Annotated in this window: 200 protein-coding genes, 7 pseudogenes and 2 CRISPR repeat arrays (2 of these 209 running past the window's edge); of the genes and pseudogenes, 118 read left to right on the plus strand and 89 right to left on the minus strand. The window is 74.3% G+C overall.

Annotated features, from left to right (window positions below):
• Positions 1 to 501: the 5' portion of a VOC family protein gene (locus FH609_RS09415; RefSeq protein ID WP_405378890.1), read on the minus strand. Its footprint begins 234 nt before the window's first position; 501 of the gene's 735 nt are visible here — the first part of the coding sequence; its start codon is at positions 499 to 501; its stop codon lies beyond the left edge, outside the window.
• A 142-nt stretch (positions 502 to 643) separates the two neighbouring features.
• On the opposite strand from FH609_RS09415, the gene FH609_RS09420 reads away from it, so the two are divergent.
• Positions 644 to 1,483 (plus strand): sulfurtransferase, encoded by an 840-nt coding sequence (locus FH609_RS09420; RefSeq protein WP_193317834.1) that lies wholly within the window; start codon positions 644 to 646, stop codon positions 1,481 to 1,483.
• 31 nt (positions 1,484 to 1,514) lie between these two features.
• Here the strand turns inward: FH609_RS09420 and sepH are convergent, their stop codons facing one another.
• Positions 1,515 to 2,573: a septation protein SepH gene (gene sepH, locus FH609_RS09425; RefSeq protein WP_139666920.1), complete on the minus strand. Its 1,059-nt coding sequence runs from the start codon at positions 2,571 to 2,573 to the stop codon at positions 1,515 to 1,517.
• Between the two features lie 537 nt (positions 2,574 to 3,110).
• Between sepH and FH609_RS09430 the strand changes: the two genes are divergently transcribed.
• On the plus strand, positions 3,111 to 4,238 hold the full coding sequence (locus FH609_RS09430) for a ferrochelatase (RefSeq protein ID WP_139666919.1): 1,128 nt from the start codon (positions 3,111 to 3,113) through the stop codon (positions 4,236 to 4,238).
• Positions 4,239 to 4,281: 43 nt separating this feature from the next.
• Positions 4,282 to 5,130 (plus strand): inositol monophosphatase family protein, encoded by an 849-nt coding sequence (locus FH609_RS09435; RefSeq protein ID WP_139666918.1) that lies wholly within the window; start codon positions 4,282 to 4,284, stop codon positions 5,128 to 5,130.
• Between the two features lie 183 nt (positions 5,131 to 5,313).
• Here FH609_RS09435 and FH609_RS30990 read toward each other — a convergent pair whose 3' ends face one another.
• A complete protein-coding gene (locus FH609_RS30990; RefSeq protein WP_193317833.1) occupies positions 5,314 to 5,475 on the minus strand; it encodes a hypothetical protein in 162 nt (53 codons plus the stop codon).
• A 320-nt stretch (positions 5,476 to 5,795) separates the two neighbouring features.
• On the opposite strand from FH609_RS30990, the gene FH609_RS09440 reads away from it, so the two are divergent.
• The 3 genes from FH609_RS09440 (at position 5,796) to FH609_RS09450 (ending at position 8,382) form a co-directional block, all read left to right on the plus strand.
• Positions 5,796 to 6,449: a response regulator transcription factor gene (locus FH609_RS09440; RefSeq protein WP_122182857.1), complete on the plus strand. Its 654-nt coding sequence runs from the start codon at positions 5,796 to 5,798 to the stop codon at positions 6,447 to 6,449.
• 6 nt (positions 6,450 to 6,455) lie between these two features.
• Positions 6,456 to 7,763 (plus strand): sensor histidine kinase, encoded by a 1,308-nt coding sequence (locus tag FH609_RS09445; protein WP_139666917.1) that lies wholly within the window; start codon positions 6,456 to 6,458, stop codon positions 7,761 to 7,763.
• Positions 7,764 to 8,082: 319 nt separating this feature from the next.
• Positions 8,083 to 8,382 (plus strand): DUF4193 domain-containing protein, encoded by a 300-nt coding sequence (locus FH609_RS09450; protein ID WP_062214304.1) that lies wholly within the window; start codon positions 8,083 to 8,085, stop codon positions 8,380 to 8,382.
• A 20-nt stretch (positions 8,383 to 8,402) separates the two neighbouring features.
• Here the strand turns inward: FH609_RS09450 and FH609_RS09455 are convergent, their stop codons facing one another.
• Positions 8,403 to 8,855, minus strand: coding sequence for a DUF3093 domain-containing protein (locus tag FH609_RS09455; protein ID WP_139666916.1), 453 nt, complete (start codon positions 8,853 to 8,855; stop codon positions 8,403 to 8,405).
• A gap of 228 nt (positions 8,856 to 9,083) precedes the next feature.
• On the opposite strand from FH609_RS09455, the gene dut reads away from it, so the two are divergent.
• The 7 genes from dut to FH609_RS09490 all read left to right on the plus strand — a co-directional run bounded on the left by dut (position 9,084) and on the right by FH609_RS09490 (position 15,330).
• Positions 9,084 to 9,593 carry a dUTP diphosphatase gene (gene dut / locus FH609_RS09460; protein WP_139666915.1) on the plus strand — a complete coding sequence of 170 codons (510 nt, stop codon included), beginning with the start codon at positions 9,084 to 9,086 and terminating at the stop codon, positions 9,591 to 9,593.
• Between the two features lies 1 nt (position 9,594).
• Positions 9,595 to 10,359: a DUF3710 domain-containing protein gene (locus FH609_RS09465; protein WP_226961524.1), complete on the plus strand. Its 765-nt coding sequence runs from the start codon at positions 9,595 to 9,597 to the stop codon at positions 10,357 to 10,359.
• A gap of 146 nt (positions 10,360 to 10,505) precedes the next feature.
• Positions 10,506 to 10,796, plus strand: coding sequence for a DUF6343 family protein (locus FH609_RS09470; protein ID WP_139666913.1), 291 nt, complete (start codon positions 10,506 to 10,508; stop codon positions 10,794 to 10,796).
• 57 nt (positions 10,797 to 10,853) lie between these two features.
• Positions 10,854 to 13,427, plus strand: coding sequence for an ATP-binding protein (locus tag FH609_RS09475; RefSeq protein WP_139666912.1), 2,574 nt, complete (start codon positions 10,854 to 10,856; stop codon positions 13,425 to 13,427).
• The gene (locus FH609_RS09480; protein ID WP_139666911.1) at positions 13,405 to 14,085 is read left to right on the plus strand and encodes a response regulator; all 681 of its coding nucleotides are present in this window, start codon (positions 13,405 to 13,407) and stop codon (positions 14,083 to 14,085) included. Before FH609_RS09475 ends, FH609_RS09480 begins: the two co-directional genes overlap by 23 nt.
• Before the next feature lie 29 nt (positions 14,086 to 14,114).
• Complete coding sequence (locus tag FH609_RS09485; protein ID WP_139666910.1) at positions 14,115 to 14,513, plus strand: OB-fold nucleic acid binding domain-containing protein; 399 nt, start codon at positions 14,115 to 14,117, stop codon at positions 14,511 to 14,513.
• 4 nt (positions 14,514 to 14,517) lie between these two features.
• Entirely contained in the window at positions 14,518 to 15,330 is an 813-nt protein-coding gene (locus FH609_RS09490) for a DUF3159 domain-containing protein (protein WP_226961525.1), read from the plus strand.
• Between the two features lie 24 nt (positions 15,331 to 15,354).
• Here the strand turns inward: FH609_RS09490 and FH609_RS09495 are convergent, their stop codons facing one another.
• Together FH609_RS09495 and FH609_RS09500 are read right to left on the minus strand one after the other, a co-directional pair.
• Positions 15,355 to 16,041 (minus strand): potassium channel family protein, encoded by a 687-nt coding sequence (locus FH609_RS09495; RefSeq protein WP_139666909.1) that lies wholly within the window; start codon positions 16,039 to 16,041, stop codon positions 15,355 to 15,357.
• A gap of 49 nt (positions 16,042 to 16,090) precedes the next feature.
• On the minus strand, positions 16,091 to 16,753 hold the full coding sequence (locus tag FH609_RS09500; RefSeq protein ID WP_139666908.1) for a potassium channel family protein: 663 nt from the start codon (positions 16,751 to 16,753) through the stop codon (positions 16,091 to 16,093).
• 197 nt (positions 16,754 to 16,950) lie between these two features.
• Here FH609_RS09500 and FH609_RS09505 point away from each other — a divergent pair, with 197 nt between their 5' ends.
• The 24 genes from FH609_RS09505 to sigJ all read left to right on the plus strand — a co-directional run bounded on the left by FH609_RS09505 (position 16,951) and on the right by sigJ (position 52,091).
• The gene (locus FH609_RS09505) at positions 16,951 to 18,306 is read left to right on the plus strand and encodes a class I SAM-dependent RNA methyltransferase (RefSeq protein WP_139666907.1); all 1,356 of its coding nucleotides are present in this window, start codon (positions 16,951 to 16,953) and stop codon (positions 18,304 to 18,306) included.
• 63 nt (positions 18,307 to 18,369) lie between these two features.
• Positions 18,370 to 18,630, plus strand: a complete 261-nt coding sequence (locus FH609_RS09510; RefSeq protein WP_139666906.1) for a CopG family transcriptional regulator — start codon at positions 18,370 to 18,372, stop codon at positions 18,628 to 18,630.
• Positions 18,627 to 19,070 carry a PIN domain-containing protein gene (locus FH609_RS09515; RefSeq protein ID WP_139666905.1) on the plus strand — a complete coding sequence of 148 codons (444 nt, stop codon included), beginning with the start codon at positions 18,627 to 18,629 and terminating at the stop codon, positions 19,068 to 19,070. Before FH609_RS09510 ends, FH609_RS09515 begins: the two co-directional genes overlap by 4 nt.
• 156 nt (positions 19,071 to 19,226) lie before the next feature.
• Complete coding sequence (locus FH609_RS09520) at positions 19,227 to 20,759, plus strand: TIGR02677 family protein (protein ID WP_193317844.1); 1,533 nt, start codon at positions 19,227 to 19,229, stop codon at positions 20,757 to 20,759.
• Entirely contained in the window at positions 20,756 to 22,108 is a 1,353-nt protein-coding gene (locus tag FH609_RS09525; protein ID WP_139666903.1) for a TIGR02678 family protein, read from the plus strand. Before FH609_RS09520 ends, FH609_RS09525 begins: the two co-directional genes overlap by 4 nt.
• Positions 22,105 to 26,256 (plus strand): TIGR02680 family protein, encoded by a 4,152-nt coding sequence (locus tag FH609_RS09530; protein WP_139666902.1) that lies wholly within the window; start codon positions 22,105 to 22,107, stop codon positions 26,254 to 26,256. The genes FH609_RS09525 and FH609_RS09530 overlap by 4 nt, the downstream gene beginning before the upstream one ends.
• Positions 26,253 to 27,617, plus strand: coding sequence for a TIGR02679 family protein (locus FH609_RS09535; RefSeq protein ID WP_139666901.1), 1,365 nt, complete (start codon positions 26,253 to 26,255; stop codon positions 27,615 to 27,617). Before FH609_RS09530 ends, FH609_RS09535 begins: the two co-directional genes overlap by 4 nt.
• Positions 27,618 to 27,673: 56 nt before the next feature.
• Positions 27,674 to 30,400 (plus strand): NB-ARC domain-containing protein, encoded by a 2,727-nt coding sequence (locus FH609_RS09540; protein ID WP_139666900.1) that lies wholly within the window; start codon positions 27,674 to 27,676, stop codon positions 30,398 to 30,400.
• Between the two features lie 182 nt (positions 30,401 to 30,582).
• The gene (locus FH609_RS09545) at positions 30,583 to 30,924 is read left to right on the plus strand and encodes a WXG100 family type VII secretion target (RefSeq protein WP_139666899.1); all 342 of its coding nucleotides are present in this window, start codon (positions 30,583 to 30,585) and stop codon (positions 30,922 to 30,924) included.
• A gap of 96 nt (positions 30,925 to 31,020) precedes the next feature.
• Positions 31,021 to 31,335, plus strand: coding sequence for a hypothetical protein (locus tag FH609_RS09550; RefSeq protein ID WP_139666898.1), 315 nt, complete (start codon positions 31,021 to 31,023; stop codon positions 31,333 to 31,335).
• 82 nt (positions 31,336 to 31,417) lie between these two features.
• On the plus strand, positions 31,418 to 31,798 hold the full coding sequence (locus tag FH609_RS09555) for a hypothetical protein (protein ID WP_139666897.1): 381 nt from the start codon (positions 31,418 to 31,420) through the stop codon (positions 31,796 to 31,798).
• 2 nt (positions 31,799 to 31,800) lie between these two features.
• Positions 31,801 to 33,273, plus strand: a complete 1,473-nt coding sequence (locus FH609_RS09560) for a hypothetical protein (protein WP_139666896.1) — start codon at positions 31,801 to 31,803, stop codon at positions 33,271 to 33,273.
• A gap of 81 nt (positions 33,274 to 33,354) precedes the next feature.
• A complete protein-coding gene (locus FH609_RS09565; RefSeq protein ID WP_139666895.1) occupies positions 33,355 to 33,696 on the plus strand; it encodes a hypothetical protein in 342 nt (113 codons plus the stop codon).
• Between the two features lie 55 nt (positions 33,697 to 33,751).
• The gene (locus FH609_RS09570) at positions 33,752 to 36,301 is read left to right on the plus strand and encodes a hypothetical protein (RefSeq protein WP_139666894.1); all 2,550 of its coding nucleotides are present in this window, start codon (positions 33,752 to 33,754) and stop codon (positions 36,299 to 36,301) included.
• Positions 36,302 to 36,333: 32 nt separating this feature from the next.
• Positions 36,334 to 40,401 carry a type VII secretion protein EccCa gene (gene eccCa / locus FH609_RS09575; protein WP_193317832.1) on the plus strand — a complete coding sequence of 1,356 codons (4,068 nt, stop codon included), beginning with the start codon at positions 36,334 to 36,336 and terminating at the stop codon, positions 40,399 to 40,401.
• Between the two features lie 69 nt (positions 40,402 to 40,470).
• On the plus strand, positions 40,471 to 41,934 hold the full coding sequence (gene eccD, locus FH609_RS09580; RefSeq protein WP_139666893.1) for a type VII secretion integral membrane protein EccD: 1,464 nt from the start codon (positions 40,471 to 40,473) through the stop codon (positions 41,932 to 41,934).
• A gap of 4 nt (positions 41,935 to 41,938) precedes the next feature.
• Positions 41,939 to 43,426 carry a S8 family serine peptidase gene (locus FH609_RS09585; RefSeq protein ID WP_139666892.1) on the plus strand — a complete coding sequence of 496 codons (1,488 nt, stop codon included), beginning with the start codon at positions 41,939 to 41,941 and terminating at the stop codon, positions 43,424 to 43,426.
• Positions 43,427 to 46,042 carry a type VII secretion protein EccB gene (eccB, locus tag FH609_RS32100; protein ID WP_264372758.1) on the plus strand — a complete coding sequence of 872 codons (2,616 nt, stop codon included), beginning with the start codon at positions 43,427 to 43,429 and terminating at the stop codon, positions 46,040 to 46,042.
• On the plus strand, positions 46,039 to 47,214 hold the full coding sequence (locus FH609_RS09595) for a type VII secretion protein EccE (protein WP_139666891.1): 1,176 nt from the start codon (positions 46,039 to 46,041) through the stop codon (positions 47,212 to 47,214). Before eccB ends, FH609_RS09595 begins: the two co-directional genes overlap by 4 nt.
• Positions 47,215 to 47,275: 61 nt before the next feature.
• The gene (locus FH609_RS09600; RefSeq protein ID WP_139666890.1) at positions 47,276 to 48,022 is read left to right on the plus strand and encodes a hypothetical protein; all 747 of its coding nucleotides are present in this window, start codon (positions 47,276 to 47,278) and stop codon (positions 48,020 to 48,022) included.
• Positions 48,023 to 48,086: 64 nt separating this feature from the next.
• Complete coding sequence (locus FH609_RS09605; RefSeq protein ID WP_139666889.1) at positions 48,087 to 49,010, plus strand: LLM class F420-dependent oxidoreductase; 924 nt, start codon at positions 48,087 to 48,089, stop codon at positions 49,008 to 49,010.
• Positions 49,011 to 49,024: 14 nt separating this feature from the next.
• The gene (gene mmuM / locus FH609_RS09610; protein ID WP_139666888.1) at positions 49,025 to 49,945 is read left to right on the plus strand and encodes a homocysteine S-methyltransferase; all 921 of its coding nucleotides are present in this window, start codon (positions 49,025 to 49,027) and stop codon (positions 49,943 to 49,945) included.
• 362 nt (positions 49,946 to 50,307) lie between these two features.
• Positions 50,308 to 51,105: an SDR family oxidoreductase gene (locus FH609_RS09615; protein WP_139666887.1), complete on the plus strand. Its 798-nt coding sequence runs from the start codon at positions 50,308 to 50,310 to the stop codon at positions 51,103 to 51,105.
• A 98-nt stretch (positions 51,106 to 51,203) separates the two neighbouring features.
• On the plus strand, positions 51,204 to 52,091 hold the full coding sequence (gene sigJ, locus FH609_RS09620) for an RNA polymerase sigma factor SigJ (protein WP_226961556.1): 888 nt from the start codon (positions 51,204 to 51,206) through the stop codon (positions 52,089 to 52,091).
• Between the two features lie 599 nt (positions 52,092 to 52,690).
• Here the strand turns inward: sigJ and FH609_RS09625 are convergent.
• A complete protein-coding gene (locus FH609_RS09625) occupies positions 52,691 to 53,455 on the minus strand; it encodes an alpha/beta fold hydrolase (protein WP_226961526.1) in 765 nt (254 codons plus the stop codon).
• A gap of 293 nt (positions 53,456 to 53,748) precedes the next feature.
• Here FH609_RS09625 and FH609_RS09630 point away from each other — a divergent pair, with 293 nt between their 5' ends.
• Positions 53,749 to 54,156 (plus strand): PPOX class F420-dependent oxidoreductase, encoded by a 408-nt coding sequence (locus tag FH609_RS09630; protein WP_139666884.1) that lies wholly within the window; start codon positions 53,749 to 53,751, stop codon positions 54,154 to 54,156.
• On the opposite strand, the gene ilvY is transcribed toward FH609_RS09630, so the two are convergent.
• Complete coding sequence (ilvY, locus tag FH609_RS09635; protein ID WP_139666883.1) at positions 54,140 to 55,012, minus strand: HTH-type transcriptional activator IlvY; 873 nt, start codon at positions 55,010 to 55,012, stop codon at positions 54,140 to 54,142. The two genes, FH609_RS09630 and ilvY, sit on opposite strands and share 17 nt — an antisense overlap.
• A 91-nt stretch (positions 55,013 to 55,103) precedes the next feature.
• Between ilvY and FH609_RS09640 the strand changes: the two genes are divergently transcribed.
• Both FH609_RS09640 and FH609_RS09645 read left to right on the plus strand, forming a co-directional pair.
• Positions 55,104 to 56,618: a ketol-acid reductoisomerase gene (locus tag FH609_RS09640; protein WP_139666882.1), complete on the plus strand. Its 1,515-nt coding sequence runs from the start codon at positions 55,104 to 55,106 to the stop codon at positions 56,616 to 56,618.
• A gap of 227 nt (positions 56,619 to 56,845) precedes the next feature.
• On the plus strand, positions 56,846 to 57,028 hold the full coding sequence (locus FH609_RS09645; protein ID WP_319789584.1) for a DUF5708 family protein: 183 nt from the start codon (positions 56,846 to 56,848) through the stop codon (positions 57,026 to 57,028).
• 38 nt (positions 57,029 to 57,066) lie between these two features.
• Here FH609_RS09645 and FH609_RS09650 read toward each other — a convergent pair whose 3' ends face one another.
• From FH609_RS09650 to FH609_RS09675, 6 genes are all read right to left on the minus strand, one after another.
• Positions 57,067 to 57,630: a GNAT family N-acetyltransferase gene (locus FH609_RS09650; protein WP_226961527.1), complete on the minus strand. Its 564-nt coding sequence runs from the start codon at positions 57,628 to 57,630 to the stop codon at positions 57,067 to 57,069.
• A gap of 114 nt (positions 57,631 to 57,744) precedes the next feature.
• The gene (locus tag FH609_RS09655; RefSeq protein WP_139666880.1) at positions 57,745 to 58,917 is read right to left on the minus strand and encodes an RNA polymerase sigma factor; all 1,173 of its coding nucleotides are present in this window, start codon (positions 58,915 to 58,917) and stop codon (positions 57,745 to 57,747) included.
• Positions 58,918 to 58,926: 9 nt separating this feature from the next.
• Positions 58,927 to 59,334 (minus strand): YciI family protein, encoded by a 408-nt coding sequence (locus FH609_RS09660; protein WP_139667034.1) that lies wholly within the window; start codon positions 59,332 to 59,334, stop codon positions 58,927 to 58,929.
• 162 nt (positions 59,335 to 59,496) lie between these two features.
• On the minus strand, positions 59,497 to 60,495 hold the full coding sequence (gene argF, locus FH609_RS09665) for an ornithine carbamoyltransferase (protein WP_139666879.1): 999 nt from the start codon (positions 60,493 to 60,495) through the stop codon (positions 59,497 to 59,499).
• Between the two features lie 183 nt (positions 60,496 to 60,678).
• Positions 60,679 to 61,911, minus strand: coding sequence for an arginine deiminase (locus FH609_RS09670; protein WP_139666878.1), 1,233 nt, complete (start codon positions 61,909 to 61,911; stop codon positions 60,679 to 60,681).
• Positions 61,912 to 61,947: 36 nt separating this feature from the next.
• On the minus strand, positions 61,948 to 63,213 hold the full coding sequence (locus FH609_RS09675) for an Nramp family divalent metal transporter (protein WP_139666877.1): 1,266 nt from the start codon (positions 63,211 to 63,213) through the stop codon (positions 61,948 to 61,950).
• 111 nt (positions 63,214 to 63,324) lie between these two features.
• On the opposite strand from FH609_RS09675, the gene FH609_RS09680 reads away from it, so the two are divergent.
• Entirely contained in the window at positions 63,325 to 64,221 is an 897-nt protein-coding gene (locus FH609_RS09680) for an isocitrate lyase/PEP mutase family protein (protein ID WP_139666876.1), read from the plus strand.
• A gap of 152 nt (positions 64,222 to 64,373) precedes the next feature.
• Here FH609_RS09680 and FH609_RS09685 read toward each other — a convergent pair whose 3' ends face one another.
• From FH609_RS09685 to FH609_RS09700, 4 genes are all read right to left on the minus strand, one after another.
• Positions 64,374 to 64,907, minus strand: a complete 534-nt coding sequence (locus FH609_RS09685) for a hypothetical protein (RefSeq protein WP_139666875.1) — start codon at positions 64,905 to 64,907, stop codon at positions 64,374 to 64,376.
• Positions 64,908 to 65,011: 104 nt separating this feature from the next.
• A complete protein-coding gene (locus FH609_RS09690; RefSeq protein ID WP_226963059.1) occupies positions 65,012 to 65,221 on the minus strand; it encodes a DUF3099 domain-containing protein in 210 nt (69 codons plus the stop codon).
• A gap of 52 nt (positions 65,222 to 65,273) precedes the next feature.
• Positions 65,274 to 65,756, minus strand: coding sequence for a helix-turn-helix domain-containing protein (locus FH609_RS09695; RefSeq protein WP_319789585.1), 483 nt, complete (start codon positions 65,754 to 65,756; stop codon positions 65,274 to 65,276).
• Between the two features lie 122 nt (positions 65,757 to 65,878).
• Positions 65,879 to 66,151: a hypothetical protein gene (locus FH609_RS09700; RefSeq protein WP_139666874.1), complete on the minus strand. Its 273-nt coding sequence runs from the start codon at positions 66,149 to 66,151 to the stop codon at positions 65,879 to 65,881.
• Positions 66,152 to 66,744: 593 nt separating this feature from the next.
• On the opposite strand from FH609_RS09700, the gene FH609_RS09705 reads away from it, so the two are divergent.
• From FH609_RS09705 to FH609_RS09715, 3 genes are read left to right on the plus strand one after another with little or no spacing between them, the layout of a single operon-like run.
• Positions 66,745 to 67,170, plus strand: coding sequence for an RlpA-like double-psi beta-barrel domain-containing protein (locus tag FH609_RS09705; RefSeq protein WP_139666873.1), 426 nt, complete (start codon positions 66,745 to 66,747; stop codon positions 67,168 to 67,170).
• Positions 67,171 to 67,192: 22 nt separating this feature from the next.
• Entirely contained in the window at positions 67,193 to 67,801 is a 609-nt protein-coding gene (locus tag FH609_RS09710; protein ID WP_139666872.1) for a cell wall protein, read from the plus strand.
• Between the two features lie 22 nt (positions 67,802 to 67,823).
• Positions 67,824 to 68,687 carry a MauE/DoxX family redox-associated membrane protein gene (locus FH609_RS09715; RefSeq protein WP_226961529.1) on the plus strand — a complete coding sequence of 288 codons (864 nt, stop codon included), beginning with the start codon at positions 67,824 to 67,826 and terminating at the stop codon, positions 68,685 to 68,687.
• 37 nt (positions 68,688 to 68,724) lie between these two features.
• Here the strand turns inward: FH609_RS09715 and FH609_RS09720 are convergent.
• The 3 genes and pseudogenes from FH609_RS09720 to FH609_RS32105 form a co-directional block, all read right to left on the minus strand.
• A pseudogene (locus FH609_RS09720) lies at positions 68,725 to 69,164 on the minus strand (VOC family protein).
• 54 nt (positions 69,165 to 69,218) lie between these two features.
• Positions 69,219 to 69,599, minus strand: a complete 381-nt coding sequence (locus FH609_RS09725) for a hypothetical protein (RefSeq protein WP_139666871.1) — start codon at positions 69,597 to 69,599, stop codon at positions 69,219 to 69,221.
• A gap of 116 nt (positions 69,600 to 69,715) precedes the next feature.
• A CRISPR array of direct repeats spans positions 69,716 to 69,988; the repeat unit is 29 nt; unit sequence CGGACCACCCCCGCGCGTGCGGGGAAGAC.
• A 150-nt stretch (positions 69,989 to 70,138) separates the two neighbouring features.
• Complete coding sequence (locus FH609_RS32105; protein WP_139666870.1) at positions 70,139 to 73,384, minus strand: BTAD domain-containing putative transcriptional regulator; 3,246 nt, start codon at positions 73,382 to 73,384, stop codon at positions 70,139 to 70,141.
• A gap of 211 nt (positions 73,385 to 73,595) precedes the next feature.
• On the opposite strand from FH609_RS32105, the gene FH609_RS09735 reads away from it, so the two are divergent.
• Entirely contained in the window at positions 73,596 to 74,558 is a 963-nt protein-coding gene (locus tag FH609_RS09735) for an NAD(P)-dependent oxidoreductase (RefSeq protein WP_226961530.1), read from the plus strand.
• An 87-nt stretch (positions 74,559 to 74,645) separates the two neighbouring features.
• On the opposite strand, the gene FH609_RS09740 is transcribed toward FH609_RS09735, so the two are convergent.
• Positions 74,646 to 76,175, minus strand: a complete 1,530-nt coding sequence (locus FH609_RS09740) for a UDP-N-acetylglucosamine 1-carboxyvinyltransferase (protein WP_139666869.1) — start codon at positions 76,173 to 76,175, stop codon at positions 74,646 to 74,648.
• 156 nt (positions 76,176 to 76,331) lie between these two features.
• On the opposite strand from FH609_RS09740, the gene FH609_RS09745 reads away from it, so the two are divergent.
• Positions 76,332 to 77,300 (plus strand): DUF1648 domain-containing protein, encoded by a 969-nt coding sequence (locus tag FH609_RS09745; RefSeq protein WP_193317831.1) that lies wholly within the window; start codon positions 76,332 to 76,334, stop codon positions 77,298 to 77,300.
• A gap of 4 nt (positions 77,301 to 77,304) precedes the next feature.
• Positions 77,305 to 77,688: a GntR family transcriptional regulator gene (locus tag FH609_RS09750; protein WP_139666867.1), complete on the plus strand. Its 384-nt coding sequence runs from the start codon at positions 77,305 to 77,307 to the stop codon at positions 77,686 to 77,688.
• Positions 77,689 to 77,990: 302 nt separating this feature from the next.
• On the opposite strand, the gene FH609_RS09755 is transcribed toward FH609_RS09750, so the two are convergent.
• On the minus strand, positions 77,991 to 78,866 hold the full coding sequence (locus tag FH609_RS09755) for a phosphotransferase (RefSeq protein ID WP_139667029.1): 876 nt from the start codon (positions 78,864 to 78,866) through the stop codon (positions 77,991 to 77,993).
• Between the two features lie 844 nt (positions 78,867 to 79,710).
• Here FH609_RS09755 and acnA point away from each other — a divergent pair.
• From acnA to dxs, 9 genes are all read left to right on the plus strand, one after another.
• Complete coding sequence (gene acnA / locus FH609_RS09760) at positions 79,711 to 82,431, plus strand: aconitate hydratase AcnA (RefSeq protein WP_139666866.1); 2,721 nt, start codon at positions 79,711 to 79,713, stop codon at positions 82,429 to 82,431.
• A 304-nt stretch (positions 82,432 to 82,735) separates the two neighbouring features.
• Positions 82,736 to 84,148 carry an N-acetylglucosamine/diacetylchitobiose ABC transporter substrate-binding protein gene (gene ngcE, locus FH609_RS09765; protein WP_139666865.1) on the plus strand — a complete coding sequence of 471 codons (1,413 nt, stop codon included), beginning with the start codon at positions 82,736 to 82,738 and terminating at the stop codon, positions 84,146 to 84,148.
• A 28-nt stretch (positions 84,149 to 84,176) separates the two neighbouring features.
• The gene (locus FH609_RS09770) at positions 84,177 to 85,229 is read left to right on the plus strand and encodes a carbohydrate ABC transporter permease (protein WP_139666864.1); all 1,053 of its coding nucleotides are present in this window, start codon (positions 84,177 to 84,179) and stop codon (positions 85,227 to 85,229) included.
• 79 nt (positions 85,230 to 85,308) lie between these two features.
• Entirely contained in the window at positions 85,309 to 86,193 is an 885-nt protein-coding gene (locus FH609_RS09775) for a carbohydrate ABC transporter permease (RefSeq protein ID WP_139666863.1), read from the plus strand.
• A 180-nt stretch (positions 86,194 to 86,373) separates the two neighbouring features.
• Positions 86,374 to 87,555, plus strand: a complete 1,182-nt coding sequence (locus tag FH609_RS09780) for an ROK family transcriptional regulator (protein WP_139666862.1) — start codon at positions 86,374 to 86,376, stop codon at positions 87,553 to 87,555.
• Positions 87,556 to 87,852: 297 nt separating this feature from the next.
• Positions 87,853 to 88,959 (plus strand): substrate-binding domain-containing protein, encoded by a 1,107-nt coding sequence (locus tag FH609_RS09785; RefSeq protein WP_139666861.1) that lies wholly within the window; start codon positions 87,853 to 87,855, stop codon positions 88,957 to 88,959.
• 85 nt (positions 88,960 to 89,044) lie between these two features.
• Entirely contained in the window at positions 89,045 to 89,872 is an 828-nt protein-coding gene (locus FH609_RS09790; protein WP_139666860.1) for an ATP-binding cassette domain-containing protein, read from the plus strand.
• Positions 89,872 to 91,101, plus strand: a complete 1,230-nt coding sequence (locus FH609_RS09795; RefSeq protein ID WP_139666859.1) for a sugar ABC transporter permease — start codon at positions 89,872 to 89,874, stop codon at positions 91,099 to 91,101. The genes FH609_RS09790 and FH609_RS09795 overlap by 1 nt, the downstream gene beginning before the upstream one ends.
• A gap of 136 nt (positions 91,102 to 91,237) precedes the next feature.
• Positions 91,238 to 93,145 carry a 1-deoxy-D-xylulose-5-phosphate synthase gene (gene dxs, locus FH609_RS09800; RefSeq protein WP_193317830.1) on the plus strand — a complete coding sequence of 636 codons (1,908 nt, stop codon included), beginning with the start codon at positions 91,238 to 91,240 and terminating at the stop codon, positions 93,143 to 93,145.
• 76 nt (positions 93,146 to 93,221) lie between these two features.
• On the opposite strand, the gene FH609_RS09805 is transcribed toward dxs, so the two are convergent.
• From FH609_RS09805 to FH609_RS09835, 7 genes are all read right to left on the minus strand, one after another.
• Positions 93,222 to 93,626, minus strand: a complete 405-nt coding sequence (locus FH609_RS09805) for a VOC family protein (RefSeq protein WP_139666857.1) — start codon at positions 93,624 to 93,626, stop codon at positions 93,222 to 93,224.
• A gap of 76 nt (positions 93,627 to 93,702) precedes the next feature.
• Complete coding sequence (locus tag FH609_RS09810) at positions 93,703 to 94,122, minus strand: NTP pyrophosphohydrolase (protein ID WP_226961531.1); 420 nt, start codon at positions 94,120 to 94,122, stop codon at positions 93,703 to 93,705.
• 10 nt (positions 94,123 to 94,132) lie between these two features.
• Positions 94,133 to 96,259: a 3-hydroxyacyl-CoA dehydrogenase NAD-binding domain-containing protein gene (locus FH609_RS09815; RefSeq protein ID WP_139666856.1), complete on the minus strand. Its 2,127-nt coding sequence runs from the start codon at positions 96,257 to 96,259 to the stop codon at positions 94,133 to 94,135.
• Positions 96,260 to 96,305: 46 nt separating this feature from the next.
• Positions 96,306 to 97,517, minus strand: a complete 1,212-nt coding sequence (locus FH609_RS09820) for a thiolase family protein (RefSeq protein ID WP_139667027.1) — start codon at positions 97,515 to 97,517, stop codon at positions 96,306 to 96,308.
• Positions 97,518 to 97,644: 127 nt separating this feature from the next.
• The gene (locus FH609_RS09825) at positions 97,645 to 98,904 is read right to left on the minus strand and encodes an HRDC domain-containing protein (protein ID WP_139666855.1); all 1,260 of its coding nucleotides are present in this window, start codon (positions 98,902 to 98,904) and stop codon (positions 97,645 to 97,647) included.
• 86 nt (positions 98,905 to 98,990) lie between these two features.
• Positions 98,991 to 99,650, minus strand: coding sequence for a response regulator transcription factor (locus FH609_RS09830; RefSeq protein WP_122399705.1), 660 nt, complete (start codon positions 99,648 to 99,650; stop codon positions 98,991 to 98,993).
• A gap of 187 nt (positions 99,651 to 99,837) precedes the next feature.
• Complete coding sequence (locus tag FH609_RS09835) at positions 99,838 to 100,470, minus strand: DUF3000 domain-containing protein (protein ID WP_193317829.1); 633 nt, start codon at positions 100,468 to 100,470, stop codon at positions 99,838 to 99,840.
• Positions 100,471 to 100,560: 90 nt separating this feature from the next.
• On the opposite strand from FH609_RS09835, the gene hemE reads away from it, so the two are divergent.
• Complete coding sequence (gene hemE, locus FH609_RS09840; RefSeq protein ID WP_226961532.1) at positions 100,561 to 101,592, plus strand: uroporphyrinogen decarboxylase; 1,032 nt, start codon at positions 100,561 to 100,563, stop codon at positions 101,590 to 101,592.
• Between the two features lie 52 nt (positions 101,593 to 101,644).
• Here hemE and FH609_RS09845 read toward each other — a convergent pair whose 3' ends face one another.
• The gene (locus FH609_RS09845; protein WP_193317828.1) at positions 101,645 to 102,712 is read right to left on the minus strand and encodes a DUF4349 domain-containing protein; all 1,068 of its coding nucleotides are present in this window, start codon (positions 102,710 to 102,712) and stop codon (positions 101,645 to 101,647) included.
• Positions 102,713 to 102,900: 188 nt separating this feature from the next.
• Here FH609_RS09845 and hemG point away from each other — a divergent pair, with 188 nt between their 5' ends.
• Together hemG and hemQ are read left to right on the plus strand one after the other, a co-directional pair.
• Complete coding sequence (gene hemG, locus FH609_RS09850) at positions 102,901 to 104,304, plus strand: protoporphyrinogen oxidase (RefSeq protein ID WP_139666852.1); 1,404 nt, start codon at positions 102,901 to 102,903, stop codon at positions 104,302 to 104,304.
• 5 nt (positions 104,305 to 104,309) lie between these two features.
• Positions 104,310 to 105,020: a hydrogen peroxide-dependent heme synthase gene (gene hemQ / locus FH609_RS09855; protein WP_139666851.1), complete on the plus strand. Its 711-nt coding sequence runs from the start codon at positions 104,310 to 104,312 to the stop codon at positions 105,018 to 105,020.
• 125 nt (positions 105,021 to 105,145) lie between these two features.
• On the opposite strand, the gene FH609_RS09860 is transcribed toward hemQ, so the two are convergent.
• The 3 genes and pseudogenes from FH609_RS09860 to zapE all read right to left on the minus strand — a co-directional run bounded on the left by FH609_RS09860 (position 105,146) and on the right by zapE (position 108,747).
• Positions 105,146 to 106,054 carry a TIGR04222 domain-containing membrane protein gene (locus FH609_RS09860; RefSeq protein ID WP_226961559.1) on the minus strand — a complete coding sequence of 303 codons (909 nt, stop codon included), beginning with the start codon at positions 106,052 to 106,054 and terminating at the stop codon, positions 105,146 to 105,148.
• Positions 106,055 to 106,059: 5 nt separating this feature from the next.
• Positions 106,060 to 107,368, minus strand: a pseudogene (locus FH609_RS09865) (DUF692 family multinuclear iron-containing protein).
• 296 nt (positions 107,369 to 107,664) lie between these two features.
• On the minus strand, positions 107,665 to 108,747 hold the full coding sequence (gene zapE, locus FH609_RS09870; RefSeq protein WP_139666849.1) for a cell division protein ZapE: 1,083 nt from the start codon (positions 108,745 to 108,747) through the stop codon (positions 107,665 to 107,667).
• A gap of 66 nt (positions 108,748 to 108,813) precedes the next feature.
• Between zapE and FH609_RS09875 the strand changes: the two genes are divergently transcribed.
• The 4 genes from FH609_RS09875 to msrB all read left to right on the plus strand — a co-directional run bounded on the left by FH609_RS09875 (position 108,814) and on the right by msrB (position 112,271).
• Positions 108,814 to 109,629, plus strand: a complete 816-nt coding sequence (locus tag FH609_RS09875) for a dihydrofolate reductase family protein (RefSeq protein ID WP_139666848.1) — start codon at positions 108,814 to 108,816, stop codon at positions 109,627 to 109,629.
• A 183-nt stretch (positions 109,630 to 109,812) separates the two neighbouring features.
• A complete protein-coding gene (locus tag FH609_RS09880; protein WP_139666847.1) occupies positions 109,813 to 110,280 on the plus strand; it encodes an indole-3-glycerol phosphate synthase in 468 nt (155 codons plus the stop codon).
• A 126-nt stretch (positions 110,281 to 110,406) separates the two neighbouring features.
• A complete protein-coding gene (gene murC / locus FH609_RS09885) occupies positions 110,407 to 111,801 on the plus strand; it encodes a UDP-N-acetylmuramate--L-alanine ligase (protein ID WP_139666846.1) in 1,395 nt (464 codons plus the stop codon).
• A gap of 62 nt (positions 111,802 to 111,863) precedes the next feature.
• Positions 111,864 to 112,271, plus strand: a complete 408-nt coding sequence (gene msrB / locus FH609_RS09890) for a peptide-methionine (R)-S-oxide reductase MsrB (RefSeq protein WP_139666845.1) — start codon at positions 111,864 to 111,866, stop codon at positions 112,269 to 112,271.
• Here msrB and FH609_RS09895 read toward each other — a convergent pair.
• The gene (locus tag FH609_RS09895; protein ID WP_139666844.1) at positions 112,234 to 113,232 is read right to left on the minus strand and encodes a carbohydrate kinase family protein; all 999 of its coding nucleotides are present in this window, start codon (positions 113,230 to 113,232) and stop codon (positions 112,234 to 112,236) included. The genes msrB and FH609_RS09895 overlap by 38 nt on opposite strands.
• Before the next feature lie 83 nt (positions 113,233 to 113,315).
• Between FH609_RS09895 and FH609_RS09900 the strand changes: the two genes are divergently transcribed.
• Entirely contained in the window at positions 113,316 to 113,942 is a 627-nt protein-coding gene (locus tag FH609_RS09900; RefSeq protein ID WP_139666843.1) for a LysE family translocator, read from the plus strand.
• Positions 113,943 to 113,964: 22 nt separating this feature from the next.
• On the opposite strand, the gene treZ is transcribed toward FH609_RS09900, so the two are convergent.
• Positions 113,965 to 115,713, minus strand: coding sequence for a malto-oligosyltrehalose trehalohydrolase (gene treZ / locus FH609_RS09905; RefSeq protein ID WP_139666842.1), 1,749 nt, complete (start codon positions 115,711 to 115,713; stop codon positions 113,965 to 113,967).
• A gap of 62 nt (positions 115,714 to 115,775) precedes the next feature.
• The gene (locus FH609_RS09910) at positions 115,776 to 116,711 is read right to left on the minus strand and encodes a GNAT family N-acetyltransferase (RefSeq protein WP_139666841.1); all 936 of its coding nucleotides are present in this window, start codon (positions 116,709 to 116,711) and stop codon (positions 115,776 to 115,778) included.
• A gap of 227 nt (positions 116,712 to 116,938) precedes the next feature.
• Between FH609_RS09910 and FH609_RS09915 the strand changes: the two genes are divergently transcribed.
• Positions 116,939 to 117,508, plus strand: a complete 570-nt coding sequence (locus FH609_RS09915; RefSeq protein WP_139666840.1) for a DUF1707 and FHA domain-containing protein — start codon at positions 116,939 to 116,941, stop codon at positions 117,506 to 117,508.
• 544 nt (positions 117,509 to 118,052) lie between these two features.
• Here the strand turns inward: FH609_RS09915 and FH609_RS09920 are convergent.
• Both FH609_RS09920 and treY read right to left on the minus strand, forming a co-directional pair.
• On the minus strand, positions 118,053 to 118,949 hold the full coding sequence (locus FH609_RS09920; protein ID WP_139666839.1) for a lytic polysaccharide monooxygenase: 897 nt from the start codon (positions 118,947 to 118,949) through the stop codon (positions 118,053 to 118,055).
• 266 nt (positions 118,950 to 119,215) lie between these two features.
• On the minus strand, positions 119,216 to 121,627 hold the full coding sequence (gene treY / locus FH609_RS09925; protein WP_139666838.1) for a malto-oligosyltrehalose synthase: 2,412 nt from the start codon (positions 121,625 to 121,627) through the stop codon (positions 119,216 to 119,218).
• Positions 121,628 to 121,750: 123 nt separating this feature from the next.
• Between treY and FH609_RS09930 the strand changes: the two genes are divergently transcribed.
• Both FH609_RS09930 and FH609_RS09935 read left to right on the plus strand, forming a co-directional pair.
• The gene (locus FH609_RS09930) at positions 121,751 to 122,977 is read left to right on the plus strand and encodes an SAV2148 family HEPN domain-containing protein (RefSeq protein ID WP_139666837.1); all 1,227 of its coding nucleotides are present in this window, start codon (positions 121,751 to 121,753) and stop codon (positions 122,975 to 122,977) included.
• Between the two features lie 80 nt (positions 122,978 to 123,057).
• Positions 123,058 to 123,648: a DUF1697 domain-containing protein gene (locus FH609_RS09935; protein WP_139666836.1), complete on the plus strand. Its 591-nt coding sequence runs from the start codon at positions 123,058 to 123,060 to the stop codon at positions 123,646 to 123,648.
• 37 nt (positions 123,649 to 123,685) lie between these two features.
• On the opposite strand, the gene FH609_RS09940 is transcribed toward FH609_RS09935, so the two are convergent.
• Positions 123,686 to 124,234 carry a GNAT family N-acetyltransferase gene (locus FH609_RS09940; protein WP_226961533.1) on the minus strand — a complete coding sequence of 183 codons (549 nt, stop codon included), beginning with the start codon at positions 124,232 to 124,234 and terminating at the stop codon, positions 123,686 to 123,688.
• Between the two features lie 166 nt (positions 124,235 to 124,400).
• Here FH609_RS09940 and FH609_RS09945 point away from each other — a divergent pair, with 166 nt between their 5' ends.
• On the plus strand, positions 124,401 to 125,387 hold the full coding sequence (locus tag FH609_RS09945; protein WP_139666834.1) for an NAD-dependent epimerase/dehydratase family protein: 987 nt from the start codon (positions 124,401 to 124,403) through the stop codon (positions 125,385 to 125,387).
• 119 nt (positions 125,388 to 125,506) lie between these two features.
• Here the strand turns inward: FH609_RS09945 and FH609_RS09950 are convergent, their stop codons facing one another.
• On the minus strand, positions 125,507 to 125,944 hold the full coding sequence (locus FH609_RS09950; RefSeq protein WP_139666833.1) for a rhodanese-like domain-containing protein: 438 nt from the start codon (positions 125,942 to 125,944) through the stop codon (positions 125,507 to 125,509).
• 10 nt (positions 125,945 to 125,954) lie between these two features.
• Positions 125,955 to 126,509, minus strand: coding sequence for a cysteine dioxygenase (locus FH609_RS09955; RefSeq protein WP_139666832.1), 555 nt, complete (start codon positions 126,507 to 126,509; stop codon positions 125,955 to 125,957).
• A 477-nt stretch (positions 126,510 to 126,986) separates the two neighbouring features.
• Between FH609_RS09955 and FH609_RS32390 the strand changes: the two genes are divergently transcribed.
• The 4 genes and pseudogenes from FH609_RS32390 to FH609_RS09975 all read left to right on the plus strand — a co-directional run.
• The gene (locus FH609_RS32390; protein ID WP_405378896.1) at positions 126,987 to 127,070 is read left to right on the plus strand and encodes a putative leader peptide; all 84 of its coding nucleotides are present in this window, start codon (positions 126,987 to 126,989) and stop codon (positions 127,068 to 127,070) included.
• A gap of 337 nt (positions 127,071 to 127,407) precedes the next feature.
• Complete coding sequence (locus FH609_RS09965) at positions 127,408 to 128,304, plus strand: TauD/TfdA dioxygenase family protein (RefSeq protein WP_139666831.1); 897 nt, start codon at positions 127,408 to 127,410, stop codon at positions 128,302 to 128,304.
• Positions 128,305 to 128,338: 34 nt separating this feature from the next.
• Positions 128,339 to 128,854, plus strand: a complete 516-nt coding sequence (locus tag FH609_RS09970) for a winged helix-turn-helix domain-containing protein (RefSeq protein ID WP_139666830.1) — start codon at positions 128,339 to 128,341, stop codon at positions 128,852 to 128,854.
• Positions 128,855 to 128,971: 117 nt separating this feature from the next.
• Positions 128,972 to 129,674, plus strand: a pseudogene (locus FH609_RS09975) (Tn3 family transposase); the annotation flags it as partial.
• Between the two features lie 139 nt (positions 129,675 to 129,813).
• Here FH609_RS09975 and FH609_RS09980 read toward each other — a convergent pair.
• Positions 129,814 to 130,329: an Lrp/AsnC family transcriptional regulator gene (locus FH609_RS09980; RefSeq protein ID WP_139666829.1), complete on the minus strand. Its 516-nt coding sequence runs from the start codon at positions 130,327 to 130,329 to the stop codon at positions 129,814 to 129,816.
• Positions 130,330 to 130,433: 104 nt separating this feature from the next.
• Between FH609_RS09980 and FH609_RS32395 the strand changes: the two are divergent.
• From FH609_RS32395 to FH609_RS31580, 6 genes and pseudogenes are all read left to right on the plus strand, one after another.
• A pseudogene (locus tag FH609_RS32395) lies at positions 130,434 to 130,736 on the plus strand (pyridoxal-phosphate dependent enzyme); the annotation flags it as partial.
• Positions 130,737 to 130,797: 61 nt separating this feature from the next.
• On the plus strand, positions 130,798 to 131,055 hold the full coding sequence (locus FH609_RS31575; RefSeq protein WP_226961565.1) for a hypothetical protein: 258 nt from the start codon (positions 130,798 to 130,800) through the stop codon (positions 131,053 to 131,055).
• A 50-nt stretch (positions 131,056 to 131,105) separates the two neighbouring features.
• Positions 131,106 to 132,068, plus strand: coding sequence for an alpha/beta hydrolase (locus tag FH609_RS09995; RefSeq protein ID WP_139666828.1), 963 nt, complete (start codon positions 131,106 to 131,108; stop codon positions 132,066 to 132,068).
• 338 nt (positions 132,069 to 132,406) lie between these two features.
• The gene (locus tag FH609_RS31005) at positions 132,407 to 132,811 is read left to right on the plus strand and encodes a hypothetical protein (RefSeq protein ID WP_226961534.1); all 405 of its coding nucleotides are present in this window, start codon (positions 132,407 to 132,409) and stop codon (positions 132,809 to 132,811) included.
• Between the two features lie 94 nt (positions 132,812 to 132,905).
• On the plus strand, positions 132,906 to 133,685 hold the full coding sequence (locus tag FH609_RS10005) for an NAD(P)-binding domain-containing protein (protein ID WP_139666827.1): 780 nt from the start codon (positions 132,906 to 132,908) through the stop codon (positions 133,683 to 133,685).
• A gap of 173 nt (positions 133,686 to 133,858) precedes the next feature.
• Entirely contained in the window at positions 133,859 to 134,629 is a 771-nt protein-coding gene (locus FH609_RS31580) for a recombinase family protein (RefSeq protein WP_226961535.1), read from the plus strand.
• Here FH609_RS31580 and FH609_RS10015 read toward each other — a convergent pair.
• The 14 genes from FH609_RS10015 to FH609_RS10080 all read right to left on the minus strand — a co-directional run bounded on the left by FH609_RS10015 (position 134,578) and on the right by FH609_RS10080 (position 147,977).
• The gene (locus tag FH609_RS10015; protein ID WP_139666826.1) at positions 134,578 to 135,375 is read right to left on the minus strand and encodes a sirohydrochlorin chelatase; all 798 of its coding nucleotides are present in this window, start codon (positions 135,373 to 135,375) and stop codon (positions 134,578 to 134,580) included. The two genes, FH609_RS31580 and FH609_RS10015, sit on opposite strands and share 52 nt — an antisense overlap.
• The gene (locus FH609_RS10020) at positions 135,372 to 136,316 is read right to left on the minus strand and encodes an ABC transporter permease (protein ID WP_139666825.1); all 945 of its coding nucleotides are present in this window, start codon (positions 136,314 to 136,316) and stop codon (positions 135,372 to 135,374) included. Before FH609_RS10020 ends, FH609_RS10015 begins: the two co-directional genes overlap by 4 nt.
• Entirely contained in the window at positions 136,303 to 137,100 is a 798-nt protein-coding gene (locus FH609_RS10025) for an ABC transporter ATP-binding protein (RefSeq protein WP_139666824.1), read from the minus strand. The genes FH609_RS10020 and FH609_RS10025 overlap by 14 nt, the downstream gene beginning before the upstream one ends.
• Positions 137,101 to 137,194: 94 nt before the next feature.
• Complete coding sequence (locus tag FH609_RS10030; RefSeq protein ID WP_139666823.1) at positions 137,195 to 138,325, minus strand: ABC transporter substrate-binding protein; 1,131 nt, start codon at positions 138,323 to 138,325, stop codon at positions 137,195 to 137,197.
• 226 nt (positions 138,326 to 138,551) lie between these two features.
• Entirely contained in the window at positions 138,552 to 139,907 is a 1,356-nt protein-coding gene (locus tag FH609_RS10040; RefSeq protein WP_139666821.1) for a sulfate adenylyltransferase subunit 1, read from the minus strand.
• Positions 139,907 to 140,842, minus strand: coding sequence for a sulfate adenylyltransferase subunit CysD (gene cysD, locus FH609_RS10045; protein WP_139666820.1), 936 nt, complete (start codon positions 140,840 to 140,842; stop codon positions 139,907 to 139,909). The genes FH609_RS10040 and cysD overlap by 1 nt, the downstream gene beginning before the upstream one ends.
• Positions 140,843 to 140,916: 74 nt before the next feature.
• On the minus strand, positions 140,917 to 141,462 hold the full coding sequence (cysC, locus tag FH609_RS10050) for an adenylyl-sulfate kinase (protein ID WP_139667024.1): 546 nt from the start codon (positions 141,460 to 141,462) through the stop codon (positions 140,917 to 140,919).
• A gap of 92 nt (positions 141,463 to 141,554) precedes the next feature.
• Entirely contained in the window at positions 141,555 to 142,271 is a 717-nt protein-coding gene (locus FH609_RS10055) for a phosphoadenylyl-sulfate reductase (protein WP_139666819.1), read from the minus strand.
• Between the two features lie 12 nt (positions 142,272 to 142,283).
• On the minus strand, positions 142,284 to 142,490 hold the full coding sequence (locus FH609_RS10060; RefSeq protein ID WP_139666818.1) for a hypothetical protein: 207 nt from the start codon (positions 142,488 to 142,490) through the stop codon (positions 142,284 to 142,286).
• A complete protein-coding gene (locus FH609_RS10065; RefSeq protein ID WP_139666817.1) occupies positions 142,487 to 144,181 on the minus strand; it encodes a nitrite/sulfite reductase in 1,695 nt (564 codons plus the stop codon). Before FH609_RS10065 ends, FH609_RS10060 begins: the two co-directional genes overlap by 4 nt.
• Positions 144,182 to 144,362: 181 nt before the next feature.
• Entirely contained in the window at positions 144,363 to 144,479 is a 117-nt protein-coding gene (locus FH609_RS32400) for a putative leader peptide (protein ID WP_413743242.1), read from the minus strand.
• 320 nt (positions 144,480 to 144,799) lie between these two features.
• On the minus strand, positions 144,800 to 145,459 hold the full coding sequence (locus FH609_RS10070) for a hypothetical protein (protein ID WP_139666816.1): 660 nt from the start codon (positions 145,457 to 145,459) through the stop codon (positions 144,800 to 144,802).
• The gene (locus tag FH609_RS10075; protein ID WP_139666815.1) at positions 145,459 to 146,112 is read right to left on the minus strand and encodes a hypothetical protein; all 654 of its coding nucleotides are present in this window, start codon (positions 146,110 to 146,112) and stop codon (positions 145,459 to 145,461) included. Before FH609_RS10075 ends, FH609_RS10070 begins: the two co-directional genes overlap by 1 nt.
• A 209-nt stretch (positions 146,113 to 146,321) precedes the next feature.
• The gene (locus tag FH609_RS10080; RefSeq protein WP_139666814.1) at positions 146,322 to 147,977 is read right to left on the minus strand and encodes an acyl-CoA dehydrogenase family protein; all 1,656 of its coding nucleotides are present in this window, start codon (positions 147,975 to 147,977) and stop codon (positions 146,322 to 146,324) included.
• Between the two features lie 141 nt (positions 147,978 to 148,118).
• Here FH609_RS10080 and FH609_RS10085 point away from each other — a divergent pair, with 141 nt between their 5' ends.
• On the plus strand, positions 148,119 to 149,033 hold the full coding sequence (locus tag FH609_RS10085; protein ID WP_226961536.1) for a helix-turn-helix domain-containing protein: 915 nt from the start codon (positions 148,119 to 148,121) through the stop codon (positions 149,031 to 149,033).
• Positions 149,034 to 149,071: 38 nt separating this feature from the next.
• Here the strand turns inward: FH609_RS10085 and FH609_RS32110 are convergent.
• Positions 149,072 to 149,188: pseudogene (locus FH609_RS32110) on the minus strand (LPFR motif small protein); the annotation flags it as partial.
• Positions 149,189 to 149,201: 13 nt separating this feature from the next.
• Positions 149,202 to 149,534: a CRISPR direct-repeat array (repeat unit 29 nt; unit sequence GGGACCATCCCCGCGTGTGCGGGGAGCAG).
• Positions 149,535 to 150,005: 471 nt separating this feature from the next.
• On the opposite strand from FH609_RS32110, the gene lon reads away from it, so the two are divergent.
• The 4 genes from lon (at position 150,006) to FH609_RS10105 (ending at position 155,087) form a co-directional block, all read left to right on the plus strand.
• Positions 150,006 to 152,450: an endopeptidase La gene (gene lon, locus FH609_RS10090; RefSeq protein ID WP_139666813.1), complete on the plus strand. Its 2,445-nt coding sequence runs from the start codon at positions 150,006 to 150,008 to the stop codon at positions 152,448 to 152,450.
• 92 nt (positions 152,451 to 152,542) lie between these two features.
• Positions 152,543 to 153,010 (plus strand): PPOX class F420-dependent oxidoreductase, encoded by a 468-nt coding sequence (locus FH609_RS10095; RefSeq protein ID WP_139666812.1) that lies wholly within the window; start codon positions 152,543 to 152,545, stop codon positions 153,008 to 153,010.
• A 79-nt stretch (positions 153,011 to 153,089) separates the two neighbouring features.
• Positions 153,090 to 154,547: an AlkA N-terminal domain-containing protein gene (locus FH609_RS10100; RefSeq protein ID WP_139667022.1), complete on the plus strand. Its 1,458-nt coding sequence runs from the start codon at positions 153,090 to 153,092 to the stop codon at positions 154,545 to 154,547.
• Positions 154,548 to 154,604: 57 nt separating this feature from the next.
• A complete protein-coding gene (locus FH609_RS10105; RefSeq protein ID WP_139666811.1) occupies positions 154,605 to 155,087 on the plus strand; it encodes a methylated-DNA--[protein]-cysteine S-methyltransferase in 483 nt (160 codons plus the stop codon).
• 1,091 nt (positions 155,088 to 156,178) lie between these two features.
• Here FH609_RS10105 and FH609_RS10110 read toward each other — a convergent pair.
• Positions 156,179 to 157,120, minus strand: coding sequence for a DUF2637 domain-containing protein (locus tag FH609_RS10110; RefSeq protein WP_405378886.1), 942 nt, complete (start codon positions 157,118 to 157,120; stop codon positions 156,179 to 156,181).
• 250 nt (positions 157,121 to 157,370) lie between these two features.
• Positions 157,371 to 158,195 carry a (2Fe-2S)-binding protein gene (locus FH609_RS10115; RefSeq protein ID WP_139666809.1) on the minus strand — a complete coding sequence of 275 codons (825 nt, stop codon included), beginning with the start codon at positions 158,193 to 158,195 and terminating at the stop codon, positions 157,371 to 157,373.
• A 188-nt stretch (positions 158,196 to 158,383) separates the two neighbouring features.
• Between FH609_RS10115 and FH609_RS10120 the strand changes: the two genes are divergently transcribed.
• Positions 158,384 to 159,073, plus strand: coding sequence for a GntR family transcriptional regulator (locus FH609_RS10120; protein ID WP_226961537.1), 690 nt, complete (start codon positions 158,384 to 158,386; stop codon positions 159,071 to 159,073).
• Between the two features lie 118 nt (positions 159,074 to 159,191).
• Here the strand turns inward: FH609_RS10120 and FH609_RS10125 are convergent, their stop codons facing one another.
• Together FH609_RS10125 and FH609_RS10130 are read right to left on the minus strand one after the other, a co-directional pair.
• Entirely contained in the window at positions 159,192 to 160,067 is an 876-nt protein-coding gene (locus tag FH609_RS10125; protein WP_405378883.1) for a hypothetical protein, read from the minus strand.
• Positions 160,068 to 160,272: 205 nt separating this feature from the next.
• Entirely contained in the window at positions 160,273 to 161,934 is a 1,662-nt protein-coding gene (locus FH609_RS10130; protein ID WP_139666806.1) for a PucR family transcriptional regulator, read from the minus strand.
• Positions 161,935 to 162,181: 247 nt separating this feature from the next.
• Between FH609_RS10130 and FH609_RS10135 the strand changes: the two genes are divergently transcribed.
• The 5 genes from FH609_RS10135 to FH609_RS10155 all read left to right on the plus strand — a co-directional run bounded on the left by FH609_RS10135 (position 162,182) and on the right by FH609_RS10155 (position 168,440).
• Complete coding sequence (locus FH609_RS10135) at positions 162,182 to 163,069, plus strand: FAD binding domain-containing protein (protein WP_139666805.1); 888 nt, start codon at positions 162,182 to 162,184, stop codon at positions 163,067 to 163,069.
• Positions 163,066 to 163,599: a (2Fe-2S)-binding protein gene (locus FH609_RS10140; protein ID WP_139666804.1), complete on the plus strand. Its 534-nt coding sequence runs from the start codon at positions 163,066 to 163,068 to the stop codon at positions 163,597 to 163,599. The genes FH609_RS10135 and FH609_RS10140 overlap by 4 nt, the downstream gene beginning before the upstream one ends.
• Positions 163,589 to 166,069, plus strand: a complete 2,481-nt coding sequence (pucD, locus tag FH609_RS10145) for a xanthine dehydrogenase subunit D (RefSeq protein WP_139666803.1) — start codon at positions 163,589 to 163,591, stop codon at positions 166,067 to 166,069. Before FH609_RS10140 ends, pucD begins: the two co-directional genes overlap by 11 nt.
• A 99-nt stretch (positions 166,070 to 166,168) precedes the next feature.
• Positions 166,169 to 167,368: an XdhC family protein gene (locus tag FH609_RS10150; RefSeq protein ID WP_139666802.1), complete on the plus strand. Its 1,200-nt coding sequence runs from the start codon at positions 166,169 to 166,171 to the stop codon at positions 167,366 to 167,368.
• Positions 167,316 to 168,440 carry a winged helix DNA-binding domain-containing protein gene (locus FH609_RS10155; protein WP_139666801.1) on the plus strand — a complete coding sequence of 375 codons (1,125 nt, stop codon included), beginning with the start codon at positions 167,316 to 167,318 and terminating at the stop codon, positions 168,438 to 168,440. The genes FH609_RS10150 and FH609_RS10155 overlap by 53 nt, the downstream gene beginning before the upstream one ends.
• 7 nt (positions 168,441 to 168,447) lie before the next feature.
• On the opposite strand, the gene FH609_RS31010 is transcribed toward FH609_RS10155, so the two are convergent.
• A complete protein-coding gene (locus FH609_RS31010) occupies positions 168,448 to 169,581 on the minus strand; it encodes a hypothetical protein (protein ID WP_193317825.1) in 1,134 nt (377 codons plus the stop codon).
• A gap of 316 nt (positions 169,582 to 169,897) precedes the next feature.
• Between FH609_RS31010 and FH609_RS10165 the strand changes: the two genes are divergently transcribed.
• The 7 genes from FH609_RS10165 (at position 169,898) to FH609_RS10195 (ending at position 175,750) form a co-directional block, all read left to right on the plus strand.
• Positions 169,898 to 170,272: a DUF5955 family protein gene (locus tag FH609_RS10165; protein WP_319789587.1), complete on the plus strand. Its 375-nt coding sequence runs from the start codon at positions 169,898 to 169,900 to the stop codon at positions 170,270 to 170,272.
• 39 nt (positions 170,273 to 170,311) lie between these two features.
• Positions 170,312 to 170,614, plus strand: coding sequence for a hypothetical protein (locus FH609_RS10170; protein ID WP_139666800.1), 303 nt, complete (start codon positions 170,312 to 170,314; stop codon positions 170,612 to 170,614).
• A 134-nt stretch (positions 170,615 to 170,748) separates the two neighbouring features.
• Complete coding sequence (locus tag FH609_RS10175; RefSeq protein WP_139667020.1) at positions 170,749 to 171,090, plus strand: helix-turn-helix domain-containing protein; 342 nt, start codon at positions 170,749 to 170,751, stop codon at positions 171,088 to 171,090.
• A 93-nt stretch (positions 171,091 to 171,183) separates the two neighbouring features.
• Positions 171,184 to 172,035, plus strand: coding sequence for a 2-oxo-4-hydroxy-4-carboxy-5-ureidoimidazoline decarboxylase (gene uraD / locus FH609_RS10180; protein WP_139666799.1), 852 nt, complete (start codon positions 171,184 to 171,186; stop codon positions 172,033 to 172,035).
• Between the two features lie 3 nt (positions 172,036 to 172,038).
• Positions 172,039 to 172,929, plus strand: a complete 891-nt coding sequence (gene pucL / locus FH609_RS10185; protein ID WP_139666798.1) for a factor-independent urate hydroxylase — start codon at positions 172,039 to 172,041, stop codon at positions 172,927 to 172,929.
• Between the two features lie 42 nt (positions 172,930 to 172,971).
• Positions 172,972 to 174,375: an 8-oxoguanine deaminase gene (locus FH609_RS10190; protein ID WP_139666797.1), complete on the plus strand. Its 1,404-nt coding sequence runs from the start codon at positions 172,972 to 172,974 to the stop codon at positions 174,373 to 174,375.
• Between the two features lie 85 nt (positions 174,376 to 174,460).
• On the plus strand, positions 174,461 to 175,750 hold the full coding sequence (locus FH609_RS10195; protein WP_139666796.1) for a sulfite oxidase: 1,290 nt from the start codon (positions 174,461 to 174,463) through the stop codon (positions 175,748 to 175,750).
• Between the two features lie 7 nt (positions 175,751 to 175,757).
• Here the strand turns inward: FH609_RS10195 and FH609_RS10200 are convergent, their stop codons facing one another.
• Entirely contained in the window at positions 175,758 to 176,228 is a 471-nt protein-coding gene (locus FH609_RS10200) for an Lrp/AsnC family transcriptional regulator (RefSeq protein WP_139666795.1), read from the minus strand.
• A 119-nt stretch (positions 176,229 to 176,347) separates the two neighbouring features.
• On the opposite strand from FH609_RS10200, the gene FH609_RS10205 reads away from it, so the two are divergent.
• Complete coding sequence (locus FH609_RS10205; protein WP_139666794.1) at positions 176,348 to 177,139, plus strand: class I SAM-dependent methyltransferase; 792 nt, start codon at positions 176,348 to 176,350, stop codon at positions 177,137 to 177,139.
• A 39-nt stretch (positions 177,140 to 177,178) separates the two neighbouring features.
• Here FH609_RS10205 and aceB read toward each other — a convergent pair whose 3' ends face one another.
• From aceB to FH609_RS10220, 3 genes are all read right to left on the minus strand, one after another.
• Positions 177,179 to 178,774 carry a malate synthase A gene (gene aceB, locus FH609_RS10210; RefSeq protein WP_139666793.1) on the minus strand — a complete coding sequence of 532 codons (1,596 nt, stop codon included), beginning with the start codon at positions 178,772 to 178,774 and terminating at the stop codon, positions 177,179 to 177,181.
• 73 nt (positions 178,775 to 178,847) lie between these two features.
• Entirely contained in the window at positions 178,848 to 179,462 is a 615-nt protein-coding gene (locus FH609_RS10215) for an NTP transferase domain-containing protein (RefSeq protein WP_226961538.1), read from the minus strand.
• Between the two features lie 68 nt (positions 179,463 to 179,530).
• Positions 179,531 to 180,322: an IclR family transcriptional regulator gene (locus FH609_RS10220; protein WP_139666792.1), complete on the minus strand. Its 792-nt coding sequence runs from the start codon at positions 180,320 to 180,322 to the stop codon at positions 179,531 to 179,533.
• A gap of 242 nt (positions 180,323 to 180,564) precedes the next feature.
• Between FH609_RS10220 and allB the strand changes: the two genes are divergently transcribed.
• The 3 genes from allB to FH609_RS10235 all read left to right on the plus strand — a co-directional run bounded on the left by allB (position 180,565) and on the right by FH609_RS10235 (position 184,143).
• The gene (allB, locus tag FH609_RS10225; RefSeq protein WP_139667018.1) at positions 180,565 to 181,941 is read left to right on the plus strand and encodes an allantoinase AllB; all 1,377 of its coding nucleotides are present in this window, start codon (positions 180,565 to 180,567) and stop codon (positions 181,939 to 181,941) included.
• Between the two features lie 7 nt (positions 181,942 to 181,948).
• The gene (gene alc, locus FH609_RS10230) at positions 181,949 to 183,175 is read left to right on the plus strand and encodes an allantoicase (protein ID WP_139666791.1); all 1,227 of its coding nucleotides are present in this window, start codon (positions 181,949 to 181,951) and stop codon (positions 183,173 to 183,175) included.
• Positions 183,176 to 183,690: 515 nt separating this feature from the next.
• The gene (locus FH609_RS10235) at positions 183,691 to 184,143 is read left to right on the plus strand and encodes a ribonuclease (protein ID WP_226961539.1); all 453 of its coding nucleotides are present in this window, start codon (positions 183,691 to 183,693) and stop codon (positions 184,141 to 184,143) included.
• A 184-nt stretch (positions 184,144 to 184,327) separates the two neighbouring features.
• On the opposite strand, the gene FH609_RS10240 is transcribed toward FH609_RS10235, so the two are convergent.
• Positions 184,328 to 185,491 (minus strand): XRE family transcriptional regulator, encoded by a 1,164-nt coding sequence (locus tag FH609_RS10240; protein WP_226961540.1) that lies wholly within the window; start codon positions 185,489 to 185,491, stop codon positions 184,328 to 184,330.
• Between the two features lie 449 nt (positions 185,492 to 185,940).
• On the opposite strand from FH609_RS10240, the gene rfbB reads away from it, so the two are divergent.
• Genes rfbB through FH609_RS10255 form a run of 3 tightly spaced genes read left to right on the plus strand, consistent with a single transcriptional unit; the run spans position 185,941 to position 189,111 of the window.
• Complete coding sequence (gene rfbB, locus FH609_RS10245) at positions 185,941 to 186,972, plus strand: dTDP-glucose 4,6-dehydratase (protein ID WP_139666790.1); 1,032 nt, start codon at positions 185,941 to 185,943, stop codon at positions 186,970 to 186,972.
• Complete coding sequence (locus FH609_RS10250; protein ID WP_226961541.1) at positions 186,962 to 187,972, plus strand: ATP-grasp domain-containing protein; 1,011 nt, start codon at positions 186,962 to 186,964, stop codon at positions 187,970 to 187,972. Before rfbB ends, FH609_RS10250 begins: the two co-directional genes overlap by 11 nt.
• Entirely contained in the window at positions 187,969 to 189,111 is a 1,143-nt protein-coding gene (locus FH609_RS10255; protein WP_139666789.1) for a DegT/DnrJ/EryC1/StrS family aminotransferase, read from the plus strand. Before FH609_RS10250 ends, FH609_RS10255 begins: the two co-directional genes overlap by 4 nt.
• 157 nt (positions 189,112 to 189,268) lie before the next feature.
• Here the strand turns inward: FH609_RS10255 and FH609_RS10260 are convergent, their stop codons facing one another.
• Complete coding sequence (locus FH609_RS10260) at positions 189,269 to 190,474, minus strand: UDP-N-acetylglucosamine--N-acetylmuramyl-(pentapeptide) pyrophosphoryl-undecaprenol N-acetylglucosamine transferase (protein WP_139666788.1); 1,206 nt, start codon at positions 190,472 to 190,474, stop codon at positions 189,269 to 189,271.
• A gap of 287 nt (positions 190,475 to 190,761) precedes the next feature.
• Here FH609_RS10260 and FH609_RS10265 point away from each other — a divergent pair, with 287 nt between their 5' ends.
• Positions 190,762 to 191,967 (plus strand): non-reducing end alpha-L-arabinofuranosidase family hydrolase, encoded by a 1,206-nt coding sequence (locus FH609_RS10265; protein ID WP_226961542.1) that lies wholly within the window; start codon positions 190,762 to 190,764, stop codon positions 191,965 to 191,967.
• 14 nt (positions 191,968 to 191,981) lie between these two features.
• Here the strand turns inward: FH609_RS10265 and FH609_RS10270 are convergent, their stop codons facing one another.
• From FH609_RS10270 to FH609_RS32405, 4 genes and pseudogenes are all read right to left on the minus strand, one after another.
• Positions 191,982 to 193,181, minus strand: coding sequence for an amidase family protein (locus FH609_RS10270; protein WP_139666787.1), 1,200 nt, complete (start codon positions 193,179 to 193,181; stop codon positions 191,982 to 191,984).
• Complete coding sequence (locus FH609_RS10275; RefSeq protein WP_139666786.1) at positions 193,178 to 194,197, minus strand: LacI family DNA-binding transcriptional regulator; 1,020 nt, start codon at positions 194,195 to 194,197, stop codon at positions 193,178 to 193,180. Before FH609_RS10275 ends, FH609_RS10270 begins: the two co-directional genes overlap by 4 nt.
• An 83-nt stretch (positions 194,198 to 194,280) precedes the next feature.
• Positions 194,281 to 194,589, minus strand: a pseudogene (locus tag FH609_RS10280) (zinc ribbon domain-containing protein); the annotation flags it as partial.
• Entirely contained in the window at positions 194,538 to 194,696 is a 159-nt protein-coding gene (locus FH609_RS32405) for a helix-turn-helix domain-containing protein (protein WP_139666785.1), read from the minus strand. The pseudogene FH609_RS10280 and the gene FH609_RS32405, both read right to left, overlap by 52 nt.
• Positions 194,697 to 195,165: 469 nt before the next feature.
• Here FH609_RS32405 and FH609_RS10290 point away from each other — a divergent pair, with 469 nt between their 5' ends.
• From FH609_RS10290 to FH609_RS10300, 3 genes are all read left to right on the plus strand, one after another.
• A complete protein-coding gene (locus tag FH609_RS10290) occupies positions 195,166 to 196,314 on the plus strand; it encodes an ROK family glucokinase (protein ID WP_139666784.1) in 1,149 nt (382 codons plus the stop codon).
• A complete protein-coding gene (locus tag FH609_RS10295; RefSeq protein WP_139666783.1) occupies positions 196,311 to 196,883 on the plus strand; it encodes a hypothetical protein in 573 nt (190 codons plus the stop codon). The genes FH609_RS10290 and FH609_RS10295 overlap by 4 nt, the downstream gene beginning before the upstream one ends.
• A 131-nt stretch (positions 196,884 to 197,014) precedes the next feature.
• On the plus strand, positions 197,015 to 197,713 hold the full coding sequence (locus tag FH609_RS10300; protein ID WP_139666782.1) for a GNAT family N-acetyltransferase: 699 nt from the start codon (positions 197,015 to 197,017) through the stop codon (positions 197,711 to 197,713).
• A gap of 642 nt (positions 197,714 to 198,355) precedes the next feature.
• On the opposite strand, the gene FH609_RS10305 is transcribed toward FH609_RS10300, so the two are convergent.
• Positions 198,356 to 199,519: a glycerate kinase gene (locus FH609_RS10305; protein WP_139666781.1), complete on the minus strand. Its 1,164-nt coding sequence runs from the start codon at positions 199,517 to 199,519 to the stop codon at positions 198,356 to 198,358.
• A 156-nt stretch (positions 199,520 to 199,675) separates the two neighbouring features.
• A complete protein-coding gene (locus tag FH609_RS10310; protein ID WP_405378880.1) occupies positions 199,676 to 201,091 on the minus strand; it encodes a phytoene desaturase family protein in 1,416 nt (471 codons plus the stop codon).
• 153 nt (positions 201,092 to 201,244) lie between these two features.
• Here FH609_RS10310 and FH609_RS10315 point away from each other — a divergent pair, with 153 nt between their 5' ends.
• Positions 201,245 to 201,871, plus strand: coding sequence for a GNAT family N-acetyltransferase (locus FH609_RS10315; RefSeq protein WP_139666779.1), 627 nt, complete (start codon positions 201,245 to 201,247; stop codon positions 201,869 to 201,871).
• A 60-nt stretch (positions 201,872 to 201,931) separates the two neighbouring features.
• Here FH609_RS10315 and FH609_RS10320 read toward each other — a convergent pair whose 3' ends face one another.
• The 3 genes from FH609_RS10320 to FH609_RS10330 form a co-directional block, all read right to left on the minus strand.
• On the minus strand, positions 201,932 to 202,801 hold the full coding sequence (locus tag FH609_RS10320; protein ID WP_405378877.1) for an inositol monophosphatase family protein: 870 nt from the start codon (positions 202,799 to 202,801) through the stop codon (positions 201,932 to 201,934).
• A 70-nt stretch (positions 202,802 to 202,871) separates the two neighbouring features.
• Complete coding sequence (locus FH609_RS10325; protein WP_139666777.1) at positions 202,872 to 204,326, minus strand: hypothetical protein; 1,455 nt, start codon at positions 204,324 to 204,326, stop codon at positions 202,872 to 202,874.
• A 120-nt stretch (positions 204,327 to 204,446) separates the two neighbouring features.
• Positions 204,447 to 206,291 (minus strand): gamma-glutamyltransferase family protein, encoded by a 1,845-nt coding sequence (locus tag FH609_RS10330; RefSeq protein ID WP_139666776.1) that lies wholly within the window; start codon positions 206,289 to 206,291, stop codon positions 204,447 to 204,449.
• Between the two features lie 92 nt (positions 206,292 to 206,383).
• Here FH609_RS10330 and FH609_RS10335 point away from each other — a divergent pair, with 92 nt between their 5' ends.
• Complete coding sequence (locus FH609_RS10335) at positions 206,384 to 206,908, plus strand: DinB family protein (RefSeq protein WP_139666775.1); 525 nt, start codon at positions 206,384 to 206,386, stop codon at positions 206,906 to 206,908.
• A gap of 1 nt (position 206,909) precedes the next feature.
• Here FH609_RS10335 and FH609_RS10340 read toward each other — a convergent pair whose 3' ends face one another.
• A complete protein-coding gene (locus FH609_RS10340; RefSeq protein ID WP_139666774.1) occupies positions 206,910 to 207,209 on the minus strand; it encodes a hypothetical protein in 300 nt (99 codons plus the stop codon).
• A 128-nt stretch (positions 207,210 to 207,337) separates the two neighbouring features.
• The gene (locus FH609_RS10345; RefSeq protein ID WP_139666773.1) at positions 207,338 to 207,970 is read right to left on the minus strand and encodes a TetR/AcrR family transcriptional regulator; all 633 of its coding nucleotides are present in this window, start codon (positions 207,968 to 207,970) and stop codon (positions 207,338 to 207,340) included.
• Between the two features lie 120 nt (positions 207,971 to 208,090).
• On the opposite strand from FH609_RS10345, the gene FH609_RS10350 reads away from it, so the two are divergent.
• Positions 208,091 to 209,128, plus strand: a complete 1,038-nt coding sequence (locus FH609_RS10350; RefSeq protein ID WP_139666772.1) for an aldo/keto reductase — start codon at positions 208,091 to 208,093, stop codon at positions 209,126 to 209,128.
• Positions 209,129 to 209,309: 181 nt separating this feature from the next.
• The gene (locus FH609_RS10355) at positions 209,310 to 210,302 is read left to right on the plus strand and encodes an aldo/keto reductase (protein WP_139666771.1); all 993 of its coding nucleotides are present in this window, start codon (positions 209,310 to 209,312) and stop codon (positions 210,300 to 210,302) included.
• A gap of 36 nt (positions 210,303 to 210,338) precedes the next feature.
• Here FH609_RS10355 and FH609_RS10360 read toward each other — a convergent pair whose 3' ends face one another.
• On the minus strand, positions 210,339 to 211,205 hold the full coding sequence (locus FH609_RS10360) for an arylamine N-acetyltransferase family protein (RefSeq protein WP_139666770.1): 867 nt from the start codon (positions 211,203 to 211,205) through the stop codon (positions 210,339 to 210,341).
• Between the two features lie 420 nt (positions 211,206 to 211,625).
• Between FH609_RS10360 and FH609_RS10365 the strand changes: the two genes are divergently transcribed.
• Complete coding sequence (locus tag FH609_RS10365) at positions 211,626 to 212,504, plus strand: hydrolase (protein WP_193317824.1); 879 nt, start codon at positions 211,626 to 211,628, stop codon at positions 212,502 to 212,504.
• A 69-nt stretch (positions 212,505 to 212,573) separates the two neighbouring features.
• On the opposite strand, the gene FH609_RS10370 is transcribed toward FH609_RS10365, so the two are convergent.
• Entirely contained in the window at positions 212,574 to 214,235 is a 1,662-nt protein-coding gene (locus FH609_RS10370) for an ATP-binding cassette domain-containing protein (protein ID WP_139666769.1), read from the minus strand.
• Positions 214,232 to 215,992 (minus strand): ABC transporter ATP-binding protein, encoded by a 1,761-nt coding sequence (locus tag FH609_RS10375; RefSeq protein WP_193317823.1) that lies wholly within the window; start codon positions 215,990 to 215,992, stop codon positions 214,232 to 214,234. Before FH609_RS10375 ends, FH609_RS10370 begins: the two co-directional genes overlap by 4 nt.
• A gap of 303 nt (positions 215,993 to 216,295) precedes the next feature.
• Here FH609_RS10375 and FH609_RS10380 point away from each other — a divergent pair, with 303 nt between their 5' ends.
• Positions 216,296 to 216,964, plus strand: coding sequence for an AAA family ATPase (locus tag FH609_RS10380; protein WP_139666767.1), 669 nt, complete (start codon positions 216,296 to 216,298; stop codon positions 216,962 to 216,964).
• 177 nt (positions 216,965 to 217,141) lie between these two features.
• Here the strand turns inward: FH609_RS10380 and FH609_RS10385 are convergent, their stop codons facing one another.
• From FH609_RS10385 to FH609_RS10400, 4 genes and pseudogenes are all read right to left on the minus strand, one after another.
• Positions 217,142 to 217,924: a class I SAM-dependent methyltransferase gene (locus FH609_RS10385; RefSeq protein WP_139666766.1), complete on the minus strand. Its 783-nt coding sequence runs from the start codon at positions 217,922 to 217,924 to the stop codon at positions 217,142 to 217,144.
• A gap of 137 nt (positions 217,925 to 218,061) precedes the next feature.
• On the minus strand, positions 218,062 to 218,928 hold the full coding sequence (locus FH609_RS10390; protein ID WP_226961543.1) for an amidohydrolase family protein: 867 nt from the start codon (positions 218,926 to 218,928) through the stop codon (positions 218,062 to 218,064).
• Positions 218,925 to 219,959: an aldo/keto reductase gene (locus FH609_RS10395; RefSeq protein ID WP_226961544.1), complete on the minus strand. Its 1,035-nt coding sequence runs from the start codon at positions 219,957 to 219,959 to the stop codon at positions 218,925 to 218,927. The genes FH609_RS10390 and FH609_RS10395 overlap by 4 nt, the downstream gene beginning before the upstream one ends.
• Before the next feature lie 381 nt (positions 219,960 to 220,340).
• Positions 220,341 to 221,018: pseudogene (locus FH609_RS10400) on the minus strand (FadR/GntR family transcriptional regulator); the annotation flags it as partial.
• 253 nt (positions 221,019 to 221,271) lie between these two features.
• Here FH609_RS10400 and FH609_RS10405 point away from each other — a divergent pair.
• The 3 genes from FH609_RS10405 (at position 221,272) to FH609_RS10415 (ending at position 224,267) form a co-directional block, all read left to right on the plus strand.
• Positions 221,272 to 222,573 carry an enolase C-terminal domain-like protein gene (locus tag FH609_RS10405; protein WP_139666764.1) on the plus strand — a complete coding sequence of 434 codons (1,302 nt, stop codon included), beginning with the start codon at positions 221,272 to 221,274 and terminating at the stop codon, positions 222,571 to 222,573.
• On the plus strand, positions 222,570 to 223,349 hold the full coding sequence (locus FH609_RS10410; RefSeq protein ID WP_139666763.1) for an SDR family NAD(P)-dependent oxidoreductase: 780 nt from the start codon (positions 222,570 to 222,572) through the stop codon (positions 223,347 to 223,349). Before FH609_RS10405 ends, FH609_RS10410 begins: the two co-directional genes overlap by 4 nt.
• An 87-nt stretch (positions 223,350 to 223,436) precedes the next feature.
• A complete protein-coding gene (locus FH609_RS10415) occupies positions 223,437 to 224,267 on the plus strand; it encodes a class I SAM-dependent methyltransferase (protein WP_139666762.1) in 831 nt (276 codons plus the stop codon).
• Between the two features lie 61 nt (positions 224,268 to 224,328).
• Here FH609_RS10415 and FH609_RS10420 read toward each other — a convergent pair whose 3' ends face one another.
• Positions 224,329 to 224,835, minus strand: a complete 507-nt coding sequence (locus FH609_RS10420) for a general stress protein (protein ID WP_226961545.1) — start codon at positions 224,833 to 224,835, stop codon at positions 224,329 to 224,331.
• A gap of 100 nt (positions 224,836 to 224,935) precedes the next feature.
• A complete protein-coding gene (locus tag FH609_RS10425; protein ID WP_226961546.1) occupies positions 224,936 to 225,391 on the minus strand; it encodes a DUF3224 domain-containing protein in 456 nt (151 codons plus the stop codon).
• A gap of 135 nt (positions 225,392 to 225,526) precedes the next feature.
• Here FH609_RS10425 and FH609_RS10430 point away from each other — a divergent pair, with 135 nt between their 5' ends.
• Together FH609_RS10430 and FH609_RS10435 are read left to right on the plus strand one after the other, a co-directional pair.
• Positions 225,527 to 226,714 (plus strand): helix-turn-helix transcriptional regulator, encoded by a 1,188-nt coding sequence (locus tag FH609_RS10430; protein WP_193317822.1) that lies wholly within the window; start codon positions 225,527 to 225,529, stop codon positions 226,712 to 226,714.
• 117 nt (positions 226,715 to 226,831) lie between these two features.
• Positions 226,832 to 226,859: the beginning of a hypothetical protein gene (locus tag FH609_RS10435; RefSeq protein WP_139666760.1), read on the plus strand. Its footprint extends 713 nt past the window's final position; only the first 28 of its 741 coding nucleotides appear in the window; it begins with the start codon at positions 226,832 to 226,834; its stop codon lies beyond the right edge, outside the window.

The following is a 226,859-nucleotide window of genomic DNA, read 5'->3' on the forward strand; positions in this document are numbered from 1 at the left end:
GTTCAGCCTGAGCGTCAGATAGTCCATCTCCTCGGGCAGGGCCGGCTCGGGGACCGCCTCGTACCCGAGGACATTGCTGTAGAACTTGCTCACCACCGAGGTGTCGGCGGTGATCAGCTCGTTCCACTCCGGGGTGCCGGCCGGCCCGTAGAACGGCCGGCTCCGGCGGGGCCCGCCCTGCCACAGGCCGAACACCGCCCCGTTGACGTCCGAGGCGATGGCCAGGCGTCCCACCTGGTCCACCTCGATCGGACCCACCGCCACCGTCCCGCCACACTCGCGGATCGTGCCGGCCGTCGCGTCCACGTCCTCGGTGGCGATGTACGGCAGCCAGGAGACCGCCGTGCTCCGCACCCCGGACGCCAACTCCCCAAGACCGGCCACCGGGTGGCCGTCGCGCAGCGCCCTGACGTAGGGGCCCAGCTGGGCCGGCCCGGCGTCGAACTCCCAGCCGAACAGCTCACCGTAGAACCGTTGAGCGACCGACACGTCACGGACCATCAGACTCACCCAGCGGTGTGTCCCTGATGTCGGGGGACTCGCTGCTGCCTCGGTCATCCTGCTCCCTCCTCGATACCCATCCACACCCCTGCCCCTTCGCGCACCGAAAAAGTCTCCCCCGCACGCGGGGACAATGGGCGCCATGACAGCGATCATCCCGGCCGCGGACCTCGCCGCCCTCACCGCCCCCGGAACTTCACCGCCCGAACGGCCCGTGCTGCTCGACGTGCGCTGGCGCCTCGGCGGCCCACCGGGACACCCCGAGTATCTGACGGGCCATCTGCCGGGCGCCGTCTATGTGGACCTGGACCGCGAGTTGGCCGGCCCGCCGGGGGAAGCCGGGCGGCACCCGCTGCCCGACCCGGAGGTCTTCGGCGCGGCGATGCGCCGGGCCGGTGTGTCGCTGGGCCGCCCCGTGGTGGTCTACGACGCCGGCGACGGCTGGGCCGCCGCCCGCGCCTGGTGGCTGCTGCGCTGGGCCGGCCACGGGGACGTGCGGGTGCTGGACGGCGGCCTCGCGGCCTGGACCGGTCCTTTGACCACGGGAGAACCGGCGCCCGCCGAGGGCGACTTCGTGCCGGCGCCCGGCGGGCTGCCGGTGCTGGACGCCGACGGCGCCGCCGCGCTGGCCCGGCGCGGGGTGCTGCTGGACGCGCGGGCGGGGGAGCGCTACCGGGGCGAGGTGGAGCCGATCGACCCGGTGGCGGGCCACATCCCCGGCGCCCGCTCCGCGCCGACCACCGACAACGTCGGCCCCGACGGGCTGCTGCGCTCGCCGGCCGAACTGAACGACCGCTTCGCCGCGTTGGGCGTGACCCCCCAGGCCGAGGTCGGCGTCTACTGCGGCTCGGGGGTCTCGGCGGCGCACCAGGTGTGGGCGCTGGACGTGGCGGGCGTGACCGCCGCGCTCTACCCGGGCTCGTGGAGCGAGTGGACCGCCCGGCCGGGGCGCCCCGTCGCCAGGGGCCCGGAGCCGGGCTGAGCGGGCCGGCCCGCCCAGCCCGGAGGGGCCGTCAGTCCTTCTTCTTGCGGCGGGTGCCGAAGACGATCTCGTCCCAACTCGGCACCGCCGCGCGGCGGCCGGGGCGCACCCCGTCGGCCTCGGCCTGGCGGTCGGTGTTCCCCGTCAGCCGGTCCCGGTGGCCGCCCACCGAGCGCGGCATCAGCACGTCCGCGTACGTCGAGCCGGCGCTGCCGGCGGCGGCCGCCGGGCCCCTGGCCGGCGGCGCCTCCTCGACCGGCTCGTCGACCTCGGGCTCGTCCACGGCGCCGGCCGCCGGGGCCGGCGACTCCGGAACGACGAGGTCGCCTCGGAAGCTCGGCACCGCCTCCAGCAGGCTGGTCAGCGAGTCCGTGTCGTTGTCCACGCGGGGCGCCGAGTCGGAGGCGGCCCGGGGCGCGGGCCGCTCGTTCTCCCGGGGCAGCCGCGCGATCCTCGGCACGAACGGGGTGCTGGGCTCGGGCGTGTCGTCCGTCTCGCCCAGCAGCGACCTGGCCTCGTCGTCCACGGCCTGCACCAGCCGGCGCGGCGGGTCGTACATCCAGCTCGCCGAGTGCGTCTCGCCGGCGACCCGGTAGACCAGCAGCACCTCCCAGGTGCCGTCGTCCCGACGCCAGGAGTCCCAGCGCACCGCGTCCTTGTCGGCGCCGCGCAGCATCAGCCGCTCCGCGACGGCTTCGCCCAGCTGCGGCCCGGCCGTCTCGCCGGGCCGGCGCACCGCCGTCTTGCGGGCCCGCTCCGCCATGAACGCGCGCTCGGCCAGAACCGGGCCCTCGAACCGGCGCACCCGGTCGACGGGGATGCCGGCGAACTGGGCGACCTCCTCGGCCGTCGCGCCGGCTCGTATCCGCGCCTGGATGTCGCGGGGGCGGAGGTGGTTCTCCACCTCGATCTCGATCTGACCGAGCCGCGCGCGGTCGTTGCGCACGGCGGCGCGCAGCCGCTCGTCGATCGGAAGGGTGTATTCCGTGTTGTCGGCAGCCTTCAGCACCAGGCGTGTGCCGTCATTGCTCACGGCCACGACACGCAGTTCGGGCACGAGGACCTCCCGGGTGGTGCCTGCCGACGTCACGTACGTCGCTGCTCCTGCCAGACGAGTGTGACTTGCCCGGGCGCAGCCCGCCACAACCTTGCCGACCTGCCCGGCGTGTCGGGCCAGGGTCTGGCGCCGATGTTATGGCACAGTCGCGACTTTGCCACGTGCGGTGACCGGCGCGGGCGCACCTTCTCCGCATGGGGCAAACCGGGCCAAGGCCGGGTGTGGTCACACTACTCCATCGGGACCACGGGGTGGGCTGCCACGCGGTCGAACTTCTCCACCGGTAAGGGAGTTGACCCGACCATCCGGTGGAGGTTCAGGCAGCAAGCATCACAGAACTCCCCAAGGTTCCCCAATTCGGGGCGTTCTCGCCCGCCCGCCGGCGCCATCCGAAGGTCCGGTGTGAACAGTGTGCAGGTTGGGGCGAATGGTGGAAGTCGAGGTAAAGACTGCCCCGGGGGCGGAGCGGGCCCCGGCACCCGGGGGTGATCTGTTCGGTGGGGGACCGGCGGGTCAGACACCGGCGCCCGGCCCGCCGACCGGACTCGGTCTAGTGGCAGGATCGCTGCCATGGAAGGTGTGCTCGCTGCCCAGCCCTATGACGCCCTGCTCCTGCTCTCCTTCGGCGGCCCCGAGGGCCCCGACGACGTCCTGCCGTTCCTGGAGAACGTGACGCGCGGTCGGGGCATCCCCCGCGAACGGCTGGCCGAGGTCGGCGCCCACTACCACCTCTTCGGCGGGGTCAGCCCGATCAACGAACAGAACCGCACGCTGCTGACCGCCCTCGCCGACGACTTCGCCGCGCACGGCGTCGACCTCCCGCTCTACTGGGGCAACCGCAACTGGGCGCCCTATCTGACCGACACCCTGCGCCAGTTGGTGGCCGACGGCAGGCGTCGGGTGCTGGCGCTGGTGACCAGCGCCTACGCCTCCTACTCCGGCTGCCGCCAGTACCGCGAGGACCTGGCCGGCGCGCTCGCCACGCTGCGGGACGAGGGCCTGGAGCTGCCCCGGGTGGACAAGCTGCGGCTGTACTACAACCACCCCGGCTTCCTGGAGACGGTCGCCGAGGGCGTGCTGGAGTCGCTCCAGCGCCTCCCGTCCGGGGAACGCGCCGGCGCGCGGCTGGTGTTCACCACCCACTCGATCCCCGACTCGGCCGCCGACGTCTCGGGCCCGCCCGCCGGGCACGGCCCCGGCGGCGCCTATGTCGCCCAACACCTGGACGCCGCCCGGGTGGTGGCCGAACGCGTCGCGGAGGCCACCGGCGTGCCCCGCGAGTGGGAGCTGGTCTACCAGTCCCGCAGCGGCTCCCCCCGCATCCCCTGGCTGGAGCCCGACGTCAACGACCGGCTGCGGGAGCTGCACGCCAAGGGCGAACGGGCGGTGGTGCTCGTTCCGGTCGGCTTCGTCTCCGACCACATGGAGGTCCGCTTCGACCTGGACACCGAGGCGCTGGCCACCGCCGAGGAACTGGGCCTGCTGGCCGTCAGGTCGCCCACCGTGGGCGCCCACCCGCGCTTCGTCGCCGCGCTGCGCGAACTGGTCCTGGAGCGCGCCGCGACCGAGCGCGGCGAGCGGCCCGAGCGCAGGGCGCTGGGCGGACGCGGCCCCAGCCACGACGTCTGCCCCGTCGGCTGCTGCGCGGGCCGGGTGGCCAAGCCGGCGGCGGCCGGCGCCGACAGCCCCTTCGCGTGACCCCGCCCACCCGCCGTTGAGTTCGACCCTCCGAGGAGTCCCCGTGTCCGAGCACCCCGAACCCGCGTTGGCGGCCGCCCTGTTGGAGCTGGCCGCTGAGGCCGCGCGCCGGGCCGGCACCCTGCTGCGCGACGGCCGGCCGGCCGACCTGGGCGTGGCCGCGACCAAGTCCAGCCCGATCGACGTCGTCACCGAGATGGACGTGGCGGCCGAGCGGCTGATCATCGACTTCCTCACCGAGCGCCGCCCCGAGGACGGGGTGCTTGGCGAGGAGGGCGGCGAACGGGCCGGCACCAGCGGGGTGCGCTGGGTCATCGACCCGCTGGACGGCACCGTCAACTACCTCTACGGGCTGCCCCAGTGGGCCGTCTCCATCGCCGCCGAGGTCGAGGGCCGGGTGGTGGCCGCCGTCGTCGAGGCGCCGATGCGCGGCGAGAGCTACCAGGCCACGCTGGGTGGCGGCGCCCGGCGGATCACCGCGACCGGCCTGCCCCAGCCCATGACGACGCGTCCCAGCCCGCCGCTGGACCAGGCGCTGATCGCCACCGGCTTCAACTACGTGGCCACCGTGCGCACCGCCCAGGCGGCGCTCGCGACGCGGCTGATCCCCCGGGTGCGGGACATCCGCCGCTCGGGCTCGGCCGCCATCGACCTCGCCGACGTGGCCGGCGGCCGGCTGGACGGCTACTACGAACGCGGCCTGATGCCCTGGGACCTGGCCGCCGGCGACCTGATCGCCCGCGAGGCCGGCGCGCTGACCGGCGGCCGGGTCGGGCAGCGGCCCGACGGCGACCTCACGGTGGCCGCCAGCCCCGGCGTCTTCGCCGCCCTCCAACCGCTCCTCGACGAGTGGGGCGCCTGGCACGACGAGATGACTGACGCCGGGGGCTGAGCAGGGTCGCGGACGCGGCCCCGGAAGAAGCGGAAGCGGTCGGCGCGGCTTCCCGGCGGCGGCGATCACGTGGATCGCGAGACCGTTCCGGGCGCGTCCCGTCACCGCCCGGACATACGTGGGGGGCGTCAGGAGGCTTCCCTCCCGACGCCCCGCCGTGGTCGATGCGTGGTCGGTGGTCGGTCAACAGACCTGGACGCCGTGCTCCTCGGCCAGTCGTCGCAGGTCGTCCAGCTCGGCCTGCTCCACGTCCATGGTGAACAGGTCTCCCGCTTCACGAGCGCGGTGCAGATCGGACTGGGTGTTCTCGATGCGCTGAAGGATGTCAGCGGTGAACGCGTCCAAGGTGCGCCCCCTCGGCTCTCATGGCGGCACCGGGGAAGTGCCGCGGGTGGGTGCGACCACAGCGGTCCCACAGCGGGTCGGCAGCGCGGGGGGATGGCTTGCCGCCTTCGCGGGATGGTCACGGGGTGTGGAGGGCTACTCCCCGGCTGGCCCGACCGCAAAACCTTCCTCACCGGCCCAATCTCGCCGGCACGCCGCCCGAGGGGCGCGGCCGTCCCGTTTACCACCGGCTTACGCGGGTTGCGGGCAGGATGGTGGCACGCGGTCAGCCGACCCGGGTGATCGGGTGACCCCACAGCGACCCACAGAGAGGGACGGACGTGCGCGTACTCGTCGTCGAGGACGAGCGGTTGCTCGCGGACGCGGTGGCCACCGGGCTGCGGAGGCAGGCCATGGCCGTGGACGTGGTGTACGACGGCGAGGCGGCGCTGGAGCGCGTCGACATCAACGAGTACGACGTCGTGGTGCTCGACCGCGACCTGCCGCTGGTGCACGGGGACGACGTCTGCCGGCACATCGTGGCCGCCGGGCTGCCGACCCGGGTGCTGATGCTGACGGCCTCCGGCGATGTGAGCGACCGGGTCGAGGGGCTGGAGATCGGCGCCGACGACTACCTGCCCAAGCCGTTCGCCTTCACCGAGCTGATCGCCCGCGTCCGGGCCCTGGGCCGCCGCGCCACCGCGCCGCTGCCGCCGGTGCTGGAGCGGGCCGGCATCACGCTTGACCCCAACCGCCGCGAGGTCTTCCGCGCCGGGCGCCCGATCCAGCTGGCGCCCAAGGAGTTCGCCGTGCTGGAGGTGCTGATGCGGGGGGACGGCGCCGTGGTCTCCGCCGAGCAACTGCTGGAGAAGGCCTGGGACGAGAACACCGACCCGTTCACCAACGTCGTGCGGGTCACGGTGATGACGCTCCGCCGCAAGCTCGGCGAGCCGCCGGTGATCACCACCGTGCCGGGCGCCGGATACCGGATCTGAGGCGCCATGGTCTCCTTCCCGCCCAAGCCCCCCAGACCACCGAAGCCCGCCAGGCCGCCGGGCCCCCCGGGTGGCCGCCCGCCGTCCCGGGTGGCCGCCCCGCCCAAGCCCCAGTGGGACCCGGGCGACGCCGACCAGCACCGCAGCTGGTTCCGGCCCACCATCCGGATCAGGCTGACCCTGCTCTACGGCGGGATGTTCCTGATCGCCGGCGTGGTGCTGCTGACGATCATCTACCTGCTGGCCGCCCGCGCCCTGGACCGGGGCAGCCGGCCGCCGTTCGAGTTCACCAGCAGCACCGAGGTCACGATCAACTCGGACATCTGCCCGGGGATCACCGGCCGGGTCAGCGCCGCCGCGTTCGAGAGCTGGCTGTCCGAGTGCTACGGCGTGCAGCGCTCCATGGCGCTGGACCAGCTGCTGAGCAACTCGCTGCTGGCGCTGCTCGGGCTGGCCGTCGCGGCGTTCGCCTTCGGCTATGTGATGGCCGGCCGGGTGCTCTCGCCGCTGGGTCGGATCACCCGCACCGCCCGCCAGGTCGCCGGCTCCGACCTGCACCGCAGGATCGAACTCGACGGCCCCGACGACGAGTTCAAGGAGCTGGCCGACACCTTCGACGAGATGCTGGACCGGCTGGACCGCGCCTTCACCGCCCAGCAGCGCTTCGTCGCCAACGCCTCCCACGAGCTGCGCACCCCGCTGGCCATCAACCGCACCCTGCTGGAGGTGCAGCTCTCCGACCCGGAGGCATCGCCCGAGCTGACCCAGCTGGGCAAGACCCTGCTGGCCACCAACGAGCGCAGCGAGCAGCTCGTCGAGGGCCTGCTGCTGCTGGCCCGCAGCGAGAACGAGATCATCGACCACAAGCCCGTCGACCTGGCGGAGGTCGCCGGCCAGGCCGTCGAGCAGAGCCGGGGCGAGGCGGCGTCCCGGGGCGTCGCGCTGTCCGGCAACCGCGAGCAGGTCTGGGTTCAGGGGAACGGGGTACTCCTGGAGCGGATCGCCCTCAACCTGGTGCAGAACGCGATCCGGTACAACCTGCCATCGGACGGCTGGGTACGCGTCGATACGGAGGCCAGGTCGGGACAGGCCCTCCTCGTGGTGGAGAATACGGGGCCGGTGGTACCCGCCTACGAGATCGACAACATGTTTGAGCCTTTTCGGCGGCTACGCACCGAGCGCACCGGAAGCGACAAGGGCGTCGGGCTCGGCCTCTCCATCGTGCGGTCCGTGGCACGCGCTCACGGCGGCTATGTTCAGGCCGTTCCGCGCGAGGGCGGCGGACTCGTGATGCGGGTGACCGTTCCGGTGTGAGGTCCGGCCTGCGGTCCGGGCCGATGTGTGGTCCGCACAGCGGTCTGACAGGGCCCTGGGACGGGAAAGAAGGGGATGTGATCAATCGCATACGCACGCCGCGCTAGCGGCGCGGGCACCGGCCGGGACGGGCGTTGTGACCGGTCCACGGCCCGATCGGCAGCCGTAATGATCACCTCTTCAGGCGTTCGGTTGGGTGTCGATTGAGTAACAGCACTTGATGTGAGGCAAAATCTCCGCCTCGGGTCGGGCACAAATCCCGACCCCTCGCGCGTTACGTGCGCTGAGACATCACAGACACCCGGAGGGGGAGAACGAAATGGCAACCGACTACGACACTCCACGCAAGACCGACGACGATGTCAACGAGGACAGCATCGAGGAGCTGAAGGCCCGGCGGAACGACAAGTCCGCCTCGACGGTCGACGTCGACGAGTTCGAGCAGGCGGAGGGCCTGGAGCTGCCGGGCGCCGACCTGTCCAACGAGGAGCTGTCGGTCCGGGTGCTGCCCCGGCAGGCGGACGAGTTCACCTGCATGAGCTGCTTCCTGGTCCACCACAGGTCCCAGCTGGCCGACGAGAAGGACGGCCAGCCGATCTGCCGGGACTGCGCGGCCTGAGTCCCCGCCCGGACCGGCGGCTACACCGCGTCCGGGCGGGCGGCGGCCAGTGCGGCGGCGAGCCGCTCAGGACGACGGGTCGAGAGGTAGAGATAGGGCGTGGGGTCCTGGGGATCGGTCACCTCGACCCGCACCGCCGTGGGAATGTACGCCCGCAGCACCATATGAGCCCGGGCATCCGCACGATGGGTGCGCCAGGCGCGCGCCTCATCGGCGTTGAGCGCCCGGGCCTCGCCCAGCGCTTCGAGGGGGATGCGGGCGTCCCCCGCCACCAGGGAGCCGGCCGTCACCCGAATCCGGGCGCCGCCGTACGCGCTCAACGCCATGCCGACGAGGGCGCCACCGGCGGCCATCCCGCCCAGCAGGGGCACCGGCCCCAGCGGCACCAGCGCGACGCCGAGCAGCAGCACGCTCATCAGGGCCATCAGCCACCAGGTCGCGGGGACGGTCAGTCGCTCGTCATACGCCTTCATGGGCCCAAGCATCGCAGGCTCGCCTCCCGGCCCGCCCGGCGGCGGTAGGGTCTGCATCGTGAGTGCGGTCCTGACCCTTCCGAGGCCCACCGGGCCCGGCCCGAGGCCCAAGCCCCTCGCCGGTTCCGGCGCCGGCGTTCCCTCGGCTTCCTGCCCCCGTTTCCCCTTCTCCGCGCGGCGGTCGGCCCCCGCGCGGCGGTCGGCGCGCGCCCGTCGGGAGGTGGCCCGATGAGCCGCCCGCTGGACGTGCTGCTGCGCAGGCTCGACCCCGAGGTGCCCCTGCCATCCCGGGCGCATCCGGGGGACGCCGGGGTCGATCTGGTCACCACCGAGCCGGCCGAACTGGCGCCGGGGGAGCGGATCGTGCTGCCGACCGGGGTTTCCATCGCCCTGCCCGACGGGTACGCGGCGTTCGCACACCCCCGCTCCGGGCTCGCGGCCCGCTGCGGGGTTTCGATGGTGAACGCTCCCGGCACGATCGACGCCGGGTACCGTGGAGAGATCAAGGTCATTCTGATCAATCTGGACCCACGTCAGAGCGTGCGGTTCCAGCGATTCGACCGCATCGCCCAGCTTGTCGTCCAGCGGGTGGAGACGGTGCGGTTCCACGAGGTCGCGGAGCTGCCGGGATCGGCGCGGTCCACCGGGGGCTTCGGCTCCACCGGGGGGCACGCCGACGCCGGGAACTCCTATGCTGCGGTCGGTCCCGGCGGGGCCGCCGACCGGAAAGGACAGTGACGTGTTCGGACGTCGTCGCAAGCGAGACGCAAAGCCCGAGGACGCGGTCGAGGCGACCGCCGACGAGACTCCGGACGAGGACGAGGTGCGCCGGGTCAGGCTGGAGCCGGCACCGCGCCCCGACGGCCCCTGGGACGTGAGCGAGGTGTCCAAGCCGGCCGAGGGCCGGGTGGACCTCGGCGGGCTCTTCGTTCCCGGCGTCCAGGGCATGGAGCTTCGGGTCGAGGTGGCCGGCGACGCGATCGTCGCCGCCACCGTGGTGCTCAAGGACAGTGCGGTGCAGCTCCAGGCCTTCGCCGCGCCCCGGCGCGAGGGCATCTGGGCCGAGGTGCGCGAGGAGATCGCCAGCGGCATCACCGGGCAGGGCGGCGCGATCGAGGAGATCGAGGGCCCGCTCGGCTGGGAGCTGCGGGCCCGGGTGCCCGTCAAGCTGCCCGACGGCAAGCAGGGCACCCAGGTGGTGCGCTTCGTCGGCGTGGACGGCCCCCGCTGGTTCCTGCGCGGGGTGATCTCCGGGCAGGGCGCGGTGCAGCCGAAGACCGCCGGGCTGCTGGAGCAGATCTTCCAGGACACGGTCGTGGTGCGCGGCGAGGGACCGATGGCGCCCAGGGACCCGATCGTCCTGAAGCTCCCCGACGACGCCCAGATGGTGCCGGACGGCGTCAAGAAGGAGCAGGCCGCCTCGGGCGACGAGGCGCAGGTCTCCCGGTTCGCCGGCGGCCTGGACAAGCTGCGGCGCGGCCCGGAGATCTCCGAGGTCCGCTGAACCGCGGCTGAACCACCGCTGACACCACCGCATCGGCGCGGGCCCCGGCGTTCGGGGCCCGCGCCGTCGCCGTGGTCGGCGGCGCCGGTGTGACGGCCGGGCCGCGCGGGTACCCGGGCGCGGTCCGTCCGTTCCGGAGGCCGCCCATGAGCAGAGCACGGCACGCCCGCACCGGCACCGAGCCGATCACGGCGCTCAGCGCGCTGCGGCTGCGGCTGCTCCTGTCGGTCATCTTCACCCCGCTCTTCGTCGCCGGCGCCGTGGTGTTCGGCGTCTGGTGGGGGCGGGCCGAGCCGGGCGACGCCGTCGGCCCGGACGCCCTGCGGGTGATCACCCTGATCTGCGCGGTCGCCGCCGTTCTCGCGCTGATCGACCTGGTGGTCGTGGTGCGCCGCCGCCGGCGGGCGGCCCGGCGCCCCGCCGAACGCGACCGCTGACCGGGGCGGCGGACGGCGGGGGGACGGGGGCCCCGCGAAAGCGACGACAATGGGTCCATGTCACGCCGTGGTGAACTACGGATCTATCTCGGGGCGGCCCCCGGGGTCGGCAAGACCTACGCCATGCTCTCGGAGGCGCACCGAAGGGTCGAACGCGGCACCGACCTGGTGATCGGCCTGGTCGAGCACCACGGCCGGCCCCGAACGGTCGCCCTGCTCGAGGGACTTGAGCAGGTGCCCCGGCTGCGGCTGGCGGGCGGGGACGGGACGGCGGCGGTCACCGAGATGGACACCGAGGCCGTGCTGCGCCGCCGCCCGGCCGTGGCGCTGGTGGACGAGCTGGCCCACACCAACGCACCGGGCGCCCGGCACGAGAAGCGCTGGGAGGACATCGAGGAGCTGTTGGCCGCCGGGATCGACGTCATCTCCACGGTCAACATCCAGGACCTCGCCTCGCTCGGCGACGTGGTGGAGTCCATCACCGGCGTCGAACAGCGCGAGACCGTCCCGGACGAGGTGGTGCGCAGCGCCGAGCAGATCGAGCTGGTCGACATCACCCCCGAGGCGCTGCGGCGCCGGCTGGCGCACGGCAACATCTACGCCCCGGACACGATCGACGCCGCGCTCTCGCACTACTTCCGGCCGGGCAACCTCACCGCGCTCCGCGAGCTGGCGCTGCTGTGGACGGCCGACCGGGTGGACGACTACCTGCGGCGCTACCGCACCGAGCACGGCATACGGTCCACCTGGCACGCGCGGGAGCGGATCGTCGTCGGGCTCACCGGCGGCCCCGAGGGCAGCACCCTGCTGCGGCGGGCGGCCCGGATGGCGGCCAAGAGTTCGGGCGCCGAGATCCTCGCCGTTTACATCTCCCGTTCCGGGCGGCTCAGTTCGGCCTCGCCCAGGGAGCTGGCCGACCAGCGGACCCTGGTGGAGGAGCTGGGCGGCACGTTCCACCATGTGATCGGCGAGGACGTGCCCACGGCGCTGCTGGACTTCGCCAGGGCCGCCAACGCCAACCAGATCGTGCTGGGCTCCAGCCGCCGCAAGCCGTGGCAGTACGTCTTCGGCCCCGGCGTCGGCGCGACGGTCGCCAGGGAGGCGGGGCCTGACCTGGACGTGCACCTGGTGACCCACGACGAGGTCGCCAAGGGCCGGGGGCTGCCCGCCGCGCACGGCGCGCGGCTGGGCCGGGCCAGGGTGCTCACCGGCTGGCTGCTGGGCCTGGGCGGGCCCGTGCTGCTGGCGGCGCTGCTGGACGCGCCCGAGCCGGGCGCCGAGTTCTCCAGCGACGTGCTGCTGTGCCTGTCGTTCACGGTGCTGGCGGCGCTGACCGGCGGCTTCCTGCCGGGCCTGGTCTCGGCGGCCGTCGGCTCGCTGCTGTTGAACTACTACTTCGCCAACCCGGTCGGCCAGTGGACCATCGCGGAGGGGCACAGCATCGTCGCCATCGTGGTCTTCTTCGCCATAGCGACCTCCGTCGCCACCGTCGTGGACCGCTCGGCGCGGCGCACCCAGCAGGCCGCGCGGCTGCGCGCCGAGTCGGAGACGTTGACGCTGCTGGCCGGCAGCGTGCTGCGGGGCGAGGACACCCTGGCGGCGCTGCTGGAGCGGGCCAGGGAGACCTTCGGCATGGACGCCGCCGCGCTGCTCCAGCGCGGCGGCGAGGACCGCCGCTGGTCCTGCGTCGGCAGCGTCGCCGCCCGGGACGACGTGTGCCCGCCGCAGGTGCCCACGGACGCCGATGTGGACGTGCCGGTCGGCGACCACACCATGCTGGCGCTGACCGGGCGGGTGCTGCCGGCCGAGGACCGGCGGATGCTGGCCGCGTTCGCCGCGCAGGCCGCCGCGATCCTGGACCGGCAGCGCCTGAAGGAGGAGGCGGTGCGCGCCCACAAGCTGGCCGAGGGCAACCGCATCCGCACCGCGCTGCTGGCCGCCGTCTCGCACGACCTGCGCACCCCGCTGGCCGCGATCAAGGCCAGCGTCTCCTCGCTCCGCTCCGACGACGTGGCGTGGTCGCCCGAGGACGAGGCCGACCTGCTGGAGAGCATCGAGGAGGGCGCCGACCGCCTCGACCAGCTCGTCGGGAACCTGCTGGACATGTCGCGCCTCCAGACCGGCACCGTGGAGCCGCTGATCCGGGAGATCGACCTGGACGAGGTGGTGCCGGGCGCGCTCGGCGGCATCGCCGAGGACAGCGTGGTGCTGGACATACCGGAGTCGCTGCCGTTCGTCGCCGCCGACCCCGGGCTGCTGGAGCGGGCGGTGGCCAACGTGGTGGAGAACGCCGTCAAGTACAGCCCCGAGGACCAGCGGGTGCTGGTGCGGGCCAGCACCCTGGGCAACCGGGTCGAACTGCGCGTGGTGGACCGGGGGCCCGGCGTTCCCGCCAGCCACCGGGGGCGGATCTTCGAGCCGTTCCAGCGCCACGGCGACACCCCCAGGGGCAACGGGGTCGGCCTGGGCCTGGCCGTCGCCCGCGGATTCACCGAGGCCATGCACGGCACGCTGGACGCCGAGGACACCCCCGGCGGCGGGCTGACGATGGTGCTCACCCTGCCGACCGCGAGGGTCGCGGCGGCCGAACCGGAAGGAACGACAGCCCATGCACCGGGTGCTCGTGGTTGATGACGAGCCGCAGATTCTCCGCGCGTTGGTGATCAACCTCAAGGCGCGCGGCTACCAGGTGGACACGGCGGCCGACGGTTCGACCGCGCTGCGGGTGGCGGCCGCCAGTCACCCCGACGTGATCATCCTCGACCTCGGCCTGCCCGACATGGACGGGGTGCAGGTCATCACCCGCGTGCGGGGCTGGACCAGGACGCCGATCATCGTGCTCTCCGCGCGGCAGACGTCCGACGAGAAGGTGAAGGCGCTGGACGCCGGCGCCGACGACTACGTCACCAAGCCCTTCGGGATGGACGAGCTGCTGGCCCGGCTGCGGGCGGCCGTGCGCCGGCTCGACCCGGTGGCCGTCGAGCAGGAGCCGGTGGTGGAGACGGGCGGCTTCACCGTGGACCTCGCGGCGAGGAAGGTGCAGCGCGAGGGGCACGACGTGCGGCTGACGCCCACCGAGTGGCACCTGCTGGAGGTCCTCATCCGCAACAGCGGGAAGCTGGTCAGTCACAAGCAGCTGCTGCTGGAGGTCTGGGGCCCCACCCATCTGACGGAGACCAACTACCTGCGGGTCTACATGGCGCAGCTGCGCCGGAAGCTGGAGGCCGACCCGGCGCACCCGCGCCATCTGGTCACCGAGGCGGGGATGGGTTACCGCTTCGAGCCGTGAGTGTCGGGGGGCCACGTTACGCTGAAGGCATGACTGCGGATGGCCGCGCGGCAAAGCGCGGCGGGCGCCTGTGGCGCCTGCTGGGTCGCCCCGGGGCGGGCGAGCCCGGCGAGGACCTGGCGGCGGACCCCGCCGCCGCGCCCTGCACCAGGATCGGCGACTGCGCGAGGGCCGCCGGCCGCCCGGTGGTGCGGGTCACCGGCACCCTGCGGGAGGTGCGGGAGCGGAGCGTGGCCGGGATGCCGGCGCTGGAGGCCAGGCTGGACGACGGCAGCGCCTCGTTGCACGTGGTGTGGTTGGGCAGGCGGGCGATAGCCGGGGTGGAACCGGGCCGCGAGATGGTCGCCTCCGGGCGGATCGCCGTGACAGACGGCAAGGCGGTGCTGTTCAATCCCCGATACCAACTTCAGGCCCGTGGACAGGAGTAGCCGGGTGACCTCACCTGACAACCGCACCGCCGACCAGACGCCGGACGAGGCCGCCACCAGGGAGGCGTTCTTCGAAGCCTTCGGCGGGGTGCGCGGGATGGTGGAGACCACCGTGCCGGGGCTGGTCTTCGTGTTGATCTTCACCATCACCCGGGAGATCAACCCGTCGGCGATCGGCGCGGTAAGCCTCTCCGCCGCGATGGCCGTCGCCCGGCTGGTGCGGCGGGACAGCGTCAAGCACGCGCTCAGCGGGGTCTTCGGCGTCGCCTTCGGCGCGGCCTTCGCGATGATCTCGGGCGACGCGAAGAACTTCTACCTGCCCGGCATGGTCTACACGCTCTGCCTGAGCGTCGCCTACCTGCTGAGCGCTGCGGTCGGCTGGCCGCTGCTGGGGCTGCTGCTCGGCCCGATCTTCCGGGAGAACCTCTCCTGGCGCACCAGGAACCCGGGCCGCAAGCGGGCCTATGTGAAGTCCAGCTATGTCTGGGGCGGCATCCTGCTGGCCAAGTCCGCGATCACCTTCCCGATCTACTTCTGGGGCGACGCCACCCAACTGGGCTGGCTGCGCGTCGCGTTGGGCATCCCGCCGTTCCTGATCGCGGTCTACTTCACCTGGATCATCCTGGTGAAGGCGCCGGCGCCGATCGATGTGATCGCCGAGTGGGAGGCCCGCGAGGCGGCGAAGGAGGCCGCGAAGGACGGCGGCGGCGCCGCGTCGCCGGCCCCAGGGGACGAGGGCGAGCCGGACGGACGCTGCGAGCCGGCGGCCCGGCGCTCGGGGCAGGACCCGCTGCCCAGCGCCGGCACCGAGGGCTGAGCGCCCGCCGCCGCCGTTCCCCCCTCACGGCTTCCGCTGCGGCTTCTCCTGCGGCCGGACGGTCAACAGCCGCTCCAGCTCGGCCTCCTGGCTGCCGGCGGCGACGAACAGCAGCTCGTCCCCGGCGGCCAGCGCGTCGTCCGGGTCGGGGACCATCACCCGGCTGCCCCGGATGATGGTGACCAGCGCGGTGTCCTGCGGCCAGGCCACCTCGCCGACCCTGGTGCCGGCCAGGGCGGCGCCCTCGGGGAGGGTCAGCTCCACCAGGTTGGCCTCGCCCTGGCTGAACCGCATCAGCCGGACCAGGTCCCCGACGCTGACGGCCTCCTCCACCAGCGCCGACATCAGCCGGGGCGTGGAGACGGCGACGTCGACGCCCCAGGCGTCGTTGAAGAGCCATTCGTTGGCCGGGTGGTTGACCCGGGCGACCACCCGGGGGACGCCGTACTCCGTCTTGGCGAGGAGCGAGACCACCAGGTTGACCTTGTCGTCGCCGCTGGCGGCGATCACCACCTGGCAGCGCTCCAGCGCGGCCTCGTCGAGGCTGGTGATCTCGCAGGCGTCGGCCAGCAGCCACTCCGCCTCCGGCACCCGCTCGACGGAGACCTTGGTCGGGTCCTTGTCGATCAGCAGGACCTCGTGCCCGTTCTCCAGCAGCTCGGCGGCCACCGAGCGGCCCACCGCTCCCGCTCCCGCGATCACGACGCGCATCCGGCCGCCTCCCTCGTCGTCGCGCCCGGCGCCCCGGGCCTCCTCCCGTTCACCGGGGCTCGGGCCCGCGCACGCAGGCCGCCTCCACGTCGGCGACCTGGTCCCGGTACATCAACACCTGCACCAGGTCGCCCTCCTGGAGCACCATGCCGGCCGTCGGCAGGGCGGCCTCGCCCAGCCGGGTCAGGAACGCGACCCGCGCGCCCGTCGCCTCCTGGAAGCGGCTGACCCTGTGGCCCATCCAGGACGGCGCGAGGGTCACCTCCGACAGCAGCACCTCGCCGGTCGGGTCGCGCCACAGCGGCTCGGCGCCCGAGGGCAGCAGGCGGCGCACCATCTGGTCGGCGGTCCACCGGACGCTGGCGACGGTCGGGATGCCGAACCGCTCGTAGACCTCGGCCCGGCGCGAGTCGTAGATGCGGGCCGTGACATGGCGCACGCCGAACACCTCGCGGGCCACCCGGGCCGCGATGATGTTGGAGTTGTCGCCGCTGCTGACGGCGGCGAAGGCCCCCGCCTCCGGCAGGCCGGCCTCGACCAGGGTGTCCCGGTCGAAGCCGAGACCGGTCACGCGGCGGCCGGCGAACTGGGAGCCGAGGCGGCGGAAGGCCGTCGGGTCCTTGTCGATGACGGCGACCGAGTGCCCGCGCTCCTCCAGCTCGTGCGCCAGGGTCGCCCCGACCCGGCCACAGCCCAAGATCACGATGTGCATAGGTCTCCTTCGCGCTGGCCACGCTACCGGCTGGCGGCATCCGTCGCCGCGAGCGGCCCGGGCCCGGTGGGCGTAAGCCTGCCATGGGCGGCCGTAGACTTGACGGCCGCTGTCGCGTTTCCGATTCTCGCCGGCCGCGCAGCCCGTTTCCCGCCATCACGGCACCCGTTGTGCCAGACCCCTGGAGCCGCACCACCATGGCCACCGAACCAGCGTCCAGCAAGGCGGCCTCCCTGGTCGGCCAGGAGTACGAGGTCGAGGTGGGTCCCGTCGCACACGGGGGGCACTGCGTGGCCAGGACCGAGGAGGGGCGGGTGCTCTTCGTCCGGCACACCCTGCCGGGGGAGCGGGTCGTCGCCCGGGTGACCGAGGGCAGCCAGGACGCGCGCTATCTGCGGGCGGACGCGGTGCGGGTGCTGAGCGCGAGCCGGGACCGGGTGCCCGCGCCCTGCCCGTTCTCGGGGCCGGGGCGCTGTGGCGGCTGTGACTGGCAGCATGTGAAGCCGGGCGCCCAGCGGCGGTTGAAGGCCGAGGTGCTGACCGAGCAGCTGGCGCAGCTGGCCGGGCTGACCCCGGAGGAGGCCGGCTGGGACGGCACGGTGGAGCCGGCGCCCGGCGACAAGGTGGCGCCGGGTGAGGTGCCGGCCTGGCGGACCCGGGTGCAGTACGCGGTGGACGAGGAGGGGCGCGCGGGGCTGCGTCGGCACCGTTCCCACGAGGTGGAGCCGGTCGACCGCTGTCTGATCGCCGCCGATGGCGTCTCGGAGCTGGGCGTGGAACGCCGGGAGTGGCCGGGGATGGCCACGGTCGACGTGGCGGCCGCGACCGGCTCCCACGACCGGCTGGTGGTGCTCACGCCCCGGCCCGAACGGCGGCTGCCGCTGGTCGAGTTGGACCGGCCGGTGTCGGTGATGCGGGCCGAGCCGACGAAGGGGCGCGGCGGGGAGCCGCCGCTGCACCGGGTGCACGGGCGGGCGTTCGTGCGGGAGCGGGCCGACGAGCACACCTGGCGGGTGAGCGGCGGCGGCTTCTGGCAGGGGCACACCAAGGCCGCCGAGCTGCTGGTGGACGCGGTGATGCGCGGGCTGATCCCCCGGCGCGGCGAGACGGCGCTCGACCTCTACTGCGGGGTCGGCCTGTTCGCCGGCGCGCTGGCGAAGCGGCTGGGCGAGAAGGGCGCGGTGCTGGGCGTCGAGGCCTCGGGCCGGGCGGTGCGCGACGCGCGGCACAACCTCGCGGAGTATCCCCGGGTGCGGGTCGAGCAGGGGCCGGTGGCCCGGGTGCTGCCGGCGACCGGCATCACGGAGGCCGACCTGGTCGTCCTCGACCCGCCGAGGGCGGGCGCGGGCGGCGGGGTGGTCCGCCAGGTCGCGGCGCTGGGGCCGCGCCGGATCGCGTATGTCGCCTGCGACCCGGCGGCGCTCGCCCGCGACCTGCGCCACTTCGCCGGGGCCGGGTATGTGCCGCGCTTCATGCGGGCGTTCGACCTGTTCCCGGTGACCCACCACCTGGAGTGCGTGGCGATCCTCCAGCCGGTGGCGCGGCGGGACTGAGGGGGAACGGCCCCGGCCCGCTCGAAGCTGTGTCGGTCCTGGTACATGTGTTAGCTTCGGTACATGTCCATGAAGCGCACCAACGTCTATGCGGACCCGGAGGACCTCGCCATCATCAGGGAGGCGGCCCGGCGGCGGGGCGTTAGCGAGGCCGAGATCATCCGCGAGGGCATCCATCTGGCGGCCATGGCCAACCGGACCTGGGACGAGCCCCTCTTCTCCCGCACCTTCGAGGGGACCGGGCGCACGCCCACCAGAAGCGACGTGCGCGACGCCGTCGCCGACGCCGTGCGCCGCGAGGCCGGAGACGAGCCCACCAGGTGATCATCGTCGTCGCGGACACCTCGGGCCTTCTCGCGGCGCTCGACAGCGCCCATCCCGAACACCGGGCGGCCAACGAGGCGATCATGGTCGCCGGGCTCCTGGTGATGTCCCCCCTGCTGCTCTCCGAACTCGATCACGTCGCCACCCGCGAACTCGGCCGGGAGGCCGCCCTCAGCGCGGTCGACGACATCCGCCGCTGGCTGCGTGCGGGGCGCGTCACGATCCCCCAGGTCACGGACGAACACCTGGGCGCCGCGCAGTCCGTGCGGGCTCGCTACCGCGATCTTGACCTGGACCTCGCGGACGCCGTGAATGTCGCTCTCGCCACGGACTACGACACGGATGCCGTGCTCACCCTCGACCGGCGTGACTTCAGGGCCGTGCGCCCCCTGAGCCGTCACAAGGCGTTTCGCCTGTTGCCCGACGACCTTCCGGTGTGATGTCGGCGGCGGGCGGCCGCCGACCGCTCGTCTGGCATGTTCCGATGTCCTGGTTTCGCCCGCGATTGTCAGCGCTGTCCTCTACCGTGGTCTGCCAGATGACGTCGAGGCCGTTGGGGAGGAGGCCGACCGGGGGTGCGCAGGGTTCCGCCGGAGATGTTCCGGTTCGCCACGGTGGAGCGATCCGACCTGTACGGCGCGCTGCTTGAGGCGTTCGGGGTGGCCGGCGAGCATCTGGAGACGGCACTCGGATTCGACGCCGTGCGCGAACGGCTGCGTACCGTTGGCTGGTTGGCGGCGGTCGAGGACGAGGAGCTGTACGAGGCGCTGCGGCAGTTGGTGGCGTGGGAGCTGCTGGACGTCGTCCACAACCACGCGGAGAACTACCGGACGGCCGAGGAGTACGAGCGACGCAATCTCCAGTACTCGCTGACCCGACGTGGCGAGGCCGCCCTCGCCGGGGTGCGGCACGCCCTGGAGGTCCTGGCTTCCACGGGGGCCCTACAGACGGCGGTGCTGGAGGCGATCGCCGACCGCCTCGACGAGCTGTGTGTCCTGGCCGACGAGCCGGCCACGGCCGATCGCCGGATCTTCAGCACCCTGCGGGAGTTGGAGGGGCATCTGGAGGCCCTGGTGGAGAACACCAGGGCGTTCAACGGCGAGTTGCAGCGTCTGCTGCGGGCCGAGGGCGCGGACCTGGAGGTGTTTCGTGAGGTCAAGGCCGCGACCGTCGCCTATCTGAGGGAGTTCCTGGTCAACCTCGACCGTCGGGCGCAGGCGGTCGCTGATGCCGTGTCCCGGGTGGAGCGGTGCGGGATCGTCGGCCTGCGCGAGCGTGCCCTGCGCGGAGCCGAGTTGCCGCCGTCGGCCGGCGGCGACCCGGCGGCCGGCTGGCTGGAGAGCCGCCGGGCGCGCTGGGCCGGTCTGCGGGCGTGGTTCCTGCCGGAGGACGGGGCCCGGCCCCGGATCGACCAACTGCACGACATCGCCCGGCGAGCCATCGTCTCGCTGATGCGGGTGCTGGAGCGGATCAACGAGTCCCGTCGCCGTTCCTCAAGCGCCGTGCGGGACTTTCGGGAGCTGGCCCGCTGGTTCGCCGCCGCGCCCGGCGAGGAGGATCTCCACCGGCTGTGGTCGGCCGCGTTCGGGCTGGGCGCGGCGCGGCACGCGCATCTGGCCCACCCCGACCCCGAGTTGATACCGCCCTCGCTGCCCTGGGCGCAGGCGCCGCCGGTGGCGGTCTCGGCGCTGCTGCGGACCAGCGGCAGAACGGAGCGGTTCACCCGCACGGGCCGGGTGCGGGATGTCGCGGCGGTCAGGGCCGAACGGGCCGAGCGCGCCCGCGCGGAACGGGCGGCCCTCGCCCGAGCCTGGCGGGAGTTGGTGACGGAGGGCGCCGTCCGCCTGTCGTCCTTCGGCGCGCTGGACCCGGGGGTGTTCCAGCTGCTGCTCGACCTGTTGGGCCGGGCCCTGTCGGCGCGGCCGGACTCCGAGGGGCTGCGGCGCGCCGTGACGGGCGACGGGGAGGTGGAGATCGTCCTGTCCCCGCCGCCGGACGACCGCACCGCCGTGCTGCACACCACGGAGGGTTCGCTGGCCGGCCCCGACTATGTGGTCCGGATCGGCGTGGCGGGCGGAGCGGACGCCTTCCCCTCGCCGGGTTCGGGACGGCGGGGGGCCCTGGGATGAGCAAACTCACCAACCAACTCGCCGCCGCCGAGGCGGGCGAGGTCGCGCGCGGCATTCGGCTGCTGCTGGCGCGCCCGCTGCTCACCGCCGAGGCCGACCCGGCGGGCTTCGACCTGGTGCGCAGGCGTCATCCCACGATCGCCCGGTGGTTCGACTACGCCTGCGGCTGGAGCCTGCTGGTCGAGCCCCGGCGCGGGTACGCGCGCCTGGCCAAGGTCCGCGCGGGCGTGGATGGTTCGCGGCCGGCCCGCAGGACCCGCTCGGGCCGGGCGGCCTTCGACCGGAGGCGCTATGTGCTGCTGTGCGTGGTTTCGGCCGAGCTGCTGTCGATGCCCGTGACGACCATCGGTCTGCTCGCCGACCGTGTCGTGCGGGCCACGGCGACGGATCGGGCGCTGCCGTCCTTCGCGCCGGTCGACCGGCGCGAACGGATGGCTTTTGTCGACGTTCTGAAGCTGCTGGAGTCCTACGGCGTGGTGCGGGCCGTGGACGGGGCGACCGACGCGTATGTCGAGTCGGCGGAGGCCAAGGTGCTCTACCGGGTCGACACCACCCTGCTGATGCGGCTGCCCACCGCGCCGGTCGGCGCCTCCCGGCTGGCCGTGCCTCCCGAAGAGGTTCCCGCGCGGTTCGGCGAACTCCTGGCCGGACTGACCCGGGAGCCGCGCTACGGCGCCGCTCCCGAGCCGGCGGCCGGCGGCCCGGAGGAGGAGGTGCGGACCGAGACCGCCGTCACGGCCGCGCAGCGGAATCTGCGGCTGCGCCACTCGGTGCTGCGTCGCCTCTTCGACGAGCCCGTGCTGTACCGGGACGACCTCTCCGAGGAGGAGCTGGCGTATGTCACCTCCCCGAGCGGGCGCCAGCTCCTGCTGCGGATGGTGGGGCAGGCGGGCTTCCTGCTGGAGGAGCGCGCGGAGGGGTTTCTGCTGGTCGACCCGGAGGCGGTGGCCACCGATCAGCGCTTCCCCGACGACTCCTCCACGGCGCGGGTTGCCGCGCTGCTGCTGCTTGAGCCGCTGTGCGCGGCGCCCGCCGGGATGCTGCCCGAACAACTCAGGGCGTTCGGCACGGAGTTGCTGCGCCGTTTTCCGGGGTGGGCCAAGGCGTACCGGTCCGAGGAGGGCGCCGAACGGCTCATGCGTGACGCGGTGCGCGTCCTGCGGCACGCCGGGTTGCTCAGGGAGGCGGGCGATCGGGTCGTCGCGCGTCCGGCCGCCTTCCGCTACCGCGTTGCCGATCCGGCCGGCGGGGGCGTGGACGAGGAACGCGGCGGCGAACGCGCGCGCCCGGACGAGACAGCGGCCGACGGGACCTGGCCCGGCCCCACGCAGAAGGGAGACACGGCATGAGCGTGACGGAGCTTCCGCTGCCGCGCCGGCAGGGGGCGACCGGGCCGCAGCTCGCCCCGGCGGGACCCGGGGGCGCCGACGTGGGCCGCTGGCGTCCCCATCGCGCGGGCATCCTCAACGTCTGGCGTTACTACGACGAGGTCTTCACCTTTCACCGGGGGCGGCTGCTGCTCCGTGGCCAGAACGGCTCGGGCAAGTCGAAGGCGTTGGAGCTGCTGCTGCCGTTCCTCTTCGACGCGAGCCTGCGTCCGCATCGGCTGTCCACGTTCGGCGGCTCCGAGCGCACCATGCACTGGAACCTGATGGGCGAGGGCGCCACCGGCAAGACCCGCGTCGGCTATGTCTGGATCGAGTTCGGTCGCGTGGACGAGGACGGCGCCGAGCGGTGGTTCGGCTGCGGGGCGCGCCTCCAGGCGAGCACGCACACCAGCGGCGTGCACGTCGACTACTTCACCACCGAGGCCCGCATCGGCTGGCCCGGGGGCGTGTTCCTCGTCAACGAGACCGGGCAGCCCCTCACCCGTGCCGCGCTCGCGGCGGCGCTCGGCGACCGAGGGGAGATGCACCCGTCGGCCGCCGAACACCGCACGGCCGTGCGCCGGACGCTCTTCGCCGGCATGGGGGAGCAGCGCTACGAGTCGCTGCTGTCCGCCCTGCTCCAACTGCGCCAGCCGAAACTCTCCGAACGGCTCGATCCCTCCCTCCTCTCCACACTGCTCTCGCGGGCGCTGCCGCCGCTGGGGGAGGGCGAGATCGCGGAACTCGCCGAAGGCTTCGAGAGGTTGGACCGCCAGCGTGAGTACCTCACGCGTCTTGACGACGAGGTGAAGGCGGCCGGTTCGGTGGCATCCCGGCAGCGTGACTACGCGCGGCGGGTGCTGCGCGCCGGCGCTGCCGCGTTGATCTCGGCGACCACCGACATGGACAACCTCACCCGCGTCGCCCGCCTCAGCGCGGAGCATCTGGAACGCGCGGAGGCGGAGCGCACGTCGACCGTGGTGCGCCGCCGGGAGCTGGCGGAGCGCGCGCACACGCTGGAAGAGACCATCGAGGGCCTGCGGGAGAGCGAGGCCTACCAGCGTGGCGCGGAGCTGGACCGGCTGCGTGGCCGCGTCGAGGACGCGACGGCCGCCGCCCGCGCGCGGCGCGCCAGGGCGCGGGCCGCCGGGAGCCGCGCCCAGGACGGCCGGCTGAGCGCCGAGCGGGCCGCGCTCCAGGCGCGCTCCCTCGACGCCCACGCCCGACAGGCCGCCGACGAGGCCCGCGCCACGGCCAGGGCGGCCGGCCTGGAGTCCGTCCACCACGAGGTCCGGACACTCCTCGCTGGCCCGGGCGCCCTGGCCGGCGGCCGGGGCGAGGAGACGCCGCCCCCGACCGGCACCGAAGCGGGTGGCAGCGGCGTGCCGGGCGAGCAACGGGCCGGCCGGGCACGCCAGTTGGCGCGCGGTGCGGCGGAGGCGCGGCGGCACCAGATCACCCAGGTCGGCGAGGTGCTGGACGGCCACGAGACGGCCGTGCGGGACCGCGAGGCCGCCGAGGAGGCGCTGGAGGTTTCCCGCACCCGGCTCACGGAGGCGATGGGCCGGCGCGACGAGGCGGTCGGCGCCCGGGACGAGGCGCTGGCCTCGCAGGCGGAACGGCTGCTCACCTGGGCCGCGTCCTGTGCCGAGCTGCGCTTCGCCGACCCGGACCAACTGGCCGACCTGGCCGACGCCGAGCCCGAGGTGCTGGCGCTGACGGAGGCCGTCGCCCGCCCGTTGGAGCGGGAGATCGCCACCGCCGAGGCCACCGTGGAGGCCGAACGGCGGGCACGGGCGGACGAGTTGGGCCGTGCGGAGGAGGAGATGCTGCGGCTGCGCCGGGAGAAGGACCTGCCGCCCACGCCTCCGCTCACCCGCACCACCGACCGGACGACGGTGCCGGGCGCCCCGCTGTGGCGGCTGGTGGCCTTCCGTGACGATGTCCCCGCTGCCGCGCGGGCCGGCGTCGAGGCGGCGTTGGAGGCGTCGGGGCTGCTGGACGCCTGGGTCTCTCCCGACGAGGGGATCGCGCTGCCCGGCCATGACACCCGGGTCGACGCGGCCCTGGCCGTGCCCGCGCCGGGGCCGAGCCTGTCGCAGGTGCTGCGCCCCGAGGAGGACGCTCCCGTGCCGGCCGAGATCGTGGCCCGTCTCCTGGCCGGCATCGCCTACGGCCCGCCGGCCACCGGCGACCACCCGGTGGCGGTGTCCGCCGACGGGTCCTGGCGCCTGGCGCTCGCCACCGGAACCTGGGCCAAGCCGGAGCCCGCCCACATCGGTGCCCTGGCTCGGCAACGCGCTCGGCAGCGCCGGATCGACGAACTGGCCGGCCGCGTCGATGAGATGCGCTCCGCCCTCGCCGCGCTCGACGACCAGTCGCGCGCGCTGGCCGCCCGCAGGGCTCGGCTGGACGCCGATCGTGCCGCGCGTCCCGACCACCGGGAGACGCAGGCCAGGGCCGACGAGCTGGCGCGCGCCGAGGAGCGCGTGGCCGCCAGGGACGACGCGGTGCGGGACGCGGCCACGCGTCTGGGCCGGGCCGAGGACGAGGTCGAGGCCGCCCTGCGGGCGCTCACCCACCGGGCCGTGGAGCACGGGCTGCCCACGGACCGTGGCCGGCTGCGCCAACTGTCCGGCGCCATCGACCGGTTCCGGGACGCCACCGACGCCTGGGTGGACGCCCACCTGGCCGCGCGTGCCGCCGCCGACACGGCGCGTCAGCTGGCGGGGCACGCGGAGCGCGCGCGGGGCGAAGCCGAGGAACAGGAGCGGGACGCGGACGAGGCCGAGAGCACGGCCACCGGGCTGGGCGCGCGCCTGGCGGCCGTGGCCGCGACCGTCGGGGAGGACTATCGACAGGTCGTCGCCCGGGTCGGCGAGGCACGCGACGAGCTGCGCCGCTGCCGGGAGGAGGCCGCCGCGGCAGAGGGCCTCCTGCTCCGTCTCCAGCACCGCATCGGGGAGTTGACGGCCACCAGCAGAGGGGACACCGAACGGCGGGAGTCGGCGGTCGCCACCCGGGACGAGGCGGCGCGACGGTTCCGCCACCTGTGCGCGACCGGGCTGGCCGAGGACGCCGGGTTCGCGGAGCGGCCCGGCGCCGAGGGCGGGGCCAGGGCCACCCTGGAGGCCGCCCGCGCCCTCGCCGCGCGCTGGTCCGACCTGCCGCACGCCCCGCGTCACCTCGGCGACGCCGCGACCCGCCTCTCCGAGGCGGTCCACGAGGCCCGCCAACGCCTCGGCGCCCGCGCCGACCTGGAGCTGGAGCCCGACGAGGACATCCAGCTCCTGACCGCCTCCCTGGACGGGGTGCGCGTCGGCGCGACGGGTCTGCTCGGCGCGCTCACCCAGGAGCGCGACCGGGGCCGCGACGACATCACGGCGGCCGAGCGCGGTCTGTTCGACCAGATCCTCACCGGCGACATCCGCCGCCACCTCGCGGCACGCATCCGTCGAGCCCACGAGCTGGTCGACCGGATGAACGGGCATCTGGAGCGGGTCCGAACCGCCTCCCAGGTCGCCGTGCGGCTCGTGTGGGACGTTCGCCCTGACCTGCCCGACGGCACCCGCGCGGCCCGTGAGCTGCTGCTGAAGGACCCCAGCCGGGCGACGGCTGCCGACCGGGAGGCCCTGCACGACTTCTTCCGCGCTCGTATCGAGGAGGCCAAGGCCGCCGACACGGCGACGAGTTGGGAGGAGCAGCTGGGCGAGGTGCTCGACTACACGGCCTGGCACCGGTTCACCGTCCGCCTGGACCGGGCGAACGGGGCCGGCTGGCAGCCGCTGACGAAGAAACTGCACGGCGCGCTCTCCGGCGGGGAGAAGGCCATCGCCCTCCACCTGCCGCTGTTCGCCGCCGTCGCGGCCCACTACGAGGCGGTTCCGCTGGCGCCTCGCCCGATCCTGCTGGACGAGGTCTTCGTCGGGGTGGACACCGTCAACCGGGGACAGATCTTCGCGCTGCTCACGGCGCTCGACCTGGACCTCGTGCTCACCTCGGACCACGAGTGGGGCACCTATCGGGAACTGCCGGGGATCGCGGTGCACCAGCTGCTGACCGGCGCCGGTGACGACGCCGTCACCAGCGCCCGCTTCGTCTGGAGCGGCAGCGACTGGGAGGAGGGATGACCTCCCCCAGTCCTGGGCGGGGCCAGGAGGGCGTGCACCGCCCGGAGTTGGCGCCGCTGTGGCGGGCGGTCCACGACCGTCTCTCCTCCGGCCGCCCCGTCAGCCGCGTGCGCGTCGGGCCCCTCGACGAGGCCCAGCGCGAGGCGCTGGCCGACCTGCTCGGCATGGAACGCCTCCCGGCCGTGCGGCCGTTCGTGCCGCTGGCCCGCCTGGAGGAGGCCGTCGGCGAACTCTCCGGGCGCACCGTGCGCGAGACCGTCCACGCGCTCCTCGGTCCCCTGGACGACCGCGCCGAGACCAGGCGCCGCCGGGAGGCCGAGCGAGCTGAGCTGTGGGCGTGGCTCGACGACCATCCCACCGTCCGCGCACAACCCGCGCTCGCCGCCTGGGCGGCGTCGTGCCGGGCGGCTGGCCTGGTCGATGGTTCACCGACCCGCACCCGGTCGCTCCTCACCGACGCGCTCACCGTTCTCGACGCCCTCCCCGCGCCCGCCGAGCCGCTGCCCGCCTTCGCCGCGCGCGTGCTGCGGGGAGACTCCCACGCGCTCGACGACGGCACCCGCCTCTCCTCCCTGGTCCTGCGCGCCCTGGCCGCCCTCCACGACGGCGACCCGCCCCGGTCGGCGGCGGAGCGGCGGGCCCAGTGGGCCCGCGTGGGCATCGCGGACGACGAGCTGTCCACCACCGTTCTCGTCGCGGGGCTGCGACCGCTCGGCGGCGGCGCACTCGCCCGCCTGGTGCGCCTGTGCGCCGACGCCGGGCAGGCGGCCAGCGTGACCCTTGCCCAACTGCGAGCCCCGGGCGAGTTCGCCACCGATGCCCGGGCGAAACCGGTGGTGTCCATCGTGGAGAACCCGAGCGTCCTGGCCCTGGCCGTCCGGCGCTTCGGCCCGCGCTGTCCGCCGCTCGTCTGCACGTCGGGCTGGCCGAACAGCGCGGTCCTGCTGCTGCTTCGGCTGCTCGCCGAGGGCGGCGCCGCCCTCCGGTACCACGGCGACTTCGACGGGGAGGGCATTCGCATCGCCGCCCACGTCCTGGCCAGAACCTCGGCCCGCCCCTGGCGCATGGCGGCCGCCGACTACCGGGCGGCGGTGGCTCGTGCCCCGCATGGTCCGCCGCCCGGCCGTCTCACCGAGGCACCGTGGGACCCCGAGCTGACCGACGCCATCGCCGAGCACAACGTCTCCATCGTCGAGGAGTTGGTGGCCGACTCGCTGCTGGCGGATCTCGCCGCCGCGGCCAGCGGCGACGGCCGTGCTCCCGGCCTCGACCTCGACGGCGTGGGTGGTGAGAAAGTCGGGCGAGCCTTTTCTCCGTTGAGCGGTCGTGCGACGATCTCACCTCGAACAGTGACGGAATGACGGGGGATGGCGACGTCGGCCGGTCTGGTCGACGGCATGGCTCGTTGGGGGTACCCGTGGACATCCGCCTGCTCGGTCTGGTGCGGGTGCTCGGCGACGGCGGTCGGGTGCTGCCGTTGACCGCGCCGCTGACCTGCGCCACGCTGGCGGCGCTCGCGCTGTACCCGGGGGAACCGGTGCGCACGGGCGAGTTGGCGCGGCAGCTGTGGGGGCCGACGCCGCCCGAGGGCGCGGCCGGGCGGCTGCGCCGCCAGGTGGCGCGGCTGCGCGCGGTGCTGCCCAGGGGCGCGGTCCGCACGCTGCCCGGCGGCTATGTGCTGGACGTGCCGCCGGAGACCACGGACGTGGGCCGGTTCGCCGCGGCGCTGCGCCGCGCCGACGCGCTGGCGCCCAGCCGCCCCGAGGCGGCGCTGGCCGCGCTGGACGGGGTTCTTCCGCTGTGGACCGGCAACCCGCTGATGGGCCTGCCCGACTGCCCGCTGCGGGAGGTCGAGCGCGGACGGCTGCGCCTGCTGTGGTCGCGCGCGCTGCGGCTGCGCGCCGAGGTGGAGCTGCGCCTGGAGGAGGAGGCCCCGGCCGGCGGCTGGGCGCGGGGCGACTCCCCGGCGGCCGGGCCGGACGCCCGGGGTGAGGAGGAAACGCCCGGCGCCGCCGCGCGGCTTCCCGAGGACGGCGAGGCGGCCGCCTTCGCCGGGATCGTCGAACGCGCCACCGCCGGCGAGCCGCCGCCCGCGCCGGCCGGACTGCCCGCCGGGATCGGCACGTTCGTCGCCCGCGCCGTCGAACTCGGCCGGCTGCGCCGCCGGTTGACCGACGCCTCGGGCGCACCCGCCGTCTGCCTGATCGACGGCCCCGGCGGGGTCGGCAAGTCGACCCTGGCGGTCAGGGCGGCCCGCGAGCTGGCCGAACGGTTCCCCGACGGCCTGCTCTATGTGGACCTGCGCGGCGCCGACCCGCGCAACCAGCCGTTGACGGTGCCCGAGGCGCGCCGGCTGCTGCTGGCGGCGATGGGCACGCCCGGCAAGGAGATGCCGGACGAGGCCGGCTCGGCCGCCGTCTACCACGCCGAACTGGGCCAGCGCCGCGTGCTGTTGCTGCTGGACAACGCGGTGGACGGGGCCCAGGTCACCCCGCTGCTGCCGACCGAGGGCGGCTCGGCCGCGCTGGTCACCAGCCGCGCCCTGCTCGCCGGGGTGCCCGGCGCGCTGCGCCTGTGCCTGGGCACGCTCGCCCCGGACGAGGCGGTCGCGCTGGTCCGCTCGATCGCCGCCGCCGCCGGCGACGGCGGGGAGCGGGGCACCGCCGAGGAGTGGGCCGAACTGGTCGAACTCTGCGGCCGGTTGCCGCTGGCGCTGCGCATCATCGGCACCCGGATGGCGGCCAGGCCCGGCTGGCGGGTGGCGGACTTCCTCGGCCCGCTGCGCGACGAGCGGCGCCGGATGGACGAGTTGACCGGCGACGATCTGGACCTGCGGGCCAGCCTGATGGTGAGCATCGACCAACTCGCCGCGGGCCGGGGCGCGGACGAGCGGCTGGCCGCCGCGCTCTTCCCCGCGCTGGGCGCGGCGGCGGTGCGCTCCTACACGCCGGGCTCGGTGGCGGCGCTGATGGACGTGACCGCCAGGGAGGCCGGCGCGGCGCTGGACCGGCTGGCGGACGCGCGGATCGTGGACTGCCCACGGCCCGGCGTCTACACCCTGCACGACCTGCTGCGTTCGGCGGCCGCGTGGGCGGCGGCGCGGATGCCGGGGGAGTGGCACCGCGACCGACTGACGGCGCTGGCCAACTGGTACGCCGGCTCGCTCTACCGGCTGAACCTGCCGATGGCGCTGAGCAAGAACTACCGGAGCCGCTACCAGGACGGCGCGGCCCGGTTCCCCGCCGGCCGCCCGTTCACCTCGGTCGACGAGGCGCTGCCCTGGGCCGACGAGGTGTTGGACGACGTGCTGGCGCTGGCCGAGCAGCTCTCGGTGCCGGACTTCGACCGGGGTGGGCAGTTGGCCGGCGCGCCGCTGTCCCACTTCGCGGTGGAGAGCGCGCGGGCGCTGGAGACCTACTTCGGCACCCGGCTGGCCTGGAGCGCGCAGGCGCGGCTGTGCGAGCTGGCGTTGACGGTGGCGCGGCGGCGCGGGGACCGGTTCGCCGAGGCCGTGACGCTCGGCCAGTTGGGCAAGTTGTGGGGGCAGCGCGGTCAGGCGCTGCGTGGCGCCGCGCTGCTGCGCTACGCGATCACGGTGCTCCGTTCGATGGGCCGGACCGAGGAGGCGCTGCGCTCCACCCTCAACCTGGTGCCCTGCCTGGGCTCGGCCGGGCGCCTGGCGGAGGCGATCGGCCTGGCGGAGGAGACGCTGGCCGAGGTCGACGCCGGCGGCTACGACGAGTTCCGCATCCCGTTGACCAACAACCTGGCCCGCTGCCACCTCTACCTCGGTGACCACGACCGGGCCAGGGAACTGCTGTTGGCGAACTACGCGGCGGCCCAGCTGCCCTGGGAGCGGACCATGGCGGCCGGGGTGTTGACGGAGTACCACCTGGAGGTCGCCGAGTACGAGGAGGCGGTCCGCTGGAGCGAGCGGGGGATGGCCCACGCGGCGGAGCAGCCCTTCGACCCGTTCGTGGTGGCCCAACAGCGGACCTGGCGGGCCGAGGCGTTGCGCGGCCTCGGTGAGGAAGCGAGTGCACACGTCGAGGAGATGCACGCGAAGGCCGTGATCGAGGACCTCAACAGCCGCGAGAACAGCCACTTGCGAGTGCGAATAACGGATCGGTATCTCGCCGGCTGACCGCCCAACCTCCTGGACACCCGCGGTTCTTGCCGTTGCTACAGTTCTGATACACAGATGCGGGTGCAATTTTGCGCCGGCTGTTCCACCATGGTGCCACGACCGGACGCGGCGCGTTCCGCGCGGTCGTGCATTGCAACGGTGAACATCGGTGGCGAACACCAGTGACGGGAGGGAACGCCATGGGCGACGAGATCAAGCTCTCACCCGAGGAGGTCGACCGGGTGATGGCGATCATCAACCAGGCCTACACCGACATGGAGGAGGTCGCCACGGGCATCGGCGGGCACAGCGCCAACGTGTCCACGGCCTACAACGGTTCGGGCACCGGCCGCGCCATGGAGACCTACGACGACCTCGGGCGTGCCGGCCAGGCCCTGGCCGCCGCGCTCGACGGGCTCTCGCAGGACCTGGGCCTGACCGCGACCACCGGTCGGGAGACGGACGCGGACGCGCAGGGCGTGCTCAACGGCGTGCAGACGCCGGGGATCACCCCCGACGCGGGCATCGCCCAGGCCATCTGACGTCAACGGCCGTTCGGCGACACCAGCGGGCAGCGACGAAGCGGCGATGAAGCAGCGACGAAGCAGCGACCAGTCAGCGAGGAGAGAGCAGCACCCATGGGCTACGGCGAGGGCATGATCCGGTTCGGCAACGAGGGCCTGGAGGCCATCCAGTCGGCGACCACCGGCCAGCAGGAGCGCTACCAGGAGATCTGGGACGACGTGCACACCCAGCTGACGTCCCTGATCGAGCAGGGACAGGTGGACGCGTCCATCGGCTCGGTGCTCAGCGAGCGGGACGAGCAGTTCCGCCGCGAGGCCGGCGGCTTCGACGAGAGCGTCAGCGGCCAGAACCGCGCGATGCGGGACGTGCAGACGATCGGCAACGAGGGCGGCGCCGCGATGGTCAGGGCCGCCGGCGGCGGGCGCTAGACCCGTTCCGTTCCACGGGGGCCGGGCGGGGCCGGCCCCGAGGAAGCACAGGAATCCGTAGAGCAGGAGGGCGGGCCGGAGCATGTCAGGCGACGTCGAACTCAACCCGGACGCGATGCGGGACGCCGAGTCCGCCGCCGGGGGCAGCGGCGAACTCGCGGCGATGCGCGAGAAGTTCATCGACATCGCCAGCGCCAGAGGGCTGTTCGGCACCGTGCCGGGCGGCGCGGAGGCGGAGGCGGCGCTGGAGAGCGCGGCCCGCGCGATGCTGACCGAGGTGGAGGCCGCCGGGGTGACCGTGGCGGACATCCAGGCCAGCGCGGGGGAGGCCGCCGCGATCGCCGACGAGACGGACGCGTCGGCCGGGCAGCGGCTGAACGACGCCTCGGGGGCGGTCGACTACTTCGACGGCCTGATGAACAGCGGCTCGGGCGGCGGCGGTCACCGCCAGGAGGTGTACTGAGGATGAGCAGCGACAGCGCGTTCCACGGCATCGTCGACGACATCTACAGCGCCCGCCACATCCGGATGTACGCGGCGGCCGGCGCGTGGATCGCGCTCGCGGGCGCCGGTACCGGGGAGAACGACCGGCTGGCCGGCGCCGCCGAGAGCGCGGCGGCCGAGCCGGGCGTCGGCCTCATCGAGCTGTCCGACCGGATGGCGGAGACGGCCAGTTGGGCCTCGGGTGCCAGCGCGGTGGCGATGTCCATCGCCAACCAGCTCCAGACGGCGGGCGATTCCGCCGCCGGCGCCACCGAGGAGGCGCTGCTCCTGGAGGAGCAGTTCGCCGAGGCGTCCCAGACGCCGGCCGGCCAGGACGTCGGGATGGCCGCCGTCGGCGCGGCCGGGCGGCAGAGCGAGGAGAAGGAACGGCTGGTCGCCGAGGCACAGGGGGTGTTGGACCGGCTGGCCGCCAGCTTCGCGCAGGTGACCGGCGGCAACGCGCCGGCCGCCCCGGGCGGCGGCGCCGGCGGCGGGGGCGGCGCGCCCGAGCTGGCCGGCGGCGGCGTGGCGGGCGGTGGAGGCGTGGCGGGCATGGGCGGCGTCGGGGCGGCCGGGGTGGCGGGCGGCGCGATGGGCGGTGCCGCGATGGTCCGGGCGGCCAACGGCGGCCTGGTCGGCGTCGGCGACTACCCGCACGGCCGGCTGCTGGGGCCCGAACGGGGCGACTTCGCCGGCTGGTTGCACAGCCCCACCACCGGGTTCCTGGTGGACCCGGCCACCGGCCGCGAGTTCGACCCGACGGTGGGCCGGTGGATCGACCCGATCACCGGCCAGCCGTTCGGCGCGGTCACCGAGTACGCGGCCCGGCTCTCCGGGCTCAACGTCGGGCCCGGCGCCGTCGCGACCGCCGGCGGCCTGGCCGCGCTGGGCGGCGGCGCCGGCACCGCCTCGCTGGCCGGCCTCTACGGCGGGATCATGCCGCCGAGCATCGGCCACACCGGGCCTGCGCGCGCCCAGCTGACCCGCCAGGCGCTGCGCCATCTCAACCAACGCGCCCACGTGGCCAGCAGGTTCGCGCTCCACGAGGCGGCGCAGGGCGGCCGCCCGTTCACGCCGCCACCGGGCGCGGCCGCGCACCGCCCCGGCGCCGGGGCCGGCCGGCCCGCCAGGCCAGGGCTCGGCGGCGCGCACCCCGGGCGCCACGCGCCGGCGCCCCCACCGACCGCTTCGGGCTCCGCCGCTCGCCGCTCCCCCCTAGGCGCGCCCGGCGGGGCCCGGGGCACCACCACGGCCGAGCGGGGCGGCGCGTTCGCGGCCCGCCGCCAGGACGCGGCCGCCCGCCACCAGCTGGCGCCCCCGCCGGCCGGCGGGGGCCGCACCGGCCAGCGCCGCGCCGAGGAGTCCCGCCGGGACGCCAGGCCCGACGACCTGGCCGAGGACCCGTCGGTGTGGACGAGCCAACGCCGCGCCGTGCCGGGCGTGTTGGGCGAGTAGCCACCCGGCGGGCCCGCCGGGCCGAGGACGCCGCCGTGAACGAACGCCGGGACCCGAGGGGCCCGGCGAGAGAGGGACCCCATGTCCGAAGGACTCGAATACCTTCCGGAGTCGCTGCGCGCCGGCGGCCAGGGCAGCTACGCCGCCTCGGACGAGGCGGAGAGCGCGCACGCCTATCTGCGCACCGTCTCGGCCAGCGCCAGCTCCTACGGCGGCGCCGACGCGTTCGTCAACGCCGTCAACGAGACCCGCGACACCCAGGCGCGGGGCGTCAACCACGCCGTGGAAGGCCGCGACGACCTCGGCGACTCGGGCTACCAGGCGGCGGCCATCGGCGAGGACACCGACGCAGCGAGCCATGCCGCCGTGACGGCGGCCGGCACGACGGGCGAGCTGGGCCAGCGGATCGCCGACGGCATCTGAACCGCCCCGAAGGCCCGCCCCCACCCCGAGATTCCACGAACAGCGAGGACGATCCATGGCAGGCGTTGACTTCACCCGGGAGGACGTGGTCGAACAGGCCGGCGTCGACCCCTGGGAGACCGCTGACGACTTCGCCGAGGAGATCGACGTCGAGGAGATGGCGGAGGCGTCCCGGGGCTTCGCCGCCGCCGCAGGCGAGGCGGGCAGTGCCAGCGAGGTCGCCGCCCGCGCCTCCGAGGTGTCCCAGGAGGCGGCGACCACGGACGGGATCGGGCACCACAACGCCGAGGAACACATCACCATCACCGACCGCGACCTCCAGGGCAGTGGCCAGGACATCGAGGACGTCGCCGACATCATCAACTCGGCGACCGAACTCGCCGCCGACACCGAGGAACAGGTGAGCATCCTGCGCTCCGACGCGCAGGAGAAGTTCCACGAGCACCTCACCGACGCCAGGTCCACATACCAGAACAAGTTCGCCGAGCTGGTGGAGAGCGCCGAGCAGTCCGCGTTCTACGAGACCCCCTCGGTGACGGTGGCCGGCACCGTCTACAAGGCCGACGGCAGCCGGTTCACCGAGTGGCTGTTCCCGCAGGCCGCGCTGGACGCCATCCGCGAGCACTACCTCGGGAAGGCGGCCGAGGACATCACATCCCTCCACGGGGACATGGAGACCGAGATCGAGGACTACCGCTCCTGGATGGTCAGCCGGGCCGGGGAGTTGACCGACCTGGGCTACGACATCGGCGCCGGCCCGCACTCCATGTGGGGCACCGAGGGGATGGCCGAGTACTCCGCCGAGGGCATCGAGGAGGAGATGGCCAAGCCCGAGGGGGAGCGGAACCTGGACAGGTTGGAGGACTACACGGCGGGACTGGCCGCCATCGGGGCCGGCGTCTACGACCCGGACGACCCGACCACGCCCCGCCGCGACCTCACGCCCGAGGAACGCGAGTACCTGGACACCTTCTACGACACGATCGACGCCGACACCCTCGCCGCGCTGGGCCACCTCTCGCCGAACGCGCCGGCCGGCCAGGACGTGGGAGCCGCCCACGAGAACGCCATCGACAACCAGTGGGACCAGATCCACGGCATCCAGGCCGCCCTCGGCAACGGCATCAACATGCTGACCAACCCCGAGATCGGCGGCATCGACCTCGACGCCCACCCGTCCATCCAGGGCCCGGCCGACATCCCCGAGTCCATCAGGGCGTTCGTCTACGACGCCGACCAGGACCTGCGGGACGCCGAGAGCCTGGCGGACGCGCGCGGCGTGATGAGCGACTTCAACGGCTTCGGCGCGGTGATGGAACAGGCAACGGTCCCGCCGGGCGACACGTTCGCCCACCATCTGACGACGGCGGCCCTGGACGTCCAGCAGGCGGCGCACTCCATCAACGTCGGCGCCTATACGGACGCCGCCATCGAGGCCGACGGCGACCCGCCGCAGGACATCGTGATGCCGGACTTCCTGGAGAACACCGGCAGCAGCGGCCTGTTGAGCAATGTCGCCCTCAACACCGACGCCTCGTTCGAGATCCTCAGCAACGAGGGCGTCCGCGACGAGTTGTTCGGCGCCCAGTGGGCCGACAGCGACGGCGTCGGCGACCTGGTGCGCAGCGCGGTGCTGCCCAACGGCGGCGAGGACGACAGCGAGCGGCGGGCGTTGGCGGACACCGTGATCCAGCACTTCACGAACGACCCCTCGATGCTGATCGAGGACTGGAACGAGGCGAACCACCTCATGCGGGAGCACTACCCGTGGGACACCTCCGGTCTCCAGGGCGCCGTCTCCGACGCGACACTGTCCCGCCTCGACGCGATCGCCGGCCTGGAGGGCGCCGAGGGCATCTGGGAGACCGACGACCGCTACGCGGCCTTCAGCCTGATGGCCGCCACCGACGAGAGCGTCTACGAGCACTTCAAGTCCGGGGTCTTCGACGCCCAGCGGAACATGGCCTACGAGTACTACGCCAACGGCGACCCCCAGGACAGCGACGCGCTCAACACCCTCCAGTCCGTCGGCAGCCTGACCGGGCTGATGGAGTGGGGCGAACGGGACGTCATCAACTGGTACGAGGGCCGCGAGGACGCCCAACAGGCCCAGCAGCAGAAGGTGATCAAGTCCAGCATCGGCGCCGCGCTCAGCGTGGCGGGCACCCTGGCCCCCACCCAGTACGCCACCGGCGTCAACCTCGGCTCGACGGCCTACGGGCTGGTGGACCCGGTGCTCTTCCCCGACTACAAGCCACAGGAGCCGGGGGCGCAGGCGGACTACAGCCTGGACGGGCACGAGATCAACATGTTGATGGAGCAGCGGGCCCTCACGGCGGGCGCCATCGACGCGCACAACGAACAGGTCCCGCCGGAGGCCCAGTTGGACGTCATGTCCCCGGAGGAGGCGATGGCCTCCTGGAACGGTGCCGGAACGCCGCACACCGGGCTCAACGAGAGCGCGGACGGGATCACCTACCGCAGCGACAGCCATGTCTCCGTCGCCGAGGCCGTGCCGGACGTCAGGAGCTACGGCAGCGACGACTCCCTCGACTACGACAAGACCAGGGAGAGCCTGTCGTCGAGCAGCCGCTTCGGTAACTGACCCGGCCCCGCCCCGCGACGAAGGAGCCCCCGTTGTTCTCCCGCACCACCTCCGCCACCCCCACCACGCCCACCACCGTGCTGCGCCGGCCCGCGCGGGCGGCGCGGCCGGCCGTGCCGGGGCAGGAGGTGGTGCTCAAAGCGCCGCCCGAGCTGCCGAGGCCGGAGGACAACAACGTCTGGATGACGGCGCTGCCCGCGCTCAGCGGCCTCGGCTCGGTGCTGTACATGCTGACGATGGGCCGGGGCCCGATCGGCTACATCGTCGGCACCATGTTCCTGGTGTCCTGCCTGGCCATGGTCGTCGGCTCGGTGCTGCGGCAGCGCGGTTCGGCCAAGAGCCAGGCCCGCGAGGACCGCCGCCAGTACCTGCGCTATCTGGAGCGCACCAGGAGCGAGGTGCGGCGCACCGCCGGCGCCCAGCGGGCCGCGCTGCTGTGGGACGCTCCGCCGCCCGACACGCTGTGGGCCGTGGCCGAGAGCCGTCGGCTGTGGGAACGGCGGCCGGCGGACGAGGACTTCGGGGTGGTGCGGGTCGGGACCGGGCCGCGCTATCTGGCGACCGCGCTGGTGCCGGGCGAGTCGGCGCCCGTGGAGGACCTGGACCCGCTCTGCTCCGTGGCGTTGAAGCGCTTTGTCGACACCCACGCCGTGGTGTCCGACCTGCCGGTGCAGGTGGCGCTGCGCCGGTTCGCCGCGCTGTCGCTGGGCGACGGGACGGAGCCGGAGCGGGCCCGCGCGCTGGCGCGGGCGCTGCTGGCGCACGCCGTCACCTTCCACTCCCCGCGTGAGCTGCGGCTGGTGGTCTGCACCGGGAACGTGGAGGCGCCCGACTGGGCCTGGGTCAAGTGGCTGCCGCACGCCCACCACCCCGAGGAGCTGGACCATGTGGGCCCGCTGCGGATGGTCCACCCGAGCCTCGCGGTGCTGGAGGAGTGGCTGGGTGCCGAGCTGACCCGCCGCACCCGCTTCCAGCGCGACGCCGAACCCGACCCCGAACTCCCGCACCTGCTGGTGGTGTTGGACGGCGGACTGGTCACCGGCGGCGAGGCGCTGCTGGACCCGCACGGGATGATGGGCGTCACGGTGCTGGACCTGTCGGGGCGCGCGGGGGCGCTCGCGGAGGCGCACGGCGTGGCGCTGGCGATCGAGTCCGACGGCGCGCTGTTCGTGGCCGCCGGCGAGACCAGGGACCGGCTCGGGTCGGCCGACGCGCTGTCCACGGCGGAGGCGGAGGCGCTGGCCATGCGGGTGGCCAGGTTCCGGATGGACGCCGCGACGTCGGGCGCCGAGGGCGAGGACCTGACCACCGCCGTCAACACGCTGCCCGCGCTGCTGGGCATCGACGACCCCGGCCATCTGGACCTGGACGCCCTCTGGCGGCCACGGCCGATGCGCGACCGGCTCCAGGTGCCGGTGGGCGTGGCCGCCGACGGCGGGCTGCTGGAGCTGGACATCAAGGAGTCGGCGCAGAACGGCATGGGCCCGCACGGCCTGCTGGTCGGCGCGACCGGCTCCGGCAAGTCGGAGCTGCTGCGCACCCTGGTGCTGGGCATGGCCGTCACCCACTCGTCCGAGCAACTCAACCTGGTGCTGGTCGACTTCAAGGGCGGCGCGACGTTCGCCGGGATGGCGGAGCTGCCCCATGTGGCGGCGGTGATCACCAACCTGGAGGACGACCTGACCCTGGTCGACCGGATGCGGGAGGCGCTCTCCGGCGAGATGAACCGCCGCCAGGAGGTGCTGCGCGACGCGGGGAACCTGGTCTCGGTGCGGGACTACGAGCGGGCCAGGCAGCGCGGCGCGGCGCTGCCGCCGTTGCCCAGCCTGTTCATCGTGGTGGACGAGTTCTCCGAACTCCTCGCCCAGAAACCGGACTTCGCCGACCTCTTCGTGGGGATCGGCCGGCTGGGCCGCTCGCTGGGGCTGCATCTGCTGCTGGCCTCGCAGCGGCTCGACGAGGGCCGGCTGCGCGGCCTTGAGGCGCACCTGTCGTACCGGATCGGGCTGCGGACGTTCTCCGAGGCGGAGAGCCGCACCGCCATCGGCGTGCCGGACGCCAACCACCTGCCGTCCGCGCCCGGCCACGGCTATCTGAAGACGGACACGGCGAACCTGCGGCGGTTCCGCGCCGCCTATGTCTCAGGCCCCTACCGCACCGGCGGCGAGGGCGGCCCCGCCGCGTTGACGGGCGCGGCCACCGTGCGCCCGTTCCCCGCCGGGCTGGTGCCGGTGCCGGCGGAGCAGCGCGCGCCCGAGCCCGAACCGGAGCCGGCCGCCGACGAGTTCGACGAGACCGAGGAGCTGGGCGCCACCGTGCTCGGCGTGATGGTGGAGCAGCTCACCGGCCAGGGCCCGCAGGCGCACCAGGTGTGGCTGGAGCCGCTGGACCGCCCGGAGTCGCTCGACCAGCTCTACGGGGGGCTGGTCGAGCGGCCCGGGCGTGGGTTCGGCGCCGACCCGGCCGGCTCCGCGCCGCTGACCGCGCGGATCGGCGTGCTGGACCTGCCGTTCCACCAGCGGCGCGACCCGCTGGAGCTGGATCTGGCGGGCGCCGGCGGGCATGTGGCGATCGTCGGCGGGCCGCACAGCGGCAAGTCGACGGCGGTCCGGGCGCTCGTCGCCGCGCTGGCGCTGCGCCACACGCCGGCCGAGGTGCAGTTCTACTGCCTGGACTTCTCCGGCACGCTCTTCGCGCTGGCCGGGCTGCCCCATGTGGGCGGCGTGGCCGGGCGGTTGGACGCCGAGGTGGTCAACCGGACGGTCGCCGAGGTGCTGGAGGTGATGGAGGCCAGGGAGGCGCGCTTCCGCGAGCTGGGCGTGGAGTCCATGGCCGCCTACCGCGCGGCCCGGGCCGCCGGGCGGATCGCCGACGACCCCTTCGGCGACGTGTTCCTGGTGGTCGACGGCTGGGCCGTGCTGCGGCAGAGCTACCCGGAGCTGGAGGGCACCCTGATGGCGCTCGCCGGCCGGATGCTCACCTACGGCGTCCATCTGGTGGTCACCGGCAACCGCTGGCTGGACATGCGGATGGCGCTGCGCGATCTGCTGGGCACCAAGGTCGAGTTGAAGCTCGGCGACGCGCTGGACTCCGAGATGGACCGCAAGGCCCAGCGCACCGTCCCCGAGGGCCGCCCCGGGCGCGGCATCACCCGCGACAAGGAGCACTTCCTGATCGCGGTGCCCCGGGTGGACGCGGTCCGCTCCGACGCCGGGCTCGCCGAGGGCGTGGCCGACCTGGTGCGGCGGATCGACGCCGCCTGGACCGGCGCGCGGGCCCGCCCGGTGCGGCTGCTGCCTACCGCGTTCCCCGTCGAGGAGGTCACCGGGCGCGGCCCCGGCGTCACCGTCGCCGTGGAGGGCAACCGCCTGGAGCAGGTCGTCTTCACCCCGGGCGAGGAGGCCGGGCTGATCGCCATCGGCGACAGCGAGACCGGAAAGACCTCGCTGCTGCGCGCCGTTGGCCGCCAGGTGATCGCCAACTATTCGCCGGAACACGCCAAGTTGATCGTCCTGGACCATCGGATGACCATGCTGCGGGAGTTCGACGGGCCCTCGCTGCTCGGCTACTCCACCACCCACGAGCGTTCCATGGAGGTCGTCACCGGACTCGCCGAGGGCCTGAAGAAGCGGCTGCCCGGCACCGACGTGACGCCCGAGCAGCTGCGCGACCGCTCCTGGTGGACCGGGCCCGAGATCTACCTGCTGGTCGACGACTACGACCTGGTCGCCACCTCGCGCGGCAACCCGCTGCGCGCCCTGCTCGACTTCCTCCCGCAGGCCAGGGGCATCGGCCTGCACCTCTACGTCACCCGCCAGGCCGGCGGCGCCTCCCGCGCCGTGACCGAGCCGGTCATCGGCCGCCTCAAGGAACTCAACACGCCCGCCGTGCTGCTGAGCGTGCCCAAGGACGAGATGCCCATCTGGGGCGTCAAGTCGGCCCGCCGCGCCCGGGGCCGGGGCCTGCTGCTGCACCGCAGGCTCGGCAACGTCCCCGTCCAACTGGCCCGTGCCGACTCCCCGTTCGCCGCCGCCGGCGGCCCGACCCCGCCGCCGGCACCCGACGACACCGGCCGACGGGCCGCCCACCCCGGCCGATGAGCCGGACCCCACCCGACGAGCAGGACCCCACCCGACGAAGCAGGACCACCCGATGAGCGAGATCATCCGATGAGCGCCGCCCAGCCGACCCAGGCCACCCCGAACGCGCCCGCCGCCGCCCCCGGAGCCCCCGCGCCCCGCCCGGCCGGCGGCGCCGGCGAGTTCGTGCGGATCGGCCTGGCCGGACCCGCGGGCCGCGCCGACCTCGCCGTGCCCGCCGGGCTGCCGCTCGCCCGGCTGCTGCCCACCCTGCTCGCCCACGCCGGCGCCGAACCGGGCCCCGACGGCGGCGCGCGGCACGGCGGTTGGGTGCTGCGCCGCCTCGACGGCACCCGCCTGGACGCCGCCGCCTCCCTCGCCGCCCAGGGCGTCGTCGAGGGCGACGTGCTCTTCCTCGGCCACGGCGCCGAGGACGCCACCGAACCGCTCTACGACGACGTCGTCGAGGTCATCGGCGAGGACCGCGCCGAGGGCGGCTGGCCGCCGGCCGCCACCCGCCGGGTCAGCGGCGCGCTGGCCGCCGCCGCGACCCTCGCGGCCACCGGCGCGCTGGCCGTCGCACCCGGCCGGCTCCCCGGCTGGCTCGGCCTGGCCACCGCCCTCCTCGCCCTCGTCGTCGGCGTGCTGCTCTCCCGTGCCTTCGGCGACATCGCCGCCGGCACCTGCGCCGCCGCGCTCGCCGCGCCGCCCGCGCTGCTCGGCGCGGTGCGGCTGCTCGGCACCGAGGCCGGCACGGTCGACGGCTTCACCGCCGGCCATCTCCTGCTGGCCTGCGCCGTGTTGGCGGTCCTCGGCGCGCTCGGCCCGCTCCTGGTGGGCGGCGGCGACGGAACGTTCACCGCCCTGGTCGTCGCGGGACCGCTTGCCGCCACCGGCGCCCTGCTCTGCGCCGTCTGGGACGTCCCGCCCGCCAGGGCCGCCGCCGTGGTCGCCCCGCTGGCGCTGGCCCTGACCACCCTTTGGCCCACCCTGGCGCTGCGCGTCGGCCGGATGCCGGCGCCAGAGATCGCCTCCACCACCGAGGAGTTGGCCGCGCTGCCCAGCCAACTCGCCCACGGCCAGCTGCGCGCCCGGGTCGCCAGGGCGCGCCGGCTGCTGCTCGGGATGCTGGCCGGCGGCCACCTGGTGGCGCTCGGCGGCACCCTGGTCCTCTTCGCCGCCGGCGAGCTGTGGGCCGCCGTCCTGGCCGTGGTGCTCGTCGCGTTGACCCTGCTGCGCGCCCGCCTCTTCCGCGACCCGGCCCAGACCGCGATCCCGCTCCTCGGCGCGCTGCTGGCGGCGGCCGGCGGGGCCGCGTTCGCGCTGACCGACCTGGTCGGCCAGCGGCTGGCGCCGCTCGGCGTGGCGCTCCCGGCCGCGCTGCTGGTGGCGCTGGTCGCCGCCGCCGTCGGCCTGCTCGCCGGCCGCGCCCGCGCCAACCCCAGGACCTCCCGCGCCCTCGACCTGCTGGAGACCACCGCGCTGCTGTCCGTGGTCCCGCTGGCGCTGGCCGTGTGGGACGTCTACGCCGCGCTGCTCGACCTGCGGGCCTGAACCGATGGCCACCCCCCGCACCGCGGTCAGCACCGGGGTCAGCACCGGGCTTCGCCGCCGCCTGCTCTGGCCGCCGCTGCTCGCCCTCGGCCTGACCCTGGCCACCCCGCTGCCCGGCGCCCTGCCCGAGGCCGCCGCCCAGGACTGCTCCCAGCAGGCCACCGGCGAGGAACTCCCCGAGAACGCCGGCCCCTACCCGCTGATCGAACAGCTCGGGCTGCGGCAGGCGTGGGACCTGGCCACCGGCGAGGGCGTCACCGTCGCCGTGCTGGACTCCGGCGTGGACCGCGAACACCCCGACCTGGCCGGCGCGGTGGCGCGCGGCAGCGAGTTCACCGTCGTCCCCGAGGAGCGGGAGTTCGTCCGCACCACCCCCGAGCGGCAGCGCGACTGCCCCGGGCACGGCACCGCCGTCGCCGGCATGATCGCGGCGAACCGCGCCGAGGGCGACCGGATGGCCGGCGTCGCGCCCGGCTCGGTCGTCTACCCCGTCCGGATCGCCGACGGCGTGGACCGCGCCACCCCCAACACCCTGGCCGCCGCCGTCGACGACGCGGTCGCCGCCGACGTCGACATCCTCAACCTCTCCTTCGCCTACCCCGTCGACGCCGAGCCGCTGCGCGCCGCCGTGGCCCGCGCGGTGGACGCCGGCGTGCTGGTGGTGGCCGCAGCCGGCAACGAGGGCAACGAGGGCAACGAGGGCGGGAACGGCGACGGCGCCGGGAACGGGGAAGGGGACGGGGAAGGGGACGCCGTACCGATGTATCCGGCCGCCTACGAGGGGGTGTTGACGGTCGGCGCCGTCGGCGAGGACGGGCAGCCCCTGGAGACCTCCAACGCCGGCGACTGGGTGGACCTCGCCGGCTACGGCCAGGAGCTGGCCGTGGCCGCGCCCGGCGGCGGCTACCGCGTCGAGGCCGGCACCAGCTTCGCCACCGCCCAGGTCTCCGGCGCCGCCGCGCTGGTTCTCTCCCGCTTCCCCGACCTGACAGCGGCCCAACTGGCCGACCGGCTCACCGAGTCCGCCAACCCGGTCGGCGGCGGCCGGGGCGAACGCACCGGCGCCGGGATCGTCGACCCGTTCGCCGCGCTGACCCACCTCGACGGCGCGGGCGACGGCGCCACGGACGGCGCCACCGGGGACCAGGGCGAGGCCGCCGCGCGCCCCGGGCACATCCCGGTGCGCCCCATCCCCGAGGACCGGCCGCTGCTCAGCCCCACCGCCGCCACAGCGCTTGGCTGGACCGGCGGGCTGCTGCTGGCCGTCGCCCTCGGCCTGCTGGGCGCGCCCGCCGTGCGCCGCGCCGCGCGCCGTGGCTGGCACGCCGGCCCGACCCCCGAGGAACGCGCCCCCGCCGCCCGGGAACCCGCCCCGCCCCCGCCACCCCTCGACTGGCTGCGCGGCACGCCCGACGCCAACGACCGTTCCACCGCCGCCCGTTCCCCTGCCCGCCCTCCCGCCCGTCCCCACGCCCGGAACCGGACCCGATAGATGGCCACCACACGCGAACAGGCCGACGCCTACGCCTACGAGAACCGCCGCCGCACCACCACCCTGATCCGGGGCGCCGACGAGGCGCGCCAGGACCCGCGCCGCCGCCTCAACCGGGCGCTCGGCGGCGGCGTCGCCTTCGGCGTCCTGATCATGGCCGGCTTCGGCATCGCCGGCTGGCTCGGCGGCGGCCGGGGCCCCGACCTGCCCGACAACGGCGCCGTCGTCGTCGGCGACGGCGGCGACCGCTATGTGGTCAACGACGGGGTGGTGCACCCCGCGCTCAACCTCGCCTCCGCGCTGCTGGTCGCCGGCGGCGACCTCACCGAGGTCCGGCAGTCCACCCTCGACGAGGCGCCGCGCGGCCTGCCCGTCGGCATCCCCGGCGCCCCCGACGCGCTGCCCGACGCCGACGAACTCACCGAGGACGACTGGACGTTGTGCGCCATCCCCGCCGAGACCGGCGGCCCGCCCACCCATACCGCGCTCTACCTCGCGGTGCCCGGCGTTGCCGCCGAGCCGGAGACCGAGGGCGGGGCGACCGTGCTCGTCGAGGGCGAGGGCGGCGAACTGTGGCTGCTGGCCGAGGGCCGCCGCTTCGCCCTCGCGCCCGGCATCCGCGACCTGCTGGGGCTCCAGCAGGTCAACGCCGTCCCGCTGCCGCGCCAGATCATCGCCACCGTGCCCGAGGGCCCGGCCGTCGAGATACCCGAACCGGGCGCCGGCGCCGGTCAACCCCCGTCCGTGCCGCTGCCGTTCGACGCCCTCGTCGGCGACCTCGCGCACACCGAATCCGGCGGCGCGGCCCGGCAGTTCTACCTCGTGCGGCCCGAGGGGCTGGTCACGGTCTCGCCGCTGCTGCACACCCTGCTCAGCGCGGAGGCCGGCGCCGACCACGCGATCAGCCTCACCGACGCGGCCCGCGCCCCCCGCGCCGACGAGCCGGCGCCCGGCGACCGGGCCTGGCCCGACGCCCTGCCGCGCGCCGAGGAACCGGGCCGCGACCAGCCGGTCTGCGTCTCCACCCCGCCCGGCGGCCAACCCGGCGACGCGCCCTGGCAGGCCGTGGTCCACCTCCCCGACGCGCTGCCGGAACCCGCCGACCTCACGCCGGTGACCAGCGCCGACGGCGAACGGCTCGGCCTCCTCGACGCGGTGTGGCTGCCGCCGGGCTCAGGGGCCGTGGTGCGCGCCACGACGTCGGCCGGGACCGGCGGCACGTTCACGCTGGTCACGGACAGCGGAACGGCGTATCCGTTCGCGTCGCCCGACGCGGTGGAACGGCTCGGCTACCGGCCGGACGACGCGCCGTCCGTCCCCCAGAGCTATGTCGGCCTCCTGCCGACGGGTCCCGTCCTCGACCCCCAGGCCGCGGCGAGAGAACAACGGGGTGCCTCCGGCGGGGTGGCCTCCGGCGGTGGGGTGGATGGCGGCGGTGCGTTGGGGTTGGGCGTCGTTGCCGGCTTGGGGCCGGTGGGTGGTGTTGCCTCCGGCGGTGGGGTGGATGGCGGCGGTGCGTTGGGGTTGGGCGGGGTTGCCTCCGGCGGTGGGGTGGACGGCGATGGTGTGTTGGGGTTGGGCCTGGTTGCCGGCTTCGGGCCGGTGGGTGGTGTTGCCTCCGGTGGGTTTGCCTCCGGCGGTGGGGTGGACGGTGTTGCTGGCCTTGCGCCGGGGTGGGGTGGTGGTGAGGGCGCCGCGTCCGGCGGGGCGGCCTTCGGTGCTGAGTCGTTTGGCGAGGGCGTTGTCGCCGGCCGGTTCGCCTTCGGCGGTGGGGTGGACGTCGTTGCCGGCCTCGGGCCGTCCGGCGAAGTCGCTTCCGGCGCTGCGGTGTTTGGCGAGGGTGTTGCTGGCGTGGCGCAAGTTCGTGATCGTGCGACCGGCGAAGTCGGGTTCGGCGGGCGTGGGTTCGCGGGTGTCCTCGGCGGACGGGCCGACGGCGACGCCCGCTCCGGCGACGTCGCCGGGGCGACGGCACCCGGCGGTGAGGTGTTCGGCGGCGGCGCGTTGGGGGCGGGGGCTGTCCCCGGGCTTGGGCCGGTGGGCGGCACCGGCGCGGTGGGGTCAGCTGTCTCCGGCGAAGTGGCTTCCGGCGCTGAGGTGTTGGTCGGCGATGGTGCCGCTGGTGTGCCGGGGGCGGGGGTGGTGGCAGCCTGTGATAGTGCGGCCGGCGAAGTCGCGTCCGGCGGGCGTGGGTTCGCGGGCGTCCACGGCGGACGGGCCGACGGCGGCGCCTCCTGCGGCGGCGTCGCCGCAGCGGCGGCACCCGGCGAAGGCACCTCGCCCGGCGCTGAGGTGTCCGGCGACGGCGGATCGCGGACGGGTGCCGGTGCCGCGTGGCCGCCAGGCCTGGCCCGCGCCGGTGCTGCCGCCGTCTCTGGCAGCCTCGGCGTTCTCGGTGAAGGGGCTGCCGCCGGTGCGCCGTTCCCCGGCCCGGCCTCGGCCGGCGCCGCCGTATCTGGCGGCGCCGCCGCCCATGGTCGGCCACCCGGCGCAGGCGTCGTCGCCGGACCGGCGACCGAGGCCGCCCCCGTCGCCGAAGTCGGCCCTGCCGGCGAGGCGTTCGCGTGCACCGTCCGCGCAGGGCTCGTTCGGAAGATGGAGGGACCGCGCGCATGAGGGAACGTCAACCGTGGCGGGGGCGTGCCGTCGCCGTTCAGGCGGCGGCCGGCTGCGTGGCCACGGGCGTGGCCATCGCCAGCCCGTGGGGGTACGCGTTGGCCGGCGGGGGCGTCGCGTTGGCCGCCGGGGCGCTGCTCCGCGTCGGCGGCGGCTGGGCCGACCGGTGGGTGTTGGCCGCGCTGCGCCGGGGCGCCCTGGCCTCGGCGGCCGAACCGCCGCCGCCCGCCGACCCGTTGGGCCTGGCCCACACCGTGCTGCCGGCGTTGGACGTCGTCGAGGTCGCCGACCGCAACGGCCCGCCGCTCGGCGTGCTCGCCGACGGGCGCGGCCACGCCGCGGCGCTGGCGCTGCCCTCCGGCGCGCTGCCGGCGCTCCCGGCCGGGCTGCTCGGCGACTTCCTCGCCGGCGACCCGGCGGAGCCGGCCGCCGCCCAGCTGCTCGTCGAACGGTTCGCGCCCCCGCCCTGGGACACCCTGAGCCGCTACCAGCCCACCATCGCCTACCGCCAACTCCCCACCGGCGGCGGCCCGACGGCGCTGCGCACCGTGCTGCTGGTGCGCTTCGAGCCGCTCGCAGCGCCGGCGGCCGCGCGCCGGCGCGGTGGCGCCGAGGCCGGCGCACGCGCGGCCGTGGCCGCCGCCACCGCGCGCCTGCGCGCCCGCCTGGCGGCGCAGGGCGTGCCGAGCGCGCCGCTCGGCGCGGCCGAACTCGCCGCGCTGCTGCGGGAGTCCGGCGACCCCGACGGCCGGGGCCGGCCACGGCCCGGGCTCTGGTCGGGAGAGAGCGCCACCCACTGCCTGGCCACGGCGACCGTCAACGACCAGTCGGCCTGGACCCGGCTGCTGGCCACGCTCAGCGGCTCCGCCGCCGACCGCGCGCTGGCCTGCGCGACGGTCACCGCCGAGCCCGCCGGCGTCGCGGTCCGGGTAGCGGTCCGGCTGGTGAGCGCCCTGCCGCATGTCGCCACCGCCGAACGCGACCGCCTCACCTCGGCCGGCGTCCTCGACGCGGAACCTCCCGACCCCTACACCGCCCTCCTCGCGACCCTGCCCGTGGCCTGCCCACCCGGCCCGCTGACCGAGGCCGCAGCCCTGAACGCGGCACTGGCCCCCGGCCTGGACTCCGCGCCGGTCGCCGCCCTGAACTCCGGGCCGGGCGCCGCCCGATGACCGCACCCCGATGACCCGCACCCCCGGGGCCGCCGGCCCGACGACCCTTCCGAGGAGCACCGTGACCACCCCGCACCCGCCCCCCGTTCCCGCCGCCCGTCACACCCCGCGCGTGATCCCCGAGTTGGGGCGGCTCCCGGCCGCCCACTGGCGGCCGGCCGAGGCCGCCGCCGCCCGCGTGCTGACGTTGACCCCGGTGGGCGCCGGCGTGCACCTGGGCACCGGGACGGCCGGGCAGCCCGTGACCCTGCCGGCGCCCTCGCCCGAGGGCGCCGGCCTCGGCGTGCTGGGTGAGTCGCTCTTCGGGCGGCTCTTCGCCCTGCGGCTGCTGGGCGTCGGCGCCCGGGTCACCGCCGCCACCCGCGTGCCCGACAAGTGGCGCGGGCTGACGCTGGCCGCCGGGGACCGGCTGACCGTCGGGGACGGCGTCGGCCGCTGGCCCGAGCGCCGGCCCTCCGCGCCGTCCGCCGGCGACGGGCCGCAGGCCCTCGTCTGTGACCTGCGCCGCCCGCCCTCCGCCTCGTTGGCCGACGGCCCCTGGCGCACCGTGGTCCATGTCGCCCGCAACCCGCCGCGCCGCTCCGCTTTCTGGGCCGCCGCCCGGACCGTGGTGGTCCTGGACGGCCAGTACGCGGAGGTCGCCGAGCGGCTGCTGGGCCCGGGCGCCGGGGCGTTCGTCGCGGCGCTCCGGGGCGGCGAGATCGCGGTGTTCCGCGACGGCCGGGCCGAGACCGTGCGGCTGGACCTCTCGCCGGGCGAGAACGCGCTGCTCACGCCCGGGCGCCGGCAGCGGCCCGCCGGCGGGTAGCGGCCGGCCGCCGGCGACGGGGCGGTGAGCCCCGGGGGCGCGAGGCGGGCGCAGAATGGTCCCCATGGATCTTCGTATCTTCACCGAACCGCAGCAGGGCGCCAGCTACCAGACGCTGCTGGCCGTGGCCCAGGCCACCGAGCAGCTCGGCTTCGACGCCTTCTTCCGCTCCGACCACTATCTGCGGATGGGCGACGGCGACCCGCTGCCCGGCCCGACCGACGCCTGGATCACCCTCGCCGGCCTCGCCAGGGAGACCAGCCGCATCCGGCTGGGCACCCTGATGACCGCCGGCACCTTCCGGCTGCCGGGCGTGCTGGCCATCCAGGTGGCCCAGGTCGACGCGATGTCCGGCGGCCGCGTCGAACTCGGCCTGGGCGCCGGCTGGTTCGCGGAGGAGCACGCCGCCTACGGCATCCCGTTCCCCAAGGAGAAGTTCCCCCGCCTGGAGGAGCAGCTCGCCATCGTCACCGGGCTGTGGGAGACGCCGGTCGGCGAGACGTTCTCCTTCGACGGCGCCCACTACCAGCTCACCGACTCGCCCGCGCTGCCCAAGCCCGCGCAGGCGAAGGTGCCGGTGCTGATCGGCGGCATGGGCAAGACCCGCACGCCCCGGCTGGCGGCCCGCTACGCCGACGAGTTCAACATCCCGTTCGGCTCGGCGGCCGACAGCGCCGAGCAGTTCGGCCGGGTCCGCGACGCGGCCAAGGAGGCCGGCCGTAACCCCGACGAACTCGTCTACTCCAACGCCCTGGTGGCCTGTGTCGGCCGGACCGAGGCGGAGGTCGCGCGCCGGGCCGAGGCCATCGGCCGCGAGGTCTCCGAGTTGCGCGAGAACGGGCTGGCCGGTACGCCGGGCGAGGTGGTCGAGAAGATCGCCGCCTACCGGGAGGCCGGCTGCCAGCGGGTCTACCTCCAGATCCTGGACCTGGACGACCTCGACCACCTCGCGGTGATCGCCGAGGACGTCGCCACCCAGCTGGACTGACGGGGCGGTTGACGATGCCCGACCTCGCGGCCGCCCTCACCCCCGGCGGGCCGCCGCTGCTGCTGGACGGCGGGCTGTCGAACCAGCTCGCCGCCCAGGGCGTCGACCTGTCCGAGGACGGCCTGTCCGGCGAGCCGACCGACCGGCTGTGGACGGCGCGGCTGCTGGTTGACGCGCCCGAACACCTCGTTGCCGCGCACGCAGCCTATCTGGCCGCCGGCGCCCAGGTGTTGCTCACCGCCAGCTACCAGGCGTCGTTCGAGGGCTTCGCGCGGCGCGGCCTGGGCCGGCGGGCGGCGGCCCGGCTCTTCGGCGACAGCGTCCGGCTGGCCCGCGCGGCCGGGGCGCGCGCGGGGCGGCCCGCGCTGGTGGCCGCCTCGGTCGGGCCCTATGGCGCGGTGCGGGGTGACGGCGGCGAGTACCGGGGCAACTACGGCCTGTCCGTGGCCGAGTTGGCGCGGTTTCACGCCCCGAGGGTGGCGGCCCTGCTGGACGCCGACCCCGACCTGCTGGCCCTGGAGACCGTGCCGGACACGGTGGAGGCCGAGGCGCTGCTGACGGTGGTGCGCGACGCCGGGGTGCCGGTCTGGCTCTCCTACACCGCCGCCGGCGGCCGCACCCGCGCCGGCCAGCCGCTGGCCGAGGCGTTCGCGCTGGCCGCCGACGAGCCCTCGGTGGTGGCGGTCGGCGTCAACTGCTGCCGGCCGGAGGAGGTCGCCGACGCCGTCGCGTTGGCCACCGCGACCACCGGCCGCCCGGCCGTCGCCTACCCGAACGCCGGGGAACGCTGGGCGGCCGGCGGCTGGCGCGGGCCCGTCACCCTCCGGCCGGAGCTGGCGCGTGCCTGGCGGGCCGCCGGCGCCCAACTCATCGGCGGCTGCTGCCGGGTGGGCCCCGACACCATCGCCGCCCTGGGCGCGGCCCTCGCCGACTGACCGGCGCGGACGCGCCGTCGAACGGCGTCGAACTCCCGGCCGGCACCCATGAGTTCTGGCCGACTTCCCCTCGCCGCCTTCCCACCCGCAAAACCCCATCGTTGAGCCTCACCGTCGGTAGTTGTCGCGCTGCTGAGGGTCGCAGCGCTGACCGAATACCGTCACCCGCCGCCGGCGCTCGGCGAGAATCGTTTACCGGCGGTGGTGGCCCCCGCAGTGCAGGGCGTGGGGCCGCGACCGAGCCCTCGTCCGCGCGCTGGCTTCGCCTCCCCGCACCGCCACGCGCGCGGACCCGGGCCGCCCGGGCACCCCGTTCCCACCCGCGATGTCACAATCCCCCGGGCTGCGTCGTCTGTTGAGGCATGAGAATCGCCATTGTGGGAGGAACGGGCACCCTCGGGCGGCTGGTGGTCGAGGAGGCACGGGTGCGCGGGCACCAGGTGCGGGTCCTCAGCCGCCGCTCGCCCGAGTACCCGGTGGACCTGCGTACCGGCCGGGGGCTGGCTGACGCGCTCGACGGGGTGGACGTGGTGGTCGACGCCGCCAACGACCCCTCGCGGCGGCCCGGGGCGACCCTCGTCGAGGGCACCCGCCTGCTGTTGGCCGCCGAGGTGGCGTGCCGGGTGCGCCACCATGTCGCGGTGTCGGTCGTCGGCGCGGAACGACTGCCCGGCGCCTATACGCGCGCCAAGACCGAGCAGGAGCTGACCGTCGCCAACAGCCCGGTGCCCTGGACGATCGTGCGGGCCACCCAGTTCCACGAGCTGCTGGTGGCCGGCTTCACCGCGCTGGCCCGAACGCGGCTGATGCCGCTGCCCGCCGTTCCGCTCCGACCGGTGGCCGCCGCCGAGGTGGCGCCGGTCGTCGTGGAGGCGGCCGAACTGACCCCGCGCGGGGCACGCCTGGCGGTCGTGGGACCCGAGGTCGCCGACCTCCGCCGGCTGGCCGCCGCCTGGCGCGAGGCCACCGGCAGCCGCGCGCTGCCGTTGACGGTCCCGCTGCCCGGCGCGATGGGCCGGGCCCTGCGCGCCGGCGCGGCCACCGGGGACGACGCTGCGGACGCCACGGGGTCAGCAGATTCAACAGGTTCAACGGGCCACGAGGCGCCGGTGGTTGGCGTCGCCGCGTTCGCCGAGTGGCTGAGGGGGGTCAGGGTATGAGCGAGTACACCGGACGGGAGGCCGACGGGCCCTGGCCCGAGGAGGACCCGGGGAGCGAGGGGCTCGAAGGGCTGCCGCTGGACGAACGGCTGGAGGCGATGGCCCGCGCGTTCGAGGCCGAACGGCCCCGGCTGCTGCGCGTCGCCTACACCACCACCGGCTCCCTGGCCGAGTCCGAGGACTGCGTCCAGGAGGCGTGGATCAGGCTGCGCGGCACGCTGGGCCGCACCGAGATCCACGATCTGCGCGGCTGGTTGGTCACCACGGTGGGCCGGCTGGCCCTCGACGCGCTGGGCAGCGCCAAGGCCCGCCGGGAGAGCTATGTCGGGACCTGGCTGCCGGAGCCGGTCGTGGAGGACGACCCGGCCGAACAGGTCACCCTCGACGAGTCGGTGAGCCTCGCCCTGCTGGTGGTGCTGGAACAGCTCAGCCCGGCCGAGCGCACCGCCTTCGTGCTGCACGACGTCTTCGGCGTGAGCTTCGCCGAGGTGGCCGAGATCGTCGGCCGGACGCCGGCCGCCGTCCGACAGCTGGCCTCCCGCGCCAGACGCCATGTCGCGGACGGCCGGCCCAGGTTCCCGCCGACGCCGGCCCAACAGCGCGCGCTGGTCGCCGCGTTCGCCGACGCCTGCCAACAGGGCGACCTGTCAGGACTGGTCGAACTCCTCGACCCCGACGTCGCCTGGCGCGGCGACGGCGGCGGCCGGGTCACCACCACGGCCAGGACCCAGTACGGCGCGATGCGGGTCGCCAAGGGCATCCTGCTGGCCCTCTCCGGCGCGAGCGGACTGACGATGCGGCTCGCCACGGTCAACGGCGTGCCCGGGCTGGTCGTGTACGAGCACGGGGGCGACGTCTCGGTGGTCTCCTTCGGCATGGACGAGGGCCGGATCACGAGCATCGACGTGGTCCGCAACCCCGAGAAGCTGAACACGGTGGTCCGCCTCGAACGGGACGGCTCCCGGCTCTTCCCCGACCGGGAGTAGTCGCGGGGGCACGGCTCCCGGGCCGGCGTCGCCGGCCCGGGGCGGGACGGTCCGCCGAGCGGGCCCCGACCTGGCGGTCGACGCCGGCCCGCCGGCGGAAGGGCTTTCGCGGCCCCGGGCCGTCTCCTTGGCTCCGCCACATCCCTTCCGGAACGGGCCCCGGTGCGTGGCGGCAGGCTGCCGCCGGCGGCGGCAGCCTCGATCAGGGACCGTCGGTCCCGACACCCGTCGTGCGTCGCCCCACGCCTCGCCCGTCCGCTGCCCGCACCGGTGCCGCCCGTGGGCCCGCTTCCCCGGCACGGTGGCGCATCCCCGTCCGGCCTCACGAACTTCCGCCCCCGCCCGAGACGTCACGCTTCCGCCCCGGCCGCCCGCTGCCCGGCTCCACCAGGCCCGTCGACCCACCACGGACCGCCGTTCTCCACGGCCTCTCGGTCCCTCGTCCCCCGGCCGCCAACTCCCGTGCCCGGCCAGCCCTGCGGCCCCGGTCCGGCTTCGGCCACCGCCGTACCGCCCCCGGCCCTCGGGCCGTCTGCGGGCCGGGGCCCCGGTGCGGCCGGCCAGGCCAACTGCGGGCCGGGGCCCCCGGTACCGGCCGGCTAGGCCACCTCGTGGAGGAACGACACCAGCAGCCGGGCCACCTCCGCCGGCCGTTCCAGGCTGGGCAGATGCCCGGCCCAGGGCAGCTCCTCGTGGCGGGCCCGGGGCAACAGGCGGGCCAGTTCGACGGCCGTGGCCCGGAAGTCCGGCAGGTCGTGCCGCCCGGAGACGGCCAGGGCGCGGGCCTTGATGCCGGTCAGCCGGTGGTCGGCCGGCGGGCGCGGGAACTCCTCCGCCGCCAACCGGACGTCCAGCGCGTGGCGTTGCATCAGCCGCACCATCGCGCGGGTGTTGCCGTCGGCCTCGGGGCCCAGCCACGTGGCCACGTTCAGCTCGACGGCCTCCGCCACCGCGTCGGCGGCGATCAGCTCGGCCGCCCTGGTCTCGAACTCCGCGAGTGCCGCCGTCCGGTCGGTCAGCGGGGGAGCGGCGTTGAGCAGCGCGAGCGCGGTGACGCGTTCCGGCCAGCGGGCCGCGACCTCCAGCGCCACCCCGCCGCCGAAGCAGGCCCCGACCACGGCCGTCTCGTCGATGCCGAGGGCGTTCAGCAGGTCCCGCACGTCCTCGGCGTCCCGGTAGGGCCGGTCGGCCGCCGGGCTGTCACCGTGGCCACGGAAGTCACAGCGCACCACGCGGAAGCCCGCGTCGACGAGTATCCGCCACTGCGGGTCCCACATCCGCCGGTCGCAGACCGTCGAGTGGAGCAGCAGCAGCGCGGGGCCGTCGCCGGCCACGTCGTGGGCGAGGTGTGAAGTCGAGGTCACGGGTAGCCATCGTTCCATGGACCTCGCCGGTCCGCCCGAGGTCTCCGGAAACGTCACGGTCCTCCGGATGCTCGTTGAGGCACGCACCTGGCGTGCGCGCCGGCGCGCACGGCGCACACGGCGGAACCCGACGCGCGCGCCGCCCGTCGCCGCGCGGATACGGGCGCGCGGTGGTGTGGAATAGGGAGCCGGCAACGGGAGTTGGCACCCCAGGGCGCGGGGCACGCGTTTCGGGCGCCCCCGTTCCACCCGCACATCCCCCGCACATGCGACCCCCCTGAAGGACGGCCGAGATGGCAGTGACGCTCTCCGACGAGCTGAAGCGATACCTGGACGAGACCAAGGTGTTCGCGACCGTGGCGACCCTCCAGCCGGACGGATCGCCCCACCTCACCGTGGTCTGGATCAAGCGCGACGGCGAGGACCTGCTCTACTCCACCACCGCCAGCCGCCAGCAGGCCAGGAACATCGACCGCGACCCCCGCGTGACCGTGATGGTCAACCCGGCCGACAACCCCTACACCTACGCCGCGATCCGGGGCACCGCCACCCTCGCGCCCGACGCGGACCGCGAGGTGATCGACGAGCTGTCCCGGAAGTACACGGGCCAGTCCTACGCCGAGTTCAACCCGGCCGCGGACCAGGAGGAGCAGCGGCTGGTCGTCCGGATCACCCCGACCAGGGTCACCGGCCGCCTCTGACCGCCTCCGGCTCGGTCAGGCCCCACAGCGCGGCGACCAGCGGCCGGCGCAGGTCCGCCCGGCGCACGCACAGGCCGATCGGGAACAGCGGCGGCGCCGGCTCGGCCGGCACCACGGTCAGCCGTTCCCCGGTGGTGCTGGTCTCCAGCACCAGCCGGGGCACCACGCCGGTGCCGCAGCCGAGCGCCACCAGCGTCAACAGCGCCTCGTGGCCGTCGGGTTGGGCGGTCACCTCGGGGGCGCGCCCGGCCGCCCTGAACCACCGGTCGGCGGCCTCGCGGACGAGGCCGCGCTGCGGCAGCACGAACGGGCCGCGCAGCTCGGGGTCGGGACGGTCCCGCGCCGTGACGAAGACCAGCTCCGTGCTGGCCACGGTGCGGCTGACCAGCGCCCCGGGCAGCCGGGCCGGCACGCCGGCCACCGCCACGTCCACCTCGCCCTCGTCGAGCCGGGCGAGGGCCGCCGCCGCGTCCCCGGTCCGCAGGTCGAGCGCGACCCGCGGATGCGCGGCGCGGAACGGCCCCAACAGCCCGGGCAGCAGCGCCTGGCAGGCGGTGACCGTGGCGAACAGCGCCAACCGGCCGGTCAGATGGGCCGGCTCGGGGTCCTCGTTCCGGTAGTCGTGCCACAGCGCGACCGCGCGCCGGGCATAGTCACGGAACCGTTGCCCCTCGGCCGTCAGTGCCACCCCGTGCGGGCCCCGGTCCAGCAGCCGGTGCCCGACCCGCGCCTCCAGGCGCTGCACGGTGCGGGTGAGCGTGGCGGGGGAGACATGGCAGTCCAGGCTGGTCCTGCCGAAGTTGAGGCTGTTCGCCAGATGGAGGAACAGCCGCAGCGCCCGCTCGTCGTCCAACACCCGTCACCACCTGGCCCTTTCGTTTCACGCAACGCCCCGATGCGGTAGTTGCGCTTGCCGCAACGCAGGCCGGCAGCCTACAACTCCAGCCATGACCAACGCCGTTACCCCGCCCGGAACCCCCGCGCCCGCCAACACCTTCACATCGGCCGTCTTCCGGCCCGAGCCGCTGGCGATGCCCGGCGGCGACGAGACCGTGCTGCGCGGCGGGCGCCACCTCTTCCCGCTGCTGCCGCGCGCGTTCGCCGGGGTGCGCCGGATCGGCGTCATCGGGTGGGGCTCCCAGGGCCGCGCCCAGGCCAGGAACCTCCGCGACTCCCTCGCCGGCACCGACATCACCGTCACCGTCGGGCTGCGGCCCGGCTCCGCCTCGGCCGCCGACGCCAGGGCGCACGGCTTCACGGAGGAAAACGGCACGCTGGGCGCGCTGTTGGACGTCGTCGCGGCCAGCGACCTCGTGCTGCTGCTGATCGCCGACGCGGCGCTGGCCGAGCACCACCGGGAGATCCTCGGCGCGCTGCGTCCCGGCGCCACCATCGGCCTCTCGCACGGGTTCCTGCTCGCCCACCTCGCGGCCGAGGGCGGCGCGCCGCCGGCCGGGCACGCCGTGATCGCGGTCTGCCCCAAGGGCATGGGCAACTCGGTGCGCCGCCTCTACGAGCAGGGCGAGACCACCGAGGGCGCCGGCATCAACAGCAGCTTCGCCGTGCACGCCGACCCCGACGGGCGGGCGGTCGACCTCGCGCTGGGCTGGTCGGTCGCCCTGGGCTCGCCCTACACCTTTCGGACCACCCTGGACAGCGAGTACCGCTCCGACATCGTCGGCGAACGGGCCATCCTGCTGGGCGCGGTGCACGGCCTGGTCGAGGCGCTCTGGCAGCACTTCCGGCTGGGCGGCGACGATCCCGTGACCGCGTACGAGCGCTCCTGCGAGGTGGTCACCGGGCCGCTGGCCCGCACCGTCTCCCGCTCCGGCCTGGCCGGCGTGCGCGAGGGGCTGGACGAGGCGGGCCGCGACACCTTCGACCGCGCCTACTCGGCGGCCTACCGGCCGGCCCGCGACCTGGTAGCCGAGATCTACGACGAGGTGGCCGCGGGCAACGAGCTGCGCGGCGTGCTGCTCGCCGAACGGCGGCTGGCGGAACGGCCGATGAGCCCCGTCGGCACCTCCCCGATGTGGGCGGCGGCGCCGGAGGTCCACGCCCGCAGGGCGCGGCGGGAGGTGCCCGTGGACCCGCTGACGGCGGGGGTGTTCGTGGCCACCATGACCGCCCAGGTGGACGAGTTCGCCGAGCGCGGCCATCCGTGGTCGGAGATCGTCAACGAGTCGGTGATCGAGGCGGTGGACTCGCTGCTGCCGTACATGCACGCGCGGGATGTGGCGTTCATGGTCGACAACTGCTCCCGCACCGCGCGGCTGGGCGCCCGCCGCTGGGGCCCGCGCTTTCTGGCGGCCTGCCAGCAGAACGTGCTGCCGGCCGTGCAACGGCCGGCCGATGACGGCCTGTTGGCCGCGTTTCTGGCGAACCCGGTGCACCGGGCCCTGGCGTCGGCGGCCCGGCTCCGCCCGACGGTGGACATCTCGGTGGACGGCTCGGCCGGCTGACCCGGCCCGCCGCGCCCGCCCCTCCTGCCCCGGCTGTCCCTCCTGTCGCGCCCGTCCCCTCCGCCTCGTCCGTCGAAGGATGTAGGCGGGGGTGCGGAGAAGGATGTAGGTGGGCGGCGCGGGATCATGCCCCAGGACGATGACGGTGCGTCACGACGACTCTACGGTGGGCATAGCGGTGGGGGTTCCGCCGGGACCGGAGTGGGAGGGGTTTCCCAGTGACGCGAGTGGCGAGGCACACGGTGGAGGGGGTGGCGACGGCGCTGGTCGGCGTCCTGCTGTGGGTGTTCACCGACGGGGTGGAGACGCCGGTGGTGACGCTGAGCAAGGTGGGGATGGTGTTGACGGCGGTGGGCGCCGCGCAGCTGGCGGTGACCCTGATCCTGGAGCTGGGGCGGCGTCGAGCATGAGCACACTTCGTCGCCCGCCCCGTCGTCCCGGGGGCGGTTCAGCGCAGTTCGCCCTCCAGCACGCTCATCAGGTACATGTCGTGCCAGCGGCCGTCGCCGCGGAAGCACTCGCGATGGCGGCCGTCCCGCCGGAAGCCCACCTTCTCGTAGGCGTGGACGGCCCGTTCGTTGTCCACGACCACCCAGAGCGCGATCGAGTGCAGCCGCAGCCGGTCGAAGCCCCAGCGGCAGAGGGCGCGCACCGCGTCGGAGCCGTAGCCCTGGCCCCAGCAGTCCTTCTCGCCCAGGTAGACGTCGAGTTCGGCCCGCCCGTCGATCGGGCTGGCGTCGCGGAGCGCGGTGACGCCGATCAGCCGGGCGTCCGACCGCCGTTCGATCATCAGCAGGCTCGACTCGAAGCTGTTGCGCGGCCGTTCGGCGAAGCGGCGCTCGGCGCTGGCGAGGGACTGCGGCGGCTCGTGGTTGAGCCAGCGCACCACCTCGGGGTCCCGGTTCCAGCGCCAGAGGCTCTCGACATCGGACGCCTCCATGGGGCGCAGCCGGACCAGTTCGCCGGTGAGCGGGGGGAGTTGATCGCCGTCGGTGGGCACGTCGTTGTCCATGGCCGGCGATCCAACCAGCCGGCCGCGCCCGCCGGCCACCGGATTTCGGCGGCCATCCGGCGGCTCTGGGCGCGCTGCCGGCGCCGGCCGGCGGGGGAGCGGCGGGCCCGCCCGTCAGCGGGCGCGGCTGTTGAGCCGGGCGGCCTGGCGCGTGAGGTGGGTGCGCTCGGCGAGGTGGGGCGCGTGGCCGGCCGCCTCGGCGTAGAGCCGCGCCGCCGTGTCCAGGTCGCCGGCGCGCTCGTGGAGGTGGGCCGCCACCGCCGCGTAGCGGGGGACGGGGTGCCTCCCGCTCGCGGACGTCGAAGCGGGGGCGCCCAGCTCCGCGAGGGCCGCCAGCCCCGCGTGCGGCCCGTCGGCCTCGCCGACGGCCACCGCCCGGTTGAGCCGCACCACGGGGCTGTCCGTCAGGCGGACCAACTCGTCGTACCACTCGACGATCTGCGGCCAGTCGGTCTCCTCGGCGGTCCGCGCGTCGGCGTGCAGCGCCGCCACGGCGGCCTGGGCCTGGTACTCGCCGAGCCGGTCGCGGGCGAGGGCCGCCTGGAGGATCGCGATGCCCTCGGCGATCATCCCGGTGTCCCACCGCTCGCGGTCCTGCTCGGCGAGCGGCACGAGTTCGCCGTTCGGCGTGGTGCGGGAGGCGCGCCGGGCGTGGTGCAGCAGCATCAGCGCGAGCAGCCCCGCCACCTCGGGGTGGTCGATCCCGGCGGCGAGCCGCCGGGTCAGCCGGATGGCCTCGGCGGCGAGGTCCACGTCGCCGGAGTAGCCCTCGTTGAACACCAGGTAGAGCACGCGCAGCACGGTCCCGACGTCCCCGGGACGGTCGAGCCGCGCGCCGGAGACGGTGCGCTTGGCGCGGCTGATCCGCTGCGCCATGGTCGCCTCGGGCACCAGGTAGGCCCGGGCGATCTGGCGGGTGGTGAGCCCGCCGACGGCGCGCAGGGTGAGCGCGACGGCGGACGAGGGCGTCAACGACGGGTGGGCGCACAGGAAGTACAGCTGGAGCGTGTCGTCGACGCCGGGGGCGGGCCCGGGCGGTGGCTCCTCCTCGACGCGGTCCTCACGCCGGCGGCGGGCGGCCTCTGCCCGGACGGTGTCGAGGTGGCGACGCCAGGCCACGGTGATCAGCCAGCCCCTGGGGTCGCGCGGAGGGTCATCGGGCCAGACGCGGATCGCCTCCACCAGCGCGTCCTGCACGGCGTCCTCGGCCGCCGCGAAGTCGACTCCGCGACGGACGAGGACACCCAGCACGCCCGGTATGAGGCTTCGGAGCAGGGCCTCGTTCACCGGTCCGCCTCACTCCGTGACGGTGGGCATCTCGGTGAGGAAGGGGCGCACCTCGAGCCACTCGTGGATCGGCTCCCCGCCCGCGCCGGGGGCGGCCGACAGCTCGCCCGCGAGTTCGAAGGCGCGCTCCTCGCTGTCCACGTCGATCACCATCCAGCCGGCGATGAGGTCCTTGGTCTCGGCGAACGGACCGTCGACGACCGGCGGGCGGCCCTCGCCGTCGTACCGGACGAACCGGCCCTCGGGCGCGAGCGCCTGGGCGTCGACGAACTCGCCCGTCTTCTCCAGCCGGGCGGCGAAGTCGTTCATGTACTGGATGTGCGCCGAGACCTCCTGGGGCGTCCACTGGTCCATGGGCACGTCGTTGACGGCGGCGGGAGCACCCCGGTAGTGCTTCAGCAGCAGGTACTTGGCCATCGTGTTCTCCTCGGTGGTGGTGTGACCCGTCCTGGTCACGTTCACCCCTGGGACGGAGCGGGTCGCGGGTTCTCGACATCGTCGGCCCACTTTTCTCGATTTTTTCGACCCGCTTGGTCGAGCGGCGGGGATTCGGGGCGATCCGGGCCCGGGGCGGGCCGCTCAGGACAGGGTGGCGACCAGCAGCGCCTTGATGGTGTGCAGGCGGTTCTCCGCCTGGTCGAAGACGACGGAGGTATCGGACTCGAAGACCTCGTCGGTCACTTCCAGGGAGTCGAGCCCGTACCGCGCGTGCAGCGTTCGGCCCAGCTCGGTGCCCAGGTCGTGGAAGGCCGGCAGGCAGTGCAGGAAGCGGGTGTCGGGGTTGCCGGTGCCCTCCATCACCGCGCGGGTGACGGCGTAGGGCCGCAGCAGCGCGATCCGCTCCTCCCAGGTCTCCACCGGCTCGCCCAGCGATACCCACACGTCGGTGGCCACGAAGTCCACCCCGGCCGTCCCCTCGGAGACGGACTCGGTCAGGGTGATCCGCGCTCCCGTCTCGCCGGCCAGCCGGCGGGCCTCCGCCACCACGGCCTCCTCCGGCCACAGCTCTCCGGGCGCCACGATCCGCACGTCCATGCCGAGCAGCGCGCCGGTGACGAGATAGGAGTTGCCCATGTTGTTGCGGGCGTCGCCGAGGTAGGCGAAGGACTGCTCGGTCAGCGGCTTCGGGCAGTGCTCGGTCATGGTGAGCACGTCGGCCAGCATCTGGGTGGGGTGCCACTCGTCGGTCAGCCCGTTGTAGACCGGCACGCCCGCGTGCTCGGCCAGTTCGTCCACCGTCCGCTGGGCGTGCCCCCGGTACTCGATGGCGTCGAACATCCGGCCGAGCACCCGCGCCGAGTCCCTGGTCGACTCCTTGTAGCCGAGGTGCGAGCCGGCCGGGTCCAGGTAGGTGGTGTGCGCGCCCTGCTCGGCGGCGGCCACCTCGAAGGCGCAGCGGGTCCTGGTGGAACTCTTCTCGAAGATCAGCGCGATGTGCTTGCCGGTCAGCAGCGGGCGTTCGGCGCCGGCGCGCCGCTCGGCCTTCAACCGGCCGGCCAGCGCGACCAGTTCACGGAACTCGGCCGGGCTGAGATCCAGCTCCCTGCGCAGGTGGCGGCCGGTGAGTGCGGTCCCCATGGGCGGGCTCCGATCTGCTTGCTCTGCTCACTCCGCGCGCGCCCCTCGCCGGCGCGCGGCTCGACGGGGCACGGCACCCCCGAGACGGCTGCAATCATATACAGATCCGCTCATGTCTATGCAATGGTGGTCCGTGCCCCGTCTCGCCGCCCCGCCCCGGGGCGGTCGCGGTCGTGGTCGTCGCTAGTCCACGGGGTCGCGCTCTATCGGGCAGCTCATGCAGCGCGGCCCGCCCCGCCCTCGCCCCAGCTCGCTGCCCGGGATCTCCAGCACCTCGACCCCGTTCCGCCGCAGCTCGGTGTTGGAGGTGACGGTCCGCTCGTAGGCCACGACCACCCCCGGCTCGACGGCCAGCACGTTGCAGCCGTCGTCCCACTGCTCGCGCTCCGCCGCGTGCAGGTCCTGGGTGGCGGTCAACACCCGGATCTTGCCCAGGCCCAACGCCTCCGCGATCGCCCGGTGCATGTGCTCCGGCGGGTTGTCGGCCACCGACAGCTCCCGCCCGCCCGTGCCCGGCGTGATCGTGTAGGAGCGCAGCATCCCCAGCCCCGCGTACTGGGTGAACGTCTCCGCGTCGACCATGGTCAGCACCGTGTCCAGATGCATGAACGCCCGCCGCTTCGGCATGTCCAGTGCGACGATGGTGTGCGCCGAACCGGTCGCGAACAGCCGCCGCGCCAGCAGCTCCACCGCCTGCGGGGTGGTCCGTTCGCTCATCCCGACCAGCACCGCGCCCCGGCCGATCACCAGCACGTCCCCGCCCTCGATGGTCGAGGGATGCGCGCCGTGCGGCTCCGACCAGTGGTGGAACGGCACCTCGGCCGAGGTGAACAGCGGATGGTGCCGGTAGATCGCCTCGAAGTGCACCGCCTCCCGCTGCCTGGCCGGCCAGCGCATCGCGTTGACCGCCACCCCGTCGTAGACCCAGGCCGAGGTGTCCCGGGTGAACAGGTGGTTGGGCAGCGGCTGGAGCAGGAACTCGTCCAGGTCCATGACGTGCAGCCGCACCGAGTTCGGCGCCGGATAGCGCTCCAGGTACTCGCGCTTGGTCATCCCGCCGACCAGCGCCTCGGCCAGCTCGGCGCCGGACAGGCCGTCGAAGACGGCGCGCAGCGCGTCGGTGGCCAGCGGCCCGTACTCGCGCTCGTCGAAGACCCGCTCCAGCACCAGCGAGCGGGCACCCGGGATCTCCAGGCTCTCCGCCAGCAGCTCGCCGAAGAGCCGGACCTCGACGCCCCGCCCGCGCAGCAGCGCGGCGAAGATGTCGTGTTCCTGCTGAGCGCGCCTCACCCAGAGCACATCGTCGAAGAGCAGCTCGTCCTTGTTGGTGGGGGTCAGGCGCTTCAGTTCGAGACCGGGGCGATGGAGGATCACCCGACGCAGCCGGCCGGTCTCGGAGTCAACATGAAAGGGCATGGCCCCATTCTGCGCCCCGCCCCCCGACCCCGCCCGCTACCAGGGCAGATCGCGGATCTGCTGAACGCACAGGATCACGAAGAGCACCCCGGAGGCCGCGAGCGTCGCGTTGCTCAGCCTGCCGTTCCGCCAGCTCAGCGGCGTCTGACCGGAGTTGAGCAGATAGAGAAGCGTCAGTGCCAGGAACGGCATGAAGAACGAACCGAGCACGCCATAGGTGATCACCAGCCCGATCGGCTGGTCAAGGAAGAGCAGCGCCATCGGCGGGAACGTCAGCCACAGCAGATAGGCGCGGAACGGCAGCGACCGTTCCCGTTCCCCCGCCACGGCCGCCCGCCCGGCGAGGGCGGGCCGGGTGCGCACCAGGAAGTCCGCGAAGAGCAGGCTCACCCCGTGCCAGACCCCGATCACCGAACTGAACGAGGCGGCAAAGAAGCCGATCAGGAAGAAGTCCGCCGTGGTCGCACCGAAGCGTTCCTCCAACACCTCGCCCAGATCCAGCAGCCCCCGGTCCCCGCTGGCCACCGCGATCTCCGCCGAGTTCAGCAGCTCGGCCCCGACCACCAGCATCGCGAGCACGAAGATGCCGGTGGTGGCGTAGGCCACCCGGTTGTCCAGCCGCATCATCGGCATCCAGCGCGGCGTCGTCCACCCCTTGGCCGTCACCCAGTAGCCATAGGCGGCCAGCGTGATCGTGCCCCCGACGCCGCCGATCAGCCCCAGCGTGTAGACGACCGAGCCGTCCGGCAGCGTCGGCCACAGCCCCGCGCCCATCGCGGCCACGTCCGGCCCGACCCGGATCGCCAACGACACGACCACCACGAACATCAGCCCGGCGAAGACCATCATGATCTTCTCGACGACCGCGTAGCGGTTGAACCAGACGCACAACAGCCCCGCGACCCCGCTCACCATGCCCCACACCCGCAGCGAGGGCCCGTCGGGGAAGAGCGAGACCAGCGGCAGGCCGCTGGCCGACATCGCGGTGGCGCCGTACACGAAGCCCCAGACCACGATGTAGATCCCGAAGTACCAGGTGGTCCAACGGCCCAGCGTGCGCCAGCCGTCGAAGATGGTGCGCCCGGTCGCCAGATGCCAGCGGCCGGTGGCCTCCGCCAGCGCCACCTTGATCAGACAGCCGACGACCGCCGCCCACAGCAGCGTGTACCCGTAGCGGCTGCCGGCCACCGTGGTGGCGACGAGGTCGCCCGCGCCGACCCCGGTCGCCGCGACCACCAGCCCGGGACCGACCAACCGCCAGCGCCGAGTGGGAGGTTGAGGACTCTCGCGCGTCGTCGCCACGCCGGGAGGATGCCCACCGGGACGCACGTTCAGGCCACCGGGACCCGGCACCGTGTCGTGGGTGTCCGAAAACCGCCGGTGCGGCGCGGGGAGCGCTGTTTCACTGAGCCCATGAACGAGCCCCACCCGCACGCGCCCCACCCGACCGACCTCGCCACCCGGGCGCGACTGCTGCACACCCTGCACCGGGGCGCGCGGCCGTTGCTGCTGGCCAACGCCTGGGACGCGCTCAGCGCCCGCCTCGCCGCCCGGGCCGGCGCCGCCGCCATCGCCACCACCAGCTCGGGCGTCGCCTGGAGCCTGGGCGCCCCCGACGGCGACCGGCTCGCCCGCGCGGACGCGGTCGCGCTGGTCGCCCGGGTCGCCTCCGCCGTCGAACTCCCGGTCACCGCCGACATCGAGAGCGGCTTCGCGCCGGACGCGGCCGGCGTCGGAGAGACCGTCGCCGAGGTGCTGGCCGCCGGCGCGGTCGGCGTCAACCTGGAGGACTCCAGCCACGGCGGCCCTCAACCGCTGCGCCCGGCCGGCGAGCAGGCCGAACGCCTCGCCGCCGCTCGCGCGGCGGCCGAAGCGGCGGCCGTGCCGCTCTTCCTGAACGCGCGGGTCGACGTGTTCCTCCGGCACCGGGGCGCGGCCACCGCCCTGGTCGACGAGGCCCTGGCGCGCGGCCGCGCCTATCTGGCGGCCGGCGCCGACGGCGTCTTCGTGCCCGGGGTCACCGACCCCGAACTGGTGCGCACCCTGGCCGACGGCCTGGACGCCCCGCTCAACGTGCTGGCCGGCCCCGGCGCCCCCGACGTCGCGGCGCTGACCGCCGCCGGCGCGGCCCGCATCAGCCTGGGCTCGGCCATCGCCCAGGCGGCGTACGGGCTGGCCGCCCGGGCCACCGAGGAGTTCCTCGCCGCCGGCACCTACGGCGCCCTGACCGGCGCCCTCGACTACGGCGGCCTCAACTCCCTGATGTCCGAGGCGGTTGCCCCCGGCGGTTCCGGCGACGCCGCCGTCTGACCGCCGACCTGGTTGGCCCGTTTGGTGGCGTACTTGACTGGGGGTCAAGGGGTCGCGGGGTTCACGTCCCGCCGTCCCGAAGCCAGGGTGCGGACCGGCCGACAGCACGGTGTTTCCCGGAGGCCGCGCGACCGTGGCGTCCGGGGCCGTCTTCAGCGGTGGTCGGAACAGGGAGGCAGCAGGCGGGCGGCGCGGTGGGCCAGTGGGCGGGCGGCGGAGGGACTGGCGGGGCCCGTGGCGTGGTCGATCTGCCGGAGGAGCGCGACCAGGCTGTGCGCGGGGACGATCAGAACGCCGGGGAGCGTGATCTGGCCGCCGGTTATTCGGGCGCCGTGCACCGCGATGGCGGTGGCGACCGGCTGGCCCAGCGCCAACGCGGCCTGGCTCGACTCGTACCTGGCCGCCGCCACGCTCCTGGTGCGGTCCACGGAGCCGTGGAAGACCCGCCCGTTCCGCTCATGGACGTTCCCGCTCCTGGCCGACCACATCGTGCTGTCCACGTTGATGACGGCGGCGGCGGGAGTGATTACCAGGTGGTCGATGTTCGCCCGCCCGCGCGGGCCGTGGAAGGAGGCGGGCCCGCCGGGGCGGAAGGGGTGCCGACGCCTGCGGGACTTTCCGACCGGCCCGGAGACCACGCCGGCCGCCAGCAGGAGCAGGAAGGCCACCAGAAGGAACTCACCCATCCGGTCAGCGTAACTTCCGCGTGTGGCACGCCACTTGCCGTCGGTGACCCCGACCCTGCGGGTGAACGGCCCTCCGCCGTATCCCGCCCGCCGCCCCACTCCCGTCAGCGTTCCTCGTCCCACCAACGGTCGTCCCGCTCCCTGCGGTTGGCCACGATGGTGGCGACCGGCGGGATCACGGCGGCCAGCGCGCACATCGCGATGGCCACCGGCACCGACCACAGCCTGACCACCGCCCCGCCGCCCACGAAGAGCAGCAGACAGACGGCCATCAGCACCAGATAGCGACGGCGTCGCGCGTTCCGCGAGGACACCACCCCAGGCTAGGCGGGCGGCCCGCCCCCCGCGCGGCAAGCGCTCAAGCGCTCACGCGCTCAACGGGCGCGGGTGCGGGGCGCGCCGGTCGAAGTTCGCGCGGGCGGCGCGCAACTGCTCGGTGCGGCTGGCGCTCCACTCCGCGATCCGCAGCACCAGCTCCGCTATTTCCTCCCCGAGCGCCGTCAGCCGGTACTCCACCCTCGGCGGCACCGTCGGGTAGACCGTTCTGGTCAACAGCCCCTCGCGCTCCAGCGCCCGCAGGGTCTGCGTGAGCATCTTCTGGGTGACGCCCTCCAGGCGGCGGCGCAGTTCGTTGAAGCGCATCGCCCGGCCGTCCGCCAGGGCGACCAGCGTCAGCATCGTCCACTTGCCGGCGATCAGCTCCAGCACGGCGCGTGGGGCCCGGTCGCGGGGAAGCACCTCGGCACCGCGCCCGCACTCCCCGGCCGCGCCGCGATACCCGCCGGCCGTGCCGCGATCTCGTTGGTCCTCGGGTCTGCCGTTGTCCTCATGATCGAAGTGCGTCTCCACGAGGTCCCTGGATACCAGAGAACGTGACGTATTCCCATGGTTGGGCCCGCTCGACCCCGTTCGTCGGGTGCGTTAGGGCGGGCCGAACGTTCCGCCTCGACCCCGTCGGATCAGCGGCCCCGTCAGGTCAGCGCGGCCAGCACCAGATAGGGCAGGCTGCCGGCCAGCAGGCCGGCGAAGACCACCGTGGCGACGCGGGCGATCCGGCCCTCGCGCTCCCGGGTGGCGATGCCGGTGCCGACCAGACCCAGCGCGCCGATCAGCAGTTCGTGCAGGAAGAAGACGGGGGACAGGGCCATGGCGAGGGCGACCGTGGCCGCGAACAGGAGGCGGGTGCGTCGTGTGGTCTTCCGGTCCAGCCGATTGTCCAGCCTGTTGTCCAGCGCCTGGTCCATGACGGAACTCCTCACCGCTGCCGGGGATTAACCGGTCCTGCTGATCACTGTCCCCAGGTTGGCCGCCGCTCATGCCCCCTCGGGGCAGTCGGGGAACGAGGAGCCGGCCCGGCGCGTCCCAACGGAACAGCGGAAGCCACGGAAGCTCCGACAGCACCGGAGGCGACGGAACGGTCCGGACGGTCGGAACGCTAGCCGCCCCCGCCCCCCGCGCGGCGGCTTCGCGCCGCGCGCCCGGCGTGCGCCGCCCCACCAGCCCCGCCACACGTTCGACCAATGGTGGCGCGGCCTGCCCTCTGGCGCGACGCGGTGCGCCGGGCGCACTATGGGCGCGTTCGACGCTCCGCCTGCTCTGCCATGACCCCCCACCGCACCACGGCACCAGGACGACGACGTCCCCGACCCCTCACCGCCTCCGCGAGAGGGAACGTTCCGCTCCACCGCACCATGGACCACCGCACCACGGACCACGGTCATCCGTTGGTCCCCGCGCGTAGATCACTCTCTGAATGTCATGTACGGGTCAAAAGAGTGGGTAGGGCTCCGATGCCTCCGGGGTCCGCCAGGACCCCTTCAGCGAAGGGAAGTTCATCGTGGCCTGCTCATCCAACTCCCTCTGGGCAGGGGAGACCACCTGGTTCTGCTGCGGCGCGGCCTGGGGCCCCTGCGGCAGCGCCGGCGGTGGCGCCTGCGGCAACTGCCGGTCCGCCGCCAACCACGGCGCCTGGCCCAACGCCTCCCAGGCGTGCTGGGACATCACCCGCCCCGACCAGTGCGGCGAGGGTGGCATCCCGCGCCGGGGCTGCGGCTCGGTCATGAACGTGCGCCACCAGTGTTCCGGCGCCACGGTCTGCATCACCATCACCGACTGCGGCCCCAGGACCCGCAGCTTCTGCGGCGAGCAGTCCTGCTGCGGCGGCTCCTGCCGGGTCAACCGCATCCTCGACCTCACCCCCGCCGCCTACTCCGCGATCGGCAGCCTCGACTCCGGCGTGCTGCCCGTCCTGATCACCGAGTGAACGAGGCGAGAGGAGACCACTCGTGAAGAACGACACCCCACGCCTCGGCCGCCGAGGCTTCCTGACCAGCGCCGCGCTGGGCGGCGCCACCATCGTGGGCGCCTCGGCGCTCGGCGCGCTCGACGCCGACGCCGCGTTCGCCGCCCCCGGGCCCTCGCTCGACCCGGCGATCAGCCAGTCCGCCTTCGCCGAGGGCCGGATCGGCGCCATCCAGGGCTCGTTGCTCCATGTCGCCGGCTCGCACGGCGAGCGGCACCGCATCCAGCTGACCAACGCGACCAGCGTCTGGAAGGCCAGGCCCACCACCGCCGACGACATCGAGGTCGGCGACGGGCTCTACGCGCGCGGCGTGCCGATGCCCGACGGGACCATCGCCGCCGACGCGGTCTGGGTGAACATCGTCAACCTCTACACCACCATCCGGGGCATCGAGCGCCAGCGGCTCCATCTCGCCCACAACAACCACGCGTTGGTCGGGAACACCATCCCGGAGACCTCGGCCTCCTACGCCGGCGGGGCGCTGACCTCCGACCTCTCCCGGCTGCGGATCGGCCAGCCGGCCCAGGTGCTGGGCGCGTGGCGGCCGGCCGACGACTCCATCGACCTGGTGCGCGTCACCGTCGGGCACTGAGGAACGAAGGGACGGTCGGTTGATGAGCCTGCTCGCCTCGTTGCTGCCGCCGCTGGTCGGCGTGCTTCTGCTGGTCAGCGGCGCGCCCAAGGTGGCGCGACGCTCGCTGCGCGCCCAGGCCGCGCGCAGCGCGCTGCCCCGGCTGCTGAAGGACCCGGACCGTGCGGTGTGGGTGCTGCGCGGCACCGGCGTCGCCGAACTGGCCGTCGGCGTCGGGTTGTTGACGGCGGTTCCGGCCGCCGCCGTGGGTGGCGCGCTGCTGGGCGCCGCGTTCCTCGGCTATCTGGTGGCCGGCCGGGCCGTGGCGCCCGAGTCCTCCTGCGGCTGCACCGCCTCGGACAGCGCGCCGATCGGCTGGCACGCGTTCGCCCGGGCCGGCGCGGTGGCGGCGGGCGCCGGCGTCGGCGCGTTGGCCGGCGACCCGTGGTGGACGGCGCTCGCCGAACGGCCTGGCGTCTCGTCCGCCGTGCTGCTCGCCGGCGGCGCGGCCCTGGCCTGGCTGGCGGCCGCGCCCGAGCACCAGTGGCGGGTGCCGCTGCGCCGGCTCCGCATCCGCCTGTTCGGCCACCCGCTGGACACCGGCGCCGCCGGCACCCCGGTGGCCGCCTCCGTCGAACTGCTGGAGCGCTCCCTGGCCTGGGAGACGGTGGCGCCGATCATCCGCTCCGGGCTGCTGGAGCACTGGGAGGAGGACGGCTGGCGCATCCTGCACTACGCCGGGGCGCAGCGGGTCGGCGACGCCGAACGCCCGGTCTCCGTCCTCTTCGCCCTGGACGCCAGGGCCACCAGGGACGGGCTGACCGAACGGGTCATCAGGGTCGGCGTCGTCGACCGGGAGACCGAGGAGGTGCTCACGCCCGAACTGGTCGTGGCCCCCGGCGCCTGACCGGCGCGGGCCCCGGACCCGCCCGGGGCCCGCGCCCTCAGACGACGTCCTGGCCGACGGACAGCATGTTGCCCTCGCTGTCCCGGAACCAGGCGCCGTGCTCGCCCCGGGCGTTCCTGCTCGGATAGTGGCCGCGCACCTCCACGATCTCCTCGCCGACGCGTTCCCCCTCGTACGAGTCCGGCAGCTCGACATGCTCGAACTCCACGCCGCGCCGCTTCAGTTCGGCGACCGTGGCGGCGATGTCGGGAACGTTCCAGGACATCTGGGTGAAGGTGCCCGGGGAGGTGCCGGCCGAGAGGAAGACCAGAACTCCACGCCGCCGCACCGGTAGAGCAGCCCGCCGGGGCGCTCGTCGGCCGGTTCGAGGCCGAGCCGCTCGGCGTAGAACCGGCGGGCCCGGTCCAGGTCCTGGGCGGGCAGCCGGGTCGAGGGGCTGCCCTGGGCGAGCGGGCTCGCCGTGTCGCTCGTGTGCATGACGCCCAGTCTGACCCGCGCCACCGACAGTCCGGCGCGACGACGCGCCCCCGCTCAGCGGGCCGGCCAGCGCCCGGCAGCCAGCGCGGCGAGCACACCGTCCGGATCGTGCTGCTTCCAGTAGCGGAACACCAGCGCGACGCCGGGGTCTGGGGTCTCGGGCGCCTCGGGCGCGGCGAACGAGGCGATCGGCCGGTCGGCGTCCACCAGATACCGGGGTGCGGCCCACTGCTGCGCCACCACGCCCACCGGCTCGCCACCCACCGTGAGAATCCAGGTCGCCCGCCCGCCGGCGACGGTGGCCAGGTAGCGGTCCGCCAGCAACCCGGCGACCACCCGGCCCAACGAGGCATCGGCCGGCACGTCGAGGGTCCTGACATGCGGCAGCGCGTCGTCCCCCGCCGCGACGCTCGTGCGGTCAACGGTGATCTCCATGACGGTCAACCTATGCCCGACGCACAGGAGTTGTCCCGGGCCGAGGCACCCGCCCGGGACCGCAGGGCCGCCCCCAACCCGTCACCGCCGGGACCGGCTGCAAACCGCAGCCGGACCGGACCACCCCCGCGCGTGCGGGGAAGACGCGGTCGCCACCGAGGCGGCCGCCCCGGGCGGCGGACCACCCCCGCGCGTGCGGGGAAGACCCCCGCCCGAGACCATGGGCAGGTTCCCGCAACGGACCACCCCCGCGCGTGCGGGGAAGACGGGGACGCCGAGGGCGGCGAGGCGGGTGCGGACGGACCACCCCCGCGTGTGCGGGGAAGACAGCTCCGCGTACAGCTGGATCGGCGCTGTGACCGGACCACCCCCGCGTGTGCGGGGAAGAGACTTCGTGACCTGCGGCGTCAGATGCGCTTTGCCATTACTTGACCTCCCCACACCGAACCGCAGTTCACCACGTGCCGCACCATCCCGCCTCCCGTTCTCCTGTCCCCCCGTTCCGTTCCACGACGCCCGTCACCGACCGTCGTTCAAAACTAACCGCCGGCACTGACAACGGCGTTGGCGTCGCTCCCGCGCCCGCCCGGAGGGCACCCCCGGAACTCCCTCGCGAAGCGCGCCGCCCCCAGGGCGGCGCGCGCCTCCGCTGCCACGCGGCCAGCGTCCCCGCGTTCGGCCGCCGGCAGCGGCGCGCCGGCGGCCTCGCGGAGGCGGGCCGCCGCGCCGAGGCGCCGCGCGGCGGCCACCGGTTGACCGCCGGAGGCATACGCCCCGGCGAGTCCTTCGAGGGCGAGGGCGACCGCCCTGGGGTCGCCGCTCTCCCGGGCGGCGGCCAGCCCCCTCCGGTGCAGGTCGAACGCCTCGGCGACCTCGCCCCGCAGCTCGGCGACGAAGCCGAGTTCGGCGAGGAGCAGCGCCGGCCCCGGCCCGAAGTCCGTGGCGCGGTGCCAGTCCAGCGCGGCGCGCAGGTGCCGTTCCGCGCCGTCGAGGTCACCCGCGCGCCGGGCGGCGAGGCCGAGGCCGATCTCGGCGTGCACCTCGCCCGCCGCGTACCCGTGCCGCGCGGCCAGCGCCATCGACCGCCGGTGCAGCGCGTCGGCCGCCGACCGGTCGCCGGTCAGCAGCGCGACGCGGCCCAACCCCGTGATGCGGTCGGCCGCCTCGGCCCAGAGCCCCAACTCCTCGGCCAGCCGCAGCCCTTCGCGGTGCAGCCGCTCCGCGCGCGGCAGGTCGCCGGCGATGGTGGCCAGCGCGGCCAGGGCGTAGCCGGCGTTCAACCGCCCCCAGCCGTCGCCGAGTTCGAGGAAGGTCGCGTGCGCGGCCTCGGCGTCGTCCCGGGCGGGCCCGAGGTCGCCCCGCAGCAGGGACCGCACCGCCCGGGTGGTGAGCGCGGCGGCCGTTCCCCAGCGGTCCCCGGCCGCGCCGAGCGCGCCCAGCGCCCGAGCGAGCAGCGCCTCGCCGCGCGGCAGATCGGCCCCCGACCGCAGCAGCGCGTGCCCGAGGAACCAGACGGCCCGGGCGTCGCCCCGCTCGGCGCCGACCCGCGCCGTCGCGTGGTCGCCGGCCAGTGCCGCGAACCCCGCGTGCCACAGCGCCGCGCCGGAACGAAGCCCCTCGTCGGCCGCCCCGCCCGCCGGTGTCCCGCCCGCCGGTGTTCCGGCCACCGCCAGCGCCTCGCCCAACGACCGCCGCGCTTCGCTGAGTCGGCCGCGCAGAAACCAGTACCAGCCCAGCGCGACCGCCAACCGCAGCGCGCCGTCCCCGTTCCGCCGCCGCACGGCGCCGTCGAGGGCGGCGCGCAGATTGCCGCTCTCCCGGTCGAGGCGGAGCAGCCACGCCGCCTGCTCCGGGCCGCGCAGTCCGGCGGAGCCCCGTTCGGCCAACGCGGTGCAGTGCACGAGGTGCCGCGCCTGGAGGTCCGCCAACTCGCCCGCCTCGACGAGGCGTTCGCGCGCGTAGGCCGCGACGGTCTCCGGCAGCCGGTAGCGCGGGCCTTCGGCCGCCGCACCGTCGGTGTCCGTGGGGTCCTCGGCCGTGACCAGGGAACGGTCCACCAGCCGGATCAACGGGCCGACGACCTCACCCCGTTCGTCCGCCCGTTCGCCGCCGCACACCGCCTCCGCCGCCGCCAGGTCCAGCCCGTCGGCCGGGGCGAAGACGGAGAGGCGGCGCAGCAGTGCGCGTTCGTCCGCGTCGAGGAGGTCCCAGCTCCAGTCGACGACCGCGCGCAGCGTGCGCTGCCGGGGCGGCAGGCCGTGCGCGCCGCCGGTCAACAGCCGGAAGCGGTCGTCGAGTCGGGCGGCCAGTGCGTGGACGCCGAGCGCCCGGACGCGGGCGGCGGCCAGCTCCAGGGCGAGGGGGAGCCGGTCCAGCCGGCGGCAGATCGTCGCGACGGCCGCCGCATTCGCCTCGGTGACGGCGAAGCCGGGCGCCGAGTCACCCGCCCGGGCGGCGAACAGCGCCTCGGCGTCGGCCTGTTGGAGCGGCGGCACGGTCCACACCGCCTCGCCCGGCAGGCCCAGCGGCTCCCTGCTGGTGGCCAGCACGGTCAACCCGGGTGCTGCCGCGAGTAGTTCGCGCACGGTCGCGGCGGCCGGACCGATCAGGTGCTCGCAGTTGTCGAGCAGCAGCAGGAGTCGGAGCGGGCGGAGCCGCGCACGCAGCGCGTCCAGCAGCCCGCCCGGGGCGTCGTCCTCCCGGGCGCCGAGCGCCGCCCCGAGCCGCTCCGCCACCGGGTTCACGGGGCCGAGAGGAGCAGCGCCGAGGAGAACGGAACCGCCGGCGGCCGGCGCGTCAACGCCCCCGCCCAGCGCGACCGTTCGCACCCCGTCGGGCCGGCCGCCGGCCACCCGTTCCGCCACCTCCTCCGCGAGCCGCGTCTTGCCGACGCCGCCGGGCCCGGTCAGCGTCACCAGGCGGTGCCCGTCCAGGAGTTGGGCGATGGCGGCGACGGCCGGCTCCCGGCCGACGAGGGCGGTCAGCGGCGCGGCCCGCCCTTCCGGCACGCGGGCCGACGCCGCCGGCGGCGGGCGCAGGCCCGGGTCCTGGGTGAGGATCGCCCGGTGCAGGGCGGCGAGTTCGGGGCCGGGGTCCACGCCCAGCTCCTCGGCGAGCCGCACCCGCAGGGACTCGTACCCGGCCAGCGCCTCGGCCTGCCGCCCGGCGAGCCAGAGGGCGCGCAGCTGGGCGGCGCGCAGCCGCTCGCGCAGCGGATGGGCGGCCGCCAGGGCGGTCAACTCGTCGCCCACCGCGTGGTGTTCACCCAGTTCGAGGCGGGCCTCGGCCAGCGCCTCCACGGCGGTCAGCCGCTCCTCGACGAGCCGTGTCGCCGTGCTCCGCAGCGCGGGAAGGTCGCCCACGCCGGCGAACGGCTCCCCGTTCCACAGCGCCAGCGCCTCCCGCAGCAACTCGGCGCTCGCGCGCGGGTCCCCGGCCGCGCCGGCCGCGCCGGCCCGCGCCGTCAGGGTGGCGAAGCGGTGCGCGTCCACCGCTTCGGGCGCGACCCGCAGCAGATAGCCGGCGTGCCGGGACTCGACGGGGCTCCCCGTCCCCGGCTCGGCCAGGGCCCGGCGCAGCCGGGAGACCCTGGTCTGGAGCGCGCCGGCCGGGTTCCTCGGCGGCCGATCGCCCCACAGCTCGTCCACCAGCCGGTCGGCGGAGACCGTGCGCCCGGCCTCGGTGAGCAGCACCGCCAGCAGCGCGCGCACCCCGGCCTCGGGCACGTCGAGGGGCCGCCCGTCGGATGCCAGGACGGTCAACGGGCCGAGGACCAGGAAGCGCATGGACGCACCGTAACCCGCCCCACCAGCGGCGTTCCCGACCGACCGGCGCACAGCCCCACCCCGACAGCGCGGCCGACAGCGTTCCGACACCGCCCCGACAGCGCCGCCCGGCACCGTGAGGTCAACGCCGAACGGGCCGGCCACCGCCGCCCGTCGCGGCGCACCACAAGAGGACGAACGCGGAAGCGCCCAAGCGTAGAAGGAGACGGCGATGACGATGGCGAAGTCGAAGGTGAAGGCGAATGCGGACGCGGACGCGGAGCGGGGCGACGAGGAACGGCCGGCCGGCGCGGCGGGCCGCGAGCGGTCGGCGGTGTCGGTGATCGGTCTCGGTCAGTTGGGGGCCAGGCTGGCCCAGGCGTTCCTGGCCGCCGGCCACCCCACCACCGTGTGGAACCGGGGCGCGGCGCGGGCCGAGGCGCTGGCCGCCCAGGGCGCGCTCCGCGCGGCGGCGCCACGGGAGGCGGTCCTGGCGAGCCCGCTGGTCGTGGTGTGCCTGCCGGAGTACGCGACGGTGCGGGAGGTGCTGGGGCCGGTGGCGGGGGAACTGCGCGGCCGGGTGCTGGTCAACCTGACCTCCGGCACGCCCGAACAGGCCGCCGAGGCCGCCGCGTGGGCCGGGCGGCACGGCGCCGCCTACCTCGACGGCGCCGCGATGAGCGGCACCCGGCTGGTGGGCCGGCCCGAGGCGCTGTTCGTGTTCAGCGGGGCGCCGGAGGCGTTCGCCGCGCACCGCCCGGTGCTGGCGAGCCTGGGCAACGCCCTGCACCTGGGCGCCGATCCGGCGCTGGCGCCGGTCTATGACACCGCGCTGTTCGGGCTGGCCTGGGGGACGCTGGCCGGGTTCCACCACGCGCTGGCCCTGGTGCGTTCGGCGGGCGTCGACCCGGCGGCGTTCGCCTCGGTGGCCGCCGTCCATCTGCCGTTCGTTGGCTCGCTGTTGGGCGAGCACGCGCGGCAGGTGACGGAGGGCCGTTACCCGGACGACGACGGCACCGTCGACGTGCACCGCGCGGCGCTGGAGCATCTGACGCACGCCAGCGCGGCGGCGGGCCTCGCCACCGACGTGCCCCGGCTGTTCACGACCCTGCTGGACCGCGCGGCGGCCGCCGGCCACGGCGCCAGCGGCATCGCCAGCGTCGCCGAGGCCCTGCCCGAGCACGCGGCGGCCTGAGACGCGACCGCGCCCCCTCCCGCGCGGCGGGGAGGGGGCACGGTCAACGGGCCCGGCGGCCCGGCGGGTTGCGCCGGCCGGGCCGGCTCAGATGTCGCGGAAGGTCTCGATCTGCGCGCCGACCGAGTTCAGCCGCTCGGCGAGGTCCTCGTAACCACGGTTGATCACATAGACGTTGCGCAGCACCGAGGTGCCCTCGGCCGCCATCATCGCGAGCAGGACGACCACGGCGGGCCGCAGCGCCGGCGGGCACATCATCTCGGCGGCCCGCCAGCGGGTCGGCCCCTCGACCAACACCCGGTGCGGGTCGAGGAGTTGGAGCCGGCCGCCGAGGCGGTTGAGGTCGGTGAGGTAGATCGCGCGGTTGTCGTAGACCCAGTCGTGGATCATCGTCGAGCCGTGTGCCGTGGCCGCGATGGCCGCGAAGAACGGGGCGTTGTCGATGTTGAGGCCGGGGAACGGCATCGGGTGGATCTTGTCGATCGGCGCCTCCAGCTTGGAGGGCCGCACGGTGAGGTCGGCCAGCCGGGTGCGGCCGTTGTCCGCCTTGTACTCGGGGCCGAGGTCGTGGTCCAGGCCCATGCCCTCCAGGACGGCCAGTTCGATCTCCAGGAACTCCAACGGCACCCGCCGCACGGTGAGTTCGGACTCGGTGACCAGGGCGGCCGCGATCAGGCTCATCGCCTCGACCGGGTCCTCGGAGGGCGAGTAGTCCACGTCCCGGTCGATCTCGGGAACGCCGTGCACGGTCAGCGTGGTGGTGCCCACGCCGTCGATCACCACGCCCAACTGCTCCAGGAAGAAGCACAGGTCCTGGACCATGTAGTTGGAGGACGCGTTGCGGATCACGGTGGTGCCGTCGTGCCGGGCGGCGGCCAGCAGCGCGTTCTCGGTGACGGTGTCGCCGCGCTCGGTCAGCACGATGGGGCGGTCCGGCGATGTGCCCGGCGTGACCGTGGCGTGGTAGACGCCCTCGGTGGCGGTGACCTCGAGCCCGAAGCGGCGCAGGGCCATCATGTGCGGCTCGACGGTGCGGGTGCCGAGGTCGCAGCCGCCGGCGTAGGGGATCTTGAACTGGTCCATGCGGTGCATCAGCGGCCCGAGGAACATGATGATGCTCCTGGTGCGGCGGGCCGCGTCCAGGTCGATCGCGTCCATGTCCAGCTCGGCGGGCGGCGTGATCTCCAGGTCGGCGCCCTCGTTGATCCAACGGGTGCGTACGCCGATCGAGTTGAGCACCTCCAGGATGCGGAAGACCTCCTCGATCCTGGCGACCCGACGCAGCACGGTGCGGCCGGAGTTGAGGAGGCTGCCGCAGAGCAGCGCCACGCAGGCGTTCTTGCTCGTCTTGACGTCGATGGCGCCGTTGAGCCGTCTGCCGCCCACCACCCGCAGATGCATCGGGCCGGCGTAGCCCAGCGAGACGATCTCGCTGTCCAGGGCCTCGCCGATGCGCGCGATCATCTCAAGGCTGATGTTCTGGTTGCCTCGTTCGATGCGGTTCACCGCGCTCTGACTGGTGCTGAGTGCCTCCGCGAGCTGCGATTGTGTCCAGCCGCGATGTTGACGGGCGTCCCGAATGAGCTGTCCGATCCGGGCCAGGTAGTCATCGATCATGTCTTCGAGCCTATCTCACATATGAGATTGCTCCTCTCGGGGTGGGCCATTCGGGTGGTGACACGCCGAGCGGCGGCGTGTTCTACTGTTGTTCTAGTTGTTCGCGTCGAATGCGAACAAGTGGCCAACGGCCGTGCGCGGACGAGGGGAGCGGGCATGGGAGAGACCACCGACGAGCGAGGGCGGGGGCGCGGGCTGGCGCTGGTCGTCCTGCCGCACCTCGCGGCGATCGGCATCCTGACCGCCGTCGCGATCGGGGTGCACGACCGGCTGCCGGACCGGGTGGCCACCCACTTCGACGGTGGCGGCACGGCGGACGGCTTCCTCTCCCGCGAGGCTCTGCTGGCCATGGCGGTGGGCACGCTGGTCTTCCAGGGGCTCGTGCTCGGCGTCGCCCTGTGGCGTGGCCGGGGCCCGATGCGCCGGCTGACGACCGCGCTCGGCGCCGGCCTGCCGGTGTTCACCGGGACGCTGCTGGTCACCTCGCTGCTGGTCAACGTCGACGTCGCCGACCCGACCGACGTGCGGATGCCGCTGTGGTGGCTGCCGCTGGCGCTGAGCGGTGGCGCGCTGGCGGGGCTCGGCGCCTGGCGGCTGGCGGGCGCGGACCCGAGGAACCGCGAGCGCCAGGGACGTTCCCCGGTGCTGCCGCTGGCGCCGGGCGAGTCGGCGGTCTGGAGTCGACATGTCGGCTCCCGCATGATGCGGATCGCCGCCCTGGTGGTGCTGGCGGCCTCGGTGGTCTCGCTGGCGGCGGGGGAGTGGACGCCGGGGCTGCTGGGCCTGCTGGCTGCCGTCCTCGTCGGCGCGCTGGCCAGCGTGCGGGTCACCGTGGACGGCTCGGGGCTGGTCGTCGACCTGCCGCTGCTGCCGAGGCCGAGGCTGTCCGTTCCGCTGGCCAGCGTCGCGGAGGCGGAGGCGGTGCGGGTGGACGCGATCGGCGACTTCGGCGGCTGGGGCTACCGCGTCCGGCCCGGCGCCTCAGGCGTCGTGCTGCGCTCCGGCGAGGCGCTGCGGGTGCGGCGCGCCGGCGGGCGGGCGTTCGTCGTCACCGTGGACGACGCGGACACCGCCGCCGCGCTGCTCAACGGGCTGGCCGCGCGCCGGCGCGGGGAAGGCGACTGAGCCGATGCTCTTCCGGGTCACGCCCGACTCGCCCGTCCCGCTGGGCGAGCAGATCGCCGCCTGCGTCCGGGGCGCGATCGCCGACGGCTCGGCCCAGCCGGGCGAACGGCTGCCGCCGGCCCGCTCGTTGGCCGGTTCGCTGGGCGTCAACGTGCACACCGTGCTGCGCGGCTACCAGCGGCTGCGCGACGAGGGGCTGGTGGAGCTGCGGCGCGGCCGGGGCACGGTGGTCACCGGCCGGACCGACGCGCCGGGCCTGGCCCGGCTGCTCACCCTGGCCGCCGAACTGGTCGCCGAGGCCAGGGCACTGGGCGTCGGGGACGAGGAGATCCTGCGGCTGGTCGCCTCCCAACTCCCCACCGCCGCCGCCGAATCCGGGGCGCACTGAGGGCGGCCGCCCGGCCCTACGCGGGCAGCGCCGCGCACCGCAGCGCTGCGGCGCGCGCCGCGTCCGGCAGCAGCGCCGAACGCGGGCCCTATGCCAGCCAGTTGAGCGGGTTGAGCGGGAACACGGCCGCCACTCGCTGAACGGGCCCGGGCGGCCGTCACCGCGCGGCCTCGGGGGCGGCCGGCGTCTCGGGGGTGGCCGCCTCCCCGGGGACGGCCGCCTTCTGGGGAACGGCGCCCGGCTCGCCGGCCGCCGGCCCCACGGCCCCCGCGCCCTCGACGATCGCCGGGCAGCCACCGTGCTTAGCGGGTCAACGCCAACAGCTCCTCGGTCGTCGACTCCTCGCCCCCGCCCGCGAGTTGGGCGACGGCCGCGAACGCGGCGATCACCCGGCTCCACTCGTGCAGCCGCTCGCCGTCGAGCCCGCACGCCGCAGCGACGCGCGCGCAGCGCGCCCCGACCCCCTCGGCCCCGGCCCCGGCCACGACGAGGTCCACGGCGTCGAAGCACGGATCGCCCACGCACACCTTCGGGTCGATGGCCATCAGCCCGCGCGCCGCGCCGCCGTCGAGCGCGTTGCCCGGGTGCAGGTCACCGTGGAGCAGCACGGGCCGCGCCGTCGTGGCCAGCAGCCGATCGCAGCGTCGAACGGCCCGGTCCCAGGCGGCGGCGTCCAGCCGTGCGCCGACCGCCGGCTCGATCAGCCGCCGGCCGACCCGCGCGAACGCCTCCTCGCACCGGTCGCCCAGCGTGCGCGTCGCCCCCGGCGGCGGGGCAAGGCCGTGCAAGGCGGCCAGCAGGTCGGCCCACCGCTCCGGGAGCGAGGCGGCGGGCAACTCGCCCGCCTCCGTGCCCGGCAGGATCTCCGTCATCACCAGCGCGCCCGCCGCCCCGTCCAGCGCCACCACCACCGGCACCCGGCCCGAGGCGGCCAACCAGCGCAGCATGTCCGCCTGCTCGACCAGCAGCGTCCGGTCCGGGCTGAGCTTCAGCACCGCCGGCGTGCCGTCCGGCCAGCGGCAGCGCAGCGTGATCGACGCGGCGCCCTCGGGCAGCGGCGCGCCGAGCGTGAGGCCCCAACGCGCGGTCAACCCCGCGACCAGGCGCGGGACCTCCGCGCACCACCCGGCCACCCCCGGCCCGAACCGCCGCACCAGCCGCGCCGTCGCCTTCGCCAGGTCTGTATCTGCCAGGCCCGCCCCCGCCGGACCGACACCCGCCGGGTCTGCGCCTGCCAGGTCTGTGTCCGCTGGGCCCACGCCCGCCGGACCGACACCGGCCAAGTCTGTGTCCGCCAGGTTTGCGCGCGTCAGATCCACTCGGGCCGGGTCCACCCGGGCCGGGTCCGTCCGTTCGGCGTCCGCCGGGGGATTCGCTGGTCCGTTCATCCGGTCAGTCTGCTGCCCACACGCTTCCCGTTCATCGCCTTTCCGACCCAGGCCGCGAACGCGCGCCGCCGCGAACCCCCGCCGCCCGCATGGCGGTTGGGCCCCGCCCGGCCGCGCTGCGCCGCACCGCGCGAACCGCCGCCCGCGTCCCGGGAGATGGCGGCCGGCTGACGCGCGCCCCGGCCGCCACCGGCCACCGCGCCAGGGCGCCCCCGCCGCCGTGCCCTGCCGGCGCTCGGCCAGGCCCTCCACCCCGCCGCCGCCCCGCCAGGCCCCCGCCGCGCCGCGCCGCTCGCGCGCCTCACCCCGCGCCCCAACCCGCCGCCGCGCCGCGCGCCCCGCCGCGCCCCAACCCGCCGTGGCGCGGCAGCGCCCCGCCGCGCAGCGCGCCCCGCCCCGCCGCGCCCCGACGCGGCGGGGCGACCGTTCCTCGACGCCGCCGCCCGTCGATGCGTTAGGGTTATCTCGACATCGAGATACCTGGCGTCGAGAGACGACGCCGTGGGACGGCGGGAAACCGTCTGTCGATGCGCCTTCCGAGGGGCCCACTTAGGGTTCCCTTAGCGAGTGGTGGCCCGGTGCGCACGGCAGGATTGCGGTAGAACGCGCGAATCATGTGGTGAAGGAGACAGTCGTGTCGGCGAACAGCTTCGACGCCCGCAGCACCCTGCGGGTGGGCGACGAGTCGTACGAGATTTTCCGGCTGGACAAGGTGGCGGGCTCGGACCGCCTGCCGTACAGCCTGAAGGTGCTGCTGGAGAACCTGCTCCGGACCGAGGACGGGGCGAACATCACCGCCGATCACATCCGGGCCCTCGCCGGTTGGGACGCCAGCGCGCAGCCCAGCCAGGAGATCCAGTTCACGCCGGCCCGCGTGATCATGCAGGACTTCACCGGCGTGCCCTGCGTGGTGGACCTGGCCACCATGCGGGAGGCCGTGCGCGAGTTGGGCGGCGACCCGGCGCGCATCAACCCGCTGGCGCCGGCCGAGCTGGTCATCGACCACTCCGTCATCGCCGACAAGTTCGGCACCGCCAACGCGTTCCAGCAGAACGTCGAGCTGGAGTACGGCCGCAACCGCGAGCGCTACCAGTTCCTGCGCTGGGGCCAGACCGCCTTCGACGAGTTCAAGGTGGTCCCGCCCGGCACCGGAATCGTGCACCAGGTGAACATTGAGCACCTGGCGCGGACCGTGATGGTCAGGAATGGTCAGGCGTACCCGGACACCCTGGTCGGCACCGACTCGCACACCACCATGGTCAACGGCCTGGGCGTGCTCGGCTGGGGCGTCGGCGGCATCGAGGCCGAGGCCGCGATGCTGGGGCAGCCGGTCTCCATGCTGATCCCGCGCGTGGTCGGCTTCAAGCTCACCGGCGAGCTGCCCACCGGCACCACCGCCACCGACCTGGTCCTCACCATCACCGAGATGCTGCGCAAGCACGGTGTGGTGGGCAAGTTCGTCGAGTTCTACGGCGAGGGCGTCGGCGCCATCCCGCTGGCCAACCGCGCGACCATCGGCAACATGTCGCCGGAGTTCGGCTCGACGGCCGCGATCTTCCCGATCGACGCTGAGACCATCAGCTATCTGCGGCTGACCGGCCGGGACGCCCAGCAGCTGGCGCTGGTCGAGTCCTACGCCAAGGAGCAGGGCCTGTGGCTGGACCCGGCCAGCGAGCCGGAGTTCAGCGAGTACCTGGAGCTGGACCTGGCCACCGTGGTGCCCTCGATCGCCGGCCCCAAGCGCCCCCAGGACCGGATCGCGCTCTCCGACGCCACCGCCAAGTTCGCCGACGACGTGCGCGCCTACGTGCCGAACGCGGACGCCGACGAGGCCGGCAAGGAGTCCTTCCCGGCCTCCGACTCCCCGGCCGTCAGCAACGGCACGCCCAGCCACCCGGTCACCGTGACCCTGGCCGACGGCAGCAGCTTCGAACTGGACCACGGCGCGGTCACCGTCGCCGCCATCACCTCCTGCACCAACACCTCCAACCCCTCGGTGATGGTGGGCGCGGCGCTGCTGGCCAAGAAGGCGGTCGAGCGCGGCCTGTCGCGCAAGCCGTGGGTCAAGACGACCCTCGCGCCCGGCTCCAAGGTCGTCATGGACTACTACGACCGCGCCGGCCTGACCCCGTACCTGGACAAGCTCGGCTTCAACCTGGTCGGTTACGGCTGCACCACCTGCATCGGCAACTCGGGCCCGCTGCCCGAGGAGATCTCGCAGGCGGTCAACGAGCACGACCTCGCCGTGGTTTCCGTCCTCTCCGGCAACCGGAACTTCGAGGGCCGGATCAACCCCGACGTCAAGATGAACTACCTGGCCAGCCCGCCGCTGGTGGTCGCCTACGCGCTCGCCGGCTCCATGAAGGTGGACATCACCCGCGAGCCGCTGGGCGCCGACGCCGAGGGCCGCCCGGTCTACCTGCGGGACATCTGGCCCACCGAGCGGGAGATCGAGGAGGTCGTTGCCTCCGCCATCGGCCAGGAGATGTTCGGCCAGAGCTACGCGGACGTCTTCGCCGGCGACGCCCAGTGGAACGCGCTGCCGATCCCCACCGGTTCGACCTTCGAGTGGGACCCGGAGTCCACCTACGTCCGCAAGCCCCCCTACTTCGAGGGCATGAGGCAGGACCCGGAGCCGGTCTCCGACATCACCGGGGCCCGGGTGCTGGCCAAGCTGGGCGACTCGGTCACCACCGACCACATCTCGCCGGCCGGCGCCATCAAGGCGGACACCCCCGCCGGCCGCTACCTCACCGAACACGGCGTGGAGCGGCGGGACTTCAACTCCTACGGCTCCCGGCGCGGCAACCACGAGGTGATGATCAGGGGCACCTTCGCCAACATCCGGCTGCGGAACCAGATCGCGCCCGGCACCGAGGGCGGCTACACCCGGGACTTCACCCAGGACGGCGCGCCGGTGTCGTTCATCTACGACGCCTCGCGCAACTACCAGGAGGCGGGCGTCCCGCTGGTCGTCCTGGCCGGCAAGGAGTACGGCTCGGGCTCCTCCCGCGACTGGGCGGCCAAGGGCACCGCGCTGCTGGGCGTGCGGGCCGTGATCGCCGAGTCCTACGAGCGCATCCACCGCTCCAACCTGATCGGGATGGGCGTGCTGCCGCTCCAGTTCCCGGCCGGGCAGGACGCCGCCTCGCTGGGCCTGACCGGCGAGGAGACCTTCTCCATCACCGGCGTGACCGCGCTCAACGACGGCACCACGCCCGAGACCGTCAGGGTCACCACGGACGGCGGCGTGGAGTTCGACGCCGTGGTCCGGATCGACACCCCCGGCGAGGCGGACTACTACCGCAACGGCGGGATCATGCAGTACGTGCTGCGTTCGCTGCTGCGCAAGTGAGCGCCGGGCGCCCGCTCCCGCGTTACCGCCGGGTCACCGCGACCCGGCGGACGCGCGGGCCGGGCGCCCGCTGACGAAGCGTCAGCGCGGCCCGCGAATCCCCAGCTCAGCGCGAGGGTCGGCCAACTGTCCGCGATTCACCCGGACGTGGCCGGCCCTTCGTGTGTGTCGGGGAGATCTCAACTCGGAAAAGCCTCCCGGCGATCTTGGCTCGCGATCTTCCGTGTACGCGCCAAGTGGACTATACCTGTCGGGCAGTCGGCGGCCATCCCGTTCGGCTCCCCCCAGGAAGGCGAGGCTGCACATGACCTCCAAGCTCAACCGCCGCTCCCTGCTCACCCGTTCCGCCGCGGCCGGCCTGCTCTCCGTGCCGGCGGTGGGCGCCCTGGCCGGCTGCGCCAGCGGTGGCGGCGACGAGGAGTCCGTCGAACGCGGCGAGACCACGGACGACAACCCGCTGGGCGTGGACCCCGAGGCCGAACTCGAGGTCATCATCTTCGACGGTGGCTTCGGCGACCAGTACGCGCTCGACGCCGAGGCGATCTACCAGGAGAGCTACGGCCAGGTCACCCACGACAAGACGACCGAGATCCAGACCAGACTCCAGCCGAGAATGGTCCAGGGCGACCCGCCGGACGTCATCAACAACGGCGGCGCCGACGCCATGGACATCGCGGCGCTGATCCGCAACGGGCAGGTCTACGACCTCAACGAGCTGCTGGACGCCCCCTCGTTGGACGACCCCAACGTCACCGTGCGCGAGACCCTGATGCCCAGCACGGTGGAGATGGGCCAGTTCGGCACGGAGGAGGTCTGGCGGCTCAACTACGCGTTCACCGTCTACGGCCAGTGGTACTCGCGCACCGCCCTGGAGCGGCTTGAGGTCGAGTACCCGCGCACCTGGGACGAGATGATCGCGGTCTGCGAGGCCGCCAAGCGGCAGGGCATGGCGGGCTGGACCTACCCCGGCGTGTATCCCTACTACTTCAACTTCACGCTCTACCCGTTCATCGGCAAGATCGGCGGCGTCGAGGTCCTCCAGGCCATCGACAACCTGGAGCCCAACGCCTGGCGCCACGACGCGGTGAAGGCCGCGTTCGAGGCGTACCACGAGCTGGCCGCGCGCGGCTACGTTCTCCAGGGCAGCCCGGGCATGACCCACGAGGAGTCCCAGGACGAGTGGAACGCCTACCAGGCGCTGTTCATCCCGAACGGCTCCTGGGTGGAGAACGAGTCGCGGCGCAACACCCCCGAGGACTTCGACATGGCGGTGGGCCCGCCCACCGGCCTGGACTCCTCGGACGCGATGCCGTTCGAGACGCTGTGGGCCTCGGCCAGCGAGCCGTTCTTCGTGCCGGCCGACGCCACCAACCCCATCGGCGGCCTGGAGTTCCTGCGGGTGATGCTCGGCCAGGAGTCCGCGCGGAACTTCACCGAGCTGGTCTCCTCGCTGACCTGTGTGCGGGGCGCCGCCGACGGGATGGACCTGCCGCCCGGGCTGACCAGCGCCAAGGCGACCTTCGAGGCGGCCGGCGACAACCTGCTCGTGCCCCGACTGCCCGACTGGTACAAGCAGTTCAACAACGAGGAGGTCGGGGGCGCGGTCGCCGCCATGATGGCCGGCGACATCGACCCGGACGAGGCGATCACCCGGTGTCAGCGGGCGGCCGACGCGACCGCGAGCGACGACTCCATCCAGAAGTTCCAGCACGTCTGAGCGGCGAGGGGGCGGCATGGAGGATGGCATGGAGAGTGGCGTGGAGAGCAGGGACGACACGGCCGGCCGCCGGGGGAGCGGCGGCGACCGGCTGACCCCGGGGCTGGCACTCCGGCTGACCGTGGCGTTCTTCCTGCCGCCCCGGTTCACCCCGCGAAGCGTCCGGTTCGACCGGCGTTACCGAAAACTCGATCAGTACCGCTTCATCGTCTGGTTCCTTTCGTTGCCGGTCCTGGTCTACGGCGTGTTCGTGGTCTCGCCGTTCCTCCAGGCGTTCTTCTACTCGATGACCGACTGGACGGGATACAGCTCCAGTTACGAGTTCACCGGCTTCGAGAACTACGAAAGGATGTGGAACGACGACAAGTTCTGGGAGGCCACCGGGAACAGCCTGCTGCTGTTGCTGGTCGCCCCGCTCGTGACGCTGGTGATGGGCCTGTTCTTCGCCTATATGCTCACCGCCGGCGGTCGGCGGCGGAACGAGGCGGTGGCCGGGGTCACCGGCTCGGGCCTCTACAAGATCGTCTACTTCTTCCCGCAGGTGCTCTCGCTGGCGATCATCGCGGTGATCTGGGCCCGGATCTACAGCCCGCGCAGCGGCGCGCTCAACGCCGGTCTGGACGCGGTCGGTCTCGACTCCTGGCAGCGGGAGGACTGGCTGGGCAGTTCCTGGGCGATCTGGTGCGTGCTGGTGGTGCTGTGCTGGTCGTTCGTCGGCTTCTACGTGGTGCTGTTCTCGGCGGCGATGAGTTCCATCCCCACCGAGATCTACGAGGCCGCCCGGCTGGACGGCGCGGGCCGCTCGACGACGTTCTTCCGGATCACCTTCCCGCTGACCTGGGAGACCGTCCGAACCGGCTGGGTCTACATGGGCATCCAGGCCCTGGACGCCTTCGCGCTGGTGAACGTGATGGTGCCGGAGCACGGCATGGACGTGCTGCCCAGCTACCTGTTCGAGAAGTCGTTCCGGGACGGGCAGGCCGGCTACGCCACCACGATCGGGGTGGCGCTCTTCGTGATCACCCTGCTGTTCGCCACGGTCATGCTGCGGATCGGCCGCAGGGACCGGATCGAGCTGTAGGCGCGGGGGCCGGGCCGCCGCCACCGGCCCGGCCCTCCGTCCGTTCCCGCCACGCCAACCGCCTGATGGAGCACCGAAGATGAGCCTCACCAAGACCCCCGGCGACCGGCCCGCCGAGCAGCGGCGGCAGGGCGTCACCGGCACCACCCTGAACGTCTTCTCGCACGCCTTCCTGGTCGCCTGGCTGGTGATGGCCGCGGCGCCGCTGCTGCTGGTCGTCCTCAACAGCCTCCGCCCGCACGGCGACATCGTCTCCGAGCCGTTCGGGCTGCCCACCGACCTGGAGTGGGCCAACTTCAGCAACGCCTGGACCTCGGCCAACATCGGCCGGTACGCGCTCAACTCGCTGATCATCCTGGCCGGTTCGCTGACCGGCACCATGCTGCTCGGCTCGATGGCCGCCTATGTGCTGGCGCGCTTCGAGTTCCCCGGAAACCGGCTGCTGCACCTGCTGTTCGTCGGCGGGATGATGTTCCCGATCTTCCTCGCCCTGGTGCCGCTGTTCTTCGTCCTCAACAACCTGGGCCTGCTCAACACCCGCCAGGGCCTGATCGTCGTCTACATCGCCTACTCGCTGCCGTTCACGATCTTCTTCCTGGTGGCCTTCTTCCGCACCCTGCCCGGCGCGGTCCAGGAGGCGGCGACGCTGGACGGCGCCTCGCACACCAGGACGTTCTTCCAGATCATGCTGCCGATGGCCAAGCCCGGGCTGATCAGCATCGGGATCTTCAACTTCCTCGGCCAGTGGAACCAGTTCGTGCTGCCCCGGGTGCTCAACGTCGGCGACCCGGACGACGCGGTGCTGCCCCAGGGCCTGGCCGCGTTGATGGTGCAGCAGGGCTACGAGGGGGACTGGGGCGCGCTCTACGCCGGCGTGACCCTGGCGATGATGCCGGTGCTGGTGGTCTATGTCGCCTTCCAGCGGCAGGTGCAGAGCGGGCTGACGGCGGGCGCGGTGCGCTGATCCCGCCGGGCCCGGCGCGCCGGCCGGCTTCGGTGGATTCCCGCACGAGGCCACCGTTCGGGGCGTTCACTTCCTATAGTGGGCCAGGTGCCGTCTCCCGTCGCAGGTGGGGCGGCCGGCGGAGGCGACGTTCGCCCGCTGGGTGACGGGATGTTCGGTATGTGGGAAGTGGAGTGAGCCGTGAAGACTCCGGGATCGCAGTCCTCGCTGCACCGGGCCAACCTGGAGCGGGTGATCAGGGCGGTCCGTGCCGCCGGCTCGCTCACCCAGGCCGACATCGCCAGGACCACGGGTCTCTCGGCGGCCACGGTCTCCAACATCGTGCGGGAGCTGAAAGAGTTGGGCACGGTCGAGGTGCGCTCCACCTCGGCCGGCGGCCGGCGGGCCCGCAGCGTCTCGCTCTCCAGCGACGCGGGCATCGTGGTGGGCGTGGACTTCGGCCACTCCCATCTGCGGGTCGCGGTCGGGAACCTGGCGCACCAGGTGCTGGCCGAGGAGGCCGAGCCGGTGGACGTGGACGCCTCGGCCGAGCAGGGCTTCGACCGGGCCGAGAAGCTGGTGGGGCGGCTGCTGGCGGTCGCCGGCGTGGACCGCTCCAAGATCATCGGCATCGGCCTCGGCGTTCCCGGGCCGATCGACATGACCAGCGGCACCATCGGCTCCACCGCCATACTGCCGGGCTGGCGCGGCACCAACCCGCGCGACGAGCTGGCCGCCAGGACGGGCGTCCCGGTGCACGTGGACAACGACGCCAACCTGGGCGCGCTCGGCGAGTCCGTCTGGGGCAGCGGCCGGGGCGCGGGTGACCTCGCCTACATCAAGGTGGCCAGCGGGGTGGGCGCCGGGCTGGTGATCAACGGCCGCATATACCGGGGCTCCGGGGGCACGGCCGGCGAGATAGGGCACATCACGCTCGACGAGTCGGGGCCGGTCTGCCGCTGCGGCAACCGGGGCTGCCTGGAGACGTTCACCGCCGCGCGCCATGTGCTGCCGCTGCTGGCGCCCATCCACGGGACCGAGTTGACCATGCGGCGGGTGGTCCAGCTGGCGCGCGAGGGCGACCCGGGCTGCCGGCGGGTGATCGCCGACGTCGGGCGCCATGTGGGCACCGCAGTGGCGCAGCTGTGCAACGTGCTCAACCTCAACCGCGTGGTGCTCGGCGGCGACGTGGCCGAGGCCGGGGAGATCGCGCTGGGGCCGATCAGGGACTCCGTCGGCCGGTACGCCATCCCCAGCGCGGCCCGTCAACTGACCGTGGCCGCCGGCGCGCTGGGCGGCCGGGCCGAGGTGCTGGGCGCGCTGGCGCTGGTGCTGCGGGAGATGGGCGACGGGATGCTGCTGGGCGCGGACCGGCCGGACTGACCGGCCCGACCGACCGCCGGGGCTGAACGCGCCGGCCCGGAAGACCCGCCCCCGCCCTGGTTGAACCTTCAAGAGGTAAAAACAACACAACGAAAAACAAAGCTTCAGAACTCCCCAGAGGCGCGCCCCCTTTAATGCCCGTGAATAGCGTTGTCAAACCTTCGCTTCCGCTCTAAGAGAAGGTCTCGATTTGGTTGAAGCTGGATTTATGTATTGACGACAAGAAGACGCCGGAGTTAGCTCTCACCGGACCGAATGGCCGCGAAGTGGCGGCCCGAGCGGGAGGCTTGACTAACGATGCGTCAACAACTGCGACTTGTCGGTATCGGCGTCGTGTCCCTGACCCTGGCCGTGGCGCTGGCCGCCTGCGGTGAGGCCGGCGGCGGCGATGACGACGACAACAACGAGGGCGGCGGCGGGGACGGTGGCGGCACCATCGGGCTCCTGCTCCCCGAGGACCGCACCACCAGGTACGAGTCCTTCGACCGCCCGTTCATAGAGGACAAGATCGGCGAGCTGTGTCCTGACTGCTCCATCGAGTACAACAACGCCAGCGAGGACACCAACCTCCAGAAGCAGCAGTTCGACGCGATGCTCACCGGCGGCGTCGACGTGATCATCCTCGACCCGGTGGACGCGTCCGCCACCGGCACCTGGGTCGAGGAGGCCGAGGCCGAGGGCGTTCCCGTCGTCGCCTACGACCGGCTCGCCGAGGGCCCGATCGAGGCCTATGTCTCCTACGACAACGAGGCGGTCGGCCAACTCCAGGGCCAGGCCCTGCTGGACGCCCTGGGCGACGAGGCCGAGGGCTCCCGCGTCGTGATGATCAACGGCTCGCCCACCGACCCCAACGCCGCGCTCTTCAAGTCGGGCGCCGAGTCGGTCCTTGAGGGCACCGCCGAGATCGTCGCCAGCCAGGACATCGACGGCTGGGACGCCGCGCTGGCCAACGAGGAGATGAACGCGATCATCGACTCGGTCGGCGCCGACGGCTTCGACGCCGTCTACGTCGCCAACGACGGCATGGCCGCAGGCGTGATCAACGCCCTCCAGGCCGCCGGGATCACCGACGTGCCGGTGGGCGGCCAGGACGCCGAACTCGCCGGCCTCCAGCGGATCGTCTCCGGCGAGCAGACCTTCACGATCTACAAGGCGCTGCGGCCCGAGGCCGAGATCACCGCCGAGATCGCCGTCCGCCTGCTCAACGGCGAGGACTTCGCCGACCTCGCCCCCGACAGCGTGGACAGCCCCACCAACGACGGCATCCCGTCCACCCTGTTGGAGCCCGTGCCGGTGACCGTCGACACCATCACGGACACCGTGATCGCCGACGAGTTCTACGCGCCCACCGACATCTGCACCGCCGAGTTCGCCGACGCCTGCCAGGAAGCCGGCCTCGGCTGATCGCCGCACCGCCCGGACCCCGCCCCCCGTCGATCCGTCCCGGGGCGGGGCCGGGCCAACGCAGCGCAAGGAGCTGACCCCACGCATGACCGCCGCACCCGTTCTGGCGTTGCACGGCGTCTCCAAGCGGTTCGGCGCCGTCCAGGCGCTGACCGACGTCGACCTGGAGATCCGCGCCGGCCACGTGACCGCCCTGGTGGGCGACAACGGAGCCGGAAAATCAACCCTCATCAAGACCATCGCCGGGGTCCACCCCATCGACTCCGGCCGCATCACCTGGAAGGGGCAGGAGGTCCGGATCGTAAAGCCCCACGACGCCCAGGAACTCGGCATCGCCACCGTCTACCAGGACCTCGCCCTGTGCGACAACCTCGACGTGGTCGCCAACCTCTTCCTCGGCCGGGAACTGCGCACCGCGCACATCCTGGACCAGGTGGCGATGGAGCGCGAGGCCCGCGAACTGCTGGACACCCTCTCCATCCGCATCCCCAGCGTGCGCATCCCCGTCGCCTCGCTCTCCGGCGGCCAGCGGCAGGTGGTCGCCATCGCCCGCGCCCTGGTCGGCTCGCCCGAGGTCGTCATCCTCGACGAGCCAACCGCCGCCCTCGGCGTCGAGCAGACCGCCCAGGTGCTCGACCTCGTGGAACGGCTCCGCGACCGGGGCCTCGGCGTCATCCTCATCAGCCACAACGTCGCCGACGTGCGCGCGGTGGCCGACGACGTCGCCGTGCTGCGGCTGGGCCGCAACAACGGCGTCTTCCAGGCCGCCGACACCAGCGGCGAGGAGATCATCGCCGCGATCACCGGCGCGACGGACAACGCGGTCACCCGGCGCAGCTCGCGCAGGGACCAGCCGCGCGACGCCGAGCCCGAGCAGAACACCGACGCCCAGGGCGCGGAGGAGGAAGCCTGATGAGCGACAAACTCGCGCCCGACCCGCGCCTGTTGGTGCGGGAACGCGGCCTGGCCGGCTATGTGGAGGACTTCCGCCGCCGGATCGCCGGCGGCGAGCTGGGCTCCATCCCGGTGATCATCGGCATGATCATCATCGCCGTCGTCTTCGAGGCCCAGACCGGGACGTTCCTCTCCCCGCGCAACCTCAGCAACATAACGGTCTACATCGCCGGCCCCGGCATCATGGCCGTCGGCATCGTGCTGGTGCTGCTGCTCGGCGAGATCGACCTCTCGGTCGGCTCCATGGCCGGCCTGTCCGCCGCGATCTGGGCGGTGCTCTCCGTCAGCCACGGGGTCAACGACCTCGTCGCCATCGGCCTGGCCATCCTGGCCGGCGCCGCCGTCGGCACCCTGCACGGCTTCTTCTTCGCCAAGATCGGGGTCCCCGCCTTCGTGGTCACCCTCGCCGGTTTCCTCGGCTGGAGCGGCCTCCAGATCTGGGTGATGGGCGACGAGGGCACCATCAACATCCCCCGCGACAGCCTGGTGCGGGACTTCAACAACTTCTACTTCTCCGACATCGCCGCCGCCTACGGCCTGGCCGCCGTGCTCAGCCTCGGCTACCTGGCCGCGCTCGTCTTCCAGGAGCGGCGGCGCGGCGCCGCCGGGCTGCCCACCCGGCCGCTGAGCGAGATCATCCTGCGCGTCGGCCTGGTGGCGGTGGCCGCGTTCGTCACCGCCTACACCCTCAACCAGCACCGGGGCCTGCCGCTGGCCCTGGTGATCTTCCTGGCGATCCTGCTGCTCGCCGACTTCATGGTCCGTCGCACCACCTACGGCCGGCAGATCTTCGCCGTCGGCGGCAACGCGGAGGCGGCCCGCCGCGCCGGCATCAACGTGGAGCGCGTCCGGCTGACGGTGTTCACCATCGCCAGCGCGCTGGCCGCGCTCGGCGGCCTCTTCTACGCGGCGCAGGCCGGCGGCGCGTCCAAGAGCCTCGGCTCGGGCAACCTGCTGATGAACGTGATCGCGGCGGCCGTCATCGGCGGCACCAGCCTCTTCGGCGGGCGCGGCTGGGTCTGGTCGGCGCTGCTGGGCACCCTGGTCATCCAGTCCATCACCACCGGGCTCAACCTGATGGGCATGGCCAGCGAGATCCAGTACATGATCACCGGCGCCGTGCTGCTGGTGGCCGTCGTCCTCGACTCGGTCTCCCGCAGGACGCAACGCACCGCCGGCCGAACATAGGTGCCGTACCGCCGAGTTGACAGGTCACCCGGGTCCCGAGCGACCCGGGTGACCTATCTCGCATCCTGAGACCCCCTGGCGGCGACCGGCGCACTAGACTCTCCGGGTGATGGGTGCCCCGAAGCGAGGAGGAACGGTGTCGTTGCTGACCGGTATCTCGGGACCGCGCGATCTGGACCGGCTCACCCCGGAGCAGCTCGTCGAGCTGGCCGGAGAGATTCGCACCTTCCTGATCCAGGAGGTCTCCAAGACCGGCGGGCACCTCGGCCCCAACCTCGGAGTCGTCGAGCTGACCATCGCCCTGCACCGGGTCTTCCACTCACCGGCCGACCGCGTCCTGTGGGACACCGGCCACCAGTCCTACGTCCACAAGCTGCTCACCGGCCGCCAGGACTTCACCGGGCTGCGCACCAGGGGCGGGCTGTCCGGCTACCCCTCGCGCGAGGAGTCCGAGCACGACGTCATCGAGAACAGCCACGCCTCCACCGTCCTCGGCTGGGCCGACGGCCTGGCCAAGGCCAACCAGCTGCGCGGCGTCGACCAGCACGTGGTCGCCGTCACCGGCGACGGCGCCCTGACCGGCGGCATGGCCTGGGAGGCACTCAACAACATCGCCGGCGCCAAGGACCGCCCCCTGGTGATCGTCGTCAACGACAACGAGCGCTCCTACGCGCCCACCATCGGCGGCCTCGCCAACCACCTGGCAACGCTGCGCACCACCGAGGGCTACGAGCGCTGGCTGGAGCGCGGCAAGCAGATGCTCAACCGCACCCCCGTCGTGGGCCGCCCGCTCTACGGCACCCTGCACGGCGCCAAGAAGGGCCTGAAGGACGTCATCGCCCCGCAGGGCATGTTCGAGGACCTGGGCCTGAAGTACGTGGGCCCGATCGACGGGCACGACATCCAGGCGTTGGAGTCCGCGCTCCAGCGCGCCAAGCGCTTCGGCGGGCCGGTCATCGTGCACTGCCTCACCGAGAAGGGCCGCGGCTACCAGCCGGCCCGCGACGACGAGGCCGACCAGTTCCACTCGGTCAACGTGATCCACCCCGACACCGGCCTGCCGGTGTCCGTCTCGGGCGCCGACTGGACCTCCGTCTTCGGCGACGAGATCGTCCGCATCGGCCACGAGCGGCCCGATGTCGTCGCCATCACCGCCGCCATGCTGCGGCCCGTCGGCCTCAAGCGCTTCGCCGAGGAGTTCCCCGACCGGGTCTTCGACGTCGGCATCGCCGAGCAGCACGGCGCGGTCTCGGCCGCTGGGCTGGCCACCGGCGGGCTGCACCCGGTCTTCGCCGTCTACGCCACGTTCCTCAACCGCGCCTTCGACCAGCTGCTGATGGACGTCGCGCTGCACCGCTGCGGCGTCACCTTCGTGCTGGACCGCGCCGGCGTCACCGGCCCCGACGGCGCCTCCCACCACGGGATGTGGGACATGTCGATCCTCCAGGTCGTCCCCGGGCTGCGGCTGGCCGCCCCGCGCGACGCCGACCAGCTGCGCGCCCAGCTGCGGGAGGCCGTGCAGGTCAAGGACGCGCCCACGGTGCTGCGTTACTCCAAGGGCAAGGTCGCCGCGCCCGTCGCCGCCGTCGGCCGGATCGGCGGGATGGACGTGCTGCGGGACGCCGGGACCGACCGGCCCGACGTGCTGATCGTCTCCGTCGGCGCGCTGGCGCCGCTCTGCCTGGAGGCCGCCGCGCTGCTCGACCGGCAGGGCATCAGCGCCACCGTCGTCGACCCTCGCTGGGTCAAGCCGGTCGACCCCGAGCTGCCCGCGCTCGCCGCGCGCCACCGGGTGGTCGCCACCGTCGAGGACAACAGCCGCGCCGGCGGCGTCGGTTCGGCGATCGCGCAGGCCCTGCGGGACGCCGACGTGGACGTGCCGCTGCGCGACTTCGGCATCCCCGCCCGCTTCCTGCCGCACGGCAGCCGCGACGAGGTGCTGGCCGAGGCCGGCCTGACAGCCCCCGCCATCGCCCGCCAGGTCACCGGCCTCGTCGCCCGCCAGGAGGGCCGGCTGGACCCGGCCGGCCTGGGCAGCGACTGACCCCGGCCGAACCCGCGACGCCGCTCGTCCCCCGTGGCGAGCGGCGTCCGTTCCACGCGTCGAACGCGTCGAACGTTCAGCCCTGGACGGCCGCCGGGTCCATCCACATGACCTCCCAGTGGTGGCCGTCCAGGTCGTAGAAGCTGCGGCCGTACATCCCGTCCATGTCGACCGGGTCGCCGGCCGCCGTGCCGCCGGCCGCCAGCGCCCGGTCGGCCAGCTCGTCCACGGCCTCCCGGCTGTCCGCGCTCAGCCCGATGAGCGCCTCCTGGTGGGTACCGGTGTCGGCGAGCTGCTTCTTGGTGAACGTCTTGAAGAACTCCTCGGTGAGCAGCATCGAGTAGATCGTCTCGCTGATCACCAGACAGGCCGCGTTCTCGTCGGAGAACTGCGGGTTGAAGGAGTACCCCAGCTTGGTGAAGAACTCCTTGGACCGCTCCAGGTCCTTCACCGGCAGGTTCACGAAGATCATGGTGGACATGGTGTGCTCCCTCTCGTTCCCGCCGCCGCTCCCCGCGGTGGCTTACGACAGGACAGACCGGGGGCTCACCGGAAACTCATCGCCCGCCCGGCGGAATCCTCGAAAGAAGTTCGCGCGGCCCCCACACCTCGGCGCCCAACTCCCGCACCCGGCCCCGCAGCTCGCGGTCGGCGGTGACCACCAGGCAGCGCCGCCCCGGCTCGGCCGCCCGCACCAGCTCCACCATCGCGTCGTCCCCGCTGCCCGCCGCCGAGACCACCCGCACCCCCGGCACCGAGGCCACCCCGCGCGCCGCGCCCTCCACGACCAGCACCGGCTCCCCGAAGCCGGCCAGGCCGGCGAGCCGGTCCCGCAGCCGCTCGGCGGCGCCCCGCCGGTCCCGCCACCAGCCGTCGGGCACCGAGCCCACCACGTTGGCGCCGTCCACCAACAGCAGCGGCGCCCCACCCGGGTCCACCGGGTCGGGCGCCGCGCCGTTCGCCTGCTCGTCCGTCACGCGGACGACCCTACTCCGGCAGGCTCGCCACCCCGGGCGCCAACAGCCGCCGGCCCAGCACCCGCTGGGAGACCCCGGCCCGGTCCAGGTAGGGGGTGATCCCGCCCAGGTGGAACGGCCAGCCGGCGCCGGTGATCAGGCACAGGTCGATGTCCTGCGCCTCGGCGACCACGCCCTCGTCCAGCATCAGCCCGATCTCCTCGGCGATCGCGTCCACCGCGCGGGCCCTGACCTGCTCCTCGGAGAGCACCCGGTCCCCGACCTCGAAGAGCGCGGCGACCTCCGGGTCCAGCTGCGGCTTGCCGCCGCTGTGGTCGTAGAGGGTGCGCTTGCCGGCGGCCACCACGCGGCCCAGGTTCTCCGAGACGCCGAACCGCTCGGGGAACGCCTCGTGCAGGGTGCCCGCCACATGGTGCGCCACGGCCGGGCCCACCAGCTCCAGCAGCACCATCGGCGACATCGGCAGCCCCAGCGGCGCCAGCGCGTTGTCCGCCACCTCGACCGGGGTGCCCTCGTCGATGGAGGCCAGCACCTCGCCCATGAAGCGGGTCAGGATGCGGTTGACGACGAACGCCGGGGCGTCCTTGACCAGCACCGCCGACTTCTTCAGCTGCTTGGCCACGGCGAACGCGGTGGCCAGCGACGCGTCGTCGGTGCGCTCGGCGCGCACGATCTCCAACAGCGGCAGCACCGCGACCGGGTTGAAGAAGTGGAAGCCGACGACCCGCTCCGGGTGCGCCAGCCGCGAGGCCATCTCCGTGACCGAGAGCGAGGAGGTGTTGGTGGCCAGGATGGCGTGCTCCGGCACCACCGCCTCAAGCTCGGCGAACACCTGCCGCTTGACGCCCATCTCCTCGAAGACGGCCTCGATCACGAAGTCCGCGTCGGCGAACGCGCTCGCCTTGTCCAGCGAGCCGGTGACGTTCGCCTTCAGCCGGTTGGCCTGGTCCTGGCTCAGCCGGCCCTTGAGCAGCAGCATGTCCAGCTGCTCGTGGACCCAGCCGACGCCCTTGTCCACCCGCTCCTGGTCGATGTCGGTGAGGACCACCGGCACCTGGAGGCGGCGCGCGAAGAGCAGCGCCAGCTGCGAGGCCATCAGCCCCGCGCCCACGATCCCGACCTTGGTCACCGGACGCGCCAGCGACTTGTCCGGCGCGCCCACCGGGCGCTTGGCGCGGCGCTGCACCAGGTTGAACGCATAGAGCCCGCTGCGGAGTTCGTCGCTCATGATCAGGTCGGCCAGCGCCTGGTCCTCGGCGTCGAAGCCGGCCCGCAGGTCCCCGTTGCGCACCTGGGCGATGATGTCCAGCGCCCGGTAGGCGGCGGGGGCCGCGCCGTGCACCTTCTCGTCGGCGATCTCCCGGCCCCTGGCCACCGCCTGGTCCCAGGTCTCGCCCCGGTCCGGGTCCTGCCGGGCGATCTCGATCTCGCCGCGCAGCACCGCCGAGGTCCAGATCAGCGACTGCTCCAGGAAGTCCGCCGCCTCGAAGAGGGCGTCGGCGATGCCCAGTTCGTAGACCTTGGGCCCGGTGAGCATCCGGTTCTGGTTGAGCGCGTTCTCCACGATGACCGTCACCGCGCGCTCCGCGCCGATCAGGTTGGGCAGCAGGGTGCAGCCGCCCCAGCCGGGCACCAGGCCGAGGAAGACCTCGGGCAGCCCGAACGCGCCGATCGAGTCGGAGACCGTGCGGTAGGTGCAGTGCAGGCCCACCTCGACGCCGCCGCCCAGCGCAGCGCCGTTGTAGTAGGCGAAGCTGGGCACCGCCAGGCTGTTCAGCCGGCGGAAGATCGCGTGCCCGCCGATGCCGATGGCCAGCGCCTGCTCGCGTTCGGCGATCACCTCGACGCCCTTGAGGTCGGCGCCCACCGCGAAGACGAACGGCTTGCCCGTCAGGCCCACGCCGACGATCTCGCCGGCGTCCGCCTCGGCGGCCACCCGGTCGATCGCCGCGTCGAGGTTCGCCAGCGAACGGGGCCCGAACGTCGTCGGCTTCTTGTGGTCGTGGCCGTTGTCCAGGGTGATCAGGGCGAACCGGCCCGCGCCGTGCGGCAGTTCCAGGTGGCGCACGTGCGCCTGGGTGACCACCTCGTCGGGGAAGATCTCGGCCGCCTTGCGCAGCTGCTCCGCGCTACTCACTGTGACTCCTTCACCTGCTCGCTGGACCGGGGTGCCGAACGTGGGCTCACTTGCCCTCCCAGTGCGGGTTCTCCCAGATGACCGTGCCGCCCATGCCGAAGCCGACACACATGCTGGTCAGCCCGTACCGCACCTGCGGCTGGTCCTCGAACTGCCGGGCCAGCTGGGTCATCAGCCGCACCCCTGAGGAGGCCAGCGGGTGGCCGTAGGCGATCGCGCCGCCGTACTGGTTGACGCGGGGGTCGTCGTCGGCGATGCCGTAGTGGTCCAGGAGCGCCAACACCTGGACGGCGAACGCCTCGTTGATCTCGAACAGGCCGATGTCGTCGATGGTCAGGCCCGCCTTCGCGAGGGCCTTCTCGGTGGCCGGGATCGGGCCGAAGCCCATCACCTCGGGCTCGACGCCGGCGAACGCGAACGCGACCAGCCGCATCCGCACCGGCAGGCCCAGTTCGGCCGCCACGTCCTCGCCGGCCAGCAGCGAGGCGGTCGCGCCGTCGTTGAGGCCCGCCGCGTTGCCCGCCGTGACCCGGCCGTGCGGGCGGAACGGGGTCTTCAGGCCGGCCAGCCCCTCCAGCGTGGTGCCCGGGCGCATCGGCTCGTCCGCCGTGGCCAGGCCCCAGCCCAGCTCGCCCTCGCCCTCGGTGCGCCGCACCGAGACCGGCACCAGGTCCTGCTGGATCTTGCCGTCCGCGTACGCCTTGGCCGCCTTCTCCTGGCTGCGCACCGCGTACTCGTCGGCCCGCGCCTTGGTCAGGTGCGGGAACCGGTCGTGCAGGTTCTCCGCCGTCATGCCCATGAAGAGGGCCGACTCGTCGACCAACTTCTCGGAGACGAAACGGGGGTTGGGGTCGACCTGCTCGCCCATCGGGTGGCGGCCCATGTGCTCCACGCCGCCGGCGATCGCCACGTCGCTGGCGCCGAAGGCGATGGCGCCCGCGCTGGTGGTCACGGCGGTCATCGCGCCCGCGCACATGCGGTCGATGGAGTAACCGGGAACGGACTGCGGCAGCCCGGCCAGCAGCGCGGCCGTGCGGCCCAGCGTCAGGCCCTGGTCGCCGATCTGCGTCGTGGCGGCGAGCGCCACGTCGTCGACCCGCTCGGGCGGCAGCTGCGGATTGCGCCGCAGCAGCTCCCGGACGCACTTGACGACCAGGTCGTCGGCGCGGGTCTCGTGGTAGATCCCCTTGGGACCCGCCTTGCCGAACGGGGTGCGGACGCCGTCGACGAACACGACGTCCCTAGCGGTACGCGGCACGATGCCCTCTCTCTCCACGCCGAGATTCTGCGATCCGGGACCCATGCTACTAGTGGGTAACTGTCAGGCAAGACTCGCCCGTCGTCCGGGTCGCACATCACAGGCCCGGACGCAGCCGCCCGGCGGCTCAGCCCTCGGAGAGTGCCTTGGCGAGCAGCTCGGCGGTCTGGCCGATCTGCCACTCCCTGGCGCCCAGCGCGCGCAGCGCCGCGCCGACCGCCTCGGGACCGGCCTCCGCCGGCGGCTCCCAGCACACCCGCCGCACCAACTCCGGGGTCAGCAGGTTCTCCTGCGGCATCCGCAGCTCCTCCGCGCGCGCCGTCACGGCGGCCCGCGCCGCCGTCAGCCGGGCGGCGGCCGCCGGATCGCGCTCGGCCCAGGCGCGCGGCGGCGGCGGGCCCTGGGTCTGCGGCGCGGTCTGCGGCAGCTCCTCCTCGGGCAGCTCCCTGGCCCGGTCGATCGCTGCCTGCCACTGCGCCAGCTGGCGGCGGTTGGTCCGGTGCCCGAAGCCGGGCAGCGCGGCCAGCGCCCTGGTGTCCCGGGGCAGCGCCTGCGCCGCGGCGACGATCGCCGCGTCCGCGAGGACCTTGCCCGGCGACAGGTCGCGCCGCCTGGCCGTCTCGTCCCGCGCCTCCCACAGCTCGCGCACCACGCCCAACTGCCGCCGCTTGCGCACCTTGTGCACGCCCGAGGTGCGGCGCCACGGGTCCTTGCGGGGCGGCGGGGGAGGGGCGGCGGCGATCGCGGCGAACTCCTCCAGCGCCCACTCCAGCTTGCCCTGGTGGCGCAGCTCCTCCTCCAGCGCGTCGCGCAGGTCGACGAGCAACTCGACGTCGAGCGCGGCGTAGCGCAGCCAGGGCTCGGGCAGCGGGCGGCTGGACCAGTCGACGGCCGAGTGGCCCTTCTCCAGGCTGTAGCCGAGCACGGTCTCCACCATCACGCCAAGGCCGACCCGGGCGAACCCGGCCAGCCGGCCGGCGAGTTCGGTGTCGAAGAGGCGGGTGGGGCGCATACCTATGTCGCGCAGGCAGGGCAGGTCCTGGGTGGCCGCGTGGAGCACCCACTCGGCGTCGGCGATGGCCTCGCCCAGGGCGGAGAGGTCGGGGCAGGCGACCGGGTCGATCAACGAGGTCCCGGCGCCGGCCCGGCGCAGCTGCACCAGATAGGCGCGCTGCCCGTAGCGGTATCCGGAGGCGCGTTCGGCGTCCACGGCGACGGGGCCGGAGCCGGCGGCGAGTCCTTCGACGACGGCGGCGAGCGCGGCCTCGTCGGCGATCACCGGGGGGACGCCCTCCCGGGGCGTGAGCAGGGGAACCGGCGCGGGGCCGGTGGCCTCGGGGGAGGGCTGGTCAGACGTTGACTCGGTGATCTGTTGGGCGTCGCTCACCTGTCAAGGGTAACTGTGCGCTCATGGAGTACAACGTCTCTCCCACGCCCCGGCGCACGCCCGGGGGCGCGCGCCGAGAGCGGGGGTCAGTGAATGATGCCGGTGCGCAGGGCGACCGCGACCATTCCGGCGCGGTCCCCGGTGCCCAGTTTGCGGGCGATCCGGGCGAGGTGGCTCTTGACGGTGAGCGCCGAGAGGCCCATCGAGACGCCGATGGCCTTGTTCGACTGGCCCTCCGCCACCAGCCGCAGCACCTCGACCTCGCGGCCGGACAGCTCGCGGAAGCCGCCCTGGTGGGCGGGGGCGCCGGGCTGCCGGCGGTGCATCCTGGCGGCCGCGCCGATGTGCGCGGCGCCGTGTCGGGTGGGCGGACCCAGGTTGTTACGGGTGCCGGTGACCACATAGCCCTTGACGCCACCGGCGAGGGCGTTGCGCACCGCGCCGATGTCGTCGGCGGCGGAGAGGGCGAGACCGTTGGGCCAGCCGGCGGCCCGGGTCTCGGAGAGCAGGGTCAGGCCCGAACCGTCGGGCAGGTGGACGTCGGCAACGCAGATGTCGCGCGGGTTGGCGACTCTGGGGCGGGCCTCCGCGATGGACGACGCCTCGATCACGTCCCTGACTCCGAGAGCCCACAGATGGCGGGTCACGGTGGAACGGACGCGGGGGTCGGCCACGACGACCATGGCGGTCGGCTTGTTGGGGCGGTAGGCGACCAGGCTTGCGGGGTGCTCAAGAAGAACAGACACCGGGCCTCCCGGAGGGTGGGGTGGGGAAGGAACCGACTCCGTAAGAGGGGAGTCGGGGCGATCCGGATGGAAGGGTCACAGACCTCTTCGGCACGAAGCTCCGGCGCCTTTAGGGAATGATCACGAACCGGTGATTCCGCGTCACGACCCTGACAGTCGGCGTGTCCCGCGCGGCGCCCCCGGCCGGTCAGCCGGGGCGCGGGCCGCGTCGGCGGGGCAGCGCCGTGACCGGGGTCCCGCTGGACTCGGGCGGCAGCCCGGCGCACTGCGCCAGCAGCCCGCACCAGGCCAGCAGGTGGCCGGCGGCGTCGGCCGGGTCGGCCGGCGTCCAGGACGCCCGCAGCTCCAGCTCGGCCCGGCCCTCGCGGTCGGCCAGGCCGCCGAAGTACGCCGAATCCGCCCTGGTCACCGTCCCGTTGGGGACGTCGAGCGGCACCGCCCTGGCCGTGAGCGCCTCGGTCAGCCAGGACCAGGCGACCTCGGGCAGCAGCGGGTCGGTCGCCACGTCGGGCTCCAGGTCGGCCCTGGCCAGGGTGACGATGCGGAACTCGCCGCCCCAGCTGTCGTCGCCGGCCGGGTCGTGCAGGAGAACGAAGCGCCCGTCGGCCAGCTCCTCGTCGCCCTCGCTCACCGAGGCGCCCAGCGCGTGCGCGTAGGGGGCGAGCCGGCGGGGCGGTGGCAGCGGGGAGAGGCTGACCTCGGGCCGGGGGCGGACCGCCTGGAGCGCGGCCACCGCCTGCCGGAACACGGGCGGTGCCCCAGCCCCGGGGTCGCTCATCTCCGCCGACTCCTCCGCTGTGTGGGTGCGAGACGCTGCCATGGCGCGTAACCCTAGGCGCCCGAGCGGTCCGCCGCCGGTAGCCACACCCGGGGGCGCGGGCCCAACCGAGTGCCGTGCGAGACTTCTTCCGTGACTGTGACCGACTCCGTGTTTCTGAAGGCCTGCCGTCGCGAACCGGTGCCGCACACCCCCGTCTGGTTCATGCGACAGGCCGGCCGTTCGCTTCCCGAGTATCGCAAGGCGCGCGAGGGCATCGCGATGCTGGACTCCTGTATGCGACCGGAGTTGGTCACCGAGATCACCCTCCAGCCGGTGCGCCGGCACGGGGTGGACGCGGCCGTCTACTTCAGCGACATCGTGGTGCCGCTGAAGGCGATCGGCGTCGACCTGGACATCAAGCCGGGCGTCGGGCCGGTGGTCGCCGAGCCGTTCCGCACCCGCGCGGACCTGGCGCGGCTGCGCCCGCTGACGCCCGATGACGTCTCCTATGTCACCGAGGCGGTGCGGCTGACCACGGCCGAGCTGGGCGACATCCCGCTGATCGGCTTCGCCGGCGCCCCGTTCACCCTCGCCAGCTACCTGGTCGAGGGCGGTCCGTCGAAGAACCACGAGCACACCAAGGCGCTGATGTACGGCGACCCGGAGCTGTGGTCGGCGCTGCTGGACCGGCTGGCGGAGATCACCTCGACGTTTCTGAACGTGCAGATCGAGGCGGGCGCCTCGGCGGTGCAGCTCTTCGACTCCTGGGTGGGCGCGCTGGCGCCGGCCGACTACCGGCGTTCGGTGCTGCCGGCCTCGACCCGGGTGTTCGACGCGGTGGCGCACCACGGGGTGCCCCGCGTCCACTTCGGCGTCGGGACGGGCGAGTTGCTCGGGGCGCTGGCCGAGGCGGGGCCCGACGTGGTCGGCGTGGACTGGCGGGTGCCGCTGGACGAGGCGGCCCGCCGGGTCGGCCCCGGGCGCGCGTTGCAGGGGAACCTCGACCCGGCGGTGCTGTTCGCGCCGACGGCCGTCGTCGAGGAGCAGGCGGACCGGGTGCTGGACGCGGCGCGGGACCTGCCGGGCCATGTCTTCAACCTCGGTCACGGCGTGCTCCCGGACACCGACCCCGACGCGTTGACCCGGCTGACGGCCTACGTCCACGAGCGGACGGCGCGGTAGAACCCGGGCCCGGGCGGGCCGACGGCGGGACCAGCCGCCGGCCCGCACCGTCTCAACTCCCGTTCTCCGGCGTGGACCTGCCGGCGGCGTCGGGCGCTTCGGGGGCGTGCGCCGGGCGGGGGAGCGGCGGCGGCGCGGCGACCGGCGGCGGGGGAACGGGCCGGGAGGTCCGCAGCCGGTCCAGCGGGAGGCGCGGGCGCAGCAGCCGCCACAGCAGCCACAGGACGGCCAGCAGCGCGACCACCGGCAGCGCGGCGCCGACCGCGATCGCGATCCAGACCAGCACCAGCCAGACGAACTCCACGCCGCCCAGCAGCGCGTCCAGCACCGAGGGCCGCTCGTCTTCCTCTTCGACTGGCTGCGGCGCCGGCTCGCCCTCCCGGTACAGCTCCAGGGTGACGGTCGCCATCGCGGTCTGGCCGCGCAGCGCCTCCAGCCGCGCCTCCAGCGACTCCAACTCCGCCTGACGGGTGCTGAGTTCGGACTCCAGGCGGACGATCTCGTCGAGCGTGGTGGCCTCCTCCATCAGGTCCCGCACCCGGTCGATGCTCTCCCGCTGGGTCTCCAGGCGGCTCTCGGTGTCGACGATCTGGTCGCCCACGTCCTCGGTGGTCAGCTCGCGCGAGGACAGCTCGCCCAGCTCGGCGAGGTCGCCGAGCAGCCCCGCGTACCCCTCCTTGGGGACGCGCAGGGTCAACGTGGAGTACGGCTCGTCCTCGCCGCCCGTGGTGGACTCGTCGCTGACATAGCCGCCGGCGGCCTGGGTCAGCCGCACCGCCTCGGCATAGCTCTCCGGCACGCTCTCCACGGCGACGGTGAGCGTCGCGGTCTGGATCAGCTGGGACGGGTCGGGCACCTCGGCGACCGTGGACAGGTCGGCCGAGTCCTCGGCGCCCGCCTCGCCCTCGGCGCCCTCCCGGGTGGCGTCCTCCGACGGCAGTCCGCCCTCGGCGTCCTCGGTGCCGTCGAACTCGGCGGACGCCTCGTTCGCCGCGTCGCCGCCGGACTCGTCCCCCATCCCTGAGCTGGTGCAGCCGGCGAGCAACGCCCCGCCCGCCAGCAGCGCGGCCAGGGCCAGCGCGGGTGCGCGGCGTCTGCCGCCCCGGTTACCTCGGCGCATGAGTCGCATCCCCCTTTCGCGTCGATCCCTTCGACGCGTCGTCTCGGTCGTCGCGCGACCGCGGAGTGCCCCCCAACTGACCGGGAGCGGTTACCTCTTGGACGGGGCTGGCCGGCCGCCGGTTGTCGCCGCCGGGTTCCGATGAGGTCACACGGAGGACTCGGGAAGGCGTCTGCGACAGTGGACCCATGCATGTGATCGTCGTCGGCGGCGGGATCTCCGGACTCGCCGCCGCCCATCGGCTGCTCGCCGCCGGCCTCCGGGTCACCGTCCTGGAGTCGAACCGGCGCCTGGGCGGCAAGCTCCACACCGGGCACGTCGCCGGCGTCCAGGTGGACCTGGGCGCCGAGTCGCTGCTGGCCAGACGCCCGGAGGCGACGGAACTGGCGCGGGCCGTCGGGCTCGGCGACGCGCTGCGGCCGCCCGCCGTGACCAGCGCGGCGATCTGGACGCGCGGCGAGCTGCGGCCGATGCCGCAGGGCCAGGTCATGGGCGTGCCCGACAGCGCGGCCGCGCTGGCCGGGGTGCTCTCCGACAGCGGCCTGGCCCGCATCGCCCGGGACGCCGAACTGCCGCCGCTCGCCGTCCACGAGGACGTCGGCATCGGGCAGCTGGTGGCCGAACGGATGGGGAACGAGGTGGCGGACCGGCTCGTCGACCCGCTGCTCGGCGGGGTCTACGCCGGCGACGCCTACCGGATCTCGCTGCGGTCCGCCGTGCCCAAGCTCTACGAGGCGGTCCGCAAGCACGACTCGCTGCTGGCCGCCGTCCGTTCGCTGCGCCCCGAGCCCTCGGCGGCGGGCGCCAGGACCCCGGTCTTCACCGGGATCGAGGGCGGCGTTGGCACGCTGGCCGCCGCCGTCGCCGAGGACGTGGCCGGGCGGGGCGCCGTGATCGAGACGGGCGTCGCCGTCACCGGGCTGCGCCGCACGGCGCGTGGCTGGGTCGCGGCGCTGGACGACGGGCGTTCGCTCGCGGCCGACGGGGTGCTGCTGGCCGTTCCCGCGCCGGCCGCCGCGCGGCTGCTGGCGGCCGAGGCGCCGGCGGCGGCCGGGGAGTTGGGCTCGGTCGAGTACGCCTCGATGGCCATCGTCACGCTGGCCTTCCGCCGCTCGGAGCTGGCCACGCTGCCGCGCGGCAGCGGCTTCCTGGTGCCGGCGGTCGAGGGGCGGACCATCAAGGCGGCGACGTTCACCAGCGGCAAGTGGGACTGGGCGGCGGCCGCCGACCCGGAGCTGTTCGTGCTGCGGGTCTCCGTCGGCCGCTTCGGCGAGGAGGGCGCGCTGGAGTGGGACGACGCGGACCTGGTGCGCGTCGCCTTGGACGACCTCGGCGAGGCGGCGGGGCTGCGCGCCACCCCCGTGGACAGCGTGGTGACCCGCTGGTGGCAGGGGCTGCCGCAGTACACCGTCGGCCATGACGCGCGGGTCGCGCGGGTGCGCGGGTACCTCGCCGGGCTGCCGGGGCTGGGCCTGTGCGGCGCCGCCTACGACGGGGTCGGCGTCCCGGCGTGCATCGGCGGCGCCGAGCAGGCGGCGGCCGAGCTGCTGCGCACCCTGCCGACGGGCCCGCACGGCGAGGCGGGAGAATAGGCGCCATGACGAACGCACCCGAGAAGCCCACCGGCAAGCGCGCCAAGGAGCTGAACGACACCATCCGCTACACGCTCTGGTCGGTCTTCCGGCTGCGGGACGTGCTGCCCGAGGACCGGTCCGGGCTCGCCGAGGAGGTCGACGTCCTCTTCGAGCAGCTGGCCGCCAAGGACGTGGTGGTGCGCGGCACCTATGACGTCTCCGGGCTGCGGGCGGACGCGGACGTGCTGGTCTGGTGGCACGCGGCCACCTCGGACGCGCTCCAGGAGGCGTACAACCTCTTCCGCCGCACCGGCCTGGGCCGGCTGCTGGAGCCGGTGTGGTCGAACATGGCGTTGCACCGGCCGGCCGAGTTCAACAAGTCGCACATCCCGGCCTTCCTGGCCGACGAGACGGCGCGCGACTACGTCAGCGTCTACCCGTTCGTCCGCTCCTACGAGTGGTATCTGCTGCCGGACGAGGAGCGCCGGGCGCTGCTGGCCGAGCACGGGAAGATGGCGCGCGGGTACCCGGACGTGCGGGCGAACACGGTCGCCTCGTTCTCGTTGGGCGACTACGAGTGGATTCTGGCGTTCGAGGCCGACGAACTGCACCGCATCGTCGACCTGATGCGCCATCTGCGGGCCTCCGGTGCCCGGCGGCACGTGCGGGAGGAGATCCCCTTCTTCACCGGCCGCCGCCGGTCGGTCGGCGAGCTGGTGGCCGGGCTGGCCTGAGCGCGCGCGGCGCGGCGTTGCTGGGCGCGCGGCCCGCGCCGCCGGCCCGGAGCGGTGCGGAGCGGCCCGGAGCGGTGCGGAGCGGCCCGGAGCGGTGCGGTCCGGTTCGGTGCGGCGGGCCGTGGTCAGCCCCCGCCGCAGCCGCCGCCCCCGCAGCCGCCTCCGCCGCCACAGCCCCCGCTCCCGCCGCCGCAGCCGCCACCTCCGCTTCCACCGTCACCGCCGCAGCCGCCCGCGGCGCCGCAGCCCGCGCCCCAGTAGGGCGACGTGGCGGTGGCCGCCGGCGCCGTGGCCGCCGCGAGGATCGCGCCACGGAACTGCTCGACCAGCTCCCCGCCCAGCACCGCGATCCCGCCCAACGCCACGGCGCCCGCCAGGCTGTCGAGCAGCCGGGGCCGGTAGGCGCGGAGTTGACGCATCGTCTCCCGGCCCAGCGGCGGCAACGAGGAGGACGGCGGCGCGAGGACGAAGGAGCCGATCAGCGCCACCAGGCCCAGCGCCGGCCCCAGCAGCGTCCAGACCGTCTGCGCCGGCTCGCCGAGGCTGAGCGCCACCAGCGAGAACGGCGCGCTGAGCAGGGCGAAGCCGGCGACCAGCCGGCTGAGCACGATGGCCCGCCCCCAGGCCCGGCGTTCCCTCGGCAGATAGGTCAGCCCACGGGACGCCAGGCCCTCGCCGACCTCCCGCACGAGCGGGGAGCCGATCAGCTCAGCGCGCACCCGGTCCAGCGGGGCGCCCCACTCCTCGCCGAGGACGGCGAGGGCCGCCCGTTCCAGCGGGTCGTCGGCGACCGGCCGCACCACCCGCACCCAGCGGTCCTCGATGGTGACGCGTTCCTTCTCCCACAGGCCGACGAGGACCGTGTCCGCGACCCGTTCCGGGCCGCCGGCCAGGAACGCGGCCTCGGCGACGGTGCCGACGCCGAGCTTCGCCAGGGCCGGCGTGCTGGGCAGGGCACGGGACCGCAGGGACCCGGCCCAGACGAGGGCGGCCAGGGCCAGCAGCCCCGGGCCTATCGACAGCGCGAGCCACATCCCGCTCACCTCTCCTCCCGCCGCCTGCGCGGCCTGATGCCCCTGACCGCCCGGCGCAGCGGGCCGGGGCGGGGCGGTTCCTGCTCGTCCAGCCAACGGGCCAGCCGCCGGCGGACGTTCGGGCTCAGTTCGATGCCCGGCTCCGGGCCGAGCAGCTGGCGGGCCAGCGCGACCGCGTCCCGGCGGTAGCCGCCGGTCAGCGGGTGCCGCGCCGCGTAGGCGCGGACCGCGCGCGGGTAGTCCTCGCCCAGGATCTCCTTCAGCTCGGGCGCCACCTTCGCCAGCACGCCCGCGCGCTTGGCAACCAACGCCCGCCGCTGGGCGGCCAGTCGGTCCTCGTCGAAGCCGGCCGGCGGCGGCGCGCCGGCCACCAGCGAGGCCAGCAGCGCGTCCTGCGCGGCGGCCAGCCGGCGCCGGGCCGCCACCAGCCCGCCGGGCTCGCCGCCCGGCGCGACGGACGGGGACTCAGCCATGGCGCACCCGCTCCCGCTCGACCACCGCGCGGATGGCGGCCAGCTCGCCGGCCAGCTCACCGCGCGAGGGGAAGTCGGCGTCCCGCTCCAGCATCACGCCCGGCGGCGTGGCCCGCGCGCACAGCTCGTCCAGCACCGCCAGCACCTGCGGCGGAACGGGGTGGGCGTGGCTGTCGTGCCAGAGCCCGTCCCGTTCCACGCCGCCGGCGACATGGACATAGGCCAGCGCCTCCAGTGGCAGCGCCGCCAGCGCCTCGGCCGGGTCCTCGCCCCGGTTGACGTGGTTGGTGTGCAGGTTGGCCACGTCGATCAGCAGCCGCACCCCGGTGCGTTCCACCAGCTCGCCCAGGAACTGGGCCTCCGTCAACTCCTCGTCGGGCCAGGAGAAGAGCGTCGCGATGTTCTCCAGCGCCAGCGGCACGGGCAGCGCGTCCTGGGCGATCCGGACGTTGGCGCACAGCACGTCGAGCGCGTCCCTGGTGCGCGGCACGGGGAGCAGGTGGCCGGCCTCGATCGCGGGCGTCCCGGTCAGCGCGCCGCCGGACCTGACGAACGCGATGTGCTCGGTGACCAGCGGCGAGCCCAGCGCCTGGGCGACCGAGGCCAACTCCACCAGCCGCGCGGGCGAAGGCCGCGCCGCGCCGCCCAGGCCGAGGCCGACGCCGTGCGGGACCACCGTGGTGCCCCGCGCCCGCAGGCGTTGGAGGGCGTCGGGCGGGTGGTCGGCGCAGACGTTCTCCGCGACCACCTCGACCCAGTCGATCCCCGGCAGGCCCTCGATGACGTCGGCCAGCTCGGGCCGCCAGCCGATCCCCAGGCCCAGTCGATCCGTGTTCCCCATCGGCCCCTCCCCGTGTTCCCCGTGTGCCCCCGTGATCCCCGTCGGGGACCGGCCCCCGCCGGTTGTCCCTGTCACCACCATCCCCCCGCCGACGCCCAACAACCGGGCAACGGGGAGGATTTGAGGTACTTCTGAGCTGGTTCTGAGCCGGATCTGAGCTTTCCCGCCCGAATGCCCGGAAACGGCGACCTGGCCGTGGTCGTTGGCGGCGACCGAGCGACCGAGCGACCGAGCGACCGAGCGACCGAGCGACCGAGCGACCGAGCGACCGAGCGGCCGAGCGGCCGAGCGGCCGGTCAGGCGGGCGTGCCCGCGTCCCTGGCCAGCGCGGTCAGCCGGGAGACGGCGCGGAAGTACTTCTTGCGGTAGCCGCCCCGCCGCATCTCCTCGCTGAAGAGGCGGTCGAACGGCACGCCCGAGGCCAGCACCGGGATCTCCCGGTCGTAGAGCCGGTCGGCCAGCACCACCAGCCGCAGCGCCGTCGTCTGGTCGGGCACCGGGCGCACGTCCGTCAGGCAGACCAGGTCCACGCCGTCGCAGAGCGCCCCGTAACGGCTGGGGTGGACCCGGGACAGATGGTCGAGCAGCGCCCCGAAGTCGTCCAGCGTCGCGCCGTCGGTGGCCCGGGCCGCCGCGACCACCTCCTCGGTCGGCCTCGGCGGCGGCGCCTCGGGCAGGCCCCGGTGGCGGTAGTCCTCGCCGTCCACCCGCAGCGGGCGGAAGTGCGCGGCCAGGCCCTGGATCTCCCGCAGGAAGTCGGCGGCGGCGAACCGGCCCTCGCCCAGCTTCCCCGGCAGCGTGTTGGAGGTGGCGGCCAGCGCGACGCCCTCCTCGACCAGCCGGGCCAGCAGCGAGGAGATCAGCACCGTGTCGCCCGGGTCGTCCAGCTCGAACTCGTCGATGCACAGCAGCTGATGGCCGGCGAGGGTGCGCACCGTCTGCTGGAAGCCGAGCGCGCCGACCAGGTTGGTCAGCTCGACGAACGTGCCGAACGCCTTCCGCTCCGGGGGCGCCGGGGCCGCGTGCCACAGCGAGGCGAGCAGATGCGTCTTGCCGACGCCGAAGCCGCCGTCCAGATAGACCCCGCGCGGCCCGGTCGCCACGCTCCTGCGGGAGAACGCGCGCAGCAGCCCGCGCCGCCCGCCGCCCCCGGACCCGCCGTCGAGGGTGGCGGCGAAGTCCTCCAGCGCCTTGACGGCGGCGCGCTGACTCGACTGCGCCGGGTCGGGGACATAGGTGTCGAAGCGGACCGCGTCGAAGCGCGGCGGCGGCACCAGCTCCGCCGCCAGCCGCTCGGCCGGCACCTGGGGCGAACGGGCGCTGAGCGCCGGCGGCTCGCCGTCCGGGCCGGTCGACTGGGGTGCGCTGGGGGTGGACACGGTCTTCGATTCTACGCCAGACGGGTGGTACCGGCCGGTTCGGGCCGCTGTGCCAGACTGCGCCCCATGCGCCGCCTGTACCCCGCGCCCGCCCCCGCGCGCGCCGCCGCCGCGTCGGCCTCGCCAGGACTGGCCTCACCAGGACTGGAAGAGCTGGCCGGGCTCGCCGAGGACTACGCCTACCCGGAGCCGGTCGCGGCCGACGGCTGCTGGCTGCGGGCCAACATGGTCGCCTCGTTGGACGGCGCCGCCCACCACGGCCACCGTTCCCAGCCGCTCTCCGGGCCGGCCGACATGCGGGTCTTCGGGGTGCTGCGGGCGCTGGCCGACGCCGTGGTGGTGGGTGCGGAGACGGTGCGCCGCGAGGGCTACCGGCCCGCGCGCGTCCGCGCCGAGTTCGCGGAACGGCGGGCCGCCGCCGGGCAGGCGCCGGCCGCTGCCATCGCCGTGGTCAGCTCCCGCCTCGACCTCGACTTCTCGCTGCCGCTGTTCGCCGCGCCCAGCGTGCCGACGCTGGTGGTCACCGGCGCGGGCGCCCCGCCGGCGCGGCTGGCGGCGGCGGCCGAGGCCGGCGTCGAGGTGGTCATCGCCGGCGAGGGCGGCACGGCCGAGCCGCACCGGATCAGGGCCGAGCTGGCGGGCCGCGGCCTCACCCGGCTGCTGGCCGAGGGCGGGCCCAGGCTGCTGGGCGCGTTCGCCGGCGCGCGGGCGCTGGACGAGCTGTGTCTGACGGTCGCACCCCGGCTCGCGCTCGGCGCGGCGCCCAGGATCGCGACCGGGCCCGAACTGCCCGAGCCCCACGCGTTCCAGCTCACCGACCTGCTGGAGGAGGACGGCTTCCTCTTCCACCGCTACCGTTCCGCCACGCCTCCCGCCGGCTGAGAGGGGCCGGGCGGGGCGCACGACGTGGGGCGCCCGGGGCGTACGCCCGAAGGGTCTGACAATCTGCGGAATGTGACGTTCCGCTTATTCTGGTGTGGGCAGACTGAAGGGACGCGACGCCGTGTCAACGACGGTGTTTCGCCACGACGGGGAGCGCGGACCGGCCGACGAAGGGCGCAGAGCGTGATCACGACTGTCCTCATGATCGAGAAACCCCTGGTGCCCACCGACACCGAGCTGGTCACCACCCTGCACGGCGACGAGGAGCAGTCCTTCGTGGTGCTGATGCAGCCGCGCGGCGACCAGGACCAGCTGCTGCGGGCGTTGGACGACGTGGCGCTGGGCGAGTTCGGGGACGCCGTGCGGGAGCCGGACGAGCCGGAGGGCGAGGAGGCCGTGCCGCCGGCCGCGCGCGGGCTCGACCACTCGCTGGACGCGCTGCGCGCCACCGGCGCCGAGGCCGTCGGCCAACTGGTGACCGACCGCCCGCTGGACGTGCTGGCCTCGGTGGTCGCGGAGACCCGCGCCGACGAGGTGGTGGTGCTCACCGCGCCGCACTACGTCGAGGAGCTGTTCCACCGCGACTGGGCCTCCCGCGCCCGGCACCGGGTCGGGGTCCCCGTGCTGCGGCTCTTCGCCCACACCGAGTAGCCCGGTCCGCCCGGTCCGCCCGGCCCGGGCCAAGGAGCCCCCGGCCGGCCCTGCGCGGCCCGGCGCCGGGCGGGTGCGACAATCGGCGGGCTACCGCGTCGAGCAGGTTGAGCAGGGAGACGGACGATGACCACGGCGATCCCACCCGGGATGGAACGACCGCACTTCATCGGCATCGGCGGTGCCGGCATGTCGGGCATCGCCAAGCTGCTGGCCGGGCGCGGCGCCGCCGTCGCCGGCAGCGACTCCCGCGCCTCGGAGACCACCGCCGCGCTCACCGCACTGGGCGTCACCACCCACGTCGGCCACCGGGCCGAACACCTCGCGGGCGACGCCACCTGCGTCGTCGTGTCCAGCGCCATCCGGCAGGACAACCCCGAGCTGGTCGAGGCCGCCCGCCGCGCGCTGCCCGTGATCCACCGGGCGGAGGCGCTGGCCGCGCTGCTGGCCGGCACTCGCTCCATCGCCGTCGCCGGCACCCACGGCAAGACGACCACCACCTCGATGCTGGCCGTCGCCCTGACCACCCTCGGCCTCTCGCCGTCCTACGCCATCGGCGGCGACCTGGACGTGCCCGGCTCCAACGCGGCGCAGGGCACCGGCGACCTCTTCGTCGTCGAGGCCGACGAGAGCGACCGCAGCTTCCACCACTTCCGGCCCGAGGTGGCGATCATCCTCAACGTGGAGCTGGACCACCACGCCAACTACGCCTCGATGGACGAGATCTACGACTCGTTCGAGACCTTCGTGGCGGGCATCAGGCCCGGCGGCACGCTGGTGATCAACGCGGACCAGGAGGGCGCGCGCAAGCTCACCGCGCGCCTGGCCGGGCGCCCCGAGCTGACCGTGGTCACCTACGGCGAGGCGGCCGACGCCGACGTGCGGGTGACCGGGCTCCGGCCGAAGGGCCTGACCAGCGAGGTCACCGTCGAACTCGGCGGCGAGAAGCTCACGTTCGAGGTGTCAGTCCCCGGCCGGCACTACGCGCACAACGCGGTCGCCGCGCTGGCCGCCGGCGTCGCGGCCGGGGTGCCGGCCGCCGCGCTGGCCGCCGCGCTCGCCAGCTACACGGGGGTGCGCCGCCGCCTCCAGTTCAAGGGCGAGGCCGGCGGGGTGCGGGTGATCGACTCCTACGCCCACCACCCCACCGAGATGGCCGCCGACCTGGAGGCGATCAGGGACGGCGCGGGGGAGGGCCGGGTGCTGGTCGTCTTCCAGCCGCACCTCTTCAGCCGCACCCGGGAGTTGGGCGCCGAGATGGGCCGGGCGCTGGCCCTGGCCGACGCCAGCCTGGTGCTGGAGATCTATCCCGCCAGGGAGGACCCGATCCCCGGCGTCACCAGCGCGCTGATCGTGGACGCGGCCCGCCGCCACGGCGCCGAGGTCACGGCGGTGCCGACCAGGAACGCCGTGCCCGACGCGGTCGCGGGAATCGCCGGGCCTGGCGACCTGGTTCTCACCATGGGGGCCGGCGACGTCACCGAGCTGGGGCCGCTCATCCTGGGGCGGCTCGCCGCCTGACGCGGCCGGGCGCGGCCCCCACCGAGAAGACCCGGCCACCGAGAAGACCCGAAGGAGTCACCATGACGTACAAGGTCGAGAAGTCCGACGACGAGTGGCGCGCGGAGCTGTCCGACGAGGAGTACCGGGTGCTGCGCCAGGCCGGCACCGAGCCGGCGTTCACCGGCGAGTACACCGACACCAAGACCGAGGGCGTCTACCACTGCCGGGCCTGCGGCGCCGAGCTGTTCCGCTCGGACACGAAGTTCGAGTCGCACTGCGGCTGGCCCTCGTTCTTCGACCCGGCGGACAGCGACGCGGTGGAGACCCGCCCGGACGACTCGCTGCCGGGCCGGCCCCGCACCGAGGTGCTCTGCCGCACCTGCGGCTCGCACCTGGGCCATGTCTTCGCGGGCGAGGGCTATGGCACCCCCACCGACCTGCGGTACTGCATCAACTCCATCGCCATCCGGCTGGACCCGACCGACTGACGGCGCCCTCTCCCTCGCCGGTGGTCTCGCCGGTGATCTCCGCCGTCGCCGCCGCCAACTCGTCGACGGTGATGTGCCGTTCGTGCGTGCCGTGCTGGGTGGCGGCGAACGCGCCGGAGATCGCGCCGGCCAGCACGCAGCGCTCCAGCGGCGCGCCGTCCAGGTGCGCGTGCAGGAACGCGGTCGCGAACGCGTCGCCCGCCCCGTTGCTGTCCACCACGGCGCGGGGCGGCGTCACGGCGGGGAAGCGCCGCACCCGCCCGTCGCCGCCGGCCTCGGGGCGGGCCAGCACCTGGCAGCCCCGCGCGCCGTCAGTGGCCACCGCCACCCGCGCCCTGCCCCGTTCCACCACCGACTCCAGCACCCCGGCGGCCCGGTCGCCGAGTGCGGCCGCGCTCATGAAGAAGTAGTCCACGCCCAGCGCCCACGGCAGCATCGCGGCGTCCCGCCCGTCCCAGGCGTGCACGTCGGTCGAGGTGGTCACCGGCCGGTCGGCCAGCTCCGCCGGCAGGTCGCGGGTGAACCCGGCCGGCCCCACGTGCACATGGGCCGCGCGCTCCAGATACGGCAGCGCCACCTCCGGCGGCAGCCGCAGCTCCCACGGCAGCCGGCCGTCGTAGAACGAGAACCGCCGGCCCTCGGCGTCCACCAGGTTGACGCTCCGCGAGGTGCCGAGCGGCGCCGGCAGCGCCTCGAACCTCAGCCCCGCCGCGCGAAATCGCTCGCCGACCAGCCGGCCCTGGGTGTCGTCGCCGAGATACGTCAGATAGCTGGTGGGCCGCCCCAGCGCGTGGAAGCCCAACGCCCAGCCGGTGCCCGAGTGCGCCACATAGTCGCGGATCGGCTCCACATGCGCCAGATCGCCCTCCGGCACCGCCAGCCGCTCGACGCGGACGATGGTGTCGACGCCCGAAGTGCCCACCACCAGCACCTCGTCGGCCCTACCCGTGTGCTCGGGCACCGTTGCCTCCCAGAATCGACGGAGCTGCCAGCGTACGGAAATCGCATGGCCGTGGCCCGTGACGCGGGAGCAGGATGAGGCCCATGTTGAGTCACCTCCCGGCGTTCCTCCTCGCGTGCCTGCTGATAGCGGCCTCGCCGGGGCCCGGCACCGTCCTGATCATCCGTAACTCGCTGCGCGACCGCAGGGCCGGCTTCCTGACGGTGTTGGGGAACGAGAGCGGCGTGTTCATCTGGGGCCTGGCCGCCGCGTTCGGGCTGACCGCGCTGCTGGACGCGTCCGAGGCGGCCTATGACGTTCTGCGGCTGGGCGGCGCCGTGGTGTTGGTCATCTTCGGCATCCAGACGCTGCGCGCCGCGCGGCGCGGCAGCGGCGCGTCGCTGGCCGCCGAGCGGCCCGACGCCGAACCGGGCTCCCGGGCCCACTACTACCGCACCGGGCTGCTGCTCAACCTCGCCAACCCCAAGGCCGGGATCTTCGCCATGGCCTTCCTGCCGCAGTTCGTCCCGGCCGGCGCTCCGCACCTGCCGACCATGGTGCTGCTCGCCGCGATCTGGGCGGTCTTCGAGGTCGGCTACTACGCCACCTACGTCTGGGGCGTCGACCGGATGCGGACCCTCCTCGCCCGCCCCACCGTCCGCCGCCGCCTCGAACAGGTCTCGGGCGTCGTCCTGATCGGCCTCGCCGTCCGCCTGGCGACGGACGGCTGAGGACCCGCCGTGGTCCTGGGCCTCAGGTCCGCAGCAGCACCTGGGCCGCGTGCGGCGGCAGCGACAGCTCGCCGTCCGGCGGGTCACGACGCTCCTCGGTGTGGCTGGCCGCCAGCGTCGCGAACGGGCCGGGGCCCAGCGGCAACAGCGCCGGCTCGGACGCCAGGTTGGCCGCGACCGTCAGCGGCCCGTTGTGCAGCACCAGCCACCGCGCCGTCTCGTCGAAGTCGCAGCGCACCGCGTCCAGCCGCAGGTCGGGCGGGAGATGGCGGTGCCGGATCGCGATCAGCCTCCGGTGCCACTCCAGCAGCGCCGCCTTCGCCGGCTCCCTGACCGGCTCGTTCCAGTCCAGGCAGGAACGGTCGCGCGTCGCCGGGTCCTGCGGGTCGGGCACCTCGGCCGCCGTCCAGCCGTGGGTGGCGAACTCCCGCCGCCGACCGTCCCGCACCGCCGCCGCCAGCGCCGGGTCCTGGTGGTCGGTGAAGTACTGCCAGGGCGTCGTCGCGCCCCACTCCTCGCCCATGAACAGCATCGGCGTGAACGGGCCGCACAGCACCAGCGCCGCCACCGGCGCCAACCGCTCCGGGCCCAGCAGCGCCGCCAGCCGGTCGCCCAACGCCCGGTTCCCCACCTGGTCGTGGGTCTGCGCGTAGCCCACCAGTTGGTGGGCCCGCACCGTCGAGCGGTCCAACGGCCGGCCGTGCCGCCGGCCCCGAAACGACGAGTACCCGCCGTCATGGAAGAAGCCGCAGGTCAACGCCTTGGCCAGGGCGGCGATCGGGGCGCGGGCGAAGTCGCCGTAGTAGCCCTGGGACTCGGCGGTGACGGCAGCGTGCAGCGCGTGGTGGAAGTCGTCGTTCCACTGGGCGTGCAGGCCGTGGCCGTGGCTCTCGCGCGGCGCGACGGTGCGCGGGTCGTTGCGGTCGGACTCGGCGACCAGGAACATCGGCCGCCGCTCCGCCTCCGCCAACGCGTCGACGGCGGCCGACAGTTCGGCCAGCACATGCTCGGCGCGGTCGTCGGCCAGCGCGTGCACCGCGTCCAGCCGCAGCCCGTCGAGCCGGTAGTCCCGCAGGAACGCCAGCGCGCTGCCCACGAAGTAGGCGCGCACCTGGTCGGAGTCGGGGCCGTCCAGGTTGACCGCCGCGCCCCACGGCGTGTGGTGCCGCTCGGTGAAGTAGGGGCCGAACGCGGGCAGTCGGTTGCCCGAGGGCCCGAGGTGGTTGTGCACCACGTCCAGCACCACGCCGAGCCCGTGCTCGTGCGCCGCGTCCACGAACCGCGCCAGACCCTCGGGCCCGCCGTAGGGCTCGTGCACCGCCCAGGGCGCCACCCCGTCATAGCCCCAGCCGTGCCGCCCGGGGAACGGGGCGACCGGCATCAGCTGCACATGGGTGATCCCCAACTCCGCCAGATGCGGCAGGTGTTGGGCGGCCGCGTCGAACGTGCCGGCCTCGGTGAACGTGCCGACGTGCAGCTCGTAGAGGACCGCGCCGGCCAGCTCGCGGCCGCGCCAGGAGTGCCGCCAGGGGAAGCGCGAGGGATCGACGACGGCGCTCAGCCCGTCCGGCCCGTCCGGGAGCGCGCGCCCGCGCGGGTCGGGCAGCACCTCCCCGCCGTCCAGCGCGAAGCCGTAGCGCGCCCCCGGCTCGGCGTCCGCCTCCGCCTCCCACCACCCCTCGCCGCCGGGGGCCGGCCGCATCGGCAGCGGCCGGCCGTTCAGCTGGAGCGTGACCTCACGGGCTCGTGGCGCCCAGACCTCGAACAACATGGGTCCATGCTGGGCGCCACGCCCCGCTCAGGCCAGACCCCCCGCCGGGAAACGCGGGGCCTTCAGCCCCGGACCAGGCAGTAGCGGTGCTGTCTGATCGGATAACCGGCCCGGGCGAAGGAGGCGGCCATGCCGACGTTGCCCACGTCCGTGGCGGCGGCGATCCGTTCGGCGCCCTCGGCCACCAACATGTGGGTGCACTCGGCCAGCAGGTCGAAGCCGTAGGAGTGGCCCCGCTGCTCGGGCACCACGCCCACGAAGCCGACGCAGGGGCCGCCCGGGTTGTGCGCCGGGACCTGGATGCCCACCAACTCGCCCTCGGGCGTGTACGCCAGGCGCAGCCACTCGCGCGGCGAGGGACACCAGTGGAAGAACTCCAGCTCCTGGCGCGCCGCCGCCTCGGGGCCGCCGTGCTCCTCGATGGCGCGCAGCGCGTGGTGGTCCCTGGTGTCGCTGTGCACCCGGGCCAGCACGTCCAGCACGACGTCGTCGTCCGGCTCGGGCCGGAACGTCAGCCGGCCCGGCCGTTCGGGCAGGCCGCGGTCGGGCGTCCAGGTGTAGTGGAAGCGCTCCGTCAGCCGGCGGTAGCCGGCCTCCTCGGCCGCCGCCATCCGGCGCTCGGCGGCCCGGAACGCGGCCGGGTGCTCGCGCCAGCCCGGGGGCAGCAGCAGTTCGTACTCCACGTCCCAGGGCGCGGCGCGCAGCAGCGCCACGCCGTCGGCGTGGTCGAGGAAGTCGAAGTACTCCAGCAGCTTGGGCTGTTGGTCGGACGGGCCGCCCCAGTACGCGGCTCGGGCCACCACCGCGCCGTCGCGCAGCGCCAGCCAGCTCCACTCGGGGCGGTACTCGCCGCCGGCTGAGCGGAGTTCGAAGATGTTCCTGGGCGGGGGAAGGATGGCGCGGCCCACGAGGTTGTCGTCGGGCAGCGTGGTGGAGAGCGAGCGGAACAGCTCGCCGGGCTCGCCCTCGGCGAGCGGACGGATGACCAGGTCGGTCACGGGGTTCCCTTCGGAAGGAACGCCCCGCGCTCTTGCCTCAGTCGCTGGGACGCCCGAGGACAGCCGGGCGGAGGCGCGGGACGCGAACTACGGGTGTGCGGATCATCGTCAACGCCTCCTTCCTCGTCGGGCGGCCCATCGGGCCGAACTCCTCGGCGTCACCCGCACCCTAGCCCACCCGGGGCGAATCTGGACAGCCGGGCGGGACGTCCCCGAGAATCCCGAACATGACCACGCCCGACTCCGAGGCCCAGCGACCGCGCGTCTCCGACGCGGACCGCGAACGGGCCCTGGACGTGCTCAAGGAGGGGATGGCCGAGGGGCGCATCTCGCCCGACACGCTGCTCAGGCGCATCGAGTTGATCATGGCGGCCCGGCACCCCGACGAACTGGCCGAACTGGTCGAGGACCTGCCGCACCGCGAGGTCCCGCCGCCGCCCCACAAGGGGTGGTTGCTGGAGTCGGTCACCCGGCTCTCGGCCTTCCACCACCGGCTCCGCCTCGCCTGGCGTGCCGAGCGGCTGCCCCAGCTGGTGCTGCCGGCACCGGGACCCAAGCCGTTGGCGATAGGCCGCGCGGCGGGTTCCGGGCTGCGCCTGAACGACGCGAGCGTCTCCCGCTACCACGCCCAGCTGCGCGGCACGGCCACCGGCTGGACCCTGCGCGACCTCGGCTCGGCCAACGGCACCTGGGTCAACGGGCGTCGGGTCGCCGACACGGTGCCCGTCCGCGCGGGCGACCAGGTCCGCTTCGGTGCGGTCTCCTACCGCCTGGCGCCCCGGGAACCCACGGGCTGAGGCGCTGACGGGCCGCGTCGCGCCGCGCCCCGACGCCCGGGCGCGCCGTCAACTCGCCACGCTGCGACGGCTCGCCGTGCTGCGGCGCCCGCCGTGCTGCGACGGCTCGCCACGCTGCGGCGCCCGCCGTGCTGTGGCGACTCGTGCTCGGTCGGCGCCGCTGGCCGGCGCCGCCGTCCAACGCCCCATCGTGGCCGTGACGTTGACCGCGTGCGGAGGCGTTCGGCGAGGTCACCCCGGTGCGGGGCGCGCCGGTCCGGCCCGTGGACCGCCGTGTGTGCGGCGGTGCGGTGCGCGGGCCCGGGTGCGTGGTCCGGCGTGGATGGCCCTGGGCGTGTGGTCCCGGGCGTGTGGTGTGTGCCGGTACACCGTAACTCCCGGCACTGACAACGCGGGTCGCGCGCCGGACGGTGACAGCGGAAAGCCGGCCTGTCGCCCTAGCGGGGGCTGGGAGGTGGGGCGACAGGCCGGAGTCTCAGCGACCGGCCGGGGCGGGGCGCCCCGGGCCGGCGGGCTCGGTTCGGTTGGTCAGTTGGTCAGTTGGTCAGTTGGTCAGGCTGTGCAGCATCCCGTGGAAGACGGTCCGCGCGCTGCCACCCGTGGTGGCCGCCACGTCCTGCGCCGCGTGCGCCGCGTGGGCGTCGTGCGCGCCGCCCTCCTCGTTGACCGGCGCGGTGAACTCCGTCATCGCTTCGGGCGAGGCGGCGGTGTCGTCGCCGGGGACGGTCACCTCGCCGTTGCCGCCGTCGAAGATCACGTCCGAGCAGCCGTAGAAGGTCTCCTGGCTGTCCGAGCGCTCCCAGACGGTGTAGATGATGTGCCGCCCCTCCTTGCCCTCGGGCAGCTGGGCGTTCCAGTAGTACTCGGAGTTGGCGTCGCCCACCCCGCCCCTGAACGGCGGGTCGGTCTCGGAGTGGAAGGGCTCGTCCTCCAGGTCGTCCCAGGTGAGGGGCGAGTTGGGGTCCCAGCCGTCGACGGTCACATACTGGTGGAAGGTCCCGGGGTGGTGGGCCCACGGGTTGTAGGTGAACTCCCAGTCGGCGCCCGAGGTCAGATGGGTGGTGGGCCAGTCCTCGCTGGGGATGTCGAAGCCGGAGAAGTCGTAGACGGTGGCCCCGCCGCTGCACAGCTGGCCGTCGGGGATGAAGCCCTCGGTCCGGCCGGCGCCGTCGGAGCGCAGCACGGCGAACCAGTTGTAGAAGCCGTTCGCCCCGCTGGCCTCCAGGGCGGCGGCGCAGGCGGGGTTGGTGGGGTTGACCGCACCGGTCTCGCCGACGCTGTACTTCCAGCACAGGTAGGTCCGGCTGCCGGGGTCCATGGGGGCGCCGTGGGCGGAGGCGGTGCCGCCGGTGAACACCACGGCGGTCATGGCCGGCACGGTGGCGGCGACCGTCAGCAGTCCGAGCTTCCGCAGACCGCGTCGCTTCTGGTGGTCTCTCATCGCGTTGCGTCCCTTCGCCGTGATGAGGTGGGGGGTCGGCCAGGAGCGCGCGGACATGGACGATCTCCCGGAGGGGGCCGGGGAAGGTGTCCATGGGAGCGCTCCCAATTCCGGACCGTAACGCGGGCCCGAGTCGCGTGTAAAGACTCGTGCGTTACCTGTTCTTGACCGACGTTCACGGGGACGGCGCCCGTCCCCTCCCCGAGGGCGGCGCGCCAGCCCCCGCCCGGAAGGCGGCGCGCCAGCCCCGTCCCGTCGGGCTACGCTCAGCTCTCGTTGACCAGCAGGGCCACCGGCTCGGTCGCGAACAGGCGGCTCAACTCCACGCGCTCGCGGTGGCGTTGGCCGGTCAACGTGCTGCGCCACTCGCCGGGGGGCAGGGCGAGCCGGGTGTCGCCCCAGCCGCCCTCGGCGGTGAGGCGGTGGGAGAGGCGGGTGACGGCGGTGAGCGCCCGGTCGGCGCGGACGAAGGCGACGCAGTGGTTCGCCGCCCGCCCCTCCGCGAACAGCGGCTGGTAGCCGCCCCGTGGGCCGAACCACTCCGGGTGTGCGCGGCGCAGCCGCAGCGCGGTCGCCGTCAGCCGCAGCTTCTCGGTGGCCAGGTCGTGGCCCTCGGCGGGGCCGGCTCCGTCGAGCGCGGCGAGTTGGGCGACGGGCAGCCGGGGCGGCCTGCGGTTGTCCGGGTCGACCAGGGCCGGATAGTGCCCCTCGCTGCCCCGGTAGACATCGGGCACGCCGGGCATGGTCAGGTGCAGCAGCGTGGCGCCCAGCACGTTGGACCGGATCGCCGGCGCCAACCCGGCCGCGAACTCGGCGAGTTGGTAGAACGGCTGCCCGCAGGGGCCGGCCAGCACGAAGCGCTCAAGGCTCGCCTCGTACTCCTCGTTCCGCTCGGTCCAGCTGGTGTGGAGCGCGGCCTCGCGCGCCGTCTTCAGCTGGGTGGCCAGCAGCCGGTCGCGGTCCGGGCTGCCGAGCCCGAACGCCGTCTGCCAGGTCGACCACGCCAGGTGCGGGTCGGGGGCCCGGGCGCCGCTCGCCGCGGTGGCCTCGGTGAGCTGGGTGACCAGGGCGGCCCAGTCTCTTGGGCGCTCGGTGAGGGTGGCCTGGGCGGCGCGCACGTCGCCGCTGCGCTTGGTGTCGTGGGTGCTCAACACCGTGCCGGTCAGCGGCCAGTCCCGCTGTGTCCGGGAGCAGAAGGCGTGGAAGGTGGCGGGTGGCAGCGCGGGCGCGCCGGGGTCGCCGCCCACCTCGGCGGCCGAGAGCAGCGGGGTGTAGCGGTAACAGGCCGTGTCCTCCACGGCCTTGGCGCGCAGCGCCGAGGAGACCTGCGCGAAGCGCACCCGGAAGTCGGCCCGGTCGGCGTCCTCGCCGAACAGGCCGAGCGCCAGGTCGCGCACCGTGGCGACGGCCGACGCCTCGGCGGGCACCCGGAACGCCGCCCTGGCGCCGTCGGCCGCCGTGGCCAGCAGCGCCTCGTCCACCGGCGAGGGGGGCGCGTCGGCGGTCGCATAGGGGCGGTAGACCGGGAGCCTGACCAGCAGTTCGGTGATCGCGGTGCGCAGCGCCCAGGGCGCGTGGTCCCGACGGCGCAGCCCGTCGACCGAGCGGCAGATGCGCAGCGCGACCCGCACCAGCCGCTCGCGCTCGGCGACCAGCTCGTGGTTGATCATGCGGTACGCCGCGCGGCGCACCGTGGCCTCCCACGCGCCGCCCTGGTCGGGCGGGGCGCCGGTGAACGCCCGGTAGTGCTCGGTGAGTTCGGCCCAGCCCTCCGGGTCGACAAAGAGCGCGTCCAGGTGCCGCAGCGCGTCATAGCCGGTGGTGCCGGCGATCGGCCAGCCGCCCGGGAGCTGCTCTCCCGAGCCCAGGATCTTCTCCGCGACGATCCAGGCGCCGCCGGTCTCCTCGTGCAGCCGGGCCAGATACCCGCCGGGGTCGGCCAGCCCGTCGGGATGGTCGACGCGGAACCCGTCGATCACCCCGTCGGCCAGCAGGCGCAGCACCAGGGCGTGGCTGGCCCGGAAGATCTCGGGGTCCTCGACGCGGATCGCGATCAGGTCGCTGATGGTGAAGAACCTGCGGTAGTTCACCTCGCTGCGGCCCAGCCGCCACCAGGCGAGGCGGTAGTGCTGGGCGTCCAGCAGGTCGGGCAGGGGCAGCTCCTCGGTGTCGGCTCTCAGGGGCAGAAGGTGATCGGCGTAACGGAGAGTATCGCCGTCCACTGACAGTCGGCACAGCTCCTCGCCCAGCGGTCCGCCGAGCACCGGCAACAGCACCCGGCCGTCGCCGGCGTCCCAGTCGATGTCGAACCAGCGCGCGGCCGGCGACTCGCGCCCCTCCCTGAGCACCTGCCACAGCGGCGCGTTGCGGCGGGTGTCGGCGGGCAGCGCCATGTGGTTGGGCACGATGTCCAGCACCAGCCCCAGGCCGTGGTCCCGTGCGGTGGCCGCCAGCCGCCGCAGGCCCTCCTCGCCGCCGAGTTCGGGGCGGACCCTGGTGTGGTCGGTGACGTCGTAGCCGTGCCCGGAGCCGGGGACCGCGTCCAGCACGGGGGAGAGGTGCAGATGGGAGACGCCCAGCGAGGCCGCGTGCGGCACCACCTGCTCGGCGGCGGCGAACGGGAGGTCGGGGCCCAGCTGGAGCCGGTACGTTGACGTGGGCACGCGCGTGGCCGTCATGGAAGTCGCCTGCCCCAAGCCGGGCGCCGGCAAGCGCGGGGGTTGTGGGATCTTGCTGCGTGGTCGGGGCGTGCCACAGTAGGCTTCCTTGATCCATCAGTGGCGCGGAAGGCGGTACGAACGGTGGGCTCTTCGGGCCTGGAGCTGCCATCGGGCAACGGCGGCGAGACCGCCGAGGCGCCGGCCGGGGCCGTACCGGTGCCACGACCCATGGAGATAGGGGCCGACCTGGAGTGGAGCGCCGAGGACTGGTCGGAGGTTCGGGTGCGCGTGGAGCGCGCCGGGCGGGCGTATGTCTGGCTCAACCTGGTGGAGCAGCGGCTGCGTTCGGTGGTCGGCGCGGTGTTGCGCCCGGTGTACGAGCCGGTGCACGGCGCGGAGTGGGAGATGGCGGCGGCCGGCCCGACCGGCCAGGAGTGGGTGCAGCGGGCGGCCGCGCTGCGCGAGGTGAGCCGCCGCAAGGGACACTTGCTCGATCCTGCCGATGACACGGTGCTCGCCTTTCTGACCCTGCCTCAGTTGCGTGAACTCATGGTGCAGCACTGGCCGTGCTTCGCGCCGTATTTCGACAACCGGCGCGAGCTTGAGCTGACGCTGGACGAACTGGAGGTGGCGCGCAGCGCGGTCAGCCGCAACCGGGGCATCAACCGGGCCGTGCTGGAGCAGGCGGAACGCGGCTGCGCCCGGCTGTTGCGGCTGCTGGACTCCAGCGCGCCGGCCGAGGAGGGGCGGCTGCCGGCCGATGTGGTGGAGCAGCTGGTGGGCGACCGGTTCACCGATGTGGCGGGTGTGCACCCGGACCGGGTGCGGCTGCAACGGCAGCTGCCGGCCGAAGAACTCTTCGGCGGCGCCAGGCGACTGGACGCGATGGGTATAGGTCTGGGGCTGCTGGTGCAGAACTACCCGGGGCGGCGGCTGGCGCGGCTGGCCGAGTCCGGCTGTCGCACCCGGCTGCTCTTCCTCAACCCGGCCAGCGGCGCGATGCGCCGACGCGAGCGGGAACTCGGCCTCAAACGGGGCGAGTTGGGGCGCGCGGTGGAGACCAACATCCTCCAGGTCCGGCGGGTGCGGGCCCGGGTGCGGGACCAGGAGGCGTTCGAGATCCATGTGTTCGACGACACGCCCCGGTTCAGCGCCTACTTCGTCGACGGCGACAGCGCGGAGGGCGTCGCGGTGATCCAGTCCTATCTGCGGCGCAGCAGGGGAGTGGAGACCCCGGCGCTGGTGCTGCGGCGGGCCGGGCGGGAGATCGTGGGACGCGAGGAGCGGCCGGACGACGAGCTGAGCCTCTTCGAGACCTACCGCGAGGAGTTCGAGTGGGCCTGGGAGCACTCCAGGTCCGTCTCCTGACCGCCCAACCCGGGCTCGCCTGAACGCCTCTCACCAGGGGAAACAACGGATTGTCAGTAGCCTCCCCTATCTTCGTCACCATGAGTGAACAGAGGGAGTCCGCGGCCAGGGTGGCGCTGCTGAGAGGCGTCAACGTCGGCGGCCGGCGGAAGGTGCCGATGGCCGCGCTGCGGGAGGCGCTGGCCGCGCGCGGCTTCGGCGCGGTCCGCACCCATCTCCACAGCGGGAACGTCGTGTTCACGGCGCCGCCGGGGGAAACGGAGGAGTTGGCGGCGGAGATCTCGGCCGTGGTCGAGGAGCGCTTCGGCTTCCCGGTGGACTGCCTGGTGCTGACCGCCGAGGAGCTGCGCGGGGCGGCGCGGCGCTGCCCGTTCCCTGCGGAGGATCTCGACGCGTCGAAGCTGCTGGTGCTCTTCCTCGGCGCCCCGGTGGCGGGGCTGCCGGTCGCCGGGCTCGATCCGGCGGAGTTCGCGCCGGACGAGCTGCGGCTGGGGGAGCGCGAGGTGTTCGCCTACTTCCCGGGCGGGATGGGGCGGAGCCGGCTGGGCGCGCGGCTGGTCGGCCGCGTGGTCGGCGAGCGCGCCACCGGGCGGAACTGGCGCACGGTCACGGCCCTGTTGGCGCTGCTCGACGAGGCGGAGCCGGGCGGGGCGGAGCGGGACGATGGCTAGGCGGGGGACGGGATGGCGGACGGCCGCGCCCGGCAGCTCAGTCGGTGGCGAGGCGGGCGTGGGTCTCGACGTCGTGGCGGACGGAGCCGTAGCGCAGCTTGGCCCGCTGCCGGCCCTCGACCGCGTAGCCCGCCGCCAGGGCCACCCGGCAGGACGCCTCGTTGTCCACCCGGTGCCCCAACTCCAGTCGGAAGAGTCCCAGTTCCGTGAAGCACCAGGCGGTCAGGGCGCGCACGGCCGCGCTGGCCACGCCCCGGCGGCGGGCGGCGCCGACGGTCCAGTAGGAGACCCAGCCGCCGTCGTGCACATGGTTCACGTTGCTCACCGCGACATGGCCCAGGAGCGCGGCGCCGGGCCCGGTGCCGTCGGTCACCGCCCAGGAGTAGGCGCTGCCCTGCTCCCACCGTTCGCCGTGGCGGGCTATCCAGCGGCCGGCCGCCGCCTCGTCGACCCGGCCCTCCTCCAGCACCGTGCCGAACTGCGCGTACATTCCGGGCTCGTTGAAGGCGTCGCGGACGGCCGGCAGGTCGCTGTCCCGCCAGCGCCGGAGGGTCAGGCCGCCGTCGGCGGAGAGAGGCTCGTTCACGCGGTCCAGGCTACGGGCCGCCCCGGGCCGGCCCTTCGGCTGGTCGCCGCCCTGTGGGGGCTGGTCGGGCCGCTGGTCGGCGTGCTGACATGGCTCTGCTCTCGGCGAATTCGCCCAGGGGAGAGCCGCCTTGGCCGGCCGGGGCCGGCCGGGCAGGGTGGGGCCCATGAAGGTACTGGTGCTGGGCGGCACGGCGTTCGCCGGTCCCGCCCTGGTGGACGAGGCGTTGGCGCGGGGCTGGGAGGTCACGGTGTTCAACCGGGGCAGCAACCCGGACCCGCCGGGGGTGCGGTCGCTGCACGGCGACCGGCTGGCCCCCGAGGGGCTGGCCGCGCTGGAGCGGGGCGAGTGGGACCTGGTCGTGGACACCTGGAGCTGGGCGCCCACGGCGGTGCGGGACACGGCGCGGCTGCTGGCCGGTCGGGCCGGCCGCTACGCCTATGTCTCCTCGCGTTCCGTCTACCGCTTTCCGTCGCCGGCCGGGGCGGACGAGTCCGCCCCGCTGGTGGAGGGCGATCCGGACGCGGGGCAGACGGAGTACGCGGCGGACAAGCGGGGCGCCGAGCTGGCCGTGGAGCGGGAGTTCGGCGCCGAACGTTCCCTGCTGGTGCGCTGTGGCCTGCTGCTGGGCCCGTACGAGATGGTGGGCCGGCTGCCCTGGTGGCTCCGGCGGATCGCGCGCGGCGGCGAGGTGGTGGCCCCAGGACCGGTCGAACTGCCGCTCCAGTACCTGGACATCAGGGACCTGGCGGCCTGGACGCTGAACGCGGCGGCCGAGGGACTGCACGGCCCCTACGACCTGGTGAGCCCGCCGGGGGCGAGCACCATGGGCGAGCTGTTGGAGCACTGCCGCGCGGTCACCGGCTCCGACGCGACGTTCCGCTGGCTGACGCCGGAGGAGATCGAGGCCGCCGACATCGAGCCGTGGACCGAGCTGCCGGTGTGGCTCCCGCCGGGTCCGCTGCACGCGGCGATGCACGGCTCCGACGTCTCCCGGGCGCTGGCGACGGGCCTGACGGTGCGCCCGGTCGCCGAGACGGTCCGGGACACCTGGGCCTGGCTGGCCACCCTGCCGCCGGACACCCGGCTGGGCGGTCAGCGTTCCCCGGTCGGCCTCCCGGTGGAGAAGGAGGCCAGGGCCCTGGCGGGTTGAGGCGTCCCGGCCGTTGCCCGGAGGCGGCCGCCCGAAGGGCCGGCGGGCGGCGGCCGTCCGCCGCGCGGCGCCGGCCCGGCGGGCCCCCGTGGCGTGGGTCAGGCCGCGCGGGATTCGGCTCAGGCCGCGCGGCGTTCGGCCGGCTGGGCGGCGGGCCGGGGCGGGGTCACCGGCAGGCCGGCGGCGCGCCAGCTCTGGAAGCCGCCGATCACATCGGTCGCCCGGCTCAGGCCCAACGTCCGCAGCGAGGCCGCCGCCAGGGAGGATGCGTAGCCCTCGTCGCAGAGCACGATCCAGCGCACCTCGGTGTCGACGGCCTCCGGCACGCTGGCCCCGCTGTCGGGGTCGCAGCGCCACTCCAGGTGGTTGCGCTCGATCACCAGGGCACCCGGCACCGTGCCGTCCTGGGCGCGCTGCTCGTGGATGCGGGTGTCCACCAGCACCGCGCCGGCGCGCCACTCCCGGTAGGCCTCCTCGGCCGTGACCCGGTCCAACGCCTCGCGCGCCAGGGCGAGTTGCCCCTCGATGGTGGTGCGGGTGGTCCGTGCCTCGCTCATCGGGGTTCCCTCAGTCCTCGATCGGGTCGGTGCGGTGCAACAGCAGCGCGCCGTCCCCGGCCTCGGTGTAGTAGGACATGGTGCTCAGGATCGGGGCATAGGCGTGGATGCTCACCGCCGGCTCCGTGCCGAGGTTGGTCACCTCGTGCACATGGCGCGGGCCGAAGGCGCGCACCGCCGAGACGGCCAGGCCGCGCACCCGGGGCGGCCGGGGCGCCTCCGCTCCCGGCAGGACGAAGGAGCGCTCGGTCAGCTCCCCGCGCACCACCCCGAACGCCCCGGAAGCGCCGCCGTGGTCGTGGATCTCGGTGCCCTGCCCCGGGAGCCAGCTCAGCAGCCACACCTCGTGGTCGGCGCCGGCGGCCAGCCGATGCCACCAGCGTTCCGGCCTGGTGAACCGCACCAGCGGCTCCCACAGGTCCACGCGGGCGGCGTAGGCACGCACCGTGGCGGCCAACTCCTGGGGCGTGCGCGGGTTCTCGACGACGGGCGGCGGCGCGGCGGCGGACGCCGTCGCGGCGGCGGTCACGTCCGAGGACGAGGCGGTGGACAGGGCGGTGGACATGGCGATCCTCACGAGACGGGTGGTGATGCGGGCGGGTTCGACCGGGGAGGCAACTCGGCCAGGGGCCGCAGGGCGTTCAGCCGGGACGACCGGCAACGCGGGGAACCACACCCGACGGGAGACCACCGGGCGCGGCCGTTCCCTCAGGCGTTCGGGACCGCCCCGGCGGGGGCGGTGCGGAGACGGCGCTCAGAGACGGCCGCGACGACACAGCGCGCTGGCCACGCGGACGAGATCCACATGGCACCGCGAGAAAAGGCGCTTGCTGGTCGGCATGGCGAAAGAAGTACCGCGAGACCTCCTCCCCGGTCAAGTGCGCCCGGGGCTTCCGCCTCGCGAACCACGCGCCAACCCCCCGCCGCCACACGGAGGAACGCGCCCCGCGATATCGGGAAGTGGACGCCCGTTGTCCCGTGATGTGAGACGGAACACCACAATCTTGACGGCGACCAAAGGGGGCTGGCATTCTCACATATCGTGAGTCAGGCTGACTTTCTCGTAGCGCGGCTGCACGTCGATCTTCGGCGGCAGGCCAGCGCGATCTGTGCCGTCGGACGCTGAAACAGCGACCAGCCGACGCACTTCCTCGGCGCGTTCGTTCCCGTGCATCGCCTCCCCGCGTGCACCCCCACGATGCGCCGGCCCACCGACTCCGTTCACCAGCACGGCGGTTCCGCACCATTCCGGACAACTCCGAGCCTTTCACGACTCCGTTCCACGCCGTCCAACGGCCTCCGGCCGAAAACGCCGCGCGGAACCGGAATCCACGGAGTTCCGGAGGAACCACCGCACGGTCACGGTTCTCGGTGGGCCAGGGGAATTTCGCGGCTGCCTCGGGGCCACCACGCCCCACCCGTCACAGGACGCGAATTTCCGTCAGGGAAAGGCAGCAGGGACCATGACCAGCAGTGATTTCGACATTCGCAGGATCGGCGGCCGCATCGGCGCCGAGATCCTCGGCGTCGACATCTCCCGCCCGATCGACCCGGCCGTGGTCGGCGAGATCAACGGCGCCCTCATCGAGCACAAGGCGCTCTTCTTCCGTGGGCAGTCGCTCGACGACGCCGCCCAGCTCCGGTTCGCCTCGCTCTTCGGCGAGTTGACCACTGCCCACCCCACCGTCGGCTCGGCCGACGGCCAGCCCAACATCCTCGCCGTCGACGGCGACGGGGTGCGCTCCAACCGGTGGCACACCGACGTCACGTTCATCCGCACCCCGCCCAAGGCGACCACCCTGCGCAGCCTGGTGGTCCCGCCCTACGGCGGCAACACCCTGATCGCCAACACGGCCACCGCCTACCGCGACCTGCCCGAGGCGCTGCGCGAGCTGGCCGACCGCCTGTGGGCGGTGCACACCAACGACCACGACTACGCCGAGCCGAAGACCGCCCGGGCCGCCGAACACCGCCGGCAGTTCGTCTCCCGCCGGTACCGCACCGCCCACCCCGTGGTCCGGGTGCACCCCGAGAGCGGTGAACGCGGCCTGTTCATCGGCGGGTTCGCCCAGCGCCTCGTCGGCTTCAACGCCGACGACTCCCGCGACCTGCTGCGCATCCTCCAGGGCTATGTGACCCGCCCGGAGAACGTCGTGCGCTGGAGCTGGGCCCCCGGCGACCTGGTGATCTTCGACAACCGCAGCACCCAGCACTACGCGCCCGACGACTACGGCACCCTGCCCCGCCTGCTCCACCGGGTGACCGTCGCCGGGGACGTTCCCGTCGGCGTCGACGGAGAGCGCAGCCGCGTCGTCGAGGGCGACGTCGCGGAGCACTACACCCCCGCCTCGGCGGCCTGACCCTTCGAAGACCCAAGGAAGGAAGGAGCCGAAGATGCGGCACCTTACCGCGCTCCCCGACCTGTCCGAACTCTCCGATGTGACGGTGACCCTGGCGCCGGAGAGCCAGACGGCGGACGGCTCCGTGCCGCTGGTCGGCTATCTGGTGCTGGCCCCGGCCGGCACCCAGCCGGCGCAGCTCACCGAACTGCTCGCCGCGCAGGGCGCGTTGACCACCCCGCTCCGGCCGGCCGCCGTCGCACCCGAGGAGCCCCCCGGCTCCCGGGGCATCGTGGTCGACACCGAGGAACGCACCGCGACCGTGGACGGCGTTCCGCTGCGCCTGACATACCTGGAGTTCGAGCTGTTGGCGCACCTGGTGCGCCATCCGCACCGGGTCTACACCCGGGAGTCGCTGGTCGCCACGATCTGGGGCTACGGCCCCGTCGGGGACCAGCGCACGGTGGACGTCCATGTGGCCAGGCTGCGGCGGAAGTTGGGGCCGGCCTACCGGGAGCGGATCGTCACGGTGCGCCGGGTGGGCTACAAGTACGTCCCCCCGGCCGGCTGAACGGGCTGAGCCGCGCGGCTCAGCCCTGAGGAAACCGGTGGCCGCGCGACGGCCGACGGGCCGACCGGCTCCGGCCGGTCGGCCCGTTCGGCCGCGCGCGGCCGTCTCACGGTGTAACGGTCCTGGCGGGCGACCATGCCCGGCGTGGAGACGGGAACGTACGGGGTGCTGGAGGATCTGGCCCGCAACCGCGTGAACCTGAACAAGGTGATCACCACTGGCCGGACATGCTGCGGGTCGCAGGTTCCCTGGTCACCAACCAGGTCAGGGCGTACGACCTGCTGCGGATGTTCGGCCGCGAGGGCCGCCCGACCCCGCTGGGGCAGGCGTTCGCCGAGTACGGGCGGATCGCCAAGACCGAGCACCTGCTGCGCGTCGTGGACCCGGTCGACGACACCTACCGAAGGCAGATGAACCGGCAGCACACCGCGCAGGAATCCCGCCACAGGCTCGCCCGGGACGTGTGCCACGGCAAGCGCGGCACCATCCACCAGGCGTACCGCGACGGTATGGAGGACCAACTCGGCGCGCTCGGCCTGGCCCTGAACGCCATCGTGCTGTGGACCCCCGCTACATCGACGCCGCCGTCACCCAACTCCGCGCCGAGGGCCACGAGATCGCGGGCCAGGACATGGCCCGCCTCTCCCCGCTGAAGCACCGCAACCTGAACCTGCTCGGCCACTACAGCTTCCGCGCCTCCACCCCGGCCAGCGGGGTACTGCGGCCACTGCGGGACCGGGCACCCCCGACTGGGACGAGGACGACGATGGCAGCGAGGAATGAGCAAACCGGCAGACCGGCCCCGTTGATCCGGGCATGAGAGCCGAGGCGTCCCTCAGTCTCGACGACGATCCGCAGGGAACCGCGAGTCGGCGACGGGCGGATTCCGTGGTGGAGGTCTCGACACTGGTCATCGGGGTTGCGGAAGTTTCCGCCCGCGGACACCTGCTGCCTTCTCGTCAAGGCTGGCGGTCTTGAGACCGCAGGGATTGTGGGGCAGGTAGCGGGAGAGCCAGACCGGTCTTGATGGTGTCGAAGGCCACCAGGGTCTCGTAACGCCTGATGTTGTCATCGGCCTTGAACAGGCGGTCGCCGAGGCGGCCACAGTCGCGCATGCTGCGTGCCGCCAGGACGATCACGTAGTCCCACGGCCCCGCGACCCGGTAGCACTGCTGGACCTGTGGTTCGCCTCGCATCCGTTCGGCGAATACGCGGTGGTGTTCGAACGATTCCTGATTCAGAGTCACCAGGACCGTCGCCAGGACAGTGGGGCCGAAGCGGTGCGGGTCGAGCACGGCGACCTGCCCGGCAATGAGGCCGTCCTTGCGGTAGCGGGCGATCCTGCGCTGGACGGCGCTCGGTGAGAGCCCGACCCGTTCACCGAGCTCGTGCAACGTGCGTCCGACGTCGTACTGGAGCAGATCCAGCAGCAGAGCGTCGATCTCGTCCAGGCGTGGTGGCGGCGATTCAGGCACACAAAATTATTGCGCCTGGACGCGAAAAATCTCAATCGCTTCGATCGAGCGTCCGGCTAGCGTCAGTCACGTCCGCAGCCCCGCGGAAGCGGAAGGGGAGGCACATGGACCTGGATGTGGCGCGCATCGAGCACGCCGTACAGGTGATCGATCCGGTATTCCTCAATATCCCGCAGTACCTCGACGAGCAGTCGTGCACGGCGTTGGGCGACCGCGCGGTGGCCGTGAAAGTGGAGACGGCCAATCCGGTGCGCGGTGTCAAGGGCCGGGGCGCCGGCCGGATGCTGAGCACACCGGCTCCCGGAATGCCGGTGGTGTGCGCGAGTTCGCGCAACTTCGGGCAGGCCGTCGCCTACGCGGGACGCTCCCCGGGATGCCGGTCGTGGTGTTCGTGCCCGAGACGGTCGCCGGCCGCGCGGTCCGCCTCGAACACGTCCGCACCTTCGCCGACGGCATCGCGGTGCGCACTTGCTGGAGACCTCGGTGCGGCGGGCCCGCGCGCCGGTGGACGAGATCGTCCTGGTGCCCGACCACGCCATCGCCGCCGCCATGGAGCTGGCGGCGCGAACACTGGCGACCCTTCTGAAACCCGCGGGGGCGGCGGTCCTGGCGGCGATCGCCGAAGGCGCGGTCGCCGGCGACCGGTTGACGACGGTGCTGACCGGTGCCAATCCGCGCCCCGAACAGGTCCGTGAGCTGGCCGCGCGGCTCACCGGCCTCGCATAGGCGTCGAGTCCCGCCGAGTGCGCGACCGTCTGAAGAGCAAGGGAGAAGACATGGATGAGACCACCGATGTGAGGCGGCCGCCGCAGCCGGACTTCTCGGCGATCACGACCGAGGAACTGATCGCCTACCGTGCTGTGGAGAACGGCTGGCGGGCGTCCAGCGCGGCGCGGGCGCTCCTTGGCGAACCCGATCCCGGCGCCGCGATCGAGTGGCAGGACGTTGCGCTGCCGGGCCGCGTCCTGCCGGTCCGGGTGTACCGGCCGCTGCCGACGGGCGACGGTGAGGCCACCGCCCGAAGCGACCTGCCCCTCGTGGTCCATGTCCACGGAGGCAGCTTCGTGGGCACGGCGGTGCAGTGCGACTGGACCAACAGCCACCTCGCCGTGGGGCTGCACGCCCTCGTCGTCTCGGTCGAGCACCGCCTCGTCGCCCCGGAAAGTCCGCTCGCGAACGCCGCCGACGACGGCTGGGACGTGCTGCAGCACGTGGTGCGGCACGCCGCCCAGTGGGGCATCGACCCGGCGCGCACGGCCGTCTTCGGTGAGAGCTGCGGCGCGCTGATCAGCGCGCTGACGGCCATCCGAGCCAGGGAGGCCGGCCTGAAGCTCAGGGCGCAAGTGCTGGTCAACCCCGCGGTCGACGTGACCGAAACGATGTTCGACTACCCCTCGATGGCCGAGTACGCATACCGCCCGACCCGAGCCTTGCCGCAATTGCGGCTCTTCCAGCGGCTCGCCGTCCCACCGGGACACGACGCCGGTGCAGTCTCGCCGCTGTACGCGGACGACCTGAGCGGACTCGCCCCGGCTCTCGTGGTCGTGCCCACCCATGACGCGGTCGCCGACCACGGCCGCCGCTACGCCGAGCGGCTCCGCGAAGCAGGGACCTCCGTACGGCTCTCCGAATACCCGGAAGCACAGCACGCGTTCCTCACATTGCCTGGAGTGGCACCGCAGGCCGAGACCGCCCAGGCAGAGATCCTCGCGTTCCTCCGCGCAGCCATGGCCAAGTGACGGAGGAGCGAAGCACCCCGCCCTGGGACCCGATGTCACCGTGTTCGGCGCCGGCGGCTTCCACGGCGACGGGGCAAACGAGGAACTTCTCGGCCTGGCCCTCACACCGCACGGTGCCCCCACCGCGCCGGCCGCCAGGACAGAGTCCACCGCTTCGCCGGAGGTGTGGTCCCAGCCGGTTCGTCCGACGATCCGCGGCGTGCCTGCGAAGCATCGTCGCGACGGCCGCGTACCGACCTCATCGGCCTGTACCACTTCGCCCGCATCGACCCAATGAAGAGAGAAGAATTCTGATGACAAGACCGGCCCATGCCCGAGGAGTGCTTGGAGCGGTATCCGTGGGCCTTGCGCTCACTGTCCTCGCGACGATCGCCTCGTACGTCGACCTCGGCACCACCCATCTGCTGGCCGATCACATCCGGGCCGGCTATCCCGGCTACTCCCAGGCGCGGATCGACTCGGCCGTCACGACCTACCTGGTCGTGTCGTCCGTTATCGGAGTGCTCGGCGTCCTTGGCTGGCTCACGGCGGCCTGGGCCGTCAGGGCAGGCAAGCGGTGGGCCCGCCCCGTCGCGACCGTCCTGTTGATGCTCGGCGCCGGCATCGGACTGGCCGGGCTGCTGACCAAGGACACCTCCGGCGCGACCGGATTGCCGCCGGAGCTGGGTTGGGCCGGGATGCTTCCCTGCCTGGCAGGTGTCGTCGCGGTCATATTGCTGTGGAGAGAACCGCGACCGACATGACGTCGGCTTCGTCCGAGTCCCTAGATGAGGAGCCGACGGCAGGCATCGCGACCGTACAGATCCGCACCGACACACGTCACGACTACCGAGCGCCATGGAGGAAGGCATAGTGCAGAGCATCGGCATCATCGGGGTGGGCGAGATCGGCCGGGCCATCGTCGAGGGCCTGCGCAGCAGGGGCGGCGCGTCGCCTGACGTCTTCCTCTCTCCCCGGGGAGCCCGCACCGCCGCTGAACTGTCCGAGCGTTTCCGGGGCGTCCACAGGTGTGCCGACAACCAGACGGTGCTGGACCGCTCGGAGGTGGTGATCATTGCCGTGCGCCGCCAGGACCGCCACAAGGCACTTGCCGGGCTGATGGTGGACGGCGACAAGACCGTGGTCAACCTGATGGCCGGTATCGCCACAGACGACTTGCGCCGGACCCTCGCCACCAAGGCCCCGATCGTCCGCGCCATCCCGCTGCCCGCCGTGCGTGAGCGCCGCTCCGTCACCGTGACCTGCCCCTCGCACCCGGTCGTGGACTCTCTCTTCCAACAGCTGGGCGGAGTGCTTCCCGTCGCGGACGAGGACTCCTTCAACGTCTTCTCCGCGCTGACCGGGACGCTCACCGCTCACTACGCCTATCTCGCCACGCTCACCTCGTGGGCCGCCGGCCACGGCATCACCCCCGACGCCGCCGACCGGTATGTGCGCGGCCTCTTCCAGAACGTCGGCCGCTCTCTGGGCGACGAGCTCCGCCCTCTGCACCAACTCGCCGCCGACCACGAGACGCCCAAAGGGAACAACGAGCGGATCCGCAACACGTGGTTCGATCCGGCCAACGCCAGAGCCCTCAAGGAGGCCCTGGACGGCCTCCTCTCCGATCTGAAGTAACGGTTTCCCAGCGGGACTGGCGCCCGCGACCGGAACAGTGACCCCTCGCACGCCTCTCGCAAACGATCCTTTGCGCGAGCAGGATCAATCACGGGGCGCCGAACCCCCGCCGAACCCGGATTCATTCGCAGACCCCGTTCTCACTCAAAAGTGGTACGGACTCCTTCTGAGACTTGCATGGTGCGAAATTCCGAGCCCATGACGGGCCCTCAGCAGCCTTCCCCAACCGACCGGTCGGACGCCGACGCCCGGGCCGGCCGTGGCGGCCGGGCACTCCGCCCCCGGCGCCGATCGATCCGGACCTGCCGAGCGCGGACATCCGCATCGGCTCCGCCCGCTGCTCGACCCTCGGGCAGGAACTCGACTCCCAGCTCGACGCGCTCGCGGCGCACGGCATCCCCAGGGGCAAGATCTTCAGCGAGAAGATCAGCACCCGGAGCCGCGTGCGGCCCAAGTTCGAGGAGGCGCTGCGGACCGCGCGGGAGGCCAAGGCGCACCGCTGTACCGATGTTCCCCAAGGCCGTGACCGGCTGATGCCCTTGGCCACGTCGTGGCCTGAGCGGAACGGCCGTCCGCGAGTGCCTCGTCGGCGGGCCGAGTCGGCCGCGCGTGAGCCCGCCGCGACCCGGTTGCCCGCCCATGGTCGGCCGGTCGGCCGGTCGGCCGGTCAGCCACGGGGCCGCCGTCGCTGTGCAGGCGTGAACCGGCCGGTCAGCGCGGTCAGTTGGGTCAACGACGGCTGTGCCGGAAGCACCCAACCAGGGACGAATGCGAACCGGCCGCCAGGAACGCCCGGCCAGGACGCCCGTCGGCAGGCCGAACCGGCCGCCAGGAACGCCCGGTCAGGACGACCCGCAGCCACCCACCAGCCACCGGCCGGCACGGTGCCGGCTCAGCCGGCCAGCGGGAGCGCGGGCCGCCGCCGCGAGGCGGCGGCCCGGTAGCGGGTGACGACCACCCGGGCCAACTCGGGCGCGGCGCCCAGCACCGGGGCCAGCAGGTCGGCGCCCGCCTCCCGGGCGCCGACCGTGATGCGGTCGGGCAGCCGGCCCGGCGCGATCACATAGGGAGCGACCACGACCCGGCGCAGCCCCTCCGCGCGCAGCGCGCGCACGGCCAGCGCCACGTCCGGCCCGCTGGCCGAGGCGTAGGCCGAGACGACCGCGCCCCAGCCGGCCGTCCGGCGCCACCGTTCGGCCAGCGCCTCCAGCGCGGCTCGCCCGGCCGGGTCCGAGGTGCCGGCCGAGGCCAGCACCACCCCGGTGTCCGAACGCCCGGCCAGCGGCCCGCCGTTGGCCTCGGCGAGTCGCCGTTCGAGCAGCCCGGTCAGCAGCGGGTGCGGCCCCAGCACCTCGGACTGTTCCACCGTCAGCCCCGGCCGCCGCGCCCGTTCCCCGGCCAGCAACCGCGGGATGTCGGAGGTGGCGTGGAAGGCGCGGTTGAGCAGCAGCGGCACCGCCACCGCCGAGCGGTGCCCGGCGGCGCGCAGCTCGCCCAACACGTCGGCGACGCGCGGCAGGTTGAAGTCGAGGAAGCCGCAGCTGACCGCCGTCCCTGGCGCGGCCTCGCGCACCCGGGACGTCAGGGCCAGCACGGTCGCCGCGTGGCGCGGGTCCCGGCTGCCGTGCGCGACGAGCAGCAGCGCCGGGGGAGCGGCGCCGCCGCCCGGGACGTGCGGGCCGCCCGTCATGTCAGGCGGGCCATCAGGCCACGGGAGCGCAGCACGCGCCGCTCCAGCGGCGAGAAGAACAGCAGGTCGATCGCGACGCCCACCACCAGGATCAGGATGATGGTGGCCAGCACGCCCGACATGTTCTGCATCGTGCGGTAGTTCTCCATCAACTGCCCGAGCCCCGTGCCCAGATCGGGCGAGTGCACGATCAGCTCGGCCGCCATCAGCGAGCGCCAGGAGAACGCCCAGCCCTGCTTGAGCCCCGCCAGATAGCCCGGCAGCGCCGCCGGCAGCAGCACGAACCGCACGCTGCTCAGGCCCGAGGCCCCCAGGGTGCGGCCGGCCCGCAGATAGATCGGCGGGATCTGGTCGACGCCCGCCACGATGCCGTTGGCGATCGACGGCACCGCGCCCAGCAGCACCACCGCGTAGATGGTCCCGTTGGTCAGCCCGAACCAGATGATCGCCGCCGGCACCCAGGCGATGGACGGCAGCGACTGGAGCCCGGTGAGCACCGGGCCGATCGCGGCGCGCACCAGCTTGACCCTGGCCACCAGCAGCCCGAGCGGGGTGCCCACCGCGATGGCGATCAGGAAGCCCAGGATGCCGCGTGAGACGGACGTCCAGACGTATTCCAGGAGCGTGCCCTCGCGCCACATCTCGCCGAAGACCGCGCCCACGTCGCCCGGGCTGGGCAGCAGGTAGTCCGGCTGCACGTCCGACCAGTAGGCGATCTGCCAGACCGCAAGGACCAGCGCGATCGCGACGATGGGCGGCAGCACCTTGGTGAGCAGGATGCGGCCGACGGGCACCCGTTCCGCGCCGCCGGGGCTCTCCAACGCGTCCAGGCCGGCCTCAAGTCCCGCCAGGTCGCCCGAGGACGCCTTCCGGTCGCCCGACGGCGTGTCCCGGCCGGCGCGGTCCCGGTCGCTGCGGGCCGCTGTCTCACTGCTGGCCATGACGGCGGATCTCCTCGCGCAGTCGTTCGGTGATCTCCACGGAGAGCGCGGAGACCTCGGCGTCCTCGATGCGGCGCGGGTGCTCGATCTCCACCCGCCACTCGGTGACCACCCGGCCCGGGCGGGAGGACAGCAGGATGACGCGCTGCGCCAGCCGGACCGCCTCCCGCACGTTGTGGGTGACGAAGAGCACCGAGACCCCGGTCTCGGACCAGATCCGGGTCAGCTCCTCGTGGAGCACGTCCCGGGTGATGGCGTCGAGCGCGGCGAACGGCTCGTCCATCAGCAGCAGTTGGCTGTCCTGGGCCAGGGCCCTGGCGAGCGCGACGCGCTGCCGCATCCCGCCGGACAGCTCGTGCACCCGCTTGCCGTAGGAGCCCTGGAGCCGCACCAGGGCCAGCAGCCGCTCCGCCTCCTCGCGGCGCTCCGCCTTCGGCACGCCGCGCAGCCGCAGCGCCAGTTCGATGTTGCGGCCGGCGGTCAGCCACGGGAAGAGCGCGTGCTCCTGGAACATCAGGGCCGGCCGGCCGCCGGGGACGGAGATGTCCCCGGCGGAGGCCGCGTCGAGCCCTGCGGTGAGGTTGAGCAGCGTCGACTTGCCGCAGCCCGAGGCGCCGATCAGCGTCACGAACTCCCCGGGGGCGACATCGAGGCTGATGTCGTCCAGCACGAGTTGCTGCTTGCCCGGCCGGCCGAAGGACTTCGACACATGCTCGAAGCGCACGGCGTAGCCGGCCTCGGCAGTGGCGTCCTCGCCGATCGCGCTGTCAACGGCGATGGCCATCGGAAGTCACCTCCTGGGGTGAACGTGGCGGGTGAACGATTGCGGAATCGGGGCGGGTGCGCGGGTGCGCGGGTGCGCGGGTGCGGGACGGCGGTCAGCCGACGCCCAGGCCGGCGTCCTCGACCTCCGGCAGGCCCTCCTCGGCCAGCACCGCGTTGAGGATGGACAGGTCGTAGATCCCGGTCAGGTCGGTCTCGTCCAACAGCCCGACCTCGGTGGCGTTCTCGGCCCCCACCAGCAGCGTCTCGGCCAGCGGGTCGTTGACGAACTCGACGTTCTCGAAGGCCGGGTCGAGCACCTCGGCGGGCAGCTCGTTGCCGCCCGGCAGGTCGCCCAGGGCCTCGTTGAAGACCGTCTTGGCCTCGTCCGGGTTGTCGTTGATCCAGGCGTTGGTCCGCACCACGCCCCGCACCACGGCCTCGACGACATCGGGGTGCTCGGCCAGGAAGTCCTGGGAGGCGATCACATGGGTGACCACGTACTGGCCGTTCTCCCACAGCTCGCCCTCGTCGAGCAGGGTCTCGGCGCCCCGGCTGACCAGGTTGGCGGCCGTCGGCTCCGGCACCCAGGCGCCGTCGATGTCGCCGCCGTCGAAGGCCGCCGGGATCTCGGAGTTGGCGATCCGCAGCACCGAGACATCGCCCCGGCCGGACTCCGGGTCGACCTCCAGGCCCTGGTCGTTGAGGTAGCTGAGCAGCGCCACGTCCTGGGTGTTGCCGAGCTGCGGCGTCGCGATCCGCTTGCCCTCCAGGTCGTCCAGGCTGGTCACCGTCTCCGGGTTGACCACCAGCGAGGCGCCGCCCGAGGCCGCGCCGGCGACGATCCGCAGGCTCTGGCCGCCGGAGCCGGCGAAGCCGTTGATCGCCGGGTTCGGGCCGATGAACGTGATGTCCAGGTCGCCGGCGTTGAGCGCCTCGATCGCGGAGGGGCCGGCGTTGAAGACCTGGGTGCTGATCTCGGTGCCGCCCAGCTCCTCGCGGATGGCGCCGTCGCCGCCGAGACCGATCACGCCGGTGGCGTGGGTGATGTTCGCGAAGTACCCGATGCGCACCTCGTCGGCGGAGAGCGCGGGACCGCTCGCGGTGTTGTTCGACGCCGGCTCCTCGTCCTCGGCGTCCGAGCCGTAGCCGCAGGCGGCGAGCGGGGCCAGCAGCAGCGGCAGCAGGGCCAGCCCGACGAGCGGTCGGCGGGATCTTCCGTGGCGGGAGGGGCGGTTGGCGGTCATGGCTCGGGGTTCCTCTCAGGGACATGGGCGCTGTGGGGCCCATGTGACGGACGTCGTCGTGAAACGGGATCGGCTGAGTGAGCGGCAACGGAAGCGGCGAGCGTGACGCGGGGCGCGTCAGCTCAGCCGGCACATCGCGCGATCCCGCCGTGGCCGCTGCCGAGCGCGCCGCTGCCGACCCGTCCGCCCTCCTTGGCGAAGGTCGAGAAGACGTCCCTGAGCATGATCAGAAGTCCCACCCGTCGTCGGAGTCGGCCTCGGCCGACGCGCCGGGCCGCCGCGCGGCGTCCGCGAACGCCTCGCCGGCCATGCCGGCCGTCAGCGTCGCGCCGTCCGCCGGGTCGATGAGCAGGAACGAGCCGGTGGTGCGGGAGACCGCGTAGTCGTCCAACGCCAGCGGCTCGGCGGTGCGGACCACCACCCGGCCGATGTCGTTGGCCTCCAGCCGGCCCGGCTCGGGGTGTTGCGAGAGGTCGTCCAGCGTCAGCCGGGACGGAATCTCCTTCACGATCGCCTTGACCGTGCGGGTGGTGTGCTTCAGCAGCACCCGGGCGCCCGGCGTCAGGGGACGGTCGTGCAGATGGCAGACGGTGGCCGTCAGGTCCTGGCTGGCCGGCGCGACGGACTCGGTCGGCGCGATCAGGTCGCCCCGCGAGATGTCCAGGTCGTCGGCGAGCGTGATCGTCACCGACTGCGGCGCCCACGCCACGTCGACGGACTGGCCCAGCGCGTCGATACTCGTGATCTCGCTGGTGCGCCCTGAGGGTTGGACGGTGACCCGGTCGCCGACGCGCAGCACGCCGGAGGCGATCTGGCCGGCGTAGCCACGGAAGTCGGGGTGCTCGGCGGACTGCGGCCGGATCACGTACTGCACCGGGAAGCGCGCCGGCTCGGCCGACGGGTCGTGCGCCACCGGCACCGTCTCCAGGTGCTCCAGCACGGTCGGACCGCCGTACCAGTCCATGGTCGCCGAGGGCGCCACCACGTTGTCCCCGGCCAGCGCCGAGATCGGGATCGGGGTGACCTCCGCGATGCCCAACGAGGCGGCGTAGCGGGTGAACTCGGCGGCGATCTCGGCGAAGACCGGCTCCGCGTAGCCCACCAGGTCCATCTTGTTGACGGCGAGCACCACCTGCGGCACCCGCAGCAGCGCCGCCACCGCCGCGTGCCTGCGGGTCTGCTCCACCACGCCGTTGCGGGCGTCCACCAGGATGATCGCCAGCTCGGCGGTCGAGGCGCCGGTCACCATGTTGCGGGTGTACTGCACATGGCCCGGGGTGTCGGCGAGGATGAACCGGCGGCGCGGGGTGGCGAAGTAGCGGTAGGCCACGTCGATGGTGATGCCCTGCTCCCGCTCGGCACGCAGCCCGTCGGTGAGCAGCGCCAGGTCGGGCGCGCTCTGCCCCCGGTTGCGGGAGGCCAGCTCGACGGCGGCCAGCTGGTCGCTGAGCACCGACTTGGAGTCGTGCAACAGCCGCCCCACCAGCGTGGACTTGCCGTCGTCGACGGAGCCCGCGGTGGCGAAGCGCAGCAGCGAGGTGGCGGATATCGCCGCCGTGTCGGCGGTCTCGGCCGTGCTCATCAGAAGTACCCCTCGCGCTTGCGGTCCTCCATGGCGGCCTCGGACAGCTTGTCGTCGGCCCGGGTGGCGCCCCGTTCCGTCAGCCGGGAGGCGGCGATCTCGGCGATGATCTGCTCGATGGTCTCCGCGTCGGACTCCACGGCCCCGGTGCAGGACATGTCGCCCACCGTGCGGTACCGCACCTGGCGGACGTCCACCGTCTCGTGCTCCTTGGGCCCGCCCCACTCGCCCGGCGCCAGCCACATCCCGTCGCGCAGGAACACCTCGCGCCGGTGGGCGTAGTAGATCTCCGGGATCTCGATCTTCTCCCGGGCGATGTACTGCCAGACGTCCAGCTCGGTCCAGTTGGAGAGCGGGAAGACCCGCACATGCTCGCCCGGCGCGTGCCGCCCGTTGTACAGCTGCCACAGCTCGGGCCGCTGGCGGCGCGGGTCCCAGCCGCCGAACTCGTCGCGCAGCGAGAACACCCGCTCCTTCGCCCTGGCCTTCTCCTCGTCCCGCCGGCCGCCGCCGAAGACCGCGTCGAAGCGGTTGGTCTCGATGGCGCGCAGCAGCGGAACGGTCTGGAGCGGGTTGCGGGTCCCGTCGGGGCGCTCGCGCAGCTCGCCGCTGTCGATGAAGTCCTGCACCAGCGCCACCGTCAGCCGCAGCCCGTGCTGCGCCACCACCCGGTCGCGGTAGGCGATGACCTCGGGGAAGTTGTGGCCGGTGTCCACGTGCAGCAGGGAGAACGGCGGCGGCGCCGGCGCGAACGCCTTGAGCGCCAGGTGCAGCATGACGATGGAGTCCTTGCCGCCGGAGAAGAGGATCACCGGGCGCTCGAACTCCCCGGCCACCTCGCGGAAGATGTGGACCGCCTCGGACTCCAGCACGTCCAGGTGGGACAGGGCGAAGGGGCCGCCGGTCTCGTCGGTGATCGAGAGTGCCGCCGTCATGGGGGATTCCTTTCGTTCGCCGGGCCGGGAGGTGTCCCCGACCGCTGTCGTCCGCGTCTCCCCGGTGCCCTGGCTCATGCCAACCCCCGCCCGGTCAGCAGCGCGTGGAGCGCGGCGGCGGAGTCCGACACCGTCTGCTGGTGCGCCTCGATCCGCAGATCCGGGGTCTCGGGCACCTCGTAGGGGTCGTCGACCCCGGTCAGTCCGGTCAGCTGGCCGCTGGCCTGCTTGGCGTACAGCCCCTTGACGTCCCGCTGCGAGCAGACGTCGACGGGGGTGGCGACGTGCACCTCGAGGAAGCGGGTGCCGGCGGCCTCGTGGTGCTTGCGGACGGCGTCCCTGCTGTCCGCGTAGGGGGCTATCACCGGGACCAGCGCCTTCACCCCGTGTGAGGCGAGGAGTTCGGCGACGAAGCCGATCCGCCGCACGTTGGTGTGCCGGTCCTCGCGGGAGAAGCCGAGGCCGGCGGAGAGGAACTCGCGGATCTCGTCCCCGTCCAGCACCTCGACGCGGTGGCCCTCCTCGACGAGCCGGCCGGCCAGCGCCCGCGCGATGGTGGTCTTGCCGGCGCTGGGCAGGCCGGTGAGCCAGACGGTGGCGCCCCTGCTGGTCACGCTCATCCCCGAACTCCTCGCATCCCGCTGCCCGTTGGTGGTCTTCTCGGTGGCCGTCTTCTGGGTGGTTCTCGCGCCGCTCGTCGTCTCGGTGGTCATCAGCCGTGCAGCCCGCACTCGGTCTTGCCCAGGCCCGACCAGCGGCCGGCCCTGGCGTCCTCGCCGTCGGCGACCCTGCGGGTGCAGGGCGCGCAGCCGATGGAGGCGTAGCCGTCCTGGAGCAGCGGGTTGGTCAGCACCCCGTGTTCGGCGACATAGGACTCCACGTCGTCCTGGGTCCAGCGGGCGATGGGCGCGATCTTGACCTTGCCCCGCCGCTCGTCCCAGCCGACCACCGGCGTGTTGGCCCGGGTCGGCGACTCGTCGCGGCGCAGCCCGGTGGCCCACGCCTCGTAGCCGGCCAGGCCGCGCTCCAGCACCGCGACCTTGCGCAGCGCGCAGCAGCGGTCCGGGTCGCGCTCGTGCAGCCTCGGGCCCCACTCGGCGTCCTGCTCGGCGACGGTCTGAACGGGCGTCAGCGTCAGCACGTTGACGTCCATCACGGCCGCCACCGCGTCGCGGGTGCCGATGGTCTCCGGGAAGTGGTAGCCGGTGTCCAGGAAGACCACGTCCACGCCGGGCCGGGCGCGGGAGGCGAGATGGGCCACCACCGCGTCCTCCATGGAGGAGGTCACGCAGAACCGGTCGCCGAAGGTGTCGGCCGCCCAGCGCAGGATGGTCAGCGCGTCGGCCTCCTCCAGCTCGCGCCCGGCGTGCTCCGCCAGCGCGCGCAACTCCTCGGCGCGCGCCGTGCGTTCGGTGGTGGTGGTCTCCATCTCAGGTCTCCTTCAGCTGCCGTCGGCGCCGCCGTCGCCGCCCTCGTGCGAGGGGGAGGCGGAGGCGCGCGCGATACCGCTGGCCAACAGGCCCAGGAACGACAGGCGGAACGCCCGGTTGCAGTCGGCGCATTCCCAGGCGCCGTGGCCGGCCTCGCTGGGGCGCAGGTCCTCCTCGCCGCAGTAGGGGCAGTAGAACGGGGCGGCGCGCTCGCTCACTTGAGGTCCCCCTCGTCCGCGCGGGCGACCCACTGGGCGAACCGCTCGTCGGGCTCCCGCTGCGCCAGATAGGCGCGCAGCACCCGTTCGACGTAGTCGGCCAGCCCGGCGGCGGTGACCTTCAGGCCCCTGACCTTCCGGCCGAAGCCCGGGTCCAGGCCGAGGCCGCCGCCCAGGTGCACCTGGAAGCCCTCGACCTGCCGGCCCTCGTCGTCGGTGACCAGCTGCCCCTTGAGACCGATGTCCGCGACCTGGATGCGGGCGCAGGAGTTGGGGCAGCCGTTGATGTTGATGGTGAGCGGCTGGTCGAACTCGGGGAGCCGGCGCTCCATCTCCTCGATCAGCCACTGGCCCCTGGCCTTGGTCTCGACGATGGCCAGCTTGCAGAACTCGATCCCGGTGCACGCCATGGTGCCGCGCCGGAACGGGGAGGGCCGGGTGGTCAGGCCCAACGCCTCCAGCTCCTCGGCGAGTTGCTCGATCCGCTCCCGCGGCACGTCCAGGATCAGCATCTTCTGGTGGACGGTGGTGCGCACCCGGCCCGAGCCGTGGGCCTCCGCCAGGTCGGCGATCTTGGTGAGCGTGGTGCCGTCGACCCGGCCGACGCGCGGGGCGAAGCCCAGGTAGAACCGGCCGTCCTTCTGCGGGTGGACGCCCACATGGTCGCGCCACTCGCTGGGCGGCTGCTCGGGCGCCGGTCCGTCGACCATCCTCCGCAGCAGGTACTCGTCCTCCAGCACCCGGCGGAACTTCTCCACGCCCCAGTCCTTGAGCAGGAACTTGATCCGGGCGCGGGTGCGCAGCCGCCGGTAGCCGTAGTCGCGGAACAGGCCCACGACGCCCTCGTGCACGTCGGCGACCTCCTCCAACGGCACCCAGGCGCCGAGGCGTTCGCCCAGGCTCGGGTTGGTGGACAGGCCGCCGCCGACCCAGACGTCGAAGCCAGGGCCGTACTCGGGGTGGACGACGCCGACGAAGGCGACGTCGTTGACCTCGTGCGCCACGTCCAGCAGCGGGGAGCCGGAGACGGCCGTCTTGAACTTGCGCGGCAGGTTGGAGTACGCCTTGTTGCCGATCACCCGGCGCTGGATGGCCTCGATGGCCGGGGTGCCGTCGATGATCTCGTCGGCCGCGATGCCGGCGACGGGGGAGCCGACGATCACCCGGGGGGTGTCGCCGCAGGCCTCGGTGGTGGACAGGCCCACGCCTTCGAGGCGGCGCCAGATCTCCGGCATGTCCTCGATGCGAATCCAGTGGTACTGGATGTTCTGCCGGTCGGTGATGTCGGCGGTGCCGCGCGCGAACTCCTGCGATATCTCGCCGATCACCCGCAGCTGTTCGGTGCTGAGCAGCCCGCCGTCGATGCGGACCCGCAGCATGAAGTACTCGTCGTCCAGCTCCTCGGGCTCCAGGATCGCGGTCTTGCCGCCGTCGATCCCGGGCCGCCGCTGGGTGTACAGGCCCCACCAGCGCATCCGTCCGCGCAGGTCCGCGCCGTCGATCGAGTCGAAGCCCCGGTGCGCGTAGATCGTCTCAATGCGTGTCCGCACATTGAGACCGTCGTCGTCCTTCTTCGTCTGCTCGTTGGCGTTGAGAGGAGTGAAGTGACCCGAGGCCCACTGTCCCTCACCGCGGTGGCGGCCGGCCTTGCGGCGGGGTGTGCCGACGGGCTTCTTGACGGAGTCCGGCATGATCACGGTCTTTCTGCGGGCAGCAGGGAGGCTCTGTCCTGGAGACCGGCGCAACGTCGCGGCGGGCAGGGCAGAGTCGAAGGTCAGCGAGGCAGCGGGACGGAGAGGTGCGGCCCGGAACGGGCGCGGGCCGGAGTCGAGCGGCGCCCTCCCGAGGACGCCTCAAGTGCTCTGTGGCCACCTAACAGATGGCGCTGGACATCCGACCGAGATCAACATGGCGACGACTCACCAAGGCAATTCCCGCTCGCGACATGACGGCAGCGTTGCACGCGGTCACGCGCCCGTCCACCAGCATCCATTATTTGGACATCCGCGTCCCGTTATATGGGCAGGCGGTGGCGATTCTCACGCTGTGTGCAGCGTGCGCGACGTAGCGGCGAAAACGGACATCGGCGGCAGGACACACGGCCGCAACACCGTGGACATGTCGTTCGCCTGGCCGGGGGCGGGGTGAGCCGGCGCCCGGCGCCCGGCGGGCGGACATGCGAACGGCCCCGAGGTGTGGGGTCCCAGGGGCCGTTCGGTGGGGGGACGCGCGGGGGACGGGCGGGTGGTCGGCACCGCCGTCCCACGCGGGCTCATGCACGGGTTCACGCGTGGGTTCACACGCGGGGTTCAGCAGCGCAACAGGCGGTCCACCAGGTCGCGGTAGTCGCGCAGCGCGGTGCGCCGGTCCTCGGTCGTCGGGCCCTCGGACCCCGCGCCCCCCTCGCCGGCCTGCCAGCCGTCGCGCAACGCCCGGCGGCGGCGGGCCAGTTCGTCGGTGAGGCGGGCCACCGCCTCGTCCAGCGCGGCGTCGGCGCGGGCGACCGAGCGCTTCGGGTCGTCGACGAAGCCGGCGACCGCGCCCTTCACCTCGGCGCGCAGCGCGTCGGCGGCCTCGGCCTCGAACAGCGGCGCGGTGGCCAGCCGTTCGGCCTCGGGGGCCAGCGGGTCGGCGGCGGGGCGCGCGGACGGGGCCGCCTGTTCCTCAGCGGGGCCGCCCACCGGGGCGTCGGTCCGTTCGACCTGGTCGTTCGCCGGGCCGTCCGTCGGTCCGTGCGCCGGTGCCTCCGGGGGAACGGGGGGCGCCGACGGCCGGCTCGGCGGCTCGGGCACCCGCGCCGCTTCGCCCTCGGGACGGTCGGAACCGGTCGGCTCGGCCGCCGCCTCCGTCCCCTTCTCCCCGCTGCCGGGGGAGTCCTCGTCGGCCGAGCCGGTACCCGGGCTTCCGTCCGAGCCGGTGCCCGTGCTTCTGCTGGTTCTTCGGTCAAGGCCCTTCAGCGTCAGGCGCATCAGGCTTCGCCTCCCGTGCCGGCCTTGCTCGGGGCGTCCGCCCCGCGCGGCGCGGCGCTCGTGGTGGTCCCCTCGGAGTGCGCCTCCGTCGCCGGCGCGGGCGCGGCCTCGGGGCGTTCGTCCAGCAGTGCCTGGAACAGCTCGCGGGCGGCCAGCAGCGCCGCGCGGAGGTCCTCGGTGCGCTCCGCGTTCTGGCCCGGGTCCTCCCGGCCGGCCAGGATGTGCGCCTGCCGGTAGCCGTCCACCTGGTGCGGGTGGTGCACGGAGACGGCGGCGAGCTGCTCGCCATAGCCGTCCGAGGGATAACCCCGTTCCCTGATCAGCTGGTTGAGCAGCTGGTCGGCCTCGGCGATGGCGCCGGCGGGGGAGTCGACGAACTGCTCCTGCGCCCTGGCCCACCTGGCCCGGTACTTCTCGTGGGCGCCGGGCGGCAGCGGCCGTGCCCGGAACCGGCGGTGCCGGCGCAGCCGGGTGGCCAACTCGCGGTGGGCGGCCTTGGTGTCCCCCTGGTGCCGCGCGACGGCCCGCTCGTACTCGGGGCCGAAGCGCCGCCGCAGCATGGTGCCGCCCGGGGCCAGCGTGGGCCGCAGCAGCGCCAGCGCGATGGCGGCGAGGACCGCCACGCTCAGGATGATGATGATCAATGCCGTCATGACGTCCTCTTTCGCGGAGAGCCTCTCGGCGAGGTTGTCATCAAGGCGCGTTACCCGATCGAGACCTTCCAAACCTGCCCGAACATCGAACAGTTCACGGCGTGTGACGGCTCAACCGCCGGACGGCTGGTAGCGTCCGGCGTGGCACCCCCTCCCAGCAGTCCACCCAGCAGTCCACCGGGCAGTCCGCGGCCCCCGTTGGCCCTCCGTCAGCCCTCCTCAGGCACCGCCCTGGCCCGCTCCACCACGGCGGACAGGTCGCCGCCGGGCAGCGTGCCGAAGCTGCCGCCCCAGTCGCCGCCCAGCCGGGAGGCGCAGAACGCGTCGGCCACCTCCGGCGGCGCGTGGCGCACCAGCAGTGCGCCCTGGAGCACCAGCGCCAGCCGCTCCACGATCCTGCGGGCCCGCGCCTCGACGCCCTCCAGGTCGGACAGCTCGGTCAGCAGGTCCTTGAGCGCGGCGTCCAGCCGGTGGTCGGCGCCGGTGGCCGCGCCCACCTCGGTGAGGTAGGCGTTGAGCGCGCCCGGCTCGCGGGTCAGCGCGCGCAGCGCGTCCAGCGCCTGCACGTTCCCCGAGCCCTCCCAGAGGGAGTTGAGTGGCGACTCCCGCAGCAGCCTGGGCAGCCCGGACTCCTCCACATAGCCGTTGCCGCCCAGGCACTCCAACGCCTCGGCCGCCACCGGGGTGCAGCGCTTGGTCACCCAGTACTTGGCGGCCGGGACCGCGAGCCGCAGCAGATGGCGGTCCTGCGCGCTGCCGGCCGCCGCCGCGTCGGCGGCCGAGGCCAGCCGCAGCGCCAGCGCCGTGGCCGCCTCGGACTCCAGGGCGAGGTCGGCCAGCACGTTGGTCATCAGCGGCTTGTCGATCAACGGGCCGCCGAACGCCGAGCGGTGCGCCGCGTGGTGGATCGCCCTGACCACCGCCTGCCGCATGATCGCGGCGGAGCCGGTGACGCAGTCGATCCGGGTGGCAGCGACCATCTCGATGATGGTGCGCACGCCCCGCCCCTCCTCGCCCACCAGCCAGGCCAGGGTCTCGCCGTCGAACTCGACCTCGGAGGAGGCGTTGGAGCGGTTGCCGAGCTTGTCCTTGAGGCGCTGGATGCGGAACGCGTTGCGCTGCCCGTCGGGCAGCACCCGGGGCAGCAGGAAGCAGCTCAGCCCGGCGGGCGCCTGGGCCAGCACCAGGAACGCGTCGGACATCGGCGCCGAGCAGAACCACTTGTGCCCGGTCAGCCGGAACAGGCCGGGCTCGCCGGCCGGTTCGGCCCTGGTGGTGTTGGCCCGAACGTCGGAGCCGCCCTGCTTCTCCGTCATCCCCATGCCGGCCAGCGCGCCGGCCTTCGCGGTGGCCGGCCTCACCAGGCCCGGCTCATAGCTCCGGGAGGTGAGCAACGGCTCCCAGACGGCGGCCAGTTCGGGCGCGGCGCGGAGCGCGGGCACCGCCGCATGGGTCATGGAGACGGGGCATCCATGCCCCGCTTCAACCTGGGACCACACCATGAATCCGGCCGTCCTACGCAACTGGCCGGAAGGGCGCGACCAGGCGTCCGTGAGCCCGGCCCCCACCGCCCGCTCCAGCAGCAGGTGCCAGGCCGGGTGGAACTCCACCTCGTCGATCCGGTGGCCGACCGCGTCGAAAACGCGCAGGGCAGGCGGGTTCTCGTTGGCGAGCCGCCCCCATTCGGCGGCCTCGGCCGAGCCGGCCGAGCGGCCGAGATCGCGCAGTTCGGCGGTGGCCTCCTCGGCCACCTCCGGCGCCACCTGGCGCGCGAAGCCCTCGGCGAGCGCGGCGTCCCGGGTGAAGACGTCGTAGTCGACGAGCGGCGGAACCTGGTTGGTGACCGCGTGGGTGCTGGGCGTCATGGGCCCACGGTAGGCGCGCGGCGCCGGGACCGTCACCCCCGCGCCGCCGCCCGTCCCCGCACATCCCGGCTCATCAGGGAGTACCGATCCCCGACTCCCCTAGTACAGTGGGGCGTTCGCGGCGACGGCAGGGAGCGACACATGGAGTTGGAGCTGGATTCCGATGGCGCCCTCAGCGAGCTGAGCCAGCCACAGATGGCCCTGGACTTTCGTCAGACGGGGCCAACGGTGCCCCGCATGATCCTCGGCAACCGGCTCCGGGCGCTGCGCGAGGCCCGGGGGATCACCGGGGCGGACGCCGGCCGCGAGATCCGGGGCTCGCACTCCAAGATCAGCCGCCTGGAGATGGGCCGCACCGGCTTCAAGGCCCGCGACGTCGCGGACCTGCTCACCCTCTACGGCGTGCTGGACGAGGGCGAGCGCGCGACCCTGCTGGCGCTGGCCCGCGAGTCCAACAGCCAGGGCTGGTGGCAGTACTACCACGACGTGGTGCCCAGCTGGCTCCACGTCTATCTGGGCCTGGAGCAGACGGCGACGGTCATCCGGAGCTACGAGCTCCAGTTCGTTCCGGGGCTGCTCCAGACCGAGGAGTACGCGCGGGCCGTGATCAGCCTGGACCCGGACGAGGAGGAGCGGCTGGAGCGCAAGGTCCAGCTGCGGATGGCCAGGCAGCAGATCCTCCGCCGCGCCCAGCCGCCCTATCTGTGGACCGTGATCGACGAGACCGCGCTGCGCCGCTCGATGGGCGGACGCGGGCTGATGCGGCGGCAGTTGGCCTATCTGATCGAGGTCTCCCAGCTGCCGCACGTCACGGTGCAGGTGGTGCCGTTCTCGGCCGGCGCCCACTCGGCGATCGCCGGCCCGGTGACCGTGCTGCGGCCGCCGGGCGGCGAACTGCCCGACGTCGTCTATCTGGAGCAGCTCACCGGCGGGGCGTATCCGGACAAGCCGGGCGAGGTCGAGCAGTACCGGCATGTGATGAACCGGCTGGCCGTCGAGGCCATGCCGCCGGTCGAGACCGAGGCGTTCCTGCGGAACGCGCTGCGCGAGCTGTAGCCGGTACGGGCCGCGCCGCGCGGCCCGTACAGCGGCGGCCCCCCGGCGCTGCTCGAAGCGCCGCCGAGGAGCCGGGCGAGCGCCCGGAACGGCAGCGTGACCAGCGTGCTGACGGCGCCGACCGCCCGGAGGACGTCGGCGATGGCGCGGAACATACGAGCCTCCTGCGGGACCATCCCCGCGTGTGCGGGGAGCAGTCCGGGCTGCCGCTCTTCTGGAGCTTCGTGGGGGGACCATCCCCGCGTGTGCGGGGAGCAGAGCCGTGCGGGACCGGGGAGGACTCGGCCGAGGGGACCATCCCCGCGTGTGCGGGGAGCAGGATCACGTCGGCCTCTATATCGGCGGAGGGAAGGGACCATCCCCGCGTGTGCGGGGAGCAGCCAACTCGTCGTCGCTCCCCTCACAACGACGGGGACCATCCCCGCGTGTGCGGGGAGCAGGAAGCCACATCCGGCAACGCGCTCTCCCCCCAGGGACCATCCCCGCGTGTGCGGGGAGCAGAGGTCGTGAGCTGCGGGTTTATCGGGGGCAGGGGCTGACTTTACTCAACTTTACCTTTGGGCCCGACAAGGGCCGAGTGGTCACTGCTTCGTGACGGCTCACCGATGGCTCCGCCTTCCGAGGCGGCGCCGCGCCGCCCTGACGGCGTCAGCGTAGCCGGGGCCGGGCGCAGGCCGGCGACGTCCTGTCGCTGCGCGACAGCCCGCCGAGCGATCGCCCTCGGGTGCCCGAACGCCCCGGAACGGAAACGGGTTCGCCCGCCCCGCGCCCTCGACGGCCGCCCCGTTCCGGAACAACGGTGGCCGCCGCCGGCGTTCCGGGTACCCGGCCTCCCGAGGCCGCGCCCAGGCCAGGCCCGTCCAGCCCCGACCGCCTGATCGCCGACAGCGAACGCCCCGCACCCCGGGGAACAACCCCCGCCCTCCCGGCATTGAGTCGGCATAGCTCAATTTGCCTGCCAAGGGAGACGTCATGGAATCGTCGTTCGACGTACTCACCCTCCCGGTGCTGCCGTTGGAGAGCGAGGTCGTGCTGCCGGGGATGGTGGTGCCACTCGAACTCTCCGACTCCGAGGTGCGCGCCGCCGTGGAGGCGGCCCAGTCCGCCGCGCCCCGGGGTGAGAAGCCGCGCGTGCTGCTGGTGCCGCGCGTGGACGGAAGCTACCCGGCGATCGGGGTCGTGGGCCGGATCGAGCAGGTCGGCCGGCTCGCCGACGGTGATCCCGGTGCCCTGGTGCGCGGGCTGCGCCGGGCCAGGGTCGGCGCCGGCACCACCGGCCCTGGCCGGGCGCTGTGGGTCGAGGCCGCCCCGGTCGACGAGCCGCTGCCCGACCCGCTGCCCGGCGCCGTCACCGAACTGGTCGGCCAGTACAAGGCGCTCGCCACCAGCTGGCTGCGCAAGCGCGGCGCCTGGCAGGTCGTGGACCGGGTCACCGGCATCGAGGAGGTCGGCCAACTGGCGGACAACGCCGGCTACTTCCCGTTCCTCACCGCCGAGCAGCTCGCCACCCTGCTGGCCACCACCGACCCGGTCGAGCGGCTGCGCCTGGCCACCCGCTGGCTGACCGACCACCTCGCCGAGGAGGAGGTCTCCGAGTCGATCGCCAAGGACGTTCAGGACGGCGTGGAGCGGCAGCAGCGCGAGTTCCTGCTGCGCCGCCAGCTGGAGGCCGTCCGCAAGGAGCTGGCCGAGCTGAACGGCGACGACGCCGACGGCGGCGAGGACCCGCGCGCCCGCGTCGAGGCCGCCGACCTGCCCGAGCACGTCCGCGAGGCCGCGCTCAAGGAGGTCGAGAAGCTGGAGCGCGCCTCCGAGAACAGCCCCGAGGCCGGCTGGCTGCGCACCTGGCTGGACACCGTCCTCGAACTGCCCTGGCAGGTCCGCACCGAGGACGCCTACGACATCCCGGGCGCCCGCGCGGTGCTGGACGCCGACCACGCCGGGCTGGCCGACGTCAAGGAGCGGATCACCGAGTACCTCGCGGTCCGCAAGCGGCGCGCCGACCGGGGCCTGGGCGTCGTCGGCGGCCGGCGCGGCGGCGCCGTGCTGGCCCTCGTCGGGCCGCCCGGCACCGGCAAGACCTCGCTCGGCGAGAGCGTCGCGCGCGCCATGGGGCGGAAGTTCGTCCGCGTCGCGCTCGGCGGCGTCCGCGACGAGGCGGAGATCAGGGGCCACCGCCGCACCTACGTCGGCGCCCTGCCCGGCCGGATCGTGCGGGCCATCCGCGAGGCCGGCTCGATGAACCCGGTCGTGCTGCTCGACGAGATCGACAAGGTCGGCGCCGACTTCCGGGGCGACCCGGCCGCCGCCCTCCTGGAGGTGCTGGACCCGGCGCAGAACCACACGTTCCGCGACCACTACCTGGAGGTCGAACTCGACCTCTCCGACGTGGTGTTCCTGGCCACCGCCAACGCGCTGGACGCCATCCCGCAGCCGCTGCTTGACCGGATGGAGCTGGTGCGGCTCGACGGCTACACGGAGGACGAGAAGGTCACCATCGCCCGCGACCACCTGCTGCCGCGCCAGCTGGAACGGGCAGGCCTGGCCGCCGACGAGGTCCGCGTCGAGGACGCGGCGCTGCGCCGGCTCGCCGCCGAGTACACCAGGGAGGCCGGGGTGCGCGGCCTGGAGCGGACGATCGCGCGGGTGCTCCGCAAGGTCGCCGCGCGGGCCGAGCTGGGCGAGACGACGCTCCCGGACACCGTCACCGACGCCGGGCTGCGCGCGCTGATCGGCCGGCCGCACCACGTTCCCGAGTCGGCGCGGGAGCCGGGCGCCCGCCGCACCTCGGTGCCGGGCGTGGCCACCGGGCTCGCGGTCACCGGCGCCGGCGGCGACGTGCTCTACGTCGAGGCGTCCCTCGCCGACCCGGAGACCGGCGGCTCGGGGCTGACGCTGACCGGCCAGCTGGGCGACGTGATGAAGGAGTCCGGGCAGATCGCCCTCTCCTACCTCCGTTCGCGCGGCGCCGAGTTGGAGCTGCCCGTCGGGGACCTGCGGGAGCGCGGCATCCACCTGCACGTCCCGGCCGGCGCCGTCCCCAAGGACGGGCCGAGCGCCGGCGTCACCATGACGACCGCGCTGGCCTCCCTGCTCAGCGGGCGAACGGTGCGGCCCGAGGTCGCCATGACCGGCGAGGTCTCCCTCACCGGCCGGGTGCTCCCGGTCGGCGGCATCAAGCAGAAGCTGCTCGCCGCCCACCGCGCCGGGCTGACGACCGTTGTCATCCCCCGGCGCAACGAGCCCGACCTGGACGACCTGCCCGACGAGGTGCGCGGGACCCTGGACATCCACCCGGTCTCCGACGTCTCCCAGGTGCTCGAACTGGCGCTCACACCAGCCGAGACGCCAGCCGAGACACCAGCCGAGACACCCGCCGCGACATCGGGCGGGGCGCCCGCCGCGCTGGTCGCCTGAGCCGGCGCGACCACCCCCTCCCCGTGCCACCGGGGGGCGGCTCCCGACGCCACCGTACGGTGGCGTCGGGAGTGGGCGTATGGTCTGCCCTTATGAGTCCTTCGATCGCGACGAACACGCGCGTTGATCTCGACGGCCTGCTCGACTTCGTGCGGGCCAGGCACCGTGCCATCCTGCTGACCCGGCGGACCGACGGCTCCCCCCAGGCCTCGCCGCTGACCTGCGGTGTCGACGACTCCGGCCGCATCGTGATGTCGACCTACCCCGAGCGCGCCAAGGCCCGCAACGCCAAGCGGGAGCCCGAGGTCAGCGTGCTGGTGCTCTCGGACGAGTGGGACGGACCCTGGGTCCAGGTCGACGGCACCGCCGAGGTGCTGGACGTGCCGGAGGCCGTGGAGCCGCTGGTCGAGTACTACCGCAACATCGCCGGCGAGCACCCGGACTGGGCCGAGTACCGGCAGGCCATGGTCCGCCAGGGCAAGTCCCTGATCCGCGTCACGCCCACCCGCTGGGGCCCCGTCGCCACCGGCGGCTTCCCCGCCCGGCTCGCCCGGGACTGACCCCCTCCGTTCCCCGCCCACCTGCATGTCCGAATCCCGCCAGTGTACGGGGCGCCCGCCCCGCACACTGGGAGGCGTGATGGACGACGACAGCAGGTACCAGGCGGTGCGGAGCCGCGACGAACGGTTCGACGGGGTGTTCTTCACCGCCGTCCTGACCACCGGCATCTACTGCCGCCCCAGCTGCCCGGCGACCACTCCCAAGCGCGCCAACGTCCGCTTCCTCCCCTCGGCCGCCGCCGCCCAGTCCGCCGGCTTCCGGGCCTGCCGCCGCTGCCGCCCCGACGCCGTGCCCGGCTCGGCCGAGTGGAACGCGCGGGCAGACGCCGTGGGCCGCGCCATGCGGATGATCGGCGACGGCGTCGTGGACCGCGAGGGCGTCGCCGGCCTCGCCGCCCGCCTCGGCTACAGCGCCCGCCAGGTGCAACGCCAGCTCGTCACCGAGCTGGGCGCCGGCCCCATCGCCCTCGCCAGGGCCCAACGGGCGCACACCGCACGGGTGTTGCTCCAGACGACGCGGCTGCCGATCACCGAGGTCGCGTTCGCCGCCGGCTTCGCCAGCGTGCGCCAGTTCAACGACACGATCCGCGCCGTCTACGACCGCACGCCGAGCCGGCTGCGCGCCACGGGACCGGCCGCCGGCCGCGACGCGGCGACCGACGGCTCCGGCATCCCGCTCCGCCTCGCCTACCGGGGCGCCTACGCGGCCGGCGCGATCCTCGACTTCCTCGCCCGGCGAGCCGTCCCCGGCGTCGAGGAGGTCGTCGGCCCGCCCGGCGCCCGCACCTACCGGCGCACGCTGGCGCTGCCGCACGGCACCGGCATCGCCGAGGTCGACGAGTCCGCCGGCGCCGACGGCGGACGCTGGCTGCCCTGCCGGCTCCAACTCACCGACCTGCGCGACCTGACCTCAGCCGTGGAACGCGTCCGCCGCCTCTTCGACCTGGATGCCGACCCCTACGCGGTGGACGAACGCCTCGGCGCGCACCCGCTGTTGGCGCCGCTGGTCGCGGCCGAGCCCGGGCTGCGTTCCCCCGGCGCGGTCAGCCCCGACGAGCTGGCGATCCGCGCCGTGCTCGGCCAACAGGTCACCGTGGCCGCCGCCCGCACCCTCGGCGGGCGGCTCGTCGAGGCGCTCGGCAAGCCGCTGGGCCGGCCCGACGGCGGGCTCACCCACCTCTTCCCCGAACCGGCCACGCTCGCCGAGGCCCCGCTGACCGAACTGGGGATGCCCGCCTCGCGCCGGGAGACGCTCCGCACGGTGGGCGCGGCGCTGGCTGAAGGACGCGTCGTCCTCGACCCGGGCGCCGACCGCGAGGAGGCGACCGCCGCGCTGCTGGCGCTGCGCGGCATCGGGCCCTGGACGGCCGGCTATGTGCGGATGCGGGCGCTGGGCGACCCGGACGTGATGCTCACCGGCGACGCCGGCGTCCGCCACGGACTCGCCCTCGTCGGCGCCGCCCCCGGCGACGCCGAGGAGTGGCGCCCCTGGCGCTCCTACGCCCTCCACCATCTCTGGCGTGCGGCGGCCGCCTGACCCCCACCGCCCGCCCGCCCCGCACCCTCATCCGCGAGACGAACGAAGGAATGTCCCATGCGCTACACCGTTCACCCCAGCCCGCTCGGCGACCTGCTGCTCGCCGGCCCGCGCCCCGGCGTCCTGGCCTCGGTCACCGTGCCCGGCCAACGCGGCGGGGCGAGCGTCCAGCCGGACTGGGTCCGCGACGACGCGGCCCTGAGCGAGGTGGCCGAGCAGTTCGACGCGTACTTCGCCGGCGACCTCAAGGAGTTCGCCCTCACCCTGGAGCCGGCGGGCACCCCGTTCCGGCAACGGGTCTGGGACGCGCTCGACGAGATCCCGTTCGGCGCGACCACCACCTACGGCGCGCTCGCGGCGCGGCTCGGGCTGCCGCGCAGCGCGGCACGGGCGGTGGGCGGCGCCGTCGGCGCCAACCCGCTGACCGTGATCCGCCCCTGCCACCGGGTGCTCGGCGCGAACGGTTCCCTCACCGGGTACGCGGGTGGGCTGGACCGCAAGCGGCTGCTCCTCACTCACGAGGGCGTTGCACTGGCTTGACGGAGGTGCGGGCCCTGGGGGCCCGCACCGGGGCGTGGTCCTGGGGTGCGGGCCCTGGCGGCCCGCACCCGTCTCCGGGCCTACGGCCCGGGCGTTTCCGGCCTGCGGCCGGTGCCTTTCCCCGGGCCTGCGGCCGGTGCCTTTCCCCGGGCCTGCGGCCCGGGCCTCGGGCCTGTGGCCAGGGCACTGTTCGGGGTCTGGGGCCGGTGCCTTTCCCTGGGCCTGCGGCCGGTGCCCTTCCCCGGGCCTGCGGCCCGGGCACTGTTCGGGGTCTGGGGACGGGGGCCGTGCCTTGCCGGGCCTGCGGCCGGGGTCCCGCTCCGGGCCTCGGGCCTGTGGCCTTGGCACTGTTTGGGCCTGTGGCCGGTGCCTTGCCGGGGCTGCGGCCGGGGTCCCGTTCCGGGCATGAGGCCCGGCCCGTCGGGCGTGGGGTCGGTGCCTTGCCGGGCCCGGGGGTTGGGCACCGCTTCGGGCCGGGGCCCCGACCGGCCTTGGGGGTGCGCCTACGGCACGAAGGCCGTCCTGGCCTGCGACAGCGGACCGTTGGGCGTGGGGCTTCTTCCGGGCGTGGCCCGGATTCGCTTCCTGGCCTGAGGGCTCGCCGCACGCGGGGTGGGCTCGGGGCCTGTTCTCGCCTCGGGAGCCGCGTCCTTCCTGGGCCCGCGGTCCGGATCTGGGGGCCTGGGCTGGCAGCCTGTTGACGGCGGTACGGGGCAACGTCCCGCTGTGTGACGAGTGTTGGGCGGCGCGGGGTGCTGGTGCGATGTTCCGGCTTGGCCGGATGCTCCGGCGGGGGACTCTCGAAGCGCCGGCCTCGGCAGCTCGCCACAACCCTCCGGCTCGGCCGCCCGGTCAGGCGTCCTGCGCCGGTGAGCCTGGTGGGCCGTCACCGAGGAGTGCCGTCGCGGGCTTGGCCAGGGTTCCCGGCCGGGACGGTCATCGACGGTTTCGGCCCAAGCCACCTATCCCGCAGGTCCGTTGGCCTTGGCCTTGGCCTTCTGCCACGCCGCCCCGCGAGGGCTGCGGGCCGCAGGCCCGCACCCCCCTCCGCCAAGCCGGGCCGGCAAGGCCGTCCCGGCAAGGCCGTCCCGTCAGGGGAACTGCCGCTCGATGCGGGCCAGTTTCTCCTCCAGCGTGTCCAGGCGGGGCGCCGCCGTCGCCAGGGAGCCGGACTCCGGCTCGCCGCTGCCCAGCGCCCTCGGCTGCGCCGCGGCCTCCAGCGCGGCCGGCTCCGGCGCCGGGAGGCGCCGCCTGCCGCGCAGCCGTGAGCCGCCGATCGCCCGCAACCGCGCGCGTTCCAGCTGCCGTTGCTCCCGCCGGTCGCGCTTGGCGTCCTCCTTCTTCCGCCGCTCGTCGCGGACCTCGTCCACCGCCTCGTCCAGCGTCCGCACGCCTTCGAGCAGCATCAGCGACCAGGCGCCGAACGTCTCCCGTGGCGCCCGCAGCCAGCGGACGAAGCGGATCTGCGGCATCGGCCGAGGCACCAGCCCCTGTTCGCGCAGCGCGGCGCGGCGGGTCTGCTTCAGCGCCCGGTCGAAGAGGACGGCCGCCGACAGCGACATGCCGGCGAAGAAGTGGGGCGCGCCGGCATGGCCCGTGCCCCGGGGCGCGTGCACCCAGTTGAACCAGGCGGCGGCGCCCGCGAAGAGCCACACCAGCATCCGCGAGCCCATCGACGAGTCCCCGTGGCTGGCCTCCCGGACGGCGATCACCGCGCAGAACATCGCGGCCCCGTCGAGGCCGAACGGCACCAGGTACTCCCAGCCGCCGGAGAGTTGCAGGTTCTCCCGGCCGAAGCCGACCAGTCCCTGGAACGAGAGCGCGGCCGCGACCCCGGCGCAGCAGAACAGCAACGTGTAGGAGGCGGAGGCGTAGACGCGTTCCTTCCGGCGGCGCCGCGCCTCCAGGCGTTCCCAGGAGGACTCCGACTCGCGTTCCTCGCCGTCGGGCTTGCGGCTCCGCGTGAGCAGCGCCGTCGCCACCAGGAAGCCCGCCAGCGCCACGGCACCGGCCAACACCCAACTGAACTCCATGTCCGTCACCTTCACCGCGATGTGTGCCCCTCGCCAGGGTGTGCGGGCTCACCCCGGGGGCGTCGCCCGATCTCAGCAGTTCACAGCGGGTGGCCCCGAGGGCCGCCCTGGAAGAAGCGTGATGGTACCTGAGTTGCCGTCAGCTCCTATTCGGGCGTAATGCCACCAACGAGTGGTAATTCGGCGGAACTTGCCGCCCGATGATGAATGATCTGTTATCAGGCAGGCGAAGGCGCTGGCGCCCCGGGGCTCAGGCCCCGGTCAGCCGGCGGAGCCGGTCGGCGTCGCAGAGGCGGGGGCAGGTGGCGCAGGTGTCGGCCGGGCGCAGCGTGTAGTACATGCAGCAGCTGGCGCGGTCCCTGGTGCGCACCGCCGTCTCGTCCGGGGCGCGCAGCTCGCGGAAGCCGGCGCCGGCGGCGAACGGCGGGGTCGCGCCGGGCAGCAGCAGGGCCAACTCCCGCACCGCGCGCTCCTCCTCGCCCAGCAGATGGCCGAAATACCACAGCGACTCGACGAGTTCGTCCGTCGCGGCGCCCCACAGCGCGCGCGAGCGGCGGCGCATCCGGGGCCCGAAGGCGTCCAGCAGCGGCCCGAGGTGGTCGGCGGCCGCCCGCCGGGTCTCGGCGCGCAGCGCCTCCTCGTCGGGCACCACCAGCGCGCCCGGGTGGTGGGCGAGCGGGTCGCTCGGCAGGCAGGCGAACGCGGTGACCCGCACGGTGAGCCGCGTTGGGTCGCGGCGCAGCGAGACGTCCTCGGGGGCCAGGTGCGGCACCCGGCGGAGCAGAAAGTAGGGAACGGTGAACAGCGCGGCGGCCGGCCAGGCGTAGCGGTGCAGCGCGAACGTCGCCACCACGTCCGGCCTGGGCGTTTCGCCGTAGGTCGCGAGCCCGGCCCGGGCCTCGTCGGCGAGGAAGGCGTCCAGTGCGGGGCCGCCCTCGGCGAGCGCGTCGCCGTTGATCCAGCCGGTGTCGGAGCGCGGCTCGCCCTCGATCACCCGGAGGCTGGGCATCAGCTCGGCCACCCGGGCATAGGCGGGCGTCAGCGGCGTCGTCGTGGTGACGGCGGGCACGGTCATCGGGCCATCGATCCCTTACTGGTGCAGGTAAGCCTTACCTTACCCGACCAGGGGGCGGGGTTTGCTGCCGTGGAAACTACGCCTAGGGTGCTGGAACCCACGTGATTCGGGGGCGACGGGGGCGAGAGGGATGGAGTGGACAGATGGAACCCACCCTATTGGAATCGGCCATTTCGGGGGCATCGACCGTGGTCGATCGGCCGCTGCCCAGGCAACGGCAGGTGCCGACGCTCCGCCGGCGCGCGCTGCCGGCGCGTCGCTCGGTGCGCGCCCAGGTGCTGGCCGCCCTCAGAGACGCCCTCGCCACCGGTGAACTGCGCTCCGGCGAGACCTACTCGGCGCCGCTGCTGGCCGAGCGCTACGGCGTCTCGGCCACCCCGGTGCGGGAGGCGATGCAGCAGTTGGCCAGCGAGGGGCTGGTCGAGACGGTGCCCAACCGGGGGTTCCGGGTCGCCGGGCACAGCGCGCGGGACATGGCCGAGCTGGCGGAGGTGCGGGCCGCCCTGGAGGTGCCGGCGATCCTCCGGCTGGTGGGCGCGCTGCCGCCCGGGAGCCGGGAGGAGCTGCGCCCGCTGGCGGACGCCACGGTCAGGATCGCCGCGCTGGGCGACCTGGTCGGCTATGCCGAGGCCGACCGGCGCTTCCACCGCGAGCTGCTGTGGCTGACCGGAAACCGTCAACTGGTGGCCGTGGCCCAGGAGTTGCACCGGAAGTCGCAGTGCCACCGGGTGCCGGGCAGGGCGCCGGGCCCGGTGGAGCTGGTCGCCGACGCCCGCCAGCACGGCGCGCTGCTGGACGCCCTGGCCGAGGGCGACCGCTGCTCCGCCGAGCGGCTGGCCCGCGCCCATGTGACGGGCCAGCCCGTCGGCACCGTCTGACCGGGGCCCGGTGCGTCGGCGCGCCAGCCGAGAAGCCCGGTGCGTCGGCGCGCCAGCCGAGAAGCCCGGTGCGTCGGCGCGCGCCGAGAAATTCCTGCGGCGGCGCGTGGACGGGCGGTCAGTCCGAGGGGGGCAGCGGCTCGGGGGCGGGGTCCGGCGGCAGCTCGGGCGGCAGGTGCGGGGACAGCCAGTGCGGAACGTTCCCCAGCAGCCGGTGCAGCCGGGCCGCCTCGACGCGCAGCCGGGTGGCCTCGTCCGGCGGCTGCACCTCCGCCAGGGCCACCAGCGCCGGGGCGATGCCCACCAGGAAGCCCAACTCCTCGCGCAGCCGCAGGGATTCGGCGAAACCGTGGCGGGCCTCGGCGAGGTCGCCGTTCTCCAGGGCCAGCGCGGCCAGATGCCGCCAGGTATAGGAACTCAGCAGCGCGTCGCCCCGGTTGATCGCCTCGTTGTGCGCCCTGCGGTAACCGGTCTCCGCCGCCTGCGGGTTGCCGCTCACATGCTCCGCCATCAGCCCGCGCCGGAAGTCGAGCAGCGGCCGGCCGGGGGAGTCGGGGGCCAGCAGCGCCGCCGCCCGGCCCAGCGCGGCCCGCGCCTCGTCGGCCCGATCCCGCACCCGCAGCAGCGTCGCGGCGTAGGCGAGATACCCGCGCTCGCAGGCGGCCGCGCCGCGCTCCTCGTCGTTCAGGGGCATCGACTCCACCGCGCGCAGCGCCTCCTCGGCGCGCTCCCAGCCCTGCCCGGTGAACATGCACCGCTCCACCAGCAGCCGGGCCCGCAGCAGGGCCGCGCGTGGCTGGTCCTTCGCGTCCGGGAGCAGCAGCGCCGCCGCGTCCTCCCAACAGCCTCGTGACCGCAGCCGCCATACCGCACTGTCGAGCGCCGTTCCGCTCGCCGTCTCCAGAACCGGATGTGGCACGGCGGTATCCGTCACATCGCCCTCCCAGCGCGTCGTTGTGCTGTTAGCCGTTAGCCCCTCGTGATGTGAGTGCATCTCAGCATGAGGGACGCCGCCCGGCCAAGAGGGGAGCGTGAAACAGTTCACAAGTTCCCGTACCCGCCGGTCCGTTGGCAGGAAGACGGTGGTGGGGGGCGGTGTGGTTGCGTGGAGAATCGGCCATTCCCGGGCCGCCCGAGGTGGCGCGTACCGTTCGCTGGGCGGACGCCCCGCTCCGGCCGGCCCGCTGCCCGGACGCCACTCAGCCCAGGCGCAGCGCCAGCAGGAAGTCGACGGCGTCCTCAAGTCGGCCCAGATCCCGCCCGGTGAGCTGTTCGATCCGGCCGATCCGGTAGCGCAGGGTGTTCACATGGAGATGGAGCCGCGCCGCGCAGCGGGTCCAGGAGCCGTCCTCGGCGAGGAACGCCTCCAGCGTGGGCAGCAGTTGGGAACGGTTGCGCCGGTCGTAGTCGCGCAACGGGGCGAGCAGCCGGTCGCTGAACGCCTGCCGCACGTCCTCAGGGACGAAGGGGAGCAGCACCATGTGCGAGGCCAACTGGTCGTGGCCGGCCACCGCCACCGCGTCCGGGCGGGCGGCGGCCAGCCGGCGGGCGTGCCGGGCCTCGGCGAGCGCGCCGCGCAGCCCCTCGGCGTCCGGCACGGAAGCGCTGATGCCGACGGTCAGCCGCCCGTCCGGGGCGAGGCCGGCCGTCAGCGGATGGCGGACCGCGGCCTCCCACGCCTCGGCCCGCAGTGGCGCGCCCGGCGTTCCCTCGTCGGCCAGCGGGCAGACCGGGACCAGCGCCACCGCCTCCCCGTCGGCGTGCGCGACGGCCACCTCGGTGTCGGGCGCGGTCGGGTCGCCCAGCAGCTCCTCCAGCACGGCGCGGGCCAGGGGGCCGGTGTCCGAGGCCGGTGGCTCCTCGCCCCACGACAGCCGGGCCACCACCAGCTGCCAGTCCTGGCCCGAGCGTCCCGGCAGCAGCACCGGCGCCGCCACCCGCAGCCGGGCCGCCACCTCGGCCGCCGGCGCGCTCACCGTCAGCAGCTCCACGACCTGCTGCGCCAGCCGCCGGCGCACGCCCCTGGCGGCCTCCCTGCGGTCGCGCGCCGCCGCGACCAGCTCCGCGACCCCGTCGAGCAACTCCCGCCGCTCCGGCGGCCATTCGCCCGCGTCCGCGCCGACCGCCAGCAGCCAGTCCGTCAGCGGCGGCCGGGACCCGGCGCCCGGCGCCTCGTCGGCGTCGCCGGCCGGCCGTTCGCCGCGCACCGGGAAGAGCGAGTAGACCCCGCCGCCGGGCAGCCGCACCCGCTGCGGCCCCGGCCCGCCGCCGCCCGCCAGCCGCCGGGCGGCCAGCTCCGCGCCGACCCCGGGCGGCAGCGGCCCGGCGCCGGAGTCGGCGACCGGGCGGCCGGTGGCGGTCAACAGCCAGGCCGGCAGGTCCAGATCGGAGCCCAGCAGGTCGAGCACCGCCTGCGGGCCGCCGCCGGCCGGCCCGGCCGACATCAGCCGCCGGTGGCGTTCCACCACGGCGGCCAGGTCCCCGGCCCGCTCGGTCGAGACCCGGCGCACCACATGCTCGGTGAGTTCGGCGAAGCCGACCTCCTCGGCCACCGCGAACAGCGGCAGCCGGTGCCGGGCGCAGGCGGTGGTCAGCTCGTCCGGCACGGAGCCGAACTCGGCCGTCCCCGCCGCCAGCCCGGCCACCCCGGCGGCCACCAGCACCCGGACGAAGGGCTCGGCGTCGGCGCCGCCGCGCCACCAGGCGAGGCCGGTGAGCACCAACTCGTCGCCGTGCAGATAGCGGCTCGGGTCGCGCAGGTCGGTGGTCATCACCCCGCGCACCGGCCGGTCCAGCTCCTCGCCGCCCCACAGCAGCTGCAGCCCGAGCCGCTCGGACTCCAGCAGGGCGCGCAGTCGCACGGTCCTCGCCTCCCTCGCACGGCCGGGAACGAAACTCACCGGGGACGGAACCCGCCGGAAACGGAACGCGCCGGGGACGGGCTCTTCGTATGAATCTACAAGAACGGTAGTGCCGCCAGTCGTGGGCTTCGGCCCTTCGGTGACTGCCGCCGACCGCCCCCGCCGGGCTCTACTGGAGGAACCGTTCGCAGCACCGTCCCACCGCCCCGACGAACGCCCCCGTAACGCACCGGAAAGAGCCGACTCGATGGAGTTCCTTCGCCCGGCCACCTGGCGGGAGGCGCTGGCCGTCAAGGCGGCGCACCCCGAGGCGGTGCCGCTCGCCGGCGGCACCGACCTGATGGTGGAGATCAACTTCGACCGTCGCCGCCCCGAGATCCTGCTGGACCTCACCCGCGTCCCCGAGCTGCGCGCCTGGCGCGCCGAGCCGGACGCCGTGCGGATCGGCGCCTGCGTCCCGTACCGCACCGTGATCGACCGGATGGCCACCGAGCTGCCCGCGCTGGCGCAGGCCGCCCGCACCGTGGGCTCGCCGCAGATCCGCAACCGCGGCACCGTCGCCGGCAACCTGGGCAGCGCCTCGCCCGCCGGTGACGCGCACCCGGCGCTGCTGGTCGCCGGCGCCCGCGTGGAGGTGGCCAGCGCGCGTGGCACCCGCAGCGTTCCCGTCGAGGAGTTCTACCTCGGGCCCAAGCGGAACGCGCTCGCGCCCGACGAGCTGATCCACTCGGTGGTGGTCCAACGGGCCACCGGGCCGCAGCAGTTCGCCAAGGTCGGCAGCCGCAACGCCATGGTGATCGCGGTCTGCGCCGTCGCCCTCGCCCTGCACCCCGACACCCGCACCGTGCGCACCGCCGTCGGCTCGGCCGCGCCCACCCCGCTGCGGGCCACCGGCGCCGAGGAGTTCCTCACCGGGGTCCTGGCCGAGGGCGACCACTGGGCCACCGGCCGGCCGCCCCCGCCGGCCGCCGCCGCCCGGTTCGCCGAGCTGGTGGCCGCCGCCTGCTCGCCCATCGACGACGTGCGCGGCAGCGCCGACTACCGCGGGCACGCGGTGCGGGTGCTGGCCCGCCGCACCCTGGACCGCGCCTGGCGCGCCCGGCCCACGCCCACGCCCGAAGGAGCCCCGGCATGAGACTGACCCTCACGGTCAACGGACGTCCGACGAGCGCCGACCACGTCTGGGAGGGCGAGAGCCTCCTCTATGTGCTGCGCGAACGACTGGGCCTGCCGGGCTCCAAGAACGCCTGCGAGCAGGGCGAGTGCGGCTCCTGCACGGTGCGCCTCGACGGGGAACTGGTCTGCGCCTGCCTGGTGGCGGCCGGCCAGGCCGAGGGCTCGGAGGTGCGCACCGTCGAGGGCCTGGCCGGGCCCGAGGGCGAACTCTCCCCGCTCCAGGCCGCGTTCGTCGAGACCGGCGCCGTCCAGTGCGGCTTCTGCACCCCCGGGCTGCTGCTGGCCGCCGAGGAGCTGCTGGCCCGCGCCCCGCACCCGGGGGACGCCGACATCCGCGAGGCGCTCGCCGGCAACCTCTGCCGCTGCACCGGCTACGAGAACATCCTGGACGCGGTTCGGCTCGCCGCCACCCGCACCGCCCAGGACCAGGCCCAGGACCAGCCGCCGGCCCCGACGAACCCGAACGGGGGCGCCGACCATGCCCGTTGAGCCGACCGTTGAGCCGACCGCCCAGCCGATCGTTGAGCGGGTGGCCGTTCGAAACGCCACGACGCCCGGCGTCGTTCCGCCGCCGAGCGGGCTGACCCAGCGCGGCGACACCGCCCCCGACACCTCGGGCGGCGTCGGCGAGTCCACCCAGCGCCCCGACGGCGTGCTCAAGGTCACCGGCGAGTTCGCCTACGCCTCCGACCTGTGGCACCGCGACATGCTCTGGGGCCACACGCTGCGCAGCCCGCACGCGCACGCGGAGATCCGTTCCGTGGACGTCGCCGAGGCGCTGGCCCTGCCGGGCGTGTACGCCGTGCTCACCCACCAGGACCTGCCGGCGGCCACCCACTACGGCCTGGAGTTCGCCGACCAGCCCGTGCTCGCCGTCGACCGGGTGCGCTACCAGGGCGAGGCCGTCGCCCTCGTCGCCGCCGACCACCCCGAGACCGCCCGCCGCGCCGCCGAGCGCATCCGCGTCGCGTACGCCCCGCTGCCCGTCGTCCACGACGAGGCCAGCGCCACCGCCCCCGACGCGCCCGTGCTGCACCCCGGACGCGAGGACCACCACGCGCCGTTCGTGCCCCACCCCAACGTCGTCCACCGCCAGCCCGTCACCAGCGGCGACCCGGACGGGGCCGAGGCGCTCGCCGAGGTCGTGGTGCGCGGCGAGTACACCGTCGGGATGCAGGACCAGGCGTTCCTCGGGCCCGAGTCCGGGCTCGCGGTGCCGGCCGAGGACGGCGGGATCGACCTCTATGTCGCCACCCAGTGGCTCCACGTGGACCAGCGGCAACTCGCCCCCGTGCTGGGCCTCCCGCCGGAGCGGGTGCGGCTGACGCTGGGCGGCGTCGGCGGCGCGTTCGGCGCCCGCGAGGACCTGTCGATGCAGGCCCACGCCTGCCTGCTCGCGCTGCGCACCGGCCGCCCGGTGAAGATGGTCTACAACCGGCAGGAGTCGTTCGTCGGCCATGTCCACCGCCACCCGGCCACCCTCGCCTACGAGCACGGCGCGACGAAGGACGGTCAACTCGTCTATGTGAAGGGCCGGATCGTCCTCGACGGCGGCGCGTACGCCTCCTCGTCGCCGGCCGTGGTGGGCAACGCCGCCTCGCTGGGCGTCGGCCCCTACCGGGTGCCGCACGTCGCGATGGAGGCCCTCGCGCTCTACACCAACAACCCGCCCTGCGGCGCGATGCGCGGCTTCGGCGCCGTGCAGGCGTGCTTCGCCTACGAGACCCAGATGGACAAGCTCGCCGCCGCGCTCGGCATGGACCCGGTCGAGCTGCGGCAGCGCAACGCCCTCACCCAGGGCGACCTGATGCCGACCGGCCAGCCCGTGGACTCGCCCGCGCCCGTCGCCGAACTGCTGCGCCGCGTCAAGGCCAGGCCGCTGCCGCCCGAACGCCCCTGGGAGGCCGCCGGCGCCGGCGGCGAACCCGGCGTCGACCCGCGCGAGCTGCCCGGCGGGCTCGCCAACTCCAGCCAGGGCGAGGGCATCGTGCGCGGCGTCGGCTATGGCGTCGGCATCAAGAACGTCGGCTTCTCCGAGGGCTTCGACGACTACTCAACGGCCCGGGTGCGGCTGGCCGCCGTCGCCGGCGAGCCGGTCGTCACCGTGCACACCGCGATGGCCGAGGTCGGCCAGGGCGGGGTCACCGTGCACGCCCAGATCGCCCGCACCGAACTCGGCGTCAGCCAGGTCAGCATCCTGCCGGCCGACACCTCCGTGGGCTCGGCCGGCTCCACCTCCGCCTCCCGGCAGACCTATATGACCGGCGGCGCGGTCCGCAACAGCTGCCTCGCGGTCCGCGCCGAGCTGCTGCGGCGCGGCAGGGAACGCCTGGGCGCCGCCCAACCCGGCTGGCACGAGCCGGGGTTGCGGCTGCGCGACGGCGCGGTGGTCACGGCCGGCGGCACCCGGCTGGCCTCGCTGGTCGAGGTGCTGGGCGAGGAGACGATCGACCTGGAGCTGGAGTTCCGGCACCGGCCCACCCAGCCCTTCGACCGGGAGACGGGGCAGGGATTCGGCCACGTTCAGTACTCGTTCTGCGCCCACCGGGCCGTGGTCGACGTGGACGTGGAACTCGGCCTGGTCAGGGTCGTCGAGCTGGCAGCCGCCCAGGACGTGGGCCGCGCCATCAACCCGCAGGCGGTGCGCGGCCAGATCCACGGCGGCAGCACCCAGGGGCTCGGGCTCGCCGTGCTGGAGGAGATCCTGGTCGGCCCGGACGGGACCATCCGCAACCCGTCGTTCACCGACTACCTGATCCCCACCATCCTGGACGTCCCGCCGATGCCGGTGGACATCCTCGAACTCGCCGACGAGCACGCGCCGTACGGGCTGCGCGGGGTGGGCGAGGCGCCGACGCTCTCCGCGACGCCGGCCATCGTCGCCGCCATCCGCCAGGCCACCGGCCGCGCCCTGGCCCGAGTACCGGTCCGCCCCGAACACCTCACCGTCGACGCCTGAACGCCCGCCCGCCGACCGCCCGCTGACCGCCCGCCGACCGCCGCCGACCGCCCGCCGACCGCCCGCTGACCGTCCGAAGAAGGGGAACGGAGGCCCGCCATGCTGGACATCGCCGCCGAACTCGACGCCTGGTGCCGCGAGGGCCGCGCGTTCGCCGTGGCCACCGTGGTGGCCGTCGAGGGCAGCGCCCCGCGCCGGCCGGGCGCCGCGCTCGCCGTGGACGAGCGGGGCCGAACCCTGGGCGGGGTCTCCGGCGGCTGCGTCGAGGGCGCCCTGTGGGAGGAGTGCCGGGCGGCGCTGGCCGAGGGCGCGCCCCGGCTGGTCCGGTACGCGGCCGACGCCGCCGACCCGTTCGCCCCGGCGCTGACCTGCGGCGGAACGGTCGATCTTCTGGTCACCCCGGTGGCCGCCGGCGCGGCCCAACGCCCGCTGCTGGCCGGCGCGGTGCGGGCCGTGGCCGAGGGCCGGGCCGTCACCCTGCTGCGGGCGCTGCCCGAGGGGCCGGGGGGCGACGCCGGGGCGCTGCTCTGGGAGCCGGACGCGGGCGAGGGAAACGGGGCGCGCGGCACCCTGGGCTGGGGCGCGGCGGCCGACCGGACGGCGCTCGCGCGGGCCCGCGCGCTGGCGGAACGGGGCGGCACCGGGATCGTCCGCCTCCCGGGCGGGCGCCGGGTGTGGGTCGAGGGCCGGCGGGCCCCGGCCCGGCTGCTGATCTTCGGCGCGGTGGACTTCGCCGCCGCGCTGGCCCGGGTCGCCGGCCCGCTCGGCCACCGGGTCACGGTCTGCGACGCCCGCCCGGTCTTCGCCACCGCCGAACGCTTCCCCGAGGCCGCCGAGGTCGTCAACGACTGGCCGCACCGCTATCTCGACACGCAGCGGCTCACGGCGCGCGACGCGGTCTGCGTGCTGACCCACGACCCGAGGTTCGATGTCCCGGCGCTGGTGCGGGCGTTGCGCGGGCCGGCCGGCTATGTGGGCGCGATGGGCTCCTGGCGCACCCACGAGGACCGGCTGCGCCGGCTGCGCGCCGCCGGGCTCGGCGAGGCCCAACTGGCCAGGCTGCGCTCGCCGATCGGCCTCGACCTGGGCGCCCGCACCCCGGCCGAGACGGCGCTGGCCATCGCCGCCGAGATGGTCGCGGTGCGCAGGGGCGGCAGCGGGGTGCCGCTGACCGGCAGCGGGCTGCCGATCCACCGGGACGGCGGCGCGTCGGCCGACTGTCAGTGGGCGGACATAGGCTCGCCCCATGACCCGGCCGCCCCAGCTCTCCCTCCGCACCCTCAACCGCGCGCTGCTTGACCGCCAGTGGCTCGCCCGGCGCGCGCCGGTCACGCCGGCCGAGGCCGTCGAGCACCTGGTGGGGCTCCAGACCCAGGTCCCGACCAACCACTACACCGCGCTCTTCTCCCGGCTCGCCGACTTCGACGCCGCCGACTTCTCCCGCCGCTTCGAGGCCCGCGCCTTTGTCCGGATATCGCTGCTCCGCGCCACGATCCACACCGTCACCGCCCGGGACTGCCTGCGGCTGCGGCCGGTGCTGGAGGCCGCGCACCAGCGCCCGTTCGGCTCCTCCTTCGGCAAGCGGCTGACCGGGGTGGACCTGGCCGAGGTGAGCGAGGCATCCCGCGCCCTGCTGGACGAACGGCCGCTGACCGCCGAGGAGTTGGGTCGGCGGCTCGCCGAGCGCTGGCCGGCGTACGCGCCGCGCGACCTGGCCATGGTCGCCCGCCACTTCCTCGCGCTGGTCCAGGTCCCGCCGCACGGGCTGTGGCACCGGGGCGGTGCGGCCCGGCACACCACCGCCCAGTCCTGGCTGGGCGCCGAGTTGGCCGAGGACGGCTCGGTGGACGAGCTGGTGCTGCGCTATCTGGCCGCGTTCGGTCCCGCCTCGGTCAGGGACGCGCAGACCTGGTCGGGGCTGACGCGGCTGGCGGAGGTCTTCGAACGGCTCGACGGCCGGCTGCGGACCTATCGCGGGCCCGACGGGCGGACCACGCTCTTCGACCTGGCGGAGGCCACCCTCCCGGACGAGGACGCCCCGGCGCCGCCCCGCTTCCTGCCCGAGTTCGACAACGCCTTCATCGGGCACCACGACCGCACCCGCGTGCTGCCCGACGAGGCCAGGGCGGCGGTCTGGCGCGGCGGGATGCGGTCCGACCCGCCGTTCCTGGTGGACGGCTTCGTCCGGGGCACCTGGCGGATCGACGCCGACCGCCGGCACACCGAGGCCACCCTCGTCCTGCGCCCCCTGAAGCCGCTGACCGCCGACGAGCGGGCCGGGGTCACCGCCGAGGGCGCCGCGCTCCTCGCCTTCCACACCCCCGGCGCCCGGCAGGACGTGCGGATCGAGGAGGGCGCCGACCGCGTGTGAACGCCCGTCAGGGCTCGGCGTCGACGCCGTGGTCCAGCAGCCGCTGGCCGGGCTCGTTGACGGGCTGGGGCGTGCCGCTGAGGTCCAGCACGAAGAGCGGCAGCCGCAGCCGGTCGGCCAGGGTCCGCGCCTGCCCCCGGTAGCCGGCCAGCGAGAAGGCGACGGCCAGCGAGGAGCCCAACAGGCCGTGCAGCCACAGGACTTCCAGCTCCTCGTCGCCGGTCGGCTCGGTGGTGGCGTTCACCAGGCCGACCACGGAAGGCCCGCGCAGGTCGAGCCCGGAGGCGGTCCTGGGCACGGCGGTGCGGACCCCGGCGAAGCCGAGCCAGCGCAGAAAGTGCGCGGCGCAGGCCACCGCGTCATAGCCGGTCCTGATGGTCAACGGGCGGAACGGGCCGCGCCGCGCGCCCGGTTCGGCGGGCGTGGCACGACCCTCGCGCGCGGCCCTGGCCGGGGCGCCGCGCGCCGCCCGGCGCCCCTGCGCGAAGTCCCGCGCCGCGCTGCTCTCCCTGGCGGGCGCCCCGGGAGCGCCCCGGGGGCCGCCGCCCGGGCGCGGGCCCGGCGGCGGTGCGTCGGTGGTGTCGCCTCGCGGGCCGGCGGTGGAATCGTTCTCCCGGTCGGGGCCGCCGTCGTCCGAGGGCGAGGCGCTCGTGGGGCCGGCGGCCTTCGCCGCCTCCCGGCCGCCGTCGCGCTCCGCCGCGAGCCCGGAAGGGCCCTCCGCCGCGCGCCCGTTGACCGGCCGAGCCTCCGCGCCGCCGGGCGCCGGCGCCCACGCGCCCTCGCCGGCCTCCGCGCCCGGGCCCGAAGTCCCCGTGTGAGCGGCCCCGTTGGCCGGCGCCGCGCCGTCCGCGCCCCGGTACCAGGACGGGCCGGCGACCCTCGGGGCCATCGGCGTCAGCCGCACCAGCGCCCCGCACGGGCAGTCGAAGCCCGGCTGCGGCCAGTGCCCGGGGCGGCCGCAGGCCGGGCAGTCCAACTCCGCCCAGCTGTCCGCCCAGGAGCGGTGCGCCACCCGCACCGGCGTGCTGTCGTCGGCCACCGGCAGCGTCACCGGCGCCCCGCAGACACACGGGTACTCCGGCGGGACATAGCGGTGTTCGAGCCGGCACGCCGGGCATCGCAGCAACACGCTTCTGGCCATGGGACGCTCCCCCAACGGAACTTCTCGACGGGACTCGCACCCGACCCCCGGCAGTCGTCGAGCCTACGGCCCCTTCCCGCAAACCGCCTCTTCACCCGAAGCACCCGCACATCATCGAACGCCCCGGGGAAGGCCGGAGAGAAACCGGACCACATTGTTCATCGGAATGTGACACGCAATCTAGCCCTCCGTATGGCGTGATGCGCGGACAGTGATATTTACTTTCCCTGCCGGGTCCTTCACGTTCTGGCGTGCGTGGGGAGGAGTCCGGCACGTTTTCGGGTGGCTTTCTGGAAGACGGGTAGGGGAGGGTTGGGTGGCAGGAGAAGCTGAGACGGCTCATCTGGTGCGCACCGCACCGATGGCCGGGCTCGACCCCCGGGTGACCATGCTGCGCGCGGCCGTGCACCGGCTGCGACGCGAGTTGGGCGGCTACCAGGTCGCGCTCGCCGATCGCGAGGTCGCCATGGAGCGCTTGACCGGCCTGGACGAGTTGTCGGTCGCCGGCGTTCCCGACCAGGCGACGCTGGCGCAGGCACTGTTGGAGATCGCCGCCGCCCTCGGCTCGGTCAGCGCGCTCAGGCCGGCGCTCGCCGAGTTCCGCCGGGCCGTGGAGCTGTTCGGGGTCCCGCACTACCAGGCGGACGACCCGCGTCGGACCGCCACACCGGGCGGGACGTGGGTCGGCTGACCGGGGGCGGCGCGTCGGCGCGGGAGTTAGGTTGGCGGCGTGCGACTGCGACTTGAGTTCTCCACCGAGCCCTTCGACCTCGACGAGGTGCCGCCCCACGCGCTGGTGGCGCGGGACGTGGTGACGCGGGCCGGCCTGGAGGCGGTGGAGGTGGGCCCGTTCGGCAACAGCGCCGAGGGCTCGCCCGACGCCGTGGTCGACGCGGTCGCCGAGCTGCTGCGCCGCGCCGTCGCGGCCGGCGCCACCCGAATATCCCTTCAGGTCAACGCCGTTGAGCCAACGGAGGAGCCACCGGAGCAGCCGCCGACGGAGCCCGGCGCGGCCGGCGAGGCCGCCGCGTGAGCGCCGGCAACGGCCGACGGCGGCCGGTCGGGTCGGGGCACCCTCCCGAGCCGCACGCGCCCGGCGGCCCGCTCGCCGGCCGGGGCGCGCCCGGCGCCTCGGGAGACGCCGAGGAGTCCGAGGAGCAGCGCTTTCTGACCGCTCTCGGTCCTCTGTTGGCCGCCATAGGCGGTGAGTTGGTCGATCCGCTCCAGGCCGGCGAGGACGACGTGCCGCTGTGCTGGGACGGGGCCACCGTCGCCGCCGTGCGGCTGCCGCTGCTGTCGGACTCCCTCGACCACATCCTGGACGACCTGCGCCGCCGCCACGGCCGTCCGCTGGCCGAGCTGGACCGCAGGTCCAAGCAGCGGATCGTCAGCAATCTGGAACAGCGGGGCGCCTTCGCCCTGCGGCACGGCGTGGAGACGGTGGCCGCCGCGCTCGGGGTGAGCCGCTTCACCGTCTACAACTACCTCAACCGCGCCGGCGGCGACTGAGCCCATGGCGCCCGGACGCCACCCCGAGGCGGCGCGGCGGCGCGCTTCAACAAACTGTTGACGTACCCGGTCCCCGGCCGCTTAGCTGGGTCGATGACCTCGCCCGCCCATCCCGGGTTGACCTGGCTCAACCACGCCGGCGCCGGCGCCGTCCGGCACGCCCTGCACGCCGTCTGCGCCTCGCGGGACTGGGGCGAACGGCTGCTCTCCGCCCGCCCGTTCGCCGATCCCGACGCCCTGCTGTCCGCCCAGGACGCGGCGGTCGCCGCGCTGTCACCCGAGGAGTTCGAGGCGGCGGTCGCCGGCCACCCGCCCATCGGCCGGCCCAGGCCGGGCGACCCGACCTCCGCCCGCGAACAGAGCGGCCTCGCCGACGCCGACGCGGCGCTCCGGTCCGAACTGCTCGACCTCAACCTCACCTACCAGGAGCGCTTCGGCCGGACCTTCCTCATCTGCGCCACCGGCCTGTCGGGGGAGCGGATGCGGGACGCGCTGCGCGCCCGCTTGGCGCACCCGCCCGAGCGCGAGGCGGCCGTCGCGCGCCGGGAGTTGGGAAAGATCAACCGGCTGCGGCTGACCCGCCTCACGGAGACGCCCGTCACGGTCTCCACCCATGTGCTGGACACCAGCGCCGGCCGCCCGGCCGCCGGCGTCGCGGTGCGGCTCGACGTCCGCGACGCCCGGCGCGACGGGCCCGATGGCTGGCACCCGCACGCCGAGGGGCGCACGGACGCCGACGGGCGCTGCGCCACCCTGCCCGCGCTCCCGGGCGGCGCCGTGGCCGCGCGGCTGACCTTCGCCGTCGAGCCCTATCTGACCGGCGGCGGCACCGGCACCGCGTTCTTCCCCGAGGCCACGGTCGCCTTCGCGGTCACCGCCGGCGAGCGCTACCACATCCCGCTGCTGCTCAACCCGTTCGGCTATTCCGTCTACCGAGGGAGCTGACCCATGCCGGTGCTCGGCCAGAACCAGTACGGCAAGGCGGAGACCCGCGTGGTGCGCGTCGCGCGGGCGGGCGAGAGGCACGAACTGACCGACCTCACCGTCTCGGTGGCCCTCTCCGGGGACATGACCGACGCGCACCTCGTCGGCTCCAACGCGGCGGTGCTGCCCACCGACACCGTGAAGAACACCGTCTACGTCCTCGCCAGGGAGCGCGGGATCGACTCGCCCGAGTCCTTCGCCGCCGAGCTGGCGCGGCACTTCGTGGACGCCCAACCCACCGTGCGCGGCGCGGTGGTGGACGTGGCGGAGCACCGCTGGGAGCGGCTGGGGGACCACTCCTTCGCGCGGGCCGGGCAGGACACCAGGACCGCCCGGGTCACGTTCGACGGCCGGGCCCTTCAGGTGCTGAGCGGGCTGACGGGGCTGACCGTGCTCAACACCACGGACTCCGAGTTCCACGGCTTCGTCCGCGACGCCTACACCACCCTGGCGGAGACCACCGACCGGGTGCTGGCCACCGAGGTCACCGCCCGCTGGCGGCACACGGCCGAGGAGCCCGCCGCCGTCGCGGCGGCCGACTGGAACGCCGACCACGCCGCCGCCAGGGAACGGCTGTTGGCGGCCTTCGCCGGCACCTACTCGTACTCGCTGCAACAGACCCTGTTCGCGATGGGCTCGGCCGTGATCGAGCAGCTTCCCGGCGTGGCCGAGATTCGACTGTCGCTGCCCAACAAGCATCACTTCCTGGTCGACCTCAGCCCGTTCGGGGTGGCCAACGAGACCGGCGACGGCGCCGTCTACCACGCCGCCGACCGGCCGTTCGGCCTGATCGAGGCCACCGTGCTGCGCGAGGGCGCCGAACAGCGCATCCCCGTCGAACTCACCCGCCTCTGACGACGCCCGCCGCTGACCACCCCGGAGACGCCCACCATGGCCATGCCCCCGACCGATCAACCGCCGTCCGAAGAACCGTCGTTGGTGATCGAGAACTGCGCGATCGCGACCATGGACGGTGTCGGGACCGAGCACGCCAGCGGCCATCTGGTCATCGCCGGCAACCGGCTGCTCGCCGTCGGCCCCGGGCCGGCCCCCGCGTCCTACCGGGCCCGGGCCGCCCGGCTGCTCGACGCCACCGGCCAGCTGGCCACCCCCGGGCTGGTCAACACCCACCACCACTTCTACCAGTGGCTCACCCGGGGCCTGGCCCAGAACGCCCACCTCTTCGACTGGCTGGTCGCGCTCTACCCGGTCTGGTCCAGGATCGACGAGGCCATGGTGGGCACGGCCGCCCGCGCCTCGCTGGCGATGATGGCGCGCGGCGGGGTCACCACCGCGTTCGACCACCACTATGTCTTCCCCCGGGGCGCGGGCGACCTGTTGGGCGCCGAGGTGCGCGCGGCGCGCGAGCTGGGCGTGCGTTTCATGGCCGCGCGCGGCTCGATGGACCTGGGCGCCTCCGCCGGCGGGCTGCCCCCGGACTTCGCCGTGGAGACCACCGAGGCCGCCCTCGCCGCCACCGAGGAGGCCGTCGTCACCCACCACGACCCGGCCCCCGACGCGATGCTGCGGATCGTGGTCGCGCCCTGCTCGCCGTTCTCCGTGACCACCGAACTGCTGCGCGAGTCGGCCGCGTTGGCTCGCCGGCTCGGCGTGCGGCTGCACACCCACGGCTCGGAGACGGTCGAGGAGGAGGCGTTCTGCCACGAGCGGTTCGGGATGGGCCCGACCGCCTACTTCGAGGACACCGGCTGGCTCGGGTCCGACGTGTGGATGGCGCACTGCGTGCACATGTCCGACGCCGACATCGCCGCCTTCGCCCGCACCGGCACCGGCGTGGCGCACTGCCCCTCGTCCAACGCGCGGCTGGCCGCCGGCATCGCCCGGGTGCCCGACCTGCTGGCCGCCGGGGTGCCCGTGGGGCTCGGCGTGGACGGAACCGCGTCCAACGAGTCCGGCGAGCTGCACACCGAGCTGCGGAACGCCGTGCTGGTCAACCGCCTGGGCCCGTGGCGGGAGCGGGCGTTGACGGCGCGCCAGGCGCTGCGGCTGGCCACCGCCGGCGGCGCCGAGGTGCTGGGCCGGCAGGCCGAGATCGGCTCGCTGACGCCGGGCCGGCTGGCCGACGTGGTGCTGTGGCGGCTGGACGGCCTGGGCCACTCCACCATCGAGGACCCGGTCGCGGCCCTGGTCCTGGGCCCGCCGGCGCCGGTCGCGCTCTCGCTGGTCAACGGGGTGCCGATCGTCGAGGACGGCGTGCTGCGCACCGCCGACGAGGCCGAGATCGCCGCCACGGCCCGGGCCGAGGCCCGGCGGCTGGCCCAACGGGCCGCCGATGCCTGAGCGTTGGGGGTCCCGGCGCAGAGTTCACACGACGTTAAGGCGCCGCAATGGCGCGGCCGGCGCGTTTGACGGAGGATGCCCGTCCATGACGATCGACGAGAGGCTCTACGACCGCCGCCGGCTGCGCCAGTTCCTCGACGGGCGGGCGCGCGCCGAGGGGATCGACCGCCGCGCCCTGCTCCGCCTGCTGGCCGCCGGCGGCGCGCTGGGGGCCGCCGGCGCCGCCCTGGGCGCGGGCGCGCCGGGGGCGCGCGCCGCGAGTCGCGCCACCGGGGGCGCCGACCCGGCGCCCGGCATCGTCAAGCCGCTGCCCGAGGACGCGTTCGTGGTGCACGGCACCAACGCCGAGACCCGCTGGTCCGCGCTGCGTGAGGTCGGCTACCACACGCCCAACGAGCTGTTCTTCGTGCGCAACCACACCGTCACCCCGACCATCGCCGCCGAGGACTGGCGGCTGACCGTCTGGGGCGGAGGACTGCGCGGCGGCGCCGTGGAGTTCGGCCTGGACGAGCTGCGCGCGCTGCCCGCCACCGTGCACACCGCCGCCGTGGAGTGCGCCGGCAACGGGCGCAGTTTCTTTACCTCGCAGCAGGGCGAGACGGTCTCCGGCACCGCCTGGAAGCTCGGCGCCATCGGCGTCGCCCGCTGGCGCGGGGTGCGGCTGGCCGAGGTGCTGCGGCGCGCCGGGCTGCGCCGGGACGCCGTGGACGTCCAGCCGCGCGGCCTGGACGACCCCTACGAGGACTCCTCGGGCAACCAACTCGGCCGGGTGCGCCGCCCGTTGCCGCTGGCCAAGGCGCTGGACGACGTGCTGCTCGCGTACGAGATGAACGGCGAGCCGCTGCCGCCCGACCACGGCCACCCGGTGCGCGTGGTGGTGCCGTCCTGGATCGGCATCGCCTCCATCAAGTGGGTCGGCGACATCGAGGTCTCCACCGAGCCGCTCTACTCGCCGTGGAACACCGACCTCTACCGCCTCTTCGGCCCCGACCACCCCGAGGGCGGCAGCGCGCCGCTGACCCGGCAGACCCTCAAGAGCGCCTTCGAACTCGACTGGGACGCGCCGCTGGTGGCCGGCGAGCGGCACCGGCTGACCGGCCGTTCCTGGTCCGGCAACGCGCCGGTCCGCTCCGTCGAGGTCAGCGTGGACGGCGGCGCGAGCTGGCGCCCCGCGCGCCTGCGGGACACGCCGCGCGCCGACCGTTGGGTGCGCTGGTCGGTGCCCTGGACCCCGACCACCCCCGGCCCCGCGACCCTGCTGGCCCGCGCCACCGACGCCACCGGCGCCCGCCAGCCGGAGCGGGCCACGTTCAACGAGCAGGGCTACCTCTTCAACGCGGTCGTCCGCCACCCGGTCGTGGTGACCGCCGGCTGAGACGCCCTCACCCCGGCTTCGGGCCCTCGATCGGGGTCAGCACATGCGTGACGGTCTGCTGGTAGATCACCGAGCTGCGGAAGTTGACCACTTCACGCCGGGCGCTGACCCGGTCCATCAGGAAGGCGTGCAGATGCTCGATGGTGGGCACCGCGACATGGATCACGAAGTCCTCGTCGCCGGAGACCACCAGCACCGAGCGCACCTCGGGCAGTCCCGAGAGATAGCTCTGGAAGCTGGTGATCACCTCCCGGCTGAGCGGCCGGAGCCGGGCGAAGATCAGCGCCTGGAGCGAACGGCCCAGCGCCCGGGGGTCAACGGCCGCGTGGTAGCCGGTGATCACGCCCCTGGCCCGCAGGTTGCGCACCCGTTCCAGACAGGTCGAGGGCGCGATGCCGACCAGCCGCGCCAGCTCACGGTTGGTGAGCCGTGCGTCACGCTGGAGATGGCCCAGCAGCGCCGAATCAATGTCGTCCATGGTCGCCATTCTCCGCTCAACTCCGAACACCGTTCGGCCGGTCCCCCACGCGGTCGTACCACGGGCTACGTTCGTCGCCGTACCCGCGCACCTCCGCCCGCATCGCAGAAGGGCCGCCGATGACGCCCACCACGCTCGCCGTCGACCACTACGACCGCCTGCTCGCCGAGCACTACACCTGGATGCTCGGCGGCGACCTGCCCGGGCTGGTGGCCGGACAGCGGGCGCTGCTGGAGGAGTGGGGGGTGCGGCCCGACGGCGCCGGCCGCCGGGCGGTCGACCTGGGGTGCGGGCCGGGCCACACCAGCCTGGCCCTGGCCGCGCTGGGCTTCGAACGGGTGCTGGCGGTGGACCTCAGCCGCCGGCTGCTCGCCGAGCTGGAGCGGAACGCCGCCGAGGTGCCCGCCGTGCGCCCGGTCCACGGCGACCTGCGGGCCGCGCTGCGCGAGCACGTCGGCCCCGGCACCGCCGACGCGGTGCTCTGCCTCGGCGACACCCTGACCCACCTGCCGACCAGGGGCGATGTGGCGGCGCTCCTCAACGACGTCGCGGACGCGCTCACCCCGGACGGCACGGCGGTGCTCTCCTACCGCGACCTGACCGTTCCGCTGACCGGGACCGACCGCTTCCTTCCGGTCCGGGCCACCGAGGACCGGATCATGACCTGTTTCCTTGAGTACCCGGACGACTTCGACGACTACACCGTGGTCGTGCACGACCTCGTCCATGTCCGCGAGGTCGGCCGGGACGGCGGCGAGAACTGGACGCTGAAGACCGGCAGTTACCGCAAGCTGCGGCTCGCCCACGCCTGGGTGGTGCGCCAGTGCCACACCGCCGGGCTGCGGGTGGTCGGCGAGCGCTCCGCCCAGGGCGGCGCCTGGCGCACCGTGGCGCTGCGGCTCGCCGGCTGAGGACCGGCGAGAGCCGCAGCGCCGACGGCGTCGGCCCGGTCAGTCCAGCAGCTCGTAGGCCGGCAGCGTCAGGAAGTCCACATAGGACTCGTCCAGCGCGATCTCCATCAGCAGGTCGAACGCCCGCTCCCAGCCGCCCGCCACATAGACGTCCTCGCCCACCTCGTCGCGGATGCTCACCAGCTGGTCGGCCGCGACCTGGCGGACGTACGGTCGCGTGACCCGCTCGCCGTTGTCCAACAGCACCCCGGCGTTGATCCACTGCCAGATCTGCGAGCGCGAGATCTCGGCCGTCGCCACGTCCTCCATCAGGTTGAACACCGCGACCGCGCCCCGCCCGGCCAGCCACGCCTGGAGGTAACGGGTGCCGACCTGCACCGCGTTGCGCAGCCCGTCGGCGGTCGGGCGGGCCGGCACCGAGGCGATGTCCAGCAGTTCCTCGGCCGTGACCGCCACGTCCTCCCGCAGCCGGTCCTTCTGGTGCGGCCGCTCGCCGAGCACCGCGTCAAACGCGCCCTCGGCCACCGGCACCAGGCCCGGGTGCGCCACCCAGGAGCCGTCGAAGCCGTCGGCCGCCTCCCGCTCCTTGTCGGTGCGGACCTTCTCGAACGCGACCTTGTTGACCTCGGCGTCCTTCGAGGGGATGAACGCCGCCATCCCGCCGATCGCGTGCGCGCCGCGCTTGTGGCAGGTGCGCACCAGCAGCTCGGTGTAGGCGCGCATGAACGGGGCCGTCATGGTGATCGCGTTCCGGTCGGGCAGCACGAAGCGCTCGCCGCCGTCCCGGAAGTTCTTCACGATCGAGAACAGGTAGTCCCAGCGGCCCGCGTTCAAACCCGAGGCGTGGTCGCGGAGTTCGTAGAGGATCTCCTCCATCTCGAAGGCGGCGGTGACCGTCTCGATCAGCACCGTGGCCCGGACGGTGCCCTGCGGCAGGCCCAACGCGTCCTGCGCGAACACGAACACGTCGTTCCACAGCCGCGCCTCCAGGTGCGACTCCAGCTTGGCCAGATAGAAGTAGGGCCCCTTGCCCATGTCCATCAGCCAGCGGGCGTTGTGGAAGAAGTAGAGCCCGAAGTCGACCAGCGCGCCCGGGATCGCGCGGCCCTCGACCGTCAGATGGCGCTCGTCCAGGTGCCAGCCGCGCGGCCGGGTCACCACGGTCGCCAACTCGGCGTCGGGGCGCAGCGCGTACGCCTTGCCGCGCTCGTCGGTGAAGTCGATGCGCCGGCGGAACGCGTCGGCCAGGCTCAGCTGGCCGCCGACCACGTTGGCCCAGGTGGGGGAGAGGGCGTCCTCGAAGTCGGCGAGCCAGACGCGGGCGCCGGAGTTGAGCGCGTTGACGGTCATCTTCCGGTCGGTCGGCCCGGTGATCTCCACCCGGCGGTCCTGGAGCGCGGGCGGCGCGGGCGCGACGGTCCACTCGCCGTCCCTGACCTCCGCCGTCTCCGGCAGGAAGTCGAGCCGGCCGGTGCGGGCGATCTCCGCGCGGCGGCGGCCGCGCAGCGCCAGCAACTCGTCCCGGCGCGGGGTGAACCGCTGGTGCAGCTGCGCGAGGAAGTCCAACGCCTCGGGGGTGAGCACCTCGTCCTGGCGCGGCACCCGGTGCCGGGCTTCCACGGTGACGGCTGACATGGGAACTCCTTCGTGACGGTTCCACCTCGGGAGGGGCAGCAAAAATGGATAGTAGTTTCTACATCGTGGAAGATCAACGATGGGGTGGCGGTCCGGACAGCCGTGCCAGGTCGGCGGGTTGGTCGATGTCCTGCGGGCTGGCCACGTCCCCACACTCCACCAGCGTGAGCCGGTCCGCGCGCTCCCGCAGATAGTCGCGCGCCCCCCGGTCGCCCCGCGCGCCGTCCGCCACGGCGGCGAGGTGCGCGGCGCCGAACAGCACCGGATGGCCGCGCTCGCCACCGTAGGCGGCCGCCGCCAGGGTCTCGGGGGAACGCAGCGCCCCCGCGACCCTGGCCATCGCGGCCGCGCCCACCCACGGCTGGTCCACGAGCGCCACCAGCGCGCCGGCCGGCGGCTCGGGCAGCGCGGCGAGCGCCGCCAGGCCGGCGCGCAGCGAGGAGCCCAGGCCCGACTCCCACGCCGGGTTGCGCACCACCCGGCACCCGTCGAGCCGCGCGCCGGCCACCACCTCGTCCGCGCCGGCGCCCAACACCACCACGACCGGCGCGCACCCGGCCCCACGCAACTCCCCGGCCGCCAACTCCACCAGCGGAAGTCCTCGATGACGCAGCAGCGCCTTCACGCGCCCCCCGAGCCGCCGCCCACCCCCGGCCGCCAGCAGCACCCCCGCCACACCCGACACCACGCCAACCGGCCTCCGTTCCGTATGTCGGCGCGGGAAGCCGCACCGTGCCGGCGCGCCGCCCGGGCCGGTCAGTCCTCGCCCTCCGGCGCGGTGGCCAGCGCGGCGCCCAGCTCGGCCGCGACCTCCCGCAGCAGCGGCGCCAGCTTCTCCACCGCCTCGTCCGTCAGCCGCCCCGCCGGCCCCGAGACCGATATCGCGGCGGCCGTCGGCGCCTCCGGCAGCGCGACCGCGATGCAACGGACGCCTATCTCCTGCTCGTTGTCGTCCACCGCGTACCCGCGCTCCCGCACCTCGTCCAGCGCCCGCAGGAACGCGTCCGGCGTGGTGATGGTGCGCTCGGTCGCCGCCGGCATTCCCGTCCGCCGCAGCAGCGCCCGCACCTCATCGTCCGCCAGCCCGGACAGCAGCGCCTTGCCCACCCCCGTGGAGTGCGGCAGCACCCGCCGGCCCACCTCGGTGAACATCCGCATCGAGTGCCGCGACGGCACCTGCGCCACATAGACCGCGTCGTCGCCGTCGAGCAGCGCCATGTTCGCGGTCTCCCCGGTCTCCGCCACCAGCCGCGCCAGATAGGGCCGCGCCCAGGTCGCCAGCGGGCGCGCCGCCGCCTCGCCCAGCCGGATCAGCCGGGGGCCCAACGCATAGCGCCTGTTGGCCTGTTGACGGACATAGCCGCAGGCCACCAGCGTGCGCATCAGCCGGTGAATGGTCGGCAGCGGCAGCCCGCTGCGGGCCGCCAGCTCGCTCAGCCCGGTCACCCCGCCCGCGTCGGCCATCAGCTCCAGCAGCGCGAAGGCCCGCTCCAGCGACTGCACCCCGCCGCCCCCGGCGGAGGACCTACGCACGTCGGACGGCGACACGGCGCGTTTCCTCCAGCGGACGAACGGGGTGGGCAGCGGTCACCGGGAAGCCTACCGGCCCTTGACGGACCGGCCCCGGCGGCCGACCATCGAAGCTGCCCGACTTCAACAAAACGTTGAAGCCGCCCCGTCGTCAGCGACCCCCGAAGGGTGGCCGGTTGACCAGCACCGATGCCCCAGCCTCGCAGGGCGCCACGCCCGCCCCCACGCCCAGGACCGAGACCGCCCCCGCCGCCGAACTCCTGCTCCGCGCCGACCGGGTGGTCACCCCCGACGGCGTTCGCCCCGCCGCCGTCGCGGTCGCCGGCGGCCGGATCACCGCCGTGCTGCCGCGCGACGCGCCCGCCCCGCCCGGCGCCCGCGTCGTGGACCACGGAACGGCGGCCCTGCTGCCCGGACTCGTCGACACCCATGTCCACATCAACGACCCGGGCCGCGCCCACTGGGAGGGCTTCCCCAGCGCCACCAGGGCCGCCGCGGCCGGCGGCATCACCACCCTGCTGGACATGCCGCTCAACAGCCTGCCGCCCACCACCAGCCCCGACCGGCTGGCCACCAAACGGGCGGCGGCGCGCGGCCGGGTCCATGTCGACGTCGGCTTCTGGGGCGGCGCCGTGCCCGACAACCTCGACCGGCTGCGCCCCCTCCACGACGCGGGCGTCTTCGGCTTCAAGTGCTTCCTCTCGCCCTCCGGCGTCGACGAGTTCCCGCCGCTCGACGCCGAGCGGCTGGGCCGGGCCCTGGCCGGGGTCGCCGCCTTCGACGGGCTGCTGATCGTGCACGCCGAGGACCCGACCCAGCTCTCCGCCGCGCCCGCGCCCACCGGCCCCCACTACGCCGACTTCCTGGCCTCCCGGCCGCCAGCCGCCGAACACGCCGCCATCGCCGGCCTGTTGGAGCTGGCCGCCCGGCACGGCGCCCGGGTGCACGTCCTGCACCTGTCCGCCGCCTCCGCGCTGTCGCTGATCGCCGAGGGCAGGGCCGCCGGCGTCGTCGTCACCGCCGAGACCTGCCCGCACTTCCTCACCCTCACCGCCGAGGAGGTCCCGGACGGCGCCACCGAGTTCAAGTGCTGCCCGCCCATCAGGGAGGCCGCCAACCGCGACGCCCTGTGGGCCGCCCTCGCCGACGGCACCCTCGACTGCGTCGTCTCCGACCACTCGCCCTGCACCGCCGACCTCAAGGTCCCCGACTTCGGCCGCGCCTGGGGCGGCATCGCCTCGTTGCAACTCGGCCTGTCCGCCGTCTGGACGGCCGCCGCCGAACGCGGCCACGGCCTGGCCGACGTCGCCCGCTGGATGGCCACCGCCCCCGCCCGGCTCGCCGGCCTCCACCACAAGGGCGCCATCGCCCCCGGCCACGACGCCGACCTCGCCGTGTTCGACCCCGAGGCCACGTTCACCGTCGACCCCGCCACCCTCCACCACCGCAACCCGGTGACCGCCTACGCCGGCCGCACCCTGCGGGGCGTGGTGCGCGCGACGTGGCTGCGCGGCACCCGCATCGTGGGAGAGGACACCGAGGGAGAGGACACCGAGGCGGAGGGGGCCGCCGCCCGGGGAGGGAACGCCGAGGACGCCGCGCCGCCACCGACCGGCCGGCTGATCGAAAGGACCTGAGTTCGCCGTGACCCCCGACCCAACGCCCGGCCGGGCGGCCGCCGTTCCGGCCGCGACCGTCTTCACCGGCCCGGCCGCCCCCTACGCCGGCGGCGACCCCTACGCCGACCACCGCGCCCCCGACCCGGCGACGCTGCCCTTCACCCGGCTGCCCGACCTGGCCGACCGGCGGCTGGGCGGCTCGGTCACGGCGGCCAGCGACGAGTTCTTCGCCGAGCGCGAGAACCTGCTGAACCCGGAACCCGCCAGGTTCGACCCGGCGGCCTTCGGCCACAAGGGCAAGGTCATGGACGGCTGGGAGACCCGCCGCCGCCGGGGCGTCCACCCCGACCACCCGCACCCGACCGCCGACGAACACGACTGGGCGCTGATCCGCCTGGGCGTGCCTGGGCTGCTGCACGGCCTCGTCGTGGACACCGCCCACTTCCGGGGCAACCACCCGCACGCCGTCCGGATCGAAGGCACCCGCGTCCCCGGCACCCCGGGGCCCGAGACGCTCTTCGCGCCGGCCACCGCGTGGACCGAACTGGTGCCCCGCACCGAGGTCGGCGGCCACGCCGCGCACGCCTTCCCGCTGTCCGGCGCCGCGTCGGGGCGCTTCACCCACCTGCGGCTGAGCCAGTATCCGGACGGCGGCATCGCCCGGCTGCGCGCCCACGGCGAGCCGCTGGCCGACCTCGACTGGCTGGCCGCGCTCGGCACGTTCGACCTGGTGGCGCTCGCCCACGGCGGGCTGGTCGAGGACGCCTCCGACCGCTTCTACTCGCCGCCGATCCACACCATCCTGCCCGGCCGGCCCCGCACCATGGACGAGGGCTGGGAGACCCGCCGCCGCCGCGACGCCGGCCACGACTGGCTGCGCTACCGGCTGGCCACCGAGGGCGTGGTGCGCGCCGTCGAGATCGACACCGGCTGCTACCGGGGCAACGCGCCCGGCTGGGCCGAACTCGCCCTGGCCAACGCGGAGAACGGGGCGGGGCACGGGCCCGGGGCCGGCGACGGCCTCGCGCCCGGCCCGGGGGAGTGGCGGCTGGCGCTGCCCCGCACCCGGCTGCTGCCCGACACCGTGCACCGCTTCGTCCTCCCCGAGGACACCCCGCCGGCCACCCACGCCCGGCTCGACGTCTTCCCCGACGGCGGCGTCGCCCGGCTGCGGCTGCACGGTTCCCCGACCGAGCCCGGCTGGCGCCGCCTGCGCGAACGCCACCACCGGACCGCACCCCGCCCCGACTGACGAGCGAGCACGCGCCCCGCCGAAGCGCGCATACGGGGAATCCCCCGGGCCCGGCGCCGCGCCAGCGGCAGTCGCCCGAACTCGCCAACGACGAACGGCGCGTGTGCGGGCAAAGGAGCGGCCGGGCGGATTCGTTCGCGGTGACGCCTCTCGGCTCGGCGCCCTTCGGCGGCAGCCGCCCAGGCTCGCCGGTCCCGAACGGCGCGTGCGCGGGAGAGCGGACCGGAACTCCGTTCGCGGTGACGCCCCTCGGCCGCCGGGGAGCCGACGACGACACCTCCCCCAACGAACACCGGGCGAGTCAACCTCCCCGACAACCCCTCAGAACGGCCGACAACCCCCACCCCCACCCACCCCGCCCACCACCCACCCCCTCTGCACGGCCGACCACCACCCGCACCCCCACCCACCGTGGCCGCTCCCGTCACACCACATGCGCTGGTCCTGTGAACTCCTGGGAAACATCCCCGAGATGAGGTTGACGCGCGTCATGCTACGCGCGTCACACTATTGGCATGGGCATGAATCACGCGCACTGGAAGACCAGGGCGGCCCGTGCCGGCTCCCTGAGCGTCCTCCTCGCGGCAGTCCTGGCCGGCGGCCAGGGCGCCGCGTCCGCCGCACCGCACCCGACCCCTGCCCCCACCCCCACCGCCGTCGCGACCGCCCTCCAACCGTGGGCCGTCGGCGACATCTGCTACGACGACCTGCCGTCCCAGGCGCACGACACGCTCGACCTGATCGCGCAGGGCGGCCCGTTCCCCTACCCGCAGGACGGCGGCACCTTCTACAACCGCGAGGGCCTGCTGCCGAGTCAACCCACCGGCTACTACCACGAGTACACCGTGGAGACGCCGGGCAGCGACGACCGGGGCGCCCGGCGGATCGTGACCGGTGACTCGTACCAGGAGGACTACTACACCGCCGACCACTACGAGTCCTTCGACCTGATCGACTACGCCTGCTGACCCACCCGCCGCCGCCGAGCCGGCGCCGACCGGCTCGGCCCGAAGACCACGTCCCCCCACGGCGGCGCCGGGACCGCCCCCCACCGGTCCCGGCGCCGCAACTCCCCTGCGCGCATCGCTCACGGCCGGATCGCCGCCTGCCCGTGTGCCCGCTCCGTCCTTCCCTCACGGGGCCGGTGCGAGGTCACCGGACGTCGGGCCTGTCCGGCAGTAGCTCTCTGACACTCTCATGTGACCCGTGCCGTTGGCGGAGCGTGTTGGTGACGCCGTTGAGGTGGCGGTGTACGCGGTGGGAGCCGACGTGTTCGGCGAGTTCGAGAGCTTGGCGCGCGGCGGCGGTGGCTCCGGTGATGTCGCCTGTTCGCAGACGGGCGTCGGCCAGCTCGCTGGCGAACAGCATCCGATCGCGCGGGTAGCGTGCGTCGTCGTCCGGGCCGCGTTGGGAGAGGTAGGGCTCCGCCTGCTCCGGTTGGTGGGCGGCGAGAAGTGCTCGGCCGGTCTGGGCGTTGATCGACGTGGGTGTGAGCCACAGCGTCCACCATGGTTCGTCTTCCCCGGCGGCGGCCAGGTGGAAGCGGGATTGGCCGTCGGCGCGGTGGAGCGCCTCGAGGTCGCCCTGCTGCCCGGCGAGCGCGATGCGTCGCATGTCCACCACAGCGCGGAGGCGGGCAGTCATCGCACCGGGCCTGCGGTTCACGGCGACGTCCAGGAGCGTCGTGGCCTCTCGGTACTGTCCCAGCCAGGCCTCCTGGTAGGCCGCCGAGGCAAGGAGGTTGACCGTCGCATGGTGCACGCTGGGCGCGTCCAGGGCCTCTCGCGCGAGGCGCAGCCCGGTCTGGTAGACCCGCTGGGCTTGTGGGTGATACCCCGCGTCGAAGAGCATCCAGCCGTAGCTTTCGGACAGTTCGATGTAGGCGGTGTGCAGGCGCACACCCTCGCTGTCCCGATAGCGGCTCTCCGTGAGGAGCTTGCCCAGGTTCTGCCAGATTCCGCCGGCCCATAGCAGAGTGGACGCGCTGCCCTCGCTGTCGTCCAAGGCCCGCGCCTGACGCACCGCCTGCTCGATCGTGTCGGTCAGTTGGGGCGAGACCCGGTCGCCGTTCTCCGCCGCGCGCAGTGCGGGTGCTCCGGCGACGAGAAGATCGAGGGCAGGGGCGGTGAGGACGGCTCCGGAAAGTTGAACGAAGGAACGGCGGTGCATCGGTTGGTCCCCCTGGGATTCCCGGAGCAGGTCGGTGGCCGTCGCTCCGTACGGGTTGTCCAGCGCTCGGGCGCGCTTGCGCTGGCGCGGTCCGTGCCAGCCGAGATCGGCTGCGGTGATGCGGTTCCCGGTGAAGTGCGAGAGCACGGTGAGGACATCACTCTCGGCCTCGGCACTGGGACGTTCGCCTCGCACCCACGGATATGCCGACTTCCGGTGGAGCGGAGGCGAGCCACGTCGTGCCCGTAACTCGTTGATACGGGCGATCAGCTGTTCAGCGCCCCATCCGAGGTTGGCGAGGTGAGTGCGGAGTGCGACCGGCTGGGTTCGGTGATCCACGGTTCCCCCTGCTGCGGGTCGGCCTCCTCAGGAACGGTACTCCGGGCGTCGTGAGCGCGGCAGGGGCGGGCACGCACAGGCAGGTGTAGCTACACCCGGTGGTGCGGCGGTGCCGCGTCAGTGCCGCACCCGACCCACCCTGTCCACCGCTGTGCCGACTGTCCGGGCCGCGTACCGCGCTGCTGTCCTGGAGACATGACGAGCGTCCGCCCATGTCGGTCGGGCGCGGCACTGCTCCCGGAAGGGGAGGGGAACTCATGGAGAAAGTCCTTGTCACGGGCGGGGCAGGATTCATCGGGTCGCACTTCGTCAAACGTCTCCTGGCGGCGGAGGACATCGAGCGAGTAACGGTCCTCGACGCGCTCACCTATGCCGGGCACCTCGAGAACCTCGGTGAGGCGATGCTGTCCGAGTCGCTCACCTTCGTCGAGGGCAACATCCTGGACGGCCAGCTGGTCGACGCGTTGGTGCGACAGCACACCGCGATCGTGCACTTCGCCGCCGAATCCCATGTGGATCGGAGCTTCTTCCAGGCCGGGGCCTTTCTGACCACGAACATCCTTGGCACGCATGTTCTCCTCCGTGCGGCCCTGCGGTTCGGAGTCGAGAAGTTCGTGCACGTCTCCACCGACGAGGTCTACGGACCGCAGCTCTCGGGCAGCGCACGGGAGGACGACCCGTTGCGGCCCACCGTGCCGTACGCCGCGTCGAAGGCCGGCAGTGACCTGGTCGCTCTCTCGTATCAGCGGACCTACGGCGTCCCGGTGTGTGTGACCCGTTCCTCGAACAACTATGGCCCCGCCCAGCACCCGGAGAAGATCATCCCGCTCTTCGTCACCAGCCTCCTCAAGGGAAGGAGCGTGACGCTGCACGGGGAGGGACAGCACGTCCGCAACTGGCTCCACGTCGAGGACAACTGCCAGGGCGTCGAACTGGTCCTCCGACGCGGAATCCCGGGCGAGGTCTACAACATCGGCGGCGGTACGGACCTGACCAACGTGGAGCTGACGGCACACCTCCTCGACATGCTCGGGGCCGACTGGGAGCGCGTCACCTACGTCCCCGACAGGCAGGCCAACGACATCCGCTACGCGATGGAATGGTCGAAGACCGCCGAGCAGTTGGGGTACCGACCCACGTGGGACCTGCGGGAAGGGCTGGCGCAGACGGTGGACTGGTACCGCCGCAACCCGGACCGCTGGGCCCCGCTGCTGCGCAATCCGCGCGCCAGCCGGCCCGAGGTTGCTCTGGCCCCGCAGCCAGGGGAGGGAGCCGGCCATGCCCGGTGAACGCCCGCTGGTCCCACGTGTCGTGGTCACCGGGGTAGGCGGGGCGCCCGGTTTCGATCTGGCCCGAAGCCTGATGCGCCGGGGATGCACCGTCATCGGCACCGACTCGGATCCGCTGGCATCCGGTCTGCTCCTTCCCTTGGCAGCGCGCGTGGTCCCGCCGGCGGACCATCCTGACTACCCGACGCAACTCCTCACGCTCTGCACGGAGTTCGAGGCCGACGCCCTGCTGTCGACTGTCGAGGCTGAGCTGCCGCATCTGCTGAGGTTGTGTCCCAAGCTGACGGCGCTCGGCGTGCGGACGTGGCTGCCCAGCACGGGGGCGGTGACCGCCTGCCTCGACAAGGCCGTCTTCCATTCCGTGCTGGTGCGACACGGCCTTCCCACGCCGAACACCTTCCTTCCCCACCAGCTTGCCGAACTGCCCGGCGACATGGCCCTGGTGGTGAAGCCACGTCGGGGCCAGGGAGCGAAGGACGTGTACTACTGCAACACCCCAGGACAGGCGCGGGTCCTCTGTGAACTGGTGACCGACCCCATCGTCCAGGAACACGTCGTCGGGGAGGAGTTCACCGCAGACTGCCTGGTCGATGACGCAGGACGCGCCTCGGCGATCCTGCGCCGTCGGCTGTTGGTGCGCAACGGGCTGTCCATGGTCAGCACGACCTTCCACGACGAGGCGGTTGCCCTCCGGGTGAAGGAGGTCCTTGCCGCTGTCGGGATGGTGGGGCCGTGCTGCGTCCAGGGTTTCCGTCGCGAGATTCCCGGGGGTGAGGCGCAGGTGGTCATCACCGAGATGAACGCCCGTGTCGCCGGCGCCTTCCCGCTCAGCGAGGCGGCGGGGGCGGATCTGGTGGGTCAGGCCCTGAACGGCCTGTTCGGCGCGGCGGTTGATCACACCCGCCTGGGCTACCGGTCCGGAGTCCAACTCACCAAGTACGTCGAGACCCTGGCCAGCGGCGACGCCGCGACCCTCGCCAAGGGGAGGCCCAGGGCATGACAGCATCCGCATGGTTTCCGCAGTCCAGTGAGGTGGGCAGAAACGCGCGCCCCTTCCTGCACGGTCCTGAGTTCGACGCGGTGGCGCAGGCGTTGCGCGACGGACAGTACGGTCATGGCGAGGTGACGGAGGCCTTCGAGGGTGAACTGGCCTCGTTTCTGGGGGTATCCGACGTGGTGGCGGTCTCTTCCGGGACCGCCGCGCTGGAGATCGCCCTTCTGCTGGCCGGGGTAGGGCCCGGCGACGAGGTCGTGGTCCCCTCGCAGACCTTCTGCGCCACGGTGCGGGCCGTCCGCGCGTGCGGAGCGACGCCGCGGTTCGCCGACATCAGCCCGGACAGCCTGTGCGTCGACGCCGACACGGTCCGGGAGGCGCTCACTCCCGCAACCAGGGTCGTGCTCCCGGTCCTCTATGGAGGCCGAGCCGTCGACCTGGCCGAGGTGCGTGACGAACTCGACGACCGAGGCATCGTCGTCGTGGAGGACGCGGCCCACGCCTTCGGCTCCCGTGCCAAGGAGCGGCGCGTGGGGAACACCGGCGTTCTGACCTGCTTCAGCTTTGGCCCGATCAAGAACCTCACCAGTGTCGAGGGGGGTGCCGTGGTCCCACGGCACCCCCAAGAGGGCCTGCGAGCCCGGCGGTTGCGCACCCTGGGCATCGCGCAGCCCCAGAGCGAGCGCATCCGCACCACCAGCTACAGCGTCACCGACCGTGGACTCCGGGCAACCCTGTCCTCGGTCCACGCCGCCGTCGGGAGGGTCCAGCTCCGGCGGTTCGCAACGGTCGAGGAGGCACGCAAGGCACTGTGGCGCGCCTACGCCACCCGGCTGGCCGAAGTGGACGGCGTGGGACTCGTGGACGTTGATGTCGTCCACTCCGTGCCCTTCAACTGCGTGGTGCGCGTACCCGAGCGGGACGGGGTGCACGCATTCATGCGGTCCTGGAACATCGGCGTGGGCGTCCACTACCCACCCAACCACCTGCAACCCGCCTTCGCTCCCTGGCATCGGCCCCTTCCGGCGACCGAGCGGACAGCTCGGGAAATCCTCAGCCTTCCGTTCCACCCGGCGATGGGGGAACGAGCAGCGCTCCGGGTGGTGGAGATGCTGGAACGCGCACTGTCGAGGATCAAACGCTAGTCGACGGGTTCCCGGGTTGGGCGTGGTGGTTCCTTCCGGGAGCCGTGACGGTCCGGCAGCCAGAAATGGTCTTCCACCATGCGTTGACTCTACGGGCTACGTGCCCGGTCCATGCCGTCATCCCGAAAGCCTGGACGACGGGTTCCTCCCTGCGTGGTTATCCGTCACTGCCATCGGAGGCGGAAGCTTCGAGGAGAAGGTCGACGAGGCGTTCGGCGGCGTCGGGGCGGCCGTGGGTTCGGGCCGCGGCGGCCATCGCGGTGCGGCGGGCTGGGTCGGTCAGGAGCGGGGTGAGGGCCGCCCGGAGGGTGTCGGGAGTGGGCTCGTCGGTCAGGGCGACGGCGGCGCCGGCCTGTTGGAGGTGGCGCGCGTTGTGGGCCTGCTCGTTGCCGGCCGAGGTGGCCAGAGGGACGAGGACGGCGGCCTTGCCGAGGGCGGTGAGTTCGGCGATGGTGCCGGCTCCGCTGCGGGAGACGACGATGTCGGCCAGCGCGAGGACGTCGGGGAGTTCGGCGCCAACGTATCCGGTGAGCAGGAAGCGGCCGGCCAGCTCAGAGGGCAGCACGGCCGTCTGTTGGCGGAGTTCGTCGACGTTGGCCGGGCCGCACTGGTGGATCACATTGGCCTGGGTCAGCAGCCAGGGCAGGCTTTCGCGCACCAGGGTGTTGATCTGCTGTGAGCCCTGGGCTCCGCCGGTCACGTAGACGGTGGGCAGGTGGGAGGCGAAGCCGGTCAGGCCCATGGCCGCGACGGCCATGTCGGGCCGGCCGGTGAGGACTTCGGGGCGGACGGGGTTGCCCGTGACGACGGCGCGGGCGCGCGCCTGCTCCGGGAGAAGGGGCAGGGTGGACTCGGAGGAGACGGCGATGCGGGTGGCGCGGCCGGCGAGGGTGCGATTGGCCAGGCCGAGGCGCACGGTCTGTTCGTGGACGACGAGGGGGCGCTTACAGAGCCTGGTGGCCAGGCCGACGGGCACGGCGACATATCCGCCGGTGGCCAGGACGACGTCCGGGCGGTGCTGGTTGACCAGTTTCCGGGCTTGCGCCACGCCGAGGGGAACGCGGCCCATGTCCTTGACGTTGGCGGGGGAGAGCATCCTGAGCGGATTGCTGGCGCGGCGGATCTTGCCCGTGGCCACGGAGGCGAAGCGGATGCCCTCTGCTGCGGCGACCCGTGACTCCAGGCTGTTGGCCGTACCAACCCACAGGACGTCCAACGGATCTCCGGCAGTCGCGAGTCGGGCGGTCAACGCGCGCACGGCGGTGAGGGCGGGGTAGGTGTGCCCTCCGGTGCCACCGCCGGTGACGATCAGTCGGAAGGCCCGGTCGGGGGCGGTCGAGGGGTGGGCGTCGTGGCTGCTCACGAGGCGTGTCCTGTCTGGGAGGCCGGATGGTGCGCCGACCGTGCGGCATGGGGAGCGGACGATAGCAGGAGCGTGTGCTGCGCCGAGTCCAGAGCGGCACCAGCCCGTCACTGTGGGCGAGGCCCTCACATCCCGGACAGCGTGGTGTGGGGTGGGCGGCGCCGGGACCGCCCCCCACCGGTCCCGGCGCCGCAACTCCCGGGCGCGCGCCGCAACTCCCCTGCGCGCGACGGCCGTTGGGGTGCCCCACAGGCGTCCGGCGTCGCTTAACCGGGTAAGGGAACGACATGGCTACCCCCCACACCCGCGCCCGGCTGGGCGCCCTGCTGGCGGGGCTGGTGGTGACCGTCACCGCCGTCTCGCAGAGCGCGGCCGTGCCGCCGCCGGACCCACCCCCCACGACCGGCGCCTCCCGGGACGCGCGACCGACCGACCCCGCCGAAGTGCCCGACGCTGCCGAAACGCCCGACCCGGCCGACGCGTTCGACCCGGCCGACGCGTTCGACCCGGCCGAGGTCCCGCTCCCCGAGCGGTTCGCGTGGACGTCGAGCGGGCCACTGCTCTCGCCGCACCCGGACGAGGCCCACGACATCGTCTCGATCAAGGACCCGACGGTCATCCGGCACAACGACGAGTGGCAGGTCTACGCGACCGTCGCCAACACCGACGGCGAGTGGAGCCTGGCCCACACCAGCTTCGCCGACTGGTCGGGGGCCGACGAGGCCGAGCAGTACTTCCTGGACACCAACCCGGCCATCGGCGGCCGGTACGCCGCCGCGCCCCAGGTCTTCTACTTCGAGCCGCAGGACCTCTGGTACATGGTCTTCCAGACCGGCCCGCCGGCCTACTCCACGACCACCGACCCGAGCCGCCCGGAGACCTGGACCGAGCCCCGCCTCTTCTTCGAGGAGGAGCCGCCGATCGTCACCGAGAACAAGGGCGAGGGCGGCTGGCTGGACTTCTGGACCATCTGCGACGCGACCGACTGCTATCTCTTCTTCTCCGACGGCAACGGCCACATGTACCGCTCGCAGACGACCGTCGCCGAGTTCCCCGAGGGCTTCGACGACACCGCGATCGTGCTGGAGGACGCGGACCGGTTTCGGCTCTTCGAGGCCAGCAACGTCTACCGGCTCGGCGACTCAGGCGGCTATCTGATGATCGTGGAGGCGCTGGCGGTCGAGTCCGACTGGCGGCGGTACTTCCGCGCCTGGACCTCCGACAGCCTGGACGGCGAGTGGACCCCGCTGGCCGACAGCGAGGCGGAGCCGTTCGCCCGTTCCCACAACGTCTCCTTCGCCGACGGGCAGCCCGCCTGGACCCAGGACTTCAGCCATGGCGAGCTGCTGCGGGACGGCGTGGACCAGATGCTGACCGTCAACCCCTGCGATCTGACCTACCTCTATCAGGGGTTGGACCCGGCCGCCGAGGGTGAGTACTCGCAACTGCCGTGGCGGCTCGGCCTGTTGACGCTGGACAACCCGGTCTGCTGAGCGGGGGCCGCCGATCAGGCCGGGCGACCCGGCCGGGTCGGCGGCGCCGTGGCGGCGAGCGCCAGCAGCCACCGTTCCCGGCCGTGGCGGGCCACGAGTTGGAGGCCCACCGGCTCGCCGCGCCGGGTGCGGCCGGCGGGCAGGCTGGTCGCGGGATGCCCGCTGAGGTTGAACGCCCAGGTCAACGCGGGCGACAGCGCCTCGCCCGGCCCCTCGTGTCCATGCGGGGGCCCGGGCGTGGTCGGCGTCGCCAACAGCTCGGCGACGGCGAACGTCTCGGCCAACGCGGCGTCGTTCAGGTCCTGTTCGGCCGGCTCGCCGGCGCGCAGCGCGGCCCAGACCGGCGCCGGGTCGGCCAGCCGCACCCGGTGCGCGACCCGCACCAGCCGCCCGCCCGCCGCCCAGCGCGCCAGCGCGCGCTCCGCCACCGCCGCGACCTCGGGCGTTGTCGCGGCGAAGCCCAGGTCGGCCGACCACGCCACCCGCACCGGACCCGGTGGCCCGGCCACGGGCCCGGGCGCGGGCCCCGCCACCGCGTCCAGCCAGGCCGCCGCGTCCGCCGGGTGCCGCACCAGCGGCCCGCCCACGTTCAGCCCGGCCCGATCCCGGGCCGGCACCCGCCCGTTGGTCGGCTTCAGCCCGACCACCCCGCACCACGCCGCCGGGATGCGCACCGAGCCGGCGCCGTCGCTCCCGGTGGCCAACGGCACCATCCCGGCGGCCACCGCCACCGCCGAGCCGGCCGATGAGCCGCCGGGGGAACGGTCCGGCAGCCACGGGTTGCGGGTCACCCCGCGCTCCGTCCGCCCCCAGGTGCGCCAGGGCGTGCCGGGCCCCGGCGTCGCCGTCGCGCCCACCGGCACACAGCCGGCCGCCAGCAGCCGCCGGCTCTGCCAGGAGTCCGTGCCCTCCGTGTCCTTGACCGCCAACGGCACGCCGGCCAGCGGCAGTCGGACGCCGACCCGCACCGCCGCGTCCGTCCGCATCGCCGCGTCCGCCCGCACCGCCGCGTCCACCTCGGCCGCCCGCGCCAGCGCCGCCTCCGGCCAGACGGCGGAGAACGCCCGCAGCTCCCCGTCGACCTCGGCGATGCGCCGCAGCGCCGCCTCGACGACGGCCACCGCCGACAGCCGACCGGCGCGCACGCCGGCGGCCACCGCCCGCGCCGACAGCGCCGGGTACGCCGGGAGCGCGCGCCGCGCGTCCCGCGTCAACTCTCCGGCGGCGGCGGTGCGGTGGAGCCGCGCAGCGTCAGCGAGGGCGCGGTGTCCTGGAGGTCACCCGGGCGTTCCCCGCCGGCCGCCGCCCGCAGCCGGCGCGCCGCCCGCGCACCATAGCCCCCGATGTCGCGACGGAGCGCCGTCAGGGGCGGGTTGACCAACTCGCACAGCGCCGAGTCGTCCCAGGCCACCACGGAGAGGTCGGTGGGCACCCGCAGCCCGAGGTTCTGGGCCGCCGCCACCCCGGAGAGCGCCATCACGTCGTTGTCGTAGATGATCGCCGTCGGCGGGCGTTCCCGGTCGAGCAGCTCCCGGGTCGCCGCCGCGCCGCCCTCGCCGCTGTAGTCGGCCTCCAGGGTCCGCCCGCCCAGGCCGAGTTCGGCCGTCACCCGTTCGAAGGCGGCCGTCCGCACCGAGGTGTGCCGCAGCCGGTTCGGGCCGGAGACCCGCGCCAGCCGGCGGTGGCCCAGGTCGGCCAGGTGGATGACCGCCGTGGTCACCGCCGCCGCGTCGTCGCTCCACACCGCCGGCAGCCGCCCGGTTCCCACCGGGGCCCCGATCACCACCGTCGGCATCCCCAGCTGCTCCAGCACCGGCACCCGCGCGTCCGCCACCTGGAGGTCGACGAGGAACACCCCGTCCACCGCCCGGCGCGCCCACCACGAGCGGTAGAGCGCGATCTCGGCGGCTTGGTCCTCGGCCATGGTCAGCAGCAACGGCGTGGTGTCCGTCGCCAGTTCGGCCTGGATGCCGGAGATCAGCTGCATGAAGAAGGGCTCAAGGCCCAGCGTGTGCGCCGGGCGGTCGATGACCATGCCGAACGCGCCCGCCCGACCGTCCGACAGGGCCCGCGCCGCGCTGCTCGGCTGCCAGCCCAACTCCTCGGCGATGGCCAGAATCCGTCCCCTGGTGGTCTCCGACACCCCGGGGCGACCGTTGAGGGCGAAGGAGACGGCGGCCTTGGTGACCCCCGCCCGATGGGCGATGTCCTGCATGGTCGGGCGTTTCAACGGACCTCCTCGCGACCGGCCCCCGCGCCGGAGCGGGGCGCTCGGCACGGCTCCCGCATTGACTTCCTCCCCCGCCTGGCGGCGGGGATTCCAGTGGCCGCCCGCTGGGTTTCCCGCTTCGTCGACGACTGCCCCGTCCGGGAGGACTCCCGTTGCGGTCTTACACGGTCTCCACAGGCAGCCGCCGCCAGCCCGGCGGCCAGAAGGTTCTTCGCCGCGTTCCCATCACGGTCATGCGCAGTGCCGCATTCACACGTCCATGTGCGGATGTTCTGCGGCAGCTTCTCCGCGACCGTGCCGCAGGCCCCGCACAGCTTGGAGCTGGGGAAGTAGCGGTCGATCACGACGAGTTCCCGCCCGTACCACGCGGCCTTGTACTCCAGCCTGGAGCGCGGTTCGCTCGGTTGGCCGAGCCCTTCGCCTTGCGCGACAGCTCCGCCGCCTGCTCGCTCGTGGGGTAGAAGCGGTATCGAAAAGCCCGCCTGACCTGCCGCGTCATGCCTCACACCGTAGCAACTTCCGCGTGCTCGGCGGCTTTTGTCCGGTGGATGGTGGACGCCGGTCCGCCCTGGCGGTGACCCGGCTTTCCCTGCCCCGCTCCGCAGGAGCTTCGATTCCTCCCCCGGCCGAAGCCGGGGGTATCCACGAAGGAGACCCCCCGGATGATCCCCGGTCCGCCACCAGGCCAATCGGCCGCCCCCACCCCGCCGGGGCCGGCCCCCACCCCGCCGGGGCCGGCCCCCACCCCGCCGGACCCGGCCGTCGCCCCGGCGTGCCGGCCGCGCGCCGGCGCGCACACCCCCCGCGCCGGCGCGGGTACCGTTCGGGGGGTGCGTCGCCCGCCGTTCCCCGCCGCTTTCCCGGCCGTCCGTCGCCCGGACACCCGGGCGTTCCACGGGCTTCGGCGGCCCGCCGCCAGCCGGTGGGCAGCCCGCCACCCGTCGGCGGGGTAGGGCACAATCGAGCCGATGAGTACCTACCGTGAGCGTGCGCACCGCCAGACGGCGCGGGCATCGGTCCTGCGCGCCATCGCCAGTCGCGAGCGCTCCTCACATCTCTCCGCGCCCCGGGTGCCGACCGTGGGCATCGACATCGGCGGCACCAAGGTGATGGCGGGCGTGGTGGACGCCGACGGCACCATCCTGGAGCGGGTGCGCACCGAGACGCCGGACAAGTCCAAGAGCCCCAAGGTGGTCGAGGACACCATCGCGGAGCTGGTGTTGGACCTGTCCGACCGGCACGACGTGCACGCGGTGGGCGTCGGCGCCGCCGGCTGGGTGGACGCCGACCGCGCCACGGTGCTGTTCGCGCCCCATCTCGCGTGGCGCAACGAGCCGTTGCGCGAGGCGCTGGCCGCGCGCCTGGCGGTGCCGATCATGGTGGACAACGACGCCAACACGGCCGCCTGGGGCGAGTGGCGCTTCGGCGCCGGCCGGGGCGCCGACCACCTGGTGATGATCACGCTGGGCACCGGCATCGGCGGCGGGATACTGGAGGCCGGCAAGGTCAAGCGGGGCGCGTACGGCGTCGCCGGCGAGTTCGGCCACATGCAGGTCGTGCCCGACGGACACCGCTGCCCCTGCGGGAACCGCGGCTGCTGGGAGCAGTACAGCTCGGGGAACGCGTTGGTCAGGGAGGCGCGCGAGCTGGCGGCCGCCGACTCCCCGGTGGCCCACCACATCCTGGACCGGGTGAAGGGGCAGATCGGGGACATCACCGGCCCGTTGATCACGGAGCTTGCCCGCGAGGGCGACCCGATGTGCGTGGAACTCCTCCAGGACATCGGCCGTTGGCTGGGTGTGGGCATCGCCAACCTGGCCGCCGCGCTGGACTCGGCGCGGTTTGTGATCGGCGGCGGGGTCAGCGACGCCGACGAGCTGCTGATCGGCCCGGCCAGGGAGGCGTTCCGCCGCCAGCTGACCGGGCGCGGGTACCGCCCGGAGGCCACCATCGTGCGGGCCGCGCTGGGGGCCGACGCGGGCATGGTCGGCGCCGCCGACCTCGCGCGGCTGGTCGCGCGCCGCTTCCGCCGGGCGAACCGCCGTCGCGCCGAGCGGGCACACCGCCCCGGCTTCGACCTGCGGCTCACCCCGCGCGGTTGGGCGGGTGAGCAGTGACGACCACGTTGAGCACCCCGGGCGGCACCTCGGACGTGCCGCGCAGGCCGCCGCACCGGCCGCGCCACCGCTGGCTGGTGGCGCTGACGGTGCTGCTGCTGATCGCCATCCCCGCCGGGTACATGGTGCTGTCCGCCTACCAGAGCCGGGACAGCGGCGAGGACAAGGCGAGGGCCGCCTCGGCGCGCACCCTGGTCTACGAGTGGCCCAGCAAGGTGCAGCGCCGCATCTACGACATCCCCATCCCGGGCGGCTCGGCCTATGTCGGCCACTTCGAGACCAACTCCTGGGACAGCAGCACCATGTATGTGGAGTTCCGCTGCTCGCCGAGCCAACTCAGCGGCTTCCTTGAGGAGTTGGGCACCAGCAGGGGCGGTCTGGTCGAGGGCACGGTGACCATCCCGACGCGCCAGGCCGAGACCGTCGGCTGGGCCTTCGACGAGCCGGGGCGGATCTACGCGGGGACCATCGTGCGGCAGTCGGAGCAGGAGCCAGAGGTGGCGATCACGGTCGACCTCACTAGGGAGGAAAGGCCGCGCGTCTACGCGGTCTCCACGACCGAGCCCTGAGCCGGGCGGCTCGGGCGGTGAGCGTTGGGTTCCGGGGCCGGGTGGGACGGGGCGCGGGGCGCCGGGGATCATGGGGCGTCGACGAGACGGCCGGGCCCGGGGGTTCGGCCGGTGAGAAGGGCGGCCGGACGATGTCCACACTTCAGTACGTCGGCGACGGCGTGACCCCGCACGGCGCCGGCGCGCTGGCCGAGGTGCTGCGGGCGGCGGCCCGGGGCGAGTTCCCGCCGGCGGACGGCGGGTTCACGGTGCTCCCGCAGCCAGGGCCGCGCGACGCGGGCGTGTTGGGGATGAGCGCGCACGCGGTGATCTTCGCCGACGTGGAGCCGGGGTGGGTGCGGAAGGCGCTGCTGGCCGCCTCGCCCGACCAGCTGGCCGCGCCGCTGGGCCCGGCGTTTCTCGTCGCATTGGGCGCCGAAACCGGGCGCCGCGTCAACATTGTCGATATGTTGACCGTCGCGCCCGCCCTGCCGGGGCGGCCCGAGGTGCCGCTGACCGAGATCATCGAGACCGACCATCCCCGCGTGGTGCGGGCGCGGAGGTTCCGCGACGCGGTGCGGGTGTGGACGACGGACGGCGGGGTGCTGGTGCTGGGGCGGGGCGTCGCCGGGCGCTGGGAGATCGCGATCGAGGTCGACGAGGACGCCAGGGGACGGGGCCTGGGGCGGGCGTTGGCCCTGGCCGGCCGGCAACTCCTGCCCGAGGGCGAACTGTTGTGGTCGCAGCAGCCGCCGGGGAACGCGCGCAGCGTCCGCGCCTTCCAGGCCGCCGGGTTCCGACCGGTGGGCGGGGAGGCCCTGTTGGTGGTGGACGGGCCGGCGGCGGGCTGAACTCGTCCGGGGCGTTCCGACGTTCCGGCGTTATGGCGTTCCGACGTAACGGCGGTCCGACGTTCCGGGCCGGCGTCGGGGCGATTGTCAGTGGGGGCGGTTACGGTGTGGTCCAAGGCTGAGCGGTGGGGCATCGGCTGCGGAAGGACCTCGGGCGTTCCGGGGTCGGGGAGGGGAGCGATGAACAGGCAGGGCGCAACGGGGGCGAGGTCCGCCGGGCGGGGGCGCGCGCGGCGGCGAACGGCCGGGCGCGCGGTGCGGTGGGTCACGCCGGCGCCGACGGCACGGGCCGGGCGCGGTGGCGCGCCGGGGCCGGAGCGCCGGCCGGGGCTTCGCCAGGTGGTGCGGCACCGGGACGTCGTGGCCCTGGCGGCGCCGCTGCTGCTCCTGCTGGCGGCCGGCACGGCCTGGGCCCTGCTCGCGGCGTGCGTCACGTGGTGGACGGCGGCGACACTGGCCGGGGCGTTCGGGGCCTATGGCTGGGCGGCGCCCGTGTCGGACCTCTGGCCGCCGCGCCGCCGGCCCCACGGTCCCGAGGAGCCCAACGGCCCGTCGCGGCGCCGGTCTTGCCAGGCCGGCGGGGGTCGTGGGCCGACCGGCCCGTCACCCCGGCCGCGCTCCGGCGGGCCGGCCGGTGGGCGCTCAGGCGCCGCCATCGGCGGGCGCGCCGTCGAGGTGCTCCTCGGCGAGCCGGGCGGCGACGCGCTCCAGCAGCGGGCCCGCGTTGTCGATGGAGCGGCGCGGGTTGGGCTCCAGCGCCGTCAACGGGTAGGCGGCCTCGATGCCCGCCCCGGCCAGGGTCTCGGCGTCCAGGGACAGCCGGCCGCAGACCGCGAGCACCCGCTTGCCGGCCGCGCGGGCCCTGGCGGCCACGCCGGCGGGCGCCTTGCCGCGCAGCGTCTGCTCGTCCAACGAGCCCTCGCCGGTGATCACCAGATCGGCCTCGGCGAGCGCCTCGGCGAAGCCCAGCACCTCCAGCAGCACCTCGATGCCCGGCCGGAAGGTGGCGTTCAGTCCGAGCAGCGCGCCGAAGCCGATGCCGCCGGCCGCCCCGGCGCCCGGGGCTTCGGCGAGTTCGGCGACGCGTTCGCCCTCGGTGCGCTCCAACACCTCGGCGAAGTGCGCGAGCGCGCCGTCCAGGACCTCGACCTCCAGCGGGTCGGCGCCCTTCTGGGGGCCGTAGACGCTGGCCGCCCCGGTGGGCCCGGTGAGCGGGTTGTCGACATCGCTGGCCAGGACGAACTCGGTGTCCTTCAGCCGGGGATCGAGCCCCGACAGGTCCGCGCTCGCCAGCTCCCGCAGCGGCCCGCCGCCCCAGGGGAGCGGGTCGCCGTCCTCGTCCAGGAGGGTCGCGCCCAGCGCCGTCAGCATCCCGGCCCCGCCGTCGGTGGTGGCCGAGCCGCCGACGCCCAGGATCACCCGGGAGGCCCCCGCGTCCAGCGCGGCCGCGATCAACTCGCCGGTGCCATAGGTGGTCGCCGTCATCGGCGCGAAGCTCCGCTGCGGGAGCAGCACCAGCCCGGACGCCTGCGCCATCTCCACCACGGCGGTCTCCCCGCGCAGCGCGAAGCGCGCGGCGACCGGCAGCCCGAGCGGGCCGGTGACCTCGACCTCCACCGGCTCGAAACCGCCGGCGACCGCCGCGTCCACGGTGCCGTCCCCGCCGTCGGCGACCGGCAGGGACACCACCGACGTGCCCGGGCGCGCCCGGCGGATGCCGGCCGCGACATGCTCGGCCACCTCGGCGGCCGTCAGCGAGCCCTTGAACTTGTCGGCGGCGATCAACACGCGCCCGCTCTGCGTCATCTGAGGTCCCTGTGGTCGTTGCGGTCGAACACGGACCCTATCCGCCGCCGTCGCCGACCACCACGGCCCCCGAGTGCCGTGCCCGTCACACCCGTTGAGCCCCGGGCGGGCGACGGGCGCCGCCGCGCGGGCCGTCCGCCCGGGCCCTCGGGACCCTCAGGAGCCGGTCGCGCGCAGCCGACGCCAGACGGCCTTGGCCGCGTTGTGCCCCGACATCCCGTGCACGCCGGGGGCCGGCCAGGTCGCCGAGGAGCAGAGGAAGACCGCCGGGTGCGCGGTGCTGTAGGGGCGCGGCCCGATCCTCGGCCGGAACATGGTCTGCGTCCCGGCGAACGCGCCGCAGGCGATGTCGCCGCCCACGTAGTTGGCGTTCCGCCGCGCCAGTTCGGGCGGCCCGGCGACGGCCCTGGCCAGCACCAGATCGCGGAAGCCGGGCGCGAAGCGCTCGATCTGCCGCTCGATCGCCTCGGTCAGGTCGCCCTCCCAGCCGTTGGGCACATGGCCGTAGGCCCAGTAGACGTGCTTGCCCTCGGGCGCGCGGCTCGGGTCGAAGAGCGTCGGCTGCGACGTGACCAGGAACGGCACCTCGGGGGCCCGGCCGCGCCGCGCCGCGTCGTCCAGGGCGCGGGTGATCTCCGCGCTGCCGGAGCCCAGATGGACCGAGCCGGCGCGGCGCGCCTCGGGCGCCGTCCAGGGCACCGGCCCGTCCAGCGCGTAGTCGATCTTGAACGCGGCGGCCCCGTACCGGAAGTCCCGGTAGGCGCGGCCCAGTCCGGCGATCCTGGCCAGCGCGGTGGGCGAGGTGTCGAAGACATAGGCGCGGGCCGGCGGCAGCTCGTCCAGCCGCCGCACCTCCACCCCGGTGTGGATCTCGCCGCCGAGGTCACGCAGATAGCCGGCGAGCGCGTCGGCGATGGACTGCGACCCGCCCCGGGCGATCGGCCAGCCCACCTCGTGGGCCGCGAGCGCGAAGACGAGCGCGACGGCGCCCGTCGCCGGGGTGGAGGTCGGCGCGATCACATGCGCGGCAAGACCGGTCAACAACGCCCTGGCCCGGTCGTCCGCGAACCGCCTGGCCACCCAGGACACCGGCCGCATCCCGGTCAGCCCGAACCGCGCCAGCAGCACCGGATCGCGCGGCAGCCCGTCCCAGGGCACCTTCAGGAAGTCGCCCACCAGCGTCTCCCACCGGCCCAGATACGGCGCCAGCAGCTTCCGGTAGGCGGCGGCGTCGCGCGGGCCCAGGCTGGCGGCCGTCTCGCCGACCGCCCGGGCGAGCACGGCGGCCGAGCCGTCGGGAAAGGGGTGCGCCAGCGGCAGTTCGGGCTGCACCCACTCCAGCCCGTACCGCGCCAGCGGCATGGCGTTGAAGGCCGGCGAGCCGGCGCCCATCGGGTGGACGGCGGAGCACGGGTCGTGGCGGAAGCCCGGCAGGGTCAGCTCCTCGGTCCGCGCGCCCCCGCCGACGGTCTCCTTCGCCTCGAAGAGCGCGACCGACATGCCGCGCCGCGCCAGCTCCACGGCGGCCGTCAGCCCGTTCGGCCCGGCCCCCACCACGACCACGTCACGCAACGCAGGCAACGTACGGCTCTCCCCTCAACGGTGAGCGACAGGCGGACCAGCACCCCGAGGATACGCCGCCGCCGACCACGCTCCGCGTCCAGGTCAACTCGCATAGACGGATAATCAGTTGCCGGGCCGCGCGGGGCGTGGAGGCTGGTGGGTATGGAGTTCTCCCTGCGCGACTACCGACCGGAGGACGAGGCGTCCTGGCTGCGGTGTCGGGTGCTGTCCTTCCTGGGCACGCCGTACTACGACAACGTGCTGCCCGCCAAGCCGGCGATGGCCGCGCCCGGCTGCTCGCTGGTCGCCGCCGACGCCGACGTCAATGCCGACGTCGACGCCGACGCCGGCGGTCAGGGCTCGGCCGGAGTGGTGGTGGGCTGCCTGGACCTGGCCGTGGACGGAGAGCTGGCCACCATCGAGACCATCGCCGTCCACCCCGACCACCAGCGGCGCGGCATCGGCCGGGCCCTGCTGGCCGAGGCCGCCGTCAGGGCCCGCGCCGCCGGCGCCACCACCCTGGACGCCTGGACCAGGGACCAGCCCGAGAGCCTGGCCTGGTACCGGGCCACCGGCTTTGTCGAGAGCGACCACTATCTGCACGTCTTCGCGGACGCCTACGCGGACGAGGGCGAGCCGGGCCGGGCCGTGGAACGGCCGGGCGCCGGGCTGAACCCGATCGGGGTCTTCAGCCACGCGCCCCTGGCGAGGGAGGAGGAGATGAGGACCCGCTTCCGACGGGTCTATGTCTGCCGCCGGTTCAGCCAGCCGCTCACCCCGGCCGGCTGAGGCCGCCCCCGGGGCCGGCACTTCAGCCGACGACCGGCCGCTCAGCCGACGACCGGCCGCTCAGCCGACGACCGGGCCCTCGGGCCGCGCACGGTCCTCCCCGCGCCCGGCGCGGAAGAGCGCCAGCAGCCGGTCGGCCGTCGGCCGGTCCCTGGCCGCCGTGAACGGCATGGCGTTGCCGCCGGCCAGCCGGAACGCCGTCCCGTCCCGCGTCGCCTGCGCCCCGCCGGCCTCCTCGACCAGCAGCAGCCCGGCGGCGTGGTCCCAGGCGAGTTCCCAGGTGAAGGCGAGCGCGTCCAACGCGCCGCGCGCGATGGCCAGATACTCCAGCCCTGCCGCCCCGCAGGGGCGCGGCGCCACCCCGTCCGTCCACAGCGCGGCCAGCGCGCGCTTCTGGTCGGGGGTGGTGTAGTCGGGGTGCGAGTGGGCCACCCGCAGCGGCGCGCCGGGCTCGGGCGAGCCGGCGGTCAGCCGTTCGCCGTCCAGCCAGGCGCCACCCCCACGCCAGGCGTGGGCGAACTGCCCCGTCGCCGGCGCATGGGTCCACGAGCCCAGCAGCTCACCCCGGTGGGCCAGTGCCACCAGCGTGCAGAAGCCGGCCTCGCCGCGCACGAACGGGCGGGTTCCGTCGACCGGGTCCACGATCCACACCGGCGCCTCGCGGCCCAGTGCCGCGTAGCGGGCCGGGTCCTCGTGGACCGCCTCCTCACCCACCACCACGGAGCCGGGCAGCAGCTCGGTCAGCTCGGCGGTCAGGTGCCGTTCGGCCTCCTGGTCGGCCACCGTCACCAGGTCGTGCGGGCCCGTCTTCTCCGTCACCTCGTGGGACGCCAACTGCCGCCAGCGCGGCAGGATCTCCCGCGCCGCGACCCGCGTGACCGCCTCCGTGACCCGCTCCACCAGCAGCTTCTCATCCACCCGTCCGTCCACCCGCCCATCGAACCACGGGCTCGTCCGCCCGCCGGGTCCGCCCCCTGGCAGCCGCCCGGGGACCGGTGGATCAGGCCACGCCGGCGCGCCGCAGCTCGCTGGTGACGGCCCAGTGGTGCCGGGGCGAGACCTCGCGCGCCGCCGCCAGCAGGATCGGCACCAGCACATCCGGCGCCGGGGTGGCCGCCTGCACCGCCTCCTCCGCCGTGCGGGCCTGGACCAGCGCCCGCAGCAGCGTCACCGCCTCCTCGCCCAGGCCACAGGCGCGCAGTTCGGCGGCGACCGAGCCCACCTCGGCGGCCGGCCGGGCCGCGCCCTGCCGCAGCAGTTGCCCGCAGTCCCCGGTGCGCCCGGCGAGGCTCAACGCCTCGGCCGCCGCCGCGAGCGGGCCCGGCGGCAGCGAGGCCGCCTCCCACAGCAGTGTCGTCTTCTCGGAGCCGAGCCCGGCCCGCTCCAACTCGGCCAGCAGCAGCGGCAGTCGAACGGCAGGACCGCCGACGACCTCGGACAGCACGCCGTGCGCGGCGCCGTTGTGCCCGTGGGCGCGCAGCTCGCGCAGCCGGCCCGCCGTGCGGGCGGCCTCCTCCAGATCCCCGACGGTCACCCGTTCCGCCAGGGTCGGGCGGTGGTCGCGCAGGGCGCCGGCGAACCGGGACCCGCTGGGCGGCGGCGAGGGCGCGGCGAGAACGGTGGCCGGCGGCGGGACGGGTGCGGTGGTCGCCGACGTCGGGCGTTCCTCCTCGGGCTCGACGGGCTCGATGCCCGCGAAACGCGCGCCGCCCCGTCGACGCGCCGGCTTGTCGCGCCGGCGCGCGGACGCGGCGGGCGCCCCCGCCTCACCCTTCCGCGCCGCCTCACCCTTCCGCGCCGCCTCGCCCTTCCGCGCCGCGTCGGCCTCGGGCGCCGGGGTCGCCTCGGCCGCCTCGACGGGCGCGGCCGGCGCCGCCGCCGCGCCATGCGCGGGCGTCGCCCTCGTGCCCCGCACGGGCGAGGGGCGTGCATCGATGGCCGCGAGCCGGGCGTGCGCCTCGGAGCGACGACTCAGCACGCGCTCCTGATCGTCCCTCGCCCACTCGGCCAGCGTGCCCAGCCGTTCCGCCTCCGCCGCCTGCCCCGCCCGGCGCGCGGACTCCCCGGCGTGCGCCAACATCCGCAGCCTGCCCTCCAGTTCGCCTGCCGCCCGGTCCAACTCGGCCAGCAGGGCGGCCAGCGCCTCCCGCCCCCCGGGCAGCGCGTCCCTGGCCAGCACGGCGGCGTGATAGCGCGACCGCAACCGGCCGGCCACCCGCTCGGCCTCGACGTTCCCCCTGAGCACCGCCAGATCCTGCACCAGGTCCGCCACCGCGTCCCAGGGCGGCAGCGCCGCGCCCGACAGCCAGGTCGCCAACTCGCCGCCGTTCCGCCGGCCGAAGGCAGCGAACCAGCCGGCCGAGGGGTCCAGGGCCTCGGCCAGGGCTCGCAGTTCCGAGGTGAACGCCGCCAGACGATCGGTCCACTCGCGTTCCATCATGCGCACATCAGGCATGGCCTGTACTGAATCCAAGCCGTGTTACGGGTCTTGTTTCCAACGGGCTACAGAACGTTTTCGGCCCGTGCGCGCCGCCCGGCGTGCGTTGACGGCGCGCTCCGGCCTGTGCGCCGGCGCTCAGCGCCCCACGGCATAACCTTGCATCCCCCGGGGATTGGCCGCCCCGGCGACCACCCCCGACTCCGGGTCGCGGCCCACCGCGCACAGCCGCCCCTCCGTCCAGGGCCCGGCCACCGTCACCCGGTGTCCCCTGCGCCGGAGTTCGGCGATCACCGGCTCCCCGATCCGGGACTCCACGGTCACGCTCCCCGGCTGACCGCCGCGCGGGTAGAACGAGCTGGGGAACGCGTCCTGGTGCCAGTTGGGCGCGTCGATCGCCCCCTGGAGATCGAGGCCGCCGCGCGCCGGCGCGCGCAGCGCGACCGCGAGGAAGAAGTGCGCCTGCCACTGGTCCTGTTGGTCGCCGCCCGGGGTGCCGAAGGCCAGCACCGGCTCGTCGTCGCGGAGCGCCAGCGTCGGGCTGAGTGTGCTGCGCGGCCGCCGCCCGGGCGTCAACGAGGCCGGCAGCCCCTCCTCCAGCCAGGTCATCTGGAGCCTGGACCCCAGCGGAAAGCCCAACTCCGGTATCACCGGGCTGGACTGGAGCCAGCCGCCGCTCGGCGTCGCGGAGACCATGTTCCCCCAGCGGTCGACCACGTCCACATGGCAGGTGTCGCCCGAGGTCTCCCCGCCCGGGCCCACGCGGGGCTCGCCCTCGGGACCCGAAGGGGGCTGGCCGACGCGCGCCACCGTGGGCTCGCCCGCCCCGGCCATCCCGTCCGAGGTGACCCCGGAGGCCAGCAACCGCTCGACGAGGCGCGGGAGTCGGGGCGCGCGCCCCTCCGGCGCGCCGGGGCGCAGCTCCAGGGAGGCCCGTTCGCCGATCAGCCGGCGCCGTTCGTCGTTGTAGGTGGGGGAGAGCAGCGCCTCCCACGGCACCGGCGCCGCGTCCCCGTACCAGGCCTCGCGGTCGGCCATCGCAAGCTTGCTCCCTTCGATCAGGGAGTGCACATAATCCGGCGTGCCATAGGCGGAGGCGTTCATTCCGTCGTCCAGCAGGGCCAGTTGCTGGAGCAGGACCGGCCCCTGGCACCACGGGCCCACCTTGCAGAGCGTCCAGTCCCGCCAGCGGTACCGCACGGGCTCCTCGTAGTCGGCCGTCCAGCCGGCCAGATCGTCTCCGTCGAGCACCCCGGCGTGCCGTTCCCCGGAGGAGTCCATCGCCGGGCGGGCGGCGTGCGCCGCGATCGCCTCGGCGACGAAGCCCTCCCGCCAGATCCGCCGGGCCGCGTCTATCTCGGCCTCCCTGGACCGGCCCTCGGCGGCGCTCTCCCGCAGCAGGCGCCGCCAGGTCGCCGCCAGCGTCGGGTTGCGCAGCAACGCACCGGGCGCCGGGGCGCGTCCGCCGGGCAGATAGACGGCCGCCGAGCTGGTCCACTCCCGTTCGAAGAGCGCCCGCACCGACTCCACCGTGCTCCCGACCCGTTCCACCGCCGGGTGCCCGCGCTCCGCGTAGCCGATCGCGTAGTCGAGCACCCGCCCGAGGCCGAGGGTGCCGTGGTCGCGCAGCAGGGTCAGCCAGGCGTCGAAGGCGCCCGGCACGACCGCCGCCAACGGCCCGGTGCCCGGGACCAGTTCGAACCCGAGCCCCGTGTAGTGCCCGATGGTCGCCCGGTGCGGCGCCGGCCCCTGCCCGCACAGCACCCGCACCCGGCCGCCGGCCGGCGCCAGGATGATCGGCACGTCCCCGCCCGGGCCATTGAGGTGCGGCTCGACCACCTGGAGAACGAAGCCGGCGGCCACCGCCGCGTCGAACGCGTTGCCGCCGTCCTCCAACACCGCCATCGCGGACTGGGACGCCAGCCAGTGGGTGCTGGAAACCATGCCGAAGGTGCCCTGGAGCGTGGGCCGTGTGGTGAACATGCCGCGGAGCATACGGTCCGGCGGCGCGGTCGCCACCGGTCCCGCCGTAAAGCGCTCGTGCCCGCCGTCGGGCCGTGCCAGAGTCGACCGCCATGACGATGTCCCCAGTGGAACAGGTCCGTTGGCAGTGCGACGTGGCCTGGTCGCTCCTCGACTACCACCTCCGGCGGCTCACGGCCGACGACTTCCTCTGGGAGCCGGGCCCCCTGGTCTGGACGATGCACCCGACGGCCGACGGCGGCTGGCGCCCGGACTGGGCGGACACCGAGCCCGAGCCCGTTCCGGTGCCCACGATCGGCTGGCTGAGCTGGCATCTGGGCTGGTGGTGGAGCACGGCCCGGGACCACGCGCTGGGGCGCACGCCCCCGGCGCGCGAGGAGGTCCGATGGCCGGGGCCCGGGGAACCCACCGTGGCCTGGCTGCGGTCGCTGCGAGAGGACTGGACGAACGTCCTGGACGGCGCCGACGAGGCCGACCTCGCCGCCCCGGTCGCGTTCCCCTGGCCGGCCGACGCCGGGCAGACGCGCGCCCACCTGTTGGCCTGGGTCACCGTCGAACTGACCAAGAACGCCAGCGAGATCGGTCAGCTCCGCCTGCTCCGCGCGGCGGCGCGCTGACTCAGCGGACGGCGCCCCAGGGGCGGTGCCGGCACCCGGCCCGTGCGCAGCCGCCGTCCGAGGGGTGCGATCGGTAGACGTAGGTCGGGAAGTCCTCCTCCGCCATGAACAGGGTGTCGTCGAGATCGGGCTGGGCCGGAAAGGACGGATCGCGGTCCATGAAGGCCCAGAGCGGGCTCCCGGCCGGCATCCCGCTCATGGGCCCGATCCGGCGGACGACCCAGGGCAGATGGTTCGCCGACCAGACCCGGTCACCCACGCCCACACGACGACCGTCCCTGGTCAGGAAGCGCTTGGCCATGGTGGGTCCCCCCCCCGTTCGCCCGTCTCTCGGCACGGGGATGACTACCCGGCGCCGCGCGCCCAACGCGCGGTGGGGGGCTGCGTGTACGGCGTGTACGGCGTGCGCGCCGGCGCGCGAGGGGCGCGCTATCCCGGCTCCCCGCCGTACACGCCGGCGCGCGCCGCCGCCACGGCGGCGGCGACCGCGCGGTCGGCCGTCGCCTCGTCGAGCGGGTCGCCGCTGGCCAGCAGCCGGTAGTAGAGCGGCGCCGAGACCGCGCGGATCACCTCGTCGGCGTCGGTGCCCGCCGGGACCTCGCCCCGTTCCACCGCCGCCACCACGCAGGGCGCCCACTCCGCGACCCGCACCCGGTAGAAGCGGCGCAGCGCCTCCGCCGCCCGCTCGTCGCAGGCCGCCGCCGCGATGACCGCGCGGAAGAGCGGGCCCTGGCGCGGATCGGTCAACGTCCGGCACACCAGCCGCGCGTTGGCCCGCAGGTCCTCCCGCAGCGAGCCGGTGTCGGTCCGGGGCAGCGAGGTCTCCGCCATCTCGGCGAGCAGGTCGACGACGAGCCCGGTCGGATTCCCCCACCTGCGGTAGACGGTGGTGCGGCCGACCTCCGCGCGGCGGGCGATCTCGCCGAGGTCGAGCCGGTCGAAGCCGTGCTCCACCAACGCGTCCCCGGTGGCGCGCAACACCGCCGCGCGCACCCGCGCCGTGCGCCCGCCCGGGCGCACGGCCCCGGGCTCCCGGCGCGCGGACGCCCCTCGTTCCGCCATAACGGGACTCCAGTTCCATTAGTGCCGGTCTCTGTGCTAGCTTCGCTCTCGCATCCTAATGGAACGGCAGACCCGTTAAGCGTTGTCGCGGGGACCGCCCGCCCCACGAGAGGAACCACCATGGACCACCGCACACTCGGCGCATCCGGGCTCCGCGTTCCCGAACTCAGCTTCGGCACCGGCACGTTCGGCGGCCGGGGCGAACTCTTCGGCGCCTGGGGCGACACCGACGTCCGCCAGGCCCGCCGCCTGGTCGACATCTGTCTGGAGGCCGGCGTCACCCTCTTCGACAGCGCCGACGTCTACTCCGACGGCGCCGCCGAGGAGGTGCTCGGCGCCGCGATCAGGGGCCGCAGGGACCGGGTGTTGATCTCCACCAAGGCCGGCCTGCCGCTCGGCGAGGGCCCCGGCGACGCCGGCACCTCCCGGGCCCGCCTGATCACCTCGGTCGATGCCGCCCTGCGCCGCCTGGGCACCGACCACATCGACATCTTCCAGCTCCACGCCTTCGACGCCGCCACGCCGGTCGACGAGGTGCTGGCCACCCTGGACGACCTGGTCCGCGCCGGCAAGATCCGCTACCCCGGCGTCTCCAACTTCTCCGGCTGGCAGCTGATGAAGTCCCTGGCCGCCGCCGACCGCCACGGCCGCGCCCGCTATGTCGCCCACCAGGTCTACTACTCGCTGGTCGGCCGGGACTACGAGTGGGAGCTGATGCCGCTGGCCCGGGACCAGGGCGTCGGCGCCCTGGTGTGGAGCCCGTTGGGCTGGGGCCGCCTCACCGGCGCCGTCGGCCGGGGCCGGCCGGTGCCCGAGGGCAGCCGGCTGCACCGCACCGCCCGGTTCGGCCCGCCCGTCGACGACGAACGGCTCTACCGGGTGACCGACGTGCTCGACGAACTCGCCGAGGAGACCGGCCACACCGTCCCGCAGATCGCGATCAACTGGCTGCTGCGCCGCCCCACCGTCTCCTCCGTGATCATCGGCGCCCGCGACGAACGCCAGCTCAGGGACAACCTCGGCGCTGTCGGCTGGTCCCTCACCCCCGAGCAGGTCGCCCGCCTCGACGCGGCCAGCTCCGGCACCGCCCCCTACCCGTACTATCCCTACCGCGCTCAGGAGGGCTTCGCCCGCCTCAACCCCCCGCTCGCCGGCTGACGTTGCCCGCCGGCCCCGACGCAGCCCGCCGCGCCCAAGCCGCCCACTGCCCAAGCCGCCCGGGCCGACCCCGCCCAAGCCGCCCGCCGCCCGTTCAACCCGCCCGTTCGGCCCCGCCGGGTCGCGCCTCCCGCCGCAGGCCGGGGGCGTGCCCGGCCCGGCCCGGTGCGACACTGCCCCCATGAACGCGCACGACTCGGACGCACCAGCTGCCCCCTCCACCACCCTCTCGACACCGGCCGCGCCGGCGGCCCCGTCCGCAGGAGCGGCGGGCACCTGGCGGCTCGGTGACCACACCGTCAACCGACTCGGCTTCGGCGCCATGCGCCTGCCCAGCCGCGCCGCGCTTCAGCCCGGCCTGCCCTCCCGCGACCGGGAGACGGCGATACGCGTGCTGCGCACCGCCGTTGACCTCGGGGTCAACCACATCGACACGGCCGCGTTCTACTTCTCCCCGCTGCGTTCGGCCAACGAGCTGATCAACACCGCGCTCGCGCCCTACCCCGACGAGCTGCTGATCGTGACCAAGGTCGGCCCGGGGCGCGAGCCCGGCGGCCGCTGGGTGCCCTGGGCCCGCCCGGAGCAGCTGCGCGGCCAGGTCGAGGAGAACCTCCGCCAACTGGGTCGCGACCACCTCGACGTGGTCAACCTCCGGGTCAACGGGGAGACCGACATCGTCGAGCACTTCGGCGCGTTGGCCGACCTCCGGCGGGCCGGCCTGATCCGCCATCTCGGGCTCTCCAACGTCGGGCCCGAACTCCTCGCCCAGGCCGCGCCCATCGCCCCGGTGGTCTGCGTGCAGAACCGGTACAGCCTCGCCGAACACACCGCCGCCCAGGACGAGATGCTGCGGCTCTGCGCCGAACGCGGCATCGCCTTCGTGCCGTTCTTCGCCATCGCCGGCGAGGGCCGCGAGAGCGGCGCCAGCCCCGACCAGGCCAGCCCCGACCAGGCCAGCCCCGACCGCCGCGAGGCTGAGATCACCGAGATCGCCACGGCGCACGGCGCGACCCCCGCCCAGATCCGCCTGGCCTGGACCCTCCACCAGGGACCCCACGTCCTGGCCATCCCCGGCACCGGCGACCCCGCTCACCTGGCGGAGAACGTGGCCGCCGCCGCCATCAGGCTCACCCCCGACGAACTGGCCCGGCTGGCCGCCCCCGCCACGCCCTGAACACGGGCAGCCGTCAACCGGACGCGGGGCGGTCGTTCACCGCACGAGCCGCGTCGTCGCCGGTGCGGCGATCGCGAACTCCCGCTCCAGCACGGCCCGCACGTCCTCCTCGCCCGCCAACTCCCGTGTGAACACCCGCCCGTCGTCCCGCGTCTCGGTCAACCGGCGTTCGTCCAGGGCGAGATGACCGGTGCCCGTGGTGCGCCGCACGGTCAGTCGCCAGCTGAACGGGGAACGCGGGTTGGTCGCCACATGCCAGTTCATGACCTCCAGGTCCGCCGGCACGAAGGGTTCCACGGTGAACGCGTACTGGTCGACCCACCCGCCGCCCGACCACGCCCGCAGGACCCACAGCTCCAGCGGTCCCTCGTGCTCCACCGTGACCAGGCGGTGCCGACGCGGCCCCACGCGGAACTCGACGTCGGCTCGCAGCGGCACCGCCTCCAGCAGGCCGGCCACATCGCCGTAGCCGACGTCGGCCAGGTACGGCCGCGGGTCACCCGGGACCCGCACCAGCAGCACCGCATGGGTGCGCGGCCGGCGCGTGAGGCTGTCGGCGCCGACCACGACCCGGCCGACCAGCAGCGTCACCGCGAACCCCAGCCGCTCCAGGGCCATGGCCAGCAGCGTGTTCTGCTCGTAGCAGTAGCCGCCACGGCGCTCGTGCAGCAACTTCCGCACCAGGGCGGCGGGTTCGAGCGAGGGCGCGGTCCCGCCGAGGGCGTCCAGGTTCTCGAACGGTATGGCCCGCAGATGCGCCGCGTGCACGCCCCGGAGCGTCGCCACGTCCGCCCGCGCCGCCCCGCGCCAGCCGATCCGGGCGAGATAGGCGTCGAGGTCGAACGGCGTGGTTGTCTCGGCCGCCGGCGCCGGGGGAGAAGTCGGAGTCGAAGCTGTGCTCATGCCCCGAACGTAACGACCCGCGCCCCGCCCCGTCGTTGGCCCGGGGAACGAACCCGCCCGGGCCTCTCGTCCTACGCCGTTGGCCCCGGTCGCGGGCGCCCGCGCGCACCCGGGCCGGGGTAAGGATCGGCAAAGCCGAGGAAAGGACCGGGTAAAGAATGAGCCGGCCACGGGAGTTGGGCCGGCCGGCCGGGAGGCGCGCGGAACGGCGCGGGCAGGCCGTTCGCGCCGCCTCCGCTCCCGGCCGCCGGCGTGCACGCGGGGCGGGCGTCGAAAAACCCGGTGCCGCCGGCTTCTGGACCGCCGGCCGGCGGCGGGCTACCGTCAAGCGCTATGGGAGCGCTCCCATGTCGTGTCGGTCGGGACACCGCGCGGCATGGCCGCCAGCCGCACCGCCCCCACACGGAGCAGGAGTTGGACATGACGTCATCCCCCACCGACACCTCGGCACGCCCTCCCGAGCCCGGCCCCGCCGCGCCCGCGGCCCCCACGCGTCGCCGTTGGCGCACCCCGGCGACGGTCGCGGCCGCCCTGGCGCTGGTCGCCGCCGGCGCCACCACCGCGCTGGGCAGCGGGACGGACGGGAGGCAGGGCGCTGGCCCCTCGGCCGAGTGCACCACGGACGGCTTCTGCGAGGACTTCGAGGCGATGGCCGGCGGCGACCCGTCCGGCCGGTGGGCCGTGGAGACCCGCGACTGTTCGGGCCTGGGTACGGCGACCGTCGACACCACGGTGGGCCACGAGGGCAGCCAGTCGCTCCGGATCGACGGCGCCGACGGCTACTGCAACCATGTCTTCGCCGCCACCGACCTCGCCGACGTGGACACCTCGGCCGGCCTCTATGTGCGCTTCTGGGTCCGCCACACCACCGAACTCCCCATGCAGCACGTCACGTTCATGGCGATGGAGGACGTCAACGACAACTCCCGCGACCTGCGGATGGGCGGCCAGAACGCGGCGCTCCAGTGGAACCGGGAGTCCGACGACGCCACGCTGCCCGCCCAGAGTCCGGCCGGCGTGGCGCTGAGCGCCCCGCTTCCGGTGGACGAGTGGTCCTGCCTGGAGTTCCAACTCGACGGCCAGAACGGCCTGTTGGAGACCTGGCTCAACGGCGAGCCGGTGGAGGGCCTGGTGGTGGACGGCGAGCCCACGCAGGACGTGGACCAGCAGTGGCTCAGCCGCGCCGGCTGGGCGCCCGACGTGGCCGACCTGCGCCTGGGCTGGGAGAGCTACGGCCAGGGCGCGGACACCCTGTGGTACGACGACATCGCCGTCGGCACCACCCGCACCGGCTGCTGACACCCCCCTGAACGCGGCCGTCCGGGACTGGCGGTGGCACCCATCCCGGACGGCCGTCTCCAACTGCGCTCAGGCGCGCGGGAGTTCGACGAGCGCGTCGGCCTCGCCCAGCACCCAGGGCTCGTGGGCGACCAGCAGCAGGGTGCGGCGGCGGGTGCGCAGGTTCGTCCACAGGGCGCGCGCGGTGTCGATGTCCAGGCCGGCCAGGGGATCGTCGAGCACCAGCAACTCCGGGTCCCGCAACAGGAGTCGGGCCAGGGCCACCCGGCGCACCTGGCCGCCTGAGAGGCGCTGTCCGCGCGGCCCGACGACCGTCTCCAGGCCGTCCGGCATCCGGGCCAGGTCGTCGGCCAGCAGGGCCAGCCGGACGGCGGCCCGCACGGCGTGCTCGTCTGCCGCCCGGCCGAGCAGGACGTTCTCCCGCAGGGTGCCGCTGAACAGCCTGGCGTCCTGGGGCAGATACCCGCACCGGGGCGGAACGAGGAACTCCTGCGGCCGGTCGATCCGTTGCCCGTTCCAACACAGCTCCCCCTCGGTGGGCGGGAGTTGGCCGGCGAACAGCCGGAGCAGGGTGCTCTTGCCGGCGCCCACCGGGCCGGTGACCACGGTCACCGAGCCGGCGGTCAGCGTCAGGTCGACGTCGCTCAGGGCCCGTTGGCCGTCCGCGTGGCGGTAGCCGAGCCCGGTCGCGGCGAGCCGTTCCAGCGGGGAACGGGGCGGCGGGGGAGCGGGCGGCGGCGGCTCGGCGCGCAGATGGACGGGCGCCGGCGTCACCAACCGGGCCGGCCCGTCGCCGAGTTGGGCCAGGCGGTCGAGTGATACCCCGGCCTGCCTGATCCGGCCGGGGAGGGTGCCCAGGGTGTGCACGGCCTCCGTGACGAACGGCAGATAGGCCAGGAAGAGCGCCAGGTCGCCCAGCGAGAACCGGCCGGCCCGCATCTGCCCGGCGACCAGCAGCAGCACGGCCCCGGTGCCCAGCGCCGTGGTGGCCCGCAGCACGGCCCCCTGGAGCGAGGTGAGGACCTCGTCCCGCACCGCCGCCCGCCGGCGGACCGCGTTCGCCACGGCCAGCCGCGCGACCACCCGTTCCTCCGCCCGGCCAGCGCGCACCGTCGCCAGCCCGCCGACGATCTCCGCGACCCGGGTGCCGACCTCGCCGGCGGCGGCCCGGCTGGCCGCCCGGTGCCGCTCCACAGGGCCGCCCAGCGCCCGGCCCACCGCCGTGACCAGCGCGATCAGCGCGACCAGCGCCAGCGTGGCCCGCACGTCGGTCGCCCACAGCACGGCCACGGCAGCGCCGGCCACCAGCAGGCGCGCTACGTTGGACGCCGACCAGATGGCGAAGACGCCCACCTCGTCGGCGTCGCCGCCGAGCCTGCTGACCACCTCGCCGGTCGGGTGGCGCGGCGCGGCGCCCGCCGGCCGGGCGAGGAGCGCGGCCAGCACCCGGTCCTGGAGCCCGGCGCGCACGGTGTAGGTGTACTCGGGCTCCAGCCTCGGCAGCACCAGCCCGTACCAGAGGGCCAGCCGCGCCGCCTCGTTGACCGCCAACAGCCCCGCCCACAGCGGAATATGACCCCAGTCACCGGACCCGTCCGCCAGCGCGTCGAGGGCCGCCTGGAGGAGCAGCCCGGTCAGCAGCAGGGTGGTTCTCAGCAGCGTCCAGCAGGCGCCCAGCAGCAGTTGGGGGCCGGGGCGGGCGGCGAGCAGCCGCAGCAGATGGCGGGTCACCTGGTCAACTCCCCGGCCGCCAGGCGGCGGCTGAACTCCGAGTCCGGATCGTCCAACAGCGCGGCGCGCGGGCCGTGTTCGACCAGTCGGCCGTCCGCCAGCACGGCCACCTCGTCGGCCGTGCGCACCGTGTCCAGCTGGTGGGCGACCAGCACGGCGGTCCGCCCGGCCAACAGCCGCTCGGTCGCCGCGTGCAGGGCGCCGCGGCCGGCGGGGGAGAGCCGGGAGGTCGGTTCGTCGAGCACCACCAGCGCCGGGTCGGTGATCAACACCCGTGCCAGCGACAGAAGTTGCGCCTCGCCCTCGGACAGCGGCCGCCCGCCGGCGCCGAGTCGGGTGGACAACCCGTCGGGCAGCGCGTCCAGCCAGCCGCCGAGCCCCACCTCCCGTACCGCCACCCTGATCTGACGGTCACTCATCCGCGCGTCGAACAGGGAGACGTTGTCCCTGACCGTGGCGTGGAAGATCCGCACCTCCTGGGGGACCAGGCCGACCCGGCGGCGCACCGAGTCGCCGGACAGCCCGCGCAGGTCGTGGCCGTCGAGGAGGACGCGGCCCGAGGTCGGGTCGGCGAACCGGAAGAGCAGTCCGGCCAGGGTGCTCTTGCCCGAGCCGGTGCGGCCCAGGAGCGCCAGCCGCCGGCCGGGCGCGAGCCGCAGCGTGACGCCGTCGAGCGCCGGCCGCTCGCCGGGCGCGTAGCGGAACGTGACCTCCTCCAGCGCCACGCCCAGGGCGCCGCCGGCCGGCCGGGGCAGCCGCCCGGGCCCGTCGAGCACGCTCGGGCGTTCCGCCAGCAGTTCGGCGACGCGCTGCCAGGCGCCCAGCGCCTGTTGCAGGTCGTGCGCCTGGTGGGCGATGTGCAGCAGCGGCAGCTGGAGCATCCCGGCGTAGGCGATCAGCACATAGGCGCCGCCCAGCGAGAGGTGCCCGCCCAGGTGCAGCGCGGCGCCGGCCAGCAGGGCCAGCAGCAGCCCGGCCGAGGCGAGGCCCTGGGCGGCGGCCGGCCAGCGCACGCCCAGCGTGATCGCGTGCCGCGCGACGGTGAGCAGGGCGGCGGCGTCCCGCCAGAACGCCCGCCGCGCCACGTCGTTCGCCCCCGCGCCCCGCAGGTCGGGCAGCCCGTCGACATGTTCGGCCACCCGCCCCAACAGCGCGGCGGAGGCGGCCCGTTGGGCCGTCGCGGCCGGGACGGCGCCACGCGTCAGCCGGCGCAGCAGCACCACGCCGCCGCCGACCAGCGGCACGTAGCCGAGGGCCACCCGCCAGTCGGTGGCCAGCAGCGCGACGCCGATGCCGAGCAGCAGCAGCCCGTTGGCGACGAGCAGCGGAACCATCCGGGAGAAGAGGTTCGCCAGTCGCCCGACGTCCCCGTCGATCCGGTCCACCAACGCGCCCGGCGGGTGCCGTTGGGTGAAGGTGAGGTCAAGCCGCAGGCAGTGCCGCACCAGGTCGAGCCGGAGCGCGTTGGTCGCCGACCACGCGACCCGGGCGGCCAGCGCGTCGCCGAGCACCAGCAACGCCTCGGCGAGCAGGGCCAGTCCGGCGAACGCGGCGGCGGCCCACAGTAGCGTCCCCGTCTGCGCTCCATCGGCCGCCCGGTCCACGAACCGCCGCAGCAGCTGGGGCGCCGCGACGGCCACCGCCGTCGAGGCGACCAGCACCAGGCCCAGCAGCGCCAACCGGCCCCGGTGCGGCACGAGATACGGCAACGCGAGGGAGAGCGGACGGGACGGGGCGGGGCTGAGGGCAGGCGGCATCGCGAACGAACTCCAGGCGTGGGGTGGGGGCTTCGGGCCGGGTGGGAGCTTTGGGACGGGGCCCGGAGACCGTACCCGAGTTCGTCCCGTTTCCCACCCGAGCCATGGGGCGCGAGTCGGAGTGGCCGGGGCTTGCCCGAGGGGCCTAGGGCTTGCCTGAGACGGCGTCGTGCACCTGATCGATGGTTTCTGGCCCATCGCCCGTCGCTCAATGGCCAGTTGAGCCGTGCGGGCGTCCGGACCAGGTCAACAGCGGGCAGAATCAGCCACGTAGGCCGACCTGCGGCCGGTTGAAGGGGCACAATGGACCAGACCGTGGCCGACCCGGCCCATTCCCGCGTTCGCGACCTGCGTGGTGAGCCCGGTTCCGGGCCGCTGACCCTCTGCTGGCCGGCCGGACACCGGGTGCTGGTCAGCGGGCTGCCGGGCTGCGGAAAGTCCACGCTGATGGCGCGCGCGACCGGGCCCGGTCGCGTCCCGGGGAGCGTGCAGACCGTCGACTCCCAGGACGTCAGGGCGCGTTGGGACCGACGGCTGGGCGAACGGCTGCCCTACGCGGCCTACCGCCCGCTGGTGCGCCTGGCGCACTACGCCAGGCTGTGGCGCACGCTGCGGCGCCGGGACTCCGTGCTGGTGCACGACTGCGGGCGGGTCCGCTGGGTGCGGGCCTGGCTGGCCTGGCACGCGTGGCGCCGGCGGCGGCCCTACGACCTGCTGCTCTTCGACGTTCCGCCCGAGCAGGCGCTGGCCGGGCAGCGGCGGCGCGGCCGGTCGGTCTCCGCCTACGCGTTCCGCCGTCATCGCCGGGCGCTCACCCGGCTGTTGGCCCGGGTGGAGGCGGGGCGGCTGCCGCCGGGCTGCGGCGCGGTGGTGCTGCTCTCCGCGCCGGTCGCCGCGCGGGCGACCGTGTCGTTCGTGGCCCCGGACGACGCCCCGCCGGGAACGCGGTTCCCGCTGGTCGAACGCTTCTAGCGCCGCCGCCCCGGCTCGGGCAAACGATCGGCAAAGCCCGTCCGAAAGTGACCCGTTGGGGCCCGGCCTGAGCCTGCCCGGGCCGGGCAGGGTTCGGGCGGGGCGCGGCCGGGCCGGGCCGGGGTTCCGCCGGGGCGCGGCCGCTGCCCGGCCCGGGCGACCCGGCGGCCCCGCCGGTCAGCCCTCCGGGACGGCGCGCACCAGCACCAGGGAGCCCAGCCAGCTGGGCCGGTGCCGCAGCTCGCCGTGCCGGGCGTCCCAGCTGCCGTCGTGCAACGCGGCGCGCAGCGCCTCGACATACCGCTCGCGCAGCGCCGGCTCCACAAAGCTCCAGGCCGAACAGGCGTCCCTGGCACCCGGGTCGAGCAGCCGCTCCGGGCGGCCGTAGTACGCCTCGTTGAAGCCGTCGACGCAGTCGAGCGGGATCGGCACCCGCTCCACCGTGGCGCGGCCGCCGAGGACGGCGGTGATCTCCTCGATCGCCGGGTAGCGCCGCGCCTCGGTGTCCAGCACCGACGGGGCGTAGGAGTGCAGCCAGAACTCCCGCACCAGGGCCGGGTCGCAGGTGAGGACGACCACGGGGCCGCGCGCCACCCGGCGCAACTCCCGGAGCCCGGCCGCGAGTTCGTGCCACTGGTGCACGCTGAACGTGGTCATCGCCGCGTCGAAGGCGTCGTCGTCGAACGGCAGGGCCTCGGCGGTGGCGTTCACGGCCGGGGTCAGATGCGGCGGGCGGCGCGCCCGCATCGCGCGGGACGGCTCGACGGCGGTGATCCGGGGCGCGACGGACTCGTACGAGCCGGCGCCCGCGCCGACGTTGACCACGGTCTCCGCCGGGGCGAGGGCGCGGGCGATCGCGTCGGCGATCCGGGGGTCGGGCTGGCGGTAGCGGCTGTAGTCGGCGGCGATGGCACCGTAGTCGGCGTCTCCGGCGCTGCCGTCCCGGGTTTGTTTCGACACGGCACAAAGTCTAGTCCGGGGGCCCCGGATGTCGATGGCGGGCCGTCGGGCGGGCAAGGGACCGGGGGAACGGGCGCGGGCGCCGGCGCGAGGCGCGTGGTCGCGCGCCGGCGCATGTCCCACGCCGGCGCGGGCCGTCAGCTCGTCAGCCCGTAGAGGCGGCGGGCGTTGGCGCCGAAGACCGCCGCGCGCTCGGCGGGGGCCAGCCCGGCGGTCAACTCCCGTGCCGCGCCCAGCACATCCGGGTAGGAGGCGGCGGCAAGACAGACCGGCCAGTCCGACCCGAACAGCAGCCGGCCCGGGCCGAAGGCGTCCAGCGCGACCGCCGCGTACGGGCGCAGCTGGTCCACCGTCCACGCGCCCCACTCCGCCTCGGTCACCAGCCCCGACAGCTTGCAGCTGACCTGCGGCTCGGCGGCCAGCTCGCGCAGCAGGCCGGCCCACGGCTCCAACTGCCCCGCGGCGATGGGCGGCTTGGCCAGATGGTCCAGCACGCAGCGCAGCCCGGGCAGCGCCCGCACCGTCTCGATGGCGGCGGGCAGCTGGTGCGGGAGGACCAGCAGGTCGTAGGCGAGCCCGGCGTCGGCGACCGCCGAAAGGCCCGCGCGGACCTCGGGCCGGCACAGCCACCGGGGGTCGGCCTCGCCCTGCACCAGATGCCGCACCCCGAGCAGCTTCCCGCCGCCCGGGCCGGAGCGCAGCCGCGCCAGGTCCTCGGCCACCGCGCCCGCGCCCGCCGTCAGATCGACCCAGCCGACCACCCCGGCGACCAGCGGCGTCCGCTCGGCGACGGCCAGGAACTCCGCCGTCTCCGCCAGGTCGGGCAGCACCTGCACCAACACCGTTCCGGTCACCCCGGTGCCCGCGACCGCCCCGGTCAACTCGTCGACGCCGAAGGCCCGGTGCAGCTCGGCCATCCCCGACTCCAGGAGCCAGGGCTGCGGCCGGTGCGCGGGGTCCCACAGGTGGTGGTGCGCGTCGATCAGCCCGCCGGAGTCGGTCACCGCGCGGCCCCGCCGTCTCCGACCCCGCCGTCCTCGCCCCGGCCGTCCTCGGCTCCGCCGTCTCCCGTGGCGTCCGCCGCCAGCAGGTCCCACAGCTCCTCGGGGATCTCGGTGGCGGCATGGGCGACGTTCTCGGTGATCTCGCGGGCGTTGCGCGCGCCGAGCACCACCCCGCTGACGGCGGGGTGGCGCAGCGCGAACCGCACGGCGGCGGCCGGCAGCGGCACCCCGAACGCGGCGCAGTGCTCGGCCATCGCGCGCGCCCGGCGGATCAACGGCTCGGGCGCCGGCGCGTAGTCGAACGTCGCGCCGGCGCGCGGGGCGGCCAGGAGCCCGCTGTTGAACACCCCGCCGACCAACACGCCCACGCCGCGCGCCGCGCACGCCGGCAGCAACTCCTCGGCCGCGCTCCGGTCGAGCAGCGAGTAACGGCCGGCGACCAGCACCACGTCCAGGTCCGTCTCCCTGACCAGCCGCGTCAGCATCGCGGTCTGGTTCATCCCGGCGCCGATGGCCCGGACCACGCCCTGGTCGCGCAGCTCGGCCAGCGCCGGATAGGCCTCGGTCAGGGCCTGCTCGCCGTGGTCGTCGGGGTCGTGGAGCAGCACCAGGTCGAAGGCGTCGAGGCCGGAGCGCTCCAGGCTCTCGGTGAGCGAGGCCCGCACCCCGTCGGCGCTGAAGTCCCAGACCCGGGACAGGTCCGTGGGCACGCCGTGGAAGCCCTCGGTGCCCGGCGGCGAGAAGCCGGGGCGCAGCAGGCGGCCCACCTTGGTGGAGACCACGAACTCGTCCCTGGGCCGGTCGGCCAGGAACGCCCCGAGCCGTCGTTCGGCCACGCCGAGCCCGTAGTGGGGTGCGGTGTCGAAGAACCGGACGCCCGCCGCCCAGGCGGCCTCCAGCGTCCGCTCCGCCTCGGCCTCGGTGACCGGGCTGAAGAGCCCGGCCAGCGGGGCGGTGCCCAGGCCGATCCGGCTCACGGTCACTCCCGAGCGCCCCAACGTGGCCCGCCCGCCGGCGATCGCGCCCGTCACGGTGCCACCGCCGGCGCGCACTCTGGCGCGAAGAGCGCGCCGCGCTCCGGTGTGCGGAAGGGGCCGCGCTCCGGCTCCCGCCCCGGCGCGTGCACTGGTCCGCGCGCCCGCGCGGGCACCGATGCGCGTCGCTCGGCGACGGTGAGGCGCCGCCCGTCAGGACGCGGCGGGTCGGGCGCCCGGCGTCGCCCTCGGGGACTCCGAATCTCCGTCATGCCGCTCCTCGCTCTCCGTCGTTGGAACGCCCGTCGCCCCGGCGCCCATTGCCCGGTCGCCGTCCGCCGAGAAGCGGACCGCTGGCCTCCTGGACCGTTCCGCCCCGTCGGCCTCTGCCGTCTCCACGCCCCCGGCGTCGGCCTCGGCGGCCTCGATCGCCCGCTGCGCCTCCAGATGGCGCCGCAGCCAGTGCTCCGTGCTGCTCACATGCATCAGCGCGGTGGCCTGCGCCAGCGCCGCGTCGCCCGCCGCCAGCGCCTGGTAGATGGCCTCGTGCTCGGCGAGGGTCCGCTCCGAGGCGTGCTCGTCGACCAGCGCCCGCCAGATCCGGCCCCGCAGGGTCCGCCCGGAGATCCCGTCGAGCAGCGAGACCAGCGTCTCGTTGCCCGTCGCCGCCAACACCGCCCGGTGGAACGCCGCGTCGTGCTGGACCAGCAGCTCGACGTCGTCCCTGGCGGCCCGCATCGCCTCCAGCTCCCCGGCCACCACGGCCAGCGCCTCCGGCGTCATCCGCTGGGCCGCGAGCCCGGTGGCCACCGGCTCGAACAGCCGGCGGGTCTCGGTGAGTTCGAGCAGGGTCTCGCCGTGCAGCAGCTCGACGGCCACCGCAAGACCCTCCAGCAGCAGCGCGGGTTGCAGGCTGGTGACATAGGTCCCGTCACCCCGGCGGATCTCCAACACCCGGGCGACCACCAGGGCCTTGACGGCCTCGCGCATGAGGTTGCGCGACAGGCCGAGTTCGGCCGCCAGCTGTTGCTCCGGGGGCAGCTTGGCACCCGGCGGCAGCGCGCCGGACCGGATCAGCTCCCGGATGCGGGCGATGGCGTTGTCGGTCAGCGACATCTGCTCAACCTCGCAAGGGCTTTGGACGCCAGGACCCTAACAGAAAGATCCCACCTTCGGCGAGAGGGTGTGATGTCCGGCGCCCCGAGGAAGACTCGTTGAGCCCGATAACCAGCAGTTCTGTGCCCAGGGCTGGACGTCGGGGATCGTCGGGCCTATCAATAGATCCCATGTCTTGGCTCGTTCCGGGGTGGAATCGCCGCCGCCGGAGCCCCGGGACACGACAACCACCACCACCAGCCCGGCAGGCCCCATGACTGAGCAGATCGTCTCGTTGGACGTCTCGGACGTCCGGTTCCCCACCTCGCGGGAACTGGACGGCTCCGACGCCATGAATCCCGAACCCGACTACTCCGCCACCTATGTCACGATCCGCACCGGCGGCGGCGCCGAGGGCCACGGCCTCGCCTTCACCATCGGCCGGGGCAACGAGGTGCAGGCCGCCGCCGTCGCCGCGCTGCGCCCCCTCGTCGTCGGCCGGTCGGTCGCCGAACTCCTCGCCGATCCGGGGGCGTTCCACCGCACGCTGGTCGGCGACGGCCAACTCCGCTGGCTCGGCCCGGCCAAGGGCGTGATCCACATGGCCGCCGCCGCCGTCGACAACGCCCTCTGGGACCTCGCCGGCCGGCTCGCCGGCAAGCCGGTGTGGCGGCTGCTCGCGGAGATGAGCCCCGAACAGCTCGTCTCCCTGGTCGACTTCCGCTATCTGCGGGACGCCCTCACCCCCGAGGAGGCACTCGACATCCTGCGGGGCGCCGCCCCCGGGCGCGCGGAGCGCACCGAGCGCCTCCTGGAGCACGGCTATCCCGCCTACACCACCACCCCCGGCTGGCTCGGCTACACCGACGAGAAGCTGGTCCGGCTCGCCAAGGAGGCCGTTGCCGACGGCTTCCGGCAGATCAAGCTGAAGGTGGGTGCCGACGCCGAGGCCGATCGGCGGCGGCTCGCCTTGGCGCGGGAGGCGGTGGGCCCCGACATCCGCATCGCCATCGACGCCAACCAGGCGTGGGGCGTGGCCGAGGCCATCGACTGGCTGCGCCCGCTGACCCCGTTCGACCCGTACTGGATCGAGGAACCCACCTCGCCCGACGACATCCTGGGCCATGCCGCCATCCGCCGCGCCGTCGCCCCGATCCGGGTGGCCACCGGCGAACACTGCCAGAACCAGGTGATGTTCAAGCAGCTGCTCCAGGCCGGCGCGATCGACGTGCTCCAGCTCGACGCGTCCCGCGTGGCCGGCGTCACGGAGAACGTCGCGATCCTGCTGCTGGCCGCCAGGTTCGGCGTCCCCGTGTGCCCGCACGCCGGAGGCGTGGGCCTGTGCGAGATGGTGCAGCACCTCGCCATGTTCGACTATGTGGCGGTCAGCGGGACCACCGAGAACCGGGTCATCGAGTACGTCGACCACCTCCACGAACACTTCACCGCTCCGGTCACCGTGCGTAACGGACACTACCGCGCGCCACTGACACCGGGCCTCGGCGCCGAGCTGCACCCCGAGTCGATCGCCGCGCACCGCTACCCCGACGGCCCGGTCTGGAGGGAGCTTTCGTGAGCCCGCACCCCAACCCACCCGACGCCGGGCGCCCGTTCGCCGGCCTGACCGCCCTGGTCACCGGCGGCGCCTCCGGCATCGGGCTGGCCACCGCCACCCTGCTGTCCGAACGCGGCGCGCGCGTCGCCTGCCTCGACCTCAACCCCGAGGTGCCCGAGCCGCTGCTCGGCCTGGCGGCCGACGTGACCGACGACGCCTCGGTGCGGCGCGCGGTCTCGGCCGCCGCCGAGGCGCTCGGCGGCGTGGACATCCTGGTGAACAACGCGGGCATCGGCGCCGCCGGCACCATCGAGGACAACCCGGACGAGGAGTGGCACCGGGTCCTCGACGTCAACCTGTTGGGCGTCGTGCGCGTGACCCGCGCCGCGCTGCCCTGGCTGCGCCGCTCCTCGGCCGCCGCGATCGTCAACACCTGCTCGGTCGCGGCCACCACGGGGCTGCCCGACCGGGCGCTCTACTCGGCGACCAAGGGCGCGCTGTTGGCCCTGACCAGGGCCACCGCCGCCGATCTGCTGCCGCAGGGCATCCGGGTCAACTGCGTCAACCCCGGCACCGTGGACACCCCCTGGGTGGGACGGCTGCTGGCCGCGGCCGACGACCCGGCGGCGGAACGCGCGGCCCTGGAGGCGCGCCAGCCCACCGGGCGGCTGGTCGCGGCGGTCGAAGTGGCCGAGGCCATCGCGCAGTTGGCCGGCCCTGGCGCCGGCGCGGTGACCGGCACCGCGCTCCCCGTCGACGGCGGAATGCACAGCCTGCGCCTGCGTACGCCCCGCTGAGCGCACGCCCCCCGGGGCCCGCACACCCCGGGGGGACGCGGCACAACCCCGTTGCCCCACCCGTCCCCGAGCCGGTGGGATGGGCGGATGACCAGCCAGACGACCAGCCAGACGACCAGCAACGGAAACGAGCCGGCCGCCCGACCCGAACACCCCGAAGGGGCCGCGACCGCCGACCACATCACCCGCAACCGAACCCACTGGGACGACGAACGCGCCGCCTACCACGCCCCGTTGGCCCGGGCCCACTGGGAGCAGCGCGAAGCCACCTGGGGCCTGTGGGCGACCCCCGAGTCCCGGGCCCGGCTGATCCCCGAGGACATTTCGGGGAGGGATGTGGTCGAACTCGGCTGCGGAACGGGCTATGTGTCCGCCTGGCTGGCCAGGATGGGAGCACGTCCGGTCGGAGTCGATCTCTCGGCCGCGCAGTTGGCGACCGCCCGCGCCCTGCGGGCGGAGTTCGGCCTGGACATCGCGCTGCTGCTGGCGGACGCCGAGCGGCTGCCGCTGCGCGGCGGCAGGTTCGCGCTGGCGATCAGCGACTACGGGGCCTCGCTCTGGTGTGACCCACACCGGTGGATACCGGAGGCCGCCCGGCTGCTGGAGCCCGGTGGGCGGCTGGCGTTCAGCCGGCGCTCCCCGTTCTTCGCCGCCTGCCGGCCCGAGGAGGGGCCGGCGGGCGAGCGGCTGTTGCGTCCCTACTTCGGCGGCCACCGGCTGCCGCACGGCGGCGGCGTCGAGTTCACACTCCCGCACGGCGACCTGATCCGGCTGCTGCGGGAGAACGGCTTCACCGTGGACGACCTGATCGAGGTCCCCGCGCCCGAGGCCGACGCGCGCGACTACCCGGAGGTCGCCGCCGCCTGGGCCAGGCAGTGGCCAAGCGAGGAACTGTGGAAGGCCACCCTCACCGGCTGAGGAACGGGCGCGAGGCGCGCGGAGCGGGCGGGCGAGGCGGGCAAAGCGGTCGGGCGGAGCGTCAACTCTCCCGCCAACCCAGCTTGATCAGCTGGTTCCTGGCCTCCTCCGCCACCTCCTCGTCGGCGACGACGTCGTAGTGGGCGGCGACGATCCGGCTGCGCGAGGCGAAGTCGCGCTGGCCTCCCGTCATCGCCTGGCCCACGAAGCCGAGGATCGCCCCGAAGATCGCGCCATAGACCACACCGCTGAGGATCAGCAACACGACGCTGGCCCCGCTCTCCGCGAAGAGCGACAGCAGCAGTCCCACGAGCAGGCCGAACCAGGCGCCGGCCCCGGCCCCGGCGCCGGCCGCCCTGCCCCGGGTCAGCCGGCCGAGCACCGTCTCCACCATGCGCAGGTCCGTGCCCACGATGGCGGTCCGCTCCACGGGGAAGCGGTTGTCGGAGAGGAAGTCCACGGCCCGCTGGGCGCGCGGGTAGTCGGGGTAGGAACCCACCACCGGCCGGCCGGCGGCCGCGCTCGCGTCCTCGACCGGGACCTGCTGGAACATCGACATCCGGGACATCGGACGGCTCCCTTCCCGTTGCGCTTCCCGAACGCCCCGGGTACCCGCCCGCCGGCCGGACTACCCTGACCCCGGCCGGCGGCCCCCGTTCCGCCCGAGGTCAGTCGCCCTCGGGCAGGGTGTAGCCGAACGTGTAGGGAACGTCCTTGGTACCGGCCCGGTAGACGAAGCCGCCCGCCCCGGTCAGCCCGGCCAGCTCGCCCGTGCCGCTGCCGGGCACCACGGTGAGTTCGCAGGTCACCGAGCCGTCCTCGGTGAAGGAGCCGCGCTCCTCCAGGGCGAAGCTGCCGGCCCGGCCGTCCACCGTGCCGGTCAGCGACTCCAGCCCGGTGAAGCTGCCCACCTGCCCGTGGGTGTAGACGATCGCGTAGTGACAGAACGTGTCCGCCGCCTCCACGCCGCCGGAGAAGTGGTTGGTGACCGTGGCCTGGGCGAGCCGGGGACCCTCGGCGCCCTCGGGGGTGAGCGCGCGCTCCTGCCAGTCGGCAGAGGAGAAGGTGCCGGTGAGCTGGTGTGTGTGGGCGGTGCTGGCCTGGTCGATCGAGGTGCTGGGCACAGTATTCTCCTGGTCTTTCCGAACGCAGAGCGATTTGCCGAAAGTGCGCGGAACTGCCCGTTTCGCGCTGTGCAGTGACCACTCTCATCGCCGTACCTGACATCTTCTGTCAGGTACGGCCGCACAATGAGAAACATGCGCGCGGACCGACTGCTCTCCCTCCTCCTGCTCCTCCAGAACCGGGGCCGGCTGACCGCCCCCGAACTGGCCGCCGAGCTGGAGGTCTCGGTGCGCACCGTCTACCGGGACATCGAGGCGCTGGCCGCCTCCGGCGTCCCGGTCACCGCCGACCGGGGCCCGGCCGGCGGCTACCGGCTGATGGAGGGCTACCGCACCCGGCTCACCGGCCTCACCGACGGCCAGGCCGAGTCGCTCTTCCTGGCCGGAGTCCCCGGCGCCGCCCGGGAGTTGGGCCTGGGCGCCGAACTCGCCGCCGCCCAGCTGAAGCTGCGCGCCGCGCTCCCCGCCGAACTGGCCGCGCGCACCGAACGCATCACCCAGCGCTTCCACCTCGACGCCCGGGGCTGGTTCCGGGAGGCCGAGCCCGTTCCCCAACTGGCCGCCGTCGCCCGGGCCGTCTGGGAGCAGCGCCCCCTCCACGCCCACTACCGGGGCTGGCACGGCGCGGGCGAACGGGAGCTGCGCCCGCTCGGCCTCGTCCTCAAGAGCGGCATCTGGTACCTGCTGGCGCTCCGCCACCGCCCGGAGGTGACGACCGAGGACGAGGGGCGGGTGCGCGGCTACCGGGTGGCCCGCTTCGGCGAGGTGCGCCTGGGCGAGGAACGCTTCGAGCGCCCGGCCGACTTCGACCTCGCCGCGCACTGGGCCGAGTCCACCCGCGCGCTGGAGGCCGCCCGCTACCACCAGACAGCGCGGCTGCGGATATCGCCGCGCGCCGGGCGGCTGTTGACCATGCTCTACGGCGCCCCCGGCGCGCAGGCCCTGGCCGAGGCCGCGCCCCCGGACGAGCACGGCTGGCGCGTCGTCGACCTGGCCGTGGAGTCCACGGCCATCGCCGTCGGCGACCTGCTGCGGCTGGGCGACGAGGCCGAGGTGCTGGGGCCGCCCGCGCTGCGCGCCGCCGTCGCCGAGGCGGTGCGCGGCCTGGCCCGCCGCTACGCCGACGAGCCAGCACCCGAAGGACCCGCGCCCGAGGACCCGGCGCCGGCCGGTCCCGCGCCGGCCGGTCCCGCGCCGGCCGGTCCCGCGCCGGCCGGTCCCGCGTCGCCCGGTCCCGCGTCGCCCGGTCCCGCGCCCGACGAGCCAGCGCCGCCCGGCTCCGCGCCGCCCGCCCCGACATCTGGCCGGAACGCGACGGCATGACGCCAACCCCCACGGCGCGAACCACCCACCGCGCGCCCGGCGTTCCGGCGCTCGCTCCCGTGGACTGCCGCCCGAAGGGGCTCGTGCCCGTCACCGCGCGCCGGTAGATTCCCGGCCATGGATGACGAAGCGCTGCTGCTCGTGA

Origin of the sequence: Streptomyces sp. 3MP-14 (assembly GCF_006334905.2) — a bacterium.
Taxonomy (GTDB): domain Bacteria; phylum Actinomycetota; class Actinomycetes; order Streptomycetales; family Streptomycetaceae; genus Streptomyces; species Streptomyces triticirhizae.

Bases quoted from the DNA above. Each gene is read 5' to 3' on its own strand.
- FH609_RS09420 (WP_193317834.1), top strand. From the start codon at position 644: ATGACAGCGATCATCCCGGCCGCGGACCTCGCCGCCCTCACCGCCCCC.
- FH609_RS09430 (WP_139666919.1), top strand. From the start codon at position 3,111: ATGGAAGGTGTGCTCGCTGCCCAGCCCTATGACGCCCTGCTCCTGCTC.
- FH609_RS09445 (WP_139666917.1), top strand. From the start codon at position 6,456: ATGGTCTCCTTCCCGCCCAAGCCCCCCAGACCACCGAAGCCCGCCAGG.
- FH609_RS09450 (WP_062214304.1), top strand. From the start codon at position 8,083: ATGGCAACCGACTACGACACTCCACGCAAGACCGACGACGATGTCAAC.
- FH609_RS09455 (WP_139666916.1), bottom strand. From the start codon at position 8,855: ATGAAGGCGTATGACGAGCGACTGACCGTCCCCGCGACCTGGTGGCTG.
- dut (WP_139666915.1), top strand. From the start codon at position 9,084: ATGAGCCGCCCGCTGGACGTGCTGCTGCGCAGGCTCGACCCCGAGGTG.
- FH609_RS09470 (WP_139666913.1), top strand. From the start codon at position 10,506: ATGAGCAGAGCACGGCACGCCCGCACCGGCACCGAGCCGATCACGGCG.
- FH609_RS09475 (WP_139666912.1), top strand. From the start codon at position 10,854: ATGTCACGCCGTGGTGAACTACGGATCTATCTCGGGGCGGCCCCCGGG.
- FH609_RS09480 (WP_139666911.1), top strand. From the start codon at position 13,405: ATGCACCGGGTGCTCGTGGTTGATGACGAGCCGCAGATTCTCCGCGCG.
- FH609_RS09485 (WP_139666910.1), top strand. From the start codon at position 14,115: ATGACTGCGGATGGCCGCGCGGCAAAGCGCGGCGGGCGCCTGTGGCGC.
- FH609_RS09495 (WP_139666909.1), bottom strand. From the start codon at position 16,041: ATGCGCGTCGTGATCGCGGGAGCGGGAGCGGTGGGCCGCTCGGTGGCC.
- FH609_RS09500 (WP_139666908.1), bottom strand. From the start codon at position 16,753: ATGCACATCGTGATCTTGGGCTGTGGCCGGGTCGGGGCGACCCTGGCG.
- FH609_RS09505 (WP_139666907.1), top strand. From the start codon at position 16,951: ATGGCCACCGAACCAGCGTCCAGCAAGGCGGCCTCCCTGGTCGGCCAG.
- FH609_RS09510 (WP_139666906.1), top strand. From the start codon at position 18,370: ATGTCCATGAAGCGCACCAACGTCTATGCGGACCCGGAGGACCTCGCC.
- FH609_RS09520 (WP_193317844.1), top strand. From the start codon at position 19,227: ATGTTCCGGTTCGCCACGGTGGAGCGATCCGACCTGTACGGCGCGCTG.
- FH609_RS09525 (WP_139666903.1), top strand. From the start codon at position 20,756: ATGAGCAAACTCACCAACCAACTCGCCGCCGCCGAGGCGGGCGAGGTC.
- FH609_RS09530 (WP_139666902.1), top strand. From the start codon at position 22,105: ATGAGCGTGACGGAGCTTCCGCTGCCGCGCCGGCAGGGGGCGACCGGG.
- FH609_RS09535 (WP_139666901.1), top strand. From the start codon at position 26,253: ATGACCTCCCCCAGTCCTGGGCGGGGCCAGGAGGGCGTGCACCGCCCG.
- FH609_RS09545 (WP_139666899.1), top strand. From the start codon at position 30,583: ATGGGCGACGAGATCAAGCTCTCACCCGAGGAGGTCGACCGGGTGATG.
- FH609_RS09550 (WP_139666898.1), top strand. From the start codon at position 31,021: ATGGGCTACGGCGAGGGCATGATCCGGTTCGGCAACGAGGGCCTGGAG.
- FH609_RS09555 (WP_139666897.1), top strand. From the start codon at position 31,418: ATGTCAGGCGACGTCGAACTCAACCCGGACGCGATGCGGGACGCCGAG.
- FH609_RS09560 (WP_139666896.1), top strand. From the start codon at position 31,801: ATGAGCAGCGACAGCGCGTTCCACGGCATCGTCGACGACATCTACAGC.
- FH609_RS09565 (WP_139666895.1), top strand. From the start codon at position 33,355: ATGTCCGAAGGACTCGAATACCTTCCGGAGTCGCTGCGCGCCGGCGGC.
- FH609_RS09570 (WP_139666894.1), top strand. From the start codon at position 33,752: ATGGCAGGCGTTGACTTCACCCGGGAGGACGTGGTCGAACAGGCCGGC.
- eccD (WP_139666893.1), top strand. From the start codon at position 40,471: ATGAGCGCCGCCCAGCCGACCCAGGCCACCCCGAACGCGCCCGCCGCC.
- FH609_RS09585 (WP_139666892.1), top strand. From the start codon at position 41,939: ATGGCCACCCCCCGCACCGCGGTCAGCACCGGGGTCAGCACCGGGCTT.
- eccB (WP_264372758.1), top strand. From the start codon at position 43,427: ATGGCCACCACACGCGAACAGGCCGACGCCTACGCCTACGAGAACCGC.
- FH609_RS09595 (WP_139666891.1), top strand. From the start codon at position 46,039: ATGAGGGAACGTCAACCGTGGCGGGGGCGTGCCGTCGCCGTTCAGGCG.
- FH609_RS09605 (WP_139666889.1), top strand. From the start codon at position 48,087: ATGGATCTTCGTATCTTCACCGAACCGCAGCAGGGCGCCAGCTACCAG.
- mmuM (WP_139666888.1), top strand. From the start codon at position 49,025: ATGCCCGACCTCGCGGCCGCCCTCACCCCCGGCGGGCCGCCGCTGCTG.
- FH609_RS09615 (WP_139666887.1), top strand. From the start codon at position 50,308: ATGAGAATCGCCATTGTGGGAGGAACGGGCACCCTCGGGCGGCTGGTG.
- sigJ (WP_226961556.1), top strand. From the start codon at position 51,204: ATGGCCCGCGCGTTCGAGGCCGAACGGCCCCGGCTGCTGCGCGTCGCC.
- FH609_RS09630 (WP_139666884.1), top strand. From the start codon at position 53,749: ATGGCAGTGACGCTCTCCGACGAGCTGAAGCGATACCTGGACGAGACC.
- FH609_RS09640 (WP_139666882.1), top strand. From the start codon at position 55,104: ATGACCAACGCCGTTACCCCGCCCGGAACCCCCGCGCCCGCCAACACC.
- FH609_RS09650 (WP_226961527.1), bottom strand. From the start codon at position 57,630: ATGGACAACGACGTGCCCACCGACGGCGATCAACTCCCCCCGCTCACC.
- FH609_RS09660 (WP_139667034.1), bottom strand. From the start codon at position 59,334: ATGGCCAAGTACCTGCTGCTGAAGCACTACCGGGGTGCTCCCGCCGCC.
- argF (WP_139666879.1), bottom strand. From the start codon at position 60,495: ATGGGGACCGCACTCACCGGCCGCCACCTGCGCAGGGAGCTGGATCTC.
- FH609_RS09670 (WP_139666878.1), bottom strand. From the start codon at position 61,911: ATGCCCTTTCATGTTGACTCCGAGACCGGCCGGCTGCGTCGGGTGATC.
- FH609_RS09680 (WP_139666876.1), top strand. From the start codon at position 63,325: ATGAACGAGCCCCACCCGCACGCGCCCCACCCGACCGACCTCGCCACC.
- FH609_RS09685 (WP_139666875.1), bottom strand. From the start codon at position 64,907: ATGGGTGAGTTCCTTCTGGTGGCCTTCCTGCTCCTGCTGGCGGCCGGC.
- FH609_RS09700 (WP_139666874.1), bottom strand. From the start codon at position 66,151: ATGGACCAGGCGCTGGACAACAGGCTGGACAATCGGCTGGACCGGAAG.
- FH609_RS09715 (WP_226961529.1), top strand. From the start codon at position 67,824: ATGAGCCTGCTCGCCTCGTTGCTGCCGCCGCTGGTCGGCGTGCTTCTG.
- FH609_RS09725 (WP_139666871.1), bottom strand. From the start codon at position 69,599: ATGGAGATCACCGTTGACCGCACGAGCGTCGCGGCGGGGGACGACGCG.
- FH609_RS32105 (WP_139666870.1), bottom strand. From the start codon at position 73,384: ATGCGCTTCCTGGTCCTCGGCCCGTTGACCGTCCTGGCATCCGACGGG.
- FH609_RS09735 (WP_226961530.1), top strand. From the start codon at position 73,596: ATGACGATGGCGAAGTCGAAGGTGAAGGCGAATGCGGACGCGGACGCG.
- FH609_RS09740 (WP_139666869.1), bottom strand. From the start codon at position 76,175: ATGATCGATGACTACCTGGCCCGGATCGGACAGCTCATTCGGGACGCC.
- FH609_RS09745 (WP_193317831.1), top strand. From the start codon at position 76,332: ATGGGAGAGACCACCGACGAGCGAGGGCGGGGGCGCGGGCTGGCGCTG.
- FH609_RS09750 (WP_139666867.1), top strand. From the start codon at position 77,305: ATGCTCTTCCGGGTCACGCCCGACTCGCCCGTCCCGCTGGGCGAGCAG.
- ngcE (WP_139666865.1), top strand. From the start codon at position 82,736: ATGACCTCCAAGCTCAACCGCCGCTCCCTGCTCACCCGTTCCGCCGCG.
- FH609_RS09770 (WP_139666864.1), top strand. From the start codon at position 84,177: ATGGAGAGTGGCGTGGAGAGCAGGGACGACACGGCCGGCCGCCGGGGG.
- FH609_RS09775 (WP_139666863.1), top strand. From the start codon at position 85,309: ATGAGCCTCACCAAGACCCCCGGCGACCGGCCCGCCGAGCAGCGGCGG.
- FH609_RS09785 (WP_139666861.1), top strand. From the start codon at position 87,853: ATGCGTCAACAACTGCGACTTGTCGGTATCGGCGTCGTGTCCCTGACC.
- FH609_RS09790 (WP_139666860.1), top strand. From the start codon at position 89,045: ATGACCGCCGCACCCGTTCTGGCGTTGCACGGCGTCTCCAAGCGGTTC.
- FH609_RS09795 (WP_139666859.1), top strand. From the start codon at position 89,872: ATGAGCGACAAACTCGCGCCCGACCCGCGCCTGTTGGTGCGGGAACGC.
- FH609_RS09805 (WP_139666857.1), bottom strand. From the start codon at position 93,626: ATGTCCACCATGATCTTCGTGAACCTGCCGGTGAAGGACCTGGAGCGG.
- FH609_RS09835 (WP_193317829.1), bottom strand. From the start codon at position 100,470: ATGGCAGCGTCTCGCACCCACACAGCGGAGGAGTCGGCGGAGATGAGC.
- FH609_RS09845 (WP_193317828.1), bottom strand. From the start codon at position 102,712: ATGCGCCGAGGTAACCGGGGCGGCAGACGCCGCGCACCCGCGCTGGCC.
- hemG (WP_139666852.1), top strand. From the start codon at position 102,901: ATGCATGTGATCGTCGTCGGCGGCGGGATCTCCGGACTCGCCGCCGCC.
- hemQ (WP_139666851.1), top strand. From the start codon at position 104,310: ATGACGAACGCACCCGAGAAGCCCACCGGCAAGCGCGCCAAGGAGCTG.
- FH609_RS09860 (WP_226961559.1), bottom strand. From the start codon at position 106,054: ATGTGGCTCGCGCTGTCGATAGGCCCGGGGCTGCTGGCCCTGGCCGCC.
- FH609_RS09875 (WP_139666848.1), top strand. From the start codon at position 108,814: ATGCGCCGCCTGTACCCCGCGCCCGCCCCCGCGCGCGCCGCCGCCGCG.
- murC (WP_139666846.1), top strand. From the start codon at position 110,407: ATGACCACGGCGATCCCACCCGGGATGGAACGACCGCACTTCATCGGC.
- msrB (WP_139666845.1), top strand. From the start codon at position 111,864: ATGACGTACAAGGTCGAGAAGTCCGACGACGAGTGGCGCGCGGAGCTG.
- FH609_RS09900 (WP_139666843.1), top strand. From the start codon at position 113,316: ATGTTGAGTCACCTCCCGGCGTTCCTCCTCGCGTGCCTGCTGATAGCG.
- treZ (WP_139666842.1), bottom strand. From the start codon at position 115,713: ATGTTGTTCGAGGTCTGGGCGCCACGAGCCCGTGAGGTCACGCTCCAG.
- FH609_RS09915 (WP_139666840.1), top strand. From the start codon at position 116,939: ATGACCACGCCCGACTCCGAGGCCCAGCGACCGCGCGTCTCCGACGCG.
- FH609_RS09920 (WP_139666839.1), bottom strand. From the start codon at position 118,949: ATGAGAGACCACCAGAAGCGACGCGGTCTGCGGAAGCTCGGACTGCTG.
- treY (WP_139666838.1), bottom strand. From the start codon at position 121,627: ATGACGGCCACGCGCGTGCCCACGTCAACGTACCGGCTCCAGCTGGGC.
- FH609_RS09935 (WP_139666836.1), top strand. From the start codon at position 123,058: ATGAGTGAACAGAGGGAGTCCGCGGCCAGGGTGGCGCTGCTGAGAGGC.
- FH609_RS09945 (WP_139666834.1), top strand. From the start codon at position 124,401: ATGAAGGTACTGGTGCTGGGCGGCACGGCGTTCGCCGGTCCCGCCCTG.
- FH609_RS09950 (WP_139666833.1), bottom strand. From the start codon at position 125,944: ATGAGCGAGGCACGGACCACCCGCACCACCATCGAGGGGCAACTCGCC.
- FH609_RS09955 (WP_139666832.1), bottom strand. From the start codon at position 126,509: ATGTCCACCGCCCTGTCCACCGCCTCGTCCTCGGACGTGACCGCCGCC.
- FH609_RS09965 (WP_139666831.1), top strand. From the start codon at position 127,408: ATGACCAGCAGTGATTTCGACATTCGCAGGATCGGCGGCCGCATCGGC.
- FH609_RS09970 (WP_139666830.1), top strand. From the start codon at position 128,339: ATGCGGCACCTTACCGCGCTCCCCGACCTGTCCGAACTCTCCGATGTG.
- FH609_RS09995 (WP_139666828.1), top strand. From the start codon at position 131,106: ATGGATGAGACCACCGATGTGAGGCGGCCGCCGCAGCCGGACTTCTCG.
- FH609_RS10005 (WP_139666827.1), top strand. From the start codon at position 132,906: ATGGAGGAAGGCATAGTGCAGAGCATCGGCATCATCGGGGTGGGCGAG.
- FH609_RS10015 (WP_139666826.1), bottom strand. From the start codon at position 135,375: ATGACGGGCGGCCCGCACGTCCCGGGCGGCGGCGCCGCTCCCCCGGCG.
- FH609_RS10020 (WP_139666825.1), bottom strand. From the start codon at position 136,316: ATGGCCAGCAGTGAGACAGCGGCCCGCAGCGACCGGGACCGCGCCGGC.
- FH609_RS10025 (WP_139666824.1), bottom strand. From the start codon at position 137,100: ATGGCCATCGCCGTTGACAGCGCGATCGGCGAGGACGCCACTGCCGAG.
- FH609_RS10030 (WP_139666823.1), bottom strand. From the start codon at position 138,325: ATGACCGCCAACCGCCCCTCCCGCCACGGAAGATCCCGCCGACCGCTC.
- FH609_RS10040 (WP_139666821.1), bottom strand. From the start codon at position 139,907: ATGAGCACGGCCGAGACCGCCGACACGGCGGCGATATCCGCCACCTCG.
- cysD (WP_139666820.1), bottom strand. From the start codon at position 140,842: ATGACGGCGGCACTCTCGATCACCGACGAGACCGGCGGCCCCTTCGCC.
- cysC (WP_139667024.1), bottom strand. From the start codon at position 141,462: ATGAGCGTGACCAGCAGGGGCGCCACCGTCTGGCTCACCGGCCTGCCC.
- FH609_RS10055 (WP_139666819.1), bottom strand. From the start codon at position 142,271: ATGGAGACCACCACCACCGAACGCACGGCGCGCGCCGAGGAGTTGCGC.
- FH609_RS10065 (WP_139666817.1), bottom strand. From the start codon at position 144,181: ATGCCGGACTCCGTCAAGAAGCCCGTCGGCACACCCCGCCGCAAGGCC.
- FH609_RS32400 (WP_413743242.1), bottom strand. From the start codon at position 144,479: ATGCTGGTGGACGGGCGCGTGACCGCGTGCAACGCTGCCGTCATGTCG.
- FH609_RS10070 (WP_139666816.1), bottom strand. From the start codon at position 145,459: ATGCGCCTGACGCTGAAGGGCCTTGACCGAAGAACCAGCAGAAGCACG.
- FH609_RS10075 (WP_139666815.1), bottom strand. From the start codon at position 146,112: ATGACGGCATTGATCATCATCATCCTGAGCGTGGCGGTCCTCGCCGCC.
- FH609_RS10080 (WP_139666814.1), bottom strand. From the start codon at position 147,977: ATGACGCCCAGCACCCACGCGGTCACCAACCAGGTTCCGCCGCTCGTC.
- FH609_RS10085 (WP_226961536.1), top strand. From the start codon at position 148,119: ATGGAGTTGGAGCTGGATTCCGATGGCGCCCTCAGCGAGCTGAGCCAG.
- lon (WP_139666813.1), top strand. From the start codon at position 150,006: ATGGAATCGTCGTTCGACGTACTCACCCTCCCGGTGCTGCCGTTGGAG.
- FH609_RS10095 (WP_139666812.1), top strand. From the start codon at position 152,543: ATGAGTCCTTCGATCGCGACGAACACGCGCGTTGATCTCGACGGCCTG.
- FH609_RS10100 (WP_139667022.1), top strand. From the start codon at position 153,090: ATGGACGACGACAGCAGGTACCAGGCGGTGCGGAGCCGCGACGAACGG.
- FH609_RS10105 (WP_139666811.1), top strand. From the start codon at position 154,605: ATGCGCTACACCGTTCACCCCAGCCCGCTCGGCGACCTGCTGCTCGCC.
- FH609_RS10110 (WP_405378886.1), bottom strand. From the start codon at position 157,120: ATGGAGTTCAGTTGGGTGTTGGCCGGTGCCGTGGCGCTGGCGGGCTTC.
- FH609_RS10115 (WP_139666809.1), bottom strand. From the start codon at position 158,195: ATGACCGTGCCCGCCGTCACCACGACGACGCCGCTGACGCCCGCCTAT.
- FH609_RS10125 (WP_405378883.1), bottom strand. From the start codon at position 160,067: ATGCACTCACATCACGAGGGGCTAACGGCTAACAGCACAACGACGCGC.
- FH609_RS10135 (WP_139666805.1), top strand. From the start codon at position 162,182: ATGGAGTTCCTTCGCCCGGCCACCTGGCGGGAGGCGCTGGCCGTCAAG.
- FH609_RS10140 (WP_139666804.1), top strand. From the start codon at position 163,066: ATGAGACTGACCCTCACGGTCAACGGACGTCCGACGAGCGCCGACCAC.
- pucD (WP_139666803.1), top strand. From the start codon at position 163,589: ATGCCCGTTGAGCCGACCGTTGAGCCGACCGCCCAGCCGATCGTTGAG.
- FH609_RS10150 (WP_139666802.1), top strand. From the start codon at position 166,169: ATGCTGGACATCGCCGCCGAACTCGACGCCTGGTGCCGCGAGGGCCGC.
- FH609_RS10155 (WP_139666801.1), top strand. From the start codon at position 167,316: ATGACCCGGCCGCCCCAGCTCTCCCTCCGCACCCTCAACCGCGCGCTG.
- FH609_RS31010 (WP_193317825.1), bottom strand. From the start codon at position 169,581: ATGGCCAGAAGCGTGTTGCTGCGATGCCCGGCGTGCCGGCTCGAACAC.
- uraD (WP_139666799.1), top strand. From the start codon at position 171,184: ATGACCTCGCCCGCCCATCCCGGGTTGACCTGGCTCAACCACGCCGGC.
- pucL (WP_139666798.1), top strand. From the start codon at position 172,039: ATGCCGGTGCTCGGCCAGAACCAGTACGGCAAGGCGGAGACCCGCGTG.
- FH609_RS10190 (WP_139666797.1), top strand. From the start codon at position 172,972: ATGCCCCCGACCGATCAACCGCCGTCCGAAGAACCGTCGTTGGTGATC.
- FH609_RS10195 (WP_139666796.1), top strand. From the start codon at position 174,461: ATGACGATCGACGAGAGGCTCTACGACCGCCGCCGGCTGCGCCAGTTC.
- FH609_RS10200 (WP_139666795.1), bottom strand. From the start codon at position 176,228: ATGGACGACATTGATTCGGCGCTGCTGGGCCATCTCCAGCGTGACGCA.
- FH609_RS10205 (WP_139666794.1), top strand. From the start codon at position 176,348: ATGACGCCCACCACGCTCGCCGTCGACCACTACGACCGCCTGCTCGCC.
- aceB (WP_139666793.1), bottom strand. From the start codon at position 178,774: ATGTCAGCCGTCACCGTGGAAGCCCGGCACCGGGTGCCGCGCCAGGAC.
- FH609_RS10235 (WP_226961539.1), top strand. From the start codon at position 183,691: ATGGGCATGAATCACGCGCACTGGAAGACCAGGGCGGCCCGTGCCGGC.
- rfbB (WP_139666790.1), top strand. From the start codon at position 185,941: ATGGAGAAAGTCCTTGTCACGGGCGGGGCAGGATTCATCGGGTCGCAC.
- FH609_RS10250 (WP_226961541.1), top strand. From the start codon at position 186,962: ATGCCCGGTGAACGCCCGCTGGTCCCACGTGTCGTGGTCACCGGGGTA.
- FH609_RS10255 (WP_139666789.1), top strand. From the start codon at position 187,969: ATGACAGCATCCGCATGGTTTCCGCAGTCCAGTGAGGTGGGCAGAAAC.
- FH609_RS10265 (WP_226961542.1), top strand. From the start codon at position 190,762: ATGGCTACCCCCCACACCCGCGCCCGGCTGGGCGCCCTGCTGGCGGGG.
- FH609_RS32405 (WP_139666785.1), bottom strand. From the start codon at position 194,696: ATGACGCGGCAGGTCAGGCGGGCTTTTCGATACCGCTTCTACCCCACG.
- FH609_RS10290 (WP_139666784.1), top strand. From the start codon at position 195,166: ATGAGTACCTACCGTGAGCGTGCGCACCGCCAGACGGCGCGGGCATCG.
- FH609_RS10300 (WP_139666782.1), top strand. From the start codon at position 197,015: ATGTCCACACTTCAGTACGTCGGCGACGGCGTGACCCCGCACGGCGCC.
- FH609_RS10305 (WP_139666781.1), bottom strand. From the start codon at position 199,519: ATGACGCAGAGCGGGCGCGTGTTGATCGCCGCCGACAAGTTCAAGGGC.
- FH609_RS10315 (WP_139666779.1), top strand. From the start codon at position 201,245: ATGGAGTTCTCCCTGCGCGACTACCGACCGGAGGACGAGGCGTCCTGG.
- FH609_RS10325 (WP_139666777.1), bottom strand. From the start codon at position 204,326: ATGCCTGATGTGCGCATGATGGAACGCGAGTGGACCGATCGTCTGGCG.
- FH609_RS10330 (WP_139666776.1), bottom strand. From the start codon at position 206,291: ATGTTCACCACACGGCCCACGCTCCAGGGCACCTTCGGCATGGTTTCC.
- FH609_RS10335 (WP_139666775.1), top strand. From the start codon at position 206,384: ATGACGATGTCCCCAGTGGAACAGGTCCGTTGGCAGTGCGACGTGGCC.
- FH609_RS10340 (WP_139666774.1), bottom strand. From the start codon at position 207,209: ATGGCCAAGCGCTTCCTGACCAGGGACGGTCGTCGTGTGGGCGTGGGT.
- FH609_RS10345 (WP_139666773.1), bottom strand. From the start codon at position 207,970: ATGGCGGAACGAGGGGCGTCCGCGCGCCGGGAGCCCGGGGCCGTGCGC.
- FH609_RS10350 (WP_139666772.1), top strand. From the start codon at position 208,091: ATGGACCACCGCACACTCGGCGCATCCGGGCTCCGCGTTCCCGAACTC.
- FH609_RS10355 (WP_139666771.1), top strand. From the start codon at position 209,310: ATGAACGCGCACGACTCGGACGCACCAGCTGCCCCCTCCACCACCCTC.
- FH609_RS10360 (WP_139666770.1), bottom strand. From the start codon at position 211,205: ATGAGCACAGCTTCGACTCCGACTTCTCCCCCGGCGCCGGCGGCCGAG.
- FH609_RS10365 (WP_193317824.1), top strand. From the start codon at position 211,626: ATGACGTCATCCCCCACCGACACCTCGGCACGCCCTCCCGAGCCCGGC.
- FH609_RS10375 (WP_193317823.1), bottom strand. From the start codon at position 215,992: ATGCCGCCTGCCCTCAGCCCCGCCCCGTCCCGTCCGCTCTCCCTCGCG.
- FH609_RS10380 (WP_139666767.1), top strand. From the start codon at position 216,296: ATGGACCAGACCGTGGCCGACCCGGCCCATTCCCGCGTTCGCGACCTG.
- FH609_RS10405 (WP_139666764.1), top strand. From the start codon at position 221,272: ATGACTGAGCAGATCGTCTCGTTGGACGTCTCGGACGTCCGGTTCCCC.
- FH609_RS10415 (WP_139666762.1), top strand. From the start codon at position 223,437: ATGACCAGCCAGACGACCAGCCAGACGACCAGCAACGGAAACGAGCCG.
- FH609_RS10420 (WP_226961545.1), bottom strand. From the start codon at position 224,835: ATGTCCCGGATGTCGATGTTCCAGCAGGTCCCGGTCGAGGACGCGAGC.
- FH609_RS10430 (WP_193317822.1), top strand. From the start codon at position 225,527: ATGCGCGCGGACCGACTGCTCTCCCTCCTCCTGCTCCTCCAGAACCGG.